199 protein-coding genes, 1 tRNA gene, 1 other RNA gene, 1 pseudogene and 1 other annotated feature (2 of these 203 cut by a window edge) are annotated in these 230686 nt (G+C 54.2%); of the genes and pseudogenes, 107 read left to right on the top strand and 95 right to left on the bottom strand.

Going from position 1 to position 230686, the window contains the following annotated elements:
- Positions 1 to 1095, bottom strand: partial view of an enterochelin esterase gene (gene fes, locus OGY35_RS14645; RefSeq protein WP_178823980.1) — the 5' portion only. Its footprint begins 108 nt before the window's first position; 1095 of the gene's 1203 nt are visible here — the first part of the coding sequence; the start codon lies at positions 1093 to 1095; its stop codon lies beyond the left edge, outside the window.
- Positions 1096 to 1338: 243 nt separating this feature from the next.
- Here fes and OGY35_RS14640 point away from each other — a divergent pair, with 243 nt between their 5' ends.
- Both OGY35_RS14640 and entD read left to right on the top strand, forming a co-directional pair.
- Positions 1339 to 3612: a TonB-dependent siderophore receptor gene (locus OGY35_RS14640; protein WP_152405543.1), complete on the top strand. Its 2274-nt coding sequence runs from the start codon at positions 1339 to 1341 to the stop codon at positions 3610 to 3612.
- Between the two features lie 51 nt (positions 3613 to 3663).
- On the top strand, positions 3664 to 4287 hold the full coding sequence (gene entD / locus OGY35_RS14635; protein WP_286632652.1) for an enterobactin synthase subunit EntD: 624 nt from the start codon (positions 3664 to 3666) through the stop codon (positions 4285 to 4287).
- A gap of 3 nt (positions 4288 to 4290) precedes the next feature.
- On the opposite strand, the gene OGY35_RS14630 is transcribed toward entD, so the two are convergent.
- Positions 4291 to 5226, bottom strand: coding sequence for a transketolase family protein (locus OGY35_RS14630; RefSeq protein WP_152405545.1), 936 nt, complete (start codon positions 5224 to 5226; stop codon positions 4291 to 4293).
- Complete coding sequence (locus OGY35_RS14625) at positions 5219 to 6049, bottom strand: transketolase (protein WP_286632650.1); 831 nt, start codon at positions 6047 to 6049, stop codon at positions 5219 to 5221. The genes OGY35_RS14630 and OGY35_RS14625 overlap by 8 nt, the downstream gene beginning before the upstream one ends.
- A gap of 361 nt (positions 6050 to 6410) precedes the next feature.
- Here OGY35_RS14625 and OGY35_RS14620 point away from each other — a divergent pair, with 361 nt between their 5' ends.
- The 8 genes from OGY35_RS14620 (at position 6411) to OGY35_RS14585 (ending at position 15274) form a co-directional block, all read left to right on the top strand.
- Complete coding sequence (locus OGY35_RS14620; RefSeq protein WP_042320815.1) at positions 6411 to 7361, top strand: sugar-binding transcriptional regulator; 951 nt, start codon at positions 6411 to 6413, stop codon at positions 7359 to 7361.
- A gap of 350 nt (positions 7362 to 7711) precedes the next feature.
- Positions 7712 to 9232, top strand: coding sequence for an FGGY family carbohydrate kinase (locus tag OGY35_RS14615; RefSeq protein ID WP_286632649.1), 1521 nt, complete (start codon positions 7712 to 7714; stop codon positions 9230 to 9232).
- A 139-nt stretch (positions 9233 to 9371) separates the two neighbouring features.
- On the top strand, positions 9372 to 10307 hold the full coding sequence (locus tag OGY35_RS14610) for a D-ribose ABC transporter substrate-binding protein (protein ID WP_042320820.1): 936 nt from the start codon (positions 9372 to 9374) through the stop codon (positions 10305 to 10307).
- 43 nt (positions 10308 to 10350) lie between these two features.
- On the top strand, positions 10351 to 10971 hold the full coding sequence (locus OGY35_RS14605) for a DUF2291 family protein (RefSeq protein ID WP_286632648.1): 621 nt from the start codon (positions 10351 to 10353) through the stop codon (positions 10969 to 10971).
- A gap of 1 nt (position 10972) precedes the next feature.
- Entirely contained in the window at positions 10973 to 12517 is a 1545-nt protein-coding gene (locus OGY35_RS14600) for a sugar ABC transporter ATP-binding protein (protein WP_152405549.1), read from the top strand.
- Positions 12518 to 12534: 17 nt separating this feature from the next.
- Complete coding sequence (locus tag OGY35_RS14595) at positions 12535 to 13602, top strand: ABC transporter permease (RefSeq protein WP_046477194.1); 1068 nt, start codon at positions 12535 to 12537, stop codon at positions 13600 to 13602.
- Positions 13603 to 13655: 53 nt separating this feature from the next.
- Positions 13656 to 14453, top strand: a complete 798-nt coding sequence (locus tag OGY35_RS14590) for a glucose 1-dehydrogenase (RefSeq protein ID WP_042320827.1) — start codon at positions 13656 to 13658, stop codon at positions 14451 to 14453.
- Positions 14454 to 14488: 35 nt separating this feature from the next.
- The gene (locus OGY35_RS14585; protein ID WP_152405551.1) at positions 14489 to 15274 is read left to right on the top strand and encodes an SDR family oxidoreductase; all 786 of its coding nucleotides are present in this window, start codon (positions 14489 to 14491) and stop codon (positions 15272 to 15274) included.
- A 108-nt stretch (positions 15275 to 15382) separates the two neighbouring features.
- Here the strand turns inward: OGY35_RS14585 and OGY35_RS14580 are convergent, their stop codons facing one another.
- Together OGY35_RS14580 and OGY35_RS14575 are read right to left on the bottom strand one after the other, a co-directional pair.
- Positions 15383 to 15535: a Hok/Gef family protein gene (locus OGY35_RS14580; RefSeq protein ID WP_046477188.1), complete on the bottom strand. Its 153-nt coding sequence runs from the start codon at positions 15533 to 15535 to the stop codon at positions 15383 to 15385.
- 226 nt (positions 15536 to 15761) lie between these two features.
- On the bottom strand, positions 15762 to 17795 hold the full coding sequence (locus tag OGY35_RS14575) for a choline transporter (RefSeq protein WP_286632647.1): 2034 nt from the start codon (positions 17793 to 17795) through the stop codon (positions 15762 to 15764).
- A gap of 127 nt (positions 17796 to 17922) precedes the next feature.
- Between OGY35_RS14575 and betI the strand changes: the two genes are divergently transcribed.
- From betI to betA, 3 genes are read left to right on the top strand one after another with little or no spacing between them, the layout of a single operon-like run.
- Positions 17923 to 18513 carry a transcriptional regulator BetI gene (betI, locus tag OGY35_RS14570; RefSeq protein WP_102602324.1) on the top strand — a complete coding sequence of 197 codons (591 nt, stop codon included), beginning with the start codon at positions 17923 to 17925 and terminating at the stop codon, positions 18511 to 18513.
- A 17-nt stretch (positions 18514 to 18530) separates the two neighbouring features.
- Positions 18531 to 20003 (top strand): betaine-aldehyde dehydrogenase, encoded by a 1473-nt coding sequence (betB, locus tag OGY35_RS14565; protein WP_286632646.1) that lies wholly within the window; start codon positions 18531 to 18533, stop codon positions 20001 to 20003.
- Between the two features lie 13 nt (positions 20004 to 20016).
- Positions 20017 to 21693 (top strand): choline dehydrogenase, encoded by a 1677-nt coding sequence (gene betA, locus OGY35_RS14560; protein WP_286632645.1) that lies wholly within the window; start codon positions 20017 to 20019, stop codon positions 21691 to 21693.
- Between the two features lie 43 nt (positions 21694 to 21736).
- Here betA and OGY35_RS14555 read toward each other — a convergent pair whose 3' ends face one another.
- The gene (locus tag OGY35_RS14555; RefSeq protein ID WP_286632644.1) at positions 21737 to 22435 is read right to left on the bottom strand and encodes a GNAT family N-acetyltransferase; all 699 of its coding nucleotides are present in this window, start codon (positions 22433 to 22435) and stop codon (positions 21737 to 21739) included.
- A 142-nt stretch (positions 22436 to 22577) separates the two neighbouring features.
- Here OGY35_RS14555 and OGY35_RS14550 point away from each other — a divergent pair, with 142 nt between their 5' ends.
- Together OGY35_RS14550 and OGY35_RS14545 are read left to right on the top strand one after the other, a co-directional pair.
- Positions 22578 to 23693, top strand: a complete 1116-nt coding sequence (locus OGY35_RS14550) for a YbdK family carboxylate-amine ligase (protein WP_286632643.1) — start codon at positions 22578 to 22580, stop codon at positions 23691 to 23693.
- Positions 23694 to 23762: 69 nt separating this feature from the next.
- A complete protein-coding gene (locus OGY35_RS14545; protein ID WP_286632642.1) occupies positions 23763 to 24011 on the top strand; it encodes a DUF1158 domain-containing protein in 249 nt (82 codons plus the stop codon).
- Here OGY35_RS14545 and OGY35_RS14540 read toward each other — a convergent pair.
- The 3 genes from OGY35_RS14540 to OGY35_RS14530 form a co-directional block, all read right to left on the bottom strand.
- On the bottom strand, positions 23940 to 25565 hold the full coding sequence (locus OGY35_RS14540; protein ID WP_286632641.1) for an alpha/beta hydrolase-fold protein: 1626 nt from the start codon (positions 25563 to 25565) through the stop codon (positions 23940 to 23942). The two genes, OGY35_RS14545 and OGY35_RS14540, sit on opposite strands and share 72 nt — an antisense overlap.
- 134 nt (positions 25566 to 25699) lie before the next feature.
- Complete coding sequence (locus tag OGY35_RS14535) at positions 25700 to 26041, bottom strand: RamA family antibiotic efflux transcriptional regulator (RefSeq protein ID WP_286632640.1); 342 nt, start codon at positions 26039 to 26041, stop codon at positions 25700 to 25702.
- Positions 26038 to 27171 (bottom strand): MBL fold metallo-hydrolase, encoded by a 1134-nt coding sequence (locus tag OGY35_RS14530; RefSeq protein ID WP_178825909.1) that lies wholly within the window; start codon positions 27169 to 27171, stop codon positions 26038 to 26040. The genes OGY35_RS14535 and OGY35_RS14530 overlap by 4 nt, the downstream gene beginning before the upstream one ends.
- 192 nt (positions 27172 to 27363) lie before the next feature.
- On the opposite strand from OGY35_RS14530, the gene OGY35_RS14525 reads away from it, so the two are divergent.
- The 4 genes from OGY35_RS14525 to OGY35_RS14510 all read left to right on the top strand — a co-directional run bounded on the left by OGY35_RS14525 (position 27364) and on the right by OGY35_RS14510 (position 30388).
- The gene (locus OGY35_RS14525; protein WP_152405559.1) at positions 27364 to 27945 is read left to right on the top strand and encodes a TetR/AcrR family transcriptional regulator; all 582 of its coding nucleotides are present in this window, start codon (positions 27364 to 27366) and stop codon (positions 27943 to 27945) included.
- Complete coding sequence (locus tag OGY35_RS14520) at positions 27945 to 28313, top strand: MmcQ/YjbR family DNA-binding protein (RefSeq protein ID WP_152405560.1); 369 nt, start codon at positions 27945 to 27947, stop codon at positions 28311 to 28313. The genes OGY35_RS14525 and OGY35_RS14520 overlap by 1 nt, the downstream gene beginning before the upstream one ends.
- 98 nt (positions 28314 to 28411) lie before the next feature.
- The gene (gene nfsB, locus OGY35_RS14515; protein ID WP_178825905.1) at positions 28412 to 29065 is read left to right on the top strand and encodes an oxygen-insensitive NAD(P)H nitroreductase; all 654 of its coding nucleotides are present in this window, start codon (positions 28412 to 28414) and stop codon (positions 29063 to 29065) included.
- 75 nt (positions 29066 to 29140) lie between these two features.
- Complete coding sequence (locus OGY35_RS14510) at positions 29141 to 30388, top strand: mechanosensitive ion channel family protein (RefSeq protein ID WP_152405562.1); 1248 nt, start codon at positions 29141 to 29143, stop codon at positions 30386 to 30388.
- 1 nt (position 30389) lies between these two features.
- Here OGY35_RS14510 and OGY35_RS14505 read toward each other — a convergent pair whose 3' ends face one another.
- The 7 genes from OGY35_RS14505 to OGY35_RS14475 all read right to left on the bottom strand — a co-directional run bounded on the left by OGY35_RS14505 (position 30390) and on the right by OGY35_RS14475 (position 39879).
- Positions 30390 to 31361 (bottom strand): LacI family DNA-binding transcriptional regulator, encoded by a 972-nt coding sequence (locus OGY35_RS14505; RefSeq protein ID WP_286632639.1) that lies wholly within the window; start codon positions 31359 to 31361, stop codon positions 30390 to 30392.
- Positions 31362 to 31436: 75 nt separating this feature from the next.
- Complete coding sequence (locus tag OGY35_RS14500; protein WP_286632638.1) at positions 31437 to 32579, bottom strand: Gfo/Idh/MocA family protein; 1143 nt, start codon at positions 32577 to 32579, stop codon at positions 31437 to 31439.
- The gene (locus OGY35_RS14495; RefSeq protein ID WP_286632637.1) at positions 32572 to 33597 is read right to left on the bottom strand and encodes a sugar phosphate isomerase/epimerase family protein; all 1026 of its coding nucleotides are present in this window, start codon (positions 33595 to 33597) and stop codon (positions 32572 to 32574) included. Before OGY35_RS14495 ends, OGY35_RS14500 begins: the two co-directional genes overlap by 8 nt.
- Positions 33598 to 33612: 15 nt before the next feature.
- Positions 33613 to 34851, bottom strand: coding sequence for an MFS transporter (locus OGY35_RS14490; protein ID WP_286632635.1), 1239 nt, complete (start codon positions 34849 to 34851; stop codon positions 33613 to 33615).
- A gap of 190 nt (positions 34852 to 35041) precedes the next feature.
- Positions 35042 to 36430 (bottom strand): phenylalanine transporter, encoded by a 1389-nt coding sequence (gene pheP / locus OGY35_RS14485; protein WP_152405567.1) that lies wholly within the window; start codon positions 36428 to 36430, stop codon positions 35042 to 35044.
- 116 nt (positions 36431 to 36546) lie between these two features.
- Positions 36547 to 38730, bottom strand: a complete 2184-nt coding sequence (locus OGY35_RS14480) for a TonB-dependent receptor (protein ID WP_286632633.1) — start codon at positions 38728 to 38730, stop codon at positions 36547 to 36549.
- A gap of 63 nt (positions 38731 to 38793) precedes the next feature.
- Positions 38794 to 39879 carry a YncE family protein gene (locus OGY35_RS14475; protein WP_286632632.1) on the bottom strand — a complete coding sequence of 362 codons (1086 nt, stop codon included), beginning with the start codon at positions 39877 to 39879 and terminating at the stop codon, positions 38794 to 38796.
- A 298-nt stretch (positions 39880 to 40177) separates the two neighbouring features.
- On the opposite strand from OGY35_RS14475, the gene OGY35_RS14470 reads away from it, so the two are divergent.
- The 3 genes from OGY35_RS14470 (at position 40178) to OGY35_RS14460 (ending at position 51949) form a co-directional block, all read left to right on the top strand.
- Positions 40178 to 41353: a coiled-coil domain-containing protein gene (locus tag OGY35_RS14470; protein ID WP_152405570.1), complete on the top strand. Its 1176-nt coding sequence runs from the start codon at positions 40178 to 40180 to the stop codon at positions 41351 to 41353.
- 511 nt (positions 41354 to 41864) lie between these two features.
- Entirely contained in the window at positions 41865 to 42437 is a 573-nt protein-coding gene (locus OGY35_RS14465; protein WP_286632631.1) for a helix-turn-helix transcriptional regulator, read from the top strand.
- A gap of 197 nt (positions 42438 to 42634) precedes the next feature.
- The gene (locus tag OGY35_RS14460; RefSeq protein WP_286632630.1) at positions 42635 to 51949 is read left to right on the top strand and encodes an autotransporter outer membrane beta-barrel domain-containing protein; all 9315 of its coding nucleotides are present in this window, start codon (positions 42635 to 42637) and stop codon (positions 51947 to 51949) included.
- A 307-nt stretch (positions 51950 to 52256) separates the two neighbouring features.
- Here OGY35_RS14460 and OGY35_RS14455 read toward each other — a convergent pair whose 3' ends face one another.
- From OGY35_RS14455 to OGY35_RS14430, 6 genes are all read right to left on the bottom strand, one after another.
- A complete protein-coding gene (locus tag OGY35_RS14455) occupies positions 52257 to 52772 on the bottom strand; it encodes a helix-turn-helix transcriptional regulator (protein ID WP_284554216.1) in 516 nt (171 codons plus the stop codon).
- Between the two features lie 87 nt (positions 52773 to 52859).
- Positions 52860 to 53555 (bottom strand): flagellar brake protein, encoded by a 696-nt coding sequence (locus OGY35_RS14450; protein WP_286632627.1) that lies wholly within the window; start codon positions 53553 to 53555, stop codon positions 52860 to 52862.
- A gap of 537 nt (positions 53556 to 54092) precedes the next feature.
- Positions 54093 to 57239 carry a CusA/CzcA family heavy metal efflux RND transporter gene (locus tag OGY35_RS14445; RefSeq protein WP_286632626.1) on the bottom strand — a complete coding sequence of 1049 codons (3147 nt, stop codon included), beginning with the start codon at positions 57237 to 57239 and terminating at the stop codon, positions 54093 to 54095.
- An 11-nt stretch (positions 57240 to 57250) separates the two neighbouring features.
- Positions 57251 to 58513, bottom strand: a complete 1263-nt coding sequence (locus OGY35_RS14440) for an efflux RND transporter periplasmic adaptor subunit (protein ID WP_286632625.1) — start codon at positions 58511 to 58513, stop codon at positions 57251 to 57253.
- A gap of 32 nt (positions 58514 to 58545) precedes the next feature.
- A complete protein-coding gene (cusF, locus tag OGY35_RS14435) occupies positions 58546 to 58890 on the bottom strand; it encodes a cation efflux system protein CusF (protein WP_286632624.1) in 345 nt (114 codons plus the stop codon).
- A 27-nt stretch (positions 58891 to 58917) separates the two neighbouring features.
- Positions 58918 to 60300 carry an efflux transporter outer membrane subunit gene (locus OGY35_RS14430; protein WP_286632623.1) on the bottom strand — a complete coding sequence of 461 codons (1383 nt, stop codon included), beginning with the start codon at positions 60298 to 60300 and terminating at the stop codon, positions 58918 to 58920.
- 170 nt (positions 60301 to 60470) lie between these two features.
- Here OGY35_RS14430 and cusR point away from each other — a divergent pair, with 170 nt between their 5' ends.
- From cusR to OGY35_RS14410, 4 genes and pseudogenes are all read left to right on the top strand, one after another.
- Positions 60471 to 61154, top strand: a complete 684-nt coding sequence (cusR, locus tag OGY35_RS14425) for a copper response regulator transcription factor CusR (RefSeq protein ID WP_152405579.1) — start codon at positions 60471 to 60473, stop codon at positions 61152 to 61154.
- A complete protein-coding gene (locus OGY35_RS14420; RefSeq protein ID WP_286632622.1) occupies positions 61144 to 62583 on the top strand; it encodes a Cu(+)/Ag(+) sensor histidine kinase in 1440 nt (479 codons plus the stop codon). The genes cusR and OGY35_RS14420 overlap by 11 nt, the downstream gene beginning before the upstream one ends.
- Positions 62584 to 63332: 749 nt before the next feature.
- The gene (locus tag OGY35_RS14415; protein ID WP_187696677.1) at positions 63333 to 63878 is read left to right on the top strand and encodes a bactofilin family protein; all 546 of its coding nucleotides are present in this window, start codon (positions 63333 to 63335) and stop codon (positions 63876 to 63878) included.
- A 368-nt stretch (positions 63879 to 64246) separates the two neighbouring features.
- Positions 64247 to 64585 (top strand): annotated as a pseudogene (locus OGY35_RS14410) (autotransporter outer membrane beta-barrel domain-containing protein); the annotation flags it as partial.
- Positions 64586 to 64691: 106 nt separating this feature from the next.
- Here OGY35_RS14410 and OGY35_RS14405 read toward each other — a convergent pair.
- The gene (locus tag OGY35_RS14405; RefSeq protein ID WP_286632621.1) at positions 64692 to 65570 is read right to left on the bottom strand and encodes a helix-turn-helix domain-containing protein; all 879 of its coding nucleotides are present in this window, start codon (positions 65568 to 65570) and stop codon (positions 64692 to 64694) included.
- 211 nt (positions 65571 to 65781) lie between these two features.
- On the opposite strand from OGY35_RS14405, the gene OGY35_RS14400 reads away from it, so the two are divergent.
- From OGY35_RS14400 to OGY35_RS14365, 8 genes are all read left to right on the top strand, one after another.
- Positions 65782 to 66228, top strand: coding sequence for a VOC family protein (locus OGY35_RS14400; protein ID WP_286632620.1), 447 nt, complete (start codon positions 65782 to 65784; stop codon positions 66226 to 66228).
- A 214-nt stretch (positions 66229 to 66442) separates the two neighbouring features.
- The gene (locus OGY35_RS14395; RefSeq protein ID WP_286632619.1) at positions 66443 to 66877 is read left to right on the top strand and encodes a VOC family protein; all 435 of its coding nucleotides are present in this window, start codon (positions 66443 to 66445) and stop codon (positions 66875 to 66877) included.
- 816 nt (positions 66878 to 67693) lie between these two features.
- A complete protein-coding gene (locus OGY35_RS14390; RefSeq protein ID WP_286632618.1) occupies positions 67694 to 68269 on the top strand; it encodes a hypothetical protein in 576 nt (191 codons plus the stop codon).
- A gap of 116 nt (positions 68270 to 68385) precedes the next feature.
- Positions 68386 to 68979 carry a fimbrial protein gene (locus OGY35_RS14385; RefSeq protein WP_152405584.1) on the top strand — a complete coding sequence of 198 codons (594 nt, stop codon included), beginning with the start codon at positions 68386 to 68388 and terminating at the stop codon, positions 68977 to 68979.
- Positions 68980 to 69062: 83 nt separating this feature from the next.
- Entirely contained in the window at positions 69063 to 71660 is a 2598-nt protein-coding gene (locus OGY35_RS14380) for a fimbria/pilus outer membrane usher protein (protein ID WP_286632617.1), read from the top strand.
- Positions 71661 to 71715: 55 nt separating this feature from the next.
- Positions 71716 to 72459, top strand: coding sequence for a fimbrial biogenesis chaperone (locus OGY35_RS14375; RefSeq protein ID WP_286632616.1), 744 nt, complete (start codon positions 71716 to 71718; stop codon positions 72457 to 72459).
- Entirely contained in the window at positions 72456 to 73835 is a 1380-nt protein-coding gene (locus OGY35_RS14370; RefSeq protein ID WP_286632615.1) for a hypothetical protein, read from the top strand. Before OGY35_RS14375 ends, OGY35_RS14370 begins: the two co-directional genes overlap by 4 nt.
- A gap of 188 nt (positions 73836 to 74023) precedes the next feature.
- Complete coding sequence (locus tag OGY35_RS14365; protein ID WP_286632614.1) at positions 74024 to 74293, top strand: hypothetical protein; 270 nt, start codon at positions 74024 to 74026, stop codon at positions 74291 to 74293.
- 82 nt (positions 74294 to 74375) lie between these two features.
- Here the strand turns inward: OGY35_RS14365 and OGY35_RS14360 are convergent.
- A tRNA-Arg gene (locus OGY35_RS14360) sits at positions 74376 to 74452 on the bottom strand.
- 244 nt (positions 74453 to 74696) lie between these two features.
- On the opposite strand from OGY35_RS14360, the gene folD reads away from it, so the two are divergent.
- The 4 genes from folD to malI all read left to right on the top strand — a co-directional run bounded on the left by folD (position 74697) and on the right by malI (position 78628).
- Positions 74697 to 75563 (top strand): bifunctional methylenetetrahydrofolate dehydrogenase/methenyltetrahydrofolate cyclohydrolase FolD, encoded by an 867-nt coding sequence (folD, locus tag OGY35_RS14355; RefSeq protein ID WP_042320909.1) that lies wholly within the window; start codon positions 74697 to 74699, stop codon positions 75561 to 75563.
- Between the two features lies 1 nt (position 75564).
- Positions 75565 to 75777 (top strand): ribosome-associated protein YbcJ, encoded by a 213-nt coding sequence (ybcJ, locus tag OGY35_RS14350; protein ID WP_042320912.1) that lies wholly within the window; start codon positions 75565 to 75567, stop codon positions 75775 to 75777.
- Between the two features lie 250 nt (positions 75778 to 76027).
- Positions 76028 to 77527 (top strand): PTS transporter subunit EIIC, encoded by a 1500-nt coding sequence (locus tag OGY35_RS14345; protein WP_046477120.1) that lies wholly within the window; start codon positions 76028 to 76030, stop codon positions 77525 to 77527.
- Positions 77528 to 77611: 84 nt separating this feature from the next.
- Positions 77612 to 78628, top strand: a complete 1017-nt coding sequence (malI, locus tag OGY35_RS14340) for a Mal regulon transcriptional regulator MalI (RefSeq protein ID WP_286632613.1) — start codon at positions 77612 to 77614, stop codon at positions 78626 to 78628.
- 41 nt (positions 78629 to 78669) lie between these two features.
- On the opposite strand, the gene OGY35_RS14335 is transcribed toward malI, so the two are convergent.
- A complete protein-coding gene (locus OGY35_RS14335) occupies positions 78670 to 80958 on the bottom strand; it encodes an FKBP-type peptidyl-prolyl cis-trans isomerase (RefSeq protein ID WP_286632612.1) in 2289 nt (762 codons plus the stop codon).
- Between the two features lie 238 nt (positions 80959 to 81196).
- Entirely contained in the window at positions 81197 to 81664 is a 468-nt protein-coding gene (locus tag OGY35_RS14330) for a YuaE family lipoprotein (RefSeq protein WP_178824912.1), read from the bottom strand.
- Between the two features lie 242 nt (positions 81665 to 81906).
- Between OGY35_RS14330 and OGY35_RS14325 the strand changes: the two genes are divergently transcribed.
- Positions 81907 to 82431: a metal-dependent hydrolase gene (locus tag OGY35_RS14325; RefSeq protein ID WP_178824910.1), complete on the top strand. Its 525-nt coding sequence runs from the start codon at positions 81907 to 81909 to the stop codon at positions 82429 to 82431.
- A 104-nt stretch (positions 82432 to 82535) separates the two neighbouring features.
- Here OGY35_RS14325 and cysS read toward each other — a convergent pair whose 3' ends face one another.
- Entirely contained in the window at positions 82536 to 83921 is a 1386-nt protein-coding gene (cysS, locus tag OGY35_RS14320) for a cysteine--tRNA ligase (RefSeq protein WP_286632611.1), read from the bottom strand.
- 174 nt (positions 83922 to 84095) lie between these two features.
- On the opposite strand from cysS, the gene ppiB reads away from it, so the two are divergent.
- The 7 genes from ppiB to mnmH all read left to right on the top strand — a co-directional run bounded on the left by ppiB (position 84096) and on the right by mnmH (position 90036).
- Positions 84096 to 84590, top strand: a complete 495-nt coding sequence (gene ppiB / locus OGY35_RS14315; RefSeq protein ID WP_042324369.1) for a peptidylprolyl isomerase B — start codon at positions 84096 to 84098, stop codon at positions 84588 to 84590.
- 2 nt (positions 84591 to 84592) lie between these two features.
- Positions 84593 to 85315: a UDP-2,3-diacylglucosamine diphosphatase gene (gene lpxH, locus OGY35_RS14310; protein ID WP_286632610.1), complete on the top strand. Its 723-nt coding sequence runs from the start codon at positions 84593 to 84595 to the stop codon at positions 85313 to 85315.
- Between the two features lie 90 nt (positions 85316 to 85405).
- A complete protein-coding gene (locus tag OGY35_RS14305; RefSeq protein ID WP_286632609.1) occupies positions 85406 to 86242 on the top strand; it encodes a hypothetical protein in 837 nt (278 codons plus the stop codon).
- Entirely contained in the window at positions 86239 to 87180 is a 942-nt protein-coding gene (locus OGY35_RS14300) for a DUF1848 domain-containing protein (protein WP_152405594.1), read from the top strand. The genes OGY35_RS14305 and OGY35_RS14300 overlap by 4 nt, the downstream gene beginning before the upstream one ends.
- Positions 87181 to 87294: 114 nt before the next feature.
- Positions 87295 to 87804, top strand: a complete 510-nt coding sequence (purE, locus tag OGY35_RS14295) for a 5-(carboxyamino)imidazole ribonucleotide mutase (RefSeq protein ID WP_152405595.1) — start codon at positions 87295 to 87297, stop codon at positions 87802 to 87804.
- Positions 87801 to 88868 (top strand): 5-(carboxyamino)imidazole ribonucleotide synthase, encoded by a 1068-nt coding sequence (purK, locus tag OGY35_RS14290; protein WP_286632608.1) that lies wholly within the window; start codon positions 87801 to 87803, stop codon positions 88866 to 88868. The genes purE and purK overlap by 4 nt, the downstream gene beginning before the upstream one ends.
- 97 nt (positions 88869 to 88965) lie before the next feature.
- Positions 88966 to 90036 (top strand): tRNA 2-selenouridine(34) synthase MnmH, encoded by a 1071-nt coding sequence (mnmH, locus tag OGY35_RS14285; protein ID WP_286632607.1) that lies wholly within the window; start codon positions 88966 to 88968, stop codon positions 90034 to 90036.
- A gap of 101 nt (positions 90037 to 90137) precedes the next feature.
- Here mnmH and OGY35_RS14280 read toward each other — a convergent pair whose 3' ends face one another.
- The 3 genes from OGY35_RS14280 to ybbA form a co-directional block, all read right to left on the bottom strand.
- Positions 90138 to 91271, bottom strand: a complete 1134-nt coding sequence (locus tag OGY35_RS14280) for a porin (RefSeq protein ID WP_178824813.1) — start codon at positions 91269 to 91271, stop codon at positions 90138 to 90140.
- 177 nt (positions 91272 to 91448) lie between these two features.
- Positions 91449 to 93863, bottom strand: a complete 2415-nt coding sequence (gene ybbP / locus OGY35_RS14275; RefSeq protein WP_286632606.1) for a putative ABC transporter permease subunit YbbP — start codon at positions 93861 to 93863, stop codon at positions 91449 to 91451.
- Positions 93860 to 94546, bottom strand: coding sequence for a putative ABC transporter ATP-binding protein YbbA (ybbA, locus tag OGY35_RS14270; RefSeq protein WP_286632605.1), 687 nt, complete (start codon positions 94544 to 94546; stop codon positions 93860 to 93862). Before ybbA ends, ybbP begins: the two co-directional genes overlap by 4 nt.
- Here ybbA and tesA point away from each other — a divergent pair.
- From tesA to cnoX, 3 genes are read left to right on the top strand one after another with little or no spacing between them, the layout of a single operon-like run.
- Entirely contained in the window at positions 94517 to 95140 is a 624-nt protein-coding gene (tesA, locus tag OGY35_RS14265; RefSeq protein WP_042324847.1) for a multifunctional acyl-CoA thioesterase I/protease I/lysophospholipase L1, read from the top strand. The genes ybbA and tesA overlap by 30 nt on opposite strands.
- Positions 95141 to 95168: 28 nt before the next feature.
- Entirely contained in the window at positions 95169 to 95939 is a 771-nt protein-coding gene (locus OGY35_RS14260) for an SDR family oxidoreductase (protein WP_286632604.1), read from the top strand.
- Between the two features lie 59 nt (positions 95940 to 95998).
- Positions 95999 to 96853, top strand: a complete 855-nt coding sequence (cnoX, locus tag OGY35_RS14255) for a chaperedoxin (protein ID WP_152405600.1) — start codon at positions 95999 to 96001, stop codon at positions 96851 to 96853.
- Positions 96854 to 96947: 94 nt separating this feature from the next.
- Here cnoX and fetB read toward each other — a convergent pair whose 3' ends face one another.
- On the bottom strand, positions 96948 to 97727 hold the full coding sequence (fetB, locus tag OGY35_RS14250) for an iron efflux ABC transporter permease subunit FetB (protein WP_152405601.1): 780 nt from the start codon (positions 97725 to 97727) through the stop codon (positions 96948 to 96950).
- Positions 97720 to 98391: an iron efflux ABC transporter ATP-binding subunit FetA gene (fetA, locus tag OGY35_RS14245; protein WP_286632603.1), complete on the bottom strand. Its 672-nt coding sequence runs from the start codon at positions 98389 to 98391 to the stop codon at positions 97720 to 97722. Before fetA ends, fetB begins: the two co-directional genes overlap by 8 nt.
- A 145-nt stretch (positions 98392 to 98536) precedes the next feature.
- On the opposite strand from fetA, the gene OGY35_RS14240 reads away from it, so the two are divergent.
- From OGY35_RS14240 to OGY35_RS14225, 4 genes are read left to right on the top strand one after another with little or no spacing between them, the layout of a single operon-like run.
- The gene (locus tag OGY35_RS14240; RefSeq protein WP_046477095.1) at positions 98537 to 99451 is read left to right on the top strand and encodes an SPFH domain-containing protein; all 915 of its coding nucleotides are present in this window, start codon (positions 98537 to 98539) and stop codon (positions 99449 to 99451) included.
- Entirely contained in the window at positions 99451 to 99909 is a 459-nt protein-coding gene (locus tag OGY35_RS14235) for an NfeD family protein (protein WP_152405603.1), read from the top strand. Before OGY35_RS14240 ends, OGY35_RS14235 begins: the two co-directional genes overlap by 1 nt.
- Positions 99910 to 99931: 22 nt before the next feature.
- Positions 99932 to 102076 carry a PA5441 family protein gene (locus tag OGY35_RS14230; protein WP_286632723.1) on the top strand — a complete coding sequence of 715 codons (2145 nt, stop codon included), beginning with the start codon at positions 99932 to 99934 and terminating at the stop codon, positions 102074 to 102076.
- Positions 102046 to 102762 (top strand): DUF3142 domain-containing protein, encoded by a 717-nt coding sequence (locus OGY35_RS14225; protein WP_286632602.1) that lies wholly within the window; start codon positions 102046 to 102048, stop codon positions 102760 to 102762. Before OGY35_RS14230 ends, OGY35_RS14225 begins: the two co-directional genes overlap by 31 nt.
- Here OGY35_RS14225 and cueR read toward each other — a convergent pair.
- The gene (gene cueR, locus OGY35_RS14220; RefSeq protein ID WP_046477086.1) at positions 102759 to 103169 is read right to left on the bottom strand and encodes a Cu(I)-responsive transcriptional regulator; all 411 of its coding nucleotides are present in this window, start codon (positions 103167 to 103169) and stop codon (positions 102759 to 102761) included. The genes OGY35_RS14225 and cueR overlap by 4 nt on opposite strands.
- Before the next feature lie 377 nt (positions 103170 to 103546).
- Between cueR and OGY35_RS14215 the strand changes: the two genes are divergently transcribed.
- The 7 genes from OGY35_RS14215 to ybaK all read left to right on the top strand — a co-directional run bounded on the left by OGY35_RS14215 (position 103547) and on the right by ybaK (position 112100).
- Positions 103547 to 104941 (top strand): MFS transporter, encoded by a 1395-nt coding sequence (locus OGY35_RS14215; RefSeq protein ID WP_286632601.1) that lies wholly within the window; start codon positions 103547 to 103549, stop codon positions 104939 to 104941.
- Between the two features lie 104 nt (positions 104942 to 105045).
- On the top strand, positions 105046 to 106077 hold the full coding sequence (locus tag OGY35_RS14210; RefSeq protein WP_286632600.1) for a LacI family DNA-binding transcriptional regulator: 1032 nt from the start codon (positions 105046 to 105048) through the stop codon (positions 106075 to 106077).
- A gap of 10 nt (positions 106078 to 106087) precedes the next feature.
- Entirely contained in the window at positions 106088 to 107071 is a 984-nt protein-coding gene (locus tag OGY35_RS14205; RefSeq protein WP_286632599.1) for a nucleoside hydrolase, read from the top strand.
- A 63-nt stretch (positions 107072 to 107134) separates the two neighbouring features.
- Positions 107135 to 107848, top strand: coding sequence for an MgtC/SapB family protein (locus OGY35_RS14200; protein ID WP_286632598.1), 714 nt, complete (start codon positions 107135 to 107137; stop codon positions 107846 to 107848).
- 121 nt (positions 107849 to 107969) lie between these two features.
- A complete protein-coding gene (gene copA / locus OGY35_RS14195) occupies positions 107970 to 110471 on the top strand; it encodes a copper-exporting P-type ATPase CopA (RefSeq protein ID WP_286632597.1) in 2502 nt (833 codons plus the stop codon).
- Between the two features lie 153 nt (positions 110472 to 110624).
- Complete coding sequence (locus tag OGY35_RS14190; RefSeq protein WP_286632596.1) at positions 110625 to 111419, top strand: TraB/GumN family protein; 795 nt, start codon at positions 110625 to 110627, stop codon at positions 111417 to 111419.
- Between the two features lie 201 nt (positions 111420 to 111620).
- Positions 111621 to 112100 carry a Cys-tRNA(Pro)/Cys-tRNA(Cys) deacylase YbaK gene (gene ybaK, locus OGY35_RS14185; RefSeq protein WP_178824294.1) on the top strand — a complete coding sequence of 160 codons (480 nt, stop codon included), beginning with the start codon at positions 111621 to 111623 and terminating at the stop codon, positions 112098 to 112100.
- 108 nt (positions 112101 to 112208) lie between these two features.
- On the opposite strand, the gene ushA is transcribed toward ybaK, so the two are convergent.
- Positions 112209 to 113861 (bottom strand): bifunctional UDP-sugar hydrolase/5'-nucleotidase UshA, encoded by a 1653-nt coding sequence (gene ushA / locus OGY35_RS14180; protein WP_286632595.1) that lies wholly within the window; start codon positions 113859 to 113861, stop codon positions 112209 to 112211.
- Positions 113862 to 114035: 174 nt separating this feature from the next.
- Here ushA and fsr point away from each other — a divergent pair, with 174 nt between their 5' ends.
- Entirely contained in the window at positions 114036 to 115256 is a 1221-nt protein-coding gene (fsr, locus tag OGY35_RS14175) for a fosmidomycin MFS transporter (protein WP_152405612.1), read from the top strand.
- Between the two features lie 214 nt (positions 115257 to 115470).
- Complete coding sequence (gene ybaL / locus OGY35_RS14170) at positions 115471 to 117147, top strand: YbaL family putative K(+) efflux transporter (RefSeq protein WP_286632594.1); 1677 nt, start codon at positions 115471 to 115473, stop codon at positions 117145 to 117147.
- A 119-nt stretch (positions 117148 to 117266) separates the two neighbouring features.
- Here the strand turns inward: ybaL and gsk are convergent, their stop codons facing one another.
- Positions 117267 to 118571 (bottom strand): inosine/guanosine kinase, encoded by a 1305-nt coding sequence (gene gsk, locus OGY35_RS14165; protein WP_152405614.1) that lies wholly within the window; start codon positions 118569 to 118571, stop codon positions 117267 to 117269.
- Between the two features lie 141 nt (positions 118572 to 118712).
- Here gsk and aes point away from each other — a divergent pair, with 141 nt between their 5' ends.
- On the top strand, positions 118713 to 119684 hold the full coding sequence (gene aes / locus OGY35_RS14160) for an acetyl esterase (protein ID WP_286632593.1): 972 nt from the start codon (positions 118713 to 118715) through the stop codon (positions 119682 to 119684).
- On the opposite strand, the gene hemH is transcribed toward aes, so the two are convergent.
- Positions 119685 to 120647, bottom strand: coding sequence for a ferrochelatase (gene hemH, locus OGY35_RS14155; RefSeq protein ID WP_152405616.1), 963 nt, complete (start codon positions 120645 to 120647; stop codon positions 119685 to 119687).
- Positions 120648 to 120982: 335 nt separating this feature from the next.
- Positions 120983 to 121627, bottom strand: coding sequence for an adenylate kinase (gene adk / locus OGY35_RS14150; protein ID WP_286632592.1), 645 nt, complete (start codon positions 121625 to 121627; stop codon positions 120983 to 120985).
- On the opposite strand from adk, the gene OGY35_RS14145 reads away from it, so the two are divergent.
- Positions 121617 to 122039 carry a hypothetical protein gene (locus tag OGY35_RS14145; RefSeq protein WP_286632591.1) on the top strand — a complete coding sequence of 141 codons (423 nt, stop codon included), beginning with the start codon at positions 121617 to 121619 and terminating at the stop codon, positions 122037 to 122039. The two genes, adk and OGY35_RS14145, sit on opposite strands and share 11 nt — an antisense overlap.
- On the opposite strand, the gene htpG is transcribed toward OGY35_RS14145, so the two are convergent.
- The 6 genes from htpG to OGY35_RS14115 all read right to left on the bottom strand — a co-directional run bounded on the left by htpG (position 122005) and on the right by OGY35_RS14115 (position 128217).
- Positions 122005 to 123879 (bottom strand): molecular chaperone HtpG, encoded by a 1875-nt coding sequence (gene htpG / locus OGY35_RS14140; protein WP_178828165.1) that lies wholly within the window; start codon positions 123877 to 123879, stop codon positions 122005 to 122007. The two genes, OGY35_RS14145 and htpG, sit on opposite strands and share 35 nt — an antisense overlap.
- 111 nt (positions 123880 to 123990) lie before the next feature.
- Positions 123991 to 124596: a recombination mediator RecR gene (gene recR, locus OGY35_RS14135; protein WP_286632590.1), complete on the bottom strand. Its 606-nt coding sequence runs from the start codon at positions 124594 to 124596 to the stop codon at positions 123991 to 123993.
- Entirely contained in the window at positions 124596 to 124925 is a 330-nt protein-coding gene (locus OGY35_RS14130) for a YbaB/EbfC family nucleoid-associated protein (RefSeq protein ID WP_040460340.1), read from the bottom strand. Before OGY35_RS14130 ends, recR begins: the two co-directional genes overlap by 1 nt.
- A gap of 53 nt (positions 124926 to 124978) precedes the next feature.
- Entirely contained in the window at positions 124979 to 126907 is a 1929-nt protein-coding gene (gene dnaX / locus OGY35_RS14125; protein WP_286632587.1) for a DNA polymerase III subunit gamma/tau, read from the bottom strand.
- Positions 125582 to 125646 (bottom strand) — a sequence feature (DnaX frameshifting element). (Overlaps the previous gene by 65 nt.)
- Before the next feature lie 113 nt (positions 126908 to 127020).
- Positions 127021 to 127572 (bottom strand): adenine phosphoribosyltransferase, encoded by a 552-nt coding sequence (gene apt, locus OGY35_RS14120; protein WP_046477047.1) that lies wholly within the window; start codon positions 127570 to 127572, stop codon positions 127021 to 127023.
- A 267-nt stretch (positions 127573 to 127839) separates the two neighbouring features.
- Positions 127840 to 128217 carry a DUF454 family protein gene (locus OGY35_RS14115; RefSeq protein ID WP_152405622.1) on the bottom strand — a complete coding sequence of 126 codons (378 nt, stop codon included), beginning with the start codon at positions 128215 to 128217 and terminating at the stop codon, positions 127840 to 127842.
- Between the two features lie 69 nt (positions 128218 to 128286).
- On the opposite strand from OGY35_RS14115, the gene priC reads away from it, so the two are divergent.
- Both priC and rsmS read left to right on the top strand, forming a co-directional pair.
- Positions 128287 to 128814 carry a primosomal replication protein N'' gene (gene priC / locus OGY35_RS14110; protein ID WP_187696638.1) on the top strand — a complete coding sequence of 176 codons (528 nt, stop codon included), beginning with the start codon at positions 128287 to 128289 and terminating at the stop codon, positions 128812 to 128814.
- Positions 128815 to 128828: 14 nt separating this feature from the next.
- Entirely contained in the window at positions 128829 to 128990 is a 162-nt protein-coding gene (gene rsmS, locus OGY35_RS14105) for a pleiotropic regulatory protein RsmS (RefSeq protein ID WP_152405623.1), read from the top strand.
- A gap of 24 nt (positions 128991 to 129014) precedes the next feature.
- On the opposite strand, the gene mscK is transcribed toward rsmS, so the two are convergent.
- Positions 129015 to 132377: a mechanosensitive channel MscK gene (mscK, locus tag OGY35_RS14100; RefSeq protein ID WP_152405624.1), complete on the bottom strand. Its 3363-nt coding sequence runs from the start codon at positions 132375 to 132377 to the stop codon at positions 129015 to 129017.
- 119 nt (positions 132378 to 132496) lie between these two features.
- Complete coding sequence (gene acrR / locus OGY35_RS14095) at positions 132497 to 133150, bottom strand: multidrug efflux transporter transcriptional repressor AcrR (protein ID WP_178824267.1); 654 nt, start codon at positions 133148 to 133150, stop codon at positions 132497 to 132499.
- Between the two features lie 141 nt (positions 133151 to 133291).
- On the opposite strand from acrR, the gene acrA reads away from it, so the two are divergent.
- The 6 genes from acrA to OGY35_RS14065 all read left to right on the top strand — a co-directional run bounded on the left by acrA (position 133292) and on the right by OGY35_RS14065 (position 140104).
- Positions 133292 to 134485, top strand: a complete 1194-nt coding sequence (gene acrA / locus OGY35_RS14090) for a multidrug efflux RND transporter periplasmic adaptor subunit AcrA (RefSeq protein ID WP_152405625.1) — start codon at positions 133292 to 133294, stop codon at positions 134483 to 134485.
- 22 nt (positions 134486 to 134507) lie between these two features.
- Complete coding sequence (gene acrB / locus OGY35_RS14085; RefSeq protein ID WP_046477031.1) at positions 134508 to 137657, top strand: multidrug efflux RND transporter permease subunit AcrB; 3150 nt, start codon at positions 134508 to 134510, stop codon at positions 137655 to 137657.
- Positions 137658 to 138169: 512 nt separating this feature from the next.
- Positions 138170 to 138544, top strand: coding sequence for an Hha toxicity modulator TomB (tomB, locus tag OGY35_RS14080; protein WP_042324455.1), 375 nt, complete (start codon positions 138170 to 138172; stop codon positions 138542 to 138544).
- Positions 138545 to 138571: 27 nt separating this feature from the next.
- Positions 138572 to 138790: a hemolysin expression-modulating protein Hha gene (gene hha, locus OGY35_RS14075; RefSeq protein ID WP_001280991.1), complete on the top strand. Its 219-nt coding sequence runs from the start codon at positions 138572 to 138574 to the stop codon at positions 138788 to 138790.
- Between the two features lie 177 nt (positions 138791 to 138967).
- Positions 138968 to 139519, top strand: coding sequence for a maltose O-acetyltransferase (gene maa, locus OGY35_RS14070; protein WP_152405627.1), 552 nt, complete (start codon positions 138968 to 138970; stop codon positions 139517 to 139519).
- Positions 139520 to 139633: 114 nt separating this feature from the next.
- Positions 139634 to 140104, top strand: a complete 471-nt coding sequence (locus tag OGY35_RS14065) for a YlaC family protein (RefSeq protein ID WP_152405628.1) — start codon at positions 139634 to 139636, stop codon at positions 140102 to 140104.
- A gap of 51 nt (positions 140105 to 140155) precedes the next feature.
- On the opposite strand, the gene ykgO is transcribed toward OGY35_RS14065, so the two are convergent.
- Positions 140156 to 140296: a type B 50S ribosomal protein L36 gene (gene ykgO / locus OGY35_RS14060; protein WP_003859006.1), complete on the bottom strand. Its 141-nt coding sequence runs from the start codon at positions 140294 to 140296 to the stop codon at positions 140156 to 140158.
- 222 nt (positions 140297 to 140518) lie between these two features.
- Between ykgO and pdeB the strand changes: the two genes are divergently transcribed.
- The gene (gene pdeB, locus OGY35_RS14055; RefSeq protein WP_152405629.1) at positions 140519 to 142069 is read left to right on the top strand and encodes a cyclic di-3',5'-guanosine monophosphate phosphodiesterase PdeB; all 1551 of its coding nucleotides are present in this window, start codon (positions 140519 to 140521) and stop codon (positions 142067 to 142069) included.
- Between the two features lie 39 nt (positions 142070 to 142108).
- On the opposite strand, the gene OGY35_RS14050 is transcribed toward pdeB, so the two are convergent.
- Together OGY35_RS14050 and yczE are read right to left on the bottom strand one after the other, a co-directional pair.
- Positions 142109 to 142462: a DUF1428 domain-containing protein gene (locus OGY35_RS14050; protein ID WP_152405630.1), complete on the bottom strand. Its 354-nt coding sequence runs from the start codon at positions 142460 to 142462 to the stop codon at positions 142109 to 142111.
- An 82-nt stretch (positions 142463 to 142544) separates the two neighbouring features.
- On the bottom strand, positions 142545 to 143141 hold the full coding sequence (gene yczE, locus OGY35_RS14045) for a membrane protein YczE (protein WP_152405631.1): 597 nt from the start codon (positions 143139 to 143141) through the stop codon (positions 142545 to 142547).
- 84 nt (positions 143142 to 143225) lie between these two features.
- Between yczE and yczR the strand changes: the two genes are divergently transcribed.
- Entirely contained in the window at positions 143226 to 144653 is a 1428-nt protein-coding gene (yczR, locus tag OGY35_RS14040) for a MocR-like transcription factor YczR (protein WP_286632586.1), read from the top strand.
- Here yczR and OGY35_RS14035 read toward each other — a convergent pair.
- The 3 genes from OGY35_RS14035 to ffs form a co-directional block, all read right to left on the bottom strand.
- Positions 144650 to 144868, bottom strand: a complete 219-nt coding sequence (locus tag OGY35_RS14035) for a hypothetical protein (RefSeq protein WP_042324470.1) — start codon at positions 144866 to 144868, stop codon at positions 144650 to 144652. The genes yczR and OGY35_RS14035 overlap by 4 nt on opposite strands.
- On the bottom strand, positions 144865 to 145116 hold the full coding sequence (locus OGY35_RS14030) for a hypothetical protein (protein WP_152405633.1): 252 nt from the start codon (positions 145114 to 145116) through the stop codon (positions 144865 to 144867). The genes OGY35_RS14035 and OGY35_RS14030 overlap by 4 nt, the downstream gene beginning before the upstream one ends.
- A 198-nt stretch (positions 145117 to 145314) precedes the next feature.
- Positions 145315 to 145411, bottom strand: an RNA gene (gene ffs / locus OGY35_RS14025) — signal recognition particle sRNA small type.
- 162 nt (positions 145412 to 145573) lie between these two features.
- Between ffs and OGY35_RS14020 the strand changes: the two genes are divergently transcribed.
- Positions 145574 to 145885, top strand: coding sequence for an MGMT family protein (locus OGY35_RS14020; protein ID WP_199800596.1), 312 nt, complete (start codon positions 145574 to 145576; stop codon positions 145883 to 145885).
- A 31-nt stretch (positions 145886 to 145916) separates the two neighbouring features.
- Here the strand turns inward: OGY35_RS14020 and OGY35_RS14015 are convergent, their stop codons facing one another.
- On the bottom strand, positions 145917 to 146486 hold the full coding sequence (locus OGY35_RS14015) for a YbaY family lipoprotein (protein ID WP_152405635.1): 570 nt from the start codon (positions 146484 to 146486) through the stop codon (positions 145917 to 145919).
- A 212-nt stretch (positions 146487 to 146698) separates the two neighbouring features.
- Between OGY35_RS14015 and tesB the strand changes: the two genes are divergently transcribed.
- Positions 146699 to 147559, top strand: coding sequence for an acyl-CoA thioesterase II (tesB, locus tag OGY35_RS14010; protein WP_178826122.1), 861 nt, complete (start codon positions 146699 to 146701; stop codon positions 147557 to 147559).
- A gap of 78 nt (positions 147560 to 147637) precedes the next feature.
- Here tesB and amtB read toward each other — a convergent pair whose 3' ends face one another.
- From amtB to decR, 5 genes are all read right to left on the bottom strand, one after another.
- A complete protein-coding gene (gene amtB / locus OGY35_RS14005; RefSeq protein WP_286632585.1) occupies positions 147638 to 148924 on the bottom strand; it encodes an ammonium transporter AmtB in 1287 nt (428 codons plus the stop codon).
- A 31-nt stretch (positions 148925 to 148955) separates the two neighbouring features.
- Complete coding sequence (gene glnK / locus OGY35_RS14000) at positions 148956 to 149294, bottom strand: P-II family nitrogen regulator (RefSeq protein ID WP_002891893.1); 339 nt, start codon at positions 149292 to 149294, stop codon at positions 148956 to 148958.
- A gap of 223 nt (positions 149295 to 149517) precedes the next feature.
- Positions 149518 to 151296: a SmdB family multidrug efflux ABC transporter permease/ATP-binding protein gene (locus OGY35_RS13995; protein ID WP_286632584.1), complete on the bottom strand. Its 1779-nt coding sequence runs from the start codon at positions 151294 to 151296 to the stop codon at positions 149518 to 149520.
- Positions 151289 to 153061, bottom strand: a complete 1773-nt coding sequence (locus OGY35_RS13990; RefSeq protein WP_286632583.1) for a SmdA family multidrug ABC transporter permease/ATP-binding protein — start codon at positions 153059 to 153061, stop codon at positions 151289 to 151291. Before OGY35_RS13990 ends, OGY35_RS13995 begins: the two co-directional genes overlap by 8 nt.
- Before the next feature lie 45 nt (positions 153062 to 153106).
- Positions 153107 to 153565 carry a DNA-binding transcriptional regulator DecR gene (gene decR, locus OGY35_RS13985; protein WP_046476416.1) on the bottom strand — a complete coding sequence of 153 codons (459 nt, stop codon included), beginning with the start codon at positions 153563 to 153565 and terminating at the stop codon, positions 153107 to 153109.
- Positions 153566 to 153677: 112 nt separating this feature from the next.
- Here decR and OGY35_RS13980 point away from each other — a divergent pair, with 112 nt between their 5' ends.
- Positions 153678 to 154733, top strand: coding sequence for a PLP-dependent cysteine synthase family protein (locus OGY35_RS13980; protein ID WP_286632582.1), 1056 nt, complete (start codon positions 153678 to 153680; stop codon positions 154731 to 154733).
- Positions 154734 to 154779: 46 nt separating this feature from the next.
- On the opposite strand, the gene cof is transcribed toward OGY35_RS13980, so the two are convergent.
- Positions 154780 to 155598, bottom strand: a complete 819-nt coding sequence (gene cof, locus OGY35_RS13975; RefSeq protein WP_152405640.1) for an HMP-PP phosphatase — start codon at positions 155596 to 155598, stop codon at positions 154780 to 154782.
- Between the two features lie 99 nt (positions 155599 to 155697).
- Between cof and OGY35_RS13970 the strand changes: the two genes are divergently transcribed.
- Together OGY35_RS13970 and queC are read left to right on the top strand one after the other, a co-directional pair.
- Positions 155698 to 157398, top strand: a complete 1701-nt coding sequence (locus OGY35_RS13970) for an SgrR family transcriptional regulator (protein ID WP_286632581.1) — start codon at positions 155698 to 155700, stop codon at positions 157396 to 157398.
- Positions 157399 to 157462: 64 nt separating this feature from the next.
- The gene (queC, locus tag OGY35_RS13965; RefSeq protein ID WP_286632580.1) at positions 157463 to 158158 is read left to right on the top strand and encodes a 7-cyano-7-deazaguanine synthase QueC; all 696 of its coding nucleotides are present in this window, start codon (positions 157463 to 157465) and stop codon (positions 158156 to 158158) included.
- Between the two features lie 105 nt (positions 158159 to 158263).
- On the opposite strand, the gene fadM is transcribed toward queC, so the two are convergent.
- From fadM to bolA, 9 genes are all read right to left on the bottom strand, one after another.
- Positions 158264 to 158662, bottom strand: a complete 399-nt coding sequence (gene fadM, locus OGY35_RS13960) for a long-chain acyl-CoA thioesterase FadM (protein ID WP_043001576.1) — start codon at positions 158660 to 158662, stop codon at positions 158264 to 158266.
- 213 nt (positions 158663 to 158875) lie between these two features.
- Positions 158876 to 159256, bottom strand: coding sequence for a helix-hairpin-helix domain-containing protein (locus OGY35_RS13955; RefSeq protein WP_286632579.1), 381 nt, complete (start codon positions 159254 to 159256; stop codon positions 158876 to 158878).
- Positions 159257 to 159406: 150 nt separating this feature from the next.
- Entirely contained in the window at positions 159407 to 161281 is a 1875-nt protein-coding gene (gene ppiD, locus OGY35_RS13950) for a peptidylprolyl isomerase (RefSeq protein WP_286632578.1), read from the bottom strand.
- A 268-nt stretch (positions 161282 to 161549) separates the two neighbouring features.
- Entirely contained in the window at positions 161550 to 161837 is a 288-nt protein-coding gene (hupB, locus tag OGY35_RS13945; RefSeq protein WP_152754439.1) for a nucleoid-associated protein HU-beta, read from the bottom strand.
- Between the two features lie 193 nt (positions 161838 to 162030).
- Positions 162031 to 164385: an endopeptidase La gene (lon, locus tag OGY35_RS13940; RefSeq protein ID WP_286632577.1), complete on the bottom strand. Its 2355-nt coding sequence runs from the start codon at positions 164383 to 164385 to the stop codon at positions 162031 to 162033.
- Positions 164386 to 164569: 184 nt separating this feature from the next.
- Positions 164570 to 165844, bottom strand: coding sequence for an ATP-dependent protease ATP-binding subunit ClpX (clpX, locus tag OGY35_RS13935; RefSeq protein ID WP_042324505.1), 1275 nt, complete (start codon positions 165842 to 165844; stop codon positions 164570 to 164572).
- A gap of 127 nt (positions 165845 to 165971) precedes the next feature.
- Positions 165972 to 166595: an ATP-dependent Clp endopeptidase proteolytic subunit ClpP gene (clpP, locus tag OGY35_RS13930; protein WP_002891804.1), complete on the bottom strand. Its 624-nt coding sequence runs from the start codon at positions 166593 to 166595 to the stop codon at positions 165972 to 165974.
- Positions 166596 to 166840: 245 nt separating this feature from the next.
- A complete protein-coding gene (gene tig, locus OGY35_RS13925) occupies positions 166841 to 168139 on the bottom strand; it encodes a trigger factor (RefSeq protein ID WP_152405645.1) in 1299 nt (432 codons plus the stop codon).
- Positions 168140 to 168480: 341 nt separating this feature from the next.
- Positions 168481 to 168798 (bottom strand): transcriptional regulator BolA, encoded by a 318-nt coding sequence (bolA, locus tag OGY35_RS13920; RefSeq protein WP_042324511.1) that lies wholly within the window; start codon positions 168796 to 168798, stop codon positions 168481 to 168483.
- Positions 168799 to 169105: 307 nt separating this feature from the next.
- On the opposite strand from bolA, the gene OGY35_RS13915 reads away from it, so the two are divergent.
- From OGY35_RS13915 to OGY35_RS13880, 8 genes are all read left to right on the top strand, one after another.
- Positions 169106 to 169684: a lipoprotein gene (locus OGY35_RS13915; protein WP_061076642.1), complete on the top strand. Its 579-nt coding sequence runs from the start codon at positions 169106 to 169108 to the stop codon at positions 169682 to 169684.
- A 45-nt stretch (positions 169685 to 169729) separates the two neighbouring features.
- On the top strand, positions 169730 to 171205 hold the full coding sequence (gene ampG / locus OGY35_RS13910; RefSeq protein WP_286632722.1) for a muropeptide MFS transporter AmpG: 1476 nt from the start codon (positions 169730 to 169732) through the stop codon (positions 171203 to 171205).
- 459 nt (positions 171206 to 171664) lie between these two features.
- Positions 171665 to 172612, top strand: a complete 948-nt coding sequence (gene cyoA / locus OGY35_RS13905; RefSeq protein WP_152405646.1) for a cytochrome o ubiquinol oxidase subunit II — start codon at positions 171665 to 171667, stop codon at positions 172610 to 172612.
- 19 nt (positions 172613 to 172631) lie between these two features.
- Complete coding sequence (cyoB, locus tag OGY35_RS13900) at positions 172632 to 174623, top strand: cytochrome o ubiquinol oxidase subunit I (protein WP_286632576.1); 1992 nt, start codon at positions 172632 to 172634, stop codon at positions 174621 to 174623.
- Positions 174613 to 175227 (top strand): cytochrome o ubiquinol oxidase subunit III, encoded by a 615-nt coding sequence (locus tag OGY35_RS13895; protein WP_103776618.1) that lies wholly within the window; start codon positions 174613 to 174615, stop codon positions 175225 to 175227. The genes cyoB and OGY35_RS13895 overlap by 11 nt, the downstream gene beginning before the upstream one ends.
- Complete coding sequence (locus tag OGY35_RS13890; protein WP_152405648.1) at positions 175227 to 175556, top strand: cytochrome o ubiquinol oxidase subunit IV; 330 nt, start codon at positions 175227 to 175229, stop codon at positions 175554 to 175556. The genes OGY35_RS13895 and OGY35_RS13890 overlap by 1 nt, the downstream gene beginning before the upstream one ends.
- Positions 175557 to 175567: 11 nt before the next feature.
- Complete coding sequence (cyoE, locus tag OGY35_RS13885; protein ID WP_152405649.1) at positions 175568 to 176458, top strand: heme o synthase; 891 nt, start codon at positions 175568 to 175570, stop codon at positions 176456 to 176458.
- Positions 176459 to 176679: 221 nt separating this feature from the next.
- The gene (locus OGY35_RS13880) at positions 176680 to 178044 is read left to right on the top strand and encodes an MFS transporter (protein ID WP_286632575.1); all 1365 of its coding nucleotides are present in this window, start codon (positions 176680 to 176682) and stop codon (positions 178042 to 178044) included.
- A 44-nt stretch (positions 178045 to 178088) separates the two neighbouring features.
- On the opposite strand, the gene OGY35_RS13875 is transcribed toward OGY35_RS13880, so the two are convergent.
- Positions 178089 to 178580 carry a YajQ family cyclic di-GMP-binding protein gene (locus tag OGY35_RS13875; protein WP_286632574.1) on the bottom strand — a complete coding sequence of 164 codons (492 nt, stop codon included), beginning with the start codon at positions 178578 to 178580 and terminating at the stop codon, positions 178089 to 178091.
- Between the two features lie 113 nt (positions 178581 to 178693).
- Here OGY35_RS13875 and panE point away from each other — a divergent pair, with 113 nt between their 5' ends.
- From panE to OGY35_RS13860, 3 genes are read left to right on the top strand one after another with little or no spacing between them, the layout of a single operon-like run.
- Positions 178694 to 179605, top strand: coding sequence for a 2-dehydropantoate 2-reductase (gene panE / locus OGY35_RS13870; RefSeq protein ID WP_152405651.1), 912 nt, complete (start codon positions 178694 to 178696; stop codon positions 179603 to 179605).
- Positions 179568 to 180158 (top strand): protein deglycase YajL, encoded by a 591-nt coding sequence (yajL, locus tag OGY35_RS13865; protein WP_286632573.1) that lies wholly within the window; start codon positions 179568 to 179570, stop codon positions 180156 to 180158. The genes panE and yajL overlap by 38 nt, the downstream gene beginning before the upstream one ends.
- Positions 180159 to 180207: 49 nt before the next feature.
- Positions 180208 to 181287, top strand: coding sequence for a hypothetical protein (locus tag OGY35_RS13860; RefSeq protein ID WP_286632572.1), 1080 nt, complete (start codon positions 180208 to 180210; stop codon positions 181285 to 181287).
- 85 nt (positions 181288 to 181372) lie between these two features.
- Here the strand turns inward: OGY35_RS13860 and OGY35_RS13855 are convergent, their stop codons facing one another.
- Genes OGY35_RS13855 through OGY35_RS13845 form a run of 3 tightly spaced genes read right to left on the bottom strand, consistent with a single transcriptional unit; the run spans position 181373 to position 185056 of the window.
- Positions 181373 to 182161 carry a dimethyl sulfoxide reductase anchor subunit family protein gene (locus OGY35_RS13855; protein WP_286632571.1) on the bottom strand — a complete coding sequence of 263 codons (789 nt, stop codon included), beginning with the start codon at positions 182159 to 182161 and terminating at the stop codon, positions 181373 to 181375.
- Between the two features lie 10 nt (positions 182162 to 182171).
- Positions 182172 to 182717 carry a 4Fe-4S dicluster domain-containing protein gene (locus OGY35_RS13850; RefSeq protein WP_178825840.1) on the bottom strand — a complete coding sequence of 182 codons (546 nt, stop codon included), beginning with the start codon at positions 182715 to 182717 and terminating at the stop codon, positions 182172 to 182174.
- 5 nt (positions 182718 to 182722) lie between these two features.
- Positions 182723 to 185056 carry a molybdopterin-containing oxidoreductase family protein gene (locus OGY35_RS13845; RefSeq protein WP_286632570.1) on the bottom strand — a complete coding sequence of 778 codons (2334 nt, stop codon included), beginning with the start codon at positions 185054 to 185056 and terminating at the stop codon, positions 182723 to 182725.
- A 170-nt stretch (positions 185057 to 185226) separates the two neighbouring features.
- Here OGY35_RS13845 and OGY35_RS13840 point away from each other — a divergent pair, with 170 nt between their 5' ends.
- Positions 185227 to 185922 (top strand): IclR family transcriptional regulator, encoded by a 696-nt coding sequence (locus tag OGY35_RS13840; protein WP_286632569.1) that lies wholly within the window; start codon positions 185227 to 185229, stop codon positions 185920 to 185922.
- A 36-nt stretch (positions 185923 to 185958) separates the two neighbouring features.
- Here the strand turns inward: OGY35_RS13840 and thiI are convergent, their stop codons facing one another.
- A complete protein-coding gene (gene thiI / locus OGY35_RS13835) occupies positions 185959 to 187407 on the bottom strand; it encodes a tRNA uracil 4-sulfurtransferase ThiI (protein ID WP_286632568.1) in 1449 nt (482 codons plus the stop codon).
- A gap of 253 nt (positions 187408 to 187660) precedes the next feature.
- On the opposite strand from thiI, the gene xseB reads away from it, so the two are divergent.
- The 4 genes from xseB to OGY35_RS13815 all read left to right on the top strand — a co-directional run bounded on the left by xseB (position 187661) and on the right by OGY35_RS13815 (position 191765).
- Entirely contained in the window at positions 187661 to 187903 is a 243-nt protein-coding gene (xseB, locus tag OGY35_RS13830) for an exodeoxyribonuclease VII small subunit (RefSeq protein ID WP_042324547.1), read from the top strand.
- Complete coding sequence (gene ispA, locus OGY35_RS13825; RefSeq protein ID WP_286632567.1) at positions 187904 to 188803, top strand: (2E,6E)-farnesyl diphosphate synthase; 900 nt, start codon at positions 187904 to 187906, stop codon at positions 188801 to 188803.
- 68 nt (positions 188804 to 188871) lie between these two features.
- Positions 188872 to 190734: a 1-deoxy-D-xylulose-5-phosphate synthase gene (dxs, locus tag OGY35_RS13820; RefSeq protein ID WP_286632566.1), complete on the top strand. Its 1863-nt coding sequence runs from the start codon at positions 188872 to 188874 to the stop codon at positions 190732 to 190734.
- 56 nt (positions 190735 to 190790) lie between these two features.
- The gene (locus OGY35_RS13815) at positions 190791 to 191765 is read left to right on the top strand and encodes an aldo/keto reductase (protein WP_042324551.1); all 975 of its coding nucleotides are present in this window, start codon (positions 190791 to 190793) and stop codon (positions 191763 to 191765) included.
- A 189-nt stretch (positions 191766 to 191954) separates the two neighbouring features.
- On the opposite strand, the gene pgpA is transcribed toward OGY35_RS13815, so the two are convergent.
- The 6 genes from pgpA to nrdR all read right to left on the bottom strand — a co-directional run bounded on the left by pgpA (position 191955) and on the right by nrdR (position 196057).
- A complete protein-coding gene (pgpA, locus tag OGY35_RS13810; RefSeq protein ID WP_285922217.1) occupies positions 191955 to 192470 on the bottom strand; it encodes a phosphatidylglycerophosphatase A in 516 nt (171 codons plus the stop codon).
- A complete protein-coding gene (thiL, locus tag OGY35_RS13805) occupies positions 192448 to 193425 on the bottom strand; it encodes a thiamine-phosphate kinase (RefSeq protein WP_286632564.1) in 978 nt (325 codons plus the stop codon). Before thiL ends, pgpA begins: the two co-directional genes overlap by 23 nt.
- Positions 193426 to 193502: 77 nt before the next feature.
- Complete coding sequence (gene nusB / locus OGY35_RS13800; protein ID WP_042285962.1) at positions 193503 to 193922, bottom strand: transcription antitermination factor NusB; 420 nt, start codon at positions 193920 to 193922, stop codon at positions 193503 to 193505.
- 19 nt (positions 193923 to 193941) lie between these two features.
- A complete protein-coding gene (gene ribH, locus OGY35_RS13795) occupies positions 193942 to 194412 on the bottom strand; it encodes a 6,7-dimethyl-8-ribityllumazine synthase (protein ID WP_112024547.1) in 471 nt (156 codons plus the stop codon).
- A gap of 88 nt (positions 194413 to 194500) precedes the next feature.
- Positions 194501 to 195604: a bifunctional diaminohydroxyphosphoribosylaminopyrimidine deaminase/5-amino-6-(5-phosphoribosylamino)uracil reductase RibD gene (ribD, locus tag OGY35_RS13790; protein WP_286632563.1), complete on the bottom strand. Its 1104-nt coding sequence runs from the start codon at positions 195602 to 195604 to the stop codon at positions 194501 to 194503.
- A 3-nt stretch (positions 195605 to 195607) separates the two neighbouring features.
- The gene (gene nrdR / locus OGY35_RS13785) at positions 195608 to 196057 is read right to left on the bottom strand and encodes a transcriptional regulator NrdR (RefSeq protein WP_042324561.1); all 450 of its coding nucleotides are present in this window, start codon (positions 196055 to 196057) and stop codon (positions 195608 to 195610) included.
- A gap of 152 nt (positions 196058 to 196209) precedes the next feature.
- Between nrdR and OGY35_RS13780 the strand changes: the two genes are divergently transcribed.
- On the top strand, positions 196210 to 196749 hold the full coding sequence (locus tag OGY35_RS13780; RefSeq protein WP_286632562.1) for a SadB/YajI family lipoprotein: 540 nt from the start codon (positions 196210 to 196212) through the stop codon (positions 196747 to 196749).
- 298 nt (positions 196750 to 197047) lie between these two features.
- Positions 197048 to 197932, top strand: a complete 885-nt coding sequence (locus tag OGY35_RS13775; protein ID WP_152405663.1) for a nucleoside-specific channel-forming protein Tsx — start codon at positions 197048 to 197050, stop codon at positions 197930 to 197932.
- A 44-nt stretch (positions 197933 to 197976) separates the two neighbouring features.
- On the opposite strand, the gene OGY35_RS13770 is transcribed toward OGY35_RS13775, so the two are convergent.
- The 7 genes from OGY35_RS13770 to queA form a co-directional block, all read right to left on the bottom strand.
- Positions 197977 to 198669 (bottom strand): helix-turn-helix transcriptional regulator, encoded by a 693-nt coding sequence (locus tag OGY35_RS13770; RefSeq protein WP_286632561.1) that lies wholly within the window; start codon positions 198667 to 198669, stop codon positions 197977 to 197979.
- 15 nt (positions 198670 to 198684) lie between these two features.
- Positions 198685 to 199050 carry a VOC family protein gene (locus tag OGY35_RS13765; RefSeq protein WP_152405665.1) on the bottom strand — a complete coding sequence of 122 codons (366 nt, stop codon included), beginning with the start codon at positions 199048 to 199050 and terminating at the stop codon, positions 198685 to 198687.
- Between the two features lie 152 nt (positions 199051 to 199202).
- Positions 199203 to 200174 (bottom strand): protein translocase subunit SecF, encoded by a 972-nt coding sequence (secF, locus tag OGY35_RS13760; protein ID WP_046476190.1) that lies wholly within the window; start codon positions 200172 to 200174, stop codon positions 199203 to 199205.
- 10 nt (positions 200175 to 200184) lie between these two features.
- Positions 200185 to 202032 carry a protein translocase subunit SecD gene (secD, locus tag OGY35_RS13755; protein WP_286632560.1) on the bottom strand — a complete coding sequence of 616 codons (1848 nt, stop codon included), beginning with the start codon at positions 202030 to 202032 and terminating at the stop codon, positions 200185 to 200187.
- Positions 202033 to 202059: 27 nt separating this feature from the next.
- Positions 202060 to 202392, bottom strand: coding sequence for a preprotein translocase subunit YajC (gene yajC, locus OGY35_RS13750; RefSeq protein ID WP_042324569.1), 333 nt, complete (start codon positions 202390 to 202392; stop codon positions 202060 to 202062).
- Between the two features lie 22 nt (positions 202393 to 202414).
- Positions 202415 to 203542, bottom strand: a complete 1128-nt coding sequence (gene tgt / locus OGY35_RS13745) for a tRNA guanosine(34) transglycosylase Tgt (RefSeq protein ID WP_286632559.1) — start codon at positions 203540 to 203542, stop codon at positions 202415 to 202417.
- Between the two features lie 54 nt (positions 203543 to 203596).
- The gene (queA, locus tag OGY35_RS13740) at positions 203597 to 204667 is read right to left on the bottom strand and encodes a tRNA preQ1(34) S-adenosylmethionine ribosyltransferase-isomerase QueA (RefSeq protein ID WP_286632558.1); all 1071 of its coding nucleotides are present in this window, start codon (positions 204665 to 204667) and stop codon (positions 203597 to 203599) included.
- A gap of 276 nt (positions 204668 to 204943) precedes the next feature.
- On the opposite strand from queA, the gene acpH reads away from it, so the two are divergent.
- From acpH to fba, 7 genes are all read left to right on the top strand, one after another.
- Positions 204944 to 205525 carry an ACP phosphodiesterase gene (gene acpH / locus OGY35_RS13735; RefSeq protein ID WP_286632557.1) on the top strand — a complete coding sequence of 194 codons (582 nt, stop codon included), beginning with the start codon at positions 204944 to 204946 and terminating at the stop codon, positions 205523 to 205525.
- A 251-nt stretch (positions 205526 to 205776) separates the two neighbouring features.
- Positions 205777 to 206379 (top strand): peroxiredoxin, encoded by a 603-nt coding sequence (locus OGY35_RS13730; RefSeq protein WP_152405669.1) that lies wholly within the window; start codon positions 205777 to 205779, stop codon positions 206377 to 206379.
- A gap of 461 nt (positions 206380 to 206840) precedes the next feature.
- The gene (locus OGY35_RS13725) at positions 206841 to 207284 is read left to right on the top strand and encodes a PTS sugar transporter subunit IIA (RefSeq protein ID WP_152406385.1); all 444 of its coding nucleotides are present in this window, start codon (positions 206841 to 206843) and stop codon (positions 207282 to 207284) included.
- A gap of 5 nt (positions 207285 to 207289) precedes the next feature.
- A complete protein-coding gene (locus OGY35_RS13720; RefSeq protein WP_004099415.1) occupies positions 207290 to 207577 on the top strand; it encodes a PTS sugar transporter subunit IIB in 288 nt (95 codons plus the stop codon).
- A gap of 20 nt (positions 207578 to 207597) precedes the next feature.
- Positions 207598 to 208989 carry a PTS ascorbate transporter subunit IIC gene (ulaA, locus tag OGY35_RS13715; protein WP_152405670.1) on the top strand — a complete coding sequence of 464 codons (1392 nt, stop codon included), beginning with the start codon at positions 207598 to 207600 and terminating at the stop codon, positions 208987 to 208989.
- A gap of 66 nt (positions 208990 to 209055) precedes the next feature.
- Complete coding sequence (locus OGY35_RS13710) at positions 209056 to 210018, top strand: carbohydrate kinase family protein (RefSeq protein WP_152405671.1); 963 nt, start codon at positions 209056 to 209058, stop codon at positions 210016 to 210018.
- A gap of 29 nt (positions 210019 to 210047) precedes the next feature.
- A complete protein-coding gene (gene fba, locus OGY35_RS13705) occupies positions 210048 to 210908 on the top strand; it encodes a class II fructose-1,6-bisphosphate aldolase (RefSeq protein WP_286632556.1) in 861 nt (286 codons plus the stop codon).
- 115 nt (positions 210909 to 211023) lie between these two features.
- Here fba and OGY35_RS13700 read toward each other — a convergent pair whose 3' ends face one another.
- The 5 genes from OGY35_RS13700 to OGY35_RS13680 all read right to left on the bottom strand — a co-directional run bounded on the left by OGY35_RS13700 (position 211024) and on the right by OGY35_RS13680 (position 218471).
- Positions 211024 to 212418: a DUF3999 domain-containing protein gene (locus tag OGY35_RS13700; protein ID WP_286632555.1), complete on the bottom strand. Its 1395-nt coding sequence runs from the start codon at positions 212416 to 212418 to the stop codon at positions 211024 to 211026.
- Positions 212415 to 215075 carry a DUF2339 domain-containing protein gene (locus OGY35_RS13695; RefSeq protein ID WP_286632554.1) on the bottom strand — a complete coding sequence of 887 codons (2661 nt, stop codon included), beginning with the start codon at positions 215073 to 215075 and terminating at the stop codon, positions 212415 to 212417. Before OGY35_RS13695 ends, OGY35_RS13700 begins: the two co-directional genes overlap by 4 nt.
- A 136-nt stretch (positions 215076 to 215211) precedes the next feature.
- The gene (locus tag OGY35_RS13690) at positions 215212 to 217080 is read right to left on the bottom strand and encodes an amidohydrolase (protein WP_286632553.1); all 1869 of its coding nucleotides are present in this window, start codon (positions 217078 to 217080) and stop codon (positions 215212 to 215214) included.
- A gap of 21 nt (positions 217081 to 217101) precedes the next feature.
- Entirely contained in the window at positions 217102 to 217647 is a 546-nt protein-coding gene (locus tag OGY35_RS13685) for an antibiotic biosynthesis monooxygenase (RefSeq protein ID WP_286632552.1), read from the bottom strand.
- Between the two features lie 182 nt (positions 217648 to 217829).
- Complete coding sequence (locus tag OGY35_RS13680) at positions 217830 to 218471, bottom strand: hydrolase (protein WP_152405677.1); 642 nt, start codon at positions 218469 to 218471, stop codon at positions 217830 to 217832.
- 268 nt (positions 218472 to 218739) lie between these two features.
- Here OGY35_RS13680 and OGY35_RS13675 point away from each other — a divergent pair, with 268 nt between their 5' ends.
- A complete protein-coding gene (locus tag OGY35_RS13675; RefSeq protein WP_286632551.1) occupies positions 218740 to 219642 on the top strand; it encodes a LysR family transcriptional regulator in 903 nt (300 codons plus the stop codon).
- Here the strand turns inward: OGY35_RS13675 and malZ are convergent.
- The 5 genes from malZ to phoB all read right to left on the bottom strand — a co-directional run bounded on the left by malZ (position 219636) and on the right by phoB (position 226799).
- Positions 219636 to 221453, bottom strand: a complete 1818-nt coding sequence (gene malZ, locus OGY35_RS13670; protein ID WP_286632550.1) for a maltodextrin glucosidase — start codon at positions 221451 to 221453, stop codon at positions 219636 to 219638. The two genes, OGY35_RS13675 and malZ, sit on opposite strands and share 7 nt — an antisense overlap.
- A gap of 137 nt (positions 221454 to 221590) precedes the next feature.
- Complete coding sequence (gene proY / locus OGY35_RS13665) at positions 221591 to 222964, bottom strand: proline-specific permease ProY (RefSeq protein WP_286632549.1); 1374 nt, start codon at positions 222962 to 222964, stop codon at positions 221591 to 221593.
- Positions 222965 to 223042: 78 nt separating this feature from the next.
- Positions 223043 to 224362 carry a branched-chain amino acid transporter carrier protein BrnQ gene (gene brnQ, locus OGY35_RS13660; protein WP_152405681.1) on the bottom strand — a complete coding sequence of 440 codons (1320 nt, stop codon included), beginning with the start codon at positions 224360 to 224362 and terminating at the stop codon, positions 223043 to 223045.
- Positions 224363 to 224768: 406 nt separating this feature from the next.
- The gene (phoR, locus tag OGY35_RS13655) at positions 224769 to 226064 is read right to left on the bottom strand and encodes a phosphate regulon sensor histidine kinase PhoR (protein WP_286632548.1); all 1296 of its coding nucleotides are present in this window, start codon (positions 226062 to 226064) and stop codon (positions 224769 to 224771) included.
- 45 nt (positions 226065 to 226109) lie between these two features.
- Positions 226110 to 226799, bottom strand: a complete 690-nt coding sequence (phoB, locus tag OGY35_RS13650) for a phosphate response regulator transcription factor PhoB (RefSeq protein WP_042286011.1) — start codon at positions 226797 to 226799, stop codon at positions 226110 to 226112.
- Between the two features lie 196 nt (positions 226800 to 226995).
- On the opposite strand from phoB, the gene sbcD reads away from it, so the two are divergent.
- Positions 226996 to 228198 (top strand): exonuclease subunit SbcD, encoded by a 1203-nt coding sequence (sbcD, locus tag OGY35_RS13645; RefSeq protein ID WP_286632547.1) that lies wholly within the window; start codon positions 226996 to 226998, stop codon positions 228196 to 228198.
- Positions 228195 to 230686: the 5' portion of an exonuclease subunit SbcC gene (gene sbcC, locus OGY35_RS13640; protein ID WP_286632546.1), read on the top strand. 652 nt of this gene lie beyond the right edge of the window; 2492 of the gene's 3144 nt are visible here — the first part of the coding sequence; the start codon lies at positions 228195 to 228197; its stop codon lies off the right edge, out of view. The genes sbcD and sbcC overlap by 4 nt, the downstream gene beginning before the upstream one ends.

The raw sequence follows: 230686 nt of genomic DNA, 5'->3' as shown, positions 1-230686 counted from the left end.
CGTCTGTAGTTGCGCGTAAAGCGCCTGATTTGCCCGGAAGATAACCGGTTCACGGACTCCCGCTTCGAGGACAATCCGCAGTCCCTGCGCGGACAGCGTGCCGGCGTTAAGCTGTTCAATAATCAGTCCGTCCTGGTGGCCACCGCGATGGGGCCACCAGTAAGAGCCGGACTGGCTGAGCACGCAGCCAAAGCGTTCCGGCCAGTGCAACCCGGCAAACAGCGATGACAGGCCACCAAAGCTTTGCCCCGCAACGATCGTGCGTTCCGGACGATCGCTGAACGGCGCGATGGCCCGGACCTGTGGCAATAACTCGTGTTGAACCGCCAGCCAGAAATCCGCATTGCAGGGCAGTTCACGACCGCGATGCGCGGTATCAATGGCATCAATAAGCAGATACACCGCCGGTGGAAGTTGACCACGCCGGGTAAGTGAAGTGAGCGCGGGCCAGACGGGCATACTCTGCGCCCAGAATTGCCCGTCGAGAAGAACCGCCAGGGGGCGTTCGCCAGGCTGCGCATCGCCCGTCGTAAAGACCCACACCCGGCGCGTATTACCCAGGCGCGCGCTGTTCCAGTGCAGAACCACCGGCGATGACGCAGGCGTTTGCGGGTAGTCCCAGCCCGGTTGCGCAGGGGCCTGCGGCATCTCGAGCGCCGAAACCGCGTGCCCTCGCCCGCCTTTCCAGCTAACAGGATTAAGCGGATCGGCAATCGCCTGCGGTAACAGCTGTCGCCAGCCTTCGCGTAGCGCCGTGCGATCCAGCGCTTCATCCGCCTTCAGCGACGCAAACGTATCGTCCCGCGTAGAAGGAATAAAGCAGTAGCTACCGCGCCAGTTGGCGCTTAAAACGGTCTGCCACTGCCAGACATCCGTTCCGGCAACGCGCTGCATCGTCTGAGGAAAGACATTCTGGTGATGGTCGGTAACGCCGGTGATATACACCCAGACTCGCTGAATGGCTGAGTGAAATTCACTCCCCTGCGGGTCGCGCCACCAGAAGGTCACCCGGTAATTTCCGTCTGCTTCACGCGCCCATTGCGGACCGTTTTTTGACTGCCACCAGGCCTCACTGCCTACCGTTAACGCCGTCACCGTCATAACCCCATGTTTACTGTGAATTTTTTTATTAATAGATGAAATATATTGATAATATTATTGATAACTATTTGCATTTGCAATAGCGTATTGACGCGCTGTGGGAAGCGCGAACAGTTTTTAACCAACCGCGCTGCGGGCTTTTCTGGAATGGAGGGTTTTCGCAGAGGCGGGCGACATCGGGCCGGATACCGATCTCAGGCGTCTGGTACACGTGGCTAAAGAAAAGCAGGAAATACAATGAACAAGAAGATTCATTCCCTGGCCTTATTGGTCAACTTAGGGATTTACGGGGTAGCGCTGCCTGCGATGGCAGAAGAAACAACTGATAGCACCGCGGTCTCTCATGAAGATACCATCGTGGTCACCGCCGCCCAGCAGAACTTGCAGGCCCCCGGCGTGTCGACTATCACCGCAGATGAAATTCGCAAAAACCCTCCCGCTCGCGACGTCTCTGAAATCATCCGTACCATGCCTGGCGTAAACCTGACCGGTAACTCAACCAGCGGTCAGCGCGGCAACAACCGTCAGATTGATATTCGCGGTATGGGACCCGAAAACACCCTGATTCTGATCGACGGTAAACCGGTGACCAGCCGTAACTCCGTGCGTCTCGGCTGGCGCGGCGAGCGTGATACCCGTGGCGATACCTCGTGGGTCCCCCCCGAGATGATCGAACGCATTGAAGTCCTGCGCGGGCCTGCCGCCGCGCGTTACGGTAACGGTGCCGCCGGTGGCGTGGTGAATATCATCACTAAAAAAGGCAGCAACGAGTGGCACGGTTCCTGGAACACCTATTTCAACGCGCCGGAACACAAAGAGGAAGGGGCGACCAAACGCACTAACTTTACCCTCAATGGCCCGCTGGGCGGGGATTTCAGCTTCCGCCTGTTCGGTAATCTGGATAAAACACAGGCCGATGCGCGTAACATCAACCAGGGTCACCAGTCTGAACGTACCGGCACCTATTCCGACACGCTGCCAGCCGGTCGTGAAGGCGTCATCAATAAAGACATTAACGGCGTGGTGCGCTGGGACTTCGCACCGATGCAGTCGATTGAACTGGAAGCCGGTTACAGCCGTCAGGGTAACCTGTACGCCGGGGACACGCAGAACACCAACACCAACCAACTGGTGAAAGATAACTATGGCGAAGAGACCAACCGTCTCTACCGCCAGAACTACTCTCTGACCTGGAACGGCGGTTGGGATAACGGCGTCACCACCACCAACTGGGTTCAGTACGAACACACACGCAACTCCCGTACGCCGGAAGGCCTCGCGGGGGGGACTGAAGGGATCTTCGACCCGAAAGCGTCACAGAAATATGTTGATGCCGACCTGAACGACGTCACGCTGCACAGTGAAGTCAGCCTGCCGTTCGATTTCCTGGTTAATCAGAACCTGACGCTGGGCACCGAATGGACCCAGCAGCGCATGAAGGATATGCTCTCCAATTCGCAAACCTTTATGGGCGGTGAAATTCCGGGTTCCAGCAGCACCGACCGCAGCCCGTATTCGAAAGCGGAAATTTTCTCGCTGTTTGCTGAGAACAACATGGAGCTGACCGACAGCACCATGCTGACGCCGGGTCTGCGTTTCGATCACCACAGCATCGTGGGCGACAACTGGAGTCCATCGCTAAACCTGTCACAGGGGCTGGGCGATGATTTCACCCTGAAGATGGGCATCGCGCGGGCTTACAAAGCGCCAAGCCTGTATCAGACCAACCCAAACTACATTCTGTACAGTAAAGGCCAGGGCTGTTACGCCACAGGCGCCGCAACCGGCATCGGTTGCTACATGATGGGTAACGACGATCTGAAAGCGGAAACCAGCGTCAACAAAGAGATTGGTCTTGAATTCAAACGTGATGGCTGGCTGGCGGGTGTGACCTGGTTCCGTAACGATTATCGCAACAAGATTGAAGCCGGTACGGTACCCATGGACCGCACATCGATTACCAACAAAGGCAAAACCACCTACACCGATATCTATCAGTGGGAGAACGTGCCTAAAGCGGTGGTCGAAGGTCTGGAAGGGACGCTGAACGTACCGGTAAGCAGCACCGTTAACTGGACCAACAACATCACCTACATGCTGCAGAGTAAAAACAAAGAGACCGGCGAACGCCTGTCGATTATTCCGGAGTACACGCTGAACTCAACGCTGAGCTGGCAGGTACATCAGGACGTTTCTCTGCAATCCACCTTTACCTGGTATGGCAAACAAGAGCCGAAGAAATACGATTACCAGGGTAAACCGGTGACAGGCTCGGATAAACAATCCATCAGCCCGTACAGCATTGTGGGTCTGAGCGCGACCTGGGACGTGACCAAAAATGTCAGCCTGACCGGCGGCGTGGATAACGTCTTCGATAAACGTCTATGGCGTGAAGGCAATGCCCAGACTACCGGCAGTACAACCGATGTTTCTTATATGCGTGGCGCGGGTGCGTACACCTATAACGAACCGGGCCGTACGTGGTACATGAGCGTTAACACGCACTTCTGATGTCCACTCCCCTCCTCCACCCGGAGGAGGGTTTTTGGTTTTAATGACGCGATGCAGACAACTCACTCCCTTCTCACTCTGGCTCACCACACGTTGCATTGTGTGACCTTCGAACCGGACACCTTCCACGAGCACGATCTGCTGTGGCTTCCGCATTATGCGCAACTGGCACATGCCGGGCGTAAGCGGAAAGCCGAACACCTGGCTGGTCGTATTGCCGCCGTCCATGCGCTACGCGAGTTGGGGCATAAAAACGTGCCGGGAATGGGCGAACAACGGCAACCGTTATGGCCGCAAGGTCTGTTTGGCAGCATCAGCCACTGCGCGACTACCGCACTGGCGGTGGTTTCCTGCCAGCCTGTCGGGGTGGATAGAGAGGAAGTATTTACGCCGCAGATAGCGGCAGAACTGGCAAACAGTATCGTCTCGGAGGCAGAAAAAGTACGACTTGCAGAGAGCGGATTACCTTTTGAACAGGCGCTCACGCTGGCGTTTTCCGCCAAAGAGAGCGCCTTTAAGGCAACCCAGGGGCTATCGCAGACAGACTGCGGATTCATGCACTATCACATTCTGGACGTTCAACATGACCAGATGAGATTACGGGCGTTCGACCAGATCTGGCGTGTACAGTGGCTCGCTTCCGATAGCCATGTCGTTACCGTAGCAACGCGTTAACCCTCAAAGCATTTCCCGCGCCTGGGCCGCAATCGACTGTGCATCAAAACCGTGGTGCTGGCGCATCCAGCCGCGGTCAGCCGCCGCCGCGTATTCACCATCCGGGATCCCTAAGCGCTTCAGAACCGCGCCAGTGCCTGCTTCGGCCAGGACTTCCGCCACCAGGCTTCCCAGCCCACCGTTGATATTATGCTCTTCAACGGTGATCACCGCTTTACAGCCTTTCACTGCCGCTAACAATGCCTGGGTATCACATGGACGAATGGACGGTACGCTTACCACCGTCGCCTGAATACCGGAATCGGCTAACAACGCGGCCGCATCAACAATTTCGTGGACGGTGGAACCTGTCGCCACCAGCGCCAGCGAGTCGCCTTCACGCAAGGTCACTACGGCACCCGGCACAAAACGATAGCTCTCGTCATGCAGTTCAGGGAGCGCTTTTCCGTCCATGCGAATGTACACTGGCCCCTTGTAGCCAAGGGCATAGTCGATTATCTGTCGACACTCTCGCGGTGAAGAGGGGGCGAAAATCTGGATATTGCCAAATCCACGCATGATGGCGATATCGTCAATCGCGTGGTGCGTGCTCGCCAGCGGACCATAGCTGGCCCCCGCATTCAGACCAAACAGCTTCACGTTGGTATTGTTGTAGCAAACGTCAACTTTGATTTGCTCATTCGCGCGGGAAATCAGGAATGGCGCCGCGTTACAGGTGACCGCAACCTTTCCGCCGAGCGCAAGCCCTGCCGCCGTCCCAACCATGCTTTGTTCGGCAATCCCCACGTTGACCAGCCTGTCCGGGAACTGCTTAATGAAGGGGCCTATTTTCGCGGTGGATGTTGAGTCAGCGACGACCGGCACCAGATCAACGCCATTTTCTACCGCATCGATAAACGCCTGAACCATGACGTTCGCGAGGTGTTCTGCATTACTCATCTTTCAACTCCTCCAGAGCCAGTTCAATCTCTTCACCTTTCGGCACCCGGTGGTGCCACTCAGGACGCCCCTGGATAAACGAGATACCTGCGCCTTTTGTGGTATTGGCAATCACGACGTTAGGTTTCCCTTCCTGCTTCAGGCCTTCCAGGGTACTGACGACCGACGCCATATCATTTCCCTTGCATTCGGTGACCTGCATGCCGAAGGCACGCCATTTATCCGCGAGCGGATCGGTGTTCATGATTTCACGCGTGGGTCCGGCCAACTGGAGATTATTCTTGTCATTGATGATCACCAGGTTATCCAGTCCATAATGCGCCGCTGCAAGCGCGGCTTCCCAGTTGCTACCTTCAGCCAGCTCACCATCGCCGGTAATTAAGAAGATACGACGGGCACTGTTGCTTTTCTTCGCCGCCAGCGCCAGCCCCACCGCGACAGGCAAACCGTGGCCCAGCGCGCCGGTGTTCAGTTCAATACCTGGCGTTTTCTGGCGCACCGGATGGCCCGGAAGATGAGAATTGGCATGTTGGTATGTGCTCAGCCAGTCAACAGGGAAAAACCCCGCCTCCGCCAGAACACAGTAGTAGCAGCCTACCGCGTGGCCTTTGGACTGAATGTAGATGTCACGCTCCTCATCGTCGATGCGATCCGGGGCGACATTCAAAATGCGGAAATAGAGTGCGGTGAGCAGTTCAACCTGAGACAGGTCCGCACCGGTATGCCCTCCTGCCGGGCTGTAGGCGTTTAATTTGACGATGTGACGGCGCACCGCTCGCGCTGTGCGCTCAAGAGTCTGGATATCATAGTGCCAGGGATTCATTTAACACCTCTGAATTTATTTTCAATATGGAATATTTATTCCATCAGGGACTAAAAAAACCAGAAATCCCTTTGCTTCGCATCACACGGCTTACGCTACGGTCTCTTACTCAGGAACATTCTGCCTCCTCACCGCGACCACATTGACGTCGGGAATAATCAGTTGACCTGAAATCACCATGAATATATATTCATAGATGACTCTTTATTCAATTATGCAACCACATTTCCGTATTTGTCCATCCCTGTTTTTGAGGATTGGTTAAAGTTAGAGCTTTATCACACTTACCTGGCTTTTGTTTTCGCGTATGATAAAAGTTTCTAAGATAATGGCTGTACGTAAATGATTTTCGGGGAAATATATGGCTAAGCAGGACGAACAACGGCTATTGGTTAAAATCGCCACCCTTTACTATCTTGAAGGACGTAAACAGTCCGATATCGCTCAGCTTCTCTCGCTTTCTCAGTCGTTTATCTCCCGAGCCATTACCCGCTGTCAGAAAGAAGGGGTGGTAAAAATCAGCGTCGTACAGCCCTCAAATATCTTCCTGAATCTTGAGAAAGGGATCGAAGATCGTTACGGACTCAAACAGGCGATCGTGGTGGATACCGAAGATGATGCCACCGACCACAGTATCAAACGCGCCATCGGTTCCGCCGCCGCCCATTATCTTGAAACCCGCCTGCGGCCCAAAGATCTGGTGGGCGTCTCCTCATGGAGTTCAACCATCCGGGCAATGGTTGACGAAGTGCATACCCAGAATCTGAAAGCCGGCGGCGTTATCCAGCTACTCGGCGGCGTCGGGCCAAACGGCAATGTGCAGGCCACCATTTTAACCCAGACGCTGGCGCAACATCTTAACTGCGAGGCCTGGCTGCTCCCTTCGCAAAGCATTGAGGGATCGGTTGAGGAGAAAAATCGGCTTATCGCCAGCAAGGATGTCGCCGAGGTGATCTCGCGTTTCGATAATGTCGATATCGCCATCGTGGGGGTGGGGATCCTGGAACCGTCCCAGTTGCTTAAAACGTCGGGTAACTACTACCACGAAGATATGTTACAGGTACTGGCCGATCGCGGTGCCGTAGGAGATATCTGCCTGCACTACTACGACAAAAATGGTCAGCCGGTCTTACAGGATGATGAAGATCCGGTCATTGGCATGGCGCTCGATAAAGTCAAAAAATGCCCAAACGTTGTGGCGTTGGCGGGAGGAACTGACAAAGTTGCTGCCATCAAAGGAGCGCTGAACGGGGGCTATATCGACGTATTGATCACCGATTATCCTACCGCGCGGATGTTAGTAACAGCCTGATCCCTCCCACATATTCGGTCTTTGCGAAAAAAGAGTTCGTCGCAAAGACCGTATAAAAATCCCTATATTTCAACAAACTGAAAGGATTCACCTCCGCGCGACTATCGCGTGAACCTGATATTCTTCCCGCTGTGTAAGTGTGATTCTCAGCACAATTGATGATTTTTTCTATAGCCCAACTGAAAGATTCTGGCTAAGGTATTAAATAAATAATCAGCATCGAATATATATTCAGACAGTAAAAATACACGATGTCACAATCAAGCCTGATTAAGTAATGACGCGACAGTGAGGGAGGCCCTTTTCCCTTTAACGCCGGGACGCAATGTGACTCAGGAGATAATCAATCTATGTGTGCAGCAAAGAAAGAGTTCATCATTGCGCTGGATGAAGGTACCACCAACGCCAAAGCGGTCGCCCTGGACGCTCAGGGCCTGGTGGTCGCCAAATTTTCTCAACCGCTGGCCATTCAGACTCCGCGTGAAGGCTGGGTTGAACAATCCGGCGAGGTATTGATTGATGCATCGCTCGATGTGATTGCGAAAGCGATAAGCCACGTCGGCGCCGACAACGTCGTGGCCCTGGCTATCAGTAATCAACGTGAAACCGCCATTGGCTGGTATCGCCAGACGGGTAAACCGCTGAATTCCGCCATCACCTGGCAGTGCACACGCAGTGCGGCGTACTGCGAAGAATTGCGTCACGAGCACAAAGAACACCTGATCAAGACCACCACCGGCCTGCCAATTGCGCCGCTTTTTTCCGCCTCAAAAATGCGCTGGCTGCTGGAGTCGGTAGCGGATGGCCCGCAGCTTGCGGCCCAGGGGAAAATCTGTCTGGGCACTATCGACAGCTGGCTGCTGTGGAATTTAACCGGCGGCGAGGCCTTCAGCTGCGACTACTCTAACGCGGCCCGCACCCAGTTGCTCAATCTGCACACCGGGCAGTGGGATGACACCATGCTGGAACTGTTCCACATCCCCCGCGCCGCGCTACCGGAAATTAAACCCTCCAGTGGATTATTTGGTTATACCCGTGGCCTGAACGGCATTCCGGATGGTATCCCGGTGATGTCGATGGTCGGTGACTCGCACGCCGCGCTGTTTGGTCATGCCCTCGGCGAGATGGGGTGCGTCAAGGCCACTTACGGCACCGGATCCTCCGTAATGGCGCCGGTGACTTCTGCCCAGTGCGATATTGGCGCGCTGGCGACCACCATTGCCTGGCACGACGGTGAGAACATCATTTACGGCCTGGAAGGCAATATTCCGCACACCGGCGATGCGGTGGCGTGGATGGCAGATAGCACCGGCCTGAGCGAACTTTCTGACGCCGAACTGGCTCATGAACTGAATACGCTCCCCGCCTCCGTTGAGTCAACCCTGGGCGTGTACTTCGTCCCGGCATTAACCGGGCTCGGCGCCCCCTGGTGGGATGACAGCGCGCGCGGCGTGATCTGCGGACTGAGTCGCGGCGTCAAACGAGCCCATCTGATCCGCGCGGCCCTTGAGTCGATTACCTATCAAATCGCCGATGTCGTGGTCGCCATGCAGCAACATGAAGACTTCAGTTTGTCGGCGCTGATGGTTGACGGCGGCCCGACAAAGAATGACTGGTTAATGCAGTACCAGGCAGACCTGCTGGGTTGTCCGGTGATGCGCAGCGATGTGCCTGAACTGTCGGCCATTGGCGCCGCGTTACTGGCGCGCAAAGCGCTTCACCCTGGCTCGCTCACTGATTTAAAAGCCTTTTTAACCGTACACAGCGCATTTCAGCCCGATATGGCCCGCCATCATCGCCTGCAAAAAAGATGGCAGGAGTGGCGCAATGCGGTGAACAGAACACTATGGAAACCGGCCCCGTCCGCCTGACGCCTCACCAGGGAAGATGCGTGACACCCCGACTCATTAACAGAAGGAGAACTCCGGACCATTAGCCCTGCTTTATAAGAATTCATGCTTTACGTTGTTTCACCGTACCCGACAATAACAACACAGAGAGAACATTGTCATGAAATTACGTTTAACGCTGTTAACCGCTGCAACCCTGACCGCTTTGTCTTTTACTGCCCATGCGGCAGAGAAAGGGACAATTATGATTATGGTGAATTCACTGGATAATCCGTATTACGCGTCGGAAGCCAAAGGCGCCAGTGAAAAAGCTCAGGAGTTAGGCTACAAAACCACCATTTTGTCGCACAGCGAAGATGTAAAAAAACAGAATGAATTGATTGATACCGCTATCGGCAAAAAAGTTCAGGGCATCGTTCTGGATAATGCGGATTCAACGGCCAGCGTTGCCGCTATTGAAAAAGCGAAAAAAGCCGGTATTCCCGTCATATTAATCAACCGCGAAATTCCCGTTGATGATGTGGCACTAGTGCAAATTACCCATAATAACTTCCAGGCAGGTTCTGAAGTTGCCAACGTTTTCGTTGAGAAAATGGGGGAAAAAGGGAAATACGCCGAGCTGACCTGTAACCTCGCCGATAATAACTGTGTTACCCGTTCGAAATCTTTCCACCAGGTTATTGACCAGTTCCCGGATATGGTCAGCGTCGCCAAACAGGATGCGAAAGGAACGCTTATCGACGGTAAGCGAATCATGGACAGCATTCTGCAAGCCCACCCGGATGTGAAAGGCGTCATCTGCGGTAACGGTCCTGTTGCGCTGGGCGCAATCGCCGCGTTGAAAGCCGCAAATCGCAATGACGTTGTGGTCGTCGGCATTGACGGCAGCAACGATGAACGCGATGCGGTGAAAGCCGGTACATTGCAGGCCACCGTCATGCTGCAGGCTCAGGCTATCGCCGCACAAGGCGTGACCGATCTGGATAACTACCTGCAAAAAGGGGTGAAACCAGAGAAACAGCGCGTCATGTTCCGCGGCATTCTCATCACCAAAGATAACGCAGATAAAGTACAGGATTTCAATATCAAGTCCTGATCTCGGGTAGTTGCGCCTCTTAGGAGGCGCAGAGGAGAACATTATGTCTAAAAAAGCCTGGCTGGCGCTGGTCGTATTGACCGTAGGGGGATGCCGCATTGTCTCGCAGCAGGAGCTTGCGGATCTCAAATCTCCGCCCAATCCCCATATGTCCAATATAGACCAAACGTGGCAAAACAAAATTGTGCCGCAAATTGTTGGGCAGGCTCGTCCGGTGGCAGATTTAATGGCTGCTTTACAGGCCGAGAAGGATTTCGATAGTGCCTGTAAAAAGCTGGGCTATCGCGCTCAGGAAGAGAACCCCTGCATCTTTTACGTCAAAGTCGAAGGCAAAATTGGCACGATCGATACCGCCTCCCGCAGCGGGAAAATGACCGTCGCGGATAAAAGCGGTAGCAATATTATTGTTCAGATTGGTCCAACGCTACGCGGCACACAATTACGCGACGCCTGGAAAGGCGCGACTTATGGTGATTTTAACGACCAGGTCTTATTTGGCGAGTATGGTCGCGCCATTAACGACCAGGCGATAAAAATGATTCAGGCAACCCAACTTAAAACCGGCGAACCCACGCAAGTGTATGGCGTATTTTCTGCCTGGGATATTCCTCAGACGATCCCTGATATTACGCCCGCAAAAATTGAACCGGCAGGAGGACAATAACATGCAACAGCAAGATATCGTCGCTCCCCAACCCGCCGAATCGGAAGTGATTATCGAAACCCATAGCCTGTCTCGTGTCTATCCTGGCGTGGTGGCATTAGATAACGTCAATTATCGGGTATATCGGAATAAAGTGAATGTTCTGATCGGAGAAAATGGTGCGGGTAAATCCACCATGATGAAAATGCTTGCTGGTGTCGAAACCCCATCCTCCGGTCAAATTTTTCTGGATGGTACCCCTGTTTCGATGAATTCGACGCATCAGGCCGAAAAATTGGGTATCAGTATTATTTTTCAGGAGTTGAATTTATTCCCGAATATGAATGTCATGGACAATATTTTCATGGCTAACGAGTTTTTTCAGAAAGGGAAAATTAATGAAAAATATCAGTACGCGCTGGCGCAAAGCCTGCTCAAGCGACTGGAACTGGATGTTGATCCGTATACACCCTTAGAAGAACTGGGGATCGGCCATCAGCAACTGGTCGAGATTGCCCGCGCGCTCTCGAAAGATACGCGCGTCTTAATCATGGATGAACCGACCTCCGCGCTAAGCCAGTCTGAAGTCAAAATCCTGTTCAACGTGATTGAACAGCTCAAGCGCCGCGGCGTCACCATTATCTATATTTCCCATCGACTGGAAGAGCTCATGGAAATTGGTGACTACATCACCATTTTCCGCGACGGCCGCTTTATTAGCGAGCGTCCGGTCAGCGATGCCAGCATTCCGTGGATCATCGAACAGATGGTGGGTGATAAGAAAAAACACTTCGATTATCAACCGGCCCCGCAAGGCGACACGGTTCTCGCGGTGCAGGGACTGACAGCGCTCCATTCCAGCGGCGGCTATAAGCTCAATGACGTGTCGTTTAGCCTGAATAAAGGCGAGGTGATTGGGATCTACGGTCTGCTGGGCGCCGGACGCACCGAACTGTTCAAAGGGCTGGTGGGTCTGATGCCCTGCCAGAGCGGCAGCGTTCAACTCAACGGCGAGTGCATCGATAACGCCCACTTTCAGTCACGACTTAAAAAAGGGCTGGCGCTGGTGCCGGAAGACAGACAGGGCGAAGGCGTCGTTCAGATGATGTCGATTCAGTCCAATATGACGCTCTCTGACCTCAGCCTGCAGGGGTTTCGCCGGGCCTGGAAATGGCTGAACCCGCACAAAGAACAGGACAGCGTGAAGGAGATGATTCAGCAACTTGCCATCAAAGTGAGCGATCCCGAGCTGCCCATCACCTCACTCAGCGGTGGAAACCAGCAAAAGGTGGTGCTGGGTAAAGCGTTAATGACGCAGCCGCAGGTGGTGTTCCTTGATGAGCCGACCCGCGGCATCGACGTGGGGGCGAAAACTGATGTGTATCACCTTATCGGCAAAATGGCGCAACAAGGCCTGGCAGTGATGTTCTCTTCATCAGAGCTGGACGAAGTGATGGCGCTGGCGGACCGCATTCTGGTGATGGCTGATGGCCGGATCACCGCTGATGTCCCCCGTCATGCAGTCACCCGCGAGAAGTTGATCGCGGCTTCTACACCGCAAGATTAATCAGGCTGGAATCCATCATGAACCAGAAATATATGATTTACATGTACCTGCTGAAGGCCAGAACGTTTATCGCTCTGCTGCTGGTCATCGCATTCTTCAGCGTGATGGTACCGAATTTCCTGACCACATCTAACCTGCTGATTATGACCCAGCACGTTGCCATTACCGGCTTACTGGCGATTGGGATGACGCTGGTTATCCTGACCGGCGGCATTGACCTGTCGGTCGGCGCCGTTGCCGGCATCTGCGGCATGGTGGCGGGCGCGTTACTCACCAATGGTTTGCCCATCTGGGGCGGGAACATCATCTTCTTCAACGTGCCGGAAGTTATCCTCTGCGTCGCCATCTTTGGCGTTCTCGTTGGATTCGTTAATGGAGCGGTCATCACCCGCTTTGGCGTTGCGCCTTTCATCTGTACCCTCGGCATGATGTACGTTGCCAGGGGCTCTGCCCTGCTGTTTAACGACGGCAGCACCTACCCCAACCTTAACGGTATGGAGGCGCTGGGCAATACCGGTTTTGCCACCCTGGGCTCCGGCACGCTGCTCGGGATTTACCTGCCCATCTGGCTGATGATCGCCTTCCTGGTCCTGGGCTACTGGATAACCACCAAAACCCCGCTCGGTCGCTATATCTACGCGATTGGCGGTAACGAATCCGCCGCACGACTCGCCGGTGTACCGATCGTCAAAGCGAAAATTTTCGTCTACGCCTTCTCCGGGTTGTGCGCCGCCTTTGTTGGGCTGATTGTCGCGTCTCAGTTACAAACGTCGCACCCGATGACCGGCAACATGTTTGAGATGGACGCCATCGGCGCCACCGTTCTGGGTGGAACCGCACTCGCCGGCGGTCGCGGACGGGTATCCGGATCCATCATCGGGGCCTTCGTCATCGTCTTTCTGGCCGATGGCATGGTGATGATGGGCGTCAGCGATTTCTGGCAAATGGTCATTAAGGGCGTCGTTATTGTCACCGCCGTGGTTGTTGACCAGTTCCAGCAAAAGCTACAGAACAAAGTCATTCTGATGCGTCGCCATGAAGAGAAACAGGCGACGGCACCCTCGGCAAATACCGTATCCAGTTAAGTAGCATCACTGCGCCGGGCATCGACTGTCCGGCTTATACAGGGGAAAGAAATATGCAACGTGATTTTCATGGTAAGACGGTCGTCATCACCGGTGCATGCCGGGGGATTGGCGCAGGCATCGCCGAACGTTTCGCCCGGGACGGCGCAAACCTGGTGATGGTCTCCAACGCTGAGCGCGTTCACGAAACGGCAGAACAGCTGCGCCAGCGTTACCAGGCTGACATTTTATCGCTACAGGTTGATGTCACTAACGAAGAGCAGGTACAGGCATTGTATGAGCAGGCGGCTGCGCGCTTTGGCTCGATTGATGTCTCCATCCAGAACGCGGGTGTGATCACCATCGATTACTTTGACCGAATGCCGAAAGCAGATTTTGAGAAAACCCTCGCCGTCAATACCACAGGCGTATGGCTCTGCTGTCGGGAAGCGGCGAAATATATGGTTAAACAGAATCACGGCTGCCTGATTAATACCTCTTCCGGCCAGGGACGTCAGGGCTTTATCTATACCCCGCACTACGCCGCCAGCAAAATGGGCGTGATTGGCATCACGCAAAGCCTGGCGCATGAACTGGCACCGTGGAACATTACCGTCAACGCCTTCTGTCCGGGGATCATCGAAAGCGAAATGTGGGATTACAACGACCGCGTATGGGGGCAGATCCTCAGCACCGATGAAAAACGCTATGGCAAAGGTGAACTGATGGCGGAATGGGTTAAAGGCATCCCCATGAAACGCGCGGGTAAACCAGAAGATGTCGCCGGGCTGGTCGCCTTCCTCGCTTCTGACGATGCACGCTATCTTACCGGACAAACCATCAATATTGATGGTGGCCTGATTATGTCGTAATACCCGACGGGGTATTTGTGAAGAGAGTTATCACTATGATCGCAAAAGATTTTGCTCAACAACTGTTTAACCTGCAAGGACGCGTTGCTTTCGTCACGGGTGCAGGGAGCGGCATCGGTCAGACCATTGCCTGGGCGCTGGCCAGCGCGGGCGCGCGGGTCGTCTGTTTTGATCTGCGCGAAGACGGCGGACTGAAAGAGACGGCTAATCATATCGACGCGATTGGCGGCCAGGCGGCGCTCTATACGGGAGATGTTCGCCAGCTTAGCGACCTTCGCGCCGCCGTCGCCCTGACCAAAGAACGGTTTGGTCGTCTGGATATCGCGGTGAATGCCGCCGGTATAGCCAACGCCAATCCGGCGCTGGAAATGGAAAGCGAACAGTGGCAGCGCGTTATCGACATCAACCTCACGGGCGTATGGAACTCCTGTAAGGCCGAAGCGGAACTGATGCTGGAATCTGGCGGCGGCTCAATCATCAACATCGCCTCGATGTCCGGAATCATCGTTAACCGTGGTCTTGAACAAGCGCATTACAACAGCTCGAAAGCGGGGGTTATTCACCTCTCGAAGAGCCTGGCAATGGAATGGATTGAGAAAGGTATTCGCGTGAACTCAATCAGCCCGGGCTACACCGCCACACCGATGAATACCCGCCCTGAAATGGTTCATCAGACGCGTGAATTTGAGAGCCAGACGCCAATCCAGCGAATGGCAAAAGTTGAAGAGATGGCCGGTCCGGCGCTGTTCCTCGCCAGTGATGCGGCTTCATTTTGCACCGGCGTCGATCTCGTTGTTGATGGCGGATTTATCTGCTGGTAAACCGAAATTCGCCCGCAGCCGTGACTGACTGCGGGCGATAGATAAAGCGGGTGCCGTCTCATCCAGACCTGACAAGCGGATATGCGGGGATAGCTCCCCGCATAACGGCTACTTCTTCGATTCGTAAGCGAGAACGGCCTTAAACTCAATACCACGCTCCCTGACGCTGAACTCACAGAGTGAATCCCGCACGAGGAGTGTGAATCCCAGCACCGTAATGCAGAGTGCGATGACTGCCATTAAGGCATATTTCGTCAGCATGTATTGCCTCCATGCGAAGAAGAGACTACCATCCGAATTGTTCAGGTTTGGATTGGTAGCCTCAAGGTTGATAGAACTATCTCCTTGGGGCTTTCTTCTTTCCAGACCTCAGCAACGGCCTGAAGCTAGAAAGCATCAGGCACCCGCCGTTATCGTACTCTCCTTCCCTCCTGGTACTGTATATTTACACAGCAAAAACTCATTTTCGGAAAACATTTAGACCGTCCTACATACCCGGGAACAGCACGCCATTTCCCGGTGCTTCGCGATCCAGATGGATGAAGTTCAGATGGCGTTCATACTGGTCGAGAATATCGGTAATCACCTGCTCTTTGCTGTAGTCCATCAGGTCATTGCCCTGACTGCCCTCCAGCAGGAAGGTCTCCAGACGGTAATAGGTCGATTTCCCGCTGCGCGCGCGATAGGTAAAGCCCGGAATCGCATATTTCTGCGGCCAGATTTGGTAGATAAAGTTACGTTCATCGCCCATGTGTACCCGTAAATCGAGGTGTCCCAGACTTCCGCCTTCCACAGGCGGCAGACTTTTCAGTTCGACATGCGCGCCACGCAGTGTTAACTCCTGCGCCACCTCTTCCATCGCCGGAAAGCACACGTTCTCCATCATTTCGCGGGTATAGCGCGTGCCGGGATAGTTCATCAGCCGCGACAGGCGTTTTTTCCAGCTCAACCGATCCTGCACGCCCATGGGTCGCGGCGCCGTATTCCGGTTAGCGCTCTCACGGCGATAATCTTCCACCTTCAGCGACTTATACAATCCCGCCATAATAAAGAAAATGACAAAGCTGAACGGCAGTCCCATGATCACCGTCGTGTTCTGCAAGGCTGAAATCCCGTTCGTCATCAACATTCCCAGCGTCAGCAAACCGATCGCCACCGACCAGAAGACGCGCAGCCATGACGGGGCATCACTGTTGATATCCTTCAGTTTCGAGGTGAAATTCCCCAGCACCAGCGCGCCGGAATCCGCTGACGTGACATAAAACAGCAGGCCCGTGATGGTGGCCACCGACGCGCTGAAGGTAAACGCCGGATACTGCGCCAGCAGGCTGTAGAATCCGCGTTCCGGATGCGCCATCGCCTCCTGGGCAAAGCCCGCATCGCCGTGGATGATTTCATACAACGCGCTGTTGCCGAACACCGATAGCCACAGCAGGGTAAAGGTGAACGGAATAATCAGCGTTCCGAAGACAAACTGACGGATGGTACGCCCACGTGAGATTCGCGCAAGAAACAGGCCGACAAACGGCGACCAGGCCACCCACCACGCCCAGAAAAACAGCGTCCAGTTATTCATCCACTCAACCGGGCGATCGAAGGCAAAGCTGTTGAGCGTCATGCCCATAAAGCGATTCACATAGTCGCCCACGTTCAGCACCAGGGCATTGAGCAGGAATGAGGTATCGCCCATAAACAGGACGAAAAGGATCAGCCCCAGCGCCAGCAGAACGTTAAGCTCTGAAAGCACGCGGATACCCTTATCCACCCCGGAAGTGACCGAAATCGTGGCAATCACCACCGACAGCACAATCAACGCCGCTTTCGCCGCCATCGAATCCGGAATATCAAACAACACGCTCAGGCCATAGTTGAGCTGAACCACACCAATTCCCAGCGTCGTGGCGATACCAAAAATGGTGCCAATGACGGCAGCGATATCAACGCTATGCCCAATTGGCCCGTTAATGCGTTTACCAAAGATAGGATAGAGCGCGGAACGGATAGTCAACGGCAGGTTATAGCGATAGCTGAAGTATCCCAGCGCCATGCCCATCAGGGCATACATCGACCAGCCGGTCAGGCCGTAGTGGAATAGCGTCCAGACCATTGACTGACGCGCCGCTTCAATCGTCTGCCCCGCGCCTTCCGGCGGCTGCATATATTGTGTTACCGGCTCCGCCACGGAAAAGAACATCAGGTCGATACCAATCCCGGCGGCGAACAGCATGGCGGCCCAACTGAGCAGGCTGAATTCCGGTTTCGACTGCTCCGGCCCGAGTTTGACCGAGCCAAAGCGCGAGCAGGCGATGAAAACAACAAAGACGATGTACAACGTGGCCGCCAGCAAATAGTACCAGCCGAAGGTTTTTGAAACCCAGTTCAACGTCCGGCCAATCCAGACGGCGGAGAAATCGCTAAAAAAGATGGTGGTCAGGGAAAACAACAAAATCAGCCCGGCGGACGTGTAGAAAACCACCGGATTGATTTTGTCCTTTTCTCTGCACTGTGGAAGGTCTGACATCCAGTATCCTCACATTTTTTGTAACTATTAAAAATCAAATTCGCAACAATTAAGACACATTTTATATTGAACGTCCAATCAAAAACCGCTTTAATGGTTAAACAAAACTGATGAATGGAGTCCCAAAATGCCCAAACTGGGGATGCAGCCGATACGGCAGCGGCAGTTGATTGACGCCACGCTGGAAGCGATAAATGAAGTCGGGATGCACGATGCGACGATTGCGCAAATCGCCCGTCGTGCCGGGGTCTCAACCGGGATCATTAGCCATTACTTTAAGGATAAGAATGGATTGCTGGAGGCGACGATGCGCGACATCACCAGCCAGCTGCGTCACGCCGTTTTGCATCGACTCCATGCGCTACCGGGGGCGCGTGCGGAACTACGATTGCGGGCCATCGTGGCGGGAAACTTTGACGAGACCCAGATAAGTCATGCCGCAATGAAAGCCTGGCTGGCGTTCTGGGCCAGCAGCATGCACCAGCCGATGCTGTACCGACTGCAACAGGTCGCCAGCAAACGCCTGCTGTCGAACATTGTTGCCGAATTTAAGCGCGAGCTGCCGCGTGAACAGGCGCAACAGGCGGGTTACGGATTAGCGGCGCTGATAGACGGGCTGTGGCTCCGTGCGGCATTAAGCGGTAAGCCGTTTAACCTCAGCCTCGCCCAGGCGCTGACCACCCATTTCATCAGTCAGCACTTGCAAAAAAGTCACTGACTCACCGAGGAGAACGCATGTCACGAATGGCAGAACAACAGCTTTATATTGATGGTGGCTATACCGCCGCCACCAGCGGTCGGACTTTTGAGACGATCAATCCTGCCAATGGCGAGGTCCTTGCCACCGTACAGGCCGCAAGCCGTGAGGATGTCGACCGCGCGGTGAAAAGCGCGCAGCGCGGACAAAAAATCTGGGCAGCGATGACCGCTATGGAACGTTCACGCATCCTGCGTCGGGCGGTGGAGATTCTGCGCGAACGTAATGATGAGCTGGCAAAACTGGAAACGCTGGATACCGGCAAACCGTTCAGCGAAACCGCCAGCGTCGATATCGTGACCGGTGCAGACGTACTGGAATACTACGCCGGGCTGATCCCCGCGCTGGAAGGAAGCCAAATCCCCCTGCGCGAGACCGCCTTCGTTTACACCCGACGCGAGCCGTTGGGCGTCGTCGCCGGGATTGGCGCATGGAACTACCCGATTCAAATCGCGCTGTGGAAATCCGCGCCGGCGCTGGCGGCAGGCAATGCGATGATCTTCAAACCCAGCGAAGTCACTCCGCTAACCGCCCTGAAGCTGGCGGAGATCTACAGCGAAGCCGGTTTACCGGACGGCGTCTTTAATGTCCTGCCGGGTGAAGGGGCGGAAACGGGCCACTATCTGACCGAGCATCCGGGCATTGCCAAAGTCTCCTTCACCGGCGGCGTCGCCAGCGGTAAAAAAGTGATGGCGAACTCTGCCGCCTCCTCGCTGAAAGCGGTGACGATGGAACTGGGCGGTAAATCGCCGCTGATCGTTTTCGAGGATGCCAACGTTAATCTCGCCGCCGATATCGCGATGATGGCGAATTTCTACAGCACGGGCCAGGTCTGTACCAACGGAACTCGCGTGTTTATTCCGGCGCGGATGAAAAGCGCGTTCGAGCAAACCATTCTGTCTCGCGTGGCGCGGATCCGCGCAGGCGATTTGTTTGATCCCGCCACCAATTTTGGCCCGCTGGTCAGCTTCCCGCATCGCGAAAATGTCCTGCGCTATATCAAAAGCGGTAAAAACGAAGGCGCAACGCTGCTTTGCGGTGGCGATGTGCTGAAGGGCAGCGCGTTCGATCACGGCGCCTGGGTTGCTCCTACGGTGTTCACCGACTGCCACGATGAGATGACCATCGTACGCGAAGAAATTTTCGGCCCGGTGATGGCGATCCTGACTTACGAGAGCGAAGACGAGGTCATTCGCCGCGCCAACAACACCGATTACGGTCTGGCGGCGGGCGTCGTCACCCAGGATCTCAACCGCGCACATCGCGTCATTCACCAGCTTGAAGCCGGGATCTGCTGGATCAACACCTGGGGCGAATCCCCTGCAGAAATGCCGGTTGGCGGCTACAAGCATTCCGGCATCGGGCGTGAAAATGGCGTAATGACGCTGCAAAGCTACACCCAGGTGAAATCCATCCAGCTCGAGATGGCGCCCTTCCAGTCTGTATTTTAAGCAGGAGGTTTCATTGCATTTTGACTACATCATTATTGGTGCCGGCTCCGCTGGCAATGTACTGGCAACACGACTGACGGAAGACAGCAATACCACCGTTCTGCTTTTGGAAGCGGGCGGTCCGGATTACCGTGCAGATTTCCGCACCCAGATGCCGGCAGCGCTGGCCTTCCCGTTGCAGGGAAGGCGCTATAACTGGGCGTATGAGACCGAACCTGAACCGCACATGAACTACCGCCGTATGGAGTGCGGACGTGGCAAAGGGCTGGGCGGTTCCTCGCTGATTAACGGCATGTGCTACATCCGTGGCAACGCCCTGGATCTCGATCGCTGGGCGGAAGAACCCGGACTTGAGCACTGGAGCTATCTCAACTGCCTGCCCTATTACCGCAAAGCGGAAACCCGCGATGTGGGTGCGAATGACTATCACGGCGGCGATGGCCCGGTCAGCGTGACCACGTCAAAACCGGGGGTAAACCCGCTGTTTGCAGCGATGATCGAGGCGGGTGTCCAGGCGGGTTACCCGCGAACCGATGACCTGAACGGCTATCAGCAGGAAGGCTTTGGCCCGATGGACCGCACCGTCACGCCACAGGGGCGTCGCGCCAGCACCGCCCGGGGTTATCTGGATCAGGCGAAAAAGCGCCCGAACCTCACTATCGTGACTCATGCCCTGACCGACCACATCGTTTTTGACGGTAAAAAAGCGGTCGGCGTGGAGTGGCTCGAAGGCGACAGCACCATCCCCGTCAGCGCGACGGCCCGAAAAGAAGTGCTGCTGTGCGCGGGCGCGATTGCCTCGCCGCAGATCCTGCAACGTTCCGGCGTGGGCGACGCCGCGCTGTTAAAAGCGCATGCGATCCCGTTGGTTCACCATTTGCCTGGCGTCGGTGAAAACCTGCAGGATCACCTGGAGATGTACCTCCAGTATGCGTGTAAAGAGCCGGTCTCTCTCTACCCTGCCCTGCAGTGGTGGAACCAGCCAAAGATCGGTGCCGAATGGCTGTTTGGCGGGACTGGCGTTGGGGCCAGTAACCATTTTGAAGCGGGCGGATTTATTCGCAGCCGTAAAGAATTTAGCTGGCCGAACATTCAGTACCATTTCCTGCCGGTAGCCATTAACTATAACGGTTCGAACGCGGTGAAAGAGCACGGTTTTCAGTGCCACGTCGGCTCGATGCGCTCGCCGAGTCGCGGTCATGTGCAGATAAAATCGCGCGATCCGCGCGAGCATCCGGCGATTCTGTTTAACTACATGTCAACGGAGCAGGACTGGCAGGAATTCCGCGATGCGATTCGCCTTACCCGTGAAATCATCAACCAGCCGGCGCTGGATAAATTCCGTGGGCGGGAGATAAGCCCAGGCATTGACTGTCAGAGCGACGAACAACTGGATGCGTTTGTGCGTAACCACGCGGAAACCGCGTTTCACCCCTGTGGCACCTGTAAAATGGGCTTTGATGAGATGGCCGTGGTCGATGGCGAAGGCATCGTGCACGGCGTGGAAAATCTGCGCGTGGTGGATGCGTCAATCATGCCGCAAATTATCACCGGCAATTTGAATGCCACGACCATCATGATTGGCGAGAAAATCGCCGATGCCATTCGCGGTCGTGCGCCGCTGGCAAAAAGCACCGCGCGCTATTACGTGGCGGGCGATGCGCCGGTACGCAAACCGGCACTGCGCTAATCGTGATTTCCGCTCTGATAACAGAGCGGAGTTTCGCTTGTCGCTACCGACACTGCGCCAGGGTTTGCCGCTGTTGGCCGTGTTCGTCAAAATTCTCCGGCGCTAACCAGCGCTGCAATGCGCGGTCACACTCAGGCCACTCACCATCAATCATCGACAACCAGTCGCTGTCCCGATTGCGGCCTTTGCGCACAATTTTCTGGCGAAAGCGGCCTTCGAATACAAACCCTAACCGCTCTGCCGCCCGACGCGACGCCAGGTTCAGAGAGTCACATTTCCACTCCACGCGGCGATACCCCAGCGCAAACGCATACCGCAACAAGAGCCAGACGGCTTCCGTACCCAGTACACTGTTTTTCATCCGCGGCGACCAGGTGACATGGCCGATTTCAACGCTGCCGTGCTCCCGTTCAAGCGCCATAAAGCAGACCAGCCCCACCGCACGTTCAGCGCGAGTATCCACGACAGTGAAAGGCACCAGCGCGTCATCGTTCGCTTTCCCGCAAAGCCAGTGGAACGTCGCCGCAACGCTGTCGGGCCGACTGCTCGCCAGCCACGTCCAGTCCCGCTCGTCGTCGGCCTGGGCATAGGCGTCGAACAGATCGCCAGCATGACGTTCCGGGTCAAGCGGCTCAAGACGACACCAGCGGCCTTCCAGCACGGTTCGTTCCAGAACCGACGCGCCATGCCAGTCCGGCAGCGCGTCGCCAACCGTCTGACCATACTGATTCATTTCCGGCACAGCTCACTCCTTACGCAACGATAAAATCTGGTTATAGCAGTTCCCGATTCGTCTTCAAAGCGCCACTTTCAGATTTCTTCTACCGCTGCGGATCTCCCCATCGCTTCTATACTGAAAGCAAATCACCTGGGAAACGAACGCCATGCCACTACCCGATTTTCACGTCTCGGAACCGTATACCCTCGGAATTGAACTGGAAATGCAAGTGGTGAATCCGCCAGGTTATGACCTGAGTCAGGACTCTTCGACGCTGATTGCCGCGGTGAAAGACCGGGTGAGCGCCGGAGAGGTGAAGCACGATATCACCGAAAGCATGCTGGAGATGGCCACCGACGTCTGCCACAGCATCGATCAGGCCGCCGCGCAGTTTTCCGCCATGCAGCAGGTGATCCAGCAGGCGGCGGCTGAGCATCACCTTGAAATTTGCGGCGGCGGCACACATCCGTTTCAGAAATGGCAGCGCCAGCAGGTATGCGACAACGAGCGCTATCAGCGCACGCTCGAACGCTTTGGCTATCTCATCCAACAGGCCACCGTGTTTGGACAGCACGTCCACGTCGGCTGTCCCAGCGGAGATGACGCCATTTATCTGCTGCACGGGCTGTCACGCTTTGTCCCACACTTCATTGCGCTCTCGGCGGCGTCACCTTATATGCAGGGATCTGACACCCGCTTTGCCTCGTCGCGCCTGAATATCTTCTCCGGTTTTCCCGATAATGGCCCAATGCCGTGGGTCAGCAACTGGCAGGAATTTGAGGGTTTATTCCGGCGGCTCAGCTATACGAACATGATCGACAGCATTAAGGATTTGCACTGGGATATTCGCCCCAGCCCGCATTTTGGTACCGTCGAAGTGCGGGTGATGGATACGCCGCTGACCCTGTCACATGCGGTAAATATCGCCGGATTAATCCAGGCTACCGCCCACTGGCTGCTAACCGAGCGTCCGTTTAAGCATCAGGAACGAGATTACCTGTTGTATAAATTCAACCGCTTTCAGGCCTGCCGCTATGGGCTGGAAGGCATTCTGACCGATGTGCATACTGGCGATCGCCATCCGTTGTCAGAGGACACCCTGCGCCTGCTGGAAAAGGTGGCACCATCGGCAGATAAAGTGGGCGCGACCAGCGCCATCGAGGCGTTAACCCGCCAGGTGAAAAACGGCCTCAATGAAGCGCAGACAATGCGTGAGTTTGTCACCGGGGGCGGTTCGCTCATCGGACTGGTGAAAAAACATTGTGAGATCTGGGCAGGGTAAGCGGAGCGGGTTTGCGTTAGCCGGGAAGATCCCGGACAATGGCTTTTTTAACTCAAGTTTAACAATGCCATGAAACACCCGCTTGAATCCCTGATGACCGCCGCCGGTATTCTGCTGCTGGCTTTTCTCTCCTGCCTGCTGCTTCCGGCGCCGTCGCTGGGACGGGTACTGGCGCAAAAGCTGGTTGCGACCTTTCATCTGATGGACCTCAACCAGCTCTATACGCTGCTGTTTTGTCTGTGGTTCTTAGCGCTTGGCGCTGTTGAATATTTCGTGCTTCGCTACGTCTGGCGTCGTTGGTTTTCGCTGGCTCACTAAGCCAGTGAAATCCCGCATTCCATAGACCAGCGCTTCACACCACGCGGCATAGTCGTGACCGCTTGACCACGGGTGAAAGCTGACCGTGTAGCCTTTCTCCCGGAGCACCTTTTCAAACGCCAGCGTATTGCGATAAATCCCGCCGTTTGGCCCCTGCGTTTCAAAGCGTCCGGCCTGCAACCAGAATTTCACCGGATAACGCGGCGATGCCTGATACTGCTGCGTCAGCCAACTGGCCTCCTCTCCTTTGGGTGCCCACCAGTAGGAACCGGACAGGCTCAGCACGTTGCCAAACAAGCGCGGATGGCGCAGCGCCACCCATGACGACGCTAATCCACCATAGCTGGAACCCGCCAGCACCGTTTTTTGTCGCGGGAGAGCAATACCCTGCTGGCGTAGCCAGGGCACCAGTTCGTAAGCCATAAAATCGGCAAACGTCGGGTTCGGCGGCAGCTCTTTACCGCGCCGTGAGTGATCGAGAGAATCCACGAACACTACGTTGATGGGCGGGAGTTGATGGCGGGCAATCAGCCCGTCGATAACCCGGTCGACATGGTATTCATCCAGATAGGTCTTGCCGTCAAACAGAATCAGCGTCCAGCGCGCGGGTTGCGCGGTGCGAGGGCGATAAACGGCCACTTCACGCGTATTGCCCAACCGCGCGCTGGTGAGCATTTTTCGCGTCAACGCGCCGTGACGCAACGGCTGCGAGATGGCCTGCGCGGAACAAAAACGGGATGGACTGAGATCGAGCAAAGACGACTGATTCCAGCGATCGGCAGACTTCGCGCCGATCGTCAGCGGATTGAACGGATCGGTCTGAGCGCTGACCAGAATGGCGCGGCGCTGATCGCGTGGCGAGCCGCTGACCCGCGGAACATCCGGCGCCAGCTTATACTGCATAACCGTATCCGCCGGGACAACATAGCTACGGAACCAGACGTCGGAATGGCCTAAGCGGAACAGCGGCTCGTGATCGCCCGCCGGTGAGCCAAAAAGAAAAACGTTCTGTTTTGCGCCACGCCAGAGAAAGGTCACGCGCTTATGATCGGCATCGAAGGGTTCCACCAGCGGCGTACCGTAACGCTGACGGTCCTGCCAGAATTCCGCGGTGCCTGCTCCCGCCTCAAGGGCTTTTTCCAGTTGCTGCAAAACGGGACTGACCGGGGCCACACGCTGGGTACGCGGTAATGGCGGCGTCTCTTTCATCTGCCAGGAGAAGCGCCAGCGCATCCCTTCGTTGCCGTGCAGCACCAGCGAGGTAACCTGTTGTTGAGGCAGTGAAAACAGCAGTTGATGCTCACCATCGGCAGGACCGCCTTCCAGCAGGGTACGAATGCGTCGATTTTGACCATCGAGCAACCGGGCATCGGTAATGCCGGAAAGCGTCGCGGAGACATAGTTTTCATTCAGGGCGGGGAGAACAAAACAGATTTCCCCACTGGCATCAAACTTCCCTTGCTGCTCCCCCTGCACCGGGGGTGTCGAACACGGCATTGCCTGAGCCGACACCGTCCCCAGCCCAAGAAGCAAACCACTCCATGCCATCTTCATTGGCCAACCATTCCTTATGAAATTTGTTAGCCACGCTAATGTAAATGGGAATTATTTGCAATAATATTTAGGCAATTGCAGAGACGCTAAGGCAGGGGAAACCTTTCCTGATAGCTCTCGCTACCAGGAAAGGATCAGTGCGTCCGACTGTGGTTTTCTTTGCGGTAGGCACCCGGCGGCTGGTTAAACGTGCGGGTAAAAATACGGGTAAAGGTCTGCTGGGAGTCAAACCCGTAGCGCAGACAAATGTCATACACTTTTGCGTCGGATTCGCGCAGATCCCGCGCCGCCAGCAGCAGTTTACGCTCGCGAATGTAGCGCCCCAGGCTCTCCCCTTTGTACTGCAAAAACAGACGCTGCAAGTGCCACTTGGAGTAGCCCGCATGCCGTGCGATCTCGTCAATACGCAGCGGCTGATTCAAATTATCATCAATCCACTCGACAATGCTGTCGATAACCTGAGCAGAAATGGTCATTCGGAACTCCTCTCCTGCAAATGTGTTGCCTTTTCCCACCATGTTGTGAACCGTTGCGCTGAATCGTCCAGCTTCACCGGTTCACCCTGCATCGGGGTAAGCAGACGGTACGCTTTATTTCGACTGGCCAGTGCCAGACGTTTGTAAGGGTCATCCCAGCTATGCTTTGCCAGCACAAAGCGTCCGGCATGACCGGGTAAAATCGCTTTTGCCCGCAAATCCAGAGCGGCCTGCGCGGTCTCTTCCGGCATCATGTGAATGTACTTCCAGTCCTGGTCGTATTGGCCGTTCTCCATGATGGCGAGATCGATGCCGCCAAACTGTTCGCCAATTGCCCTGAAATGCGGCCCATAGCCCGAGTCGCCGCTGTAATAAATTTTCTGTTCCGGTGTTTCGAACAGAAAACTGGCCCACAGCGTCTGATTGCGCTTGATACCGCGCCCGGAGAAGTGCCGCGCGGGCAGCACGTGAATCATCAGTGAATCGTCGACCCTGACAGACTGATTCCAGTCACGTTCTTCAATAATGTCGCCATTCATTCCCCAGTAACGCAGATGCGAGCCAACGCCCAGTGGCGTGAGCACGCGCTTCACCTTCGGCATTAACGCGGTGATGGTGGCGTAATCCAGATGGTCATAGTGATCGTGAGAAATGATCAGCAGGTCGATCTCCGGCATCGCCTGCGCCGTCCACGGATACTCCCCGGCGAACGCTTTGTTGAGAAACGAAAACGGTGCGGCATAGCTGCTGAAAACCGGGTCAATCAGAATACGTTTGCCGCCCAGTTGCAGATACCACGAGGAGTGCCCCAGCCAGATCAGGGTATTCTGCTCAACCGGCAGGCTGGCGAGATCGGTGGCAACCAGGGGTAATGGCCGGGCTGGCCGCGCATTTTCACGCTTCGCGACCAGAAACTCCCACCATGCTGCGAGCATACTTTTGTTTCCGGTATAACCCGGCGTTGGCACCTGATTATGAAATTGCCCATCACGGTAGTTCGCAGATTGCTCTACCTGACTAAGCTGAGCGCCCTGTGGCGCCTGGCCGAAGCCCGCATTAAGGACAAACGGTAACGTTGCTGCACTGGCAATGAGCATAATAACGACCACACACACGGAGAGAGGCTTCATATCCTGACCTGTAAAACGCGCCCCTGTCCGATGGTTTGCGCGGCTGACTCTTGATTATGAGTGAGTAAGCACTCATTATAGAAATCGGAAGTTTCGCGTCAAGATGATTTTCAATCTTTGACATTCACCGTTGCGGCGCTGCAAAGGCCGTGTTTCAATCATCTTTTTAAACAATCTTAAGGGTAAAGTGTAGTGGCTCGTCCGAAGAGTGAAGACAAAAAACAGGCATTACTGGAGGCTGCAACCACGGCCATTGCGCAATCCGGGATCGCGGCATCGACCGCTGTGATAGCCCGCAACGCAGGCGTGGCAGAAGGAACGTTGTTTCGCTATTTCGCGACAAAAGACGAGTTAATCAACGAACTTTATCTTCATCTTAAACAAGGTCTTTGCCAGTCGCTGATCGAGAACCTCGATCGTTCACTGACGGATACCAAAGTGCTGACCTTTTACATCTGGAGCAACTATATCAGTTGGGGTCTCAACCATACGCTGGGGCATCGCGCTATTCGCCAGTTAGCGGTCAGCGAAAAAATCACCAAAGAGACGGAACAGAAAGCCGACGATCTGTTTCCTGAGCTACGCGATCTCTGCCACCGTTCGGTGCTGCCGGTCTTTATGTCCGATGATTATCGCGCCTTCGGCGATGCGCTATTTTTAACGCTGGCAGAAACGACAATGGAATTTGCCGCTCGCGAACCGGCTCGCGCCAGCGAATTTATCTCCCTGGGCTTTGAAGCGATGTGGCGCGCCCTCACCCGTGAGGAAGCATAATGGATGAAAAAACGCTGTACGAATGCGCGCGCCGTCTGGCGCTGGCGTTTCCGTTTACCGAACACTGCTGGCCGTTCGGTCCGGAGTACGACGTGTTTAAAGTCGGCGGCAAGATCTTTATGATCGTGACCGAATTTAACCGCCGCGCGGTGATTAATCTGAAAGCCGATCCGGAGAAATCGCTGCTAAATCAGCAAATTTACCCCAGCATTACCCCCGGTTACCATATGAACAAAAAGCACTGGATTTCCGTCGCCCCCGGCGATGACATCAGTGAGTCATTACTGGACGAACTGGTTAATGATTCGTGGAATTTAGTGGTCGATGGCCTGGCCAAACGCGACCAAAAACGGATCCGCCCTGCCTGATTGGTCGCGAAAGCCGATAACTGTTTTCGCATTTTCTCTCTTATCATCTTCCAGAGAACCTTGTACCCTGCGGGTATTAAAACCAACCGGGAGTAGTTATGGATATCATTTCAGTGGCCTTAAAGCGTCACTCCACCAAGGCATTCGACCCTAGTAAAAAACTGACCGCTGAAGAAGCAGAAAAAATCAAAACGCTGCTGCAGTTCAGTCCGTCCAGCACTAACTCTCAGCCGTGGCACTTTATCGTAGCCAGCACCGAGGAAGGCAAAGCGCGCGTGGCAAAATCTGCCGCCGGTAACTATGTCTTCAACGAGCGTAAAATGCTCGATGCCTCGCACGTTGTGGTGTTCTGCGCCAAAACGGCGATGGACGATGCGTGGCTGGAGCGTGTGGTCGATCAGGAAGAGGCCGATGGTCGTTTTGCCTCTGCCGAAGCGAAAGCCGCCAACCACAAAGGTCGGACATTCTTTGCCGACATGCACCGTAAGGACCTGAAAGATGACGCGCACTGGATGGCAAAACAGGTTTATCTGAACGTCGGCAACTTTCTGTTAGGCGTTGGCGCACTGGGTCTGGACGCAGTACCGATCGAAGGGTTCGACGCCGCCATACTCGATGCGGAATTTGGCCTGAAAGAAAAAGGCTTCACCAGTGTGGTCGTGGTTCCTGTGGGTCATCACAGCGTCGAAGATTTCAACGCCTCGCTGCCAAAATCTCGCCTGCCGCTGGAAACCACGCTGACAGAGGTGTAATTCACCCCGCGCCCTGCATTTGCATAATTTCCCCTCAGCGGTCATCATTGACCGCTGTTTTATCAAGGAGAAATTATGCAGGAATTAATTACCCAGGTTGAAGATTTAGCGGGTATTGAAATGAATCACACCACCTCGCTGGTGGTGATTTTCGGTATTATTTTTCTCACCGCCGTCATTGTGCATATTATTTTGCACTGGGTGGTACTGCGCACATTCGAAAAACGTGCCATCGCCAGTTCCCGTCTGTGGCTACAAATAATTACCCAGAACAAGTTATTCCATCGTCTGGCGTTTACCCTGCAGGGGATTATCGTCAATATTCAGGCGGCGCTATGGTTGCAAAAAGGCAGTGAAGCGGCAGAAATTCTGACCACCTGCGCGCAGTTGTGGATCATGATGTATGCCCTGCTGTCGCTGTTTTCATTACTGGATGTCATCTTAAATCTGGCGCAAAAATTCCCAGCAGCCTCTCAGCTTCCGCTCAAAGGCATATTTCAGGGTATTAAACTGATTAGCGCGATTATCGTTGGCATTCTGGTGATCTCGCTGTTAATGGGTCAGTCCCCGGCGATTCTGATTAGCGGTCTGGGCGCGATGGCGGCCGTGCTGATGTTAGTATTTAAAGACCCGATTCTTGGGCTGGTTGCTGGTATTCAGCTTTCCGCCAACGACATGCTGAAACTGGGTGACTGGCTGGAGATGCCGAAATACGGCGCTGACGGCGCGGTGATTGATATTGGTCTGACAACGGTGAAAGTCCGCAACTGGGACAACACCATCACCACCATTCCCACCTGGTCACTGGTTTCGGATTCCTTTAAAAACTGGAGCGGCATGTCGGCCTCCGGCGGTCGGCGTATTAAACGTAGCATCAGTATTGACGCCACCAGCATTCATTTTCTGGATGATGATGAAAAGCAGCGACTGTATAAAGCGCGCCTGCTGAAGCCTTATCTGGATACGCGCCATCAGGAAATCGACGAATGGAATCAACAACTGGATGCGCCAGAATCGGTATTAAACCATCGCCGGATGACCAATATCGGGACTTTCCGCGCCTACCTGAACGAATATCTGCGCAACCATCCGCGCATTCGTCAAGATATGACCTTAATGGTGCGTCAACTGGCACCGGACGATCACGGTCTGCCCATCGAAATTTACGCCTTTACCAATACCGTCGTCTGGCTGGAATATGAAAGTATTCAAGCCGATATTTTCGACCATATTTTTGCGGTGGTGGAAGAGTTCGGCTTACGTATTCACCAGTCGCCCACCGGCAATGATATTCGCTCGCTGGCGGGAGCCTTCACCCAATAGATCAGGTACTGGCGCGCGAAATAAAGCGCCAGTCCATCATGACCCTTTCCGTTGGCGCATCCGGATTATCAATTTTGTTGAGCAGTAAGGTGACCGCTTTACGGCCAATCTCCCGCGACGGCTGTTCAATAGTGGTAAGCGACACCATCTCAGACAGTTCAGTGCCGTCAAACCCAACCACCGCGATATCCTGCGGTACGCGGAGTCCCGCCTGCTCAATAGCGCGCAACGCCCCTGCCGCCAGCGTATCGGAAACGGCAAACACCGCATCCGGCGGGTTCTCCTTCAGCAGCTTTTGCATCGCCGCCATTCCGGCCGCTGAGCTGAGGTCGCTGGCATATTCCACCGCCTGATAGTCCAGCTCGCGCAGATGAATCACGCTCTTATAACCGCGCTCGCGCAGACGGGCATATTTGTAGCTTAAGTCGTGATTAATCAAGGCAATCCGCGTACGCCCGCTGTCGGCGAGCTGACTCACCACATACTGCGACGCGTCCACATCGTTGATCCCGACACAGGAAACGCTCCCTGCATCGGCATACTCCGCACACTGAACCCAGGCGGCGCTGCCGATTAACTCGGCAAGTTCCGGCAGTCGGGAGAAGGCGTCCATGGTGATAATACCGTCGACGATTTTACCCGATAGCAGACTTAACCCTGAGCGGGAACGATCGATATCAGAACCTGAATTGCACAACAGGATACGGTAGCCGTTTTTCTCGGCCTCTGCTTCAATGCCCTTGACCACCTCCGCGCAGAACGGGTTAGCGATGTTGGACACCATCACCAGAATCATATGGCTACGCGCGGTGCGAAGTTGACGTGCCAGCAGATTGGGCTGGTAGTTACTCTCCTTGATTGCCTGCAAAACCCGCTCACGGTTTTTCGCTTTCACACTGTCGCTGTTGTTCAACACGCGCGACACCGTCGCCACCGAAACCCCGGCCAACTGAGCGATTTTCTGAATAGACATAACGACGACACATCCTGCGGTTAGCGTTTTATGCAGGCTATCATAAATTTGTTGCCCGGCGAACCGGGCAACGCGTCATCGCTCAATGCGCACCCAGCGCTGCTGCTGATGGCTTTTCACTATCGCATCAATGATATACATCACATTCGCACCGTCGTGGAAGGTGGCAAATTGCGGCGTTTTCGCCATTTCGCCTGCCTGAACGGCACGGTAGAACTGCGCCATCATATTTTTGAAGGCGTCAGGCCAGCCTTCAATATGCCCACCGGGGAAATGGGCGCTGTCGGCGACATCACGGTTCATCAGTGCAGGATCATCGGTCAGGATCTGATTCGCCTGCGCGCGATGCCCCACCCACAACTGCTGCGGTACCTCCTGATCCCACGCCACGGACCGCTCGCTGCCGTTGATTTCAAACGTCAGGCGATTTTTACGCCCGGCGCTCACCTGTGAGACGCGAAAACTGCCCTTGCTGCCATCGTCAAAGCGGAACAGCACCGAGCCGAAATCTTCCGTGTTCACCGGTTTATCTTCATACCGGGCGTTCGGGTCGTGAGCAAAGGTCTGGTTACCCGCGACGTTCTCCTTGCGCGTCGGCCAGACAATCGCGAGATCGGCCATCACCTCCGTGATGCGTCGTCCGGTAACAAACTGCACCGTGTCACACCAGTGGGAACCAATGTCCGCCACCGCGCGCGACGCCCCGCCGAGTACGGCGTCCACGCGCCAGTTGTAGTCGGTTTCCAGCAACATCCAGTCCTGCAGATAGCTGCCATGAGTAGCAAACAGTCGCCCGATGCTTCCTGCGTGCATCATGCTGGCCGCCTGACGCACCATGGCAAACTGGCGATAGACAAAGCTGACGCCATGTACCACGCCAGCCTCTTCCGCCAGCGCCACCAGCTCGCGCGCCTCTTCTGGCGTCATGCACAATGGCTTTTCAGAGAAGACATGCTTGCCTGCCTGCACTATCTGCCGGTTGATCTGCGCATGCAGATGGTTTGGCGTGCAGTTATGCACCACCTGCAGATTCGGATGCGCAAGCAGTTCCTCAACGCTGCCGTAGGCATACGGCACGTTCAGCGCCAGTGCTTTTTCCTGGGCCTGGGAAAGACTGCCGTCGCACAGCGCTACCACCTGCACAAACCCGAGTCGGCGCAGCGCGTCGATATGCGCAGGACCGATAAATCCGCTGCCAATAATGCCGACGTTAATCATGGACACCCCCGGCGGCAAAATCATCAAACGCCCGTCCGGAGACCGGAATGATATGGCGGCGGATAAATTCGCTGCCTTCGCTGGCCCCGGTATCACTGTCTTTCAGGCAACACTCCCACTCCAGCACCGCCCAGCCGTCAAAGTCATACTGCGTCAGCTTGCTAAAAATACCCTTGAAGTCGATCTGCCCATCCCCCAGCGAGCGAAAGCGCCCTGCCCGGTTGATCCACGACTGATAGCCGCCGTATACCCCACTGCGCCCGTTCGCCCGGAACTCCGCATCCTTCACGTGAAATGCTTTGATACGCGAATGGTAGATGTCGATAAAGGCCAGGTAATCCATCTGTTGCAACAGCATATGGCTGGGATCATAAAGAATGTTGCAGCGCGGATGGTTGTCCAGAAGATGCAAGAAACGTTCGAACGTGACGCCATCGTGCAAATCCTCACCAGGATGCAGCTCAAAACAGACGTCCACCCCGTGCGCATCGAAGGTATCCAGAATCGGTCGCCAGCGGTTTGCCAGTTCGCTGAATGCGTCCTGAAAACGCGCTTCATTGTGTGGCGGCCACGGGTAGAAAAACGGCCAGGCCAGCGAACCGGAAAACGTAGCATGCGCGCGGAGTCCCAGCTTTGCTGATGCGGCCGCCGCCTGTTTCAGCGTCTTCGCGGCCCACGCCCGGCGTGTCACATCGTTGCCACGCACCGCCGCTGGCGCAAAGTGGTCGAAGGCGTCGCTGTAAACCGGGTTTACCGCTATCAGTTGCCCTTCCAGATGGGTCGATAGCTCGCTGATGACCAGACCGTGCTCCGCCAGTTTACCGTTTATGTCGTCGCAATAGGCCTGACTCTGCGCCGCCTTTGCCAGATCGAAAATCTGCGGCTGATGGCAGGGGATCTGCACCGCTTTATAGCCCTTGCCGGCCGCCCAACCTGCCAACCCCTCCAGCGAGTTAAACGGCGCTTGCTCCCCGATAAACTGCGACAGAAAAATACCCGGCCCTTTAATCGTCCTCATACCACCTCCAGAAAATTACGCCTTGTCATCGTCATACCTGAACGAGAACAGGAAAATCAGGGCAATCACCGCGGCCGCCACCGCCGGGATCCACCAGAATGTCACCCATGCCTGCGGCACGGTTTGTCCGGCAACCAACCGGTTATACAGCGCGCCGGAGATCTGCGATCCCAGCAGCATCCCAATACCGTAGGTGAACATTACGATCATGCTCTGCGCCTGGCCTTTTACCTTTTCACCCGCCACGCGGTCGGTGTAGATAAAGCCGACAACAAAGAAAAAGTCATAGCACACGCCGTGCAGCAGAATGCCGAGATACAGCAGGAAACGCCCCTCTTCACTCACGCCAAGCGCAAAAAACGCATAGCGAACGAACCACGCCAGCATGCCGATCAGCAGCATATATTTCACGCCCAGACGGCGGAACAGCAGCGGGATCACCAACATGAAGACGATTTCTGACATCTGCCCGAACGACATGGCGGTGCTAACATCCGCAATACCGGCATCCGCCAGATAAGAGGCGGTGTAAGCGTAATAGGTGCCGAGCGGTACCGAGATCAACATCGCGCAAAGCGAAAAGATAAAGAAGTGGCGCGTTTTGAGCAGCGCAAACGCATCGGCGCAGAACAGATCGCGCACCTGTACCGGCAGTCCCTTCGCAGGGGCTGGCGTATGCGGCAGCGTCAGACTATACAACGCCAATATCACGGAACTGACCGCCGCCACCTGGAAGATGGTAATGCTGGACGCCACGCCGGTGACGCCGATAAAAATCCCCGCCACGATCCAGCCGATCGTGCCGAACACGCGCACCACCGGGAAGGTTTTATCGACATTCGTCAGGCTGTGAAACGCAATGTTATTGGTCAGCGCCAGCGTTGGCATATAGCACAGCGTATAGCCGAACAGCAGGCCAATCAGCAGCGCACCGTTTTGGGCAATCAATGCCCCCGGCACAAACCACAGAATCACCGCCCCGGCCAGATGCATCACCGCCATCACCTTTTGCGAGGCAAAGAAGCGATCCACCAGCATACCGAGCACAAACGGTGAAAGAATAGAGGCGATCGGCCCTGCGGAAAACGCATCGCCAATCAGCAAAGACATGTCGTGCTGCGTCATGACCAGACCAAGCGTCACTGACCAGCTTCCCCAGATAAAAAACTGTAAGAACATCATCAGCGACAGTCGGGGTACCAGCAGCCGGTGCTGCCCTATCGCCTTTCCACTACTTTCCGTTGTTGACACCATTTTGAGCCTCGCCTTTTAAAAAGTAATCGATTACAAATTGTCATCAGGTGAAAAGTAATCGATTACAAAATAAAGTTCCTGTGGATCGAAACAGAATTGAGAGAAGGGTCACGATAAAGGTGGAGAGCGGTGGTGGCGGGTAACCGTTTTGTCTGCCCGGCAAGCAAAGCGCCACCGGGCATCTACAGGGTTACTTTTTGCGGGAGAGCTTAAACGCCACAAACAGGAAGATGACCCACACCGGCAGCAGCATGGCTGACAGACGCATGTCGTCGATAGTGCACATCAGCACGAGGATCATCGCCAGGAAGGCAATACAGATGTAGTTCCCCGCCGGATAGAGCAACGCCTTGAACTGGGTGTCGCGCCCTTTGCGACGCATCGCAGCACGAAAACGAAGATGCGCCAGACAGATCATGATCCAGTTCAGCAGCAGCGTTGCCACCACCAGTGCCATCAGCAGGCCAAAAGCCTCTTTCGGCAGCAGGTAGTTAATCAGCACCACCAGCGAAGTGATAGCGCCCGAGAGCAGCAGTGAGTTCACCGGCACGCCACGACGGCTGACGCGGGTCAGAAACTTCGGGGCGTTGCCCTGAACTGACAGACCAAACAGCATACGACTGTTGGAATAAACGCCGCTGTTATAAACAGACAGAGATGCCACCAGAATCACGAAGTTCAGCGCTGAAGCCACCACGTTGCTGTTCAGATCGTGGAAAATCATCACAAACGGGCTACTGTCGGATTTCACTTCCACCCACGGATAGAGCGCCAGCAGAACCACCAGCGAACCGATGTAAAACAGCAAAATACGGTACACCACCTGATTGACGGCTTTGGGGATGCTTTTATGCGGATCGCGGGCTTCTGCCGCAGTGATCCCGATAAGCTCCAGCCCGCCAAAAGAGAACATAATTACCGCCAGCGACAGAATCAGCCCCTTCCAGCCCGTCGCCAGAAAACCGCCGTGCTGCCACAGGTTGTCGATGGTCGCCCGCTCGCCGCCGTGACCCGAGAACAGCAGCCACAGGCCAAAGCCGATCATGCCGATAATCGCCAGTACTTTAATGAGCGCAAACCAGAATTCAGTTTCGCCGTACAGACGGACGTTCACCAGATTGACGGCGTTAATGATAATAAAGAAGGCCGCGGCCCAGACCCAGGTGGGAACGTCGGGTAACCAGTACTGCATATAGATACCGGCGGCCGTCAGTTCAGCCATCCCGACCAGCACAAACATCACCCAGTAGTTCCAGCCTGACAGGAAGCCCGCAAACGGCCCCCAGTATTTATAGGCAAAGTGAGCGAAAGAGCCCGATACCGGCTCTTCGACGACCATTTCGCCGAGCTGGCGCATGATCAGAAAGGCAATAACCCCGGCGATGCCATAACCCAGCAGTACTGCCGGACCCGCCATCTGAATCGCCGGACCGATACCCAAAAACAGCCCGGTACCAATTGCGCCGCCGAGGGCGATTAACTGGATATGTCGATTTTGCAAACCACGTTGCAGCGTCGGAGTCTGTTCCGACGACGCTTCAGAACGACCGTTGCCTGAAGCGGATGACGCGTCTCTCACGTCCTACCCCTGTCTCTTTTTTAGAAGGGGCACGTTTTAACACTTCATGCTGGAGGTAGCAAGTTAAAGGCGTGGGAATGGATGGGGCATCCTTGCCCCTGATAACGAGGTGGAACTCAGAACTCGTAACCAACGGACACTTTAACGGTGCGCGGTTCGCCCTGGGTGACGTACGTGCCGGAATCATCAACACTGGCCCAGTAGTTTTCGTTGGTGACGTTGTCGATGCCCGCGCGAACGGTCATCTGATTTTGGTTCTGGTTAAGCGCGAAGCGATAACGCATGCCCAGATCCAGAGTGGTGAAGCTGTCGAGCTTTTTGGTATTGGCCAGGTCTGCATACTGAGAACCAGAGTGGTTCACGCGAGCCGTGGCGGTCAGCCCCTCAATCGGTTTGATGTCATACTCGGCGCCCAGCACGGCGTAAAAGTTCGGCACGCCGATAACATCGTTGCCCTGATTCAGGCCATTGTTGGTTTTGGTCATCTCCGCCTGCAGCCAGGTGGCGCTGGCGTTCAGACGCATTCCCAGCATTGGTTCGCCGAAGACATTCAGCTCAACGCCACGGTTACGCTGTTCAGCATCCAGACCATAATGTTTGGTTTCACTGTCAAGGATCGCCGAAGGCATCTTGATCTCAAACAGCGCCAGCGAGCCGCCTACGCGCCCGAAGTCCGCCTTCACGCCCACTTCATTTTGTTTAGAATGGACGATACCGGTGCTCTGGCCATAGTTGGTTGCGGTGTTGGGCGCCGTTTTACCCGGCTGCAGCGCTTCGGTGTGGTTGGCGTAGAAAGCGATCTCCTCCCACGGTTTGTAGACGACACCGTAAGTAGGCATCCAGCGGCTACCGTCGAAACCGTCGGCGGCGTTTTCCGCGCCGGTGACTTTGTCATAACCCCGGATGACCACTTTCTGATGGCGTGCCCCGACGGTAAACAGCAGTGTATCATCCAGCACGCCCAGCGTATCACTTAACAACCAGCCCTGAGTGCGGGTACGTCCGCTGGTCAGTGGATCGCTATAGTTGCCGCCCTTGCCGTTTGAGTTGGTACTGGCTGGCGCATCAACGTCGCTGTTATGGTAGATGTTGGTATACGGGTTATCCGCCGCTTTGGACATCTTCCACGCGATTTTTTCGTTTTTGCTTTGCGCCGAGTAGCCGACGTTCACATTGTGCGAGACAAAGCCAGTATCGAAGTTGCCGCGAATCCCCGCCATGCCGCTCACCGTGTCGCTGATACGGTTAGTATCAAGACGGCTGGCAGTGGCCGTACCGCTCTTACCCAGCAGTTTCGGCGCGCTGTAGAGACCTTCCTCGTGCGCGTGCTGAGCGCCAAGACCGGTATAGGCGGTCCAGTTGTCGGTGATGTCGTATTCACTACGCCACATACCGAACTCGTTTTCGATATCGCTGTACGCCCACTTCTGCGAGAAGTTGCGGTCATTTTTCGGCGGTGTCGGGATGAAATCGACCGCAGAAATGTTGACGCTGGTTGGGCTGCCGTGGAAGGTTTTCTTCTGATAACCCACGTCCAGCGAGGTGCGGAAGTTATCGCCTTTGTAGTCCAGACCGGTGGAGAGCAGCGTAGTACGGCGGCGATCGTCCTGAATTCGGGTTTCGCCTTCACGGTGGACCAGATTCACCCGTGCGCCAAACTGGTCGTTGTCGCCAAAGCGACGACCGGCATCCAGCGTGGTGCCAATCTGTGAATCTGAGGTGTAATCCACGCCCACTTTGGCCTGCGGGATATCGCCTGCATGTTTCGGTTCAAGGTTGATCATCCCGCCGACGGCGGAGCTTGCAGCACCGTTCATCAGGGCGTTTGCCCCTTTGAAGATTTCGATGCGATCCACCATCTGCGCATCCACCACCTGACGCGGTAAGATGCCGGAAAGGCCGCCAAAGGTCATGTCATCGCCATCAAACTTCAGGCCGCGGATACGGAAACTTTCCGCGCTGTTGCCGTAGCCCTGGACATACTGCACGCCCGCATCGTTTGCTACGACATCGGCGATGGTTTTTGCCTGCTGATCTTCAACCAGTTTAGAGGTGTAGCTGATGACGTTGAAGGGCACATCCATCGCGCTCTGTTGGCCTAGCATCCCCAGCCTACCGCCGTTGGCAACCTGCCCGTCGAGAAACGCGGGTAGCAGCGTGTCGCCACCCGGTTTGAAATCATTATTGGTTGTCGCCTGGACCACGATGGTCTCTTCCGCTTTTTTCGCGGTGTCCGCCGCCCAGGCCGTGCCAGAGATCGCGCCAATCGTCAGCGCCAGAATTGTTTTGGTGTTGTTCATGTGAATGCCATCAAAAGGAGTCAATGTACCGGGGGGCGACAGGCGTCCCCCGGCTGGTTTTTATTATTTATTCAGCGCAATGCGTACGACGCTGTCCGGCGCATCGGTTGAGTGATCTTTATTAAATTTCTGTTTCACAGTGACATACAGCGTCTGACCGTCAGCTGAGAGCAGCAGGCTGTTTGGGTTCGGCGGCAGATCCCAGCTTTTCTTCACGCTGTAATCGGTCGCGTTGAGGCTAAGCAGTTTCCCGGAATCACGCTGGGTGATGTAAATCTCGTGGCGTTTGGCGTTGAATTTAACGGATAGCGAGTCACCCACTTCCAGTTGTTTCAGCACCTTGCCGGTGTGGATATCGAGCACCAGCGTGGTTTTCGCTTTGGAATTGTCGGTCACAAGCAGTCGCCCGGTTTGCGGATCTTCCGCCATATTCAACAGCAGCGCCGGTTTGTCGCCCAGCGGCTTCCAGCGTTTTTCAACGCGCTGGTTACGCGGGTTGATGACCAGGATCTCGCCACCGCCATTCGCGGCGTAGATGCGCTGAGTCGTTTCGGAGTAGTGCAGACCGGTCATCCATTTACCGGTGTTTTTGATGCGCGTTTTCAGCTTCAGCGTTTCGGCATCGACCACCCAGATCACTGCGGGATCGGCGACCGCGCCGATATACAGCAGACCGTTATGCAGCAGCACCTGACGTGCGCCATACGGGAAACCTTCCGGATTCCGCTCCGGGAACAGGACGCGATTTTTGACTTTGCCGTCCGCGGTATTCAACGCGCTCAGGCCACCGTCCAGCGAGTTGGTGACGTACACCGTTTTGCCGTCTGGTGAAATGGCCATGCCAAAGTTTTTCAGATCCGTATGGCTGCGCCCGATTGTCTTAAGCGTTTTGGCATCCAGTTTATAGACCACCCCGCCCTGAACATCTTTAAAACCTTCGGCACTGGCGACATACAGCGCGTCCCCGGCTGGATTTAACGCCATCTCATACAGGCCATCCGCCAGAGCGCGTTTTAACGTATCGGTCGCCACTGCTGGCGTCTCCACTTTTTCAACGGTATTTGTCGCCGTGGTGGCGGGCGTTGTGGCCGCGCAACCGCTTAATGCCGCCGCGATCAGCACTGCCAGGGCGGTTATGTTTTTTTTCATTCCTGGGTTCCTTACCAAAAAAAGATACGCATTAAACAATAAAGAGAATGAGAACTATACTTATTCTCTTTTTCGAAGCAAGCGTATTTCGCACAAAAAATACCCTTAATGAAACAGAGGTTCGAATTGTGAGAGCTCAAACGAAAATGGTAGATGAACGATAATTTCTGCGAATTATTCTGGACGAACAGGCCCCACAGGCCACAGAATGCGATTTGCACTTTTTTTATATTTTTCAAACGAATGACTTAACCTAAATATTGTCATTCATGTGTCGGTCACGCCAGGCAACGGTGTCATGAATAAAATCATCAAACGACTCGAAATCATTAAAAGCGCCATCGAACTTGAGGATGAAGAGATAATCCAGCAGCAGCTTGTGCATCTGCAGCGGGAATCTGGCGATCCCGTAATAACGGCAATTGCCCAGGCTATCGAGACGCGCCGGTTCAGTGATGCAATGCGTGAAATTGCCACCTGGTTGCAAAATCAGCGCGCAATAACCAGCTGGCAGGATCCGGCGATTGCTGCCAGCAAACTGGAACTTAAAGCGCTGGAAAGTCAGTTGCGCGAGCTGATTGACACCCGCAATACCCGTATTCAGATTCTGGATGAATTCAACGACCAGTATCATTTGCGCCTCGGGCCGTTAATGAGCCGTATTCTGGAGCTGCGTAAACAGCTCGCGGCTAGCGCCCAGCGCCGACAAGAAGCGGAGCGCAGACGCCGCGAGAAAGATTACCTCTCCTGTCAGCAGTACATCTCGCTGGCAATCGATCGGTTAGCACAGCTCAAGCAGCAGTGGATGGGCATGGACTCGACCTCTCGCTCTGCGGTCGACATTCGACAGCGCATCCAGCAGCAAACGGAGCTGATTACCGATCTGCTCGCCGAGATCCGTGAACTGGAAGCCGATTTTTCCCGCCAGGATGACAGTGACACGCGGCAGGCGCAGGAAGAAGCGGCGCATGAATATGAGGAATATCAGGAACAGCAGCAGGATGCCCAGCACCGCTTCGCACGCGATCAACGTCTTTCCGCAGACGAGCGCAATGAACTTAAGCGCCTGTGGCGTCAGGCCAGCCGTCTGTGTCATCCGGACGTTGTCGCCGACGAATTGAAAGAAAAAGCGCATCAGATGATGGTGCAGCTTAATCTGGCACGACAAAACGCCGATCTGGCGGCCATTCGTGCCCTGCTCACCCAGCTACAAAGCGGTCTTGAGCCGATGATGGCCAGCGATCGGCTGAACAATCTCGACCATCTGCGGCAGAAAATCCAACAGTTGCGGATCCAGATTGACGCGCTGCTGAAAGAGATAGCCGAGCTGGAAGCGGAAAATGCCTGGCGTCTGGCGACATCGCTTCGCGATAAAGAGGCATACTTTTCGGAGCAGGAGCGTGCACTGGCTGAGCTGCGCGACACGCTGGAGAATCAGGTCAAACACGTTGAGCAGGATCTGTTGGCGGGTTAAGGCCTGCCTGCTCAGCACAAATAATCAAAAACAAAGCTTAATCATGATAATCACGATAATTTAGAAATTTAATTTCACATCAAAAGCAACTTACCAAAACAATAAACCAATCAATGTCAAATTTTCAACCGTTACCACTCACCTTAACTTCTCCATTGCAACATTAACCAGGAATATTCTTAACGCACGATACTCTGGATCGTCACGCTTATCCCACCTCACCTGACAGCGCACCTTCCCTCCTCTTTTGTTTCCGTAATTTTTAAGACAACCCCGCATATTCCTCATTATTTTCCCTCCTGTTTACATCTATCAATAAGTGAAAACTATCAATCATTCTCCCGAAGTCGAAATAAACGATTTATCTTAAATTTTAACAAAGCGTAATATTTCAATTGAGAATAATCACAATAAAAAAATGTGAATTTGAACTAATTCCCGGACAAGGGAATAAACCCTTCATTTAATGTAAAGAGGGGCAGGATGCTATAGCCAATTTAAGGAGAATTTTATGTCAAAAGCTATTTTCTTTGGTGACAATTATTACACCTGGCTTGGCATGAAAAATATCCTGCGCGGGACATCAATCTATTATGGCATGCAGTATTACGCAACCCACTTGCCGCCCTCCTCTATTCCTTCGGTCCAGAATAATGATTACCTCATCATTCATCCCGAACGGACAGATATTCTGAAATACGCCAGCATCATTCGCCGTCTCTCCTCGCGTTCATCATTGATGCTTTTCGTGCTGACGGATGCCGAAACCTTTGCGGTGTTCCAGGCTATTTGCGGCATGCAGATGCATTTTCTCGACCACGCGTTGAGCCTTGACGCACTGCACCGCCGGGTGATTCACCTCATTAGCAGCAAGAACACGAGCGTGAGCCGTCCGCTGGACAATGCCATGAGCATTAATGAATTTAACGTCATGATGATGTATTCCCGGGGCTGGTCGCTGACCAGAATCGCCAATATTGCACATAAAAGCGAAAAAACAATCGGTGCTTATAAAAGCAATATTGCCAAAAAACTGGGGCACAGCAACACCCATCTGAAATACAGGCTTTTCCATTATCGTTAACCATCAACCGAGGAAATAAGACACGGACGAATGACGATTATTTAAGGCGCGTTCAATCACTAAGCATTATTCCGCCCTGCGGAAGGGTCTCTTTTTCCCAAAATTTGACAACCCAGGCAGCACTCATCGTGAGCCAACCCTAACCACAAGCGCAGCGCACCAACCAACAAAAAAACAGAAATGCAGACGAGGTTATTATGAATAAGGTTTACAATATTATATGGAATGCGGCACTCGGGCTTTGGGTTGTCGCCTCCGAATTATCAAAGGGGAAGAAAAAAAGTCGCTCACGTAAAACCGGACTGCAGATCGTTGCCGGTTTATTCGCCGGGGCCACTCTGACCGCCATCGCCGCCCCTCTCGTGACCACCGGAACGCACATTATCACTGATGATTACCCGGATGTTATCTCCGCCGGCGTCCATCAGGACGTCTTCGACTACGGTTTTTTATATGAAAACCACACCGGCGGCAGCGAACTGAATGTTACCGGCGCGATCCCCAACATCGCCTACGGACAGACCGGCATTGTGGAGTCGTCCACCATCCGGGATCTGCTGGAAAGCGGCAAAATTACGCTCACCGCCACCAGCCTCACCAACGAGCAAAAATCTATCACCACCATTGAGGAACTGGCGGAATACCTCAGTCATACACAGTCGTCTACCCCGCAGCAAAGCGTGGAATTTCAGGTGATTGACCCGGCCGATCCAGAAAAAACCTCAACCCTGAAGGTGTTTGATACCGCAAGCCTGGCAAGTTTCATTAGCGTCTCGCAGATTGGTGATGCGGTGCTCAACACGTTTGATGCCAATGTGTCGCAAATCTATAAGCAGTTTGGCTTTGCCCTTGCCAAAAATGGCGCAACCGCCAATCTCAACATTGGTGATAACACACTGAAAGTAAGAGAAAATGATATCCGTCTGCTGGCAAAAGACTCTTCTCTGCTCAAAGCACAGGAACCAAACAGCAAGGTCAACTGGCAATCCGATAACTACATCCAGTTTGGTGCGGCACCGGTCGTACCGACCAAAACCTACGCCGGCTCAAAACAAACCACCGTGTTTGGCGAAGACATTACCTTAATGACCTACGGCTACGATGAAGAAGGCAAGGTCGTTGAAACAGGTAACCGCACCTTTTCCATTAAAAACACGGCGGATCTGGCGAATTTCAACAACTGGCTGATTGGTGCTGGCAGTGAGAGCGCCAAAACACCCGACGGGCAAAATATCAGCCAGATCCAGCTGTGGCTGGATTCTGGTGCAATCAGTAAAGTTTCTGACGCACAGACTTACTACGCCAGTCTCATCAATCAACTGCTGACCTCCAGCACCAATGCCGACCTGTTAACCTGGGATTACGATGTCTGGACTGACGGGCTGGCACACACCAACAACACCACGGCAGGCACAGGGGAACTGCATGCTATCTACGCCAATGGACAAAACACCACCGGCACATTGGCCCCGGGAGCAATTCTGGCTGTCGATGGCAGTATCAATGGGGCAATGAAGGCCGATGACGGTGGTTCTATCTTCAATGAGGGTGCACTGAACGTTCTGCGGACCTCTACCGGGCAGGGGCTGGCGATTGGCATGCTGGCCAGTGACGCCAGCGCCACGAACCGTGGCACGATCAATTCCGGATTGTTTATCGATAAAGATGGTAATCAGAACGTAAACAGTTACGGCGCCTACGGCATGCAGGGGCTGGGAAACAGCACCGTGGTAAACGAAGGGACGATTAACCAGGCGATTACGACCAACAACTACGGGACTGCAGCGGCAGCCGATCCGTGGTCTACGGATAAACCCAACAGTTCTCTGACGCTCGCTATCGGTATGCAGTTATCCGGTGAAACCCATGGGACCAACAAGGGTGAGATTAACGTCGTGGAGGGACGGAGTAACGGCGACGCTTTCGGTAAGGGGACGGCTTACGGCGTTGAAGTGTCTGGTAATGCCACCTTCGCAAACGCTCCTGGTGCCACCATTTATCTTGGGCGTAAGGCCAGTGACCTCTCGCAGGATGTCAATATGGCAGGCGGCGCAAGTCCCAGCGCCGGGATCCTGACCAGAAGCTCAGGCGATGTCACCAATGACGGAACGATCACCCTTGGAAAAGGGGTACGTAACGCCGCCGGGATCCTGGTCGGCAACGCCACCGGGAACGTGATCAACACGGGTAAAATCACCCTCAATGGTGACTCGTCGTCCGGCACCAGCCCGAACTTCGGTATTTCGGTACGCGACAGCGGCAGCGAAAACGGCCAGCAGATCCGCAACGACGGCGAGATTAACGTCAATGGCCACAACAACATCGGTATCCATCTGACCGCCAGCTCGAAGAACGCGCATGTCACGTCCAGCGATACGGGAACAATCACGGTTGCAGGCGACGGCGGCACGTCGAACCGTAACTATGCGATCTGGGCTGAGGGGAGTACGACTTCTCAGGCTGTCGTCGATGTGCTTTCCACGATCACGCTGGAAGCCATCGGCAATATTGGCGTTCACGTCCGCGATAATGCGGTGGCAAACATTAACAGCACCAGCAGTCCGTTGTTCAAAAATAGCGATCAAATTGGCTACTACCTGTACGGCAACGGTGCGACCGCCAATATCGGCAAAGCCGATATGAATGACAACGGCCAGGCGCGCACGACGCTGTTCCGCATTGCTAACGGTGCAAACTTTGCCGGCGATACGATCAATCCGGAGAATAATCAGTCGTCTACACTCAAGATGACCTTAACCGGTGAAAAATCCATTGGCGTCTATGCAACCGGTACAGGCAGCACCGTAGATACGGGTGAAGCGACGTTCACCGTTAGCGGTAACGGGGCTGCTGCCCTGCTGCTGGAAGGGGGCGCAGCAGGTACCATCAGCGATAAGACCCTTATCGAACTGACCGGCTCAAACACCACCGCCGGGATTGTCGATGGGCAGGCGCATCAGTTGAACGGTAGCAAACAGAACGCCCCCGTCGAGACCGTTCTCAACACCAGTGCCACCATTCGATCCGCCGTGGATGGGCTGAACGTCATCGCCTATGTGGCGAAAAATCTGGGCAATATCGTTCTGCAACAGGACGCGGTTATCGATCTCGCCAGTAAAAACAGTATCGGCGTCGACGTGCAGGAAGGGGGACGGTTGAGCAACAACGCCTCCCAGGTATTGCACGTCAGCAACGGGATTGGCGTTCGCGCCTCCGGTAAAGACGCACAAATCAAAAAGCTGGGTGCAATAGAGGTCGATGACGGCACTGCTGGCGTGCTGCTGACCAATGGCGCAACGCTGAATATGACTGCGGGAAGCGGTGGCTTAGCCGATACCATTACGACCAACGGCACGGCGGACGGTATTCGTCTTGAAGCGGGGGCCGGATCGCTGACGGCCAAAGGCGTCACCATCAGCGCATTGGGCAGCGGCGCAGGGATTCAGAACCATGCCGAAAGCTCGGATATCACGCTAAACGACGTCACGATTAACGCCAACAACGGCCCAGGGATCCGCACCAGCGTGGCGCTGAACGTGAAAGATGGCGCCAACAATATGCTCAACGTCACCGGCTCTGGTTCAGGCTTTGCCTTCATGAAGGAGAACGGCGACAACGCTACCGGCGATTTGACTATCGGCACCGGTTACACGGTACTGGTGCACAACGACAACAACGATGCCACAGGGAACGGGATCGATGCTCGTACCAACGGCAGACTGACCACCCGCGCCAATATCACCGTTCAGGACGCGACGGGCGGTTCGGCGATTCTGGCAAAAGACGTTTCCACCCTCACCAACAGCGGCAACATCACCTCCAACAGCCTGAACGGTCCGGTGGTGGATGCCAGCGGTAACAACGGCAAAACTATCACCAATACCGGGACGATCCTCGCCGCTACAGACCAGGCCGTCGCGATTCAGTCCGGCAACGGCAACGACACCATCAACATCAGCGGCGGCAATACGCGCGGCGTCATCAACACCGGTGCCGGTAGCGACCGCTTTATCTGGAACAGCGGAACGTTTGCCGGAGAGGTGAACTTCGCGGGGACAACCAACAACAAGGCCAACATCGGTAATGTATCGCTGACGAACACGCGTCACATCACCACGCTCGCCGGGACGGGCAACGCCCTCACCTTCACGAATACCACGGGTAATGTCGGTTCGCTGCTGGCGGATGACCTCAGCCTGGGAACCAACATCGGCAACGGCTGGAATACGTTAACGCTGACGGGCGCGCAGGCGGATATGCGTATCGTTGAAAGCCTGACGCTGACCGACGGCACCCTCGCCGTTAACAACGGTGCGACGCTGCGCACGGGTGACCATCGGGACGTGAGTAATACCAGCGCAACCATTGGCAACTACAACATCACCACCAGTGGCAACGCCAGCAATATCATCTTTGATACCCAGGGCAATGGTGCCGACAGCCAGATTTATCAGGGGACTATCAGCGGTAGCGGCAACTTTGTCCGCGCAACGGGCGGCACGACGGTTTTCACCACCGATAACAGCTACAGCGGTTCGACCACCATCAATCAGGGCGGTGTATTACATCTGGGTCAGGGAGGCACGACGGGCGGTATCAACCCGGTTTCGCAGATCGTTGATGACGGTATTCTGACCGTTAACCGCAGTAACAACGTTCTGCTTAACGGGGTGATTTCCGGTATCGGCGCGCTGGAACAAATCGGTAAAGGTATTACGCGTTTAACCGGCGCCAACCGCTATAAAGGGGAGACCACCGTCGACAACGGCACGCTGTTGGTCAACGGTAATCAGTCAGCCGCAACGGGCATGACAACCGTGAATGGCATTGCAACACTGGGTGGCACCGGAACCCTCGGCGGCGACGTCGTGATGAATGACGCCACCACGCTCAGCGCAGGCGACGGCGGCGCGGGTACGCTGAAGATCAACGGAAGCCTGCAACTGGGCAACAAAACCACCTCTGCATTTGAGCTGGGGCAGGCCTTCGTGCCTGGCGGCGCACAAAACGATCTGGTCGATGTTGCCGGCAATCTGCTGCTTGACGGGACGCTGAACGTCAGCCAAAGCGCTGGCGGCACGTTTGGACCGGGCGTCTACCGTCTCTATAACTACGGCGGCACGCTCGACAACCAGACGCTGGAGCTTGGCGACGTCCCGGCGGGTCAGGATAAGAGCAACATTTTTGTCCAGACGGTGCTGGATAAACAGGTCAACCTGGTCAATGCCAACGGCGTCACGCTGCAGTTCTGGGACGGCGCGCAGACGGGTGAAAACCACGGTAAAACCGGGATTGAAGGCAACGGAAAAATCGACGGTGGCGATGGCAGATGGATGGCGATCGGAAGCCAGGGCGATAACAACTGGACGCAACAGGACGGAATCGGCAACGCACCGTGGGCGCAAAAAGCCTTCGCCGTCTTTACCGGCAACGCCGGCACGGTCGAGGTCGACAGGAGTGCGGGTAACGTTCAGTTCTCCGGCGCACAGTTTGACGCGGACGGCTATATCATTAAAGGCGACGCGCTGAACGCGTGGGCGACCACCGCGGGCAGCGATGAGCTGATGCTGCGCGTCGGTTCTGGCGGTGCGGGTGCAAACTTCACCGCGACGATCGAATCAACGATCCGCGAAGGTGACAGTGCGGATAGTCTGGTGCTGGTCAAGACCGACCAGGGCCGTCTGATTCTGAGCGGTGACAACACGTATCGTGGCGGCACGCGCATTGACGGCGGTACGCTGCAAATCTCGGCGGATAACAACCTGGGCCAGACCGGGACCGGCGTCACCATCAACAACGGTTCAACGTTACAGTTGGGCGCAGATTTCACCACCCAGCGCACCCTCACCCTGGGCACCTCTGGCGCGGCTGCCGTGTTCGATCTGAATTCGCATCACTTCTCCCCTGTCGGCGAGATAGTCGGTGCAGGCAACCTGAAAGTCACCAGTAGTACCCGTGATGCGGCCAGCACGCTGTCGCTCGATCGGGCCAACAGCTATCAGGGCACGACGCTGATTGAAGGTACCGGTGAGACTCATAACGTCACGGTGAATGCCAGCCAGACCGGCGTATTTGGCAGCAATGCCAGCAGCACGGTGAGCGTGACGAAAGGCGCAACGCTGAACGTCAGCGGCGCAGCAACCAGCCTGCAATCGCTGACGCTGGATATTACCAACAGCCTGTTAACGCTGAAAGACACGGTCACTGCGGCAGGTGCGACGCTGAATCTGAATGGCAAAGCAAAGGCGCTGATCGCAGACAATGCAACGGCAGGACAGTCGACCATTAACGTGTCTGAAGAGAGTACGCTGGCGCTGGAAGAGAATGCCAGCGGCGGTAATGCAACCGTGACCAACCACGGGCTGATGTCCTTTGCCGGTCGCGCGCTGGCACAAATGACCACGGTGAAAAACCAGTCCGGCGGCAACGTCGATGTCAGCCACGTCGACAGCGCGACCGCTATCGGTTCGCTTTCCGGCGCGGGTAACGTTGAACTGGGCGATAAAACCCTCTCCCTCGGCAATCTGGCGCTGGATGACATCATCAGCGGCATCATCAGCGGTGACCACGGCAACCTGGTGAAAATCGGTGACGGGACGCTGACCGTAACGGGCGACAACACTTACACCGGCACCACATCGGTCGATGAAGGGGTACTGCTGGTCAACGGTAACCAGGCGGCGGCGACCGGTGATGTAACGGTCAAAGCGGGTGCGACGCTCGGCGGTAACGGCATTATTGGCGGCGCGGTGAACGTGGCGGATAACGGCCATATTACAGCCGGTTCCACGATCAACAGCGTCGGCAAACTGACCACCGGTTCGCTGACCCTGAATGACCTGTCGCAACTGGACTATCAGTTTGGTCAGGCGTACACCCCAGGCGGCGCCTTCAACGACCTGATTAACGTCAACGGCGATCTGGTGCTCGACGGCAAGCTCAACATTGCAACCTCACCCGGCGGCAGTTTCGATGTCGGTGTTTATCGCGTCATTAACTACTCCGGCGCGCTGACCAACAACGTAATGGACATTGCCAACGCCCCGGCGGCGGCGGACAGTTTGTACGTGCAGACGTCGGTGAAAAATCAGGTCAACCTGGTGAATCACGGCGGTCTGACCCTGCGTTTCTGGGACGGCACCGGCGGTGAAAACGGCGAACTGAAAAACAACGGCGTGATCAACGGCGGCGATGGTATCTGGCAATCCAGCCATGGCAACGACAACTGGACCACCGATGAATCCACGCCGGAAGGTGCCCTGAACGCCCCGTTCACCGATGCCGCTTTCGCCGTCTTCCAGGGGGAGGCAGGCAACGTCACCGTGGATAACAGCCTGGGCGATGTGATCATCAGCGGCGCGCAGTTTGCCACCGATGGCTATCGCGTGGCGGGTGATGCCATCACCACCGATACCGCCAATACGCTGATTCGCGTCGGCGACGGCACCGTCGATGGCGCAGGCTATACCGCCACCATCGACAGCCAGATCCGCGGCACTGGCGGCATCAATAAGAGCGATCTTGGCACGCTGATCCTGACCGGCGATAACCTTTACGGCGGCGGCACGACCATTACGGCAGGGACACTGCAGGTTTCCGGCGATAAAAACCTCGGCGCTGCCAATACCGGGATCGCCTTTAATGGCGGCACGCTGAAATATGGCGATGCGTTTAATACCGCGCGTCAAGTGACGCTGGAATCCGGCGGCGGGACCTTCGACACCAACGGCTTCAACGTCGCGCTGTTGACCGACGTTGAAGGCAGCGGTCAGTTAACAAAAACGGGTCAGGGCACGCTGATGCTCACGCTGGACACCTCCTACACCGGCGGTACCCACGTCGTGCAGGGAACGTTGCAGTTGGGTAACGGCGGTGAGATCGGCAGCGTCCAGGGCGATATCATCGCTGACGGCATACTGAATGTGAAACGCTGCAACAGCTACACCCTGAGCGGCAACATCAGCGGCGAAGGACAGTTCCACCAGACCGGCAGCGGCACCACCACGCTGGAAGGAACGAATAGCTACAAAGGGGCAACGCTTGTCGCCAGTGGCGTTCTGCAAGCCGGTGGCGCCAATACGCTGAGCGCCGCGTCTCATCACTATGTGGCAAGCGACACCGCGCTGAAAACGCAAGGGTACGACCAGACGGTCGCCGGATTAACCAACAGCGGCAACGTGTCGCTGACGGGAGCGGCGGTTGGCTCCGCGTTAACGGTAAAAGGCGATTACAGCGGCAAAAACGGGACGCTTGAATTAGCCGCCGCGCAGAGCAACAGTGGTCAGGGCATTGCGGATCGACTGGTGATCGATGGCGGTAAGGTGAGCGGCAGCACGCTGCTGAAGGTGGACGGTTCCGGACTGGGCGCGCCGACGGTAGGTGACGGGATCGAAGTGGTGACGGCGAAAAACGGCGCCACCACCACGGCGCAATCCACACGCGACGGTTTCTATCTGGCGAGTAACCGCATGTCCGCCGGGGCGTTTGAATACCAGTTGTATGCTGGCAACACGCAAGGCCAGGGCGAAAACTGGTATCTGCGCAGCGCCTATCGTCCGGAAACCATGCTCTACTCGGGTCTCGCCAGCGTGGTGCGTCAGGGTGACCTGAGCCTGTTAGGTAACCTGCACCAGCGAATGGGGGATGACGTGCGACCGGGTCTGGATGACGACAACCGAGCGTGGGCGAGAATGATCGGCTACTCCGGTAAAACCAAACTGGACGATGTCACCGGCACGCAGACCACCAGCCACACGATGGGGATTCAGGCGGGGGTTGACCTCTACGCGGATGCCAGTTGGAAAGCCGGTGTGTACACCAGCATTCTGGATATCGACAGCAGCGTCAAAGGCAGTAAGGCGGGCAGCGCGGGTAAAGGCGGTAATATTGACGACAACGCGTTTTACCTGGGCGGTTATGCCACCTGGTTCTCCACTAATGGCATGTACGTTGATAACGTCCTGCAATACGGAAACCATGATGCTCGCCTGTCAGCATCCGGAAACAATGGTTCCCATACCGTGAAGGGCCACACGCTGACCGCCTCGACGGAAATCGGAAGAGCGTTCCGTTTAGGGGCAAGCGCGTGGAGTCTGGAACCACAGGCGCAGTTGATCTATCAGTACAGCGATTTTGATGACAGCACGCTGGGCGGCGCGACGAAGACGAAAGTCAAACTCGATACCGCCGATGCCTTCACCGCCCGCGTAGGGCTGCGGCTGAAGGCCGACTATGACACCCGCCGCGGCAAGATTCAGCCTTATGGTCGCGTCAACCTGTGGCAGGGACTGGGATCAAAAGACAAAACGCACTTCAGCAATGCGGTTGCGACCACGACGCTGGAATCCTCGCAGCAGTATTCCAGTACCGAAGTGGCAGCGGGTCTGAGCTGGAACATCGACCGCGACCTGCAGGTGTACGGCGAACTGGGAACGCAGTTCAACAACGGTGGGCATAAGTCGCAGGTGGAAGCGCCGGTCAATGCCTCCATTGGCTTTAAAAAGTCGTTCTGATAGCGTCTGATATGAAAAATCCCTCTGTGATACGGAGGGATTTCAGATTGCTGACAACGTGTCGAACTGGGATTATGCCGGGTGACGGCTATGCCTTACCCGGCCTACAGGCTTTGGAACATCAACACGTTACTCGTGACACCTGTGGATTATGCCTTACCCGGCCTACAGGCTTTGGAACATCAACACGTTACTCATGGCACCTGTAGATTATGCCTTACCCGGCCTACAGGCTTTGGAATATCAACACGTTACTCGTGACACCTGTAGGCCTGATAAGCGAAGCGCCATCAGGCTGATAACAAACTCAGGATAAAAAAGACAACGGATGGTTGAATCTGACGATCTGTTTATTCAGTGCAGTAGAATGGGCCAGACCCAACTTAACAATGATCCTCATTTTATGGGTCTGTATCGTTTTATAGCTCACGCTGATCAGATCCGATATCTCGTTTGGCGAATACCCGCTCACCAACAAACTGAGGATTTGTTGTTCACGATCGCTGAGTCGTTTTTGCGAACGGAATACGCGGGGATTCCAGCACTCCTCCGTCAGGGTTGTCAGTCGACCAAAATCACGCAGTGGTGATTTATCGGTCAACACAATGGCCTTTTCGACATACAGCAACTCAATGCACAACGCGGCCAGACGGCTATCAGCAATCACCACCACCGCATTATCGTAGAGTTTAAAACGGCTCTTATTTAAATAACTCACAAAATCCGCGTAAGACTGTTCGTGGCTGATGATATTAAAAATCATCAGCCGATGGCGATAACGTGCGGAGTAATCCACCATCACCTGCCAGGGTACACTCGTCACCTCAGCATTTTTACTCTTTAAATACGTTGAAACACTGCTGCCGACGAAATCTTCATTTCCACACATCAACATAAAGTTCACCCTCCCTTATAAACTTTTCAATTTGTTACTCATCAAAAAATGAATAATGACCTTCTCGACATCCAACGCTTCGCGGGGATGTTTAAATTCGAATTTGCAGGAGATCTGCTGACAGGAATAAAGCTGATTATTCTCATCAAATTCATTAATGGTAACGACATTGACAACCCGGAGATCGCTATGCAGACAACCAAATTGTTCAAAATCGAGGGATGCCCTTTTGATCAGCGCATTTTTATAAAGAAAGCGGGCATTCACTTTTTGTGCAATCAGTGCACAACCGCCGCGAGAGATATTTTTAATCTGCAGCGAGTAATTCTCACCATTTTTATAGCGCCCAGAACAGTAAAATTGATACCCTTTTAAAAAGGAGAAGCGTTGGTGCTGGCGGCGCTGAACTAATAAGATCACCTCCGGGATGCGATACGCCAGCCCGCACTCCAGTTTATCGGTCAGTGACTGACTGAATCTGGCATTAAACCTGATAATGCCGCTGTTACTGTGCAAGATAAAAGACTGAATGGGAGAGAGTGGGATTTCGCTATTGTTGGCAATCACGAAGTAGTCGAAGTCAACCTTTTCTAATTGAGTGACCACGCTGGTATCTTTAAATTTCAGTTCCACCTTGGTTTTTCTGAGAAGCTCTTCACGAATAATGGCCACGATCTCAAATTTATTGTCCTTTGCCATCCCAAACCCCATAGTAAAATCCTTATTTTATATTTCAGGTATTTCTCATTCATGTTTAATGATAAATGGCTAAAAATGACTCCGATTCATGGTTTTTGATTACCATAAGGGATTATCTTTCGGATATTTCGCATGATATTAAGTTTTTAGCTATTTTTACTGATTAATTGATATGTAAAAACATTCAGAGAAGTGTAAAAGTGGCCCGCATTATGCGCAAAAGAGGACTAACTTAACGAAAATTTGATAATAAAAATGAATGAAATGCGATGAACAGCACGATCCTGAAATATAAAATAGAGGTTTACACCTTTCGTAATAAAAGATGAACGTTTGTGTTTTTTACGCACAACCTGCTGAGGGGTAACGGTAAAATTAAATATCAGGGGAATAAGAAAATAATAGATGGGGATTCAGAAAGGGATAAACGTCATCATCAGAAAAAGCATCTTACAGTATTGCGGAATATGTCGGATAGAATAAAAAACAGACCATAAGGTGTGATTTTATCCGGCCTGCTCGATTACAACAGGCCGGATAATGCAGGTATTAATGTGATATTTTGCGGTGACGATGCATCCACATCAACTTATAAGCTGCCGGGATAATAAACAGTGACAGCAACGGAGCCGTGATCATGCCGCCGATCATGGGCGCAGCAATCCGGCTCATGACTTCCGAACCGGCCCCTGTGCCCCATAAAATAGGCAGCAGACCGGCAATGATCACCGCCACGGTCATCGCTTTGGGCCGTACCCGTAACACCGCGCCGTGATACAGCGCCTCATCCAGTTTCTCTGCGCTAAACGTCTGCGGATTGTCCAGCGCCGGATCGGCCTCAATGGCATGGCGCAGGTACATCAGCATTACCACGCCAAATTCCGCTGCCACCCCCGCCAGCGCGATAAACCCGGTTCCTGTCGCGACCGACAGATGGAACCCCATCCAGTACAGGAACCAGATCCCGCCCACCAGCGCAAACGGCACGCTGGTGATGATCAGCAGCGCTTCCCCGACGCGGCGGAACGCCAGATACAACAGGACGAAGATGATCATCAGCGTCATGGGCACCATCAGCTTCAGCTTATGGTTCGCCCGCTCCAGCAGCTCAAACTGACCAGAAAACGCGACGCTGGTACCGGGCTTCAACTGGACGTTATCGGCAATCGCCTTTTTCAGGTCGTTGACCACGGAGACCATATCCCTGTCACGCGCGTCAATGTAGATCCAGCCGGTGGGCCGCGCATTCTCGGTTTTCAACATCGAGGGTCCCGGCGTGATGTTGATTGTGGCCACATCTCCCAGCGTAATTTGCTGCTTCATCGGCGTCAGGATCGGTAGCTGGCGCAGCGCCTGCGGGCTGTCACGGTAGCTTTGCGGATAACGTAGATTGATGGGATAACGGGCAATCCCCTCAACGGTCTCCCCCACCATCGCCCCGCCGATGGCGGAGGTAATAAACAACTGCACGTCCCCCACCGTCATGCCGTAACGGGCAGCCTTTTCACGGTTAATGTCGATGTTGAGATAGCGACCGCCTTGCAGACGCTCGGCCAGCGCGGACGTCACGCCAGGGACGGTTCGGGCGACCTCTTCAATCTGCTCGGCCATTGCATCAATATCGGCCAGTACGTTACCGGAGACTTTAATCCCAATCGGACTCTTAATCCCGGTCGAGAGCATATCAATACGGTTACGAATCGGCGGCACCCACAGGTTTGCCAACCCCGGCAGACGGACGGTTTTGTCCAGTTCCTCAATGATTTTGTCCATCGTCATGCCCGGACGCCACTGATCCTGCGGCTTAAGCTGAATGGTGGTTTCCACCATTTCCAGCGGTGCCGAATCCGTGGCGGTCTCCGCTTTCCCGGTTTTACCAAAGACTCTGGCAACTTCCGGAACGGTCATGATAAGCCTGTCGGTTTTCTGTAACATACTTGCCGCTTCTGCCGCCGAAATCCCCGGCAGCGTGGAAGGCATGTACAGCAGGTCGCCTTCGTTAATCTGCGGTAAGAACTCGCCCCCCACTTTACTCAGCGGCCAGGCAACCGTCAGGATCGAGAGCACCGCCACCAGCAGCGTGGTTTTCGGCCAGTGCAGCACTTTCAGCAATAGCGGATGGTAGATGCGGATCAAAAAACGGTTGAGCGGGTTGCTGCTTTCCGCCGGAATTTTGCCGCGGATCCACAGCCCCATCAGAATAGGGATCACCACGATCGCCAGAAACGCCGCGCCCGCCATTGCATACGTTTTGGTGAACGCCAGTGGACCGAACAGGCGTCCTTCCTGCCCCTCAAGGGTAAAGATGGGAATAAAAGAGAGCGTGATGATCAGCAAACTGATAAACAGCGCCGGGCCAACTTCCACGGAGGCGTTGGTGATCACCTTCCAGCGCGTCTCGTTATCAAGCGTTTCGCCCGGATGCCGATGTTCCCACTCTTCCAGTCGTTTATGCGCGTTTTCGATCATCACAATGGCGGCATCCACCATCGCCCCCACTGCGATTGCGATCCCACCAAGCGACATAATGTTGGCGTTCAGCCCCTGGAAATGCATCACGATAAAAGCGATGCACAACCCCAGCGGTAGCGAGATGATCGCCACCAGCGCGGAACGCACGTGCCAGAGAAACAGCGCGCAGACCAGCGCCACGACGATAAACTCTTCCAGCAGCTTAGTGCTGAGGTTGTCGATGGCGCGGTCAATCAACTGACTGCGATCGTAGGTGGTCACCACTTCCACGCCTTCCGGCAGGCTACTTTTCAGCGTCTCAAGTTTACTTTTGACCGCCGAAATCACCTCACGCGCGTTTTTACCGGAACGCAATATGACCACCCCGCCGGCCACTTCGCCATCACCGTTGAGTTCAGCGATCCCCCGGCGCATTTCCGGGCCAATTTGCACTCTCGCCACATCGCGTAGATACACCGGCACACCGTTTTCCCCTGACTTCAGGACGATATGATTAAAGTCATCCAGCGTTTGTAGATACCCGCTGGCGCGGACCATGTATTCCGCTTCCGACAGTTCCACCGACGAGCCGCCCGCCTCCTGGTTAGAGGCATCCAGCGCACCCTTCACCTCCGACAGGCTGATGCCATACTGAGCGAGTTTCATCGGGTCGATCACCACCTGGTACTCTTTCACCACGCCGCCTACAGAGGCCACTTCCGACACGTTGGGGATGGTTTTCAACTCATATTTCAGGAACCAGTCCTGCAGCGATCGCAGCTCTGCCAGGTCGTGCTTACCGCTGCGATCGACCAGCGCATACTCGAAGATCCAGCCCACGCCGGTGGCGTCCGGCCCCATTTCCGCGCTAACGCCCGCCGGGAGCTTACCCTGCACCTGGTTGAGATATTCCAGCACGCGCGAACGGGCCCAGTACGGATCGGTGCCATCTTCAAAAATGACATAGACATACGAGTCGCCAAACTGCGAGAAGCCGCGCACCGTCTTCGCGCCCGGCACGGACAACATGGTGGTGGTCAGCGGATAGGTGACCTGATTCTCGACAATCTGCGGCGCCTGCCCCGGATAGCTGGTTTTGACGATCACCTGCACATCGGACAGATCGGGCAGCGCATCCACCGGCGTATTGACGATAGTCCAGGTGCCCCAGACGCTGAGAAAGAGCGCGCCAATGATCACCAGAAAGCGGTTGGCAACCGAGCGACGAATAATCCATTCAATCATCTGCGTTCTCCTCAGTGCGCATGGGCCGCATGAACGGGCGTCGCCGACGGCTGCTGTGCGCGCATGCGATCCAACGCACCGGAGATGTTGGCTTCTGAATCAATCAGGAACAGGCCGCTGGCAACCACCTTCTCGCCTTCGTCCAGCCCGGAACGGATCGCCGTCATCCCCTGCGAAGCCTGGAAGACAGAGACTGTCTTCGGAACAAAACGGCCTTCACCGTCCACCGTGATCACCCGCTGTTCGCTGCCCGTATCGATCAGCGCTTTAGACGGGATCAGCAACATCGGCTCGCTGGCCGTTTGCAGATTGAGCCAGGCGTTCATCCCCGGTTTCAGCGCTTCGTCAGGATTCTCTACTTCCAGACGCAGTTGCAGCGTTCGGGTGGTGGCATCAGCACTGGGCAGCAGCGTCCACTTGCGGACGGTGAATGACTTATCCGGACGCGCCGGAACGGTCAGCGAAAACGGTGACGTGTCCTTAATCAGCCACGCGATGGATTCCGGCACGGCGGCAGTGACCCACACCGGGTCCATCCCCTGAATTTTCGCCACTACGTTATCTTTGGCGATGTTCATGCCGGCGCGTAAATCAAAGGCGGTAATCACCCCGTCAATGGGTGCCGTTAGGGTAAAACGGGTCTGAATTTTGCGTGTTGTGGTCAGACGCCGAATATCCGCATCCGGCATCCCGGCCAGACGCAGTCGCTCCAGAATCCCCTCAACCTGGGTTGCCGTACCGCCGGTCTCTTTGAGCAGCAGATATTCACTCTGCGCTTCCACCCAGTCAGGAATGGTGAGCTCGAGCAGCGGCGCGCCTTTTTTCACCTTATCGCCTACGGTCAGCGGCCAGACTTTATCGATAAATCCGGCGGCCCGCGCCTGCATGATGACAAACTGATACTCGTTGAAGCTGACGTTGGCCGGGAACGTTTGTGCAAACGTGAGAGGACCCCGGCGCACGGCCTCGGTTTTCACACCGAGGTTTTGCGTTTGCGTCGGATCGATCCGGACTCCCGGCGCAGCGGTGCTGGCAGACTCTTCATCGGCATATTTCGGTACCAGATCCATATCCATAAAGGGCGATTTGCCGGGTTTATCGAAGCGGGTATTCGGGTACATCGGGTCGTACCAGAACAGCACGTTGCGGGCTTCTTTTTCCGCGGCAGGTGGTGTATTCGCCGACGGGTGCGCGGCGGCGAAATACATATAGCCGGCCACGGCGATAATGCCGCCCGCCATCATGCTGCCGATAATTAGCGCGATATTTTTCATGAGGTCATGCTCAACGTTAAAATAAGAGAAAATTACTGGCTTTTAATATCCTGCAATAAAGAGAGATTGCCCTGCTGGATAAACGTAAACGCCACGTTATCGCCCGCTTTTATATCGTTGAGCTGCGTTTGCGGCGTGATGGTAAAACGCATGGTCATTGCCGGCCAGTTCAGCGCGGGAATGGGACCATGTTCAATGGTGACTTTTTTGCTTTCCATATCAACGCTTTTCACCACGCCGGTGGCGCTGACCACTGGGCTTTGTTCAGCGGCAGGCATGGCGCTCATCATATCGCCGTGATGATGTTCATTGGCCTGGGCGTTAATCGCCAGCGTAGAGAAAATCGCGAATACGACTGCTTTAAATACCGTGTTCATTTTTAATCTCCCATGATGTCATTTGAGTTATTCCAGCCAACCGCCACCAAGCGCGGTATAGAGCGTAATTTCGTTAACCTGCCGGGCGTAATTAAGGTCAAGCAGGGTTTGTTGCGTCGCAAAGAGCGAACGTTCGGCGTCCAGCACGTCGATATAGCTCACCGCCCCGTTGCGATAGAGCGCTCTGGCACGCTGAAGGGTGATTTGTAGCGAAGACAGGTAACGCTGCTGACCGCGAATCTGATCGGCCAGGCTCTGGCGCAGCGCCAGCGCATCGGCAACCTCTTTGAAGGCGTTCTGGATCTTCTGCTCGTAATTGACCACCGACTGCTGCTGGCGGATTTCAGCCACATCGAGGTTGGCCTGATTACGCCCGGCGTTGAAGATGGGTAACTCCACCTTCGGAATGAAATTCCACATCCCGCCTGCCGCTGAAAACAGCGTAGAGAGATCGCTGCTGCTGCCGGAGATCCCGCTGGTCAGCGTAATGGAGGGAAAAAATGCCGCCCGCGCCGCGCCGATATTGGCATTCGCCGCCATCAGCGCATGTTCGGCTTCCATAATGTCCGGACGCTGCAACAGGATGTGTGATGAGAGCGACGGCGGTAACGTCACGCCGTTGAGATCGCCGACGTTGTGTCGCGTATCGTCCGGCAGCGTGCCGTAGCTCCCCAACAACAGCTGCAACGCGTTGTTTGCCTGCGCCAGTTCCCCCTGACGCCTGGCGATGTCACTGCGGGTACTTTCGATCACGCCGCGCGCCTGCTCCAGCGCCAGCACGTTAGTACTGCCGGTGACCAGCTGTTTTTCCACCAGCGCATACGCGCGCTCGTAGTTACTCAGCGTTTCTTGCGCCACCTGGAGCTGTGCAAAGGCCAGACGCTGATTGAAATAGCTCTGCGCCACGTTGGACACCAACAGGATATGCACCGCCCGGCGCGCCTCTTCGCTGGCAAAAAAGTTCTGTCGGTCGGCTTCACTCATGTTTTTCAGTCGACCAAAGAAATCCAGATCAAAGCTCAGATTCAGCCCGGCCTCGTATTCACGCGTACTGCGGGTGTCGCCCTTGAGCTTTCCACTCCATTTCCCGCTGCTTTCTGCGTTCAGTTGCGGATAGCGATCGGCATCGGTCACCCGATATTGCGCCCTCGCCTCCTGCACTTTCAGCGTCGCCATGCGTAAATCACGGTTGCTGCGCAGCGCCTCATCAATCAACGTTTTCACCTGCGGATCGACGAAAAACTGCCGCCAACCGCTGTCCTGATAACCCGCTGGCGACGCCACCAGTTGGTTCTGACTCAGAGAAAACTGTTGCGGCACCGGGAGCGCCGGACGCTGATAGTCTGGTGCGAGTGAACATCCTGCCAGCAGTAACGCCATCGAGAGCGTGAGGAGCTTAAAATTACGCATAAGCCTGATTTTCATGTGGGTTGATATCAGCAACTTTACCTGGTGCTCTCTGTTCAACCCGTGACAGCAAAATGACAAAGCTGTCATTTTCCCAGAATGCGATTGCTATCCGATCTGGCTTCTCTAGAATTGAGGGGCCCCATGACATTCGCGTGGTGAAGGAGGACGTGTTGAAGATTTTGATTGTCGAAGATGAGAAAAAGACCGGTGAATACCTGACCAAAGGGCTGACGGAAGCAGGCTTTGTTGTCGATCTTGCCGACAATGGTCTGAATGGTTACCACCTGGCGATGACCGGTGAATACGACCTGCTCATTCTTGACATCATGCTGCCCGACGTCAACGGCTGGGACATCGTCCGGATGCTGCGCACCGCCAATAAAGGTATGCCGATTCTGCTGCTTACCGCGCTGGGCACGATCGAACACCGGGTGAAAGGACTGGAGTTAGGGGCAGATGATTATCTGGTTAAGCCATTTGCTTTTGCCGAACTGCTGGCGCGCGTCAGAACGCTGCTGCGCCGGGGAGCGGCGGTGATTGTCGAAAGCCAGTTTCAGGTGGCCGATCTGACGGTTGACCTGGTGAGTCGCAAAGTGAGTCGTAGCGGAACGCGCATCACGCTCACCAGCAAAGAATTTACCCTGCTGGAGTTTTTTCTGCGCCACCAGGGAGAGGTGTTGCCCCGCTCGCTGATTGCCTCTCAGGTGTGGGACATGAATTTCGATAGCGACACCAACGCCATTGACGTGGCCGTGAAGCGTCTGCGCGGTAAGATTGATAACGACTTTGAACCTAAGCTGATTCAGACCGTGCGTGGCGTGGGGTATGTGCTTGAGGTGCCGGATGGTCAGTAAGCGACTTTCCCGACCTTTTTCGCTGGCGACGCGTCTGACATTTTTTATCAGCCTCGCGACCATTGCCTCCTTTTTTGCCTTTACCTGGATAATGGTCCAGTCGGTAAAAGTGCATTTTGCCGAACAGGACATTAACGACTTAACCGAAATTAGCGCCACCCTTGAACGTATCCTCAGCCCTTCCGACGAACCGGAATCCCGTCGTCTGGAGATCCTGAAAAACGTCGTGGTCGGTTACTCAAACGTGATCATTTCGCTGGAAGATGCCAACCAGCAGGCGCTCTTTCATTCCCCTCATGTGCCGGATATCCGGCAGTTTCTTACCCAAGCCACGCCGGATAAAACTGTTCCGGGTGGCAATGTTTACTTAATTAATGGTCCGTCGATGCAGATGGCAGGCCACGGTACGCATTCCACCTGGCGCATGATCCGCCTGCCGGTCGGGCCGCTGGTTGAGGGTAAACCGGCCTATACCCTGTATCTGGCGCTGTCGATCGATTTTCATCTGCATTACATTAACGACCTGAAAAACAAGCTGATCATGACCGCCTCGATCATCAGCATGTTGATCATTTTTATCGTGCTGTTTGCCGTTTATAAAGGCCACGAACCGATCCGCAGCGTCAGTCGACAAATTCAAAACATCACTTCGAAAGATCTCGACGTACGTCTGGATCCCCAATCGGTCCCTATTGAACTGGAACGGTTGGTGCTCTCTTTTAATCACATGATCGAGCGTATTGAGGACGTTTTTACCCGCCAGTCCAATTTCTCTGCCGATATTGCCCATGAGATCCGAACCCCTATCACCAACCTGGTGACGCAGACGGAAATTGTTCTCAGCCAGCCCCGTAGTCAGAAGGAACTGGAAGAGGTGCTCTATTCCAACCTCGAAGAATTTAGTCATATGGCGAAAATGGTCAGCGATATGCTGTTTCTGGCGCAGGCCGATAACAACCAACTGATCCCGGAGAAAAAAGCGCTCAATCTGGCAGATGAAGTCGGTAAAGTGTTCGACTTCTTTGAAGCGCTGGCGGAAGAGCGGGAGGTCGGACTGCATTTTGAAGGGAGTCCGTGCCTGGTTTCCGGCGATCCCGGTATGCTGCGCCGGGCGATAAGCAACCTCCTCTCCAACGCGATGCGTTACACGCCGCCGGGTCAGACGATCACCGTCCGACTGAAAGAGGCGGACGACCAGGTGCACATCATCATTGAAAACCCGGGAACGCCTATTCCCGCCGAACATCTGCCACGGTTATTTGATCGCTTTTATCGCGTCGATCCGTCCCGCCAGCGCAAAGGAGAAGGCAGCGGTATTGGCCTGGCCATCGTGAAATCCATTGTGACAGCGCACCACGGAAAAGTGTCAGTGACCTCGGATGCCAGCGTTACCCGTTTTATTCTGAGTTTGCCGAAAGAGCAGGTCTGACTGGCCTGCACCTCTTCCCGCTGCGCCCATCTTAAGCACTGTAAACTCCAGGATTCATCCTAAAAAAACAGCCGCTTATCTTGACTCATTTTTCATCACTACATTTTTATTACATTTAAATCACATTCTGACCTTTACAAATCAGCCTCTGTGGCAACGTGGTTGATCGGCATTCTTCGCTCTTCTGCCCGAGAAGAAATTGCACGGTATCCAGCGGGTAACCCCTGCCCTGACGGTACTTCATCGCCAAAACTTCAAACTACTGCACAAAATTTTTTACTGAAAAAGAAAAAAAATCCGAAAAATTACTCCTTTAATAGTCCTTAAGCATCCTGGGAAAAATTATCTCAGGCCTTGCAATGAACAATCAGGAGCTTACTATTCAGCCCTCTTTTTTCATTATTGTTAATATTGCGTTGATATTTTTTAAATAGATGAAATTTTAATTATTACAGCCAAAATAAAACAAGGTTTGTTTTTTATTGTGTAATGAATCTCTGAATGGTACCGTCGCAATACATATTAACAGTGATAAATACAAACAGGAGATTACGTGAAAGATTATGCAATATAACCTCCTGTGGCTTGTTTGGGGGCTTTGGCTTTACCTCATTATACATTACGGCGTAGGTGATCAACACTTTTACATCACGTTAAAATCGCGATGGAAGATTATTGCTGTAATTATTTTAAGCTGCGGTTTAATTTATGCTGTTTATTTACTTTCATCATCGATGAGGATCCGAACCATGTTTAAACGTAAAGCGCAAAACACAGCGTTTGCTGATACCAACGCAGATATTAACATTGCATCTTCTCTTGATTCATCCCAGGTTTCCTACCTGGGCGACGACGTTGAACTCACCGTAAAACCCTCGCACAATGTGCAGATGAGTCCCTCCGTTGCTGTCATTCCTGAAACCTGCATTATTAAGGGCGAACTGAACTCAACCAGCGATATTCACGTTAACGGTCGTATAGACGGCATTATTCGCTCAGAGAAAACTGTCCATATTCTAAAAAGTGGACACGTTGAAGGTGACATTATTGCTTACGCTATCGCCGTTGATGGCGTGCTGAATGGAAACTGTATTGGTGGCGAGGTCAGTATTAATGCACAGGGTGTTGTGAACGGTCAGGTGAAAAGTGATTCTCTGGCTATCCATAAAAATGGGCGTTTCTACGGTAACTCTCTACCGCGCGCGGAAGAGGAAGATCATGAAAATGCGTTTATTTCTGCGATGGATGCGGTGAAAGAAAATACGATCGATATCTCAAATTTTCATAGAGAATAATGTATTTATCGGTATGCCGGATGCCGGCGACGCCTTATCCGGCCTACGCAGCCCAGAAAGACAAGCTCTACCTCTTTCCAGTTTAGACAACAACGGATTGATGAGTAATAGCAAAACCAAATACCCCTGACCTCACCAGAGGCTTCTTGGGTAACGGATAAGATCTTACGCTAAGACTTCTTGTACAGGCCGCATTGAACGAGAAGCCGATGTTAATACCCCCTCTACGAACAAATCGCCTGGCAACAACACCGATCCCCTCCTTTTCTTTTGCTCTGCAGCAGAATCAGCCCAGGTATCATCCTGAAATGAGGTGGCTCCACAGCGTTGTTAATTAAACGCGATATCCGTCTCTTGTAAAGGAAGCCAACGGTACCCGTGTTGAAGGCAAAGGCGATGGTAATTTGCAGTCTCATGTCGGCGTCCGTCTGTATGGTCACGGTCACAACAGGCTGGATGCGGGCAAAGACCGCAACGTCCAGCCGTTTGTGGAGGTGAACTGGATCCACAACACCAAAGACTTCGGCGCCTCGCTGAGCAGTCAGGATGTGAATTTAGCCGGCAGCCGCAACATTGGTGAAGTGAAAGCCGGTGTTGAAGGCCAGTTGACTAAAAATGTGACGCTGTGGGGTAACGTTGCGCAGCAGGTGGGTGATAAGGGCTGTAGCGATACCTCAGCGATGCTGGGCATTAAAGCGTCGTTCTGATAAACGACATTGATGAACCAGGGGGCGGATCCTTCGCCCCCTCTTCATTGCGGGTCAAAGGGGGTTTATCCGCATGAGGTATAAAAAGCGGGTTATGCCGTCTTGATTATTTGCAATGGGCATACCTGTCAGGCAAATGCGTACACAATTTCGTTTCTTCGTGATAAAAGTCCGACAGGTTCCGTTGATAGTCGGACGGCGTTACCCCACAGAGCGCTTTGAAGTCTTTGGTAAAGTGAGCCTGATCGTGATAGTCCAGATCACAGGCAAGAGTTCGGAGCACATCCTCTCCCCGATTGATGCGACGACACGCTTCGTTGATTCTGAGGATTCTGACAAACGACTTCCACGACAAGCCGATTCTCGCCTGGCATAACCGATTGATATGTCGGGTGCTGTAAGACGTTATATCGCTCAGAGCATTAAGACGAAGCATGCCATACACGGAGGAAGAACAAGCAAGAACCTGCTGCAACAGCATGTTTTCAGTGGCTATGCCTGCATGACGGACTAATACTTCGTCGATGGCCTGAAGCAGAAGCGGGTAAGATTCGTGATGCAATTCGATAACAGGAAGAAACAACCGTTCCAGAGAAGGGGCGATGGTCCCCAGAAGATACTGCCTGTTTTGTAATTCATATAAAGGCATACTGCCCAAAAGCCCAAACGCGCCGCCAGGCAGAAACTCAACCAGAATCCGCATGGCGATCGTGTTGAAGTCCCGCGACACCTGGTGCGGTTGGCTGCCAGGCCCCCAAAAGAGCTGCTGGAGACGCCCGTTGGTTAGAGTGAAAACAAGGCAGCCGCTGGCGTCAGGAACAATCGTCAATGGCTGCTGTGGCTGTGGCTCACAATCGCAGCATAATTGCACGGTATAGTGGGAAACAATGTGACGTAACGGCTCAGACGGCGCGAAAAAGAGCTGCGTCGCCGCGCTGTGTCGGTTACCGACAATGTGTTTCAGTCCGCCTGAGAAGGTGTTCATTGCGGTTCAGATGACGCGATAGCAACGCGTTGTTGGTGCAGCCTCTGGGCGGCGACGCGGTAAATTTTGATATTCCCTCATAGAAATGTCCCTTTTTTACAACGAGGAGTCCGGATTATATTGTACCTTTCTCCTCATCAACTGCAGAAATTTTATTATTGTGCGGTTCGTGAATAACAATGTAATCACGCTTCAAAACTATGAGGTGACTATGTCCAGCATCCTGAAAGGAATTGATGTGTTATTTGTCGCCGGGTTTGGTCCCGTCACGACAAACCCAGAGGAAAGTGCGTCTTTATATAAAGACATACTGCAACTGCCGCTTGAAACTATTGACGGTTATGACGGATATCTGTATTCGCAAAACATCCCTGGCATGAAGTATTTTGCCGTCTGGCCGCTGGATAAAGTGGCCCTCTCTTGTTTTGGTTCATCTGAATGGCCTGCCAGTTTACCTGTTCCCCAAGCCTGGCTCGAATTTGAAGTTGACGACATGCAATCCGCCTCCGATATTTTAAAGGAAAGTGGATGTAAGTTGTTGACCTGTATGCAGGAGGAACCCTGGGAACAAACGGTCACCCGCTTTCTCAGTCCGGAAGGGATCATCATGGCCGTATCGTATACCCCGTTTTTACGCAAAGCGTCAGAACCGGAATAGCGAGTAAATGCGGGCTACGTGCCTCTATATCTCCAAAGCGCAAAAAGACTATCCGGTTTTCCGGATGGTCTTTCTGTCATGGTGATGAACGTTTAACTCTCCGTATTAATAGGAACCGATAAGAAATCGCCGAAAGATAAAATTGAGATTTGTTTTTTCCTGATAAAGAATAAATACCAGCAAAAATGACGGTAAAAGGAAGGGAAATGAATTTATGAAAACGTATCAACTCCATCGTGGCAGACTTATCGACCATATCCAACTCGTGGTTAACGACTTTAACGCCAGCAAAGCGTTTTACACTGCCGTCCTGGCGACGCTGGAAATTCCGATCGTAAGCACAACGGACGATTATTTCTGGGCAGACGAACTGGTCGTGTCGTCGGTGAAAAGTGCAGGAGCACTGGGAGTACCGACAGGACGTCATCATCTTGCCTTCCAGGCCAGCGATCGTGAGATGGTGGATGCCTTTTATCATGCAGCAATGACGCATGGGGGACGTGACAACGGAGCACCTGGCGAACGCCGTTACCACTCCGGGTACTACGCGGCTTTCGTACTTGACCCGGATGGTAACAACATTGAAGCCGTCTATCATGGTGAGGCGCAGCGCAGTACACCATCAGTGGAAATCAGCTTCAGCCTTTAGGTATCAGGTTCAGGGTTGCTCAGACCGTGTTTCCCAAATGGAATTGGATAAACTGGAGGTCTTAGACGGTTTTGAGCCTCAGGTTGACTCGATTTTAACGACGATGCCCCAAATATGTTCCCTGAAGGAAATATGGAGGCTGGAGGAAATGGTTTAATCGTTGAGTTCTAATGGCGCCCCCTACAGGATTCGAACAGAAAACATAACAATATGGCATACGGCCCATTACGGTCCTGCCAGAAATAATAAAGATTACAGCAGTCAGACACTGCAATGACGTCATAACGTTGTTAAAAATGCCCGTCCGGCAAACCATTTAAGAAATGGAAATTTGATTTATGTCATAAAGTCAGCAATAAATCACTCTGTTTTGCATCCATTTATTTGAGAACGTTAATCATTATTACTTTCCATTCCCGCGCTCCTGCTATCGTGTTTTTCACCAATACCTTCCCTTACATTTCATCGGACAGCGTGGCTGCTCGTAATGGTTATCCTTGGAATATTTTATCTGTACTGACTCCTGTATTTTAAGGGGTTACAGAGTGTGACTTAAGAAATTAAACCATGATTTTGATTAAATCATTTTGGCTATTTTATAAGATTTTTCCATGTTATTTTCTCATTTATAATCGATTATTTTTAGCTTTTAAAATGATCGGTAACAGCGATCAATAATCATAGATTGATATGTATTAACTATTGCATAGGTAAGTATCGATCGTTTAAAACGATTGTTAAATTCGCAAATTATCGTTTTACACTTCCGTCTGAAAATCCCTGACACAGGGAAAACTACGGGCAGGGAGAATTATAATGGAATATCACTTTATCTCTGATGATTCTTTTTTTCTTCAGGGCGTTTCTGGAATTAATCTCCCCGGAAGAAAAAAGCGCATTCTTCATCACGCAGGTATGTTATCTGATAAAAAACACCCACAGAGCGGTGATATTGTGGTCGTTAATATCGCTGATATCACCCGACGGCAACACATATTGCAGTCGCCCTGGGTAGCATACTGTCGGGTGATTATTCTGCTGCGGACTAAAAATGATGGACGGTATCAGAATCAAAGGAAATTCCCCTGGGTAATTCCTTTTCGTACCGGACAATATACCCTGGCAGATATTCTTTCCCGCGCAGCTGCCAGCGAACCTATTCAGCGGGGTATTACGCAGTCACAGCGCCTTCTGTTTCACTACCTGTGTCGCGGATATTCACTTCCTCTCCTCAAGGAGAAAATGAAAGTGACCACGAAATACCTCTACGCGCTGAAACTCAGCACCATGAAAACGTATGGTCTCAGTGACGGCCACGCCACCGGCGTTCTGCTATGCCGGGATATGACAGGGATTTTCTGCCAGGAATGTTGTTTCATCACCAGCAGATGACGGGAATTATCCGACGTTAACCGGAAGATGCTTCTCGCAGGCATTCGGAATATGTGACCCGCCGGAACCGTCTCCGGCAGGTAATTTGTGTGTGTTAATAACATGGAGTTTGTTTTATGAAATTGACGAAATATCTTCTGGCCACCGCCATTACTACGACCCTGGGCAGCGCCGCTGTTCAGGCAGCGGACGGCACCATCACCTTTAACGGTACAGTGACCAACTCAGCCTGTACTGCCATCGCTTCTGTCACGGCAGACTCCACTGTGGCCGGCACACCGGGCACGCCCATCAACGCCACGCTGACGCTGCCACCCGTCACTGCCGACACGCTGAACACGGCAGCCGGCACTTACGCCGGTCAGACCCCGTTCTCCATCCAACTCACCGGCTGCGCCGCGATTGCGGGTCTGAACAACGTCCGTACCCTGTTCACCACCGCCAGTAGTCCGGCAGGTGATGCACACGTAATGGCTAATACGGCAGCCACCACTCCGGCCACCAATGTTGCGGTGGCCATTATGCAGCAGAGTGGCGTCACCCAGATTGACCTGAACGGCGGGACGAACACCGACCCGGGTCTGGCCCTGCCGGTCGGTACTCCGGGACCGCTGACACTGAACTACAAAGCGGCCTACAAGTCACTGTCAACTGGCGTCACTGCCGGGAATGTCACCGGCGTGGCGGATTTCGTGATTTCTTATTTCTGACAGGCGTAACCACGACACATACCCCGGGGTGGTCAGTTGACTACCCCGGCGGCAGAGGACAAGACTCGTGAGGGAGTAAGTGCATGATTCAGGGAAGCTCAGCTGCCAGGCACACACTGTCATTATTGGCTGCATCCGTATTGCTGTCGTTTTCCTGTGTCGTCCAGGCGGAGGAAAGCGACCGCGAGTATGAGAGTATTTTCCTGCGCCGGGATAAAAACGGCGCATCGCCGGATATCTTTCGCTACAAAAACACGCTGACGCCAGGAATGAAGCACGTCGAGGTGGTGGTGAATGACCGCATTGTGGACGCCCGCGATATCCGTTTTGTCGCTGACCACGAATCCGGGGAGGTCAGGCCCTGCCTGACCCGCTATCTCCTTAGTGAAGCAGGGGTGAAGACGGAGCTGTATGACAACTGGCAGACCAAACTAAAAGAGGACGATAACGACGATACCCGCCCCGCCGTCTGCGACGATCCCGCACAGCGCATTCCTGCCGCCCGGGTATTCTACGATGATGCGCGCCAGCAACTGCGCCTGACCCTGCCCCAGGAAGCGGTCAGCAGTCAACGCTTTCAGATGGTGCCGCCAGTCCTCTGGGATGACGGCACGCCGGCGCTCAGAACGGCTTACAGCGGGTATTTCTACAGCAGCCGACAGAAAAATTCGAGGCATTCTGACGATCACAATACCCGCAATAGTGCCTTCGTGAGCCTGAACAGCACAGCCAGTGCCGGCCCCTGGCGATTGTACAGTTTTGACACCTTCATCAAAAATCCCTGGCAGGGCTGGCAGAAAAATCACGACCGGCTGTATGCGGAGCGCAACATCATACCCTTGCGGGCACGACTCTCCGTTGGTGATATCTACACGTACACCGCCGGCAATATCATGGGGGTCATTCCCCTGCGGGGCGTCACCCTGCGGACCAGCGAGCGCATGATGCTGGAATCGCAGTTCAGTTATGCCCCCGTTATCCGCGGAACCGCCCGCACCAACGCCCGACTTATCATCCGCCAGCGAGGGCACATTATCGACAGTCGGACGCTGACGCCCGGTCCCTTTGCCATTGATGACATGTATGCCGGACAAACGGGGGCCGACCTCGAAGTGACGGTGGAAGAAACGGACGGCACTCGCCAGCAGTTCACCGTGCCCTATACCTCGCTGCCGAACATGATACGACCGGGGGCAACGCGTTACAGCCTGTCCGCGGGGGAATACCGGAACAGCGGCGGGAGTGACCGCCCCTTGCTGGGGGCAGTCAGTCTGGAGCGGGGGTTTGAAGCATTCACGCTCAACACCACTGGACTGGGGTCGGCGCATTACCAGTCCCTTGCCGTGGGAGCTGCCTGGAACGTGGGGCGCATCGGCGCTTTCGCGCTGGACCTGGCGCAGTCGCGTTATTCCCTGGCACCTACTCGGGGAGAGGACCGGGAAACCCGTAACGGCAGTGCGGTACGCATGCTGTATGCCAGACAGTTTGACAGCACAAACACCGGTCTTCGCATTCTCGGCTACCAGTACCGCTCTGAGCACTTTCTCTCCTTTGACGAATTCACCGGCCGCAATACGTACCGTAAGCGGGAACCCGCATACGGCTACGATGGGACCCTTTATAAGCCGGATGAATACTACGAGGCGGGGGCTGCCCTGTGGAACAAACGGCGCCGGAGCCGGCTTGAGGTCAACATCAACCAGGGGATGCAGGACTACGGCAGCCTGTATCTGACCCTGAGTCAGGACCGTTACTACGGCACCTCGCGTCGGAGTACCAGCGCGTCTGCCGGTTATGGCTTCATGCTGGGAAAGGCGAGTGTCAGCCTGTCATATTCGTATACCAAAAATGGCGGTGACTATGATGACAATATGCTCAACCTCAGCGTCAGTATGCCGCTGGGCCGGGGAAGCAGTAACGTCCAGGCCAGTTACAACCTTGTGCGTGACAGTGACCAGCACTACAGCCAGTCACTGGGGCTGTCAGGCAGCAGCCAGACCAGCCCCTTCAACTGGGGGCTGAATGTGCAGAAGGACCCGCGTAACCGTTACAGTGAATCCGCCTCACTAGGGTACAGCACATCCCTGGCCTCACTGAACTCCACACTCAGCCACAGTTCATACGCGGACCAATTCTCGGCGGGGATGTCGGGCGGGGTGCTGCTGTATAAGGGGGGCGCAATTCTGGCGCCGCGGATGGGGGACACCATCGGTATTGTGGAGACGCCGGGCGCAGCAGATATCGGTGTGCCGGGGGGGAACAAAACAGACCGGTGGGGCCGTGCGATCATCAACCATCTGAGTCCTTATCGTTATAACACTGTGAGTCTGGACACCACGGACGCGCAGACGGTTGAACTACCGGAGACCGGACGGAAGGTGGCGCCAACGGAGGGGGCGGCGGTCCTGCTGCGCTTCGCCACACGTGTGGGCCGCCGGGCGATGGTGGTTATCGGCGGGTCGCACACGGTGCCGGTGGGTGCCATGGTCAGGGTGGAAGGTCAGAATGAAGAGGCGGGCATTGTGGGTAATAACGGGCTGACCTACCTGACGGGACTGGATGCACGGCGGGATGAGACGCTCATTGTGTCATGGGGTCAGGAAAAACGGCAGTGCCGGTTCAGTCTGCCGAAACCGACAGCGGAACAGTGGCACACGCGGATACCGGTGAACTGCCGGTAACGAGTCAGAACGGATGAAAAGCGGGAACCCCGTGGCAGGGTCAGTAAAGGAGGAAATGATGTCACTGACAACGGTAAACAGAATGAAGAAGGCGGCAGGTATTGCCATTCTGACAGGCGTATGGATCCTTCCGGCAGATGCCGCGGCGGCGGTGCGGCCAGCACTGACGCGGATAGTGGCGTATGCCGCGGACAAAGAGACGGCAATAGAAGTGAAGAACGAGAGCCAGGAAAGCTATCTCGTCCAGTCCTGGCTGGAAGACCTGAAGGGAAACGAGAACAACCTACCCCTGGTCCTGACGCCGCCGGTGATGAAGGTGGGTGGGGGTCAGGACGGACGTCTGCGCCTGGTGGTGCTCCCTGCGGAAATCCCGCAGGACCGTGAGTCGGCGTACTGGTTGTCGATACAGGAAATCCCGCCGAAGGCGAAGGACAGTAAGGATAACAAGCTGATTATCGCCATCCGTAACCGACTAAAGGTGTTTGTGCGTCCGGCGGGACTGAAGGGAGAGGCGTCAGAGGCAGTGAAGTCGTTACGCTGGACGGTGGAGGATGGCGGTAGCTGCCTGAAGGCGGACAATCCAACACCGTACCATGTGAGCTTCGGTCGCCTTGAGTTGAAGGCGGGCGGAGGTGCGGGGGTGACGCCGGAGGACAGAATAGAGATGACACTGCCGCTGGGAAGCCGATGTTACACGGTGCCAGAGAGGCTAAAGGGAAAACGGGCGACGCTGACATACAGTGCGATGAATGACTACGGCGGTGAGACGGATGTGCTGACAACAGAGGTACAGTTATGAAGGACGCAGGGATGAAGCTGTGGCGGCGGCCGGCACGGGCGCTACTGCCGGTACTGATACTGGCCGGGTTGTGCAGGGAGACTGTTGCGGCTTATACCTATCATTTTGATTATACCTGGGATGACAACCGGTATCCTGCCGCCTATGGACAACCTGCCGGTAGTTGCACGTTTACCTACCCCAGCAACAGGCCTTTCGAGCGGCCGCTGGCGCTCATTGTGGATAATCACCTACCTGTCGGAACAGTACTGCACTCCTGGGGATACGAGGAATTTTTACCCCGGTTTGGGTTTGAGTGTCAGTCTTCCGGTGTGACCAGTGGCTCAAATACTGTCAGGTCGAATACCGGAGTCCGAACGAATTCTCCTCGTTTTTTTATAACAGGTTTATTAATTAATGACAGTAGTATCCTGTCATCTCCGGGCATCTACAAAACATCAGTGGACGGTATCGGTTTAAAAATTTATGTAAAAATATCAGAGGATACGTATTACCAGAATAATAACTTTGCAATGACGGGCGGAGGATATGAGGCAGGTCTCGATATTAGAGATTATAATAGCGTGGACCTTCACAATCCCTCTGCGGGTAGTGAAATTATACTAAACGGTCTCAGAGGTTATTTTTTGGCGGAACTGCGCTCCGGTACTTTTGCAGCCAGCAACGTTCCCGGCAGTCCTTATAATATAACGCAAATATTATCAGGTCGCGCTTATTTCTCCGTCAGGGGTGAACTGGTTAAAACAGGAAATGTTACGTACTCAGGTCCTTTAAGTATCCCGGGGGCCGGGGCTTTATCATTATCTCCGACGGAGCATGGATTCACTAATCCAGGTGTTTATCTTGGTGGCGCTGGTATTACGATACAACTTCCGTCATGCAGACTACGTGGTGCAACGGACTATCAGGTGAATATAGGATACTGGGTGAACAGAACGTCTCCCGCTGTTTCTGTCGGAGGTGGGTTACCCTTTACCGGCGACACCACGCCAGTCGGCATTAACCTTGAGTGCTCCGGTAAAGTTGATAATGTGGAATTCAGCTTTCAGGATACCGGGGCCAGCCCGCTTTCAAACCGCAATATCAGTCTGTATGACAGCGCAGGCGGTCAGCCAATTGACGGACTGGAACTGGAGATGACCTACGGCGGCAACCGACTGGATGTCCACCAGACAGGTCAAGCTCCCACTGTATATAGAACCAATGTCGGGGCAAAAGGTAACATAAAAACAGACCCGTCTGATACCGGATTCACCAGTCCGGACACGGCTTCTTTCGGGGTGCGCTATGTCCAGCGGGGACCCGTTACTCGCGGTGGCAATAACTACACCGGCCCGGTGACCGGAAAGGTGAATATGTTTGTGACCTATTATTGATGGCATGTAGACGATAACGTTTCAGATATTATCCGGTCGCTCAATGCCTGCGTCCTCAGTCATCTTTCACTTGTAAAGAGCGGCTAAAATATTTTTGTCATCAGACTACCAAAATACTTTATTCGGCAGTGCTACATGAAGCCGGAGTTTATACTTCCTCGAATGACAACGGGGCTGAGGTTCCAGGAATGAGCGAATTTAACAAATATGAAAGTTTCTATATCACCACAGCAGAGATTTTACAGGATTTAATCACCGAAACAATGACAGAGAGACAATCTTCTGGCAGGGGATGCTGTGACAAATATCAAGCTGGTTATTTGACGGCACTGTACAGAGTGGACGCTGCAGTTAAGCGACAGGCGTATTTATTTGATATCACCTCAGAAGAGGTTACCAGTGGTGCAAAACCGGGTCTTTCGCAGCTTAGGTGGAAGAAAACCAATGAAACATTTTAGTTAACAAGGATCTAAACTGTTTTAAAATGGAACCCTCGCGCCTTATTCTAAGGAAGGAATGACCACTAGCGTTTGTTCGAAATGGCGCCCCCTACAGGATTCGAACCTGTGACCGACGGCTTAGAAGGCCGTTGCTCTATCCAACTGAGCTAAGGGAGCAGTGAACTGCAATGTGGATGATACAAAACTGGTCGGTATTATACGTTCACAACCTTAACGGTCAATGGCTTTCCTCTCAACTGCTTGAGTTGTGAGCATCCTGCTTTTCCTGTCCCCTCCCCCTCCAGGCGGATCGCCGCTTAAAACCACCCTGACAGAAAGCGGTAACTGACAACCGTCTTCACTTCTGACAAAATAGCGCCATCCCCTTTGACGTGTAGTAACAGATGGAATCCTCTCTCTGATGGCAGCAAAGATTATTGACGGTAAAACGATTGCGCAGCAGGTGCGCTCTGAGGTTGCTCAAAAAGTTCAGGCGCGTATTGCCGCCGGACGTCGAGCCCCGGGCCTGGCTGTAGTCCTGGTAGGCAGCAACCCGGCCTCACAGATTTATGTGGCAAGCAAGCGTAAAGCCTGTGACGAGGTGGGATTCGTCTCCCGCTCGTATGACCTACCGGAAACCACCAGCGAGGCGGAACTGCTTGAGCTGATTGATACGCTCAATGCCGACAACACCATCGACGGTATTCTGGTGCAGTTGCCGCTTCCGGCAGGCATCGATAATGTCAAAGTGCTGGAACGTATCGATCCGGATAAAGACGTGGACGGTTTTCATCCGTACAACGTCGGTCGCCTGTGCCAGCGCGCCCCGCGTCTGCGCCCCTGCACACCGCGCGGGATTGTCACTCTGCTTGAGCGTTACAACATCGATCTCTACGGTCTGAATGCGGTCGTGATTGGCGCCTCTAACATCGTGGGGCGCCCCATGAGCATGGAGCTGCTGCTGGCCGGATGCACCACCACGGTGACCCACCGCTTCACCAAAAATCTGCGTCACCACGTTGAGCATGCCGATCTGCTGATCGTTGCCGTCGGTAAACCGGGCTTTATTCCGGGTGAGTGGATCAAAGAAGGCGCTATCGTGGTTGATGTCGGCATCAACCGTCTGGAAAATGGCAAGGTGGTCGGCGACGTGGTATTTGACGACGCTGCCGCGCGAGCCTCGTACATTACGCCCGTACCGGGCGGCGTGGGACCGATGACGGTCGCCACCCTTATCGAAAACACGCTACAGGCGTGCGTTGAATATCACGATCCTCAGGACAACTAACATGGCGACATTTTCTTTAGGCAAGCATCCTCACGTTGAACTGTGCGATCTGCTAAAACTGGAAGGCTGGAGTGAAAGCGGCGCCCAGGCGAAAATTGCCATTGCCGAAGGGCAGGTAAAGGTTGATGGCGCGGTGGAAACCCGCAAACGCTGCAAAATCGTGGCCGGTCAAACCGTCAGCTTTGCCGGCCAGACGATCACCGTAACGGCCTGAGCTGTTTGACACCTCACCCGATCTCTCCTCCGGGGATGTCGGGTTGAGGCCCCCTCTTCTCTTTCTTTATCTCCCTACGACCATAACGGTTAATTATCGATCAACTTCAAAGAATCACCATTTCATTTGATGAAGCGTGAAATTTAAGTTGCGCGAAACTCACTCCTTCATCACGATAAGTAGAACGTTCTACTATAACGTTCTACTTACAATAACAGCGCTAAAAAAGCGCTACTCGGGGGAAATCAGCATGAGTCTGATATCAGGGTTTGTTAAATCGTTGTCTAAATTATCGATGATTGGCCGCGCTTTAATGCTGCCAATTTCACTGCTTCCTGCTGCGGGCCTGCTGCTGGCCTTCGGGGATAAATTCCATCTGCCGCTGATGATGAACGCGGGCGGCGTTATCTTTGATAACCTGCCGATGCTGTTCGCCATCGGCTCTGCCGTCGGTCTTGCCTCAGAATCGGGTATCGCGGCGCTGTCGGCGGCGGTCTCGGTGTTTGTCACTAACATCACCATCAGCACGGTGCTGAGCATCACGCCGGAGATGGCCTCCCAGGGCGGAAAATACGCCATGGTGGTCGGTATCCCGACTCTGCAAATGGGCGTCTTTGGCGGTCTGATCTGCGGTATTCTCGCCGCCTGGTGTTATAACCGCTTTCACACCATGCAATTGCCGGAGTTCCTCGGTTTCTTCTCCGGTAAACGTTTTGTGGCGATCGCCACCGCGTTTCTCTCCTTTGTGCTGGGACTGCTGCTGCCCTACGTCTGGCAACACATTCAGTCCGGTATCGATGCGCTTTCGGTGGTCGTCAACGGCGATAATCAGGCGGTCTCAACCTTTATCTTTGGCCTGGTTGAACGTGCGCTGATCCCGCTCGGGTTACACCACATCTGGTATCCGTCCTTCTGGTACTCCTTTGGGGATTACACCACTCAGGCCGGTCAGGTGATCCACGGCGACCAGACAATCTGGTTCAAAATGCTGGAGGAAGGGGTCAAATCTTTCAGTAGTGATACCTATCAGAACGCCGGCAAATTCATGCAGGGTGAATTCCCGCTGATGTTGTTTGCCCTGCCTGCGGCCTGTCTGGCGATGTATCACGAAGCGCACACGAAGAATAAGAAAATTGCGGCCGGTATTCTGTTTTCGGCAGCGCTTACCTGCTTCCTGACAGGGATTACCGAGCCGGTTGAATTCACCTTTATCTTCGTGGCGCCAATTCTGTACGTCTTCAACGCCATTATGGCGGGGCTGGCCTATATGACCATGTACCTGCTGCATGCGCATATTGCCAAGTCGTTCTCTGCCGGTTTCATCGACTACCTGTCGTTTGGCATCCTGCCCTCCTTCAATGGCTATCAGACCAACTTCCTGAACGCCATTATCATCGGCGTGCCGATGGCGTTGATTTACTACTTTACCTTCCGCTTTGTTATTCGCCGTTTCGATATCAAAACACCAGGCCGTACCGAAGTGACCGCCAATGCGAACGACAAAACGGATACAGAAATTGCCACTGAAATCATCGGCCTGCTGGGCGGCGCGCAGAACATCGACTCCGTCGGTTCCTGTATCACCCGTCTGCGTCTGGAAGTGGCGAAAAGCGACGAGGTCGATAAAGATGGTCTCAACGGCCTCGGCGCGCGCGGCGTGGTCTTTGTCGGCGACAACGGCATCCAGGTGATTTTCGGTGCGAGAGCACAGTTTATCGCCCAGACCATGTCCACGATGATTGGCAAATAATAAGATGCCTGAATGACACGTCTCCTGTACGCTGGGAGACGTTGTCGTATCTGGCTGATAACCGGTAATTTTCAGGGAGCGATTTTGAAGAAAGTCAGCATTATTGATGTCGCAAAGCAGGCGGGCGTCTCGGTTTCGACCGTCTCGCTGGTGTTACGCCAGAAAGGGAAAATCTCAGAGGCAACGATTGAGAAGGTCCATGCTGCCATCAATACGCTTGGCTATGTTCATAACATCGCCGCAGCGAATCTTCGCGCCAGTACGTCCAATCTGATCGGCCTGATCCTGCGCGATTTCAGCGACAGCTTTTCCATCAAGGTGATGGCAAGCATTGTTCAGGAGCTGGAACAGCAAGGCTTTATGGTTTTCCTGGGTCAGCCACAGGATGATCGGACAAGCCTGGAGCGCTGTTTTCTCTCTTTCAAGCAGCAAGGTGTGGCTGGCGTCATTTATCTGTCGTCGGACCCCACCCGTACAGCGCTACCTGAACAGGTGCGCCAGTGCCCTTTACCATTAGTTGTCGTATCGCAATCGCTGATTGAAGAAAACTGTAATCTGGTAATGCGCGATAATCGTCAGGCGGCGAGCCTTGCCACTCGCTATCTGATTGAACGCGGGCACCGCAGCATTGGCTATATTGGCGGTCGACCAGACTGTCTGATTCGCCAACAGAGATTACAGGGGTTTCGCAATACGCTGGCACAAAATGGCATGGTCTATAAAGAAGAATCGACTCCTGCTTGTGACGATGATACCCACGCCGCCAGCATTGCCACCCGCCATCTGTTGGAACAGAATAACACGATCACCGCTCTGCTTTGCCACTCACCGGCGGCGATGATTGGCTCTATCTCCGGCATTCATCAGGTTGGACGTACCCTCGGTAAAGACGTATTTCTGACCCAGCAGGTGGCGCTGATTGGTTTTGAAGATATGCTGCACGTAAATCTCACTTCTCCGTCGTTTACTTATGTCTCTTCCGCCAGTGAAGAGACCGGAAGACAGGCCGCCGGATTAATTATCGGCCAGCTCAGAGAACCAGAGAGACAGACGCAACGGATCACGCTGTCAGGTCAGCTTATCGCACGGGAATCTGCGTAGGAAAGAAAATGCCCGGCAAAACCGGGCATACGTTATGGAGCTCATTGACCTGCGGCAGGTTGTACATCAACAACAGTAATTTCGTAAACCATCGTCGAAGACGGCGGGATCTGCGGTGGCCGTCCTTGTTCCCCGTAAGCCAGTTCGGGCGGGACAGCCATAATCAACTTGCCACCTTTACTCATTTTGCTGAGCGCTGAATTAAAAAGTGGCGGGAAATTGCCCAGCGGCAACGCCAGCACCTTCCCACTCTTCATCATATCTTTAATAACTTTACCGCTGGAAAGGCTTTCCTTAACGGCAATCACCACCACATCCGTTGCCGCGATTTTACCCTGCCCTTTCTGGGTTATGCGGTAGTAGTAGCCCATATCTGCCCGTTTCGTTCCCGGCACGCGGCTAAAAGTACTGATGAAATTGTTACTCTGATTCGGTTTGGTGCTGGCACTCTTCTGCAGTTCCATTGCTTTCTTATTCATGACATCCAGCTCAGCCATGATCGTACTTTCCGGCACTTTAAATTTCCCTCTGATCGAGTCAGAAACCCCGCTTATCACCTGCGGCAGTTCCAGCAGGAACCCATCAGACTGAAAATTCGCCATCGCCCCTCTGACTTCCTGCCCCCACAGCGTCCCCAAGGCATAAGAACGAAGCTGTTCTTCAGAAGCAGGCACAGGCGTCGCGGCCTCAGCCTTTGTAGCCGTCAGCGTTAGAATTTGTTTATTCTGCGCATCCAGTTTCGCCGTCATTTCCTGGAGTTTCTTCTGTGCCTCATCCTGCTGCGTCTTGTTTTCCGTCAGCGTCTTCTTCGCGTTAGCCAGAGATTTATCGTTGTCGCTAAGGCTGGCGCGCAAATCAGTTATTTGTTTGAACTGCGCGGCACTCTGGTTCTGACTGTCGGTCAGTGATTGACTTAGCTTCGCCGTTTCATTCCGGCTTTTATCCAGTGACTGTTTCAGTTCAGCCACAGCGTTGCTGTCGCCTGCCTTTGCTTCCGCCAGTGCTTTGGCATTAGCCGCTTGCGCAGCCGTCAGTTCGGCAATCTGTTTATTCAACGCAACGCCCTGATTCTGGCTGTCGGTCAGCGCACTTTTCAGGGCCGCCGAGTCAGACTGGCTCTTTTCCAGAAACTGCTTCAGTTCAGCCACGGCGTTGCTGTCGCCTGCCTTTGCTTCCGCCAGTGCTTTGGCATTAGCCGTTTGCGCAGCCGTCAGTTCGGCAATCTGTTTATTCAACGCAACGCCCTGATTCTGGCTGTCGGTCAGCGCGTTTTTCAGGGCTGCCGTTTCATTCCGGCTTTTATCCAGTGACTGTTTCAGTTCAGCCACGGCATTGCTGTCGCCAGCTTTTGCTTCCGCCAGCGCTTTGGCATTAGCCACTTGCTCTGCCGTCAATTCTGCAATCTGTTTATTCAACGCAACGCCCTGATTCTGGCTGTCGGTCAGCGCGTTTTTCAGGGCCGCCGAGTCAGACTGGCTTTTGCCCAATGCTTGTTTCAGTTCAGCCACGGCGTTGCTGTCGCCAGCTTTTGCTTCCGCCAGTGCTTTGGCATTAGCCGTTTGCGCAGCCGTCAGTTCGGTAATCTGTTTATTCAACGCAACGCCCTGATTCTGGCTGTCGGTCAGCGCGTTTTTCAGGGCTGCCGTTTCATTCCGGCTTTTATCCAGTGACTGTTTCAGTTCAGCCACGGCATTGCTGTCGCCAGCTTTTGCTTCCGCCAGCGCTTTGGCATTAGCCACTTGCTCTGCCGTCAATTCTGCAATCTGTTTATTCAACGCAACGCCCTGATTCTGGCTGTCGGTCAGCGCGCTTTTCAGGGCCGCCGAGTCAGACTGGCTCTTTTCCAGAGACTGCTTCAGTTCAGCCATGGCGTTGCTGTCGCCTGCCTTTGCTTCCGCCAGTGCTTTGGCATTAGCCGCTTGCGCAGCCGTCAGATCGGCAATCTGTTTATTCAATACAGCGACCTGATTCTGGCTATCTGCCAATAGCTTTTTAAGTTGTATCAGCGCCTGACTGTCACGCATTTTCTCCGTGGCAAACTCAAGAGAATTTGCCACTTTCTCAGCAAGCTGGTCGGTCACCTTTTCTTTCAGTTTATTGATTTCATTCAAATTTTCTGCCAGTTGCTTTTGTTGTGCTGCGGTGGAGGTGTTACCTTTATCTTGTTCGCCACGTAAAGCCGTCAACTGGCTCGAGTTCTCTTCAAGTTGTTGATTTGCACTGTCCAACTGCTGTTGCAGAGTCGCGATTTGTTTTTGCGCATCGCGGAGCGACTGTTGAAGCGCAGCGTTCTCCTTCTCATTGACAGGAGCAATCCGAATACCACGCAAATCACGGTTATCCGTTTTTGACGTGTGTTTCTTAACGGTTCGCGGCGCTGAAATAACGGGGGCAGGTAGATTTATCGGCTTTTCTGTCAGCAAGGCGGGAATATCACTAGTCTGAGAGGTGATAACATCCAACGACTGTACAGCGGCTGCATTATCTCTGGCAAAAACGTCACCAACAGTAACACTACAAATCACTAAAGGAAGAGTAAAAAAAAAAGAGGTTTTATTTTTAACACGATCATTTAAAACTCTCTCCCCTGTTAATTAAAGATTGACGAACGGTTTGTTCAATATCGCTGCACAGCTTTTGTGTTTTATATTTATACAGCGCATCCATGGTATCCCGCGTTTGTGAACCGATATCCTCGCGCACGGACGTATAGACAGACGCACTATCCAGCAATTGTTCAAAGTCCGCTTTCTTTTTAGCATATTGACGCTGATTCACTTTAGAAAGAGCAACAAGTTCTTTCTGGCAGAGAGAAGCCGCACCTTCAGAGGCCCCGACGCTTGCTGCTTCTGGCGTAACAGGCGTTATCTGAGGCGAAGGCAATGGCGCGGATACAACGGAAGCTGAGGAATTTTTCCCTGCTAATGACTGAGATTGCGAACGATGCTGACAGCCGGTAAGAAAAACCGGAGTTATTATTAGTAATATATTTAACGCCCTTTTGACATATCTGTTCGATTTACGATAAGTCGTCACAATAAAGCCCCTCAAAAACGGCTGTCTGCTAATGTAGAAAAAATGAAGAATAGAGTATCTTCTGATTATGCACATTTAAAAAAGTGCTACACAATGCTTCATTATCAAAAAAAATCACTTTAGGATTTCATTCAGAACCCAAACACATTCACAGAAACGTTATTAATCAAAAACATTATTCACGTGGAAAATACATCTCACCAGGGATATATTAATGTATTCACTTATTTCGGATAATTGTTATGCCAACCATTATTACCCACGCCGCCGTCCCGATTTGCCTTGGACTGGGTCTGGGGTTGAAAGTAATCCCCCCACGCTTACTGTTTGTCGGGATCGCTCTTGCGATGCTGCCGGACGCCGACGTGCTTTCGTTTAAACTCGGGGTGTCTTATGGAAACGTGTTTGGACATCGCGGGTTTACCCATTCGCTACTGTTCGCGTTACTGGTTCCGTTACTCTGCGTGTGGGTGGGGCGACGATGGTTTAAAGCCGGGTTAATACGCTGCTGGTTATTTTTGACGGTTTCACTGCTGTCGCACAGCCTGCTGGATTCGATAACCACCGGTGGCAAAGGCGTAGGCTGGCTGTGGCCGTGGTCAAACGAACGCTTCTTTGCGCCGTGGCAGGTGATTAAGGTCGCGCCGTTTGCCCTGTCGCGCTATACCACGCCATACGGGCATCAGGTCATTCTTTCCGAGTTATTGTGGGTATGGTTGCCGGGAGCGATGTTGATGGGAGTGCTGTGGTGGTACAGGAAGCATTAAATTACCGGAGCGCGTTGCCGGATGACGACGCAACGCGTTTTATCCGGCACGGCTCCCGTATTTTCCAGGCCGGATAAGGCATCAGCCGCCATCCGGCAAGAACATTACTTACGGCGCCAGGTGGTTCCCTGCGGACCATCTTCCAGCACAATGCCCATCTCATTTAGACGATCGCGCGCCGCATCCGCAGCCGCCCAGTCTTTGGCTTTACGGGCATCCAGGCGTTGTTGAATCAACGCTTCAATTTCTGCGACTTCTCCGTCGTCCGCCTGTGCGCCGCTTTGCAGGAACGCCTCCGGATCCTGCTCCAGCAGTCCCAACACACCAGAAATCTTACGCAGGTGAGACGCCATCGCATTTGCTGCGGCCATATCCTCTGCCTTCAGACGGTTCACTTCACGCGCCATGTCGAACAGCACGGAGTATGCTTCGGGCGTGTTAAAATCGTCGTTCATCGCCTCAACAAAACGTGCTTCAAACGCCTCGCCTCCGGCGGGTGCGACAGACTTATCCGTCCCGCGCAGCGCGGTGTACAGACGCTCCAGCGCAGAACGCGCCTGCTTAAGGTTTTCTTCACTGTAGTTCAACTGGCTACGATAGTGGCCGGACATCAGGAAGTAGCGCACGGTTTCCGCGTCGTAGTACTTCAGCACGTCACGCACGGTAAAGAAGTTACCCAGCGATTTGGACATCTTCTCGCGGTCAACCATCACCATCCCGGAGTGCATCCAGTAGTTCACATACTCACCGTCATGCGCGCAGGTGGACTGGGCAATTTCGTTTTCGTGGTGCGGGAACATCAGGTCAGAACCGCCGCCGTGGATATCAAAGTGGTTACCCAACTGTTTGCAGTTCATCGCGGAACACTCAATGTGCCAGCCAGGACGGCCTGCGCCCCACGGTGACGGCCAGCTCGGCTCGCCCTCTTTGGACATCTTCCACAACACGAAGTCCATCGGGTTATGCTTCACATCCACCACGTCCACGCGCGCACCGGCCTGCAGTTGATCCAGATCCTGGCGTGACAGTTGCCCGTAGTTCGGGTCGGTCGGGACATCGAACATCACGTCGCCGTTGTCCGCCACATAGGCATGGCCTTTGGCAATCAGCTGTTCAGTGATTTCGATAATTTCGGCGATATGATGGGTCGCGCGCGGCTCCAGGTCCGGACGCAGAATATTTAACGCATCAAAATCGTTGTGCATCTCGGCGATCATACGATCCACCAGCGCAACAAAGCTTTCGCCATTTTCATTAGCGCGCTTAATGATTTTATCGTCGATATCGGTAATGTTACGCACATACTTCAGCTTGTAGCCCAGGAAGCGCAGATAGCGAGCAACCACGTCAAACGCCACAAACGTACGGCCATGACCAATATGACAGAGATCGTAAACGGTAATACCACACACGTACATGCCGACTTCCCCGGCATGAATAGGTTTGAATTCCTCTTTTTGGCGCGTCAGTGTATTAAAGATTTTTAACATCGAAGATTCCGTGTAAGACGTGTGTGGATAACAAAGTCTGTATAATACCCATAATTGGGACGGGAAGCAGCACACTTTGCGAGGTGATCGCAGCGTGCGGTTATGCTATAACACCTCCCTAACTCTGACCCTTCGTTGGGTTAAAGCACCACTATATCGGAACAGGATGCAAAAATGGTTACTTTCCACACTAATCACGGCGATATCGTAATCAAAACGTTTGATGATAAAGCGCCTGAAACAGTTAAAAACTTCCTGGACTACTGTCGCGAAGGTTTTTACAACAACACCATTTTCCACCGTGTGATTAACGGTTTTATGATTCAGGGCGGCGGTTTTGAACCTGGCATGAAACAGAAAGCCACCAAAGACGCTATCAAAAACGAAGCTAACAACGGTCTGAAAAATACCCGTGGCACACTGGCAATGGCGCGTACTCAGGCTCCGCACTCCGCGACGGCGCAGTTCTTCATCAACGTAGCCGACAACGATTTCCTGAACTTCTCCGCCGAAAGCATGCAGGGCTGGGGCTACTGTGTATTTGCAGAAGTGGTTGAAGGTATGGACGTTGTAGACAAAATCAAAGGCGTGTCTACCGGTCGCAGTGGCATGCACCAGGACGTACCGAAAGAAGACGTGATTATCGAAAACGTGACCGTCAGCGAGTAATTGTGACGACACTGTTTATTGCAGATCTTCATCTCTGCACGGAAGAACCGGCGATCACCGCCGGTTTTCTGCGTTTTTTAGCCGGTGAAGCCCGTCAGGCTGACGCGCTGTATATCCTGGGCGACCTGTTCGAAGCCTGGATTGGCGATGACGATCCCAACCCGCTACACCATGAAATGGCCGCCGCCATTAAAGCGGTTGTCGAATCCGGCGTCCCCTGTTTTTTCATTCACGGCAACCGTGACTTTCTGATTGGCAAGCGCTTTGCCCGTGAAAGCGGCATGACGCTGCTCCCCCAGGAAAACGTGCTCGATCTGTACGGTCGACGGGTACTCATCATGCACGGCGATACGCTGTGTACCGACGATGCGGGTTATCAGGCGTTTCGCGCGAAAGTCCATCAGCCCTGGCTGCAAACGCTGTTCCTTGCCCTGCCGCTGTTTATACGCAAGCGTGTGGCCGCCAGGATGCGAGCCAACAGCAAAGCCGCCAATAGCAGCAAATCACTGGAGATCATGGACGTCAACAAACATACGGTTGTCGCTGAGATGGAAAAACACCACGTCCAGTGGCTGATTCACGGTCATACCCACCGCCCTGATGTTCACGCGCTCACCGTCAACGGCGAACCCGCCTTCCGCGTCGTATTAGGTGCCTGGCATAGTGAAGGCTCGATGGTCAAAGTCACGCCGGACGATGTGGAGCTGATCGCTTTCCCGTTTTGAAAAAAACATCCTCATTATAAAATAATGACCCAGATCATTACCCTCTAAGTTTGGATGGCTATGCTAAAACAAATTTAAGAATTAAGGGTAATGATGAATATTGATCAGGATTTTATCCGTACTACGGTACTTAGTTTTCATCGGAGCTTAATGAGAGATGGTTTTTTATGTGACCATTCAGAACTTTTACCTTTAAATGGTAACTATGATGACGAGGTATACCAAAAAATATATGCTTTAAAATACCTCCCTGCTTATTATTTTGAGTACTGTATTTTAGCTAACTCACTTCAGAAAAGGCTAAGTAAAAATAACGTAACCGACGTCAACATTGCCTCTATGGGGTGTGGGTTATATCCCGATTACTTTGCCCTCCTTCATAACCTTGATGGCATTAACTTTAACTATTATGGCTATGATGTATGTCGCTGGAAAGCTCGGCGACTACTGCCAGAAGGAAATGACAATTTATATCTGACATCGCGTTCTGTTAATCAAATCAGCACTAAGATTCTGGGGAAATTTGATGTGTTTATTTTCCCGAAATCAATTAAGGATATTGAGCAGTCATCAGATATTGAACACCTCGCTCAGGAAATTTCAAAAACTAAAAAAGATAAACTCTACTTTCTCAATTCTTATGTCAATACTTCACTTGATCAAACCAGTGCACATGTCAAAATTTTCGAACACATCCATAATGAATTAATCCGCCATGATTTTCAGACTGCGGATAAACACACCGTCACTCAATACATGGGGCATGCCAATACGGGTTTAAAAGCGATAGATGTCCACTTTGATTATCCAAAAGAATGTATAGTACTTTGCCAGGACAAAGATAATGAATGTAGATGCAAGGTCAGAGATTATCCTATCTTAACGAACAGATATCTTGACTATCAAATACTGGAATATACGCGATGATCATTAGCGCCAGCCGTCGCACCGATATACCCGCTTTCTACAGTGAGTGGTTAATGAACCGCATTCGCGCGGGTTTTTTGCTGACCCGAAATCCCTTTAACTATCACCAGGTCTCTCGGGTGTCATTGCTTCCTGAAGATGTTGATGCGATCGTATTCTGGACACGCAATCCTACGAAACTGCTCCCTTATCTTGATGAACTCTCGGAGATCGGCCACCGTTTTTACTTCCAGTTCACCCTCACCGGATATCCGCGGTTGATTGAGTCTAAAACCTTAAATCCGCATAAAGCACTCGAGGTTTTTAAACGACTGTCAGAAAAGATTGGCGCTGAAAAAGTCATCTGGCGTTATGACCCTATTCTTTTTTCAAACCTTCTTCCTTTTGACGAACATGTTCGCCTGTTCAGTAAGATCGCCACCGAATTAGAAGGTCATACCCGACGCGTCGTGATTAGCTTCGCTGATTTTTATCAAAAGACGGAAAAAAACCTTAAGGCTATTGATTCGCTCATATACAGCGATATCACACAAAACCATGAACTCTGTTTAACGCTGTCGCAAAGATTATCAGAAATTGCCCGACAACACGGACTGGATATCTACTCCTGCGCCGAAGAAGTCAATCTTACCGGGCAAGGCATTCAGCACGGTAAGTGTATTGATGAGGCGCTAATTAATGACTTATTTGGCTTATTCATACCCAATAGCAAAGATTCAGGTCAACGTGAGGCCTGTGGATGTGTGAAGAGCATAGACATCGGTACCTACAACACCTGTCTGCATGGATGTCAGTATTGCTACGCGACCTACAATCAGAATCAAGCCAACAGCAATTTCAAAAAGCACTCTCCAGAGAGTCCTTTTTTGTTAGGGGGTACAGATGGGGTTGATCCGCTTCTGCTAGAACCGGTACGTTTCCAGCCAACACTATTTTGACGCCGTCAGAGGCCTTAAAATCCAGGCACGCAACCGTTTTCCTTGCCGATATAACGTGCTATTCTTTGTGGCCTCAAAAGCAGTGTGTCCCGCACCACAGGAGTTTTCAGACGCATGTCTTCCCGCAATAATCCGGCGCGTGTCGCCATCGTGATGGGGTCCAAAAGTGACTGGGCTACCATGCAGTTCGCCGCCGAAATTTTTGAAATCCTGGACGTCCCGCACCACGTTGAAGTGGTTTCTGCCCACCGCACCCCCGATAAACTGTTCAGCTTTGCCGAAAGCGCTGAAGAGAACGGCTATCAGGTGATTATTGCTGGCGCGGGTGGCGCAGCCCATCTTCCAGGTATGATTGCGGCGAAAACGCTGGTGCCGGTACTGGGTGTTCCTGTACAAAGCGCGGCGCTAAGCGGCGTCGACAGTCTGTACTCTATCGTACAGATGCCACGCGGCATTCCGGTCGGTACGCTGGCGATTGGTAAAGCGGGTGCGGCTAACGCAGCACTACTGGCAGCGCAGATCCTGGCGACGCACGATAAAGCGCTGCATCAGCGCCTGACCGACTGGCGCAACGCGCAAACGGATGAGGTGCTGGAGAATCCGGATCCGCGAGGTGCGGCATGAAACAGGTTTGCGTACTGGGCAACGGTCAGTTAGGACGTATGCTGCGTCAGGCTGGTGAACCGCTGGGCATCGCCGTCTGGCCAGTTGGCCTGGATGCGGAACCGGCCGCCGTCCCTTTTCAGCAGAGCGTAATTACCGCAGAAATCGAGCGCTGGCCGGAAACCGCCTTAACGCGTGAACTGGCACGTCATCCGGCCTTCGTGAACCGCGATGTCTTCCCGATCATTGCTGACCGTCTGACGCAAAAACAGCTTTTCGATAAGCTCGACCTGGCGACCGCCCCGTGGCAGCTGCTGGCGGACAAAAGCGAATGGCCCGCCATTTTTAACCGTTTAGGCGAACTGGCCATTGTGAAACGTCGCGTCGGCGGTTATGACGGCCGTGGTCAGTGGCGTTTACGCGCCAGTGAAACCGATCAACTGCCGGATGACAACTACGGCGAATGCATTGTCGAGCAGGGTATCAACTTCTCAGGTGAAGTGTCCCTCGTCGGCGCGCGCGCGCATGACGGCAGCACGGTGTTCTACCCGCTGACGCGTAACCTGCATCAGGACGGCATTCTGCGCACCAGCGTCGCCTTCCCGCGGGCTGATGCAAAACAGCAGGCGCAGGCCGAATCGATGCTTTCCGCTATCATGCAGGAACTGGGCTACGTCGGCGTGATGGCGATGGAGTGTTTTGTCACTCCGGAAGGGCTGCTGATCAACGAACTGGCCCCGCGCGTGCATAACAGCGGTCACTGGACGCAAAACGGTGCCAGCATCAGCCAGTTTGAGCTGCATCTGCGGGCGATTACCGGTCTGCCGCTACCGGCACCGGTGGTCGACAGTCCGTCGGTAATGGTGAATCTGATTGGCAGCGACCTCAATTACGACTGGCTGAAACTGCCGTTAGTGCATCTGCACTGGTACGACAAAGAAGTGCGTCCGGGGCGCAAAGTCGGTCACCTGAATCTGACCGACAGCGACACTGCGCGCCTGAGCGCCACGCTGGAAGCGCTCTCCCCGCTGCTGCCGACGGAATACGCCAGCGGTATCCTCTGGGCACAAACTCAGCTCAAATAAGCCTTATATCGCGGGGAAGTTTAACTTATGCTTCCCCGCCCTCTCCTTCAGCGCGTAAAATCCCGCCCATTGCTGTTTGTTTTTTTCAGGATTTAACATGAACGATGGAACGGACTATCGCGCGATCCTTACCGCCGATACGCCTTTAATCGATGTCCGCGCGCCGGTTGAATTTCAACAGGGCGCAATGCCGGGCGCGATAAATTTGCCCTTAATGAATGATGACGAGCGCGCCGCCGTGGGTACCTGCTATAAACGCCAGGGGCCGGAAGCCGCGCTTGAACTCGGTCATCAACTTGTCTGCGGTGACATTCGCCAGCAGCGTCTGGATGCCTGGCGCGAAGCCTGCCGGCAACACCCGCAGGGCTACCTCTGCTGCGCCCGGGGCGGTCAGCGCTCCCACATTGTCCAGCAATGGCTACGCGAGTCTGGCGTGGATTACCCGTTGATCGAAGGCGGCTACAAGGCGCTACGCCAGGCCGCGATTGCCGCCACGGAAGAACAGGTGCAAAAACCGACTGTGCTGATTGGCGGCTGCACCGGCAATGGCAAAACGCAGCTGGTGCAACAGCAGGAAAACGGGGTGGATCTCGAGGGCCTGGCCCGTCATCGCGGCTCCTCTTTTGGCCGCACTCTGGAACCCCAGCTCAGTCAGGCAAGTTTCGAAAATCTACTGGCGGTGACGCTTCTCAAAAAGCAGGCCACGCGCTGGGTGCTGGAAGATGAAGGCCGGATGATTGGCTCTAACCATCTGCCGGAATGTCTGCGCGAGCGCATGGCCCAGGCCACTATCGCCGTGATTGACGATCCGTTCGAGCGGCGTCTTGAGCGCCTGCGTGAAGAGTATTTTGTGCGAATGCATCATGATTTCACCCATGCGTATGGTGAAGAGCAGGGATGGCGGGAATACAGCGACTATCTGCATCATGGGCTTTGTGCAATTAAGCGGCGTCTGGGTTTACAGCGATTCAACGAGTTGACCGCAAAGCTGGACGTGGCGCTGGATGAGCAGCGTCGAACCGGCAGCACCGAGACGCATTTCAGCTGGTTAGTGCCGCTGCTGGAAGAGTATTACGATCCGATGTATCGCTATCAGTTGGATAAGAAAGCCGGGAAGGTTGTTTTTCGCGGGACATTTGAAGAGGTTGCTCAGTGGCTGAGCCACTAAAAATTGCCGGATGGCGACGCGCACACGTCTTATCCGGCCTACAAATCACCACAGTCCTCCAGGCCCGGTAAGCGTCAGCGTCACCGGGCACAGCATCAGACTCAGAAGTCGTAACGCAGACGCACCAGGTTCATATCGCCCAGGTTGTCGGTGCTGGAGGTAAAGACGTGTTCGTAATCAACACGGAAACCGTAATCCAGCTGGAAGCTGATACCCACCCCGTTGTCGGTACGCAGGTAGTTGCGACCATTCACGTATTCAATGCGATCGCCCATGAAGTACGGCTGAACGGATTTCAACGCATACTGGTTGATTGGGAATTTATAGCCTGCAAAGTATTCCAGACCCCACGCATCACCGGCAAAGTAATCGTTAACAGACACTTTTTTGGTGGTCATAAAGTTCTGGTACCAGCCGCCGCCCAGGGAGAAGGTCCAGTTATCCGGCGTCCAGCTCAGCGCGGTACCCACGATGTTCTGATCGTACGTTTTGTTGCTGTTACCACGTATTTCCGCACGGGTGTAGTTCCACGCCGTACCCCAGCTCAGATCGTCAGTAATATGATAATCCGCACCCAGTGAACCGCCACCTTTACGTTTGTAGTTCAGACCATTGTTCGGGTTGTAGTCATCGCTGAACAGGTAAGAAGCGTAGAGATCGACATCGCCAACCGTTTTCTTATATTTCAGCATCTTGCGGGAACGGTAAGAACCGTCGTAGTCGCCGTTAATCCCGTTACCCGGTGCCTGACCAATCATGTCGTAGTCCCAGATATCGGTTTTTGCACCGACCACATCGTAGTAGATGCTGTTCTGTTGACCGAAGGTCAGCGTACCCCAGGTATTACTCTTCAGACCGGTGTACAGCATACGACGGGTGGTGTCGTGTGCGCCGTCTGCATAGTGGTTGTCCCAGTTGAACTGCGCCGGAATGTTGACGCCCAGCTCGTAGAAGCTGATCCAACTGATGTCATCAAACAGATAGTAATCTGCCGCGAAGCGGAAACGAGTGCCGCCGTCGAAGCCATTACGCTTATAGCCATTTGCGCCGTCATCGCCCGTCATGTTCTGGAACTGAGGACGAATACTCCCGCCAACGGTAAAGTTGAGACGGCTCAGCGGATTGCCCGCCTGCGGATCTTGTTTCAGAACGGTGATTTCCGCCTGAGAGGCGAAAGACGTCAATGCCACTGCTGCGCCGATCGATGCCGCCAGCGCTGTTGTTTTTATAGTCATTATTTTTCCTTGATAGATTTCCTGCTAACTATTCAGCAATTGAATATTAACTGGTATTAACACTGACGTGTTGGCGGGTTTTTAATGATTTGTGCCGTTAAACAGCGAGGGGTTATCAATTTATGCTACTAAGAAAGTACGCGCCAGCATAAAAACCGGCGCGTCATTATCACGGAGTTAAACAGTAAACTGGCGGAACAACGCTTTCCCTTTCAGGAGACGGATACCGAGCCAGCCACCGCAAAGAGAAAGTAAAAGCGCACCACAGACCGGCAGGACAATCCACAAGCGCCAGTCAGGTTCCCACGGGAAGTCAAACACCCGGGTTTGCAGCACCGCCAGCGCGGTTTCTGCGCCAATGGACGCCACCAGCCCGGAGACCATCCCCAGCATGGCGAATTCGCACCACAGCGTAGTACGCAAGAGTTTCTTACCCGCGCCTAATGTACGCCAGACCACCAGTTCCTGATGGCGCTGACGCATATCGACCTGCACCTGCGCCAGTAACAGCAGCATGCCGCAGGCGGTCACCAGCACGACCATCACTTCCAGCGCCCGACTGACCTGCTCCAGCACCTGCCCCACCTGTTTAAGGATCGCGCCGATGTCTAACAGGCTGATGGTCGGGAACTCACGGTTAAGCTGCGTCAGCATGCCGTTGCCGTTCTCCCAACGAAAGCTGGTCAGCCAGCTCTGCGGCTGTCCATCCAGCGCGCCGGAGGGGAAGATAAAGAAAAAGTTAGGTCGCAGGCTCTCCCAATCCACCCGACGCAAACTGGTTACCTTTGCGCTGAACTCCTGGGTGTCGCCCATAAAGGTTACGCTGTCGCCAAGGGAGATGTTCAGCCGTTTTGCCAGCCCCTCTTCCATCGACACCTCGCCTTTTGCTGGCGGCCAGTTGCCGGCGGTGATCGGGTTGTGGTCAGGACGACTCTCCTGCCAGGTCAGGTTCAGTTCGCGATTCAGGGACTCATCCTGCCCGCCTTCGGTTGGCGTATTGTTTATCGCCGTCAACCGCGCCCGCACAATCGGATAGAACGCTTCCGGGATCACCTGATGCTCTGAGAGAAATGCCTTCACCTGTGGCACCTGTTCAGAGGCAATGTTGATCAGAAAATAGTTGGGACTTTCCGGCGGAAGCTGCTGCTGCCAGCGATCCAGCAGATCGCCGCGTAATACCAGCAGCAGCGCCAGCAGCATAAACGACAGTGAAAACGCCGACAGCTGGCTCAGGGTCGACCACGGCTGACGCAGCAGGCGACTGACCGCGAGGCGGAGCGGCAGCGCCGATAGCGTCATTCCACGCAGAACGTTCAGCAGCATCCAACCCAGCACGCCACACAGCAGCGCCAGTACCACCGCTCCCGCCAGCACCGCCCACAGCAGCGGACTTCCGCCCATTAATCCGGCCAGTAACAGCACCACCACTACGGTCACGATCGGCAAATAGAATTTCAGCGGCCAGACGTTTGCCACCACGTCACGACGCAATACGCGCAGCGGTTGGGTGGCGAGCAACAAGCGATACGGACGCAAACCGACCAGCAGTGAAATCACCGTCATGGTCCCCAACGCCCAGATCCACGGCCAGAAACTGGCAGGCGGCAGCGCGGCAGGCAGCACCGGTTTGAGCAGCACCATCAGCATCTTTTCAAATAGCAGGCCGATCGCCCCACCCGTCACGGCGGAAAGGACCAGCACCATTAGCCACTGCCCGACGATCAGTTTTCGCAGTTGCGCCCTGCCCGCACCGAGCGTTTTCAGAATCGCCACCAGATCGTAACGGCTGCGACAGTAGTGATTCATCGCCACCGCTACCGCAGCGACGGCCAGCAACAGCGTTAATAGCGCAGAAAGGAGGAGAAACTGTTGCGAACGCTCGAGGGATTTCCCCAGCGCGCCTTCATCCTGCTCAAGTCCGTACCAGCGATGTTCCGGCTTCAGCTGCGGTAGCAACCACTTTTCGTAGCCATCAAGCTGTTGCGGCGTACCGCCAAATTTATAGCGCCATGTAACGCGACTGCCAGGCTGTACGGCACCGGTTTTTGCAACGTCCGCCGTATTCATTAACAGGCGCGGGGCCATCTGGAAGGGGTTAAAGCCGGAGTCCGGCTCCTGCACCACTTCACCGGCAATGCGCAGCGTGGCGTCGCCGACATCAATGGTGTCGCCGGTTTTCAGATTCAGCAACGCCATCAACCGCGGTGCCAGCAGTACCGTTCCCGACAGCGGTTTGAGTCCCGGAGGGTTGGTTTCCAGCTCGCCGTACATCGGATAGATGTCATCGACCGCTTTGACATTCGCCAGCTGTGGCGTGTCACCGGCAAAGGTCATCGTGGCAAAGGTCAGTTGCTCTCCCACCTTCAGACCGCGCTTACGCGCTTCATCAATCCACGCCTGCGGCACCTCGCGCGAGCTGCGCAGTGCCCGGTCGCCCGCCATAAACTCACGGCTTTGCTGACTTAGCCCTTTTTCCATACGATCGCTGATATTGCCCAGCGCCAGCACGCAGGCCACCGCCAGACTCAGTGCCAGCCAGACAATCAACAGCGATGGCGAGCGCCATTCGCGCCAGAACCAGCGTGCGATCATGCCTCCTCCTGCAATTGTCCATTCACCAGCCGCAATCGTCGGTTACAGCGCGCCGCCAGTTGCGGATCGTGAGTCACCAGGATGAGCGTGGTGCCATGCTCGCGGTTAAGCGAAAAGAGCAGATCGGCAATTTTCTCGCCGGTCTGCCGGTCGAGGTTACCCGTCGGCTCATCGGCAAACAGTACGTCCGGACGGCCATTAAAAGCGCGCGCCAGCGCCACGCGCTGCTGCTCACCACCGGAAAGCTGTGCCGGAAGATGGTCCAGACGCTTACCCAGTCCCAGTTGCTCAAGCAGTGCTTTCGCCCCCGCTTTACTTTGTCCGCTGTTTTCGCCGCGCAGCAGTGCGGGAAGTTCGACGTTCTCCAGCGCGTTCAGCGTGGGAATCAACATAAATGACTGAAAGACAAAGCCAACATGCTCCGCGCGCAGCTGGGCCCTGGCCTCCTCATCCATCTGGTGTAACGGTTTACCCACCAGATTGACTTCGCCGTTGGTACCGTCATCCAGTCCAGCGAGGATCGCCAGCAGCGTGGATTTCCCTGAACCCGACTCGCCAATCAGCGCAATAGTCTCAGCGCGTTTGACAACCAGTTCAACTCCGGTAAGGATGGAAAGCTCGTGCTCCCCCTGACCGACGGACTTCTTAAGATGATGAACTTCAACAATGTTTTCCGCTGGCATTTGCCTTTCCTGTTCCTGATCCTGTTTACCTGTCGGGCCGCTGCGGCTGACACGTTGTTAATTCTCGGCGACAGCCTGAGCGCCGGATACCGAATGTCCGCCAGTGCCGCCTGGCCTGCGCTGCTCAACGATAAATGGCAGAGCAAAACCACCGTGGTGAACGCCAGCATCAGCGGCGACACCTCCCAGCAAGCGCTGGCGCGTCTGCCTGCGCTGCTCAAGCAGCATCAACCGCGCTGGGTGCTGGTTGAGCTGGGCGGCAACGATGGGCTGCGCGGCTTTGCGCCGCAACAGACCGAACAGACGCTGCGTACCATCGTGCAGGACGTTAAGGCAGCGAACGCCGAGCCGCTGCTGATGCAAATTCGCCTGCCCGCAAACTACGGTCGTCGGTATAATGAAACCTTCAGCGCGCTCTATCCAAAGCTCGCCAAAGAGTTTGATATTCCTCTGTTACCCTTTTTTATGGAAGAGGTCTATCTAAAACCGCAATGGATGCAGGATGATGGTATTCATCCTAACCGCGACGCCCAGCCGTTTATCGCCGACTGGATGGCGAAGCAGTTGAGTCCTTTAGTAAAACACGAGTCTTAATTCAACGGAGATCCTGACAGGTAAAGTTATGCAAAAATCGGTCTTAATAACAGGATGTTCCAGCGGTATCGGCCTGGAAAGCGCGCTTGAGCTAAAGCGCCAGGGCTTTCAGGTTCTCGCCGGCTGCCGTAAACCCGACGATGTCACGCGCATGAATAACATGGGATTCACCGGCGTATTGATCGACCTCGACTCTCCCGAGAGTGTGGATCGCGCCGCTGACGAGGTGATCGCCCTGACCGATAACTGCGTATACGGGATCTTTAACAATGCCGGATACGGCGTTTACGGTCCGCTGAACACCATCAGCCGCGCACAGATGGAGCAGCAATTTTCCGCCAATTTCTTTGGCGCGCACCAACTCACCATGCGCCTGTTACCGGCCATGCTGCCACACGGCGAAGGTCGGATCGTGATGACCTCCTCGGTGATGGGGTTGATCTCAACGCCTGGGCGCGGTGCCTACGCGGCCAGTAAATACGCGCTGGAAGCCTGGTCAGATGCGTTGCGCATGGAGCTGCGTCACAGCGGAATTAAAGTCAGCCTGATTGAACCCGGCCCCATCCGCACGCGTTTTACCGAAAACGTTAACCAGACCCAGAACGACAAACCGGTGGAAAACCCTGGTATTGCCGCACGTTTTACGCTCGATCCTGAAGCTGTCGTCGCCAAAGTGCGCCATGCTTTTGTCAGCGATAAACCCAAACTCCGTTATCCGGTCACGCTGGTGACCTGGGCCGTCATGCTGCTCAAACGCCTGCTGCCGGGACGCCTGATGGACAAAATTTTGCACGGATGAGTTGAAGCGTGCGCGTCAGCCCCCATGTAAAAAAGAAATCGACACAAGAGAGTGACTCCATGTCCACACAGAATATTGTCAACATTAACGAATCGAACCTGCAGCAGACCTTAGAACAGTCGATGACCACGCCGGTCCTGTTCTACTTCTGGTCTGAACGCAGCCAGCACTGCCTGCAGTTGACGCCGGTGCTGGAAAGCCTTGCTGCGCAGTACAACGGTCAGTTTATTCTGGCGAAACTCGACTGCGACGCCGAGCAGATGATCGCCTCTCAGTTTGGTCTGCGCGCCATTCCGACCGTCTATCTGTTCCAGAATGGTCAGCCGGTTGACGGCTTCCAGGGACCGCAGCCGGAAGAGGCGATTCGTGCCCTGCTCGACAAAGTGTTGCCGCGTGAAGAAGAGCTGAAAGCGCAACAGGCCATGCAACTGATGCAGGAAGGCAACTACATTGAAGCGCTGCCGCTGCTCAAAGATGCCTGGCAACTCTCTAACCAGAATGGTGAAATCGGCCTACTGCTGGCGGAAACACAAATCGCCCTCAACCGCTCCGAAGACGCGGAAGCCGTGCTGAAAACTATTCCGCTACAGGATCAGGACACCCGCTATCAGGGGCTGGTTGCGCAGATTGAACTGTTGAAACAGGCGGCGGATACGCCGGAGATTCAGCTATTGCAACAGCAGGTGGCGGAAAATCCGCAGGATGCCGGACTGGCAGCGCAGCTGGCGCTGCAACTGCATCAGGTCGGACGCAATGAAGAAGCTCTGGAACTGCTGTTCAGTCATCTGAAGAAAGATCTCGCCGCCGCAGACGGTCAGGCGCGTAAAACGTTCCAGGAAATTCTTGCCGCGCTCGGTACCGGCGATGCGCTGGCGTCAAAATATCGTCGTCAGTTGTACGCGTTGTTGTACTGATCTTTGTTGCCCGATGGCGCTACGCTTATCGGGCCTACAACCCGAACGCATCCGTAGGCCGGATAAGGCTTCAGCCGCCATCCGGCACTCTCCGTCACGATTTCCTCAAATGCGTCACCACCAACTGGTGGCGCGCGTTGTAAAACTTCCGATAGGTTAAATAGCAGGCAATAATGGTCGACAGACTCGCCGTTGAAAGCAGCATAAACGTCACCATGATCTGATATTTAATGGCCTTGACCGGATCGATACCGGCAAAGATCAGCCCCGACATCATCCCCGGCAAACTCACCAATCCGACCGTTTTCGCGGAGTCGATCGTCGGGATCAGCGAGGCGCGAATGCTGTCGCGGATCAATCCGGCAGACGCCATTTTCGGCGTCGCGCCGAGGCTGAGTTTCTCCTGAATCTGCTGCTGTTCGCTGCTGAAACGCTGACCGAGATTGTTGTAGCACAATCCGACGGCCACCATCGCATTACCGGCGATCATCCCGGAGATGGGGATCACCTGCATCGGGATAAATTCGATCGAACCCGACAGCACCAGCACCGCCAGTGTTAACCCCGCCCCCGTCGTGATGGCAATAAACGAAGAAAGAAACGCTTTATCAATATACTTACTGCGTTTCTGCGCGTTATAGGCGGCGTTAAAACAGATAAACAGCACCATCAGTAACGTCAGGACGGCATGGTTAACCGCGAAGATATATTTCAGTACATAGCCGACAATAATAAGCTGAACGACGGCACGCGCGACGCTCCAGAGAATATCTTTCTCCAGCGCCAGTTTCTCTTTGTGGCTTATCAGCATCGCCACCACCACCAGCATCATCGCTAATGCCAGTGACTCGTTGGTAATATTATGTTCATTCATTTCGTGCTTCCTGCATTTCTCCGGCATGCGGCATCAGGGTGATTATTTCATCCGCATGATTAATTTCGTCTTTATCGTGAGTCACCCACAGTACGCCTGTCTGCTTATCGCGAGCATAGTGATGAATAATCTCATTTACATTGCGCTTATTGCTTTCATCCAGCGCGCTGGTGATTTCATCAAGCAGTAAAACCTGCGGCAAAAACTGTAAATTGCGGATCAGGGAAATGCGCTGTTTCTCCCCGCCGGAAAGTTCGTTGATATTTTTCGCCAGAATCGTCTCCGGCAACTGAAAGCGGGCCAGGTCAGCAAGAAAAGCCCCGGCGTCAGGACGCTGATGCCGGATCTGCCAGGGAAAGATCAGATTATCGTAAACGGTATCGCCAAACAGCGCGGGCGTCTGGGCGCAATACGAGACGTGCTGGCGGTAGTTTTCCGGGTTGAGCGTGGTGATGTCCTCCCCGGCAAAGAGGATCTCGCCGCGAGTCGGGCTGAGCAACGACGCGATAATCTTCAGTAAAGTACTTTTTCCGCAGCCGGAAGGTCCGGTTATTAATTTAAATTCACCAGGGCGTAAGTTAAAACTGATGTTATTCAGAATGTTCGTTGTCCCGACCTGGTAACCCACATTGTGTACCTGCAACAAAATGCTATTTTCACGCATTGTCTATCCTGTTTTCGCGTTTTATCGCAAAATAGTGTATCCCTCTAATTAACGAGAGGGGAACTCTCTTTAATGAATCAGGTATAATTTCAAGAGTAACGTCGCCAGTCACGACATCATGGACAGTTCAACAGGAGGTTTTTCAATGCTTATCGTTATTCCTATTCTCATTTTTGTCGCGCTGGTGATAGTCGGTGCCGGCGTGAAAATTGTCCCCCAGGGATACCAGTGGACGGTGGAGCGTTTCGGACGCTACACCCGCACGCTGCAGCCAGGCTTGAGCCTTGTCGTTCCGTTCATGGACCGTGTTGGTCGTAAAATTAATATGATGGAACAGGTGCTGGATATTCCCTCGCAGGAAGTTATCTCGAAAGATAACGCTAACGTTTCGATTGATGCGGTCTGTTTTATTCAGGTCATTGATGCGCCAAAAGCCGCGTATGAAGTCAGTAATCTGGAGCTGGCTATCATCAATCTGACTATGACCAACATCCGTACTGTACTGGGCTCCATGGAGCTTGATGAAATGCTCTCCCAGCGCGACAACATCAATACGCGCCTGCTGCACATTGTTGATGAGGCCACCAACCCCTGGGGAATCAAAATTACCCGTATTGAAATTCGCGACGTTCGTCCCCCGGCTGAACTGATCGGCGCAATGAACGCGCAAATGAAAGCGGAACGTACCAAACGTGCCTATATCCTTGAAGCCGAAGGGGTCCGCCAGGCGGAAATCGTCAAAGCCGAGGGTGAAAAACAGTCGAAAATTTTGATTGCCGAGGGCGACCGTCAGTCGGCATTTTTACAGGCAGAAGCCCGCGAACGTTCCGCCGAAGCGGAAGCGCGCGCCACCAAAATGGTGTCTGAAGCGATCGCCTCCGGCGATATTCAGGCGGTGAACTACTTTGTGGCGCAGAAATATACCGAAGCGCTACAGCAAATCGGCTCGTCCAGTAACAGTAAAGTGGTGATGATGCCACTGGATGCCAGCAGCCTGATGGGCTCCATTGCCGGGATCGCTGAACTGATCAAGGACAGCGCCAGCGAACGGAAAAAATAATGATCGAGATGATTGTGGGATATCCCCATATTTTCTGGCTCAGCCTCGGCGGTCTGCTTCTGGCCGCTGAAATGCTGGGCGGCAACGGCTATCTGCTGTGGAGCGGCGTAGCAGCAGTCATTACCGGCATTCTGGTCTGGCTGTTGCCCGTCAGTTGGGAATGGCAAGGCGTTATCTTTGCCGTCCTAACGCTGCTTTCCGCCTGGCTTTGGTGGAAGTGGATGGCAAAACGCGTTCGCGAACAAAAACCAGCGGATAGTCAACTTAACCAGCGCGGCCAGCAACTGGTCGGTCGCCGGTTTGTGCTGGAATCCTCGCTGGTCAATGGCCGTGGACACATGCGGGTTGGCGACAGTTCGTGGCCGGTCAACGCCATTGAAGACTTGCCCGCCGGAACCCACGTTGAAGTGATCGCCGTTGAGGGCATCACGCTCTATATCAGACCCCTTCCCCGATAAAACAGATGACAGGAATCGCATGATGGTCAGGAAGACGCCTCTGGCATTAAGCTTTTGCGCATTACTGGCGAGTGCCCCGCAGGCATTCGCCTCGTTTGATATGGCAGACTGTACATGGAGTGACGCGCGCTGCCTGCTAAAAGGCGACCCTATTCTGACGCCTGATAATGATTCCCGTGACAACCTGTTGCGCCTGCTGAGTGAAGCAAAGTCATATGCAGTGCCCGTTCAGTCGATGCCTGCCGATATCACCCGCTCACGCGATTTCTATTTTGCCTATCACCCGCAGTGGGATGACATTGATGTCCGGACGGACTCTCCGGCACAAACGCAGAACGCAGCAGACCCGATCGTCCAACAAATGGCCACGCTGCAGGTGGAGCCAATCGAATTCAAGCACGACGGTGAGCAGGAAAACCGTTTTGTCTCCAATAATGCCGACAGCGTCAGCCAGTTTTTTGCCGCGCTGCTGAACGATGCCGCGCTAACGGCGGAACAAAAGCAGTCGCTGGCACAGGCGCGTCTGGGGCTCTATTCCGGGGCCAGCGCAGAGCAAATTACGGGGTCCCTCGCCACGCTCCCGGCAGATTCACCTGCCCTGCTGTATAAAACCTACCTGACCGGAGCGGCCCATTTTTACGCGGGCGAATACGACAGCGCGACGCAGGCCTTCACGCCACTGCTCACCAGCGATCGCCCGTGGCTGGCGGAAACCGCGCAATATATGCTGATGCGCACGGCGCTGAACAAAAGCAGCCAGAACAGCGTCGGCGAATATGGCGACTTTGATATCGCGCGAATAAACCGTGAAGACGCTTTACTTGCGCAAAAAGAGGCGCAGACCTATCTCCAGCATTGGCCAGAAGGCCGCTATGCGGATTCCGCGCGTGGCATGCTGCGCCGCATCCATTGGTATTTGCAGGACTGGACAACGCTTGCAGGATTATATGAACAGGCGTTCCAGCAGGTCACCGATGCGCAAGCATTGCGGGAGCGGGTTATTGAATACGATAACGTCTATGGCATGCAGTTTTACGATCAATCCGTTCAGGATGCGTTCGCCGATGCCCCCCTCGTCAGCTACACCGAGATGCTGCGCGCCCTTCGCCTGAACAGCTACCGAAAGCCAACCCTGACGCAGGCCAAACTTGACGCCAGCAAACCGGTTTTTGACAAGCGCGGAAAACTGCCGCTGAGGCGCAATTTACAACTCAACCTGTGGCTGGCGACAGATAACTATGCCGCTATTCTTCAGGCAGTCACTCCGGCGAAAAAACTGCCGCCTCACGATATCCTCGCCTTCAGCGAACAGGTGCTCTACGGCGACGCGCTGATGGGACAAAAGCAGTGGTCAGCGGCGCGCGATTTCTGGTCGACGCTACTGAAGCTCAGCCAGGATAACGAACAGCAGCAGTATGTACAGGCAAAACTGGCGGCCACGCTGGTTTACAGCGGCAACGTGGCGGCGATTTTTGCCCCGGACAGCGCGGTCACCAGTTTGCGCTACCGCTCCCGGGTGCTGAAAACTGTGGCTACACCTGAACAGTTGCGCCAGCAGGTCAGCCAGGGGCCGAATAACGAAGAGCGCACTATTGCGCTGCATACGCTGCTGGTGCGCGATCTCACTGAAAACCGCTTTAGCGACTGGCTAAAAGACCGAAAACTCGCCAGCGCCATCACGCAACCGGTTATCGGTGAGGCATTCGACGATGTCAATCTGAGTACGTTTGACTGGAACGGCGACGCCGCTGAAGCCGGTTACGTGTGCCGCAGTCTCAATGACACCGTCGGCACGCTGAGCAAGACGCCCGACGACGCCCATGCGCTGAACTGTCTGGGCGAGTTTTTCCGTACCTCGCAAACGCATGTCGACTTGTGGAAAGACAACGCAGGCAACGGCGAGCTGGAAACCGCTATCCAGCAGAAAGACCCTGTCGGACAGTTTAACCGCCAGCGTTATTATCAGCAGGTCATCGCCTCGCCGAAGGCCGAGCACGAAGACAGAAGCTATGCGCTGTATCGGGCTATCATGTGTTACGCCCCGTCCGGATCGAATGAGTGTGGCGGAGAAGAGGTGGACAAACAGCAGCGTAAAGGCTGGTTCACACAATTGAAAACGCAGTATCCGGGCAGTCCGTGGGCGCAAAAACTCAAATACTACTGGTAATTGCGCTACTGGCGGGACAGGTGCAGGCGGCTGAGACGGTTATCGCCCGCGAACACCCGGCCTTCTGGCTCTGGTCAGGCGTGAAAGCCAGCGATGAACTGAGCGCTGCTCAGACGGTCTATCTGCATCAGGGTGAAGTGTTAGTGCGGGCAAAGGGCGTGGCCTTTCAGCGTCTGGGACTTCCCGTCAGCCGTCTGACGTTTCCGTCCATCTGGCTTACCGTGCGTTTCACCACGCTCGAGGTACCGGACGCGATTCTGGCACGCATCGTGCGACTGATGCAGCGCTGGCAGGCGGCGGGAAATCAGGTTGTGGGACTGCAGGTCGATTTTGATGCTGCGACGCATCAACTGGCCGACTATGCCCGCTTTCTGCGGGCATTGCGCCAACAGTTGCCCCCCGACTTTGCCCTTGGCGTGACCGGACTGCTGGACTGGGCGAAAACGGGCGACGTCGCGACGCTGAACGCGCTGCCGATCGATGAACTGGTGGTACAGAGCTATCAGGGACGGCGCACGGTGGCGAATTATCAGGACTACCTGCCCGCTCTCGCCCGATTGCGTATTCCGTTTAAGCTCGGGCTGGTACAGCACGGAAAACGGGACAGCCAGGCGGAAGCACAGCTACGCGCATCCCCCTGGTATCGCGGCACGGTCGTCTTTATGCTCAACCCCGACGCGCGTTAAGCCTGCGCCTTGTGGTGGCAGCAGCCAGAAAGGTTTTCGATAATCGGGCATTCCGCGCTGTCATCCCCCGGGCACGACTCCGCCAGGGCCAGTAACTGCACGCGCATTGACTGTAATTCGCTGATATGGCGCTCAATTTCCGCCACTTTCTCCAGCGTCCGCTTTTTGACGTCCGCGCTGTGACGACCCGGATCGTTGAACAGGTTCACCAGCTCACCGCACTCTTCAAGGTTGAATCCGACCTGGCGTGCCTGGCGCAGCAGCGTCAGCTCATTCAGATGCTGTTGCCCGTACGTGCGATAGCCGTTTTCACCCCGCAATGGCGGCGTGACCAGCCCTTTTTCTTCATAAAAGCGGATCGCTTTACTGGTTAAGCCGGTTTTTTTTGCTACATCGCTGATATTCACAAGTCCTCCGCACCTTACGCTGTGGCATGGCGTCATTATAACGTACTTGTTGCTGACACCACACACCCATCCCTGTTGATGCTAATAACCTCTTCTCATTTCATTGCTCATGAGCGATACCACTGCCACTTTCACGTGTTGTCCGTAGCCGCCGCTCGTTCGCACTTGATAGACAGTGAAGAACATCCAGGCTGGTGACCTTTTTCTGTAACAATTGCCTGTCATAAGTGATCGCTTTCTCAATTTTCACTCTTTCATCTTTCAATTCTACGCGGGTAGATTTATTAATCTGCGGTAAAAATATAATATCTACGCGAGTAGAACACGAAGAGTACAAACCTGCGACTCATGTCGACAGATAACTTCAAGGAGTTCTTATGAACACGCATTCATCCTCTGTTTCCCTGACGGATAACCCACAGGCAGCTCAGGAGCGGCTGGAAACCCCCGAAGGACGCCGCGAGTTTTGGCGAACAACATTTTCCTGCTGGTTAGGCACCACAATGGAGTATGCCGATTTTGCCCTGTACGGCCTTGCCGCGGGTATTATCTTTGGCGATGTCTTTTTTCCGGAAGCAACACCTGTCATGGCGTTACTTTCCAGCTTTGCCGCCTATTCTGTTGGGTTTATTGCTCGCCCTATCGGTGCATTGCTGTTCGGCTGGATAGGCGATAAACATGGTCGGAAGATTGTCATGGTTATCACCATTGGATTGATGGGCATGTCGACCATGCTAATAGGGTTAATCCCCAGTTACGCCCAGATTGGCGTCTGGGCACCGGTATGTCTGGTTATCCTTCGATTTTCTCAGGGCCTGGGAGCCGGCGCGGAGCTTTCTGGCGGTACTGTAATGCTCGGTGAATATGCTCCCGTTAAACGCCGTGGGCTGGTTTCTTCGATTATCGCTCTGGGCTCGAACAGCGGAACATTACTGGCTTCTCTGGTTTGGCTCATCGTTCTGCAAATGGACAAAGATGACTTACTGAGCTGGGGATGGCGTATTCCTTTTCTTTGCAGCATTCTTATCGCCGCTACCGCATTATTAATTCGTCGCCATATGCGTGAAACGCCCGTCTTTGAACGTCAAAAAGCCCTCCTGCAGGCCGAGCGAGAAAAGGCGCTTCGCGAGGGAAAAGCACAGCAACAGCAAGATACACGCAGCTTCTGGAAACGAACCCGGGCGTTCTGGACCATGGTTGGATTACGCATTGGCGAGAATGGCCCCTCCTACCTGGCTCAGGGATTTATCATTGGCTATGTCGCTAAGGTGCTGATGGTGGATAAATCTGTGCCGACCGTGGCAGTGTTTATCGCATCGGTTCTGGGATTCGCCATTATTCCTCTGGCGGGTTGGCTGTCCGATCGATTCGGCAGACGTATCATCTATCGTTGGTTCTGCTTGCTACTGATCCTGTATGCCTTTCCGGCATTCATGCTGCTGGATTCTCGTGAGCCGTGGATTGTTATCCCGACGATCATTACCGGGATGGGGCTCGCTTCTCTGGGTATTTTCGGCGTGCAGGCTGCATGGGGCGTTGAGCTTTTCGGCGTCACGAATCGTTATACCAAAATGGCATTTGCAAAAGAGCTCGGTTCCATTATGTCTGGCGGGACAGCGCCACTTGTCGCCTCTGCGCTACTCTCGTTTTACGGACACTGGTGGCCAATCGCTCTCTATTTCGCCCTTATGGCCGCAATTGGACTGGTGACCACGTTCTTTGCACCAGAGACCCGCGGGCGGGATCTCAACTTACCCGAGGATGCAATTTGAGGCCAAAGAACGTGATATGCGCGTTCTTTACCAAAGATTTTTGGGTCATAACGCCTTATGCTGTCTGGAAAAAATCACTCTGAACGCAATCAGGTAGGTGCCTCGTGACTCAATCACATTCACAACGCGTAACACGTTCTGACGTGGCAAAAGAAGCGGGAACGTCCGTCGCTGTCGTTAGTTACGTTATTAATAATGGTCCGCGCCCCGTTGCCGAAGCGACCCGGCAACGTGTTCTACAGGCCATTAAGAAAACCGGTTATCGACCCAATGGCATCGCGCGTGCGCTGGCGTCAGGGAGTACACAAACTTATGGGCTTGTCGCGCCGGACATCTCGAACCCGTTCATCGCCTCTATGGCTCATGCTCTGCAACACGAAGCCTTTGCTGATGGCAAAGTACTCCTGCTGGGTGACGCAGGCGACAGTAGCTGCCGTGAACGTGAACTCATTAATAATATGCTGCACCGCCAGGTTGACGGGCTGATCTACACCAGTGTTGATCGCCATCCTTATATCAATTTGATTCAGGAGAGCGGTACCCCCTGCGTCATGCTCGATCGCGTGGATCCTGGACTTAACGTCAGCGTTATCCAGGTTGATGAACAAATGGCGGCGATGCAGGTAACACAACATCTGATTGATCACGGATACCGCGATATCGGCATCATCTGTGGTCCGCGTGAAATGCTGAATACTCAGGATCGTATCCGGGGCTGGCAGCAGGCGCTGGAAGCATCATCGTTAATGGTCAATCCCTCATGGATTTTTTCGACCAACTATACCCGCGCCGGAGGTTACGAGGCGACAAAACGCATGCTTCAGCGCCAACTGCCGCGCGCGCTGTTCGCAACGAATGAACAGCAGGCTCTCGGTTGTTTACGCGCCCTGGCAGAACACGGGCTGCGCGTACCTCAGGATGTTGCTCTGGTCTGCTTTAACGCAACACAAGAATCGGCTTACAACGTCCCTTCCTTAACCGCCGTCCGGCAACCTGTCGATAAGATGGCCCGTGCGGCAATAGACATGCTGAAAAATTGGGATGGAGAAGTTCGCCGCGTTGAATTTGAGTTTTACTTACGAACAGGAGAGTCGTGTGGCTGCCAGGGACATGAAGTACACCCCGAGACAAAGTGAAAATGAATCGATGCGTATAATTATTGACTGCGATCCGGGCAATGGCATTCCCGGCGCTAATATCGATGATGGTCTGGCGCTGGCGCTGGCCATTGCCGCGCCGCAAATCGCGCTGGAGATGATCACCACTGTCGCCGGAAATACGCCGGTAGACGTGGGATATGCCGTTGCCAAAGATCTCATTACGCAACTGGACATTCCCGTCGCTGTCTACCGTGGTGCCTCGCGTGCGCTGAGGGAAGATCCGCAGCCCTGGCGTGAAAAACTGGATCATGGTGTCGATCAGTTTGGCTTACGACAACTCTGGTCAGATGTTCCTGCCCCGGCATTGTGCCAGAAGGTAAAACCCCACGCGCCTGAGGCAATGGGTGAACTCATCTGTAATAATCCTGGCGAGATCACGCTGGTTGCTACCGGTCCACTCACCAATGTGGCCATTGCCCTGCAGCTTTACCCGCAGATGGTTCACGCGGTCAAAAATATCGTCGTTATGGGTGGCGTATTCAATGTTCCGGGCTACCTGAAAGATACCAATTTTGGTCTGGACCCTGAGGCGGCTCATGCGGTACTCACCAGCGGTGCGCCAGTCACGCTGGTCCCGATGGATGTGACAACGCAAACCCAAATGCTTCACGCCGATTTGGATCGTCTGGCAAAAACAGAAAACGGGCTTAGCCGTTATCTGGCGCAAACCATTCGCCCGTGGATCACATATTCTATGCAAACCCGCAATCTGCCTGGATGTTGGATCCACGATGTTTTAACCGTTGCCTGGTTACTGGATCCCTCTCTTGCAACAACGGCTGAAGATTATCTGGATGTCTCTCTGGAAGGCATTACACGCGGTATGACTTGCCGCTATGGACGTGACACATTACGCCTCAATGTCGGGATCCCTGAACCAAAAGGTGCGCAGGTAAAAATTCTGCAGAGCATCGATAACCCGCGGCTTATTTCGCTGATAGAGCACTATATCCAGACCTACGGCGCATAGCGTTACGGGTCAGAAAAGGAGACCTTCGTACACGGTTCGAGGTGAGTTTTTTCCGGAGGAAATATGAATACGTTATCCTTCCTCTTATTCGGTGAAGGAGAATCTCTCTTAATTACACTGGGCAAAATTTGCGTCGCTTTTATCCTGGGGGGAATCATCGGTCTTGAAAGAGAATCGAAAGGGAAGCCTGTCGGATTTAAAACGTGCGTCATTATTTCAGTCGCCAGCTGCGTTCTGACAATCGTCTCTATTCAGTCAGCAGAATACTACGCTGAAATCTCGATGAATATACGTAGCGACCCGATGCGGCTGGCCGCACAAATTATCAGCGGCGTAGGCTTTCTCGGTGCGGGTGTTATCCTTCATCGCCATGATGACGCCATCTCCGGGCTAACAACCGCAGCCATCGTGTGGGCTTCCGCGGGAGTGGGAATTACCAGTGGAGCCGGTTTTTATATGTATGCTCTGCTTGCCACAGGTTTGTTCCTGCTGGCCATCAAACTCAGCTATTTTGTTATCTTTTTACAAACCAAAAACCAATTGCCTGGCAAAGTAAAAATTCGCGTTATTCTTGATGAAAAAGCGGGGCTGCAAACGCTGATAGAAAGTATTAATCAGCAAAAGAACATTATTGAAGCCATTACTATCCGCGATGTTAAAAAGGGGAAAATAGAGGTCAACCTTAAAGTCGTGATTAGAAAAAAGATGACCTTGCCGGAACTCTACAGCAACCTTTCTACGCTCGAACACGTTTGTGCTATCGCACTGGAACACTGAATACTCAGGAAAAAACAAACTCCTTGACCTTCCCCTTGCGGGAAGGTTTACCCTTAATAACAGTTAGTCAATCAAGGTACAACGGTCAACCCTTATTGACCCGTTATAGAGGAGTGAAGTGATGTCTCAAACCATCGACCTGACCCTGGACGGCCTGTCCTGCGGTCACTGCGTCAAACGCGTAAAAGAGAGTCTTGAGCAACGCCCGGACGTGGAACAGGCGGAGGTCACCGTGACCGAAGCGCACGTTACCGGTACCGCCAGCGCCGAAGCGCTAATCGACACCATCAAACAAGCTGGTTATGGCGCAGAGTTAAGCCACCCAAAGGCTAAACCGCTGACGGAGTCATCAATCCCGTCGGAAGCGCTGGCAGCGGTCCCTCCTGAGCTTCCGGCAGCGACGGTTGAAGATGACAGCCAACAACTGCTGTTAAGCGGCATGAGCTGCGCCAGCTGTGTTTCCCGGGTACAAAATGCGCTGCAAAGCGTTCCTGGGGTCACGCAGGCACGGGTAAACCTTGCGGAACGTACTGCGCTGGTGATGGGCAGTGCGTCCGCTGCCGATTTAGTCCAGGCGGTGGAAAAAGCGGGCTATGGCGCAGAGGCGATTGAAGACGATCTCAAACGCCGCGAACGCCAGCAGGAAACCGCCGTCGCGACGATGAAACGCTTCCGCTGGCAGGCGATTGTCGCCCTGCTGCTAGGTGTGCCAGTGATGGTCTGGGGGATGATGGGCGATAACATGATGGTGACCGCCGACAACCGCAGCCTGTGGCTGGCGATTGGTCTGGCGACGCTCGCTGTAATGGTCTTTGCGGGCGGCCATTTTTATCGCAGCGCGTGGAAGAGCCTGATGAACGGCACCGCCACGATGGATACTCTGGTCACCCTCGGCACCGGCGTGGCCTGGTTGTACTCGATGAGCGTCAATCTGTGGCCACAGTGGTTCCCGATGGAAGCGCGCCATCTCTATTATGAAGCCAGTGCGATGATCATTGGTCTGATCAACCTCGGACACATGCTGGAAGCGCGGGCGCGTCAGCGCTCGTCTAAGGCGCTGGAAAAATTACTCGATCTCACGCCGCCAACGGCGCGGGTGATTACGCAAGAGGGTGAGAAGAGCGTGCCGCTGGCAGACGTTCAGCCGGGTATGCTGTTGCGCCTGACCACCGGTGACCGCGTGCCGGTTGACGGTGAAATCACTCAGGGCGAGGCATGGCTGGATGAAGCGATGCTCACCGGCGAACCTATCCCGCAGCAAAAAGGGGAAGGCGACAGCGTGCATGCCGGTACCGTCGTGCAGGATGGCAGCGTAGTGTTCCGCGCCAGTGCGGTAGGCAGTCATACCACCCTGTCGCGCATTATCCGCATGGTGCGCCAGGCGCAGAGCAGTAAACCGGAAATTGGCCAGATGGCCGATAAGATTTCCGGCGTGTTTGTCCCGGTCGTGGTGCTGATCGCGCTGGTGAGCGCGGGTATCTGGTACGTCTTTGGTCCGGCCCCACAAATTGTCTATACCCTGGTGATCGCCACTACGGTACTGATCATCGCCTGTCCGTGTGCGCTGGGTCTGGCGACGCCAATGTCGATTATTTCCGGTGTGGGTCGTGCGGCTGAGTTTGGCGTACTGGTGCGTGATGCCGATGCGCTGCAACGCGCCAGCACGCTGGATACGGTAGTCTTCGACAAAACCGGGACGCTGACCGAAGGCAAACCACAGGTGGTGGCGGTTAAAACCGTTGGCGGCATTGACGACGCGCAGGCGCTACGGTTGGCTGCGGCGCTTGAGCAGGGCTCCAGTCACCCGCTGGCGCGGGCGATTCTCGACAAAGCCGGTGATAGCGCGCTGCCTCAGGTTAACGGTTTCCGCACCCTGCGTGGATTAGGCGTCAGCGGCGAAGCGGAAGGTCATACGCTGCTGCTGGGCAACCAGGCCCTGCTGAACGAGCAGCAGGTTGACACTCGCGAACTGGAAGCCGAGATTTCTGCCCAGGCTTCTCAGGGCGCCACGCCGGTGCTGCTGGCGATTGACGGCAAAGCGGCGGCGCTGCTGGCCGTACGCGATCCGCTGCGTAGCGACAGCGTGGCGGCCCTTCAGCGACTGCACCGCGCCGGATATCGTCTGGTGATGTTAACCGGCGATAACCCGACGACGGCCAACGCCATCGCCAAAGAGGCGGGGATTGATGACGTGATTGCTGGCGTTCTCCCGGACGGTAAGGCCGATGCCATTAAGCGTCTGCAAAGTCAGGGGCGTCAGGTGGCGATGGTCGGTGACGGCATCAATGACGCACCGGCGCTGGCACAGGCTGATGTCGGGATTGCAATGGGCGGCGGCAGTGACGTGGCGATTGAAACCGCCGCGATCACGCTGATGCGCCACAGCCTGATGGGCGTGGCGGACGCGCTGTCTATCTCCCGAGCCACGTTGCGCAATATGAAGCAGAACCTGCTCGGCGCGTTCATTTATAACAGCATCGGGATCCCCGTAGCGGCCGGTATCCTGTGGCCGTTCACCGGAACGCTGCTGAACCCGGTGGTTGCCGGAGCGGCGATGGCGCTGTCGTCCATTACCGTGGTGAGCAACGCTAACCGACTGCTGCGCTTTAAACCGAAAGAGTAAGCGATGCCGGATGGCGCTGACGCTTATCCGGCCTACTGCGTTAATGTGAAACGACCAGGCCGGATGAGGTGCTTTAGCGCCGCCATCCGGCAATTCACACATTGCACCTTACCTGACCACGCGCTAGCATGGTTGTCTACTTAGGGAGGTCGCATGGATCTGTTTTACCGGGTAAAAACATTTTTCGCTGGGCTAACCGGCAATCGCTATACCTGGCCCGCCATTGACGTTTTGTTGCCCGGCAATCGCTACTTCCACCTGATTGGCAGTATTCATATGGGCAGCCGCGACATGTCTCCCCTCCCTGCCAGACTGCTTAAAAAGCTTCACAACGCCGATGCGTTAATTGTTGAGGCCGATGTCTCCGGCAATGACAGTCCCTTCGCCGATTTACCCGAGTTTACCGCGCTGGAAGAACGCCTCAGCGAGGAACAGTTGCGCAATCTGCATCGCGCGACCGATGAGCTGGGGATCTCCCCGGCCCTGTTTTCGACGCAACCGCTGTGGCAAATCGCGATGGTGCTACAGGCCACTCAGGCGCAGCAGTTGGGGTTACGCCCGGAGTACGGCATTGATTATCAACTGTTGCAGGCCGCGAAGAAGGCAGAAAAACCGGTGATTGAACTGGAAGGAGCATCCAGCCAGATTGCGCTGTTATGCGAACTGCCGGATAACGGGCTGGCACTGTTGGACGATACGTTGACGCACTGGCACACCAACGCCCGGCTACTGCAACAGATGATGAGTTGGTGGCTAAAAGCGCCGCCGCAGGACAACCACCTGACGCTTCCGAACACCTTCAGTCAGTCGCTGTATGATGTGCTGATGCATCAGCGTAATATCGCCTGGCGGGATCGCTTGTCGGCGCTGCCTGCGGGTCGCTACGTGGTGGCCGTGGGTGCGCTACACCTGTATGGAGAAGGGAATCTGCCGGAACTGATGCGATAAAAAAGTGGCCAATATTTCTATTGGCCCGTCAAAGAGGAATTTCATCATTATTATTATGCCGCCGCTTTACGCGTCGGTGTATGTCGATTGTCGCTCAAACTCTGCATCCTGCCAACATAATTGCGCAAGATGGTACTATTTTTTAGACAATCATCAGAGGTACGCTTGACTTGTCATTTGGTTTAGCCAGGAAAAATTACTATGACACCCGCAGTTAAATTACTCGAAAAAAACAACATTACGTTCAGGATCCACACCTACGATCACGATCCCGCCGAAACCAACTTCGGTGATGAGGTGGTGCGCAAATTAGGGTTAAATGCCGATCGGGTGTACAAAACGCTGCTGGTCGCGGTGAATGGCGATATGAAACATCTGGCGGTTGCGGTTACGCCGGTCGCTGGACAACTGGATTTGAAAAAAGTCGCCAAAGCGCTCGGCGCGAAAAAAGTCGATATGGCCGATCCGCTTGTGGCGCAACGTACAACCGGATATCTGGTCGGCGGCATTAGCCCGCTGGGACAGAAAAAACGCCTGCCGACGCTTATCGATGCGCCAGCCCAGACGTTTGACACCATTTTTGTCTCAGGCGGCAAACGCGGACTGGACATTGAACTGGCGGCGGGAGATTTAGCCACTATTCTGGAGGCTAAATTCGCCGATATCGCCCGCCGGGACTAAGCGATTTTAGAATGATGGCCTGATGGCGCTACGCTTATCAGGCCTGGAAACCGCACTGACCTGTAGGCCGGATAAAGTACCACCACCGCCATCCGGCACTCCGCCCTGTTATTGCCAGTTGGCTTCCCCCTTCGGCTCATACGCACTGGCATCCAGCGGTGAATTTTTTTGGATGTATTCCTTCAGCACTTCCGCATCGATAAACCCGGTGTTGACGTACCCCGGTTTGTTATCAATACGCGGATAGCCGTCGCCCCCCGTCGCGTTAAAACTGAGCGTCGCCATACGGTAGGTTTTCGCCGGGTCAACCGGCTCGCCGTTAATTTTCAGATCGTTGAGCTTGCCGTCTTTCGCGACAAAACTAACGTTAGCAAACTGCGGATAAGCGCCGGAATCCGGCTTCATCTGCGCCACGGCCGTCAGGTAGTCCGTCACGTCCTTGCCGTTCATATCGGCATACACCACCACGTTGCCGAACGGTTGTACCTTCAGCACGCTTTTATAGGTGATATCCCCGGCTTCGATCGAGTCTCGAATCCCACCGCCGCTCATGACGCCAAAATCCGCACCGGTGCGCGCCATTTGCGCAGCCAGAATAAGATGTCCCATGTTGGTCTGCACAAAGCGGACCTTGCTGCGATCGCCTTCCAGTCGGTCATTCACCGCACCGATTTTCACATCCAACTGGGCTTTCCCTTTATTCTGGAACGGTGACAGCAGCGAGAGCATCTGCGCATTCTCAGCGATTTCCGGGGTGTAAAGTACGTGCTCACTTTTCCCGTCTTCCCAGGTCACTTTCTTCTTCAGGTTCACCGGGATCAGCTGATAGTTGACCATTTTCATCTCGCCGTTACGGAACTCAAAGTCCGCACGACCAACATATTTTCCCCACTCGTGAGCCTGCACAATCCAGATCCCGTTCTGTTTGTCCGGCGCGCACGGCGTACCGGGCACATAATCCACCTGTTTCTTGTTTTCTTCTGCCATGCACACCGGGTCCTGTGAGTGACCACCCACAATCATCGCCAGCGCTCCGGCGGGCAGACTCCGCGCCATTTCGACGTCGCCCGGCGCGTTCGAACCGTGGTTGCCGTTGTCATAGTGCCCCATATGGGTGGTCGCAATAATGACGTCAGGCTTTTCATTCATCTGCAGTTCCTGAATCACCACCTTTGCCTCTTCCGCCGGCTTGCGGAATTCAATGTCGGTGAAAAATTCAGGGTTGCCGATCTTCGCCGTGTCATCGGTGGTCAGACCGATAACCACGATTTTCAGATCCTGGCGCGTAAAGATGGCCCAGGGTTTAAACAGGCGCTCGCCGGTACTTTTCTGGTAGATGTTGGCCGAGAGAAACGGGAACTTCGCCCACTTCTCCTGCTGACGCAGGACGGTGAGCGGATTATCAAATTCATGGTTGCCGACCGCCATCGCGTCATAACCAATCAGGTTCATCCCACGAAAGTCAGGCTCAGCATCCTGTAGATCCGATTCGGGAACGCCGGTGTTGATGTCCCCACCGGACAACAGCAGGACGCTGCCCCCTTCGGAAGCCACCTCGCGACGGATCCCGTCCACCAGCGTTTTTTGCGCCGAGAGACCGTACTCGCCGTATTCGCTGCGCCAGAAATGGCCATGGTGATCGTTGGTATGCAGGATGGTGATTTTATAGGTTTTATCTTTTTCATAAGCCTGAGCAGGCTGACTTGCCAGCGTGAATGCGGCGAACAGTGCTAACGCCACACCCCGTTTCAAAAATTTCATGTTTCTCTCCCTGACTCCATTTCAACCGCAGAAATTACAATTATCTGAAATAATAGTCGAATAAGTTTTCAGAATTGAGACTTCCTTCAAACCTCGTCCGCAGGTATGTTAGTCAGGTAATAATCACAATGACGATATTCCCCTACATCGCAAATCAGACAGAAGTGACTTTCTATGGCAATGAGTGAACAAACCCAGCCAGCACCTGGTGCGTCTGCGCCAGTCGCTAAAGCGCGTACGTCGTTCGGCATTTTAGGCGCGATCAGCCTTTCTCACCTGCTTAACGATATGATCCAGTCGTTAATTCTGGCGATCTATCCGCTATTACAGTCCGAATTTTCACTGACCTTTATGCAGATAGGGATGATCACCCTGACCTTCCAGTTGGCCTCTTCGCTACTGCAACCGGTGGTCGGTTACTGGACCGATAAGTACCCGATGCCATGGTCGCTGCCAATTGGCATGTGCTTTACGCTGAGCGGTCTGGTGCTGTTGGCGCTGGCGGGCAGTTTCGGCACCGTGCTGTTGGCCGCTGCGCTGGTCGGGACCGGCTCTTCGGTATTTCATCCGGAATCCTCCCGTGTGGCGCGCATGGCCTCGGGCGGACGTCACGGCCTTGCCCAATCCATCTTCCAGGTGGGCGGTAACTTCGGCAGTTCCCTCGGCCCCTTGTTGGCAGCGGTGATCATCGCCCCTTACGGCAAAGGTAACGTGGCCTGGTTTGTCCTCGCCGCCCTGCTGGCGATTGTGGTACTGGCGCAAATCAGCCGCTGGTACGCCGCACAGCATCGTATGAGCAAGGGCAAACCCAAAGCGACAGTTATCAATCCACTGCCGCATAACAAGGTCGTCCTCGCTGTCAGCGTCCTGCTAATCCTGATTTTCTCGAAATACTTCTATATGGCGAGTATCAGCAGCTATTACACCTTTTATCTGATGCAAAAATTCGGATTATCGGTACAAAACGCGCAATTTCATCTCTTTGCCTTCCTGTTTGCGGTCGCGGCAGGAACGGTAATTGGCGGGCCTTTAGGCGATAAGATTGGTAGAAAATATGTGATTTGGGGCTCTATCCTCGGTGTCGCGCCGTTTACGCTGATTTTGCCTTATGCCACCCTGCACTGGACCGGTATTTTAACGGTGATCATTGGTTTTATTCTCGCATCCGCGTTTTCCGCCATTCTGGTCTATGCACAGGAGCTGCTACCGGGTCGTATCGGCATGGTTTCTGGTCTGTTTTTTGGCTTTGCCTTCGGGATGGGTGGCCTGGGAGCCGCTGTGTTAGGCCTGCTCGCGGACCATACCAGCATCGAATTAGTCTATAAAATCTGTGCTTTCCTACCACTTCTGGGGATACTGACCATATTCTTACCTGATAACCGACATAAAGCCTGAGTTTCCTGCGGCTAAAGCTAAACTTTAGCCGCACGCTACGCCTGTAACCATAAGCCTTTGCTCTGTCTCCTGCCCATTCGTTTTCCGATCCGTGCCTTTTTCGCCTCAAATTGCAGTTTTCTTCAAAATTCAACAATTATTCATAAACATAATAATCAAAATTGTCATAAACTATTACCTGGAATTTTGGAAATCAGCTACCAAAGGAGACGGAATGCATCACGCCACCCCGCTTATCACCACCATTGTTGGCGGCCTTGTGCTCGCTTTTATACTCGGCATGCTTGCCAACAAACTGCGTATTTCTCCTCTGGTGGGATATCTGTTAGCGGGCGTTCTGGCCGGACCTTTTACCCCAGGCTTTGTGGCTGATACCAAACTTGCGCCGGAGCTCGCGGAGCTTGGCGTTATTTTGCTGATGTTCGGCGTCGGTCTGCACTTTTCACTGAAGGATCTGATGGCGGTAAAGTCGATAGCCATTCCCGGCGCGATCGCTCAGATAGCCGTGGCGACGCTGTTGGGTATGGCCCTTTCCGCCATGATGGGCTGGTCACTGATGACCGGTATCGTCTTTGGTTTATGTCTTTCAACCGCCAGTACCGTGGTGCTGCTGCGTGCGCTTGAAGAACGACAGCTGGTCGACAGTCAACGAGGGCAGATTGCCATCGGCTGGCTGATTGTTGAAGATTTGGTGATGGTGCTGACGCTGGTACTGCTGCCCGCCGTGGCCGGGATGGTGGAAAAAGGCAACGTCGGTTTCGCCTCTCTGGCGGTCGACATGGGCATTACCATTGGTAAAGTTGTCGCCTTTATTGCCATTATGATGCTGGTGGGTCGCCGTCTTGTGCCGTGGATTATGGCCCGCAGTGCGGCCACCGGCTCCCGCGAGCTGTTTACCCTTTCCGTGCTGGCACTGGCATTGGGTATCGCTTTCGGCGCCGTGGAACTGTTCGACGTCTCCTTCGCGCTGGGCGCCTTCTTTGCCGGGATGGTACTGAATGAATCGGAACTGAGTCACCGCGCGGCCCACGATACCCTACCGCTACGCGACGCGTTTGCCGTCCTGTTCTTTGTTTCCGTCGGCATGCTGTTTGATCCGCTGATTCTGATCCAACAGCCGCTGGCCGTGCTGGCAACGCTTGCCATTATTATCTTTGGTAAGTCTGTCGCCGCCTTCTTCCTGGTGCGTCTGTTTGGTCACTCGCCGCGTACCGCGCTGACCATCGCCGCCAGCCTGGCGCAGATCGGTGAGTTCGCCTTTATTCTCGCCGGTCTGGGGATGGCGCTGAACCTGCTGCCGCAGGAAGGGCAAAATCTGGTGCTGGCGGGGGCGATTCTGTCAATTATGCTCAATCCGGTGCTGTTTGCCCTGCTGGAAAAATATCTGGCAAAAACCGAGACGCTGGAAGAACAGACGCTGGAAGAGGCCATCGAGGAAGAGAAGCAAATTCCGGTGGATATCTGCAACCATGCGCTGCTGGTCGGCTTTGGCCGCGTCGGCAGCCTGCTCGGTGAAAAACTGATGGCCGCAGGTATTCCGTTAGTGGTTATCGAAACGTCACGCACGCGCGTGGATGAGCTGCGTGAACGCGGGATCCGCGCGGTGCTGGGAAATGCTGCCAATGAAGAAATTATGGCTCTGGCACACCTGGATTGCGCCCGCTGGCTGATCCTTACCATCCCGAACGGCTATGAGGCCGGCGAAATTGTTGCCTCTGCCCGCGAGAAGTGCCCGAATATTGAGATTATCGCCCGTGCGCATTATGACGATGAGGTGGAGTACATTACCGAACGCGGCGCCAACCAGGTGGTGATGGGCGAGCGTGAAATCGCCCGTACCATGCTGGAACTGCTGGAAACGCCGCCTGCGGGTGAAGTGGTGACGGGGTGACCGTCGTTGCATCGACTCGTAGGCCTGATGGCGCTTCGCTTATCAGGCCTACGTGATTACACAGATAATGGTAGCAGTAGGCCGGATAAGGCGTTTACGCCGCCATCCGGCATAATGACTTAACGATCCCAGTACGACTCTTCGAGGCTATCCTCACGCTCCGGCAGCCCACGCGTCAGACGCGGGGAGTGCTGATTCAGTACCTGATAACTCACACGATTGGCATATTTGCACACCTGGGCTAATGACGAATAGGTCAGCCAGGTGAACGTATGCTTGCTGGAATTCGGTACATTCGAACGGTGGTAGCTGTTGGCGGTAATATCGTGCAGCAGCGCCGCCAGCGCGCCGTCGCCTGCGCCGTTGGTATTCATGATCTTTTCCGGGCCGCCCATATACGGAGCGATATGCGAATAGACGCGCAGCGGATTACGACAATCTTTATGACGCATGGCACGGCTAAATTCATACTGATTGAATTCGGCAATTGCCCCCGGCAGTAGCGGATGCTGGGTTTTGCGTTTGGCTTCCTCTTCGGTAAAACCCGCCATGTACAGCCCTACCGGTCCGGCAGTACACAAGACCAGATCGACCCAGTCCAGCGCTTTGTCAGACGCCAGCAGCGGATCGTTTTCACCGGTCAACGCTTCGGCTTCTTCTTCATTCATCGCCAGAATTGAGACGTTCTCTTTCAGGAAATCCTGCCACCACTGCGGGTTATCGGCGATAACAAATTTGGTCCCGAGCGTCAGCACGACCGGCACATTGTGCTTTTTGGCATACTCAATGGCCTTCATAGTAGCTTCCGGCATCGGCTCTCCCGGCTTACAGCGCACCAGATAGGACGTCAGCACCAGCGCTGACGCCCCGGCAATCACTGATTCAGGAATGCTTTCTGCACGTAGCTGATTCATGTGCCCAGGGCTGATGGCAAAGGTACGCTCACCGGACTCGCCAATCAGGGTAAAGCAGCGGCCAATCGGCCCGTCAACGCCCTGCAGATAGTTGAGGTCAGTACGACTGGAGGTGTTGCACAAGTAGCGGTAGGCGTAACTGCCAATTTCAATGTTGCTGCACATTACGCCCAGCAACACCGAGCGGTCATCGGCCAGCACGGAGTAGTTGTGCATGGTGTTACCAATGGTCCCGCCGGCAAACTGATGGGTTACCAGATTGTCACGCACCAGTTCCCGATACAACGCCTCCGCCACATCATCCTCAATCACCAGTGAATGCCCGGCGCTTAGCCCATAACGTTGCACAAACGTATCATCCACTTTCGCTTCAATATCCACCAGCGTCTGGTCAATCCCCACCACCCATGCGGCGCTGGTTTCATTTTCAGTCTGGATTTGTTGCAGCAGCGGATCGCGTGCGTTGACGGGGAAATAGTGTTTGGATTTGCGTTTACCGGGAAATTTCATGACTGTTTTTACGGGTGGCTAACGGAGCGGTGAATGGTAGCACATTCCCCTTGTGACGACAGAGTTTCAATATCGGACGAACGGATCGCAGTTTCCACGGCGGAAGTTTTTACAATGGGCCGATTTCACAAGGAGCGTTTTATGAAACCGGAAAACAAACTTCCCGTACTGGCGCGCATTTCAGACGAGATGAGAGCGGTGCTGAATGTCCGACAGGACGATCTGCCGCCCTGGCCGTCCGCCGATGACGTGGCAGCCATGCGCCAACACTACATTCTTGAGCGCCGCTTCTGGAACGCGGACGCACCGCAGATGCCAACGCGTGAATATGCCATCCCCACGTGCTGGGGAGAGGTGACAACACGCCTGTACAGCCCAGCGCCAGACAGTCAGGCAACGCTGTTCTATCTGCACGGCGGCGGTTTTATTCTCGGCAATCTGGATACCCATGACCGCATCATGCGCCTGCTGGCAAGCTATACCCGGTGCACGGTCATTGGCGTCGACTATTCGCTCTCGCCTGAAGCCCGCTTTCCGCAAGCCATAGAAGAGACCGTTGCCGCCTGTCAGTTTTTTCATCAGCAGGCGGACGACTATCAGTTGAATATGACGCGAATTGGTTTTGCCGGTGATTCCGCTGGCGCGATGCTGGCGCTCGCCAGCGCGCTGTGGCTGCGCGATAAGCACATCTCCTGCGGCAACGTAGCCGGGGTGCTGTTGTGGTATGGCCTGTATGGCCTACAGGACTCGGTGAGCCGTCGGCTGATGGGCGGCGACTGGGATGGTCTCAGCCGCCAGGATTTGGAGATGTACGAAAAAGCGTATCTGCGTAATGTCGACGATCGCGAGTCGCCGTACTATTGCCTGTTCAACAACAACCTGACGCACGAGGTGCCGCCCTGCTTTATCGCCAGTGCGGAGTTTGACCCGCTGATCGACGACAGTCGTCTGCTCTTCCAGACGCTGGCGGCGCACCAGCAGCCCTGCGAATACAAAATGTATCCCGGCACGCTGCACGCCTTTCTGCACTATTCGCGCATGATGAAATCTGCCGATGACGCATTACGCGATGGCGCGCGTTTCTTTACCCAGCAGATAAACGCGCTGCGTTAGTTAGCGATACGCGGCCGTCAGTTTCAGCATCATATCGATATGTTCCGGTGCGGCATTCAGCGCCGGAATATATTCATACTTTTTGCCGCCCGCTTCGAGGAAGACTTCTTTATTCTGCACCGCAATTTCTTCCAGCGTCTCCAGGCAATCTGCCGCGAAGCCCGGACACATCACCTGAACATGTCCCGTCCCCTTCTCACCTAACATCTTTAGCGTTTCGTCAGTGTAAGGCGTCAGCCACGGCTCACGACCAAAGCGCGACTGGAAGGTCATCATCACTTTTTCCGGCGGCAGGCCGAGTGCAGAGACCAGTTCACGGGTGGTGTCGCGACAGCGCTGCGGATAGTCGTCGCCTTCGTCAGCAAAACGCTGGGGGATACCGTGATATGACAGCAGCAGTAAATCCGGTTCACCGTGTTCAGCAAACGAGGCACGCGCACTGCTTGCCAGCGCGTCGATATAGGCGCTGTCATCGGCATAATCGCGAATAAACGACAGACCCGGAATACGGCGTTTACGTTCCAGAATCCGCGCCAGTTCATCCCAGACGGCGGCCACGGTTGAGCAGGAATATTGCGGGTACAACGGCAGCACGACAATGTGATCAACGTGGTTCGCCAGCAGCTCGTCCACTGCGCTTTCCAGCGACGGCGAGCCGTAGCTCATGCCCAGCGCAACCGGCGTATCCGGTAAGCGCGCGGCAAGCGCCTGCTGCTGTTGACGGCTGTAGACCATCAGCGGCGAGCCGCCTTCCATCCAGACAGACTGATAAAGCTTTGCCACGCGCGGGGCGCGCAGCGGCAAAATAACGCCGCGCAGCAGCGGCCACCACAACACACGAGGCGTATCGACGACGCGTTTATCGCTCAAGAATTGCCGAAGATAGCGTGTTACCGCCGCCGGAGTGGGGGCATCGGGGGTCCCAAGATTAGCCAGCAGGATACCGGTTTTCGTCTGACGCATTACCGCCTCTTATCGATTCAAATTGTTGATAATTGTAGCGGAAAAGCGAGTAAGAAGAACTAATTGCTGCGAGAGGTAAGACGAGAATTTGCCTGATGGCGCTAACGATGCCGGTAGGTCGAATAAGGTGTTTACGCCGCCATCCGGCACCCATTGCCTGATGGCGCTGCGCTTATCAGGCCTACAAAGCAGGAATACAGTTGTAGGCCGGATAAGGTGCTTGCACCGCCATCCGTCACCCATTGCCTGATGGCGCTGCGCTTATCAGGCATACAAAGCAGGAATACAGTTGTAGGCCGGATAAGGTGCTTGCACCGCCATCCGGCAGAACAGCCTTAGCCGAGGATTTTTTCCAGAGCAGAGCGAACCTCAGCGACGGCCTGAGTCCCGTCAACTTTCGCGTATTGGGTGTTACCCGCGGCCGCTTCTTTCTGGTAGTAACCAATCAGCGGCGCCGTCATCTGATGGTATTCCACCAGACGTTTACGCACGGTCTCTTCCTGGTCGTCTTTACGGGTGGTCAGCTCTTCACCGGTCACATCGTCTTTACCTTCCACTTTCGGCGGGTTGAATTTGATGTGGTAAACACGGCCAGACGCAGCGTGCACGCGACGACCCACGATACGGTCAACGATCAGCTCATCCGGTACGTCGAATTCGAGAACATAATCCACCACGATGCCCGCTTCTTTCATGGCGTCAGCCTGCGGAATCGTGCGTGGGAAACCATCTAACAGAAAACCGTTACGGCAATCTTCCTGCGCGATACGCTCTTTTACCAGCGCGATCACCAGCTCATCGGTCACCAGCTTGCCGGCGTCCATGATGTCTTTCGCTTGTTTGCCCAGCTCGGAGCCAGATTTCACGGCGGCACGCAGCATATCACCGGTGGAGATTTGCGGAATACCATACTTCTCCATGATGAACTGAGCCTGAGTTCCTTTACCCGCGCCCGGAGCGCCAAGCAGAATGATACGCATTACGAAAATCCCCTTAAAGGTTGTCGATATTTTTAAAAAAGCGCTAAACGATACCACCATCACGCATTTGTCTCAAGGAAGCGGGGTAAGGCTGAAACGGTTAATGAGGGGAAAATGCGCGAAAAAAAGCCGGATGGCGGTGCAAGCACCTTATCCGGCCTACAAAAGCAGCTTTAACCGTAAGCCAGATAAGCGTCAGCGCCATCCGGCCTACAAAAGCAGCTTTAACCGTAGGCCAGATAAGCGTCAGCGCCATCCGGCCTACAAAAGCAGATTTAACCGTAGGCCGGATAAGCGTCAGCGCCATCCGGCCTACAAAAACAGCTTTAACCGTAGGCCGGATAAGCGTCAGCGCCATCCGGCACTACAAGCCGTTATCAGGAAACCAGCAGCTGGTTCATACGACGGATGAACTGGTTCGGATCTTCCAGCGTGCCGCGCTCGGCAAACAGCGCCTGATCCAGCAGCAGTTCAACCCACTCGTTGAACTTCGCGTCGTCCTCGGTATCCGCGGTGCGTTTCACCAGCACGTGATCCGGGTTGAGTTCAAAGATGTATTTCACTTCCGGCACGTTCTGACCCGCCGCCGCAAACAGTTTCGCCATCTGCGTGCTCATTTCGTCCGCATCGGTGGTGACAATCGCTGGCGTATCGGTCAGACGGTGCGTCAGACGCACGTCTTTCACACGGTCGCCCAGCAGCGTTTTCACGCGCTCAACGAACGGTGTCAGCGCTTTTTCCGCTTCTTTCGCGCTTTCATCCACCTCATCGGCCAGCTTGTCGATAGACTCGTCCGCTTTGGCGACGGACTGGAACGCCTTACCGTCAAACTCGGTCAGGTAGTTCATCATCCACTCGTCAATGCGATCGGAGAGCAGCAGCACTTCGATGCCTTTCTTACGCAGCAGTTCCAGGTGCGGACTGCTCTTCGCCGCCGCATAGCTGTCGGCGGTGATGTAATAAATCTTCTCCTGCCCTTCTTTCATGCGGGAGACGTAGTCTTCCAGAGAGACAGTCTGCGCAGAAGAGTCGGTATGCGTCGACGCGAAACGCATCAGTTTGGCGATGGTTTCCTGGTTAGCGTGGTCTTCCGCCGGACCTTCTTTCATCACCAGACCGAACTGCTGCCAGAAGGTCTGGTATTTTTCCGCATCGTCTTTCGCCAGTTTTTCCAGCATCTGCAGAACACGTTTGGTCAATGCGCTACGCAGATTGCGGGTTACCGTGCTGTCCTGCAGAATTTCACGAGAGACGTTCAGCGGCAGATCGTTAGAATCGATCAGACCGCGCACAAAGCGCAGGTAGTTCGGCATAAACTGCTCGGCGTCGTCCATGATAAAGACGCGCTGAACATACAGCTTCAGGCCGTGCTTGTGATCGCGGTTCCACATGTCCCACGGTGCCTGAGACGGGATATACAGCAGGCTGGTGTACTCCTGCTTCCCTTCCACACGGTTGTGGCTCCAGGTCAGCGGATCGGTAAAATCGTGCGCGATATGCTTGTAAAACTCGTTGTACTCGTCGTCTTTGATTTCCGACTTGTTACGGGTCCACAGCGCCTGCGCTTTGTTGATTTTCTCCCAGGAAACGACGGTTTCGCCGTCTTTCTCTTCCTGTTTTTCAATCTCAACCGGCAGCGCGATATGGTCGGAATATTTGCTGATGATGGAACGTACACGCCAGTCATCGAGGAACTCGTCTTCCCCTTCACGCAAATGCAGCGTGATTTCCGTTCCGCGATCGTCTTTGGTGATATCGCCAACGGTGTATTCACCTTCACCCGCCGACTCCCAGAACACGCCATTCTCCGGCTTGTCGCCCGCCGCGCGGGTGCGGACGGTCACTTTATCCGCCACGATAAACGCGGAATAGAAGCCCACCCCAAACTGACCGATCAGTTGGCTGTCTTTCGCCTGATCGGAGCCCATAGATTCGAGGAAAGATTTGGTCCCGGACTTCGCAATGGTCCCCAGGTGATCGATAACGTCATCACGGTTCATCCCCACGCCGTTATCGGCAATGGTCAACGTACGCTTATCTTTATCGAAGGAGACGCGCACACGCAGTTCACCGTCACCTTCATAGAGGTCCGGGTTCGACAGCGCGCGAAAACGCAGCTTGTCTGCCGCATCGGAGGCGTTAGAGATAAGCTCACGCAGGAAGATTTCTTTATTGGAATACAGAGAATGGATCATCAGATGCAGAAGCTGTTTTACCTCTGACTGAAACCCACGAGTTTCTTGTCCTTTCATGTAGATCTACCTCAACAATGCCATTTTTAATGGTAAAAAACACGTTGAGAGGGAAATGGGGACAACCGTGGGGGATTTCAAGCGGAGGTCGCGAGTGCAACCTCCGTTTGGTCAGAATTTAATCTTGTGACGTCCTGCCAGAGAATGCGACAGCGTGGTGCCGTCCACCATCTCCAGTTCACCGCCGATCGGCACGCCGTGGGCGATACGGCTGGCATCAACGCCATATTGCGCGCAGAGCTCAGCAATGTAGTTCGCCGTGGCTTCCCCTTCAACCGTCGGGTTAGTCGCGAGGATCACTTCACTGAGCTGCTCTGAAGAGAGGCGCTGCTCGAGTCTGTCGAGACCGATATCATCCGGCCCGATACCGTCGAGCGGTGACAAATGCCCCATCAGCACGAAGTAGCGCCCGGAAAACTGCCCGGTCTGCTCAATCGCGTAGATATCCGCCGGACTCTCGACCACGCAAATCTGGCCGTTTTCCCGACGACGCGGATTCGAACAGATATTGCAGACATCCTGCTCGGTGAAGGTGCGGCAATCGGCACAGTGGCCGATTTCCGACATCGCTCGGGTGAGCGCTTGCGCCAGGCGCATCCCGCCGCTGCGGTCACGCTGAAGCAGCGTAAACGCCATGCGCTGCGCCGACTTCGGGCCAACGCCCGGCAGACAGCGCAGTGCTTCCATAAGCTGAGTTAACAGCGGGCTGGTTTGCATCAGAACGGCATCTTAAAGCCTGGCGGCAGTTGCATACCGGAGGAAACAGAGGCCATCTTCTCTTTCTGGGTCTCTTCAATGCGACGGGCAGCATCGTTGAATGCGGCAGCAACCAGATCTTCCAGCATATCTTTGTCATCTTCGAGCAGGCTTGGGTCGATCTCCACACGACGGCAGTTATGCGCACCGTTGATGGTCACTTTCACCAGACCCGCGCCGGATTCACCGGTCACTTCCAGCTTGGCGATTTCTTCCTGCATCTGCTGCATTTTTTCCTGCATCTGCTGGGCCTGCTTCATCAGGTTACCCAGACCGCCTTTACCAAACATAGGCTTCTCTCTCAATCACGTTAAGGGATGACAATCATAAGCGTCGCTTACGATCAAATGGGGCGGATACTCTCTTCATCCAGATCTGCATCGAAGAATCGACGCAGGGTCTGGATGTTGTTATCCGCAACTATCGACTCGCGCGCCTGCGCAAGTTTCTCTTCATAAATCGCCTGACGCCACTCCAGCGGCGTTCGCACCGCCGGATTATCATCTTCTACGATGGTCAGTTCAACCGCTGATCCCGCAAGCGCACTCAGCGCTTCCGCCAGCTTTTGCTGCGCACCGCTGGAATTCAGGTGCCGCTGACTGGAACGTAAATGCAGACAGACCGCATTACCATTTTCTTCTTTCCAGGCATTGAGCGCGACCTGCTCAACCAGTTTTGGCAGTGAAAGCTGACTCACCTGCGCTGCCCACGGGTCGCGTTCAATCGCTTCCGCCGCCAGCTTGGCTGCCAGCTCCGGCGTTTTCTCATGCTCCAGCGCTTTCTTCAGCGCCTTCGGCGTCGCCACCACCTCTTTCACTTCAACAACGGGCGTCGTCGCCTTCCAGCGATAAGCTTCTTTCTTCGCTGGCGCTTGTTCGAGTGCAGACGGCGCAGGACGAGCCTGCACGCGTTCTGATACCGAAGCCAGTCTTTCCAGCGCAGCGTTATTCACCGGCCGCGCGCGGGGTGCGGCTGCCGGTTCATTCTTTTTTGCTTTGGTTGCTCCCTGCGCACGTTGCAGCTGGTTGCGCGCCGCCAGTACCTGACTGGTGGATTCCGGCAGGGGCACTGCCGGGGTTTGCTGCGCGGGTGCTGACTGCTGTGGCACCTGCGTCGGCGTCATCACCGCCGTTGGCGCAACAGGGGCAAACGATTGTCGCGGAACCTCGGGTTCCGCAAGCGGCATACGCGGGTGAAACGCCAGCGCCCGCAATAAGGTCATTTCAACGCCCATGCGCCTGTCCGGCGCGTACGGCAGTTCTTTACGGCCAATCAGCAGCGTCTGGTAATAAAGCTGGACGTCCGCAGGCGGCACGGTGCGCGCCAGTTCACGCATGCGCACTTCAATCGCCGCCATGTCGCTGCCCAGCGCAGATGGAGAGAGCTGAACCAGCGCGATACGATGCAGCAGGCCAAGCATTTCGACCAGCAGCGCTTCCCACTCAATACCTCGCGCAGCGGCCTCGTTGACCAGCGTCATCACCCTCTCGCCGTCGGCGGCTATCACCGCTTCAACCAGCGACAGAGCCTGATCGTCATCCAGTGTGCCGAGCATCGCACTCACCGCCTGGGTGGAAACCTGACCATCACCGCTGGCAATCGCCTGATCCGTCAGACTCAGCGCATCACGCAGGCTGCCATCCGCCGCACGGGAAAGCAGTTGCAGCGCGCGCGGCTCGTGGGCGATCTGCTCTTCGTTAAGAATGTGCTCAAGCTGATGGCGGATCTGATCAACATCCAGCGCCTTGAGATGGAATTGCAGACAGCGGGACAAAATGGTCACCGGCAGCTTCTGCGGATCGGTCGTCGCCAGCAGGAATTTGACGTGTGAGGGAGGCTCCTCAAGCGTTTTGAGCAGTGCGTTAAAACTGTGGCGAGACAGCATGTGCACTTCGTCGATCAGATAGACTTTGAATCGGCCGCGCGCTGGTGCGTACTGGACGTTATCCAGCAGGTCCCGGGTATCTTCAACTTTGGTGCGCGAAGCGGCATCAATCTCAATCAGATCGACAAACCGCCCCTGCTCGATTTCACGGCAGTTATCACACACGCCGCACGGCGTGGCGGTAATGCCGGTTTCGCAATTCAGCCCCTTTGCCAGCAGACGGGCAATAGAGGTTTTACCGACACCCCGGGTACCGGAAAAAAGATATGCGTGGTGAATACGCCCTAACGACAAGCCGTTCGCCAGTGCGGTCAGCACATGTTCCTGGCCGACGACGTCAGCAAAGGTTTGTGGGCGCCATTTTCGGGCTAAAACCTGATAACTCATTGGCTGGCTCTGAAACGCTGGAAGGTGGATTCATAGGGGGGAATGCTAACACAACCTCGCCCATTCAGCGAGGTCATGTCTCTTGCTATTGCTTCAGACGTGGACAGCCTGAATCAGTGTCCCGGGAAGGGAACCAGGCTATAGCAGTTGATGCCCTGTTGCGCCAGGCGCTGTTCGCCGCCGAGGTCAAACAGATTGATGATGAACGCCGCGTCGGTCACTTCGCCACCCAGGCGACGGATCAGTTTCACGGTCGCTTCAATCGTGCCGCCGGTCGCCAGCAGATCGTCAACCACCAACACTTTGTCACCCGCCTGGATCGCATCAACGTGGATTTCCAGCTGATCGGTGCCATATTCCAGTTCGTAGCTTTCAGCGATCGTTTCACGCGGCAGTTTGCGCGGTTTACGCACTGGCACAAAGCCAACGCCCAGACCCAACGCTACCGGCGCGCCAAACAGAAAGCCGCGTGCTTCGGTACCGACAACTTTGGTAATGCCTGCATTTTTGTAACGCTCAACCAGCAATTCGATGCTGAGCGCGTAAGCTTTCGGATCTTCCAGTAAGCTGGTGACATCACGGAAAAGAATGCCCGGTTTCGGGTAGTCCTGAATGCTTTTAATGCTATTTTTGAGAAACTCAAGCTGCTGTGCAGTCGCGGTCATAAGTTTGTGCCTGATTAATACGGTGTTACTTCACGGCGCACTATACACTTCATCCTTCAAGCTGCCTCTTTGTTGGCTGCCTTCATTCATCCCAGTCACTTACTGATGTAAGCTCAGAGATTCATTCAGTTGCCGCCTCGATGTACCTTGAATGACAGTGTGTATATAGAATAGAAGGTCAACATTAATTTGACCCGGCGCGCCTGTGCTCGAAAACGGTCGAATTTACTGGCTACCGCCCGCAATTGCAACCGCGATTATTGCGCTTCAGTGCTTTTGTTGCTTTTCGTCAATCACCGGTATTCGCCACATAAATATCAGCAGACAGACCAGGATCACCAGCAGCAGGATCCGCACCCACCACATCGGCGTCAGCCACAGCGATATGGCGAAGGTAATGAGGATCATCACGATCGCGCGGGGCTTAACGCCAGCCGGCATAGCCTTATATTTCTGCCAGAATCGCAAATAGCTGCCAAACCACGAGCGGTAGAGTAACCAGTCATGGAAACGCGGCGATGAGCGGGCGAAACACCAGGCTGCCAGTAAGATAAACGGTGTCGTCGGCAATACAGGCAACACGACGCCCAGTGTCCCCAATACAACCGCCAGCCAACCCGTGATGATTAAAAGGATTCGTTGCATAATAAAGGCATATCGCAAACCAGAACGCTACTTTAGCATAACAGTTATCATTTTCATCGGAGTGTTAAATTGAAAACCGCCATGCTGCTGCAAAAGCTGGACGATCAGCTCGCTCTCCTGCGCCAACGCTGCGCGCCGATGGCGCAGCATGCCACACTCAGCGCCCGCTTCGATCGTCATCTTTTTCAGACCCGCAGCACCCTTATTCAGGCCTGCCTCGAAGAAGCAGAAGGCCATCTTCAGGCGCTGCGTCAGGCGGTTGAACAGCAGCAGCTACCGCAGGTTGCCTGGCTTGCGGAGCATTTGGCGTCGCAACTGGAAGCTATCTCCCGCGAAACCGCCAGTTGGTCACTCCGGGAGTGGGACAGCGCCTCGCCGGGCCTGGCACGCTGGCAGCGCAGGCGCATCCAGCATCAGGAATTTGAACGACGTTTGCAGGAAATGACCGCGCAACGCAAGGCGAGACTGGCTCAGGCCACCCGCCTGGACGAGCAACAAACGCTGCAACGCGAAGTGGAAATCTATGAAGGTCGTCTGGCGCGCTGTCGTAAGGCGCTCGACAATATTGAACGTGTTCTGGCGCGTTTAACCCGCTAATCCCTGGAGACGCTATGTCACTTGAAAACGCCCCGGATGAGGTCAAACTGGCCGTCGATTTGATTGTCCTGCTGGAAGAAAACCAGGTCGCCCCCGCCACGGTGCTGAAAGCGCTGGAAATCATAAAGCAGGATTATGAAAGGAAAATAGAACAGCTCACTTCAGCACAGAAGTGAGCTGCCTTTTGACGACGTGAGGGGTTAGCCCACCGCAGGCGTCGGATCGTCGCCTTTGATCTCGCGTTTAACTTCCGTCACCTCATCGCCCTTCTCATTGCGCAGATGCACTTCAAGCTGGTTAAAGGCAATATCAATGTTGTTTTCACGGCACAGGCGATCGATAGACCGGTTCAGTTCATCAACCGTATGGCTACGATCGCGCAGTTCGCGCACGTACAGACGCAGCTCGTGATCCAGAGTACTGGCGCCGAAGGTGGTGAAGAATACCGCCGGCTCGGGATCGTGCATCACTTTAGGATGCTCCAGCGCGGCCTGAAGCAGGACTTTCTTCACTTTATCCAGATCCGAACCGTAAGCCACGCCGAGGCGGATCACCAGACGGGTGGTAGTATCGGACAGCGACCAGTTGATCAGGCGCTCGGTGACAAACGCCTTGTTCGGGATGATCACCTCTTTGCGATCGAAATCGGTAATGGTGGTCGCACGGATACGGATCTTGCTGACGGTACCGGAGAACGTGCCGATCGTTACCGTATCGCCAATCCGCACCGGACGTTCGAACAAAATGATCAGACCCGAGACAAAGTTACCGAAGATCTCCTGCAAGCCGAAACCGAGACCGACCGATAAGGCCGCCGCCAGCCACTGCAGTTTATCCCACGACACGCCGAGCGAACCGAAGACCGTCATCGCCCCTACGGCAATGATGATGTAGTTAAGAATTGTGGTGATGGCGTACGACGCCCCCTGGCGCATTTTCAGACGCGACAGCACCAGCACTTCCAGCAGACCCGGCAAGTTGCGGATCAATGCCCAGGCCACCATCGAGGCGATAATGGCAAACAGCAGGCTGCCCATCGTCACGCTTTTCACTACCGCAGCACCCGCTTCGGTGCCGTTGTAGTGCCAGAGCGTGATGCTGTCGAGATAGCTGAACACGGTGATCAGATCGGACCAAATTGCCCAGAACATTACCGCGAACAATGAAACCATCAGCAGCATCGTGATACGCAGCGTTTGCTGGTTCACCTGCTCCAGCGCGATGGTTGGCTCTTCCTGCGGCTCCGCCCCTTCGGCCCCTTCCTTCACCAGATTCTGACGACGCGCCAGCGCACGACGCCAGGCAATACGCCGCGCTGCGACGCTTAACCCGCGCAGCACCGTCTGGTAGAGCAGGTTCCAGATGATGACCAGATAAACGGTCTCAATCCAGCGGCCCGACAGTCGCAGCGTGGTGTAGAAGTAGCCGGTTGCCGTCAGCACCATCAGCGCAATCGGGATGATTGACAGGATAGTGATCGTCACCAGGCGCAGACCATGCGACTCTTTATCCCGCCAGCTTTCGCGGCACATCGGCCACACCAGAAACGCAATCAGCAGCAGGTTGAGGAAAATCATCGCCTGCCCCAGCACATCGTCCATCAGATGCAGTGGAGAAAGTTCAGCCACCACAGACCAGAAGTGCAACGGCAGCAGCGCCAGGCTGATGCGCACAATCTGGCGACGCCAGTGGCTGGTCAGTTGCGCTGGCATACCGAAATGGCGAATCGCCACCCCGTCTTTTTCGAGCACTTTCCAGCACAGGCCGAAGACCAGCCAGAAGATTGCCAGCTTTTTACTGAATGCCCACAGCAGATCGCTGATGTTCAGTTGCATGGTCAGCAGAATCAGGCCGGCGGCCAGGATCAGCAGGCACACCGGCAGCGCGCGGATCAGGTCGATCAGAATCGCTTTCGGCGTGTTCAACTGGCTGTCATTGCGCAAAGACCCCACTGCAGCAGCGAGTTTCTGTTGATACGCTTTCAGCCACTTCAGACGCCAGCGAATCAGCCCGGCAATCAGCAGTAGCGGCAGCCCGGCCAGGAAGGCGATAAACACCGCCGGCCACGCTTTTTCCCAGTTCACCGTAATTTTCATCGACTTGAACTGATCTTTCAGCGACTGCGGGAAGGCTTTGATCCAGTCCCAGTCCATTGGCCGGTTACTGTTCACCCAGAAGATTTGCTGGGTCAGGATCTCTTTCAGGCTTTTCGAAACGCTCATTAACTGCTGCTGATTTATTTGCAGGTTAATGGCCATCATGAGCTGATTACCCAACTGCTTGTTGAGTTGATCCAGCAGTTCGCGGCGCATATCGACAACCTGCAACAGCGCGTCGTGGACTTCGTCATTCACTTCATTACTGTGGCCTTCTTCCAGCTTGGCCACGAATGCATCGTTCTGGAACAGCGCGTCACGCTGTTGGTTGACTTCGAACTGCTCAAGACGCAGGTCCGCAATGCGGTTGGTCATATCTGAGAGTTCATCTGCCGACGGCAGAGTTTGCTGCTGTTGATAGAGAATACGCGACAGCAGCAGGCTGCCTTTCAGCACCGCGATTTGTTCTTTGATGTTGCGTTCGGATTGCAGCGCACGGTCCAGCCAGTTTTTGACCTTGATGTTCTGCTGCATCAGCGAATTGCCATTTTCCGTCGCAGTGATCAGGCGCTGGCTGAGCTGATGGTTGATTTCCAGCTCCTGTTTCACCAGCGGATTGGCCTGGATCCGCGCGGTTTCATCCGGCGAAATGGCCTCCTGCGCCGTCTTTTCCGTTAAGGTCAGACGTTTGTTATTCACCGCCTCCTGCAGTAACTGCAATTGATGCTCAAGCCGGTTGCTGTTTGCGGTGACGTAATCGCGCTGCTTTTGCAGGGTGTCCTGCAACACCGTATTGCCTTCCAGGCTTTTACGTTGTTGATCGATTTGGGCATTCAGTAGCGTTTGCTGCGCCTGTAAAAGCACCTGCTGAGTGGGTCGCAACGCCGCTTCGCCCACATTGGTGCCATCCAGTCGGTTACGGATCTGCTGAAGTTGTTGAGAGGCCGTGTACATCGCATTTTGTACACGCTCGGGCTGCGTTTGCAGAGATACCAACTGGCTGTTATAGGTGGCGAGATCGTTTTGCGCGTTCTGTAAATCATCCAGTACCTGCGCCACGCGCAGTTCTAACTGGCGTAATGAAAGCGTACTGAGCGTCTTACGCGTTTCATCATCATTATCCACATCGCTGAGGGCATTCAGGGCTTCTGTCGCCTGACGCATTTTTTCCGGCGCCTGTGCCACGCGCTGACGAAGCTGAGTCGTCTCGTCTTTCACCCGCTCGATTTTTTCCAGCGTTGCGATGGTCTCGAGAAGATCTTGCTGAACCAGTTTATCCTGCGCGGAAAGGTCTTTCTGCTTATTGAGCGTATCCAGTTGGCTTTGAACGTCCGCCTTCGACGGCAAATCGCTGTTTGACGACGCGCGGGCAAGCGCCAAAGACTGGCAGGACAGCATCAAGATGAAAACAGCCACCGTGATGAAAACAAGGTGCTGTACACGTTTATAGAGCTGCAACATAGTCATGTGAATGAAGGTTTCTGAACCGAAAAGACGACCGAAGATAGTCAACGCGCAAGAATATCACGGCTCTGTCAGACAGAATAGCGGCAGAGAAACCGTCCAGGATAATTCCTGGAGTCGCATCAGGCCGTAGCGTCAGGCCCTGCCGACCGCAGTGTGGGACAAAATGTTAACATTTCCAGTAACACGGCAACGTAATCCCGCGCTTCTTTTTTGAGATCAAAAGATTGCGGGGCGAAGAGCCAGTTTTCCATCAGGCCTGAAACCGTGGCGCGCATCATCACCGCCGCCCGGCGCGTAAGCAAATTTTCAGGCAACATTTTTGAATTAATACAATGCGTTAATGTTTGTTCGATACGATCATAGCTTTCGAGACAGATGTTTCTTTGCGCTTGCTGAACTATAGTCATTTCTCCCACAAATTCACATTTGTGGAATATAATCTCCATCAATAAACGTCGCCGTTCTTCTGTCACGGTAGATTCAAGGAGATGAACGAGTATTTCTCTTAACACTGATAGTGGATCGTCGGGGAATTTTGCCTGATACTCAGTCTCAAGCTCACCAATACTGGATTCTGATAGTTCCCAGATTTCACTAAATAAATCCGACTTGTTTTTGAAATGCCAATAGATTGCACCGCGAGTGACGCCAGCGGCTTTTGCAATCTCCGCCAGCGAGGTGGAAGATACCCCTTGCTGTGAGAACAACCGTAGCGCTACATCCAGGATGTGTTGTCGTGTTTCCTGCGCTTGTTGTTTGGTTTTTCGTGCCATATGTCGGTGAATTTACAGGTGTTAGATTTACATACATTTATGGATGTATGTACCATAGCACGACGATAATATAAACGCAGCAATGGGTTTGTGGACTTTTGACCATTGATCAATTTGAAATCGGACACTCGAGGTTTACATATGAACAAAAACAGAGGGTTTACGCCTCTGGCGGTCGTTCTGATGCTCTCAGGCAGCTTAGCGCTTACAGGATGTGACGACAAACAGGCCCAACAAGGGGGCCAGCAGATGCCAGAAGTTGGGGTTGTGACGCTCAAAACCGAACCTCTACAGATCACAACTGAACTCCCAGGTCGCACCAGTGCTTTCCGTATTGCGGAAGTTCGCCCTCAGGTGAGCGGTATTATCCTGAAGCGTAATTTCGAGGAAGGTAGTGATATCGAAGCAGGAGTGTCTCTCTATCAGATTGATCCTGCGACTTATCAAGCCACTTATGAAAGCGCGAAAGGCGACCTTGCGAAAGCACAGGCCGCTGCCAACATCGCTCAGGTAACGGTTAACCGTTATAAAAAGCTGCTGGGAACGCAGTACATCAGTCAACAAGATTACGATCAGGCGCTGGCCGATGCGCAACAGGCGAATGCCTCCGTGGTTGCCGCGAAAGCCGCAGTCGAAACGGCGCGCATTAACCTGGCATACACCAAAGTGACCTCTCCGATTAGCGGCCGTATTGGTAAATCTGCCGTGACGGAAGGCGCATTGGTGCAGAACGGTCAGGCGACAGCGCTGGCAACCGTGCAACAGCTCGATCCTATCTATGTTGACGTGACGCAGTCGAGCAACGACTTCTTGCGCCTGAAACAAGAACTGGCTAACGGAACGCTGAAACAGGAAAACGGCAAGGCGAAAGTCGAGCTGGTGACCAGTGACGGTATCAAATTCCCACAGACCGGTACGCTTGAATTTTCAGACGTAACCGTCGACCAGACCACCGGTTCTATCACTATCCGCGCCGTCTTCCCTAACCCGGATCACACCTTACTGCCGGGGATGTTTGTCCGCGCGCGTCTGGAAGAAGGGACCAACCCTACTGCGTTACTGGTACCGCAACAAGGCGTAACCCGTACGCCACGTGGTGATGCGACTGCGCTGGTTGTGGGTGCTGATGACAAAGTGGAAACCCGTCAAATCGTTGCCAGTCAGGCGATTGGCGATAAATGGGTGGTCACTGACGGACTTAAATCTGGCGATCGCGTCATTATCTCTGGTTTGCAAAAAGTTCGCCCTGGCGTGCAGGTAAAAGCGCAGGAAGTAACATCTGACAATCAACAACAAGCCGCGAACGGTGGCAAGTCAGAGCAAACAAAGTCTTAACTTAAACAGGAGCCGTTAAGACATGGCTAAGTTTTTTATCGATCGCCCTATCTTTGCATGGGTTATCGCCATCATCATCATGCTGGCAGGGGGTCTCGCGATCCTCAAATTGCCGGTGGCGCAGTATCCGACGATTGCGCCACCTGCAATCACGATCTCTGCGAGCTATCCTGGTGCTGATGCGAAAACGGTTCAAGATACCGTGACGCAGGTTATCGAACAAAATATGAACGGTATCGATAACCTGCTCTATATGTCCTCAACCAGTGACTCTTCAGGTACCGTTCAGATTACGATTACCTTTGACTCCGGTACGGATGCGGATATCGCCCAGGTTCAGGTGCAGAACAAGCTGCAGTTGGCAATGCCGTTACTTCCGCAAGAAGTGCAGCAACAGGGCGTGAGCGTTGAGAAATCCTCCAGTAGCTTCCTGATGGTTATGGGGATGATCAGTACTGACGGCTCAATGACGCAGGAAGATATCGCTGACTATGTCGGTGCAACCGTAAAAGATCCTGTCAGCCGTACCAGCGGCGTGGGTGACGTCCAGTTGTTCGGTGCCCAATATGCTATGCGCATTTGGATGGATCCGACCGAGCTAAATAAATACCAGTTAACGCCGGTAGACGTTATTGCGGCAATCAAAGCGCAAAACGCCCAGGTTGCAGCCGGTCAGCTCGGTGGTACGCCACCGGTAAAAGGTCAGCAACTTAACGCCTCCATTATTGCTCAGACGCGTCTGACCTCGACCGAAGAGTTCGGCAAAATTTTGCTGAAAGTGAATCAGGATGGTTCTCGGGTTCGCCTGAGTGATGTCGCGCGTATTGAACTTGGTGGCGAGAGTTATGATGTCATCGCGAAATACAATGGGCAGCCAGCATCCGGTTTGGGGATCAAACTGGCAACAGGTGCAAACGCGCTGGATACGGCAAACGCAGTCCGCGCGACAATCGCGAAACTGGAACCTTTCTTCCCGCACGGTCTGAAAGTCGTTTACCCTTACGATACAACACCTTTCGTTAAAATCTCGATTAACGAAGTAGTGAAGACGCTGGTTGAAGCTATCGTACTGGTATTTATTGTTATGTACCTGTTCCTGCAAAACTTCCGCGCAACGCTGATTCCGACAATCGCCGTTCCGGTCGTTCTGTTAGGCACATTTGCAATACTCGCGGCATTTGGTTTCTCAATAAATACGTTGACCATGTTTGGTATGGTTCTCGCCATAGGTCTGTTGGTGGATGACGCCATCGTGGTGGTCGAGAACGTCGAGCGTGTCATGTCCGAAGAGGGGCTACCACCGAAGGAAGCCACGCGAAAATCGATGGGCCAGATTCAGGGCGCACTGGTCGGTATCGCGATGGTATTGTCGGCGGTATTTATTCCAATGGCCTTCTTTGGTGGTTCAACCGGGGCCATTTATCGCCAATTCTCTATTACCATCGTTTCGGCAATGGTGCTTTCTGTTCTGGTGGCGATGATCCTGACGCCCGCGCTTTGTGCCACCATGCTTAAGCCGGTTGCCAAAGGCGATCATGGAGAAGGCAAAAAAGGCTTCTTCGGCTGGTTTAACCGCATGTTCGATAAGAGCACGCACCACTACACCGACAGCGTAGGCAACATCCTGCGCAGTACGGGTCGTTACTTGCTGTTGTATCTGATCATCGTGGTCGGCATGGCGTTTCTGTTCGTCCGTCTGCCTAGTTCCTTCCTGCCGGATGAAGACCAGGGGGTATTCCTGACCATGGCGCAGCTTCCGGCTGGCGCAACGCAGGAACGTACGCAAAAAGTCCTTGATGAAGTAACGGACTATTATCTGAAGGACGAAAAAGCCAACGTTAATTCTGTGTTTACCGTAAACGGCTTTGGATTCTCAGGTCGTGGTCAAAACACCGGTCTTGCTTTTATTTCTCTCAAAAATTGGGAAGATCGTCCTGGTGAAGAAAACAAAGTGCCCGCCATTGCAGGACGTGCAAGTGCGCACTTTGCCTCCATTAAAGATGCAATGGTGTTTGCCTTTAACTTGCCAGCAATTGTGGAACTGGGGACCGCTACCGGTTTTGACTTCCAGTTAATTGACCAGGCTAACCTGGGGCATGACAAACTCACGCAGGCACGTAACCAGTTGTTTGGCGAGATTGCAAAGCATCCCGATCTGTTAGTCGGTGTTCGCCCTAACGGTCTGGAAGATACCCCGCAGTTCAAGATTGATATCGACCAGGAAAAAGCACAGGCTCTGGGCGTTTCCATTAGCGATATTAATACCACGCTGGGTGCCGCATGGGGCGGAAGCTACGTGAATGACTTTATCGACCGTGGTCGTGTGAAGAAAGTTTACGTGATGTCCGAAGCGAAATACCGCATGCTGCCGGACGATATTGGTAACTGGTATGTGCGCGGCAGTGATGGTCAGATGGTGCCGTTCTCCGCATTTTCATCATCTCGTTGGGAGTACGGTTCACCGCGTCTGGAACGCTATAACGGTCTGCCGTCAATGGAGATCTTAGGTCAGGCGGCGCCGGGTAAGAGTACCGGTGAAGCGATGGCAATGATGGAAGAGTTGGCCAGTAAGCTGCCATCCGGCATCGGCTATGACTGGACGGGGATGTCCTATCAGGAACGCCTGTCCGGTAACCAGGCCCCTGCCCTGTATGCCATCTCGCTGATCGTCGTCTTCCTGTGTCTGGCGGCGCTGTATGAGAGCTGGTCAATCCCGTTCTCGGTTATGCTGGTGGTTCCGCTTGGGGTTATTGGTGCCCTGTTGGCGGCCACTTTCCGCGGACTGACCAACGACGTTTACTTCCAGGTGGGCCTGCTCACAACCATTGGGTTGTCGGCGAAGAACGCGATATTGATCGTCGAATTCGCCAAAGATCTGATGGATAAAGAGGGCAAAGGCCTGGTAGAGGCAACACTGGAAGCGGTACGTATGCGTTTACGTCCGATCCTGATGACCTCTCTGGCGTTCATTCTGGGCGTTATGCCGTTGGTTATCAGCTCTGGTGCCGGTTCCGGCGCACAGAACGCCGTAGGTACAGGCGTAATGGGCGGGATGGTCACCGCGACGGTTCTGGCTATCTTCTTCGTTCCGGTCTTCTTTGTGGTGGTGCGCCGCCGCTTCAGCCGGAAAAGTGAAGATATTGAGCACAGCCATTCCGTAGAACATCACTGATACTCACCAGATAAAAGGCCGCGCAAGCGGCCTTTTTTTCGAATGAAATCAGCACAAGGCCTTATTGATACTTTGTTGACTTTTGGTTGCGGGTAATAAAGGTTATAATACACAAGAAGATGAAGGCTATTTCTGGCCATTTGGCTTAGGGCTTATTCCCGGCTTAATAACTCATTATTAAGACAATTCCTGGGGATAAGTCTGTATCTGGTTTCGCGCCTGGGCGAACAAGGTGGATGGAAAGAGAAGATAATCTGATGAATTGCAAAATAATCGCGTAATTATCTCATTCCTGAATGGGCTGGCGACATGCTATAATGGGAAAAATGCACAAACCTTCACATTCTCTCGTATTACGTTAATTGTAATTTTTCGTAATATAACGATGAAATCTTTTTTAGAGTAGATTATAGTTAAATCATCAGGCGTCGAAGGCAAGTTCCAGGTCAGTTTAGTTGTACCCATCCCGAAAGGTGTTCGGTTAGTTTAAGCCACTAAGAAGGGGATGCGTTATGGATGAATACTCACCCAAAAGACATGATATAGCGCAACTTAAATTTCTTTGTGAAACGCTCTATCACGACTGTCTTGCAAACCTTGAAGAAAGCAATCATGGCTGGGTTAACGACCCAACCTCGGCAATCAACCTTCAACTCAACGAACTGATAGAGCATATTGCAACCTTCGCACTTAATTATAAAATTAAGTATAATGAGGACAATAAGCTGATTGAGCAGATTGATGAATATCTGGACGACACATTTATGTTGTTCAGCAGTTATGGCATTAATGCGCAGGATCTGCAGAAATGGCGGAAATCCGGTAATCGCTTGTTCCGCTGCTTTGTGAATGCCACCAGGGCTAATCCTGTTAGTTTGTCTTGTTAAAAACTATTACAATCATAGGTAAGATTTATGTCCGATAAACCATTAACTAAAACTGATTATTTGATGCGTTTGCGACGCTGTCAGACAATTGACACGCTTGAGCGCGTGATCGAGAAAAATAAATATGAATTGTCTGACAATGAATTGGCTGTATTTTACTCAGCCGCCGATCACCGCCTTGCAGAATTGACGATGAATAAACTTTACGACAAGATCCCCTCCTCCGTCTGGAAATTCATTCGTTAATTTGATTACTGTCGCATCAGGAAATACGGACGTTTTCCTGGGGAACATTTTTCATACTCACAATAACAATAGAACAACTATTGTGACTTGCGTCACAATACCAATCAGGGAACGTTCCCTGGCCATCACTGACCTTCTACTGTAGTACCTCACCGGTGAACAGTCAGAGAGCGCAGGATGAGTGACGAGAAACAGAAAATGATAGCGGGTGAGCGATATCGCCCGGCAGATGAAACCCTGCGCCATGACAGGTTGCAGGCGCGTCGATTCGTTCACCGCTACAATCTCACCGCCCCGGATGAAAAAGCCGAGCGCCTGGCAATCCTCCACACCCTGTTAGGCCAGTGCGATCAGCCTTACATAGAGCCGCCATTTCGCTGTGACTACGGTTACAACATCTTTCTGGGTAAAGACTTTTACGCCAATTTCGACTGCGTCATGCTCGACGTCTGTCCGATTCATATTGGTGATAACTGTATGCTGGCTCCCGGCGTCCATATCTATACCGCCACGCATCCGCTGGATGCGACAGAGCGCAATAGTGGACTGGAATTCGGCAAGCCCGTCACGATTGGTAATAATGTCTGGATTGGTGGGCGTGCGGTCATTAATCCCGGCGTCAGCATTGGTGACAACGTGGTTGTCGCCTCCGGCGCGGTGGTGACCAAAAACGTACCGGCTAACGTGGTGGTGGGCGGTAATCCGGCACGGATTATTAAAACACTGTAAACGGAATTGTAACTGTTATGCTAAATTGTGATTGATCTGTTACTTTCTTCACGCTAATCGCCCACTTAAAATAGGGCGTTCCCCTGTAAGTAGCGAAAATCACGAAGGCAAAAAATGACAGAAATACAACGCCTGCTCACCGAAACCATCGACGATCTGAACGTTCGTGAGAAGCGCGATAACAAGCCCCGCTTTAGCATCAGCTTTATTCGCAAGCATCCTGGTTTGTTTATTGGGATGTACGTCGCCTGGTTTGCCACGCTGGCGGTCATGTTGCAATCAGAAACGCTGGTCGACTCTGTCTGGCTGCTGGTCGTGCTGTTTGTCGTCCTCAACGGCTTTTTCTTTTTTGATGTCGCCCCGCGCTATCGCTATGAAGATATCGACGTGCTGGATTTCAGGGTGTGTTACAACGGCGAGTGGTACAACACCCGGTTTGTACCTTCAGCGCTGATTAGCACCATCCTTCACTCCCCGCGTGTCGATGATGAATGCAAAGCACAATTACAGAAAATGTTGACGCGTAAGGGCGAACTGTCGTTTTACGATATCTTTACCCTTGCCCGTGCAGAAGCCACGCCATAACCCATTCGTGTTGCCGGATAGTCATTTCTCCTATCCGGCCCTCTCCTTTCTTTAACGCCGTTTTTTTCTTCCCTGTACCGCTTTAAAACGCGGGTTGCTCTTACAAATCACATATAAACGCCCTTTGCGCTTTACTATCTGACAGTCAGGATGGCGCTGCTTTGCGCTACGTAATGAATTCAAGACCTGCATGTTATCCTCATCAACCTCATCGCATATGTTATAACATAACATTATTTTATCGCTGAACGCGCTGCGGTTCAATCCTTTCTGTCTTTACATCGGTTCTTTCGTGGCGAAAACGGTAAAAATCCACGCTTCCATCAAAAACCCGGCAGATTAACGACATCATTTACAGGGCTTTTTTCGCGATCGGATATACTTTCCCTACAATGCGTTATTAAGGATATCTGCGTGAGAACACGACATCTGGTCAGTCTGGTAACAGGAGTGCTTATCCTCTCCGTATTGCTTCCGGTTGGGCTGAGTGTCTGGATCGCTCATCGCCAGGTCGAAAAGAAATTCATTGAAGAGTTGGATACCTACTCAGCGCGCGTCTCTGAACGTTCAGAGCGTGTGGTGACCCAGGCGAAACAAGCATTACAGCAGATTAACGCCGTGAAGAGCGTGCCGTGCTCACGTGAACACTTACTGGCTATGCGGCGGATCTCCTTCAGCTATCGTTATGTCCAGGAAGTGCTGTATCTGCAAAACAACGCGCCACGCTGCTCATCCCTGGAGCAGGAAAGTCAAACCGCCGCATTCCCTCCGCCCATGAAAATCACCAACGACGGCTACCGCGCATGGTTTACCGCGCAAAACGATCTGGGATTCAAGCGCTACATGGCGGCGTTGGGCTATGGCGACTACATTGTGATGATCGATCCCGCCTCCTTTATCGACGTAGTCCCTTTTGGCGCCTGGCAGATTGATGTTGCGATTATCGGCGCAAAACACAATACCGTCATTGCCAGCAGTGGCGCGCTTGCACCGAATATCCTGCAATTTACCCAGGAAACCACGCCTCGCCATCTGGAAAGTCATGGCATTATTTATGAGATTCGCCCCTTCCCGGAAATGGGCATTACCATCGTCAGTTGGGCGTCCACTCTTCCGCTACAGAAAATCTGGTACCAGCAGGCGCTGATCTGGGTTCCCGCCGGTATCCTGATAGGGCTGCTGGCCGCCGCCTTTATTCTGCGCATTCTGCGTCGTCTCCAGTCACCGCATCACCGATTGCAGGATGCCATTAACAACCGCGACATTAAGGTTCATTACCAGCCCATCATTTCGTTATCGACAGGAAAAATAGTGGGGGGCGAAGCGCTGGCGCGCTGGCCGCAAACCGACGGCAGCTACTTGTCACCTGACATTTTCATCACTCTGGCCCAACAGACCGGTCTCACCGAACAACTCACCCGCTTAATTATCGAAACGGTATTTGAGGATATGGGGAAATGGCTGAAACAACATCCCGATCAGCATATTTCCATTAACATTGAGGCTGCGGATCTCGCCTCTGAAAAACTCCCGACGCTGCTCAGTAAACTGCTTAACCGGTATCAGCTTGCCCCTTCGCAGATTGCTCTGGAACTGACGGAGCGGGGATTTGCCGATCCGAAGACCAGCTCGCCAATCATTTCCCGTTACCGCAAAGCGGGACATGCTATCTATATTGATGATTTTGGCACCGGCTATTCGAGCCTTAGCTATTTGCAGAATCTGGACGTGGATATCCTGAAAATCGACAAATCATTTGTCGATGCGCTGGAGTACAAAAACGTGACGCCACATATCATTGAAATGGCCAAAACGCTGAAGTTGAAAATGGTCGCAGAAGGGATTGAAACGGCAAATCAGGAAGACTGGCTGCGCCAGCACGGCGTCCATTACGGACAGGGTTGGTTGTACAGCAAAGCGCTGCCCAAAGAGGCGTTTATTCTGTGGGCGGAAAAACGCTTATAACGCAGAGATGGCTGGCGGCACGCCGCACAGCCAGTCACGCTAGTCGTCGATAATAGGTGAGAATCCGCCATAAATCATGCGTTTACCATCAAACGGCATCGACTCGCCGAACGCTTTCATGCGCGGATCGGACATCATCTTCTGATTCGCCGCATCCCGCACTTCTTTCGACGGGTACTCAATCCAGCTGAATACCACTTCTTCGTGTTCCTCGGCTTTCACCGCCATGCGAAAATCGGTGACGTTGCCATCGGGCACATCGTCGGCCCAGCATTCCACAATGCGAAGCGCACCAAACTCCTTAAACAATGGTGCTGCTTTTGCCGCCATCGCCTTATAAGCCTCCTTGTTTTCGGCGGGTACGGCAAGGACAAACCCATCCACATACTTCATGAGAAAAACCTCCGAAGTCCACTGCGCGGCAAGCCAATTCCAGCCGCGTCAGTCGTGAGTAAGTGTAGTCGCCCTCTCCTTTCTATGCTGTCTGAATCCGCGCCCGGGGTTTATAGCGAAACCACGGCAGACAGAGTTGGATCAACGGCCCAATCGCCAGCGCATACAGCACGGTGCCAACGCCAAGCGTGCCGCCGAGCAGCCAGCCGCTTAATAAAACAGAGACTTCTATCGCCGTACGGATGGTACGCACCGACCATCCCGTGCGGGCGTGAATGCCGGTCATCAGGCCGTCTCTTGGCCCGGCACCAAAGCCTGCGCCAATGTACATACTCGTCGCCAGGGCATTCACCACCACGGCGGCCACCAGCATGAGGCTGCGCACGAGGAGGGAGGAGAAATCCGGCATCACCGCCAGCGCGGCATCGGCGGCAAGTCCGATCACAATCACATTGCTGAGGGTGCCCAGCCCAGGACGTTGACGCAGGGGGATCCACAGCAAAAGTACCAGCGCCCCGACGATAATCATCACCACGCCAATTTTCATCGACAACAGGTTTGCCAGCCCAAGATGGAACACGTTCCACGGATCGGCACCTAAATCCGCGCGCACAAACATCGCGGTTGATACCCCATACAGAGCCAGCCCAAAGTAAAGTTGAACCAGACGACGCCCCATTTTCACCCTCCCCGTTCAGATAGCATTCATCTTCTCTATAATTGGCATTATTATTAATGACCAGTTTTGAAAAAGTGGACTGCAATGTCATCACGTCGTTATGGAAGTCAATCTCTCCAGCGTCTGCTCGGGCACTGGCAGGACAGCGCATCAAGAACCCCGCTCTGGCGACAACTGGCAGAAGCGCTGCGTCTGCTGATCCTCGACGGACGTCTGGCGCTCGACAGCCGTTTGCCCGGAGAACGTGAACTGGCAGCGGTACTCGACGTCAGCCGGACCACCGTGGCCAGCGCACTGGCGCAACTGCGGGAAGAGGGATATCTGGAAAGTCGGCACGGTAGTGGCTCGCGCGTGATTCTGCCGGGTCATATTCGCGAAGTGCCGACGCGAGCCGGTACGACGATGGCGCTGGATCTCTCCACCGCCGCCCTCAGTGCCGGACCCGAAATCCATCAGGCTTATCAGCAGGCGCTGTTTGCGATGCCGCCGCATTTGCTGACGTCGGGATATCAGCCGCAGGGATTGCCCTGCTTACGTGAATCGCTCGCCCGTCATTACTGTGCGCGAGGTCTTCCGACAACGGCGGATGAAATCATGGTGGTTAACGGCGCGGTCAGCGGTCTGGCACTGATTCTGCGCTTACTGACCGGTCCCGGCGATCGCGTGGTGGTCGATCACCCGACGTACCCATTGGCCATTGCCGCCATTCAGGGAGCCTCCTGTCGACCGGTAGGCGTTTCCTTACCCGCAGAGGGTTGGGATACGGATGGACTGGCCGCAACGATCGCCCAAACGTCACCGAGAATGGCCTATCTGATGCCGGATTTTCACAATCCCACCGGGCGGTGTATGGATGATGAGACGCGACAAGTCATCGCAGATATCGCTGCCCGTACGCGTACGACGCTGGTGATCGACGAAACGATGGTGAATCTTTGGTACGACGCCCCGCCGCCTCCGCCTTTGGCGGCGTATCATCGCGATGCCCCGGTGATCATGCTGGGTTCGGCGGGCAAAAGTTTCTGGGGCGGACTGCGTCTGGGCTGGGTTCGCGCGCCATCACGGACCATCGCCGCGCTGGTGCAAACGCGGGATACGGTTGATCTGGGCTCGCCGGTCATCGAACAGCTTGCCACTACGTGGTTGCTGGATAATGCCGATTCATTTTTGCCGCAGCGCAGACAACAGTTAGCCGCACGGCGCGCGCTCTGCGATACGCTGATTCGCAGGCACTTTCCCGAATGGCGCTATCAGCAACCGCAGGGCGGATTATCTTTTTGGGTGGAATTACCGGATACGCTGGCGACGCTCTTCGCCACACGGGCGGAAAGCGTCGGGATTCAACTGGGTACGGGCACTCGCTTTGGGCTTGCGGGGGCGTTTGATCGTTTCTTACGCATGCCGTTTGCCTTGCCGGAAGCCACCCTGCACGAGGCGTTTAACACTCTGGAACCGCTCTGGAAAACACTGCGTCTACAGTCCAGTAGCGGTAAGGTGCGTAAGATTATTTAATGCTGGCGGGGAACCGGGAAACCTTTAAGGGAAATAATAAAGTTATCGCCCTCTTTCTTTATTTTGGCGCCGGCATCGCACCAGTCTGAGGCAATGCGGAAAAATTCATCGCTGCCGACGTTCCAGCTCAGGCAAACATGCTTAACATAACCCGAGCGGAGCAATTCACAGGCTTCGCCATAGTTACTGGCGATGGAGAGCGTTTGCTGTTTCATTTTTTCTTCTTCAGTAGTCTGCGCAATGCTTTGATTTCTTTAGGAGTCAGTGGCTCAACAAAAGACTCTTCCGTGTGTTGGCTATCGATATCGCCAGCCGAGACCCCCGCCTCTGCCGCCGCGTCGAAGGCTATCAGCAGCAGTTTTTCTGTCGTGATGCTTAAATTCTCATTATTCACTTCAGCGTAATGACGAAGTTTTTCTTTTAACGTTTCATCAATTTTGACATTCAGTACTGCAGTAGCCATCGTAAAAATCCTTGTGGACAGGCAAAACACGGCTCCGGCGACAACAGGATCGCCACGGCGTGATAAGAGAATGGAGCGCCAGGATTTAACATCCCAAAAACACTCTGCCAGCATTTGATGACAAAAAAATGACAAAACCATGACAACAACAAGAAGAGAAACGAAGATGTGATGCCGGACGGCAGAAATGGGTGGGGGCCCTGCCAGCTACATCCCGGCACACGCGTCATCTGCCTTGGCTGCTTCCTTCCGGACCTGACCTGGTAAACAGAGTAGCGTTGCGGGAGAACCAACAGAGCCCCCATTGAGAGCGTTGTTAACCAACGCGCAGGCGCATTATCACTGCTGCCCCCTGTAATTGCAAGCCATCGGCAGTCAGATGCTGGTTTCTTGCGCAATGGAACTTCCCGCGCCCGCCATTCCAGATTATGCTGAAGGATTACCGCAGGAAGAAACCATGGATAGACAAGACACTTTCCCTCAACGCGTCTGGCAAATTGTTGCCTCCATTCCCGAAGGCAGCGTCACCACTTATGGCGACGTCGCGATGCTCGCGGGCTCTCCGCGCGCGGCCAGGCAGGTTGGCGGCGTGCTCAAACGTTTACCCGAAGGCAGCACTCTGCCCTGGCATCGGGTGGTGAATCGGCACGGCGCAATTTCGCTGACCGGTCCCGATCTACAGCGGCAACGGCAGGCATTACTGGCGGAAGGTATTATCGTGTCCGGGAGCGGGCAGATCGATTTGCAGCGGTATCGCTGGAATTATTGACCCTCTCCAGATGGAGAGGGTCAGACAGGCCTTAGTACTGCGTCGGGGCAGGCACTGCGGAAGACGGGTTCACCTGCGTCGGCGAGGTTGAAGGCACAGTGGTCGCTGCCCCATCGCTTGCCTGAACAGGCACTGCCGTCTGCTGGACCGGCACCAGGGTCAGATCGGCTTTCGTGCCGCCCTGGTTGATGACCGGCTGAACGGTATCGGTAATAAACACCAGTTTGTCATTCACCGTAATCGCCGCACTCAGCAGAATACGAGCGTTCGGCTGCACGTCAGCCGGATTAAACGGCAAGACGAAGCTGAATGGCGCCTGTTTCCCTTCGGTACGAACCGCTTTCTGGGACAGCACTTTCGACGGTGCATCGGCCAGCGACGCATCCGACAGAGTCACGGTCAGTACGGCGTCTGGTGGCAAGGCCACTTTCTGACGGATCCATACGGTACCCGAGACATTAGGTTGCGCAATCGCAGGCTGCGCGGCCGTTGCTGAAGTGTTTGGGTTCGGCGCTGGCGTCTGGATATCAGCGCTTTTATCCGCGCAGGCGGCCAGAGCAACTGCTACCGCTAAACCACTTACCATGTGCATGAGCTTCATTAAATTCTCCTTATCATCTCTGCACCAGCGGGTTTTCCTCCCGCCGGAAGAGTGGTTAACAAAAACGTAACGTAGCTAAGTGTGGCACACATCACTTATTTTTGCCTGGAATTGGTCTGTTTTTCAGACTATTGCACCCATCGGACCACTTCTAAAATTGCGTTATACTCTGCCTATCTCGCTTCGGCGTCGTTGTTACCTGGAGAGCATGTATGAGTCAGGCACTGAATAATTTGCTGACATTGTTGAATCTGGAAAAAATTGAGGAAGGACTCTTTCGGGGCCAAAGTGAAGACTTAGGGTTGCGTCAGGTATTTGGTGGACAGGTCGTTGGTCAGGCGCTGTATGCGGCGAAAGAAACGGTACCAGAAGAACGCCTGGTCCACTCGTTTCACAGTTATTTTTTACGCCCCGGCGACAGCCAGCAACCCATTATTTACGATGTGGAAGTTCTGCGCGACGGTAACAGCTTCAGCGCCCGCCGCGTTGCCGCCATCCAGAACGGAAAACCCATCTTTTATATGACCGCCTCGTTCCAGGCGCCAGAAGCCGGTTTCGAACATCAGAAAACCATGCCGCACGCTCCCGCGCCGGAGGGGTTAACATCAGAAACCGACATTGCCCGAACGGTAGCACACCTCCTGCCGCCGATTTTAAAGGATAAATTTCTCTGCGATCGCCCGCTGGAAGTGCGCCCCGTTGAATTTCATAACCCGCTAAAAGGCCATGTGGCAGAACCTACGCGCCAGGTATGGATCCGCGCGAACGGTGCGTTACCCAACGACATCCGCGTCCATCAGTATCTGTTAGGCTACGCCTCCGATCTCAATTTCCTGCCCGTGGCCCTGCAACCTCACGGTATTGGTTTCCTGGAAAAAGGGATTCAGATTGCCACGATCGACCATTCCATGTGGTTCCACCGCCCGTTTGATTTGAACGAATGGCTGCTTTACAGCGTGGAAAGCACGTCGGCCTCCAGCGCGCGTGGATTTGTTCGCGGCGAGTTCTACACGCAGGACGGTAAACTGGTGGCGTCGACCGTTCAGGAAGGGGTGATGCGCAATCGCAACTAAGAAAAAGCCGGATGGCGTGGGCTTCGCATCCGGCGGTATCCGATGGTTGCCCGGTTAACCTCACCGGGCATTTTTCTGTTATGCGTTGTAGGCATTCTCGCCGTGGCTGTTCACATCCAGCCCTTCGCGCTCTTGTTCTTCCGGTACGCGCAGACCTACCGTCAAATCCGCCAGCTTGTAACCGATGAAGGCCACAACACCAGACCAGACGATGGTGATGGCGATGCTCTCAAGCTGCACCAGCAACTGATGTCCCATCGTTACCCCTTCAGCGAAGCCCACGCCGCCCAGCGCGCTTGAGGCAAAGACCCCGGTCAGAATACAGCCGACAATCCCGCAGACGCCGTGGACACCAAACACATCGCACGGGTCATCAACACGCAGCAGACGTTTGAGCATGGTCACGCCCCACAGTCCGGCCACTCCTGCCACCACGCCGATGATTAACGCACCGCCGACGCCAATGTAACCACAGGCAGGCGTGACGCCAACCAGACCAGCAATCGCCCCTGAGCACGCGCCCAGCAAAGACGGTTTACCGCGCAGCGCCCACTCGCCGAAGATCCAGCCGAGAATCGCGGCGGCCGTCGCCACAACGGTGTTCACAAAGGCCAGCGCGGCAATCTCGTTCGCCGTCCCCGCCGAACCGGCATTAAAGCCGAACCAGCCAATATAGAGGATCGCCGTACCGGTAAAGACCATCGGCAGGTTATGCGGTTTGAACGCCTCTTTGCCAAAGCCTACACGTTTGCCAATCAGGTAGGCGCCGACCAGGCCGGCAATCGCGGCGTTGATATGCACCACCGTACCGCCCGCAAAGTCCAGCGCACCGTGCGTTCCCAGCAGGCCGCCGCCCCATACCATATGGGCAATCGGAATGTAGGAAAGCGTCAACCAGACCACCACGAAGATAAGAACCGCGGAGAAACGGATACGTTCAGCCAGCGAACCGACAATCAGGCCGACGGTAATGCAGGCAAACGATCCCTGGAAAGCAACATGAATATACTGGTAAATGCTGCCCATCACGGCGGTCAGCTCAATGTTTTTCAGCATCACCCAGTTGAAGTTACCGAAGAAGCTGTTCCCTTCGCCGAACGCCAGTGAATAGCCGAACACCACCCACATGATGCACACCAGCGCAAAGGTGACGGTAACCTGCGTCAGCATCGACAGGACGTTCTTCCCGCGGATCAAACCGCCGTAGAACAGGGCGATACCCGGTATGGTCATAAACAGCACCAGCGCGGTACAAATCATCATAAAGGCGTTATCGGCTTTATCCGCCACTGCCGGAGCAGCCATCGCGAGACCTGGCAGCAGCGCCAGCGAAGCAAGGCCCGTTTTCATCGTTGCTATCTTCATTTTGTCGTTTCCCGTTACTGTGTGCCAGGCTTTACAGCGCCGCTTCGTCGGCTTCGCCGGTGCGAATACGAATGACGCGTTGCAGCTCCGCGACGAAAATTTTGCCGTCGCCAATTTTTCCGGTATAGGCCGCCTTGCTGATGACATCGATCACTTCATCCAGTTGGTCGTCGGCAATGGCCACATCAATCTTCACTTTAGGCAGGAAGTTGACGCTGTACTCTGCACCCCGATATAACTCGGCATGACCCTTCTGACGTCCGAACCCTTTTACTTCGGTGACGGTCAGCCCTTGAATACCAATAGAAGAGAGCGCTTCGCGAACGTCTTCCAGTTTGAACGGTTTGATTACCACGGTAACCAGCTTCATAGATCCCCTCCAGTCAGAATTCGGCATGTGGTGCGACTACACGACAGAGGTATTGCAAGGGGTATGCCAGAATTGAAAAAGCGGAGTCAGTGTCTGTTCTACAGGCCGTCTGGCGGGCGATTCAGAAAGGGAAATGGAGCGGGAAAAGAAAAACGCACCATGACAGTGCATGATGCGTTACATTTTTGCACCACCGCCGAAGCGGCCCGGCAACGCCGGTGCATCAGGCGGGAAGCGATTCCTCACGCACGCTTGCCGCCAGCTCTTCGCCGGCAAGCTGAAGCTGATACATCTGCCAGTAGCGCCCCTGCGCCGCAAGCAGCTGTTGATGGGTACCGCGTTCTACGGCCTGTCCACGATGAAGCACCAGAATGGTGTCTGCCTCCACAATGGTCGACAGCCGGTGCGCAATCACCACCAGCGTGGTGTGTTCACGCACGGCCGCCAGCGCGTGCTGAATGGCCTGCTCGGTGCCCGAATCGATGCTGGCGGTCGCTTCGTCGAGGATCAGGATCTGCGGCGTTGCCACCAGCACTCGCGCCAGCGCCAGCAGCTGTTTCTGCCCGACAGAGAGATTATTCCCCTGCTCACCAAGTTGCGTATGAATACCTTCACTCATCCCGCGCGCCAGTTCCGCCAGTTGCACCGTCTCCAGTGCCTGCCACACCTGCTCTTCGGAGATATCTCGCCCCAGCGTCACGTTCGCCAGGAAGGAATCCGCCATCACCACCGGATCCTGCTGCACCATTGCTACACTCTGACGCAGTGCGCTGTGGCTCAGCGAACGTAATGGACGCCCATCAAGGCGAATTTCCCCCTGACTCAGCGGGTAATAGCCCATCAACAGGCTGGCGAGAGTACTTTTACCGCTGCCGGTATGCCCCACCAGCGCGACAAAACTGCGGGACGGCACGGAAAGGCCGACATTTTGCAGCACCAGATTATCGTCGCGATAGGCAAACGACACATCCTCGACGTCAATCTGCCCGGACGCCAGCGGACGCGAGTCCTGCCCGTAACGCTGGCGCGGCCCGTCCATCAGTTCAAACACGCGCTCCCCTGCTACCACCGCCTGTTGCAGCATCGACTGTTGAGTGGTCAGTTCGATCAGCGGTTCATTCAGGCGTCCCAGGTAACTGATAAAGGCGTAGAGCACCCCGACTTCAATTGTCCCGGCCGACGTAAAACTGAACAGCATCAACAGGCCACAGAGAATGAGCGCGGAAAACAGGCTCAGCAGAGGCCGCAATAAAAAACCGTCTAAACGCAGCGTCTGCATGCGCGCCAGATAATGTGAGCGGCTGGCTTCTCCCATACGTTCACCAAATCGCGCCTGCTGGCGAAACTGCTGGATCACGCTCATACCGTTGATGACTTCGTTGAAGCCGTCGTTAATATCGGCGAGATAAGCCCGCACGCGGCGGACAATCGGCGTGCTGTAACGCTGATAGATAATCATCACCACCAGCACCGCCGGGAAGATAAGAATTGCCACCAGCGCCATGCGCCAGTCGAGACTGAACATCGCCACCAGCATCGCGCCAATCAGCGCTGCGCTGCGCAGAACCGTCGCCACCACCGTGACATACAAATCGCGGATCACTTCGGTATCGTTCGTCACGCGCGAAATAAGCTGCCCGACGGGCTGAATGTCAAATTCACTCAACGGCTGGCGCAGCGCGGCATCCATCACGTCGGTACGCAATTGCTGCACCACACCGACCGCCGCGCGGTTAAACAGCAGCGACTGAGCATAGTGCAGACTGGCAGCGAGAACCTGCAGCCCAAGATAGGCGGCAATCAGCCCGACCACCATCCCCAGCGGCAGGTTATTTTTTGCCACCATATTGTCGATAAAGTAGCTGATCAGCAGCGGACCGCTGACTTCCGCAGCCGCCGCGACCCACAGCATAATCACCGCAATGCCTAACGGTTTTCGCCACACAGAACCATAGGCCAGCAGGCGTTTGAGGGTCGGCCATAACTGCCCAAAACTACGCATTTGCCGCCTCCTCGTCTTTTTCCGGCACATCATCGAGCGCCGCTTCCAGTTGCTGATAGCGGTACATATCGCGATACCAGCCCGTCTGCTGCACCAGCGCTTCGTGATCGCCGCGCTGAGCGATATGCCCATGCTGCATCACGATAATTTCGCTCGCTTCGGTCAGCGCCGAAAGGCGATGCGCGCTGATGATCACCGTTCGCCCTTCTCCCCACTGGCGCAGATTGTGCAGGATCTGGTGCTCCGTTCGCCCGTCCACCGCCGACAGTGCGTCATCCAGAATCAGGATTTCGGCATTCAACAGCAGCGCCCGCGCAATCGAGATACGCTGTTTCTGACCGCCGGAGAGCATCACGCCGCGCTCGCCAACTTCGGTGTCGTATCCCTGCGGCAGGCGGAGAATATCCTCATGCACGCTGGCTAAGCGCGCCACGTGTTCAATATCCTGCTGCGTGGCGCTGGGGCAGCCCAGCGCAATGTTGTTGGCCACGGTATCCGAAAACAGAAATGGCGTTTGACTGACCACCGCCAGCCGGCTGCGCCAGCTGTCCAGTTGCAGGCGTGACAGGGGGATATCATGAAAGCGGATCTCCCCCTGGGTGATATCGAAATGGCGCTGAATCAATGACAACACGGTACTTTTACCCGCGCCGGTTGGCCCGCAGATACCCAGCATCTGTCCGGCTTCAAGTCGAAAATTGACGTTTTCCAGCGTCGGATGTGTGGTTTGCGGGTAGCTAAACTCACGGATCGCCACCGCCAGTTCCCCCCGCCCTTCCGGCACCGGTTCGCTACCATCGTCCACCACCGGCGCTTCGGCCAGCATCGCGCGAATACGACCGTAAGCCGCACTGCCGCGCTCCACGATGTTAAACATCCACGCCAGCGCCAGCATCGGCCAAATCATCAACCCGAGGTACATCATAAAACTGGTCAACTGTCCCAGCGTCAGCGAACCTTGCACCACCATCCAGCTGCCGCTGCCGATAGCCAGCAGGTTCGCCGTCCCGATGGCGATATAAATCGTCGGATCAAAGCGGGCATCGATGCGCGCCACGCGCATGTTTTTCTTCCCCGTATCTTCCGCGTCAGCGGCAAACAGCGCGGACTGCCGATCCTCCAGACCAAACGCTTTGATCATGCGAATGCTGGTCAGGCTCTCCTGAGTACGATCGTTGAGACTGGAGAATGCCGCCTGCGCTAATCTGAAACGGTCATGCAGACGATCGCCGTAGCGCTTGATCATCAGCGCCATCACCGGCATCGGCAGCAGTGCAAACAGCGTGAGCTGCCAGCTGATCTGCGTGGACATCACGATCAGCACCGCGCAGCCCATCACCAGCGAATCCACCAGCGTTAAAACCCCTTCCCCTGCGGCAAAGACCACGCGGTCGACGTCATTGGTGGCGCGGGCCATTAAATCACCGGTGCGGTGGCGCAGATAAAATTCAGGATGCTGACGACTGAGCTGGCGGTAATAATCTTCGCGCAACTCTACCGCCAGTTGGTAAGAGGCGCCAAACAGCAGCACGCGCCAGACGTAGCGCAGCAGATAGACCACGACGGCAATCAGAGCGATGGTGCCAATCCACATCATTATCTGTTGCGGCGTAAAGTGTTGCGTGGACACGCCATCCACCACAATACCGACGACTTTTGGCGGAATGAGTTGCAGAATAGCGATGATGATAAGCAAGGCAACCGCCCCGAGGTAGCGACGCCACTCCCGGCGAAAATACCAGCTTAATTGAGCAAATAATCGCACGTAATATGTCCTGACCTGATTTTCCGGCAAATCGTGCCGGGAGAATTATTCGATTGGCAGCGCAGTTGTGTATTTAATCTGTTCCATGGCAAAGCTCGATGTGACGTCCGACAGACCGGGAACGCTGTTTACCAGACGTTTGTAGAAGTCGTCATAGCGCTTCATGTCGGCAACCTGAACCCGCATCAGGTAGTCGTACTCCCCAGCCATACGCCAGAAGCCCAGCACCTCAGGCATCTCACTGACCACCGTCACGAAGCGGCAATACCAGTCACTGCTGTGATGCTGGGTTTTGATGAGCACAAAGGCCGTTAACCCCAGGCCCAGTTTCTCCGGGTCCAGCAGCGCGACTTTGCCAACCAGAATGCCATCATCCTCCAGCCGTTTGAGGCGCTTCCAGCAGGGGGTGGTGGTCAGATTAACGGCATCCGCCAGCGCCTGCAAAGAGAGGGTGCAGTCCTGCTGCAACAAGGAGAGCAGCTTACGGTCAATTTTATCTAGCATACCGGCACCTCAGAGAAGAATTTTCTCCTTCTATTCTATTTTAAAGGCTAAATGGCAACAATTTTTTCCGTGCTTTTCGTTACTCTTGGCACAAAATGACAAATGGATATTAATGATGCACAGCACCTGGGTAAAAAATGCCATCAATGAGATTAACGCGGATTATCAGCGCTCGGCTGACACACATCTCATCCGCCTGCCGTTACCCGCATTTCCGGGTATCCAACTCTATCTGAAAGATGAAAGCACCCACCCGACCGGTAGCCTGAAGCACCGGCTGGCGCGTTCGCTGTTCCTCTATGGGCTGTGCAACGGCTGGATTAAAGAAGGCACAACCATTATCGAATCCTCTTCCGGGTCAACGGCCGTGTCCGAAGCCTATTTTGCCCGCCTGCTGGGACTGCCGTTTATTGCCGTCATGCCCGCCTGCACGGCAAAACGGAAAATCGAACAGATTGAATTTTACGGCGGTCGTTGCCATTTCGTGGACAGCGCCTGCGAGATTTATGCCGCCTCAGAACAGCTGGCGCGCGAGTTGAATGGTCATTATATGGATCAGTTCACCTATGCCGAACGCGCCACCGACTGGCGGGGTAATAACAATATCGCCGACAGCATCTTCCGCCAGATGCAGTGCGAGCCGCATCCCGTCCCGAAACACATTGTCATGAGCGCCGGAACCGGCGGGACCTCTGCAACCATTGGTCGCTACATTCGCTGCCAGGGTTACGATACGCAACTGATGGTGGTGGACCCGGAAAACTCGGTTTTCCTGCCTTTCTGGCAGTCGCGTGACGCCACGCTGCGCAGCCCTGTCGGCAGTAAAATTGAGGGGATTGGGCGTCCGCGCGTTGAACCGTCATTCATTGCCGACGTGGTCGATGAGATGCTGCGCGTACCTGATGCCGCCAGCGTGGCGACCGCGCACTGGCTGGAAACGCAACTGGGCCGCAAAGTGGGGGCCTCAACGGGCACCAACATGTGGGGCATGCTGCAACTCGCCGCCCGTATGCGTGAAGCCGGGCAAACCGGTTCGCTGGTGACGCTGCTGTGCGACAGCGGCGAGCGCTATCTGGACACCTACTACCATGCCGAATGGGTGAGCGCCCATATTGGCGATCTCACGGCGTGGAAAGCGGAGCTGGCCCGGTTGCTGAATGTGAATTAAATCAAATAAAAAAAACCGGGCATACGCCCGGTGCTGGTAGGGTCTCTCATTCGGGGGAATAAGGTAGATTTGGATAGTCCAGCCAATGTGTCAAAAAGTGTGATACCGCCTGATTGCGACAATGACCAATCACCGGTAAATGAGGAAGTTCAGCAATAAGTTGCGGCATGGCATTGCCCATGATCAGGCCACGGCCGACGCTACCGAGCATTTCGCGATCGTTCATGGCGTCGCCAAACGCCATACATTCGGCCAGCGACAGGCCCAGATGTCCGCTCAGTACCTCCAGCGCAGAACCTTTGTTACAGCCTACCGGCAGCACTTCCAGGCAATCGACCGCCGAGAAGCAAAGATGGGCTCGCGCGCCTAATACCTCTTCAAGCTGAATTTTCAACCGCGTCAGATCGTCGTGATCGCCACAGAAGCAGACTTTGGTCACCCGATCAGCCGGGATGCGCGCGACATCCACGATCTGATAGCGAAATCCGCTGTAAACGTGAGCATGTAGCATCTCGGGGATCTCTTGCCCGGTAAACCAGCCATTATCGTTAAAGACATGCATGCTCGCCCGCGTGTCCCAGCGCTGATGCAAGACTATCTCCGCAACCGCTGGATCCAGATCCTGACGATGCAGTACCTCGCCTTCCAGCGAGTGGATGCGCGTCCCGTTACCGGTAATCAGAAAAGCATCGAGTGAAAAGGTGCCGAGAATATGGCGCATTTCCAACACATGACGCCCGGTGGCAAACGTCAGGGTAATATCGCGTTCGCGTAAACGCGCCAGAGTCGAAAGCGTTTCATCACCCAAAAGGTGATTCGGCATCAGCAGGGTGCCATCCATATCAAATGCAGCCAGGCGTGCCATCTCTTTCTCCACTCTGTGACGGATTAACTTGTGATTGAGTATCACCTGATATATACGGAAGTAATAGTGAATAGATAAAAGGAATTGTTCCGGGTTTATATGCGACTTCTCAATCGGCTTAATCAATACCAGCGACTCTGGCAGCCGTCTAACGGCGAACCGCAGAACGTGACCGTCGGAGAACTGGCTGAACGTTGCTTCTGTAGTGAGCGGCACGTCCGCACGTTGTTACGCCAGGCGCAGGAGTCTGGCTGGCTGATCTGGGAAGCGCAGTCCGGACGCGGAAAGCGCGGACAGTTGCGATTTCTGGTGACCCCGGAATCGTTGCGCACCGCGATGATGGAACAGGCGCTGGAAAAGGGCCAACAGCTTAGCGTACTGGAACTGGCGCAACTGGCGCCCGGTGAACTGCGGGCGATGCTGCAGCCCTTTATGGGCGGTCAATGGCAAAACGATACGCCAACGCTGCGTATTCCCTATTACCGCCAGCTTGATCCGCTACATCCCGGTTTTCTTCCCGGGCGTGCCGAGCAGCATCTGGCGGGACAGATTTTCTCCGGTCTGACGCGCTTTGACAGCCAGACGCAGCTTCCCTGCGGGGATTTAGCCCACCACTGGGACATCTCCGCCGACGGCTTGCGCTGGGACTTCTATATTCGCTCGACGCTGTTCTGGCACAATGGCGACGCGGTAGAGACCGCACAATTGCATCAGCGGCTGCTGATGTTGCGCGAACTCCCGGCGTTGAACCGGCTGTTTATCAGCGTAAAGCATATTGATGTGACGCATCCTCAGTGTCTGACGTTTATCCTGCACCGCCCGGATTTCTGGCTGGCTCATCGGCTGGCAAGCTACGGCAGCCTGCTGGCGCATCCAGAGCACCCCATCATTGGAACAGGTCCTTTTCGTCTGACGCTATTCACGCCTGAGCTGGTACGTCTGGAAAGCCACGACCATTACCATCTCGCACATCCGTTGTTGAAAGCCATTGAGTACTGGATAACCCCCCAGCTTTTTGCGCAGGATCTGGGTACCAGCTGTCGCCATCCGGTGCAGATAACCATTGGCAAACCCGAAGAGCTCGCGACGGTAAGCCCGGTGAGCACCGGCATCAGCCTCGGTTTTTGCTATCTCACGCTGAAAAAGAGCCCTCGTCTGACGCCACTACAGGCTCGTCGGCTGGTAAGCCTCATCCATCGTTCTTCGCTGCTGCAAACGCTGGATGTGAGGGAAAACCTGATTACGCCCTGTAATGAACTGTTGCCTGGTTGGGCAATCCCGCAGTGGGAGGGGCTGGAAGAGGTTGAACTGCCGAAAAAAATGACGCTGGTTTATCACCTGCCGGTGGAACTGCATACCATGGCAGAACGTCTGCGCCATACGCTGGCAACCCTCGGTTGCGAACTGACGCTGGTTTTTCATAACGCGAAAACCTGGGATGGCTGCCAACAGCTTGCCGAAGCGGATCTGATGATGGGAGACCGACTGATTGGCGAAGCGCCCGAATATACTCTCGAACAGTGGTTGCGTTGCGATTCGCTCTGGCCGCACGTGCTTGATGCACCGACGTTCTCCCATCTTCAGGCCACGCTGGATGCGTTGCAAAACAGACCAGAAGAGGAACATCGTTTTGCCGCACTACAACAAGTTTTCGCCAGCCTGATGAATGACGCCACGCTGACGCCGCTGTTTAACTATCACTATCGCATCAGCGCGCCGCCGGGCGTGAACGGAGTGCGCCTGAACCCGCGCGGCTGGTTTGAGTTCACTGAAGCCTGGCTGCCGCCACCGGCATCGTGAAGAAGCTGGTCGAGGCGCAACTCTGGCGCTACCATAACGTTTTTGTGAATGATCAGGACAAACCATGAAACGTGCCGTCGTAGTATTCAGTGGAGGCCAGGACTCCACCACCTGTCTGGTGCAGGCGCTGCATCAGTATGATGAAGTGCATTGCGTGACCTTTGATTATGGTCAACGCCATCGCGCAGAGATTGATGTTGCACGTGATCTGGCTCTGAACCTGGGCGCGCGCGCGCACAAAGTACTGGATGTGACGCTGCTGAGTGAACTGGCCGTCAGCAGTCTGACCCGTGACAACATCCCGGTTCCGGATTACGAACCGGATGCCGATGGGATCCCTAACACCTTTGTCCCTGGACGCAATATTCTGTTTCTGACTCTGGCGGCGATTTATGCTTATCAGGTGAAAGCGGAAGCGGTGATTACCGGCGTCTGCGAGACCGACTTTTCTGGTTACCCTGACTGCCGTAATGATTTTGTCGAAGCGCTGAATCATGCGATCAAACTGGGGATGGCGAAGGATATCCGCTTTGAAACGCCGCTGATGTGGCTTGATAAAGCTGAAACCTGGGCGCTGGCAGACTATTGGGGCAAGCTGGATCTGGTGCGTGAACAAACGCTGACCTGCTACAACGGCATTAAGGGTGACGGTTGCGGCCACTGTGCGGCCTGTAATCTGCGCGCAAATGGCCTGAATCATTATCTGGCGGATAAACCGGCCGTGATGGCCGCAATGAAGCAAAAAACCGGGCTGAAGTAGGTGTGGGTTTCGCCGGATGGCGGTGCTGGCACCTTAGCCGGCCTACTCGCAACACGCGATGAACATGTCGGCCTGATAAGCGCAGTGCCATCAGGCAATAAGACGTTACTTCACCATCTGTTCCAGTTTTTCGCGTAACTCCCCTTCCAGCGGCAGCGCTTTTTGCGATTTCAGATCGATACAGACGAACGTAATGAGCGCATCGGCCACCACCTGCCCTTCAGGCTCCAGCGTAATCACCTGACTCAAAATACCGCTTTTCCCGTTTAGCTGTTGTACCTGACTGGTAACGGTCAGCAGGTCACTCAGCACCGCCGGGCGACGATAGTTGATATTTATATTGACCACCACGAAGGCGATATTATGGGCAGTCATCCATTGAAAGCTATCGCTGCTCTCCAGGCCATCCCAGCGCGCTTCCTCCAGGAACTCAAGGTAGCGGGCATTATTCACGTGCTGATAGACATCAAGATGATAACCACGAACTTTAATCTGTGTTTGCATAGCGCAGAAACCTTACGTTTTTTATAAGAATGTACTCTATGGATTTCCAGTTGCAGAAAGGCGGCAAGTCAGTGAGTCCCGATGAGCTTACTAAAGTAAGTGACTCGCGAACGAACGTAGCCAACGCATCTGCAGCTTGAAAGACATGAGTAGAGAGGCCATAACTGGTATGACCTCTCTTATCCTGGCAAATTTTTGCCACTGCGCAAGTTATTAAAGTGTTAAAATTGACAGATTACGTTCTACCAGCGAATTTCCCATTCCCGGCACCTGCTTGAGATCCTCCACCGTTTTAAACGGGCCGTATTCCTCACGGTAGCTGACTATCGCCTGCGCTTTCTTCAGACCAACGCCATTCATCGCCTGTGCCAGCTCCTCTGCCGACGCGGTATTAATACTAACCCTGGTGCCCTCCTCGGCGCCGGCTTTCGCCGGAACAGCGGCTTTGTTTTGCCCTGCGGCCGGTGCTTGCGCGTTAGTCTCCACCACCGTGCTTTTCGCAGCCGCTGTCGATGTCGCCGCCAGCGCGCTTTGCGTCATACCCGCGCAGGCAAATGAAAGAGTGATAAGCAACGCTTTGATTCCATGTTTCATACTGTTTTCTCCTTGTTTGTTAACAGTGGAATCACGATAGCGAGGCGAAACCCAACGAACAAATGGCAAATTTCAGAAATGGAAAAGGCCGCGAAAGCGGCCTTCAGGAGTTGCAACGGTTGTGCAATGATTTGCGAGAAGCCTCGACGATTACGGCTGCTGATCCATTGCATCGCCGATTTTAATTTTCGCCGCTTTGCGCAGGTTACTCATCAGCGCTTCAAAGACAATCTGCGCATTGTTCTGGGTGATCCCCTGAACCATCGCTTTCTTCTGCTCTTCCGGCATCGACCCCGCTTTCACGTCGTCCAGCGCCAACAGAACCACATTGCCCTGCATATCGTTGGCAACGCCATAACTCGGCTTGTCCTTCGCCGGCAGGCTCAGACCAAACGCCGCCTGGCTAACCGGATCCTGACCCGTACGACTCAGCGTTTTAGACTCGCCAAAGCTCAGACCTGCGGCTTTCATTGCTTCAGCGCCTTTACCGGCCTTCAGCTCAACCAACAGTTTTTCCGCATCCAGTTTAGCCTGCTGCTCTGCTTTGTTGTGCTTAACCAGCGCCGTAACCTGATCTTTCACTTCAGACAGCGGCTTCACGGCTTCTGCCTTGTGCTCACTGATACGCAGGACAAACGCGCGGTCACCATCCACGGTGATGATATCGGAGTTTCTGCCCGGCGCGCCGTTTTCCCCCAACAGAGCACCATCAAAAATGGCGTCAGATACCGGTTTGAAATTCAGCTCTTCCGGCAGGTTGTCGTGGCTGAACCAGCCAGTTTGTACCGCTTTCGCACCAGCCGCCTGTTCGGCACCGGCCAGAGATTCCGTGTCATTGTTCGCCGCGTCGCTCACTTTCTGCTGTAAGGCAAAGTAAGCATCCAGCGCTTTTTCCTGTTTCACTTTCGCGGCGATATCATCGCGAACGTCGTTCAGCGGCTTCACAATTGCCGGCTGAATGTCGTCCAGACGTACGACCAGGAAGCCAACAGAGGATTTAATGACGCCAGAAAGCTGACCTTTCTCTTTCAGTCCAGCATTTTTCAGTTCATCCGGGGTGGTGGCTTCTTCCAGCCAGCCCATATCGCCGCCGTTGCGGGCAGAGATGATATCGGCAGATTTTTCTTTCGCCAGAGCAGCAAAGTCACCACCTTTGTTCAGCGCGTCCAGCACCGCTTTCGCTTCATCTTCCGTTTTGGTCTGGATGATGCTGTAACGGTTACGCTGCGCCTGCGTGAACTGATCCTGGTGCTGATCGTAATAAGACTGAATATCTTCATCACTCACCGGCTTTTGCATCGACGCCGCATCCAGCTTGATGTAGCTGACGCGGAACTGTTCCGGGGTCATGAAGCTATTTTTGTTCTGCTCATAATAGCTGGCCACTTCCTGGTCCGTCACCGACTGCTTTGCAGCAAGCGCGTTAACGTCAATCGTGGCTTCACGGACGATACGCTGCTGAGAGACCAGCGCCGCCAGTTCATCGGTCTCGCCTTTGAGCATGAAATCAGTGCCTGCGACGCCGCTGATGAGTTGCTGAGTGGTCAGTTGATTACGTAGCGCCTGCGCGTACTGGTCAGCGGTCATCCCCATCTGATTCACAATCGCGTTGTAGCGGTTGTTATCAAACTTGCCGTCCACCTGGAATGCCGGCGTGGAGAAAATGGCCTGTTTCACCTGTTCGTCGCTGATACTCAGTTTGAGTTCGCGGGCATACTGGTCAAGCAGCGCTTCATCAATCAAACGATTGAGCGTCTGCTGGCGCAGCGTTTTCATGTAACCTTCGTTCGCCGCGAGCTCAGAATACTGATCGCCCAACTGCTGCTGCATGCGATTACGTTCGCTGTTGAACGCATTCTCAAACTGCCCACGGCTGATTTCCTGGTCATTCACTTTAGCGGCGTAGTTGTTGCCTCCGCCAATCAGGTAACCACTCACGCCGGTCAGAATGAACGACACGATAATGATTCCGAAAATAATCTTGAGCACGAGACTGTTTGCAGCCGTGCGTAAGCTGTCCATCATGGTGTAACCACACTCCGCTGTAGGTGACTATACACTGCATCATTCAGGCTGCTTCGTCATGAACTGGCCCGATGCAACGTGAATATCTTTGTGTATATACGCATTACGCAGCATAGCGTTTCCTGAACACTGCGCATAAAGGTCTATTGTGACAAGAAACGGGGGCAATTGTCAGCCCACAACGTGTATAAAATCGCTGCAAAAATAAAAAAGGCACATCAGTTGATGCGCCCTTGTACTGAGTCCTGTCCCCGGAAGGGGATCACGCTTAGTTTACTGCGTCTTTCAGTGCTTTACCTGCACGGAAACCAGGTACTTTGGCGGCAGCAATGGCGATCTCTTTACCTGTTTGCGGGTTGCGACCAGTACGGGCAGCACGCTCTTTAACAGCAAAAGTACCAAAACCTACCAGCGCAACGTCATCCCCTTCTTTCAGAGATTCGGTAACAGAAGCAATAATTGCGTCTAACGCACGCCCAGCCGCAGCTTTGGAGATATCAGCCCCTGCAGCAATTTTGTCGATCAGTTGAGATTTATTCACTCTTCTCTTCCTCATTATAATTTATATCGCACCTGAATCCTTCAAAGTACGACCGCGCAGCAGTTATATCAGGCCTGCCATGCCCTTACAACACCCGATAATGATGGCAAGCCCAATCCGTCATCTAAATTAGCTATACAAAAAAAGGCTGGCAAGTACGAAATGGCCTGCCAGCCCTGTTTTTATTAGTGCTCTTTGCGCGAGGTCACTATTTTGCCGTCACAACCTGCATTCCAGAGGGTTCATTTTGCAAAGCGAGGGTCAAAACCTCTTCAATGCGTTTCACCGGATGGATGTCCAAATCGGCAATAACATTGTCCGGAATCTCTTCCAGGTCGCGTTTGTTTTCATCTGGAATTAAGACCGTTTTAATACCACCACGGTGTGCAGCCAGAAGTTTTTCTTTTAACCCACCGATCGGCAGTACCTGACCACGCAGGGTGATCTCACCGGTCATCGCCACATCAGCACGCACCGGGTTGCCGGTCAGACAGGAAACCAGCGCGGTACACATCGCAATACCAGCGCTCGGACCGTCTTTCGGCGTCGCCCCTTCTGGTACGTGAACGTGAATATCGCGTTTTTCGTAAAAGTCCGGATTAATACCCAGTTTTTCCGCGCGCGCGCGTACTACGGTCAGCGCTGCCTGGATGGATTCCTGCATCACTTCACCCAGCGAACCGGTGTAGGTCAGCTTGCCTTTGCCCGGTACGCAGGCGGTTTCGATGGTCAACAGGTCGCCGCCCACCTCCGTCCACGCCAGACCGGTCACCTGGCCGACACGGTTTTCATTATCCGCACGACCATAGTCAAAGCGCTGTACGCCCAGGTAGTCGTGCAGGTTGTCGCCATTGATCACAATGTGTTTCAGTGACTTATCCAGCAGCAACTGCTTAACCGCTTTACGGCACAGTTTGGAGATTTCACGCTCCAGACTACGCACGCCAGCTTCACGGGTGTAGTAACGAATGATGCCGATAATGGCGCTGTCTTCGACCGTCAGTTCACCTTTCTTCAGCGCATTACGTTCGATCTGTTTCGGCAGCAGATGCTGCTTGGCAATGTTCAGCTTCTCGTCTTCGGTATAACCGGACAGACGGATCACTTCCATACGATCCAGCAGCGGTGCCGGAATGTTCATGGAGTTGGAGGTCGCTACAAACATCACGTCGCTGAGATCGTAGTCCACTTCCAGGTAATGATCGCTGAACGCCACGTTCTGCTCAGGATCCAGCACCTCAAGCAGTGCGGATGCCGGATCGCCACGCATGTCAGAAGACATTTTGTCGATCTCATCAAGCAGGAACAGCGGGTTTTTAACGCCCACTTTGGCCATTTTCTGGATCAGTTTACCCGGCATAGAACCGATATACGTCCGACGGTGACCACGAATTTCCGCTTCATCACGCACGCCGCCCAGCGCCATACGGATGTATTTACGCCCGGTCGCTTTAGCGATGGACTGACCCAGAGAGGTTTTACCCACCCCCGGCGGTCCCACCAGGCACAGGATCGGTCCCTTGATTTTGTTTACACGGCTTTGTACCGCGAGATACTCAAGGATGCGGTCTTTCACACGTTCCAGACCGTAATGGTCGGTATCGAGGATTTCCTGCGCCTGACGCAGGTCTTTTTTGACCTTGCTACGCGCATTCCACGGCACCTGTACCATCCAGTCGATATAGCCACGCACGACGGTCGCTTCAGCCGACATCGGAGACATCATTTTCAGCTTCTGTAGTTCAGCTTCGGCTTTCTCTTTCGCCTCTTTCGGCATTTTCGCCGCGTCGATCTTACGCTTCAGCGCTTCGTTTTCGTCCGGCGCGTCGTCCATTTCACCGAGTTCTTTCTGAATCGCCTTCATCTGCTCATTCAGATAGTACTCACGCTGAGATTTCTCCATCTGCTTTTTCACGCGGTTGCGAATACGCTTCTCAACCTGCAACAGATCGATTTCGGACTCCATCATCGCCATCAGATACTCCAGACGCTCGTTCACGTCTGACATTTCCAGCACGGACTGTTTATCCGCTAACTTCAACGGCATATGGGCCGCGATGGTGTCCGCCAGGCGCGCCGGATCGTCGATGCTATTGAGCGACGTCAGCACTTCTGGTGGGATTTTCTTGTTCAGCTTGATATAGCCTTCGAACTGGCTAATAGCCGTCCGTACCAGCACTTCCTGTTCGCGCTCATCAATAGCAGGCGAATCAAGATATTCCGCTTTCGCAGAGAAGTGCTCGCCGTTATCAGACAGCGCAGAAATACGCGCACGCTGTAACCCCTCGACCAGCACTTTGACGGTGCCGTCAGGCAATTTCAGCATCTGCAAAATAGAGGCCACGGTCCCGACGGTGAAAAGATCGTTTACACCCGGCTCATCCGTTGATGCTTCTTTCTGGGCGACCAGCATGATTTTTTTATCATGGTCCATAGCCGCTTCCAGACAACGGATAGATTTTTCCCGCCCTACAAACAAGGGTATGACCATGTGCGGATAAACCACCACATCGCGCAACGGCAATACGGGGATTTCAATGCGTTCAGAACGCTCAGGATTCATAGAGCTCTCTCTTAGTTTAGTGTCCGCCAGGTAATCAGATGGCATAGCTGTGCTTCACGCCACCTTTAACATGTATGTCAGTATATGGGGATGTTTCCCACACATTCAACGCCATGTTTACGGAAAAATAAAAGGGGAGATAAAATCCCCCCTTTCTGATTAACTGATTGTATGAATTGGTTAATTATTCACCAGATGCCTGCTGCGCTTCCGGCTTACCGTAAATCAGTAATGGCTTGCTCTGACCGCCGATCACCGACTCATCAATCACCACTTTTTCGACGTCTTCCATTGAAGGCAGATCGTACATGGTATCCAACAGCGCGGCTTCTACGATGGAACGCAGACCACGGGCACCGGTTTTACGCGCCATCGCTTTGCGGGCAATCGCATCCAGCGCTTCGTCGCGGAATTCCAGGTCAACGCCTTCGAGGTTGAACAACGCCTGATACTGCTTGGTCAGGGCGTTTTTCGGCTCTTTCAGGATCTGGATCAGCGCTTCTTCGCTCAGTTCACTCAGCGTCGCCACGACCGGCAGACGACCGATGAACTCAGGAATCAGACCGAACTTGATCAAATCTTCCGGTTCTACCTGCGAGAGCAGTTCGCCTTCGCTGGCCTTGTCGGATTTCGCTTTCACCGTCGCGCCAAAGCCAATGCCGGAGCCGGTTTCAACACGGTTGGCGATCACTTTATCCAGACCGGCAAATGCGCCGCCACAGATAAACAGGATCTTAGAGGTATCTACCTGCAAGAATTCCTGTTGCGGATGTTTACGTCCACCCTGCGGCGGAACGGCGGCAACCGTCCCTTCGATCAGTTTCAGCAGCGCCTGCTGTACGCCTTCGCCGGAAACGTCACGGGTAATCGACGGGTTGTCAGACTTGCGGGAAATCTTATCAATTTCATCGATATAGACGATACCACGCTGTGCCTTCTGCACATCGTAGTCGCACTTCTGCAACAGTTTCTGAATAATGTTCTCAACGTCTTCACCCACGTAACCCGCTTCGGTCAGCGTGGTGGCATCCGCCATCGTGAACGGGACGTCCAGCAGACGCGCCAGCGTTTCCGCCAACAGCGTTTTACCGGAACCGGTCGGGCCGATCAGCAGAATGTTACTTTTGCCCAATTCGACGCCATTGCTGGTGTCGCCATTGCGCAGACGTTTGTAGTGGTTGTATACCGCGACCGCCAGCACTTTCTTCGCCTGTTCCTGACCAATGACGTAATCGTCAAGGTGGTTACGAATTTCGTGTGGCGTCGGCAGCGCACTGCGTTCACGATGCGGTGCAACTTCCTTAATCTCTTCGCGAATGATGTCGTTACACAAATCGACACATTCATCGCAGATATACACGGATGGACCGGCGATGAGCTTACGCACTTCATGCTGGCTTTTGCCGCAAAAAGAGCAGTACAACAATTTGCCCGAGCCATCTTTGCGTTTATCTGTCATGAGTCAAAACCTCTTCTTTGTTCTTTGTGCCGCACACGACGACGCAAAATGCCATTCTCAGGCGCAACTCGCTTTGTCGCGTTGTGCCGCCCCTGGTAAGTATAGCGGCAGAGTTGCGCCCCGGGCATCAATTACGATGGGTCAAAATCGAGTCGACTAAGCCATACTCAACTGCCTCAGCGGCAGAGAGGAAGCGATCGCGCTCAGTATCACGTTCAATCTGCTCAAGAGATTGACCCGTATGGTGTGCCATAAGTTCGTTCATACGCCCTTTTACTTTCAGGATTTCACGGGCGTGAATTTCAATATCTGTTGCCTGACCCTGGTAACCACCCAACGGCTGGTGAATCATAACGCGGGAGTTCGGCAGGCAGAAACGTTTACCTTTCGCCCCGGCTGTCAGCAAGAACGCGCCCATCGAGGCCGCCTGGCCCATACAGATGGTGCTGACGTCTGGCTTAATAAACTGCATGGTGTCATAAATCGACATGCCTGCGGTGATCACGCCACCCGGAGAGTTAATGTACAGGTAGATATCTTTTTCCGGGTTTTCCGCTTCCAGGAACAGCATCTGCGCCACAATCAGGTTAGCCATATGATCTTCGACCTGGCCGGTCAGAAAAATGACACGTTCCTTAAGTAGACGAGAGTAGATATCAAAAGAGCGCTCACCACGTGAGGTCTGTTCAATGACCATCGGCACCAGCGCCATATGGGGTGCAAAGTTATCTCGTTCGCCGCTGTATGACATTTCCGTCTCCTGGATAAAAAATGAAAAAACCTGCTGTACCGATTGTAACCTTATGGACGGATTATCAGCTAGTCCCTCTGTTATGGGTACGGCATCGCCATAATTCAAGCATAACAATCTTTTGCTTTAACGCTAACACCGAAAAACGCTTTTTCGCACTCTTCCATGCAAAAGTCGTGACAAAAAAAAGACCCGCCACCTGACGGTGACGGGTCTTTGTGCGAATTTCGCGCGATTAAGCGGAATTACGCCTGCTGGTTCATCAGCTCATTGAAGGTCGTGGCTTTTTCAGTCACTTTCGCTTTCGCCAGAACCGCTTCAACAGCCTGTTCTTCCAGAGCGACGTTGCGCATGTTGTCCATCAGCTCTTTATTTTTGCTGTAGAACTCGATCACTTCTTTCGGATCTTCGTAAGCAGAAGCCATCTCTTCGATCAGGCCCTTCACGCGATCTTCATCCGCTTTCAGTTCATTGGTACGAATCACTTCGCCCAGCAGCAAACCAACCACTACGCGACGCTTAGCCTGTTCTTCGAACAGTTCACGCGGCAGTTCCAGAGCTTGTTTCTCGTTACCGCCGAAACGCTGAGCAGCCTGACGACGCAGAACGTCGATTTCGCTGTCGATCAGAGCAGCAGGAACGTCGATGTCGTTCGCTTTCACCAGACCGTCGATGGCCTGAGTTTTAACACGGTTACGCACTGCGCCTTTCAGCTCGCGTTCCATGTTTTTACGCACTTCAGCACGCAGACCGGCAACAGAACCATCTTCAACGCCGAAACGTTTGATGAATTCTTCAGTCAGTTCCGGCAGCTCACGCTCTTCCACTTTCTTCAGGTTAATGGCAAATTTCGCCGCTTTACCTTTCAGGTTTTCAGCGTGGTAGTCTTCCGGGAAGGTCACGTCGATGGTGAACTCTTCGCCTGCTTTGTGACCTTTGATACCGTCTTCAAAGCCCGGGATCATACGACCCTGGCCCATTGCCAGTACGAAATCAGACGCTTTACCGCCTTCGAACTCTTCGCCGTCTACAGAACCGGTAAAGTCGAGGGTGACGCGGTCTTCTGCATCCGCAGCGCCGTCTTTATCTTTCCAGGTCGCCTGCTGCTTACGCAGAGTGTCCAGCATCACGTCAACATCGGCGTCGGTAACGTCAACAACCGGTTTTTCAACTTCGATTGCGTCCAGACCGGTCAGTTCAACTTCCGGATAGACTTCGAATTCAACCGCGTAGGTGAAGTCTTCACCCAGTTTGTATTCGCCCGGAACGTAGTTCGGTGCACCTGCTGGATTGATTTTTTCTTTGATGATGGCATCAACGAAGTTGCGGCTCATCAGGTCACCCAGAACGTCCTGACGAACAGACGCGCCATAACGCTGAGCAACAACATTCATCGGTACTTTGCCTTTACGGAAGCCGTCAATACGTACTTTCTTCGCTACGTTGACCAGCTCGCTTTTAACAGCGGTCTCGATGCTGTCAGCAGCGATAGTAATCGTTACACGGCGGCCAAGGCCTTGAGTGGTTTCAACTGAAACTTGCATCTTGTTACCTCAAAAAATCACAGTGCTCGGTCAACTCTACTCCGCAAGCACAGATTATTAGCTTCGCGGAACCGGGATGTTCTCTTAATCAATCACATTCCCTGTCGTCAGAATCATCCCGAAGACATTCAAATAAGACGCGGCATTATAGCGGCATCACTTTTATGAGTCGAGAACGGTTATTGCGCGTTGCTGCGGCATTTTTCACAATTCCCGGCTATTTTTGCCCTGAAAAGGGTCTGACCAGTGCAAAATTCAGACAAAACAAAACGGCCCGCAGGCCGTTTTCACATAATCTTTAGCAACATACTGGAAAAACGCCAGCGGTTGCAAATGCGTTTTTAAGCGATGCTTCCTGCACCACGACACGGCGGCGACGCAAAGATCGTATCCTGCAATCCTTCCCATTCTTTAATGGTATAGGTATGTAGCGCCAGCGCATGGACCGTTGTGGACAGTTCTGCGGTTAACGTACCGTAGATCATCCGATGACGATTCAAAAAACGCTCGCCGGTAAAGCGATCGCTAACCAGAACGACTTTAAAATGGCTTTCTGAACCAGCCGGGACATTGTGACGATAGCTTTCATCCACGACTTCGAGGAACACGGGTTGGAACGCTGCCCTTAATTTTTCTTCTATTTGCTCACGTATCATCATGATATATCTCCTCAAACGGCGCTGAGATGTCACCCATCCCTTTAAATATTAGCCGCTTTTACCGGTTCCATTACACCATTACAACAAAAATTTAGCCTTCGTCTGATTTTCGCTGTCAAAGCGATGAAGTTTACTGATTCAACCCTTTGGTCGATGGCATAAACCCCAAATTTAATCCCTGTCACCTCATTATTCGGACAACATGATGAATTTACATACGTTACCCACTTCCCCTCGCCGTTGGCGATGTTATGATGGCGGGAATTATTCTCTATCCATATGATTCAGAGTTACTGAGAACACGAACATGCTAAAAAAAATCCTCTTCCCGTTAATCGCGCTTTTCATGCTGGCAGGCTGTGCGACACCGCCAACCACGATTGACGTTTCGCCTAAAATCACGCTTCCGCAGCAGGATCCCAGTCTGATGGGTGTGACCGTCAGCATCAACGGCGCCGATCAGCGTCCGGACCAGGCGCTGGCGAAAGTGACCCGCGACAATCAACTGGTCACGCTGACCGCTTCTCGCGATCTGCGCTTCCTGTTACAAGAAGTACTGGAAAAACAGATGACCTCCCGCGGTTATATGGTAGGCCCGAACGGTGCGGTCAACCTGCAGATTATCGTGAACCAGCTGTATGCCGACGTGTCTCAGGGCAACGTTCGCTACAACATCGCGACCAAAGCGGATATCGCTATCATCGCCACCGCAGCGAATGGCAACAAGATGACCAAAAACTACCGTGCCAGCTATTCTGTTGAAGGGGCTTTCCAGGCCACCAACAAGAATATCGCTAACGCGGTTAACAGCGTCCTGACCGACACTATCGCTGACATGTCTCAGGACACCAGCGTCCACGATTTCATCAAGCAAAACGCGCGTTAATTCCGTCTACTGACCCGGCACCTCGCCGGGTCAGTTTTCATGCCCATGTCCAATCATTACTTACGCATTTTTCAGCAACCGAAATCAGCCATTTTGCTGATGCTAGGCTTTGCCTCCGGTCTGCCGCTCGCACTCACCTCCGGTACGCTTCAGGCGTGGATGACCGTCGAAAATATCGACCTGAAAACCATCGGTTTCTTTTCGCTGGTCGGTCAGGCCTATGTCTTTAAGTTTCTCTGGTCTCCGGTCATGGACCGTTACACGCCGCCCTTTTTAGGCCGTCGGCGCGGATGGTTGCTGACGACACAATGTCTCTTACTGATTTCCATCGCCGCAATGGGCTTTCTGGAGCCGGGAACCCAGCTACGCTGGATGGCAGCGCTGGCGGTAGTGATTGCCTTTTGCTCGGCCTCGCAGGACATCGTGTTTGACGCCTGGAAAACGGACGTCTTAACCGCAGAAGAACGCGGAACCGGTGCGGCAATCAGCGTGCTCGGCTACCGTCTCGGGATGCTGGTGTCCGGCGGGCTGGCGCTGTGGATGGCCGACCGCTGGCTCGGCTGGCAGGGCATGTACTGGCTGATGGCGGCATTTCTGATCCCCTGCATTATTTCCACGCTGCTCGCTCCCGAACCAACTGACACTATTCCGGTGCCGAAAACGCTGGAACAGGCAGTGGCCGCTCCGCTGCGCGATTTCTTTGGTCGCAACAACGCCTGGCTGATTTTGCTGCTCATCATCCTTTATAAGCTGGGTGATGCCTTCGCGATGACCCTGACCACCACCTTTTTGATTCGTGGCGTTGGCTTCGACGCCGGTGAAGTCGGCGTCGTCAATAAAACGCTGGGACTGATTGCCACCATTATTGGCGCGCTGTATGGCGGGGTATTGATGCAACGTTTGACGCTGTTTCGCGCGTTGCTGCTTTTCGGCATCCTGCAGGGCGTCTCTAACACCGGATACTGGCTCCTTTCGGTGACGGACAAACACATGTTCAGCATGGCTGCCGCCGTGTTTTTCGAAAACCTGTGCGGGGGAATGGGCACGTCGGCGTTTGTCGCGCTGCTGATGACGCTGTGTAATAAGTCGTTTTCCGCCACCCAGTTTGCCCTGTTGTCGGCACTTTCTGCCGTGGGGCGCGTCTATGTTGGTCCGGTTGCCGGCTGGTTTGTCGAAGCCCACGGCTGGTCGACATTTTATCTTTTCTCGGTTGTGGCGGCCGTTCCGGGTCTGCTATTGCTGTTGGTGTGTCGGCAAACGCTGGAGTACACGCGACAGAGCGAAAGTTTCCTGCCGCGCACAGAGTTCCGTTCAGCCTACAGTCTGGCATTATGGATCCTGATGACAGGATGTGCGTTGCTCGCCGTCTGGCTGCTGCTCCTGTCGATGAACGCGCTGGACTTTACTAACTTCTCCTTCCTCGCCGGATTACTGGAAATCGCGTTAGCGGTCGCCATTTTGGGCATCGTGTTTGGCGGATTGCTCGACTATCTGGCGCTGCGCAAAACGCGACTGGTGTAAACTGCCGCTCTTATTTAGCCGTTGTAATCACCCTGCGTAATTATATCGGCTAAATAAACAGCAACTGAAAAAATTAATATTTGTTGTTTTGTGCGCAATAGAATCTGGAAATTATTGACGCCTTTTATAGGTTTTATTTTCCTTGATCGATTCAGCCTGAACACATTTATATTTTGTATTTATTTTGTCTCTTTATTGATAATCAGTTGTTAAGCAATTGTTTTATTTTCGCATTGGTTATACCAATTGCCCTCCTGTCACCTCCCTGAAGTCTCCTTTCGTTATAACGTGATGTTGCAACAGGTTCTTAATGCAGCAGCGACATATCTTGCAACATATGTGACACGGGCGGCAGAACCCGGTAACACAGATCCAATGATGTTTACAGTAATGTAACCTTCCCGTAAAATGCCCACACACTTTAAACGCCACCAGGTCCCGTGGAATTGAGGTCGTTAAATGAGACTCAGGAAATACAATAAAAGTTTGGGATGGATGTCATTAATTGCAGGCACTGCATTACTCAGTGGCTGTAATTCTGCGCTGTTAGATCCCAAAGGACAGATTGGACTGGAGCAACGTTCACTGATACTGACGGCATTTGGCCTGATGTTGATCGTCGTTATTCCTGCAATCTTGATGGCTGTAGGTTTTGCCTGGAAGTACCGTGCAAGCAATAAAGATGCGAAGTATAGCCCGAACTGGTCACACTCCAATAAAGTGGAAGCTGTGGTCTGGACGGTGCCTATCTTAATCATTATTTTCCTTGCGGTGTTGACCTGGAAAACCACTCACGCTCTTGAGCCAAGCAAGCCGCTGGCGCATGACGAGAAGCCCATTACCATCGAAGTGGTTTCCATGGACTGGAAATGGTTCTTCATCTACCCGGAACAGGGCATTGCTACCGTGAATGAAATCGCCTTCCCGGCGAACACTCCGGTTTACTTCAAAGTGACCTCCAACTCCGTGATGAACTCCTTCTTCATCCCGCGTCTGGGTAGCCAGATTTATGCCATGGCCGGTATGCAGACTCGACTGCACCTGATCGCCAATGAAGCCGGTACCTATGATGGTATCTCCGCAAGCTATAGCGGACCTGGCTTCTCCGGTATGAAATTCAAGGCTATCGCTACACAGGACCGCGCCGCATTCGACCAATGGGTTGCTAAAGCGAAACAGTCACCGAACACCATGAGCGACATGGCTGCGTTCGAGAAAGTGGCTGCGCCAAGCGAATACAACCAGGTGGAATACTTCTCCAACGTGAAACCCGATTTGTTTAAAGACGTTATTAACAAATTTATGGCTCACGGTAAGAGCATGGACATGACCCAACCCGAAGGTGAGCACAACGCACACGAAGGCATGGAAGGCATGGACATGAGCCACGCGGAATCCGCTCACTAAGGGGCCGAGGAAGAATACGATGTTCGGAAAATTGACGCTGGATGCAGTGCCGTTCCATGAACCCATTGTCATGGTTACGATCGCTGCCATTATCATCGGTGGTGCGGCCTTACTGGGCCTAATCACTTACTTCGGTAAGTGGACCTACCTGTGGAAAGAGTGGCTGACTTCGGTTGACCACAAACGCCTTGGCATCATGTATGTCATCGTCGCAATCGTCATGTTGATTCGTGGCTTTGCCGACGCCATCATGATGCGTAGCCAGCAGGCGCTGGCTTCTGCAGGTGAAGCGGGCTTCTTGCCACCTCACCATTACGACCAGATCTTCACGGCTCACGGCGTGATCATGATCTTCTTCGTGGCAATGCCGTTCGTTATCGGTCTGATGAACCTGGTGGTTCCGCTGCAGATCGGCGCACGTGACGTTGCGTTCCCATTCCTGAACAACCTGAGCTTCTGGTTCACCGTTGTCGGCGTAATCCTGGTTAACCTGTCTCTGGGCGTGGGTGAATTCGCACAGACCGGTTGGCTGGCCTATCCGCCGCTCTCGGGAATAGAGTACAGTCCCAGCGTCGGGGTCGATTATTGGATATGGGCAGTCCAGCTATCCGGTATTGGTACAACGCTGACCGGTATCAACTTCTTTGTGACCATCATTAAGATGCGTGCGCCAGGAATGACCATGTTCAAGATGCCGGTATTCAGCTGGGCATCTCTGTGCGCGAACATCCTGATTATCGCTTCTTTCCCAATCCTGACGGTTACCGTCGCGTTGCTGACCCTCGATCGCTATCTGGGTACCCATTTCTTTACCAACGATATGGGCGGCAACATGATGATGTACATCAACCTGATTTGGGCCTGGGGCCATCCGGAAGTGTACATTCTGGTTCTGCCGGTCTTCGGGGTGTTCTCCGAAATCGCGGCAACCTTCTCACGTAAACGTCTGTTTGGTTACACCTCGCTGGTGTGGGCAACCGTGTGTATCACCGTTCTGTCGTTCGTTGTTTGGCTGCACCACTTCTTCACCATGGGTGCAGGCGCTAACGTAAACGCCTTCTTCGGTATTACCACCATGATTATCGCCATCCCGACCGGGGTGAAGATCTTCAACTGGCTGTTCACCATGTATCAGGGCCGTATCGTATTCCACTCAGCAATGCTGTGGACGATTGGCTTTATCGTGACCTTCTCAGTCGGCGGTATGACCGGCGTACTGTTGGCGGTTCCGGGTGCGGACTTCGTACTGCACAACAGTCTGTTCCTGATTGCGCACTTCCATAACGTTATCATCGGCGGCGTCGTATTTGGTTGCTTCGCAGGTATGACCTACTGGTGGCCAAAAGCGTTTGGCTTCACGCTGAACGAAACCTGGGGTAAACGCGCATTCTGGTTCTGGATCATCGGCTTCTTCGTGGCATTTATGCCGCTGTACGTGCTGGGCTTTATGGGTATGACACGTCGTCTCAGCCAGCAGATTGACCCTCAGTTCCATCCAATGCTGGTCGTTGCCGCCTGCGGTGCCGCGCTGATTGCACTGGGTATCCTGTGCCAGCTGATTCAGATCTACGTCTCTATTCGCGACCGCGAGCAGAACCGTGACCTGACCGGTGACCCATGGGGTGGTCGTACGCTGGAGTGGGCAACCTCTTCTCCACCGCCGTTCTACAACTTTGCCATTGTGCCGCACGTTCACGAGCGTGATGCCTTCTGGGAAATGAAAGAAAAAGGTGAAGCGTACAAGCAGCCTGCGCACTATGAAGAAATTCATATGCCGAAGAACAGCGGTGCCGGTATCGTCATTACCGCCTTCGCAACACTGTTTGGTTTCGCCATGATCTGGCATATCTGGTGGCTGGCGATTGCAAGCTTCGCAGGCATGATCATCAGCTGGATTGTGAAAAGCTTTGACGAGGACGTGGACTACTACGTACCAGTCCCGGAAGTCGAAAAACTGGAAAACCAGCATTTCGATGAGATTTCTAAGGCAGGGCTGAAAAATGGCAACTGATACTTTAGCGCACGCGACTGCCCACGCGCACGAACACGGGCACCACGACGCAGGCCAGACCAAAATCTTCGGATTTTGGATCTACCTGATGAGCGACTGCATTCTGTTCTCTATTCTGTTTGCAACCTATGCCGTTCTGGTGAACGGCACCGCAGGTGGCCCGACAGGTAAGGACATTTTTGAACTGCCGTTCGTTCTGGTTGAAACATTCCTGCTGTTGTTCAGCTCCATCACCTACGGCATGGCGGCGATCGCCATGCACAAGAACAACAAAAGCCAGGTGGTTTCCTGGCTGGCGTTGACCTTCTTGTTCGGTGCCGGATTCATCGGGATGGAAATCTATGAATTCCATCACCTGATTGTTAACGGTATGGGTCCGGATCGCAGCGGCTTCCTGTCAGCGTTCTTTGCGCTGGTCGGCACCCACGGTCTGCACGTGACTTCCGGTCTTATCTGGATGGCCGTGCTGATGGTGCAAGTCGCCCGTCGCGGCCTGACCAGCACCAACCGTACCCGCATCATGTGCCTGAGCCTGTTCTGGCACTTCCTGGATGTGGTGTGGATCTGTGTGTTCACTGTTGTTTATCTGATGGGGGCGATGTAATGAGTCATTCTAACGTGAACAGCGGCGCGTCCCATGGCAGCGTAAAAACCTACATGACAGGGTTTATCCTGTCGATCATCCTGACGGTCATTCCGTTCTGGATGGTGATGACGGGTGCTGCCTCTCCGGCCGTAATTCTGGGGACTATCCTGGCAATGGCAGTGGTGCAGATTCTGGTGCATCTGGTGTGCTTCCTGCACATGAATAGCAAATCTGATGAAGGTTGGAACATGACGGCCTTTGTCTTTACCGTGCTGATCATCGCCATCCTGGTTGTCGGTTCCATCTGGATCATGTGGAACCTCAACTACAATATGATGATGCACTAAGAGCGGCGGTTATGATGTTTAAGCAATACCTGCAAGTAACGAAACCAGGCATCATCTTTGGCAACCTGATCTCGGTGATCGGGGGATTCCTGCTGGCCTCGAAGGGCAGCATCGACTATCCCCTGTTCATCTACACGTTGGTCGGAGTGTCACTGGTTGTGGCGTCGGGTTGTGTATTTAACAACTACATCGACAGGGATATCGACAGAAAGATGGAAAGGACCAAAAACCGCGTACTGGTTAAAGGTCTGATTTCCCCTGCGGTCTCGCTGGTGTACGCCACCCTGCTGGGTATTGCTGGCTTCATGCTGCTGTGGTTTGGCGCGAATCCTCTGGCCTGCTGGCTGGGCGTGATGGGCTTTGTGGTTTATGTGGGCGTTTACAGCCTGTATATGAAGCGCCACTCGGTCTACGGGACGCTGATCGGCTCTCTCTCCGGCGCGGCGCCGCCGGTGATCGGCTACTGCGCGGTAACCGGTGAGTTCGACAGCGGCGCGCTGATTCTGCTGGCGATTTTCAGCCTGTGGCAGATGCCGCACTCTTATGCCATCGCGATTTTCCGCTTTAAGGATTATCAGGCGGCTAACATCCCGGTTCTGCCGGTGGTGAAAGGCATTTCGGTCGCGAAGAACCACATCACGCTGTACATCGTGGCATTTGCTATCGCCACCCTGATGCTAACTCTGGGCGGCTATGCAGGTTATAAATACCTGATTGTTGCTGCGGCGGTGAGCGTCTGGTGGTTGGGCATGGCGCTGCGCGGTTATAAAGTGGAAGATGACAGAGTCTGGGCGCGCAAACTGTTCGGTTTCTCCATCATCGCCATTACCGCGCTCTCCGTGATGATGTCCGTCGACTTTATGGTGCCGGATTCGCACAATCTGCTGACCTACGTCTGGTAAGTTAATCGTCACATCTTCTATGCCGGATGGCGGCTGACGCCTTATCCGGCCTACAAAAAAGCATATTGCTAGTAGGCCGGATAAGATACGTTAGTATCGTCATCCGGCATTTTCGTCTCTAGCCGACGCCACTCACAACCCCAACATTTGTTAATAAAGCGCATATTTACCCCGCCTGCTTAGCGCTTTACACTAGGCGCGAAATTGAGACAGAGGTGGGAATGAGCGATTATAAAATGACGCCGGGTGAGTTGCGCGCCACCTGGGGTTTAGGGACCGTATTTTCTTTGCGCATGCTTGGCATGTTTATGGTCCTGCCGGTTCTGACCACATACGGCATGGCGCTACAGGGTGCCAGCGAAGCCTTAATTGGCCTCGCCATCGGTATCTATGGTCTGGCGCAGGCCATTTTTCAGATCCCTTTTGGGCTACTCTCCGACCGCATCGGTCGCAAACCGCTGATTGTCGGCGGACTTGCCGTGTTTATCCTCGGCAGCATCATTGCCGCGCTGTCGGACTCCATCTGGGGCATTATTCTTGGCCGTGCCTTACAGGGGTCGGGCGCGATTGCCGCCGCGGTGATGGCGCTACTGTCTGACTTAACCCGCGAACAAAACCGCACGAAGGCGATGGCGTTTATTGGTGTGAGCTTTGGCATTACCTTCGCGATAGCGATGGTGCTCGGGCCGATAATCACCCACGCCCTGGGGCTCAACGCCCTCTTCTGGATGATTGCCGTTCTGGCAACGGCAGGGATCGTCCTGACGCTGTGGGTCGTGCCTGACAGTGCCAACCACGTGCTCAATCGCGAATCGGGAATGGTCAAAGGCAGTTTCAGTAAGGTACTGGCGGAACCGAAACTGCTGAAGCTCAACTTCGGCATCATGTGTCTGCACATTTTGCTGATGTCCACCTTCGTTGCCCTGCCCGGCCAACTGGCTGATGCCGGTCTGCCTGCGGCAGAACACTGGAAAGTGTATCTGGTGACCATGCTGATTTCGTTTGGCTCGGTCGTCCCGTTCATTATCTACGCCGAAGTGAAGCGCCGGATGAAACGGGTGTTCCTGTTCTGTGTGGCGCTGATTGTGATTGCCGAGATTGTTCTCTGGGGCGCGGGCGCCCATTTCTGGGAACTGATTATCGGCATGCAACTGTTCTTCCTCGCCTTCAACCTGATGGAAGCGCTCCTCCCATCGCTAATCAGCAAAGAGTCGCCGGCGGGTTACAAAGGGACGGCCATGGGCGTTTATTCCACCAGCCAGTTCCTCGGCGTCGCGTTGGGGGGATCGCTGGGCGGCTGGGTTGACGGAATGTTTGACGGGCAAACCGTTTTTCTTGCCAGCGCGTTTTTAGCCGTTGTCTGGCTCGCCGTCGCCAGCACCATGAAAGAACCGCCCTATGTCAGCAGCCTGCGGGTGGTCATTCCGCCGGAGATTGCGGCCGATGACGTGCTGAAACAGCGTTTGCTGGCAACAAAAGGCGTCAGTGAAGTGTTGATTGCACAACAGGAACATTCCGCTTACGTGAAGATCGACAGCAAACTGACCAACCGCTTTGAGGTTGAGCAGGCCATCAGTCAGGCGTAAAGACGTAAAAAGAAAAACGGTCCGGAAAACCGGACCGTGAAAGATTAATCGCGGAAGTTTTTAAACTGGAACGGCTGCCCCAAATCGCCACCGCGTACCAGCGCCATTACGGACTGGAGGTCATCACGGGATTTCCCGGTCACGCGAATCTCTTCGCCCTGAATCTGTGCCTGCACCTTCAGCTTGCTGTCTTTAATCAGCTTAACAATTTTCTTCTGAACCGCACTCTCAATGCCCTGCTTCAGTTTCGCTTCCACAAACCAGGTTTTCCCGCTGTGAACGAACTCTTCTGGCACATCGAGTGACGTCCCTTCAATACCACGTTTAAGCAGCTTGGCACGCAGAATGTCCAGCAACTGGTTGACCTGGAAATCGGATTCGCTCAGCACTTTGATCGTTTTATTGGCATCGTTGAGCTCAAATGTCGCTTCAACGCCGCGAAAATCAAAGCGTGACTCAACTTCACGAATGGCGTTATCTACGCCGTTACGCGCTTCCTGAAGATTAACTTCAGAAACAATATCGAAAGATGGCATCTTTTCCTCTCCCTTCATTTTTGATGCGAAGCATAATACCTGCAAAGTCTCTCAACAGACAGCGCTATACTATGTTAGCAAACACCTGGTGCTGTTGCGGGTGAGGAGGAAGAATGAAAATTACCGTACTGGGATGCGGAGCCTTAGGGCAATTATGGCTTTCAGCACTGTGCAAACAGGGACATGATGTACAGGGTTGGCTACGCGTGCCGCAACCCTATTGCAGTGTGAATGTGATTGAGACGGATGGATCGATATTTAACGAATCCCTGACGGCAAACGATCCGGAGTTTTTAGCCACCAGCGATCTGCTGCTGGTAACGCTGAAAGCGTGGCAGGTTTCCGACGCGGTCAAAGCGCTGGCGTCGACGCTGCCGGAAACAACCCCGATCCTGTTGATTCATAACGGTATGGGAACGATTGAAGAACTGCGAAATATCCACCAACCGCTGCTGATGGGGACAACCACCCACGCCGCACGTCGTGATGGCAACGTCATTATCCATGTTGCGAACGGCACCACGCGTATTGGCCCGGCGCGCGAGCAGGATGGCGATTTCAGCTACCTTGCCGATCTCTTGCAATGCGTACTGCCCGACGTCGCCTGGCATAACAACATTCGCGCCGAAATGTGGCGCAAGCTGGCGGTGAACTGCGTGATCAATCCCCTGACCGCGCTGTGGAACTGCCCGAATGGCGAATTGCGTAACCATCCTGACGAGGTGAATCTGATTTGCCAGGAGGTTGCGGCGGTCATTGAGCGCGAAGGTCACCATACATCGGTCGACGATTTACGTTATTATGTTGAGCAAGTCATTGACAGTACGGCGGAAAATATCTCATCCATGTTGCAGGACATTCAGGCTCTGCGTCATACCGAGATAGACTACATTACCGGATACCTGCTGAAACGCGCCCGTGCCCACGGGATTGCGGTGCCGGAAAACAGCCGTCTGTTTGAGTTAGTAAAGCGAAAGGAGAGTGAGTATGAGCGCTCAGGCACTGGTATGCCTCGCCCCTGGTAGTGAAGAGACCGAAGCGGTCACCACTATCGATCTGCTGGTTCGTGGCGGAATTAACGTAACCACCGCGAGCGTTGCCAGCGACGGCAGTCTGACTATCGTCTGCTCGCGCGGTGTAAAACTGTTGGCGGATGCGCCGCTGGTTGCCGTGGCCGATGGTGACTACGACATCATCATCTTGCCGGGCGGTATTAAAGGCGCCGAGTGTTTTCGCGACAGCACGCTGCTGGTCGAAACCGTTAAGCAGTTTCACCGTTCCGGACGGATTGTCGCTGCCATTTGCGCGGCTGCCGCCACCGTACTCATTCCGCACAACATTTTCCCGATCGGCAACATGACGGGCTTTCCGGCGCTAAAAGACAAAATTCCCGCTGAACAGTGGCAGGATAAACGCGTGGTGTGGGACCCGCGGGTGAAGTTGCTCACCAGTCAGGCCCCGGGCACCTCAATCGATTTTGGTTTAAAGATTATCGACCTGTTGGTTGGGCGCGAGAAAGCCCATGAAGTTGCGTCACAACTGGTGATGGCGGCAGGCATTTATAATTACTACGAGTAATTTCAAGGCCACTCCAGCGGCCGACTTAATCTTAATAAAGGAATAACAGATGAAGGGATGTCTGACCGGAGTGGCGTTATGGTTATTTTCTGGCTGTGTGATGGGGACGCAGTTAGACATTAAGAACCTTAGCTTCAACTATCCTGAGAGCACGGAAATTCAGTATCGTCTCCCCTGGTTTACCTCAGCGGATAACCCACAAGCCGCAAAACGCATCAACGATTTTATCTTCTCCCGTTTTCTGAACCAGTTGCCGGGTAACGATCCGCAGGCCACGTTGAATAAACTGGCAAAAAGCGGCATTGATGCCACCGCCAATCTGGACTACTCCGTCGAATACCGTGACAGCAAAATACTGACATTAAACCTTTTTGTAGAAGGCTGCGGCGCCTATTGCGAGTCTTACAATGTTCCACTGAGCTTCGATTTAGCGAGCGGCGCGAATATCACCCTCGACGATCTGTTTTCCCCGGCCACCATTGCCCAGTTAAACACCCGCGTCAGAAAAGATATTCGCTCCCAGATAACCACCTTTGTTGATAAGCATAAGTCCGAGTCGGCAGAGCAAATCAAAGCGGAAAAAGGTGAAGATTTTAATTACGAAGAGTTCTATGCCTCATGCGCGACGTATGAGGGCGGGCTGTACTATGTTGATAATTTCTCGCTTCAGAAAGGCGATCTCGTCTTCATTAATGGACGTTGCAGCAACCATGCAAGCCGCGCACTGGATGAGCTCGGTGATTTCACGACGAAAATCACCGCCGCAACGTTACACGACCAACTCACTCCCTACGGGAAGTCACTGATTTCCCCTAACAGCGAAAAGCCCCTCTCCCCTGCCCCCTCGCTTAACGGCAAGTTAGTCTACGGCACGTTGGGGAAAAGTATGCGCATCGTGATGAATATCACCTGTAATGAAGCATCGGCCAGCGGAGCCTACTTTTATGAAAAATACGGCTCACCTATCGAACTTACCGGTAAATGCGGCACGGAGAATCACCCGCACTATGAGTTGAGAACGAGCGTTTCTGCTGAAACCGAAGAGAAGATCACGCTGGATTTAAACGATGGCGTCTATCAGGGTGTCTGGGAATCGAACGGGAAAACGCTCCCCATTCGCTTTGAATAACAGTGTCAGATTGCCGGATGGCGGCGTAGTACTTCGTCATCCGGCCTGCAAAACACGGGGTTTGAAGAGGGAAAAACATACCCGCTTAGAACCATGGCGCTCCGCTCATGACATTACTGTAAAACAGCATTCTGCCCGCCAGTTCTCCCGTGATGATTAATATCACCCATACCCAACTGCGCATCCCGCGGTTCAGATGCGATATCCCCCACACCGCGACGCACACGCTGGCGAACAGTTGCCACCAGAGCAGAGGACTGGAAGCATCGGCACCCGAGACCTGATAGCGGAGAACCAGCGCACCGGCGCTCAACGCAATACCCACCACAATGCCCGCGTTACAGATCGTTGAGGATGGCAGATGCCAGCAAGCTCTGGCGACGGCGACGCTCATAAATCCCGTCAGAAACGCCGTACCCAGAAAAGCGACAGGCGTCGCGACGTTGTGCCAGAGCGGGTGTAGCGGCATCTGGTAATACACCTGAGATGTCACCAGAATGGTGCCCAGCCCCACCAGCGCCGTTACCCCACCCAGCAGTATCACCCCGCGCTGTACGGGTTTGAACCGACACAACAATAGCCAACAAAACATCACGCCATTAAGCACGATAAACGCGACCACTTCCCGGCTGAGCCAGGAGTTCCCCAGCCCGGCAAGGGAGCGGTAAGCGCCTTCAGGCGATCCCAGATGCGCCAGCGACGCACAAGAGCCCAGCACGGTGATGACCCAGAACCGCAGCGCCAGCATACGGTACTGCACGGCACTGAACTTCCGCTTACGACCAGACTGACACACGGTAAGCGCCAGCACGCCGCCAATACCCCACTGGGCGAAGACGGTAAAGAAGACCAATGGCAATTCATAGTGTTCCATTTCGTTCCCCTCAATCCCGCGGCGGAATAATGACAATATTAGGCTGGCTGATCGTGTGATCGGGCAGGTTGTAGCGTTTTTCCAGCACCGCCCACTGCGTCGTATGTTCCTGACGCAGCTCAGCTATCTCGCCAAAACGTAATACGCCTGCCGGACAGGACTCCACGCAGCGCGGCTGCAATCCTTCATCAAGACGTTCAGCGCACAGATTGCACTTACTGGTTTTCCCCTCGGCGGGATCGTACACCGGGGCGCTCCACGGACAGGCCATAATGCACATCCGACAGCCAATGCAGCGATCGTGATCCTGAACGACGATGCCGTCCGCGCGTTTGCTATACGTTCCCGCCGGGCAGACTTTCATGCACTGTGGGTCATCACAGTGGTTGCACGACATGCTGATGAAGGCCTGCGTGTTGGGCTCATCCGTATGACGTTCGCGTACCCGACGCCAGAGCACGCCCGTCGGCGTCATGTTTTCTGATTTGCAGGCCATGCTACAGGTTTTGCAGCCATAGCAATTTTGCATATCAATAAGAAATCCATACTGTTTCATCGTAATTAAGCCTCCCTTCTCACATCCACCAGCGTACTGTTACAGCAGTGTCCATTCCCCAGCACCTCCACCTGATCGTTAGTGACATGGCTACTGCTTCCTCCCTGCTGTTCCCACCAGCCGTTATCCAGACTCACCACCCCGCGTTTAATATGGGTAGTCACGTCGGCAATCGCCCGATGCTGGCCGCGATGATTGAACACCACGACCCATTCTCCTGGCTGAATCTGTCGCTGGCGGGCATCTTCCGGGTGGATCATCACGTTCGGACGGTTACGCTGAACCTCAAGGATCCATTCGTTCATGCCATGGCTGGAGTGCACGCTGCGCGCCAGTTTGCGCTGCACCGCCATTAACGGATAGGTCTGCGCCAGTTCAGGCGAGCCTTTGACCGACTCTTTCACCTGCTTCCAGGTCACCACCGGCGGGAACGCTTTTTTGCTCCACTCCTCGATGTACAGGTGCGCTTTGCCGGTCGACGTGAGGAACTTACCGTCTTTAAACGGGATCCAGTCATCCTCGACAGGACATACCGGCCCCTTTTTCAGCATGTCGCGGGTGATGCCTGAACCTTTCAGACAGGTGTCGATATAGTGCTCAATCGGCTGATTAAAGACCTCGCCAAAACCAAAGCGCTCGGCCAGACGGGCAAAAATCCAGTAATCGGGTTTGGCTTCTCCCGGCGGTTCCACCGCTTTTTCCATCAGTTGCACATAGTGGCTGCGCACGCCCGCCATAAGGCTGACATCCTCAAAAATGGTCGTGACGGGAAGCACCAGATCGGCATACAGCACGGACGAGCTCATCAGGTTGTCAGCAACCACCACAAAGGGCACTTTTTTAAAAGCCTCTCTGACCTGGTTGGTATTGGGCAACTGGGTCATCGCGCCCAGCGTCATGTTCCACCAGAACTTAATGGAATGCGGTTTTTCGTGAGCGACCCAGTCGCCGATTTTGGCAATCGGAATGGGTGGGATTTTGGCAACATTCGGCGCGGGAGGAACAATGGGCGAGAATTTTGCCATCTGTCTGACGCCGCCAGCATCGCAAACGCCAGCCCCGGCTTTGCCAATATTGCCGGTGATCAGCGCCAGATAGAACTGGCTCGCGGCAACGTAAGTACCAAATTCGGTTCTCTGTGCCCCGGACATGTTCTGCACAATCATCGCCGGTTGTGTTGAGGCGTAATCTCGCGCCAGACGCAGCACCGTCTGCGCGGGCACGTCGGTCTCTTCCTCCACCTTCTGCGCCGTCCAGGGTTTTGCCTGCACCCAGACGTTATCCAGCACGGTAGTGAACTCGCTGTTGGCGGGCAACTCATCACCGAGCAGTGCCGGTATCACGCCGGGGGCATCATGCCGTTTCAGGGTCTGGCTTTGGGTATCAAACACCAGGTAACTGTCCGCGTCCTTAGGATCGGCCCGCATCAGTTGCTGCTGTGAATCCACCAGGTAGACCGCCCCGGTATGCGCCCGCAGGAAATCGGCGTCATAGCGTTTTTCCTGCATGATAATGTTGATCATCCCTAGCGCCAGAGCAATGTCGGTGCCGGGTACGATCGGCACCCACTCGTCGGCTTTGGCCGCCGTTTCGTTAAACCGCGGGTCGATCACCACCAGTCGTGCGCCGTTTCTCTGCGCCTGCGAATAGTTTTTAAAATAGGCATGCATAGTGACTGCCGGATTATTCCCCCAGCAGAGGATGTAGCGACTGTCCGCAATGGTGTCGCGGGTATCGGCATAGCGCAGACCAACCATCGGCATCATGGCAGCGGTCACCGCCGCGCAGCATAGCGAACCTGCGGTTTTGGTACTGCCGCCGAGATAATCGAAGAAGGCTTTGCCCATATCATTCTTGATGGAGTCCATGTTCCCCGACGCAGCGGTGAGCAGTAAGCCTTTATTCCCCTCAGTGGCAATGGTTTCCCGGATGTTCTTTTCAATGAGATCGAGTGCTGCGTCCCAACTAATCGGCTGAAATTTCCCCTCGCCTTTTTCCCCTATGCGCAGCAGCGGTTGCGTCAGGCGTAACGGGTGATAGACCCATTTGGTGCGGCTAATTCCCCGCAAACAGCACTTCACATTGAAGCCCTTCGTCGCTTCAATTTTCATTAAGCGGTCTTTCCAGACGTACGCCGTCAGGTTGCAGTGCAGACACTCCATTGCGCAGGTCGAGCGAAACGTCTGGTAATCCGTTTGCTTAAGACGAACCCGGGGCAACGGTGAACCGTTGGCCTGGCGGAGCGTCAGAAACGTTGGCAGCAGTGACGACAGCCCTACTACGCCGAGCCCTTTTAGCAGGGTTCTTCTTTTTAAATGAATATTGCTCAATGCGTCCATGTTCTTGCCTCTAAAAAAGTTCATTATTAGTTAACCCGGGTTCACCAATAATTAACTTGAGAGAGGTCAAGATCGCCCCATTTAGGCGTAACGGTCTTTTTAAATTGCGAAGACAGTCAGGATTTCTGCCGCAATGGTATAATCGTGGAGAATTATTCAAGAGAACGCATATGGCTGAAACATCACAAGGGGTCAATTCGGTTGATATCGCCGTCAACATTCTGACGTTTGTTGCCAGTCAAAACGGTCAGGCGCGGGCCATCGATATCGCCGCGGGATGCAACCTGTCCAAGAGTCGTTTACACAAGTATCTGGTCTCACTGTGTCGAACCGGCATGCTGGGGCAAAACGAAAAAGGACTCTACTGTCTTGGATCGACCCTTTTGCAGATAGCGGGCAATCCAACGACAGCGCGCGATCCGGTCAGTGAGCTCAATGCGGTGCTGATCGCCTTTCGCGATACCTTTAACCATTCCACCGGCGTCGTGGTTGCGACGGACGGCGGATTAGTACTGAAGCACTACAACCGCAGCTTCCGTAATGTGGATATCGATTTTCTGCCCAATACCCCCGTTCCGCTTCACGCCAGTTCGGCAGGCCAGGTGTTCATGAGTTTTTCCGGCTACCAGCCGCAGAATCAGGCGCAGGAACAACTGATTGCACAGATACAGTCTCAGGGCTATGCGGTGCGCCACAATCCAACGCAGGGGATCCCAGGCGCACAGTCGATTGCCTGTCCGCTACGCAATGAAAAAGGAGATCTGGTGGCGATTGCCGTGACGATGGGGTTCTTCAGTACAGACGTCATCCCGCAGATTGCCGGGCAGTTAGTGAGAAGCGTCGCGGCGCTTCATCCACAGGAGTAAGTTTCCCCCGGCGCGGATGGCCGGGGGAAATCGCGGTTACGGGCGATACACCTTCACATTCTCAAAGCCCTGCTCGCGCAGATACAGCGCCTGAAGTCGGCTCATCACGCCGCGCTCGCACCACAACAGCCAGGTTTTATTCTGGTCGAGATCGCCGAATTGCGTGCTCAACTTATAGAACGGCAGTGAAACCACATCCACACCTTCCACCTTCAGCGGCTTGTCATCCTGCTCGTCGATAGCGCGGATATCCAGAATCACGTCGTTCGGGCCAAAACCGCTAACGGTTTCCACTTCCACCACGTCCTGCTGAGTCTGCTGTGCGATTTCGCGAATATCCACGTTGCTGGCTTCTTCAACCACCTTATCGAGGATGCTGAAGTCAAAATTCTCTTCTTCCGCTTCAATCTTCGCCTTGATAGCTTTCACCGTCGGGCTTTTTGAAATCACGCCGCAGTATTCCGGCATGGTGCGGGCAAAGTCTTCCGTCCCAATCTGGCGCGCCAGGTTGATGATGTGCTCTTTATCGTAAGCAATCAGCGGACGCAGAATCAGCGTATCGGAGACGTTATCGATCAGACGCAGGTTGGTCAGCGTCTGGCTGGAGACCTGACCCAGCGCTTCGCCGGTGACCAGCGCCTGCACGCCGTAGCGTTCCGCCACTTTCGACGCCGCGCGAACCATCATACGTTTGAGCACCACCCCCATCTGGCCGTCATCAACTTTCTCGAGGATCTCACCGACCACCGGCTCAAAGTTGATGGCGACAAAGCGCACGCGATGCGAGCTGCCGAAGCGGTTCCACAGATAGTGCGCTACCTGACGAACGCCGATTTCATGTGCCGCGCCGCCGAGGTTAAAGAAGCAGTAGTGAACGCGGCAGCCGCGACGCATCAGCATGTAGCTGGAAACGCCGGAGTCGAAGCCGCCGGAGATCAGCGATAGCACGTCTTCCTGAGTACCGATCGGGAAACCGCCAATCCCTTCGTAACGCCCTTTAATCAGCAGCAGACGGTCATCTTCCACTTCCAGATGGACAGTGACATCCGGGTTAGTCAGCTTCACGCGCGCCGATTCAATATGCTGGTTTAAACCGCCGCCTACGTAACGTTCTACATCGATAGAGCTAAACGCGTGTTTACCACGACGTTTAACACGCACGCAGAAAGTTTTACCTTCCAGCCGATCGCGGTATTGCACCAACGCCTTCTCGAAAATATCGTGCATGTCGGTAAACGGCACGTCTTCGACTTCGAGAATGTGGTGAATCCCAGGAATACGGGTCAGCGCGTCACGGATCGCCAGACGCTGGTTTTCATCTTTCGCGCGAACTTCGATGTTGTCCCAGTGACGGACAACGGCGAGAGTCTCATCATAGTGCTTTAAAACGTTACGAATGTTCCCGGTCAGCATTTTTATAAAGCGCAAACGCACAGATTGGCTTTTGATGGTGATTTCCGGGAACAATTTAATGATAAACTTCATGGCGGCAATGGTTCTTTAGCAAGCCAGTTACGGCTTGTATTGGAGAAAGAGTACAGCAACCCCGTTAAGCGGTTGCATCCAGGCGCGGGAGTATACCACTATCAGGCGATTCCTGTGCACATTGCGCGTTATACCCTTAATAATTCGCGTGCAGCCAACGTACAGGCCGCCTGAAGTATGATGGCGAATTTGATAATTGCTCTGAGTCCGTTACCATATCAGGGCTGAAAATACTGAGAGTCAGACATTTATTATGGCGAAGAAAAATGAGGCGCCGGTCAGCTTTGAAACGTCGCTGAACGAGCTGGAGCAAATTGTAACGCGTCTGGAAAGTGGCGATCTGCCGCTGGAAGAGGCGCTGAACGAATTCGAACGTGGCGTGCAGCTGGCACGTCAGGGTCAGGTGAAACTGCAACAGGCTGAACAGCGTGTGCAAATCCTGCTGTCTGACAATGAAGACGCATCCCCTACGCCTTTTACAGCGGATAACGAGTAAATGGATTTTTCGCAGCAGCTTCAGGCCTGTGTTGAGCAGGCCAACCAGGCGCTGAGCCGTTTTATTGCCCCACTGCCCTTTCAGAACACTCCCGTGGTCGAAACCATGCAGTATGGCGCATTATTAGGCGGTAAACGTCTGCGCCCGTTTCTGGTGTATGCAACCGGTCAGATGTTTGGTATCAGCCTGAACACGCTGGATGCCCCGGCAGCCGCCGTTGAGTGCATTCATGCGTACTCGCTGATCCATGACGATCTGCCCGCGATGGACGATGACGATCTGCGTCGTGGCCTGCCGACCTGCCACATCAAGTTTGGTGAGGCCAATGCGATTCTGGCAGGTGATGCTCTGCAAACGCTGGCATTCTCGATTATCAGCGACGCACCGATGCCAGAAGTCGCTGACCGCGATCGGATCGCGATGATTTCCGAACTGGCGAGCGCCAGCGGAATCGCCGGAATGTGCGGCGGTCAGGCGCTGGATCTCGCCGCCGAAGGTAAACAGGTGCCGCTGGAGGCGCTGGAGAAAATCCATCGTCATAAGACCGGCGCACTGATTCGCGCCGCGGTTCGCCTGGGCGCGTTAACTGCCGGAGAAAACGGCAGAAATGCCTTACCGATACTCGACAGATACGCAGAAAGTATCGGTCTGGCATTCCAGGTTCAGGATGACATTCTGGATGTGGTGGGCGATACTGCAACGTTGGGTAAACGTCAGGGTGCCGACCAGCAGCTTGGCAAAAGTACCTATCCTGCACTTCTGGGTCTTGAGCAAGCCCGAAATAAAGCCCGGGATTTAATCGCAGAGGCTCGCCAGTCGTTAAACCAACTGGCCGCACAGTCACTCGATACCTCGGCACTGGAAGCGCTAGCGGACTACATAATCCAGCGTAATAAATAATTGACTACCCTGAGCAATAAATTGCAGCGGATACACTGTAATTTGGGTAAACAAACGATGAGTCTCTGATGAGTTTTGATATAGCCAAATACCCTACCCTGGCACTGGTCGACTCCACCCTGGAGTTACGACTGCTGCCAAAAGAGAGTCTGCCGAAACTCTGCGACGAGCTGCGCCGCTATTTACTCGACAGCGTCAGCCGTTCCAGCGGACACTTCGCCTCCGGGCTGGGCACGGTCGAACTGACCGTGGCGCTGCACTATGTCTATAACACCCCGTTTGACCAACTGATCTGGGACGTGGGTCATCAGGCTTATCCGCACAAGATTTTGACCGGTCGTCGCGATAAAATCGGCACCATTCGCCAGAAAGGCGGCCTGCACCCGTTCCCGTGGCGCGGTGAAAGCGAATACGATGTCCTGAGTGTGGGTCACTCCTCAACGTCTATCAGCGCCGGAATCGGAGTGGCGGTTGCCGCCCAGAAAGAGGGTAAAGATCGCCGTACCGTCTGCGTCATTGGCGACGGGGCGATCACCGCCGGGATGGCATTTGAAGCGATGAACCACGCGGGCGATATCAAACCCGACATGCTGGTCATCCTCAACGACAACGAAATGTCGATTTCCGAAAACGTCGGCGCGCTGAACAATCACCTCGCGCAGTTGCTCTCCGGTAAGCTCTACTCTTCCCTGCGCGAAGGCGGCAAGAAGGTGTTCTCTGGCGTACCGCCGATTAAAGAACTGCTCAAGCGCACCGAAGAACATATCAAAGGCATGGTGGTGCCCGGCACGCTGTTTGAAGAGCTGGGCTTTAACTACATCGGCCCGGTCGACGGTCACGATGTGCTGGGGCTTATCACCACGCTGAAGAACATGCGCGACCTGAAAGGCCCGCAGTTCCTGCATATCATGACCAAGAAAGGCCGGGGCTATGAGCCGGCGGAAAAAGATCCGATCACCTTCCATGCGGTGCCAAAATTCGATCCGTCCAGCGGTTGTCTGCCGAAAAGCAGCGGCGGCCTGCCGAGCTATTCGAAAATCTTCGGCGACTGGCTGTGCGAAACGGCGGCGAAAGACAGCAAACTGATGGCAATCACCCCGGCCATGCGCGAAGGGTCTGGTATGGTCGAGTTCTCGCGTAAATTCCCGGACCGCTACTTTGACGTGGCGATTGCCGAGCAGCACGCGGTGACCTTTGCCGCCGGACTGGCGATTGGCGGTTACAAACCGGTGGTGGCTATCTACTCCACCTTCCTGCAACGCGCCTACGATCAGGTGCTGCATGACGTCGCAATTCAAAAGCTGCCGGTCATGTTTGCTATCGACCGTGCGGGGATCGTCGGAGCCGACGGACAAACCCACCAGGGGGCGTTCGATCTCTCCTATCTGCGCTGCATTCCGGAGATGGTCATCATGACGCCGAGCGATGAAAACGAATGCCGCCAGATGCTGTTTACCGGCTATCACTACAGCGATGGCCCAACGGCGGTGCGCTATCCGCGCGGAAATGCCGTCGGCGTTGAGCTGACGCCGCTGGAAAAACTGCCGATCGGGAAAGGCGTAGTGAAGCGTCACGGCGAAAAGGTGGCGATCCTCAACTTCGGTACCTTAATGCCGGAAGCGGCGAAAGTCGCGGAATCCCTCAACGCTACGCTTGTCGATATGCGCTTTGTGAAACCGCTGGATGAGGCGCAGATCCTTGAAATGGCGGCGCGTCATGAGGTGCTGGTGACGCTGGAAGAAAACGCCATTATGGGCGGTGCCGGTAGTGGCGTGAACGAAGTACTGATGGCGCACCGCAAACCGGTTCCGGTGCTTAACATCGGCCTGCCGGACTTCTTCATACCGCAGGGAACTCAGGACGAAGCCCGCGCCGAATTGGGTCTGGATGCCGCAGGCATTGAGGCCAAAATCAAGGCCTGGTTGGCATAATCCCCTCTTCGCTCCTGCTATGCTTAACCGATAACGAGCATAACAGGAGCGAAATAATGCAATACAACATCTTAGGAAAAACGGACCTTCGGGTTTCCCGCCTTTGTCTGGGCTGCATGACGTTCGGCGAACCGAATCGCGGCAACCACGCCTGGACGCTTCCCGAAGAGAGCAGTCGCCCTATCATCCAACGCGCCCTTGAAGGCGGCATTAACTTTTTCGATACCTCGAACAACTACTCAGCCGGCAGCAGCGAAGAGATCGTCGGTCGCGCACTGCGCGATTTCGCCCGCCGTGATGAAGTCGTCGTCGCCACCAAAGTGTTTAACCGGGTGGATGACCTGCCAGAAGGATTATCCCGCGCGCAAATTCTGCGTTCTATTGATGACAGTCTGAGACGACTGGGGATGGACTACGTCGATATCCTGCAAATTCACCGCTGGGATTACAACACGCCGATTGAAGAAACACTTGAAGCGTTAAACGATGTGGTCAAAGCCGGTAAGGCGCGCTATATCGGCGCGTCGTCAATGCATGCGTCGCAGTTTGCCCAGGCGCTGGCACTGCAAAAACAGCACGGCTGGGCGCAGTTTATTAGCATGCAGGACCACTATAACCTGATCTATCGTGAGGAAGAGCGCGAAATGCTGCCGCTGTGCTATCAGGAAGGCGTGGCGGTGATCCCGTGGAGCCCATTGGCCAGAGGACGTCTGACACGTCCGTGGGGAGAAACCACGGCACGTCTGGTCTCTGATGAAGTGGGGAAAAAGCTGTACAGCGAAAGCGACGAAAACGATGCGCAGATTGCCGCACGACTGGCAGGCGTGAGCGAAGAGCTTGGCGCGACGCGTGCTCAGGTGGCGCTGGCGTGGCTGTTAAGCAAACCGGGCATTGCCGCGCCGATTATCGGCTCATCGCGGGAAGAACAGTTGGATGAGTTGCTGAATGCCGTGGATCTCACGCTGAAACCCGAGCACATCGCCGAACTGGAAACGCCGTATAAGCCGCACCCCGTGGCCGGATATAAATAAGGAAATGAGCCCGATGGCGCTACGCTTATCGGGCCTACGAACACTGCAAACGCTGTATAAGCCGCATCCCGTGGCCGGATATAAATAAGAAAACGTGCCGGATGACGGCGTAACCGCCTTATCCGGCCTACAAAATACGGACATCATACCGGGTAGGCCGGATAAGCGCAGCGCCATCCGGCATCGTCATCAAATAACCCCAATCGGCCAGTGATGTCCGATGAAATAGAGGATCCCGGCGGAAATCACCCCGGCGACAATATCGTCCACCATGATCCCCATCCCGCCATGCACATTGCGATCGAACCAGCGGATCGGCCACGGCTTCCACATATCGAGAATACGGAAAATCACAAACCCGGCGGCGACCCACTGCCAGTCGTGGGTCGGCAACGCCATGAGCGTGATCCACATTCCGATGAACTCATCCCAGACGATGCTACCGTGATCGTGCACGCCCATGTCTTTCGCCGTTTGATGGCAAAGATAGACGCCGATACAGATCCCCAGCATCACCACCAGCGAATAGAGCTGCCATGGCAGAAAGGTCATCAGATACCAGAAGGGGATCGCCGCCAGCGATCCCATCGTACCGGGAACAATCGGGCTGAGGCCGCTGCCAAATCCGGTAGCCAGTAAATGCCACGGGTTGAGCAAATTCAGACGGCTTTTGGCGACATCTTTATGGCGTGGCAAAATGGTCATATCCTTTCCAGTCAACAGTGACAGGCTTTCCGTTGCGCATGAAATGAATCCCTTCAACATCCGCGCTCATCTGCCCGATACAGGTAAAGGGGACGCCAAGCTGGCCCATTGCCACCTCCAGCGCGCCGCGATTCAGTTCCGGTACCGTGAAGCATAATTCGTAGTCTTCGCCGCCAGACAGTGCCCAGCGCAGCGCCTGTTCGGATTCGACGTGACGAGTCATCGCGCCTGACCTGGGTAACGCATCGAGATCGACGCGCGCGCCGCAGGCGCTGGCGTTAACAATGTGCCCAAGATCGGAAATCAGCCCGTCAGAGAGATCGATCGCCGCACTGGCCAGATCGCGCAGCGCCTGGCCCTGTAAAATACGCGGCGTTGGACGCAGATGGCGTTTGAGCAGATATTCGCGGTCGGCCGCATCGGCGACCTGCAAGCGGTTCAGCAAAATTGCCAGACCCGCGGCGCTATCGCCCGGCGTACCGGTCACGTAGATCCAGTCGCCCGGCTTCGCCCCGGCGCGTTTCAGGGCGCGCCCGGCAGGAACAAAACCGTGGATACCCAACGTCATCGACAGTGGACCCCGCGTGGTGTCGCCGCCAATCAGTTGCATACCGTAGTAATTCAGGAGATCAAACAGACTGTCGCTGAAGGTTTCCAGCCAGCGTTCGTCCACCTCAGGCAAGGTGATCGCCAGCGTCAGCCACGCCGGATCGGCACCCATTGCGGCCAGATCGCTTAAGTTCACCGCCAGCGCTTTGTAGGCCAGATCGGCAGGATCAATATCAGCCAGGAAATGGTTACCCGCCACCAGCGTATCGGTGCTGATCGCCAGCGTCTGTTTATCGGGGATGTTCAGAAGTGCACAGTCGTCGCCAATACCGGTTTCGACGTCAAGACGAGAGCTTCTGACACGGTCAAAATAACGGGCAATCAGGGAAAACTCGCCGCATGCCATACGTTATGCCTCAGCAGAAAAAATGAAAAAGCCGCCAGAGGAGAGGAATCGCTTCCACTTCGCTGACGGCCTGGTGATTACTTTTTGTTGGGGCGAATCGCAGGCGCTGCTTTATCCAGAACGCCATTGACGAACTTGTGGCTGTCTTCCGCGCCGAACGTTTTCGCCAGTTCGATCGCTTCGTTAATGGCCACTTTGTATGGCACATCGCTACGTTTAGACAGCTCGAACAGCGCAATACGCAGTACGGCTTTTTCCACCTGACCCAACTCTTCCAGCAGACGAGACAGATAGGGTTTCATTAAACCATCCAGGTACGCGCTGTTAGTCGCCACCCCGGACAGCAGTTCACGGAAGTACATGACGTCAACATCTTTCACGTCCTGTTCTGCCAGGAACTGGTATTCAACATCAGCGATGTCGTTCTGGGACAACTGCCAGGAGTAGAGCGCCTGAACGGCACACTCACGGGCGCGGCGACGAGCAGCAGGTTTCACGGATTTCCCCTTACAAAAATCAGGCCTTAATGGCTTTCAATACATTAATCATTTCAAGTGCGGTCAGTGCAGCTTCCGCGCCTTTGTTGCCAGCTTTGGTACCAGCACGTTCGATAGCTTGTTCAATGCTTTCGGTGGTCAGGACGCCAAAGGCGACCGGAATTTCGCTGTCCTGAGCGACATGCGCCAGGCCATAGCTTGCACCGCCAGCGACATATTCGAAGTGAGCTGTGCCGCCACGGATTACCGTGCCCAGCGCAATCACCGCGTCATATTTACCGGTTTTCGCCAATGCGCCCGCTGCCAGCGGCAGTTCATAGGCACCAGGGACCCAAACGACGGTAATGTTTTCATCTTTGACCTGACCAATGCGTTTCAGGGCGTCAATCGCACCTTCCAGCAGGCTGTCATTGATAAAGTTGTTGAAACGCGCAATGGTGATGGCGACGCGAGCGTCCGGAGTAGCAACGTTAGCTTCAATAATGTTCATATTCTTCCTTCGGGTTCGATATGGCCCCGTAAGGGGGGCGGATTTTATCATAATATTCTGTGCGCTGCTTCCTCTAATTAGGAAAGCCTCACGCAGGGGTTAAATGCAGGCAAACGTCCGGGCCCACCTGGCGTATCTCATTGAATTTGAAATGGGGGGCGTCAGCCAGTTTCTCAAGCCCTGGCAACACACATAATCCCCTGGCATCACTGCCTAACAGTGTAGGCGCAAGATAAACGATAAGCTCGTCAACCACGCCGGCCTGCAAGAGCGCGCCGGCAAGCGTAGGCCCGGCCTCCACCCACAGACTGTTAATCTGCTGTTTGCCCAGCAGCATCATCAGCACCACCAGATCCAGATGACCGTTATGCTCCGGCACCATAATCGTGCGAACCGAATCGGGCCAGGCGCGCCCGTCTTCTTTCGTGCGCGCAATCCAGGTTTCTCCTGGCTGCTGAACCAAACGGTGTTCCGGCGTCACGCGGTTCTGACTGTCGATAACCATTCGCACCGGCTGGCGCAGGGCATCCTGTGGGTAAACCGCCTGCGTCGCCTCGCCCAGTTCCGACCAGCGCACGGTGAGCTGCGGGTCGTCTGCCAGCACCGTCGCGCTGCTGGTCAAAATAGCGTGGCTTTGCGCACGCAGACGCTGAACATCGCGTCGCGCCTGCGGCGACGTTATCCACTGGCTTTCGCCGCTGGCCATCGCCGTGCGACCGTCCAGCGAAGCGCCGAGCTTCAGTTGCACATACGGAAACCCGGTGCGCATCCGTTTAAGAAAACCTTTATTTAACGCTTCGACTTCGCTCATCATCAGCCCGTGGCTGACCTCGATCCCCGCCTGTTGCAGGCGATACAACCCGCGTCCCGCTACTTGCGGATTGGGGTCCTGCATCGCCGCAACCACACGGGAGACACCAGCGGCGATCAGCGCGTCGCAACACGGCGGCGTGCGGCCATGATGGCTGCACGGTTCAAGCGTGACGTACGCGGTGGCCCCTTTGGCCTTTTCGCCAGCCATACGCAGGGCATGTACTTCCGCATGCGGTTCACCGGCACGGTGATGATAGCCTTCGCCGACAACTTCGCCTTGATTGACGATCACACAGCCGACGTTAGGGTTGGGATGGGTGGTAAACCGCCCGCGCTGCGCCAGCTTCAGCGCTCGCGCCATGTATAACTCATCCTGCATGGCTTAATCCTGTAGGCGAGCGATCTCTTCGCCAAATTCTTTGATATCTTCGAAGCTGCGGTAAACTGAGGCAAAGCGGATGTAGGCGACCTTATCGAGTTTTTTCAATTGTTCCATCACCAGATTGCCAATCATTTTACTGGGGACTTCACGCTCGCCGGTGGCGCGCAGCTGCGACTTAATGTGATTCAACGCCATTTCGACGTCGTCGGAACTCACGGGACGCTTTTCCAGCGCGCGTTGCATTCCGCTGCGCAGCTTTTCTTCATTAAACGGTTCGCGCACGTCGTTGCTTTTTACAACGCGTGGCATCACCAGTTCCGCCACTTCAAACGTGGTGAAACGTTCATTACAAACCAGACACTGCCGACGGCGGCGTACTGAAGAGCCCTCGCCCACAAGACGAGAGTCAATTACCTTAGTGTCTACGGCGAAACAGAATGGGCAATGCATACGGCGTCCTGACCAGGTGGTTAACAGAAATCTATTTTAACCTGAACTGACGTGACAACAAAGGCGCAACGCTTTTGAGACAATGGATCGATGTCTTTGTCCCTTTTACGATCTACCATTAGGTCATCGCCACAATTCAGGAAATAAGAGAGATGACAAGACGTTACCTAAGAATTCTCCTGGTGGGAAGCCTCTTTAGTTTGAGCGCCTGCGCGCAACAAAGCGAAGTGCGCCAGATGCATCAAAGCGTTTCGACGCTCAATAAAGAGATGAACCAGCTTAATCAGGAAACCGTGAAGATTACCCAGCAAAACAGTCTGAACGTCAAATCAAGCAGCGGCGTTTATCTGCTACCGGGTTCCAATACGCCAGCGCGTCTGAACAGCCAGATCGGTACCCTGCGCATGTCGCTTATCAACATTGCGCCAAACGCGGCTGGCACTCGAGTGACGCTGCGTATTCAGGGTGAGTCAAACGATCCGCTGCCAGCGTTTAGCGGCACCGTTGAGTATGGGCAAATTCAGGGAACAACTGACAATTATCAGGAAGTGAATGTCCAGAATCAGTTGATCAATGCCCCGGCCAGCGTGCTGGCGCCAAGCGATGTAGACATCCCGCTACAGTTGAATGGCATAACCCCCGATCGGTTAGGATTCGTTCGTATTCACGACATCCAGCCTGTTACGCAATAAACCTTCCTGCGGAACGTTTTGTGCGTTCCGCAACATCCATCCCCTACCTTTTGTTACTCCTCTGACATCCACGTCGTTTTTTGTCAACGTTGGCAATCGGCATGAAAGTCAGTACAATCGCCGCGCTAAAGTACGCAAACGTGAACGCAATCGATTACGTAAATGATAGAACTGTGAAACAAGACATATTTTTGTGAGCAATGATTTCTATAATAGGCTCGCAGAAACACGAAATATTCAGAAACGCTATTTGCGCCTTTTTCACTCCCGTCAGGGATTTCAAACAGTGGCATACAATATGAAAAAAACATTACTTGCAGCCGGTGCCGTGCTCGCGCTCTCCTCGTCATTCGCCGTCAACGCTGCGGAAAATGATAAACCGCAGTATCTTTCCGACTGGTGGCACCAGAGCGTCAACGTCGTCGGGAGCTACCACACCCGTTTCGGACCGCAGATCCGTAACGATACCTATCTGGAATATGAAGCTTTCGCGAAAAAAGACTGGTTCGACTTCTATGGCTACATGGATGCGCCGGTATTCTTCGGCGGTAACACCGACGCGAAAGGGATCTGGAACCACGGTTCTCCGCTGTTTATGGAAATCGAACCGCGTTTCTCCATCGACAAACTGACCGGTGCTGACCTGAGCTTCGGTCCGTTTAAAGAGTGGTACTTCGCCAACAACTACATCTACGACATGGGTCGTAACAAAGATGGCCGTCAGAGCACCTGGTACATGGGTCTGGGTACGGATATCGATACCGGCCTGCCGATGAGCCTGTCTCTGAACGTGTACGCCAAGTACCAGTGGCAGAACTACGGCGCAGCAAACGAAAACGAATGGGACGGCTACCGTTTCAAAGTGAAATACTTCGTGCCGATTACCGAACTGTGGGGCGGTAACCTGAGCTACATCGGCTTCACCAACTTTGACTGGGGTTCCGATCTGGGCGACAACGACTTCTCCGATCTGAACGGCAATAAAGCGCGTACCAACGACTCCATCGCCTCCAGCCATATTCTGGCGCTGAACTACGACCACTGGCACTACTCGGTTGTGGCGCGTTACTGGCATAACGGTGGTCAATGGAACGACGACGCTGAGCTGAACTTCGGTAAAGGCAACTTCAACGTTCGCTCTACCGGTTGGGGTGGTTACCTGGTTGTCGGTTACAACTTCTGATAACGTCGCTTCCCCTGCAAAAGCCAGCCTGACCGCTGGCTTTTTTATGCGTGCGTTTCGTCGCGGATTTTACGTAAAAAATCACTGAGCGAACGGTCAGCGCGCTCGCAAAATCGCCTGTCGAGCGGCGTGATGCTTAAACAACGATCGACACGAAAACAGCGATAGTCTTCGCGCCGCTCGCACCAGGCCACCAACAGCCAGAACTTCCCTTCGAAGAAGATCCCTAACGGTTGCACATCCCGCCAGGAAAGTTGCCCCGCTTCGTCGCGGTAATGCAGTGCCAGCACCTGCTGAGCGGTCACCGCCCGGTGGATCACATCGAACGCGCTGCGTGAATGCAGTTGTCTGCCAAAGTCCGGCGCGAAGATGCGCGCCTGCTCGGCTTTGCGCCGGCTTTCTTCCGGCAATATCGCCAGCACCTTTTCCTGCGCTGACTCCAGTTCTCTGGAGAGCAAATCGCCGCCCCAGGTGTGCAGCAGACGAATGGCGGCAATCAGCGCTTCAGACTCCCGGTGCGTCAACATCAGCGGCGGGAGATCAAACCCCGCCATCAGACGATAACCGCTCCCCGCCTCCCCTTCGACAGGCACGCCAGAGAGCGAGAGGTCACGGATATCACGATAGATAGTCCTCTGTGAAACCTCCAGCCGCTCCGCCAGCAGCGCTGCCGTTGTCAGCCGCCTGCCACGCAGGATCTGTACTATCTGGAACAAGCGGTCAGCGCGACGGGTCATAATTGCTCTCTGTGATTAAGCCGGTTGATGTAAACCCACACGGTTACCTTCGCTGTCGGTAAACAGCGCAATGGTGCCGATCCCTTTACCGAGATCGTGCGGGCCAAACACGCATTTTCCACCCGCGCTGGCAACGCGATCCAGCGTGGCATTGAGATCCCCGGTATGCAGATAAATAATCGCCCCCTGCAATGAAGGTGTAATGCCGTCAAACTTCGCCAGCGCACCGCCGGTAGCCGGTTCGTCATACGGGAAAACCGCCAGATCGGCGACGTCCATTTTTTCACGACGCAGCGACAGCCCCATGACCGGCTCGTAAAACGCAATCGCGCGTTCCATATCCGTAACGGGAATTTCAAACCAATTGATAATGCTTTTCATCGTTCCTCCTGCCTGTGTGGGTAAATTCAGGAAGAGGATAAAACAGGGCTCCTGACAGCATAGTGTCAGTAGGGTTTGCGGAACAAGAGAAAGGTAGAAAAGAAAAATCCCGATCGAATGACCGGGATTTTACGCATTGGCTGAACGTCAGTTTACGGCAGAATAGACGGCTGGTCCGCCCCTTCTTTCTCGACTTTCTGCTGCAGCATATGCTCACGCTTCATGCCGAGCTTCAGCGCCAGCGCCGATGCCACGTAAATGGATGACGCCGTACCGATGGACACCCCGATCAGCATGGTCAGCGAGAAGCCTTCCAGCACCGGACCACCGAACAGGAACAGCATCAGGATTACCATTAACGTCGTACCAGAGGTAATCAACGTACGATGCAGCGTCTGGGTCAGTGACACGTTAAAGATTTCATAAGGCGTCCCGCGACGAATTTTGCGGAAGTTTTCACGAATACGGTCAGAAACCACGATGCTGTCGTTAAGCGAGTAACCGATAACGGACATCAGCGATGCCACAATAGTCAGGTCAATCTCGATATGGAATAACGACAGGATCCCCAGTGTGATGATGACGTCGTGCGCCAGCGCGATAACAACGCCTGCCGCCAGTCGCCATTCAAAACGGATCCCGACGTAGACCAGGATTGAGATCAGCGCCGCCAGCAGCGCCATCGCACCGGTTTGCGCCAGATCGGCACCCACGCTCGGTCCGACGAATTCAATGCGCTTCACTGCTGCGTTCTGGTTGGTGGATTCGTTAATCACACTCAACACTTTGCTACCCAGCACCTGACCGCCGTTTGCCCCTTCGGTCGGCGGCATACGCACCATGATGTCGTGGCTGCTGCCGAAGTTCTGTAAAAGCGGATCAACAAAGCCCGCTTTTTCCAGTGCGTCGCGCATCACGTCCATCTCAGCCGGTTTTTCCAGCGTGATTTCAATCACCGTACCACCGGTGAAATCGAGACCCCAGTTAAAGCCGCGCACGCCCATCACGATGATGGCCAACACCAGCAGCAGACCTGAGATGCCGAAAGCCCAGTAGTCCCAGCGCATAAAGTCGATGACTTTACGGCCGTGGTTCAATTGTTCAACAGTATATTCCTGTGCCACTTCGCACTCCTCAGATTGACAGCTTTTTGACGCGCTTGCCGCCATACAACAGGTTTACGATGGCACGAGTACCGACGATCGCGGTAAACATCGACGTCGCCACACCGATACCGGTAGTAATCGCGAACCCTTTAATTGCCCCGGTGCCGACGGCGTACAGGATGATGACCTTAATCAGCGTCGTAATGTTCGCATCAAAGATGGAACTGAACGCGCCCGCATACCCTTCGTTGATCGCCTGCTGCACCGTACGTCCGTTACTCAACTCTTCTTTGATACGTTCGTTGATCAGGACGTTCGCATCGACGGCGACGGCAAGGGTTAAGACGATCCCCGCAATCCCCGGCATACTCAGCGTTGCCCCCGGCAGCAGCGACATAATGCCGACAATCAGCACCAGGTTAGCAACCAGCGCGCTGGTCGCAATCAGACCAAATTTTTTGTAGAACAGAATCATGAACAGAATGGACACGGCCAGACCGGCCAGACACGCTTCCAGACCCTGCTTGATGTTCTGCATCCCCAGAGTTGGACCGATGGTCCGTTCTTCAACAATCTGAATCGGCGCAATCAGCGCACCGGCACGCAGCAGCAGAGAGAGCTGACGCGCTTCGTTCGGGTTGTTGATCCCGGTAATACGGAAGCTGTTACCCAGACGAGACTGGATGTTGGCGATGTTAATCACCTCTTCCTGTTTCACCAGTACCGCACGACCGTTCGCATCTTTTTTACCGCTGTCTTTATACTCCACAAACAGGGTCGCCATCGGTTTACCGATGTTGTCCTTAGTGAAGTTAGACATGATGTTGCCACCTGCGCTATCCAGCGAGATGTTCACCTGCGGTTGGTTGTATTCGTCCTGGCTTGAAGTGGAGTCAGTGATGTGGTCACCGGTCAGGATCACGCGTTTGTACAGCACGACTGGCTGACCTTCGCGCGACTGTTTCACTTCGGAATCGCCCGGTACGCGACCAGAGGCCGCCGCAGACTGATCAACGTTAGTGTTGACCAGACGGAACTCCAGCGTTGCCGTCGCGCCGAGAATCTCTTTCGCACGCGCCGTGTCCTGAATACCCGGCAGTTCGACCACGATACGATCCGCGCCCTGGCGTTGTACCACCGGTTCGGCAACGCCCAACTGGTTCACACGGTTACGCAGGATGTTGATGTTCTGTTGTACCGCGTATTCACGCGCTTCGCTCAGACGGGCATCGGTCATCACCGCACGCAGCGCATTGCTGCCCTGGCTTGTGATAACCAGATCCAGGTGACGCTTGCTGAGGTAAGCAATCGCTTTATCACGCGCACTGGCATCACGGAAGTTAATGCTCAGACCGTAATTGTCTTCTTTACGAACGGTGGTATACGGGATGCCTTCTGTACGCAGATCGCTGCGCAGGCTGTCGATATTTTGTTCCTGGAGTTTACCCAGCGCGGTATCCATATCCACTTCCATCAGGAAGTGAACGCCGCCACGCAGGTCAAGACCGAGTTTCATCGGTTCTGCTTTGATGGCCGCTAACCAGCGCGGGGTTGCCGGAGCAAGGTTAAGCGCCACGACGTATTTATCACCCAGCACGTCCACCAGCGCTTCACGTGCGCGCAGTTGGGTATCGGTGGTGTCGAAGCGCGCAAGAATCGCGCCCTCTTCCAGTGCCACAGACTTAGCGGTAATTTTTTCTTGTTGTAACGTATTCTGGACCTGGATCAGCGTTTGCTCACTGGCGGCGACACCGCGCGCGCCAGTGATTTGAACGGCCGGATCCTCACCATACAGGTTGGGAAGCGCATACAGCAGACCGACGACAATAACGACGATCAGCATGATGTACTTCCACAAAGGATAACGGTTTAACACGGCAGTTCCCTTAGGGAAAAGTTACTATTACAGCGCCTTCATGGTGCCTTTCGGCAGAACGGCAGCTACGAAGTCACGCTTGATAACCACTTCAGTGGTATCGTTCAGTGCGATAGCGATGTAACCAGATTCTGCAACTTTGGTTACTCGACCTACCAGGCCACCGTTAGTCAGGACTTCATCACCTTTCGCGATGGAGGCCATCAGATTTTTATGCTCTTTGGTGCGCTTCTGCTGTGGGCGCAGGATCATGAAATAGAAAATCAGACCAAACACCACCAGCATCAGAATCAGAGACATCGGGCTGCCCTGCGCCGGAGCACCTGTTGCCGCTACCGCATCAGAAATAAAAAAGCTCATTCAAATTCCCTCATTATTAAAATTAATCAACGTTCAAAGGTGGAACCGGTCGACCCTGACGTTGGTAAAACTCGGTCACGAAGCCCTCTAATTTACCCTCTTCAATAGCCTTGCGTAAACCCGCCATCAAACGCTGGTAGTAACGCAGGTTATGAATCGTGTTGAGTCGCGCGCCCAATATTTCGTTGCAACGATCAAGATGATGCAAGTAGGCACGTGAATAATTGCGACAGGTGTAGCAATCACACTCAGCATCGAGTGGGCCGGTATCGCTCTTATACTTCGCATTGCGAATTTTGACCACGCCATCCGTCACGAACAGGTGACCATTACGGGCATTGCGGGTTGGCATCACACAGTCGAACATGTCAATGCCGCGACGCACACCTTCAACCAGATCTTCTGGTTTACCGACGCCCATCAGGTAACGCGGTTTATCTGCCGGAATTTGTGGGCAAACATGCTCCAGAATACGGTGCATGTCCTCTTTGGGCTCGCCCACAGCCAAACCGCCGACAGCGTAGCCATCAAAGCCAATCTCTACCAGACCTTTCACAGAGATATCACGTAAATCTTCGTAAACGCTGCCCTGAATGATGCCGAAAAGCGCATTTTTATTGCCCAGGCCGTCAAAACGGTCGCGACTACGCTTCGCCCAGCGCAGTGACATCTCCATCGATCGTTTAGCATAGTCCCAGTCCGCCGGGTACGGCGTGCATTCGTCAAAAATCATGACAATATCGGAACCGAGATCGTACTGAATCTCCATCGACTTTTCTGGATCGAGGAAAATCGGATCGCCGTTGATCGGGTTGCGGAAGTGCACGCCCTGTTCGGTTATCTTACGAATATCCCCCAGGCTGAAGACCTGGAAACCACCGGAGTCGGTCAGAATCGGGCCTTTCCACTGCATAAAGTCATGCAGATCGCCGTGCAGTTTCATGATCTCCTGACCAGGACGCAGCCAGAGATGGAAGGTATTACCGAGGATAATTTGCGCGCCGGTCGCTTCAACTTCTTCCGGCGTCATGCCTTTAACGGTGCCGTAGGTCCCTACGGGCATAAAAGCAGGCGTTTCCACTACGCCACGATCAAACACCAGGCGGCCACGGCGGGCACGTCCGTCGGTGGTATCCAGTTCGAATTTCATTTGTTCTCCAGTACGTCAGAAAAACAGTCCAACGTGTCAACCAGCGCTGCGGATTTATTCCCCAACGCGTTCATTCAAAGCTTGCGGATTGTACGTGATAAACATCGCGTCTCCGTAGCTAAAAAAGCGATAATTTTGTTCTACCGCCGCCTTGTAGGCATTCATCGTATGCTGATAACCAGCAAACGCCGAGACCAGCATAATCAATGTCGACTCAGGCAAATGGAAGTTGGTCACCAATGCATCAATCACGTTGTATTGATAACCTGGGTAGATGAAGATTTGTGTGTCGCCAAAGAACGGTTCAATGAGCGCGTTCTTTGCTGCCTGCGCTGCGCTCTCCAGAGAACGTACCGAGGTCGTGCCCACCGCAATCACCCGATTTCCGCGCGCTTTCGCCGCCAGCACCGCGTCCACCACCTCTTGCGGCACTTCCGCATACTCAGAGTGCATGATGTGATCTTCAATGGTATCCACACGCACCGGCTGGAACGTCCCCGCGCCGACGTGCAGCGTCACAAACGCCATCTCAACACCTTTCTCGCGCAGTTTGTTCAGCAGCGGTTCGTCAAAGTGCAGGCCTGCGGTCGGCGCGGCTACGGCGCCGGGTTTTTCGCTGTACACCGTCTGGTAAAGCTCACGGTCGGCGTCTTCATCCGGACGGTCGATGTACGGCGGCAGCGGCATATGACCGATAGCATTGAGAATATCCAGAACCGGACGCGCGTCGTTAAATTCGACTTCAAACAGCGCGCCGTGGCGGGCCGTCATCGTCGCATTGATACTTTCATCATCGCCAAGCAGGAGTTCTGCGCCCGGTTTCGGCGCTTTGGAGGCGCGAATATGCGCGAGGATACGTTTATCATCCAGCATGCGCTCAACGAGAACTTCAATCTTGCCGCCGCTGGCTTTACGACCAAACAGACGTGCCGGGATCACACGGGTATTATTAAAGACCAGCAGATCGCCAGGGTTGAGCTTATCGAGCAGATCGGTGAAAGTACCATGCGTCAGCGCGCCCGTCGGCCCGTCCAGCGACAGCAAACGGCAGCTACTGCGTTCCGGCTGTGGGTAGTGGGCAATCAGGGATTCGGGTAATTCAAAGGAAAAATCGGTAACGCGCATGACACTGACTCGGACTAAAATAAGAGGCGGGTAGTCTAGTGCCGGGGCGCTCTCCCTGCAACCTTTACCCCGCAGTAGAGTTATAATACTCTAAATAATTCATGTTGCAGGACAAGGCACTTGTGCCTTGAACAGCGCTTGCGCTGACCCCGCAGGGGCGAGGCCGCAGGCCGAGTAACGCGGCAACTGAGAGAATGCCCGGGAGCTTAGTAAACTAAGTGACCGGGAAGAACGAAGGAAGCCAACACACCTGCAACCTGAAGTATGACGAGTATTATGAATTTTCTAGCTCACCTGCACCTTGCACATCTCGCTGACAGCTCACTTTCCGGCAATCTGCTGGCCGATTTTGTGCGGGGAAATCCGCAATCGAACTTTGCGCCTGATGTGGTGGACGGTATTTTTATGCATCGTCGAATCGATGTGATGACCGACAACCTGCCGGAGGTCCGCGAGGCGCGCGACTGGTTTCGCAGCGAAACGCGTCGCGTCGCACCCATCACGCTCGACGTGATGTGGGATCATTTTCTCTCACGCCACTGGGCGCAACTCTCCCCGGACTTCCCCTTACAGGCCTTTGTGCGTTACGCCCATGCCGAGGTCAAGATTATTCTGCCGGAATCACCCCCGCGTTTTGTGAATCTGAATAACTACCTGTGGTCGGAAAAATGGCTGGAGCGTTACCGTGATATGGACTTCATACAGGATGTCCTTAATGGGATGGCCAGTCGCCGCCCCCGCCTTGATGCCCTTCGCGACTCCTGGTACGACCTGGATACCCACTACGATGCCCTGGAAGCGCGCTTCTGGCAGTTTTATCCGCGCATGATGGAGCAGGCGAAAAACAAGCAGCTTTAATTTACACGTCATCCTTCAAACTGCCTCTGCGTCGGCTGCGTCGGCTCCCCCCCGTCACTTACTTGAGTAAGCACCTGGGGGTTCTCAGACTTGCCGCCTTGATGCAACTTGAATGATTTTGTGTATAGAAGCCAGATTGATAGGCAAAAGCTCACTGAACGATTGTCAGCGCCTCTTTGTCTTATTCGCCATCACCTTCTATACTGGCCCGCGTTGCGTTCCAAAACCCCTTAACTTTGCAGGAGAATAATATGGTACTGGTGACTCGTCAGGCTCCGGATTTCACAGCAGCTGCGGTACTCGGTAGCGGTGAGATTGTTGAAAACTTCAATTTCAAACAGCACACCAACGGCAAAACGACCGTTCTGTTCTTCTGGCCGATGGACTTCACTTTCGTTTGCCCGTCTGAACTGATCGCGTTCGACAAACGTTACGAAGAATTCCAGAAGCGCGGCGTTGAAGTGGTTGGCGTTTCTTTTGACTCCGAATTCGTCCACAACGCATGGCGTAACACCCCTGTCGACAAAGGCGGCATCGGTGCAGTGAAATACGCAATGGTTGCTGACGTTAAGCGTGAAATTCAGAAAGCCTACGGCATCGAGCACCCGGAAGCGGGCGTTGCGCTGCGTGGTTCTTTCCTGATCGACGCAAACGGCGTGGTTCGCCACCAGGTCGTTAACGACCTGCCGCTGGGTCGTAACATCGACGAAATGCTGCGTATGGTTGATGCGCTGCAGTTCCACGAAGAGCACGGCGAAGTTTGCCCGGCACAGTGGGAAAAAGGTAAAGAAGGTATGAACGCCTCTCCGGACGGCGTTGCAAAATACCTGACCGAAAACGTCTCCAACCTGTAATCGATATGAATTAAAGAAAAGGCTCGCCACGGCGAGCCTTTTTTGTTTTCTGACCGCCAGGCCTTACCTTCTCGCAACACCTTTTTAACCCATCGTCCTACAAATATTGATATCGTAAATGACTAAAATCGCCATTCGGCCTGATTTTTGCCAACTCGTTCAAACTTTGTGAAAAAAACACCCCATTATTTGTGATTAAGACCACATTACTTCATTTTAAATTCAGACATTTGACGGCTTATCTTTACTTTCCGTTTCTTCCGCGCAAAAAGGAATCAACGCAACTCATTGATATAAAACAATATAAAAAATAATCCGTTTGTCGATAAAATAATTCCAACGTTCCTCTGGTGTGATCGACTTCAACATTTAAAAATCCATATGTGATCTGACCCATAATTTTTGTTGATATATTTGGCCATGATCGAGTTCAGAAATATGAACGCATTAAGGATCGGATGATGGACATTATTTTTAACCCTGGACTGATTACGCTTAAGCAGAATATTTCCAGCCCCGAACAGGCTATCGAATTGGCGGGCTCATTACTGGTCCGGCAAAATATCTGTCGCCCGGAATATGTCGGTGAAATGGTTAAGGTCTACCGGGATTTCGGTTCCGCCATTGTTATCGACTCAGGCCTGGCGATGCCCCATGCCCGGCCAGAAAAAGGCGCATTGCTAACCGGATTTTCTTTAGTCACCAGTCAACAACCGATCGCCTTTGGTCATGAGGAGTTTGATCCGGTTTATGTCATCATCGCCATCGCTGGCGCGGATGCCGATAGTCATATAAGAATGATCCAACTGATAGCCTCGCTGATTGAGTCCGATATCGTGACCTTTCTTCAACAGGAGAATGACATTAATTCAGTATTACATTTCATCCAAAAACAAATGGAGTAGTCATTATGTTAGTTATCAGAACGGTTTGTGGTAACGGTATTGGCAGTTCATTAATGGCTGCGAATAATGTCAAAAAAATATGTGATGAATTAGGCATCAAAGCCGACGTTGCTTCCGTTGATTTCGCAAACGCCGTAGGAGAAAAAGCCGATCTTTATGTCACGATCAAAGAGCTGGCAAACCAGTTTCCTGCGCACTGTAACGTCGCCATTATTCGTAGCTACGTGCACAAAGCGAAAATTGCTGAAGATATTACCGAAGCACTCACCAAAATTGCTGCAACTCACTCTTAATCATTATTGAGGGAACGATCATGCAGGCTATTCTTAGTTTCTTATCAGAAATATTTAGCCAACCCGCATTCCTGATGGGGATTATCGCATTTGTCGGTTTAGTGGCGCTGCGCTCCCCGGGGAATAAATTGCTCACCGGTACCTTAAAGCCTATTTTAGGGTATTTAATGTTAAGTGCAGGTGCTGGTGTTATCGTTGCCAACCTGAACCCGCTTGGCGGAATTATCGAAGCCGGATTTAATATTCGCGGCGTTATCCCCAACAACGAGGCCATTGTTTCCGTCGCGCAGAAGGTGCTGGGTGTGGAAACCATGAGCATTTTGCTGTTAGGCTTTATTTTTAACCTCATTATTGCTCGCTGTACTAAATACAAATATATCTTTCTGACCGGCCACCACTCTTTCTTTCTGGCGTGTCTGTTCTCTGCGGTACTACAGGCAGCAGAATTCCGCGGCTGGATGTTGGTGTTAATTGGTGGTTTCCTGCTCGGCTCATGGTCTGCCATTTCCCCGGCAATCGGTCAGCGGTATACCAAACAGGTGACTGAAGACGGTGGTATTGCGATGGGGCACTTTGGCTCCCTGGGCTATTACATCTCCGCCTGGATCGCCACGAAAACCGGTAACCCGGCAAACTCATTCGCTGATACTGAAATCTCAGAAAAGTGGGGCTTTCTGCGCGATACCACGGTTACTACCGGGATTGTGATGTTCATTATCTACTTTGTATGCAGCGCCGTCGCCGGCACTGAATATCTACGTACGATAACGGACCAGAACATGTTGATCTTCTCTATCCTTACCGGTCTGCAGTTCGCGGTTGGCGTCGCCATCGTCTACAACGGCGTGCGACTGATCCTCGGCGATCTGGTTCCGGCATTCCAGGGGATTAGCCAGAAGCTGATACCTGACTCGATCCCTGCCGTCGACTGCGCGGTCTTCTTCACCTTTAGCCCAACCGCGGTCGTCGTGGGCTTTATCAGCTCATTCGTTGGCGGTCTGGTCGGTATGCTCATGCTGGGCGGACTGGGGATGGCGCTGATTATTCCGGGCATGGTCCCGCACTTCTTCTGCGGCGGGACTTCCGGGGTATTCGCCGACAAGCTTGGCGGTAAACGCGGCTGCATCATCGCTTCCTTTATCGGCGGCATATTCCTTGCATTCCTGCCAGCCATGCTGCTTCCGGCCCTGGGTAACCTGGGTTTTGAAAACAGCACTTTCGCTGACTTTGACTTCGCGGTGTGGGGAATTATTATCGGTAACGCCTTCACCCAGTTTGGACAGATCACTATCTATCTGATTTGTCTGGCGCTTATCATCGCACTGCTGGTGCCATTCTGCTTCCGTTCGGTTCGCGTGGTCGGTGACACACTCAGCTATGAGGAGCTCACTGCGGATAAGAAAAATGAATAAGCAGTTTCATTTTTCCCTGCGGGAAGGGATCTCTTCCCGCAGCTGACAAAATAATCAGGAGTTGTTATGGCTATCTTGTCCATTGGGTTTTCATGTTTTGATCAGTTTTTCTTTTTGAACGAATGGCCGCAGGAAAATACAAAGAATTTCTGCCATGACTTTATTGAAAGTGGCGGCGGTCCGGCAGCAAACGCAGCGTGGCTACTGGGATTATGGGGCGAAGATGTTTATTACATCGGTCATCTGAACCAGGACCTTTACGGCCGGCGTATTATCGATGAGTTTGCTGAAGCGGGCGTCGATACCAGCCAGGTCGTCTTCTCAGATGAAATGATCACGCCGCTGGCATCGGTGTTGGTGAACCGTTTAACGGGGTCGCGGACGATTATTACCCGTAAAATGCAGACGCCACCGTCACTAACCTATGACCAGAAGCTCAAGCTTGACGATCTGGCTGAACGGTTGATTGCATCAGAAGAGCCAGTAACGCTATTAATTGATGGTCATGAAGCTGAAATCAGTGAGTATTTAATTAAGAAACTTCCCTCGGCGCGAGTGGTTATGGATGGCGGTTCATTGCGTGACAGTAATATTAAACTCGCGGCCTGGACCGATTACTTTGTGGTCAGCGAGCATTTTGCCCGTGACTATATGGGATACCACGCGCTGAGTACCGAAGCGGAAATTAAAGCAGCACTTATCGAGTTAAATAAAATTTGTCGCGGGGAAGCATTTATTACGCTCGGGGAAAAGGGTTGTGCACTATTAAAAAATGGGATGCTGCAAATTGTACCTGCCTGGCTGTGCAACGCCGTTGATACCACGGGGGCAGGAGATGTATTCCACGGAGCCTTTACCTACGGTGTTCATTACTCATGGCATATTGATAATATTATTTTATTTGCCAGCCTGACTGCCGCAATTTCAATAGAAAAAAAAGGCGTACGCGAATCAATGCCGGACCTTGCCGTTGTCCACAACTCGTTAAATAGCTACGAAAGAAACTTAAAGCAATATTATGGCGAGTGATTGCTTTTAATTAATATCAAGAGGTGATTATGTTAGTTTCTATGAAGGACATGCTTCAGCATGCCCTACGGGACGGTTATGCCGTAGGGCAATTCAATATCAATAATCTGGAATGGGTCGGTGCCGTATTAAGCACCGGACAACAGCTGCGCTCTCCGGTTATTTTAGGTGTTTCCGGTGGTACGGTTAAACATATGCTGGGATTAAAATGTATTCATGACATCGTGGTTAATGCGATAGATTATTTAAACATTGATATTCCGGTCGCCCTGCACCTGGATCATGGGACCACCCGCGAAGCTTGCGAAGCGGCTATCGACGCTGGATTCAGTTCCATTATGTTTGATGGTTCGCATCTGCCGTTTAACGAGAACCTGGCCATCACCCGTCATCTGGTGGAGCTGGCCCACAGTAAAGGTATTTCGGTTGAGGCGGAACTCGGCACCATCGCCGGCAGCGAAGACGGTATTGTCAATTCCGAGGTGATTTACGCCGATCCCCAGGAGTGCTACACCCTGGTCAAAGAAACCCAGGTCGATTGTCTGGCCGCCGCGCTGGGTTCAACCCATGGGCTGTATAAAGGCAAAGCAAAACTGGGATTTACGGAGATGAAAACCATTTCCGGGCTGGTACAAGTGCCTCTGGTATTGCATGGTGGTACCGGTATTGCCGACGACGACATGCGTAAAGCCATTGCCTGCGGGACAGCAAAAATTAACGTCAATACCGAAAATATGTACGCCTGGTGCCAGGAAGTGAAAGCGATATTTGCCGCCGATACCGGTCACGACGTGAATGATCCGCGTAAAGTGATCAATCAGGGGCTGAAACCGGTACGGGAGATGATTGCGCGGCGCATCGAGCTTTTTGGCTCGCAAAACCGCTACTAGACACGTGTTGCGTTATAGACTGACGTCCTGTCAGGAAGAAACCCGCCGCCGGTCACCGCCGGGGCGGGCGATATCTTGCTGATGATGGGTTCGCCATGACGAGCCTTTTAACGACTTACTGCGTGCCGTCCTTTTTGACTTCCCGCCAGATGCGCCACGCCATGAGCGCCAGCACGGCGACGCCGAGTATCAGCGCCCCCCACACGAGCACCGTTTTCCACTGGCTTTGCTGCTCAGCGGCCGACGTTGCCGTCAGTCGCGCCTCGCCGCCAAGTGCAACATCCTCCTGGGACACAGCCCCCGGCAGAGAGTCAATTTCCTGCGTTTTACGCAGCGATGCCGGGATCAGCAGATCAAGACCAATGTCCGCTTTTTGCGCAGCCCGATTTCCCCAGGCCAGCATGTAAGGCCCTTTCCCCTGCGTATTGAACACCAGTTGATAGCTGTCTCGCGCCCCGCTCAACGCAGGCATTCTCTCCGGCAGGCGGGCGTTAATGGTCGTCATCCGAACGGCCTCAACCAACTGACCGGAAAGACGAATATCCTCCGAACGCTTGCCGTTCAGGCGGTAAAGCACGGTTTTTGTCAGCGGCTGCCAGGGCGCTTTTTCAGCGCTACGCCATGACAGCGCTACTGGTAAAACCCCTTCATCGTCCAGATCGATTCTGAGCGAGGTCAGCGGCTGCGGCTGCGCCCAGTGCCAGACCGCTTCGTCATTTGACACCTTCTCTTCTTGCGCGCCGATCTCGATACGTGCGGATTCCGGTTCTCTGCTTTCGGCAATAGCGCTCACGCTGTTTATCGTCAGCGCCGGGCTTTGCGAGTCGAGGATCACCAGCAGGTAGCGATTGCCATTGGCAGAAAGCGTCAGGCTGGTGCCAATGGTGTCCATTTTCAGCCGATCGTTATCACGCGTCAGCTCCATCAACGGCGCCTCTTCCTGCACGGTCCGCCAGTAGCGTAGATCACGACTGACATAGACCGAGGCTTTCCCCTGCCAGTTGCCCGTCGGGGTATTCCAGTTCAGACGCAATTGCTCCAGGGAAAAGCTGTCTTCCATCTCCTCCGGCAGCATCAGTAAATAGCTCTGTCCGACGGTCTTAACGTCATCACTTTCCAGGTGAATTTCAATACCTGTCTTCGAGCGTAAGACAAAAGATTCCCCACTACGTCTCCCCTCCTCACGCGGCGGGACGGGTGACATATCCAGAGGAAAAAGGCGCAATGCGACCGTTTGCGGCGTAACGGGCTGGGTTTTCTGCGCCACCAGCGTAAACGGCACCGTCTCCCCGGCATGGTTAAAGACGCGTACATCGCGTAAATCCGGCCAGGCGGTCCCCTGATACACGGTTTGCGGGAGCGACACGCGATACCACGGCGATGCGCCGAGGGTTTCCAGCATAATGCCCGTTGCGTAATCCATCGGGGACTCCGTCACGTCATCACTACTGACGGCGGTTCCTGCTACGCCCAGCAGCACACTACATAATACCGCTTTCATCCATTTCATTTTTCTTCTCCAGCTTTGGGCGGTAACGGTGAAAAATACCCGACAATGAGCACCAGTATAGCCACACCGATAAACGCGACCGCACGCGCCAGGCCACCGCCGCCCGCGCTGTCCACCAGCATCAGTTTCACAATCACAATCCCTAACAATACCGCCCCGCACAGCCATTCGCGACGAGAGCGATAGCGGGTCGCGCGCAGCATCACCACCAGTGCAACCAGCATCCAGAACAGGGCAAAGCAGGTCTGAATCAGCCGTGAATCCCACAGTGATTCCATGCTCCACGCCACGTCGCCATACCAGGCCAACGCGCGCAGCAGCATACCATTCAGCCACCAGAAGCCGAGGGCCATCAGCGCAACCACAGGCCATGGGCGACATACCGAGAGTTGCACCGGGAAAAAGCGCAGGGAAGCGCGATAAAACACCATCAATCCCAGCAGCGCAAAAGCCGCCCCTTCTTCCAGCGGATTGATCAGCGGCAGATATGTCTGACGATAGACCACGCCGTCCTGCAAATTCGTCAACACTAACAGACCGACCAGCGTTGCTGCGACGGGAATCAGCGCCTGACAGGCGTACAACGCGGGCCAGACCCGGAACGGCCAGAACTGACGACGAACGGCCATCGCGACGAGGAAAATCAGTCCCCCGCCGGCCGCCATTGCTACACCGCTTCCCCAGGCTGCCATTCCCCACGGTAGATCGCGGGCAAACCAGAACAGTTCCGCCGCCAGCGCAAACAGAATTGTCCAGAAGAACGAGAGATGAACCAGTCTGGAGAGACGCGGTGGTAACGCCTCAGCATCGCGCCAGAGCAACGCCACCGCAGCCGGTAATGCCAGACACCAGGCCAGATTCTGCCAGCCTGCGGCAAAAATCTGCTGCTGGGAAATCTGATACAGCAGAGCCACCAGCATCATCGGCCACAGGAGCCATTTGCTGACATCCAGTGCCTGCCACGTCAGGCGCGCGGCGGCAAATCGCCAGCACCAGACCGACACGGCCATCAGCGCCAGCACGCCCGCCATCACCTGCGAATCGGTGGTCAACAGCCACTGCGCGGCGCCAGTGAGCGCCACGATCCAGAAGATCACGCCCCCCGCCAGCAGTCCCATGCTGCCGCGCAGATCAATCTTGCGCCACAGCCACGCACCCGCCAACCAGCAGACGCTGAGTACGGCAAAAATAAGCATCAGCGAAAGCGCAGTAGTGTTGTTCGCCTGCGCCCACAGCGCGCTGCCGAGCGCCAGCACCAGCAGCGCGGTGCCGCTGTAACTCATGCGGCGCTGCTGCTGTTGCACACCCAGCCACAAAATCCCCAATCCTTCCAGCGCCCAGGCCATGGCCGTCCACTGCGCCGACAGCGCCAGCGGGATAGCAAGGGTGGTAAACGCGCCGCCCAGCGCCAGCGCGGCCAGCACCAGCGGACGCCCCAGTGACGGATAGCGGCGTAATGCCAGCCATGACAGCACCAGATAAAAACCGCCGTAGCCCAGCGCGCTGAGCGCCGGACCATATTCCCAATGGCGGGTGATGGCGTACTGCATGCCAAAACCAATGAGCGGCGGCGCAAACAGCAGCACTCCATCAATAATCTGTTTGCCCTTCGCCTGCGATCGCAGCGACAGCGCCACGCTCAGCACGCCAAAAAGCAGAATATTGGCAATCAGGAACAGCTGGCAGTTCAGGTAAAACGCGGGCTGATAGTCATTCAGCCCCCAGAGACCGCCCACGCCGAAGGTAAAGATCAGCCCGAGCAGATTAAGCTCGCGCCAGTGTTGCCAGACGCTGATCGCCAGAATGCCGACCGACAGCAACAGATAAAAGGAGAACAGCGCCACGTAGTTGCCGCTTCCCGTCGAAAGCAGTAATGGCGCAAGATAGCCACCGAGGCTCGCCAGCATCGCCAGACTGAGCGCTTTTTGCAAAATCGCCAGCCCAACGCTCGCCGCGCAGATGACCACCAGCAGCACAAAGGCCAGCGTCATTGGCAGCATCTGCCAGAGGCGAAACGCGCCAAAGACGGTGAGGTAGAGCGCGCCCGTTGCCCCGCCCTGCAAAATGAGGGCATAGACCGGCTGTTTATGCCGCAGACGCCAGCCTATCGCCAGCAGGACAATCGCAAACAGCGCCGCCGCAACCAGGCGCAGTTCAAGCGGGAACAGGGAGTGCTCAACCGTATAGCGCAGCAGGAAAGAGAGGCCGAGGAAGAGAAGCAGGATCCCCAGTTTTGCCAGCGGGTTGCCCTGCATAAACCAGCGCACCAGCGACGACATCACGCCGCCAAAGGCAGAAGGTTGCACGCCCGCTTCAGGGGATGCTTTTTCGACGATAGTCTCGGCGATTGCCGCGTTCTGCGGCGTATGCGAGCGCCAGGGGTTAGCGGGAGTCGGCTTCGGTTTGGGTTCTGGCACCGCCACCGGGATCGGGGCCGGTTCAGCCTCCATGACCGTCTGTGCGGGCTGAACCGCTGCCGTCGGTGTTATCGCGGGCGCAACGACGCCGCGTTGTTCCAGGTCTTCGACCCGTTGGCGTAACCGGGCAAGCTCACCGCGCATCGCCGAACTGCGATTGAAGGCGACAATCGACAGGATCGGCACCACCACCAGCGCGAAGAACAAAAAGACGCAGCCAAGGATTAAAAGGTCGTCCATGTATCCACCTTCACTGTATTAGGACAGTCCAGAATGACATAAATTGTTGCATTTGCGCCATATCTGTTAGCAGAGTGAACCCCTTTTCAGACAATATATTCAGCCTCTGCACATAAGCAGAGGCCGTAAGACAGGATTAAAACGCGAAGCACGAACAGCCGAGTGCGCCCCAGAAGGCGCGATCGTCAGACACCGGGATCCCCGACTGGCGGGCGATATCATGCTGATGGCCGTGCACGCCACAGCTACCGCAGCACTGGTGCACCTGCACCACCGCGCCCACTTTCGCCGCGGTCGGCGGTGCCGAGCGGTAGTGTCCCGGAACGTTCACTACCGGAGACCAGTCCGGTACGACCGGAATCGCCGGCGGCGCCAGCGGCGTGAAATGACCAGCGGCATACACCACTTTGCCATCGACAATCGTCATCACCGACTCAATGCCTTTGATCTCCTCTTCCGGCACGCTGAAGTAGTCTTTTGACAGCACCACCAGGTCGGCCAGTTGATCTTTGGCAATGCGCCCTTTTTTACCCTGCTCGCTGGAAAACCACGCGCTTCCTGCCGTCCACAGTTCCAGCGCCACGTCGCGCGGCAGACGGTTGTTGTCGTCATACATCGCCATCCCGCCGACCGTCCGCCCGGAAACCAGCCAGTACAGCGCCGTCCACGGGTTATAGCTGGCGACGCGAGTGGCATCGGTTCCAAGCCCCACCGGCACTCCGGCGGCCAGCATTTTCGCCACCGGCGGCGTATGTTTCACGGCCTCTTTCCCGTAGCGGTCGATAAAATATTCGCCCTGGAACGCCATGCGATGCTGTACCGCAATGCCGCCGCCCAGCGCTTTCACGCGATCGATATTGCGCTCGCTGATGGTTTCGGCGTGATCGAAGAACCAGTGCAGACCATTGAACGGAATATCACGGTTCACTTTCTCAAACACATCCAGCATCCGGCTGATGGACTCATCGTAAGTGGCATGCAGACGGAATGGCCAGCGGTGTTCCACCAGATGGTGCACTACGCGCTCCAGCTCATCCTCCATCCCTTCCGGCAAATCCGGGCGCGGTTGCAGGAAATCTTCGAAGTCCGCGGCGGAGAAGACCAGCATCTCACCGGCACCGTTCGCACGATAGAAATCGGTTCCCTGGCCCGGCTTGAGCATATCGGTCCAGCGTTCGAAATCGTCCAGTTCCTGCTTCGGTCGCTGAGTAAACAGGTTATAGGCAATACGCACCGTCATCTGGTGATTAGCATGCAACTGCTCGATGATCTCGTAATCTTCCGGGTAGTTCTGAAAACCACCGCCTGCGTCAATGGCGCTGGTCAGCCCGAGACGATTCAGTTCGCGCATAAACTGGCGGGTGGAGTTCACCTGCATCTCCAGCGGTAGCTTCGGCCCTTTGGCCAGCGTCGAATAAAGGATCATGGCATTCGGTTTGGCGATCAGCATCCCGGTGGGATTACCGTTGCCATCGCGGACGATCTCGCCGCCCGCCGGATCGGGCGTTGCTTTGGTGTATCCCACGGCTTTCAGCGCCGCGCGGTTTAACAGCGCGCGATCGTACAGATGCAGAACGAAAACGGGGGTATCCGGCGCGGCGTCATTGAGCTCTTCCAGCGTCGGCATCCGTCGTTCGGCAAACTGAAATTCGCTCCAGCCACCCACCACGCGAACCCACTGCGGCGACGGGGTGCGGTCAGCCTGTTCTTTCAGCATACGCAGCGCATCGGCCACGGACGGTACGCCTTCCCAGCGCAGCTCAAGGTTGTAATTCAACCCACCACGGATCAGATGCAGGTGGGAATCATTAAGTCCCGGAATCACAGTGTGACCTTTCAGATCAACCACCTGCGTACCGTCAGCGGCAAAACGCATTACCTGATCGTGCGTTCCCGTGGCGAGAATTTTTCCATCCTTGATGGCCACGGCGTCAGCCTGTGGGCTGTGACTGTCGAGGGTATGTATTTTTCCGTGGGTCAGAATCAATGAGGCAGTTTGAGACATAACACTCTCCTGACGAACCGATCAGGCTTTTTTCAGCCAGCCGGCAAACAAACGGGTCACGATGGGCATCCACAACCAGACCACCAGCGCAACCACACAGGCATCGTTAATCAGATGCAGTAACAGCGTTCCCTTCAGCGAGGGCAATAGCATGCCGGTCAGCCATGGCACCAGATTGGTGCTGGGGAAGATAACCAACAGGGTGATCAGAAACTGCTTCCAGCGCAGCGGTTGACGAACATGCGGGGCGGGAGGCGTAAACCAGAACGCCGCTTCGGTGTGGATCTCGGTTTTATCGCCTTCCGCCAGCAGCGGGGCTATCTCCTCGACCAGAAGTCGCCGCGTATCCGACTGCGTCCAGTTGTAGAGATGCTCAAGCGTGTCGAAACGAATAATGATGTTCCACAGCTTTTGCCCGTCCGTCGGACGAATCACATTCGCCCCGAGATGACCGGGAAACGAGGCGGCAATGGGCATAATTTTCCCTAGCCATAGCTCATAGCGCGCTGCCTGGTCAGGCTGCAGCGTATGCGTAATCACCAACGTCACATGTGTATTTTGCGCCATGACAGATTCCTTGCTGAAGGTTAATGACGGGTTGCCCCGCCATAAGCCATACGTTCACTACACAAAATCATTCATGATGCGTCGAGGCGGCAAGGTTGCGCATCCTCGGGAGCTCACATAAGTGAGTGACCGGGGTGCGCAAACGAAGCCAACAAAGAGGCAGCGTGAAGGATGAAGTGTATTTATGCTTTGCGTTCCGGTGCGCCATGTACCATGGTGTAGGCATAATCCACGCCCATACCGTAGGCGCCGCTGTGTTCACGAACCAGACTCATCACCGCGTCATAGGTCTCTTTACGCGACCAGTCACGCTGGTACTCCAGCAGAACCTGCTGCCAGGTCACCGGTACGGCACCGGCCTGCACCATACGGTCGATGGCGCGTTCATGCGCATCAACAGAGGTGCCGCCGGAAGTGTCCGTTACGACATACACTTCGTAACCGGCTTCCAGCGCCATCAGCGCCGGGAAGGTCAGGCACACTTCGGTCCATAGTGCAGAGATAATCAGTTTTTTACGTCCGGTCGCCGCCACGGCTTTCACAAATGCCGCGTCTTCCCAGGAGTTCATGGAGGTACGTTCGATAGGTTTCACATCCGGGTGCACAGCCAGTAACTCAGGCCAGATGTAACCACTAAAACTTTTTGTTTCGACTGAAGTATAAATGACCGGCACATTAAATATTTTGCCTGCCTTCGCCAACGCAACGGTATTATTTTTCAACGTCTGGCGATCAATATTAGCCACCCCAAATGCCATTTGCGGCTGATGGTCAATAAAAATGAGCGTCGAGTTTGATGGATTAATCAGTTCCCGAATAGACATAATATACTTCCTTAATTAATCAGTTAGAAATTAATGTTTGTATCTGTCGTCAACCATCAAATCCTGAATCAGAAAGCCTGTTTAGTATAGTTGGAAATTTCTAACGACTTATTAAAGAAAACTTACCGTCGTGTGAAATAAGCCTTGTCCGGACGATATATCTTTACACTTTCAAAAAAATGCGCATCTTCCATCTAATTTCTTCACTGGTTTTGTTTCTCGCCATTCGGTACAACAGAGAGGTTTACTTTCAGGGATATTTTCAGCTATGCGCATAAATCTGGACGTTCTGCTTATCCTGGACGCCATCGACAAATACGGTACTTTTGCCGCCGCAGCCGAATCGTTGTTTAAAACGCCTGCAGCACTCAGCTATATGATTCAGAAGCTGGAAAAAGACCTGAACATCGAACTGCTTGACCGCTCCGGGCATCGGGCCAAATTCACCGATACCGGACTGATGATGCTGGAAAAGGGGCGCTTGCTGCTCAGTGCGGCAAAAGATCTGGAAAAGCAGGCGCTGCAGTTGAGCTCCGGCTGGGAGAAAGAGCTGGTCATTGCGCTGGATGTCTCCTTTCCCTTTGAGGTGCTGTTACCCCTCATCGACGCCTTTCACGCGCAGAACAAACAGACGCAGCTTAAATTTTCGTACCACACGCTGGCAGGGTCATGGGAAGAGTTAACGCATAATGGCGCGGATATCATTCTTGGCGCGATTAACGAACCGCCGACCTCCGCCGCGTGGTCCTACAAAATGTTAGGCACTCTGGATAATGTCTTTGTGGTGGCGCCCGATCATCCGTTGGCCGCAATCTCTGACAAATTGACGAATAAACAACTCTGCCTGCACCGCGCCATTGTCATTAGCGACAGCGCACGCTTTTGCCACCCGATACAAACCAACCTGATGGATGAACAGCCGCAGATTCATGTCGATGATTTTCACAGCAAAGTGGCGCTACTGCGCGCCGGGATGGGCTGCGGGTTTCTGCCGCGGCATATCGCCAGCCCGTGGCTTGCCACGGGCGAACTGGTCGAAAAAAGCGTCATCTCTTTTCGTGAAAAAGATGTCGCCTATATGGCATGGCGCGATGGGCGAAACGGGCTGGCGCATCGTTGGTGGCGGGAAACGCTGCTTGCCAGCCACGACATCGCGCGGCTGTATCAGTGATTCAGCCAGAGCGTGGCGGAAATGGCCGGCAGCGTCAGTATGTCGTCAGACAACTGCCCTTTCCCTTCTTTACAGCCCCATTCTGTTACGTTCAGCAGCGGTGAGGCCGGGAGCACCACTTCACAGGCTTCGCCGCGGTTAATGGCCACCAGCACGCGCTGCTGCTGGTAGACGCGCAAAAACACCACCACGTTATCTTCTGCATAGATAACCTGACATCCGCCGTAACGCAGCGCCGGGATGCGATGTCTCAACTTCGCCATCCGCTGATACAGGGCAAGCAATGCGGCATCCTGTTTTTCCGCCTGCCAGGGAAACGTCTTGCGGCAGAACGGATCGTTATCGCCATCCAGCCCCACCTCATCACCGTAATAGATACAGGGCACACCGGGCCAGCTAAATAGCCAGACTACCGCCAGCGGCAGGCGGGCGACATCTTTGCCCAACAGCGATTTGAAACGCGCGGTATCGTGGCTGTCGAGCTGATTGAACATCCGCAACTGCTGTTGATGAGAGAGACCGGCGCGGTAGTTATCCATCCACGCCATACAGGTTTGCGCGTCAATCTGCTGGGGATCGTAAGAGATATCGGTATTGGCAAGAAAGCCCCATAGCGGGAAGGTGAAGCCACGGTAGTTCATGGCGGCATCTTCAGCATCCGCCTGCAGCCACTGTCGCGCATCGCCAAAGTGTTCACCAAAGACGTAAGCTTCCGGCTGTGTTTCCTTTGCCGCCTGGGCGATCCCCGCGACATGCTGAAGGTTATTACGCGCGCCGCCCGCTTCTCCCAGCATATGCACGACGTCAAGACGCCAGCCGTCCATGTTCCACGGCGCTTTCAGCCAGTGACGAACAATGCTGTCTTCACCGCGATACATTTCATTGACCAGACTTTCGGACTGATAATCCAGCTTCGGCAGACTGGGGTAGCCCAGCCAGTCCAGCGCGACGCCGTCCGGCGAGAAGCTGTACCAGTCGCGCCAGGGGGAATCCGGATGGTGGCACGCGCCGCCAGAGCCACGATGATGACGATCGAACCACGCGTGGGAATCGCCGCTGTGGTTAAACACGCCGTCCAGCACCAGGCGCATCCCCTGCTGTTGCGTTTTCAGCCGCAGTCGCATCAGCGCCGGGTCGCCGCCAAACTGCGGGTCAACGTGACGGTAATCCTCGGTATCATATTTATGCACGCTCGGGGCAGTGAATACCGGGTTCAGGTACAGCGCGGTGACGCCCAGCTTTTTCAGATACGGTAACTTTTCGCTGATACCGTCGAGATCGCCGCCATAAAACGTGGATCCGCCGGCCTGCGCGGTCAACGGTTCGTCCCACTCTCGCAGCACAATCTCCTGCCCGGCCGCGTGATGGTAATAGACCTTATCCTGCTGGGCGTCGCGTGACGAACTACGAGCAAAACGGTCAGGAAAGATCTGGTAGAAAACCTGATCGGCAACCCACTGCGGTCCACTGTCCGGCGCATCCACGGCAAATTGCTCCAGACGGGCAGGTGGAAAGCGGCTGAACCCTTGCGGCGTGAACCACAGCTGACGATCGAGCCAGAGCAGCTTGAAGCTGTAGCGTCGACGCGGCTGTCCGCTGCGAAGATCAATCGCCGCACGCCAGGCGGTCACGCCCGGAGACGGCGGCGTGCGCAGTTTGTGCATCGCCAGCGCGGTTTCTTCGTTGTCATTTTCCGCACGTAGCGTAACGCGCTGCGGCAGGTTCTCCCCCGTCAACCAGAGCGTAATGGTCAGTTGGTCTTTGTTTTGCTTAACAAATGGGGCAACCGGTAGGTGCCAGGCGTTCAACATCACGTATCCCCTTTGATGAAAATGAGCTCACCTTGCCATAGCGATTTACAGGATAACTCATCATCTGAAGGTTTATTGGGGGAGGAGTTCGGGGGAGGAGAAATGACCGGATGGCATTCATGCCACCCGGCACAACATTACTGCGCTTCGGCGACCTGACGGTCACGACGGCGCTTGAACAGCCAGCCAATCATCAGCAGAACAATCCAGCCACAGCCAACGTACAGCGAAATGCGGGTGTCCGGATGATAGCCAATCAGCCCAATGATAAATACGAGGAAAATCAGGCCCACAATGGTCGTTGCCACACCGCCCGGCACTTTAAACTTCAGCGCCTTCACCTCTTCCGGCGGCAGACGACGACGGAAAGCAATTTGCGACAGCAGGATCATAATCCACACCCACACCGTCGCGAAGGTCGCCAGCGACGCAATCACCAGGAAGACGTTTTCCGGCATGATGTAGTTCAGATACACCGCGAACAGCAGGGCGATAGTCATCACCATCACGGTGACCCATGGGATCCCCCGGCGCGAGGTTTTAGCGAACACTTTTGGCGCACTGCCCTGCTCTGCCATCCCGTGCAACATGCGACCGACGCCAAAGACGTCAGAGTTGATCGCCGATAGTGACGCGGTGAGCACCACAAAGTTGAGAATGCTGGCAGCAAACGTAATGCCAAGATGCTGGAAGGTCAGCACAAACGGGCTGCCGTCGGTTCCCACCTGATTCCACGGGTAGATAGACATAATGACGAACAGCGTCCCCACGTAGAACACCAGAATACGCATCGGCACCGAGTTAATGGCGCGCGGAATGGATTTCTCCGGGTCCTTCGCTTCCCCGGCGGTGATACCGATGATTTCAATACCGCCGTAGGCGAACATCACCATCTGTAACGACATCACCATCCCCAGCCAGCCATTGCTGAAGAAACCGCCGTTGCTCCACAGGTTATGGATCCCGGTCGGTTGTCCGCCGTTGCCAATCCCCCAGATGATGATGCCGAAGCCGGCCACAATCATGATGATGATGGTGGCGACTTTAAAGAAGGAGAACCAGAACTCCAGTTCGCCAAACACTTTTACGCTCATCAGGTTGATGGCGCAGATGATCAGCACCACGCTGAGCACCCAGATCCAGTGCGGTACCGTCGGAAACCAGACGCCCATATAGATACCGAATGCGGTCACATCGGCAATGGCGACAATCAGAATTTCAAAGCAGTAGGTCCAGCCGGTAATGTAACCCGCGAGTGGGCCGAGGTTTTCCTGCGCATAGCGTGAAAATGAACTGGCAGAGGGATTGTGTACGGACATTTCCCCCAACGCGCGCATAATGATATAGGCCGCCACCCCGCCGATAATGTAGGCCAGCAGCACGCTCGGCCCGGCCATTTTGATGGCGTCCGCAGAGCCATAAAACAGCCCGGTGCCGATTGCTGAGCCCAGGGCCATAAAGCGAATGTGTCGGGTGCTTAGCCCACGCTTCAGCTTGTTATTACTTTCCATCGATTCCTAACCCATCAACACAATAAAAAACCACGGGGCCAGTAATAGCCCCGTGGTTAAAACAGATTTTCCGCAATCTTAGTGTGCGCTGGAGGTCACCTGCCGACCCGCCGCGCGATCCCAGACAACCGCCAGGACCACCATCACAACAGTGGGCATTAACCACGCCAGACCTTGTTCCGCCAGCGGTAAGCGCTGGGTCCAGGCCGGTAACACGTCGCCGATTGCCGATGCTTTAATACCATCAAGGATACCAAAAATCAGGCTGATAAACATTGCCGGTGCAATGACGCGGGTCGAATTATGCCACCATGAGCGGGTAAAACTTAACACAACGAGTGCGATACACGGGGGATAAATCGCCGTCAGCACCGGAATAGAGATCTGGATCAGATGGCTGAGCCCCAGGTTGGAAACCACCATCGAGAACCCGCCAAGAATGAACACCAGCGTGCGGTAAGACAGCGGCACATACTGAGCGAAGAACTCTGCACAGGCGCAGGTCAGGCCGACCGCCGTCACCAGACAGGCGATAAAGATCAGCGCCGCCAGCAGCAGGCTACCCGCACCGCCAAAGGTGTGCTGGACATAAGCGTGCAGAATCGCTGCGCCGTTCGCCGACTGATCGACCAGCGTAGCGCTGTCTGACCCGAGGCGGAACAGCGCCAGGTACAGCAGCGTTAATCCGACGCCCGCCATCAGTCCCGCCCAGACGGTATAGCGGGTCAGCAGACGCGCTTCGGTCACACCGCGAGAGCGCGCCGCGTTAACAATAACGATACCAAAGACCATCGCGCCCAGCGTATCCATCGTCAGGTAGCCGTTAACGAAGCCATTGGAAAATGCCGCCGTCTGATAAGCTTCCATCGCATGACTGATCGGGCCAGCAGGCCAGATGATTGCCGCAACGGAGAGCACAATCAACGCCAGAATCTTCAGCGGCGCCAGGAAGTTCCCCACGGTATCCAGCAGTTTGCCCGGATACAGCGACACCAGAATTACAATTGAAAAATAGACCACGCTGTAGATAAACAGCGGCAGAGTCGAGTCGCCGGTCAGTGGGGCAATGCCCACTTCAAAAGAGACCGTTGCGGTGCGCGGCGTAGCGAATAACGGACCGACGGCCAGATAGCAGACGGTCGCCAGCAGAACGCCAGCCACTTTGCCGATAGGCGTGCTCAGACTGTCAACACCACCACCGACTTTCGCCAGCGCGACAACCGTCAACACCGGTAGCCCCACGGCCGTGATCAAAAAGCCGACAGCCGCCATCCAGACGTTTTCGCCAGCCTGCAAACCAACCATTGGAGGAAAGATGATGTTCCCTGCGCCGACGAACAGCGCAAAAGTCATAAAGCCCAGCGCAATAATATCGCGCGATTTTAACTGATGGGTCATAAAGCTTACGGCCTGTGGATGTGGTGTTGATTAAATTAACGTAATGTCTTTCCCTGTGGGAAGAAACAGCGGTTTTTTTAAGCAATTCCAGCGGGATATGCTCCTGGGCTGGGACTGCGAAGAATAGTTTTTCGATTTACCGCCTGAATGCAGTCAGTCTGACAGCATCTGGGGCGCAATTTAAACGCTTATAACGTTTTAAAGCAAGGAGGGATCTAAAAACTGGAAGATTATAGTGGTATCAAATAAAGAACCAGTGCAAAACACTATGTTAAAGAAAAAGTCATGGCTTATCATTCGAACAAAAAACAACCAGGCGCGGATAAATTCAGCAGACTTATCTTAGCCGCAAAGAAAATAAGCCAGCATTGGCTGGCTTATGGAAAGAAAACCTTACGATTGTACTTTAAGCACTTTTTTTGGCAATTAATCGTTCCGGCAGCACAAAACTAAAGCGCGTGCCTTTGCCCAGTTGACTCTCGATATTCAGGCGACTTTCATGATGATTCAACGCATGTTTTACGATAGCCAGTCCCAGTCCACTGCCGCCCGTTTGCCGCGATCGCGCTTTATCAACGCGATAAAACCGCTCCGTTAACCGCGGGATATGTTCCGGCGCAATGCCTGGCCCGTTATCTTCCACGCTAAACTCCGCGCCGTACGGCATCGCGCGCCAGCGGACGGTGATATGGGTTCCCGCTGGCGTGTGATTCACGGCGTTATACACCAGGTTGGACACTGCGCTACGCAGTTGTTCTTCATTCCCCAGCACGTTGAGCTGGTTATCCACCTCAAAGCTGAACGTGTGCTTCTGCTGGCTGAGCGTCTGCGCTTCACGTTCGACCATACGCAGCATCATCGGCACATCGACCTGTTCATTGAGCAGAAGCGTCGGTGCGGCTTCAATTTTCGACAGCGTAAGCAACTGTTTCACCAGTCCTTCCATGCGCGAGGTTTGTTCACGCATCGTCAATAGCGCTTTTTCGCGCGTTGCCCCTTCCAGCGTCTGTTCGTGCATCATCTCGAGATAGCCCTGCAACACCGTTAGTGGAGTGCGCAGTTCATGGCTCACGTTGGCAAAGAAATTGCGTCTCGCGCCTTCAAGCTGGTGCATCTGTGTCATGTCGCGCGCCACCATCAGCAGTTGCTTATCGGTGTACGGCATGACGCGGATTTCCAGGTGTCGACCGGTATTGAGTACCAGATTTAACGGTCGGCTAAAATCCCGCAGCTTAAGGTATTGCGTAAACTCCGGATAGCGCAGCAGGTTCAGGATGTTTTGTCCGCTATCGTCCGGCCAGCGTAAGCCCAGCACCTGTTGCGCGAGGCCATTACACCAGAAGATCCCACCCTCTTCAGTGGTCAACACCACCGCATCGGGCAGTGACTCTGCCCCGCTGCGAAAGCGTTTAATCAGATTGCCCAGCTCGCGACGGCGCTTTTTATTGCGCAGTTGCATCTGATGCAAACCGTACAGCAGCGGTTCCCAACTGCCTCGTCCCGGCGGCGGCGTCATGCTTCTGTCGACCCACAGCCACCATGAGAGGCGTAATAAATTCCAGAAATGCCAGATCAGCAGTCCTGTTACCGATGCCAGTAAAAACCACGGCAGGTAACCAAAAAATGCACTTAGGATCAAGGCCGGGATACAGCAAAGTATCAGTTCCAGCACCAGCCTTTTCCATGACAGCCGTTCCAGCACGGGTCACTCTCCCTTCAGAGCCAGGCTCTTATTTATTCTTGTCTTTCAAAAACGGGTCGAAAAACGATACCCTGTCCCGCGAACCGTTTGTACCATCCGATCGTGGCCGCTGGTTTCCAGCGCCTTGCGCAGACGGCGAATGTGCACATCGACCGTACGATCCTCAACGTAGACGTTGGTGCCCCAGACGTGGTTCAGCAGCTGTTCGCGGCTGTATACCCGTTCGGGGTGGGTCATGAAGAAATGCAGGAGTTTAAATTCTGTCGGCCCCATATCAAGCGGATTTTCGCCGGTCATCACGCGGTGCGATGTGGGATCCAGGCTTAGCCCCTGCATCTCGATGACTTCTTCCACCGCCATCGGCGAAATCCGGCGCATCACCGCTTTGATGCGGGCAACCAGTTCTTTCGGGGAGAACGGTTTAGTAATGTAGTCGTCCGCACCGGTTTCCAGGCCACGTACGCGATCCTCTTCTTCTCCTCTGGCGGTTAACATCATGACCGGAATGTCACGGGTCATCGCTTCACGCTTGAGGTGTTTAATAAACTGTAGACCAGAACCGCCGGGCAACATCCAGTCAAGAAGGATCAAATCCGGCCAGGGTTCATTTAGCTGGTTCACCGCACTGTCATAATCTTCAGCTTCAACGGGCTGAAAACCATTTTGCTCAAGCACGAAACAGACCATTTCGCGAATTGGAGCTTCATCTTCTACGACCAGAATACGTCTCGCCATGATTTGCCCTGTTATATAAGTTGCTTATCATCATCTGTCTTAATGCGGCGTCATTATGCGTCAGTTTTATGACAGATTTATGAAAATGCGTGCAGACGTTAACCTTAGGTTGTTGATTTATGACACCCGAGAAACGAGATATTACAGCCCACGAATGGTTATAATCCCCTTTATGCTTTTTTGCCATGGAACCGTTATGCGCATCCTTCACACCTCTGACTGGCATCTGGGACAAAATTTTTACAGCAAAAGCCGCGCCGCTGAACATCAGGCCTTTCTCGACTGGCTGCTGGAAACGGCGGTCGAACAGCAGGTGGATGCGATAGTCGTTGCGGGCGATATCTTCGATACCGGCTCGCCGCCAAGCTATGCCCGAGAGATCTACAACCGTTTTGTGGTCAACCTGCAGCAAACGGGCTGTCATCTGGTGGTATTAGCAGGAAACCATGACTCCGTCGCTACGCTGAATGAATCCCGCGAGATTCTGGCGTTTCTCAATACCACGGTTGTGGCCAGCGCTGGCTGCGCGCCGCAAATCCTGAATCGCCGCGACGGCCAGCCCGGCGCGGTGCTGTGCCCGGTGCCGTTTTTACGCCCGCGCGACATTATCAGCAGCCAGGCGGGCCTGTCCGGTCAGGAAAAACAGCAGCATCTGCTGGGTGCCATCACCGACTATTACCAACAGCAATACGAGGTTGCCTGCGCATTGCGCGGCGATCTCGCCCTGCCGATTATTGCCACCGGCCACCTGACCACCGTCGGCGCCAGTAAAAGTGACGCCGTTCGTGACATTTATATTGGCACGCTGGATGCTTTTCCGGCACAGAACTTCCCGCCCGCCGATTACATCGCGCTGGGCCACATCCATCGGGCGCAGAAGATTGGCGGCACAGAGCATATCCGCTACTGCGGCTCCCCTATCGCGCTGAGTTTTGACGAATGTGGCAAAAACAAATACGTGCATCGGGTGGACTTCCTGGACGGCAAGTTAGCCAGCGTCGAAGAACTCACCGTTCCGGTCACACAACCGCTGGCGGTGTTGAAAGGCGATCTCGCCGCGATTACCGAACAGCTGGAGCAGTGGCGCGATAGCGAGCAAAGCCCTCCGGTCTGGCTGGATATCGAAATCACCACTGATGAATACCTGCATGATATGCAGCGTAAAATTCAGGCGCTGACGGAAACGCTGCCCGTTGAGGTGCTGTTAGTCCGCCGCAGTCGGGAGCAGCGCGAGCGCATGTTGAGTAACGAACGCCGGGAAACGCTGAGCGAACTGAGCGTGGACGAGGTATTTTCACGCCGCCTGGCGCTGGAAGAACTTGAGCCGCCTCAGTGCGAACGTTTGACATCACTTTTTCACCGCACGTTACAGACACTTTCCGGGGAGCATGAGGCATGAAGATTCTCAGTCTACGCCTGAAAAACCTCAACTCACTGAAAGGGGAATGGAAGGTCGATTTCACAGCCGAGCCGTTTGCCAGCAACGGTCTGTTTGCCATTACCGGTCCCACCGGGGCCGGCAAAACCACGCTGCTCGATGCGATTTGCCTGGCGTTGTACCACGAGACGCCTCGCCTGAATACCGTGTCGCAATCGCAAAACGATCTGATGACCCGCGATACGGCGGAATGTCTGGCGGAAGTGGAGTTTGAAGTCAAAGGCGAAGCTTATCGTGCGTTCTGGAGCCAGAACCGCGCGCGCAACCAGCCCGACGGCAATTTACAGGTTCCGCGCGTTGAACTGGCGCGCTGCGCCGACGGGAAAATCCTTGCCGATAAGGTGAAGGACAAACTGGAGATGACGGCGGATCTGACCGGGCTGGATTATGGTCGCTTTACCCGCTCAATGCTGCTCTCGCAGGGGCAGTTTGCTGCGTTCCTCAACGCTAAACCGAAGGAGCGTGCAGAACTGCTGGAAGAACTGACCGGCACGGAAATTTATGGCCAGATCTCCGCCCAGGTTTTTGAGCAGCACAAAACCGCGCGCACCGAACTGGAAAAATTACAGGCGCAGGCCAGCGGCGTTACGCTGTTAGCGCCAGAGGCGTTGCAGACGCTGACAGAAAGTTTGCAGGCGCTCACTGACGAAGAGAAACAGCTGGTCACCCAACAGCAGACCGGACAGCAGCAGTTAAACTGGCTGACGCGTCAACACGAACTGCAGGCCGACGCAAACCAGCGTCAGCAGGCGCAGCGGGTTGCGCAGGAGGCGCTGGAAAACGCCCAGCCACAGCTGGCGACGCTCAGCCTGGCACAACCTGCCAGAGCGTTACGCCCACTGTGGGAGCGCATTCAGGAACAATCGGCTACCGTCACCCGCACCCGCCAGCAGATAAACGAAGTAAATTCTCGCTTACAAAGCAGATTCTCGCTGCGCGACCGCATGCGCCGCCAGGCTGAGCGGCAGTCCACCGCCCTGCTCGCCACGCAACAGACGCTGAACGAATGGCTAATCGCACACGATCGCTTTCGCTTATGGAGCAGCGAGTTAGGAGGTTGGCGAGCCCTGTTTGCTCAGCAGGCCAGCGATAAGATTCAACTGGCAAAATGGCAGCAACAGCAGGTAAACGATAGCCGTAAGCTGGAAGCACTGCCGCCGGTGACGCTCAATATGACGGCAGATGAGGTTGCGACGGCGCTGGCGCAGCATGCGCAGCAGCGTCCTCTGCGCCAGCAATTGCTTTCGCTCCACGGTCAGCTCGTTCCCCGGCTGGCGCGTCTGAGTCAACTGCAGGCAGCGATTGCGCATAACAAGCAAGAGCTGGCCCGGCGCAATACCCTGCTGGAGGCAAAGCGTCAGCAGTATAAAGACAAATATCAGCAGTATCAGGATGTTAAAACCCTTTGCGAACAGGAAGCGCGGATCAAAAATCTGGAAAGCCAGCGTGCGCTGCTACAGTCCGGTCAGCCCTGCCCGCTTTGCGGTTCAACCGCCCATCCCGCAGTCTCGGCGTATCAGGCGCTCGAGCCAGGCGTTAATCAGGCGCGACGCGACGCGCTGGAAAAAGAAGTTAAAGTGCTGGCTGACGAAGGTGCCGCCCTGCGTGGACAGTCAGAAGCGCTAAACCAGCAGCTACAGCGTGACGAAAGCGAAGCGCAGACGCTGGCTAAAGAGGAGCAAGCGCTCACTCAACAGTGGCAAACCGCGATCGGCGCACTGAACGTCACGTTACAGCCGCAGGAGGATATTCAGCCCTGGCTGACGGTACAGGACGAGCACGAGCAGCAGCTCTATCAGCTCAGTCAACGCCATGAGCTACAGGCACAAATCACCGCCCATGCGCAACAGGTGGAGCAGTTCCGCCAGCAAATCGATCGGCGCCAGGCAACGCTGTCGGCGCAGTTAAGCCACTATACGTTGTCACTTCCTGAAGAAGGCAGCGAAGAAGCGTGGTTAAACGCCCGTGCGGCAGATGCGCAAACGTGGCAGCAGCGGCAGACGGAGTTGACGGCGTTGCAGGCGCGCATCGCGCAGCTCACCCCGCTGCTCGAGACGCTGCCTGCCGCCGGTACCGACGCAGAAGATGATGAGAGCGTGACGCTGGAAAACTGGCGTCAGGTTCACGATGAGTGTGTATCGCTGCACAGTCAGTTACAGACGTTACAACAGCAGGAGCAGCAGGAGACTCAGCGCGCCGCCGATGCGCAGGCGCAGTTTGATACCGCGCTTGCGCACAGCCTGTTTGCCGATCGGGCGGCATTTCTTGCCGCGCTGCTGGATGACGAAGCGATCGCCCGTCTGGAACAGCTTAAGCAGTCGCTGGAAAACCAGCTTCAGCAGGCACAGACCCTCGCCGCGCAGTCAGCCCAGGCGCTGGCGGCGCATCAGCAACAGCCGCCTGCGGGACTGGATCTCACGCAGTCGATTGAACACATTCAGCAAGCCGT

It is taken from the genome of Citrobacter sp. Ct235 (assembly GCF_030332305.1).
In the GTDB taxonomy this organism is placed as follows: Bacteria; Pseudomonadota; Gammaproteobacteria; order Enterobacterales; family Enterobacteriaceae; genus Citrobacter_A; species Citrobacter_A telavivensis.
The sequence above is the reverse complement of the archived record's forward strand: the minus strand, read 5'-3'. Positions and strand labels throughout refer to the sequence as shown.

What these genes read in the sequence shown, in the direction of transcription:
- OGY35_RS14640 (WP_152405543.1), top strand. Translation starts at nt 1,339, where the DNA reads ATGAACAAGAAGATTCATTCCCTGGCCTTATTGGTCAACTTAGGGATT.
- entD (WP_286632652.1), top strand. Translation starts at nt 3,664, where the DNA reads ATGCAGACAACTCACTCCCTTCTCACTCTGGCTCACCACACGTTGCAT.
- OGY35_RS14630 (WP_152405545.1), bottom strand. Translation starts at nt 5,226, where the DNA reads ATGAGTAATGCAGAACACCTCGCGAACGTCATGGTTCAGGCGTTTATC.
- OGY35_RS14625 (WP_286632650.1), bottom strand. Translation starts at nt 6,049, where the DNA reads ATGAATCCCTGGCACTATGATATCCAGACTCTTGAGCGCACAGCGCGA.
- OGY35_RS14620 (WP_042320815.1), top strand. Translation starts at nt 6,411, where the DNA reads ATGGCTAAGCAGGACGAACAACGGCTATTGGTTAAAATCGCCACCCTT.
- OGY35_RS14615 (WP_286632649.1), top strand. Translation starts at nt 7,712, where the DNA reads ATGTGTGCAGCAAAGAAAGAGTTCATCATTGCGCTGGATGAAGGTACC.
- OGY35_RS14610 (WP_042320820.1), top strand. Translation starts at nt 9,372, where the DNA reads ATGAAATTACGTTTAACGCTGTTAACCGCTGCAACCCTGACCGCTTTG.
- OGY35_RS14605 (WP_286632648.1), top strand. Translation starts at nt 10,351, where the DNA reads ATGTCTAAAAAAGCCTGGCTGGCGCTGGTCGTATTGACCGTAGGGGGA.
- OGY35_RS14600 (WP_152405549.1), top strand. Translation starts at nt 10,973, where the DNA reads ATGCAACAGCAAGATATCGTCGCTCCCCAACCCGCCGAATCGGAAGTG.
- OGY35_RS14595 (WP_046477194.1), top strand. Translation starts at nt 12,535, where the DNA reads ATGAACCAGAAATATATGATTTACATGTACCTGCTGAAGGCCAGAACG.
- OGY35_RS14590 (WP_042320827.1), top strand. Translation starts at nt 13,656, where the DNA reads ATGCAACGTGATTTTCATGGTAAGACGGTCGTCATCACCGGTGCATGC.
- OGY35_RS14585 (WP_152405551.1), top strand. Translation starts at nt 14,489, where the DNA reads ATGATCGCAAAAGATTTTGCTCAACAACTGTTTAACCTGCAAGGACGC.
- OGY35_RS14580 (WP_046477188.1), bottom strand. Translation starts at nt 15,535, where the DNA reads ATGCTGACGAAATATGCCTTAATGGCAGTCATCGCACTCTGCATTACG.
- OGY35_RS14575 (WP_286632647.1), bottom strand. Translation starts at nt 17,795, where the DNA reads ATGTCAGACCTTCCACAGTGCAGAGAAAAGGACAAAATCAATCCGGTG.
- betI (WP_102602324.1), top strand. Translation starts at nt 17,923, where the DNA reads ATGCCCAAACTGGGGATGCAGCCGATACGGCAGCGGCAGTTGATTGAC.
- betB (WP_286632646.1), top strand. Translation starts at nt 18,531, where the DNA reads ATGTCACGAATGGCAGAACAACAGCTTTATATTGATGGTGGCTATACC.
- OGY35_RS14550 (WP_286632643.1), top strand. Translation starts at nt 22,578, where the DNA reads ATGCCACTACCCGATTTTCACGTCTCGGAACCGTATACCCTCGGAATT.
- OGY35_RS14545 (WP_286632642.1), top strand. Translation starts at nt 23,763, where the DNA reads ATGAAACACCCGCTTGAATCCCTGATGACCGCCGCCGGTATTCTGCTG.
- OGY35_RS14540 (WP_286632641.1), bottom strand. Translation starts at nt 25,565, where the DNA reads ATGAAGATGGCATGGAGTGGTTTGCTTCTTGGGCTGGGGACGGTGTCG.
- OGY35_RS14535 (WP_286632640.1), bottom strand. Translation starts at nt 26,041, where the DNA reads ATGACCATTTCTGCTCAGGTTATCGACAGCATTGTCGAGTGGATTGAT.
- OGY35_RS14530 (WP_178825909.1), bottom strand. Translation starts at nt 27,171, where the DNA reads ATGAAGCCTCTCTCCGTGTGTGTGGTCGTTATTATGCTCATTGCCAGT.
- OGY35_RS14520 (WP_152405560.1), top strand. Translation starts at nt 27,945, where the DNA reads ATGGATGAAAAAACGCTGTACGAATGCGCGCGCCGTCTGGCGCTGGCG.
- nfsB (WP_178825905.1), top strand. Translation starts at nt 28,412, where the DNA reads ATGGATATCATTTCAGTGGCCTTAAAGCGTCACTCCACCAAGGCATTC.
- OGY35_RS14510 (WP_152405562.1), top strand. Translation starts at nt 29,141, where the DNA reads ATGCAGGAATTAATTACCCAGGTTGAAGATTTAGCGGGTATTGAAATG.
- OGY35_RS14505 (WP_286632639.1), bottom strand. Translation starts at nt 31,361, where the DNA reads ATGTCTATTCAGAAAATCGCTCAGTTGGCCGGGGTTTCGGTGGCGACG.
- OGY35_RS14500 (WP_286632638.1), bottom strand. Translation starts at nt 32,579, where the DNA reads ATGATTAACGTCGGCATTATTGGCAGCGGATTTATCGGTCCTGCGCAT.
- OGY35_RS14495 (WP_286632637.1), bottom strand. Translation starts at nt 33,597, where the DNA reads ATGAGGACGATTAAAGGGCCGGGTATTTTTCTGTCGCAGTTTATCGGG.
- OGY35_RS14490 (WP_286632635.1), bottom strand. Translation starts at nt 34,851, where the DNA reads ATGGTGTCAACAACGGAAAGTAGTGGAAAGGCGATAGGGCAGCACCGG.
- OGY35_RS14480 (WP_286632633.1), bottom strand. Translation starts at nt 38,730, where the DNA reads ATGAACAACACCAAAACAATTCTGGCGCTGACGATTGGCGCGATCTCT.
- OGY35_RS14475 (WP_286632632.1), bottom strand. Translation starts at nt 39,879, where the DNA reads ATGAAAAAAAACATAACCGCCCTGGCAGTGCTGATCGCGGCGGCATTA.
- OGY35_RS14470 (WP_152405570.1), top strand. Translation starts at nt 40,178, where the DNA reads ATGAATAAAATCATCAAACGACTCGAAATCATTAAAAGCGCCATCGAA.
- OGY35_RS14465 (WP_286632631.1), top strand. Translation starts at nt 41,865, where the DNA reads ATGTCAAAAGCTATTTTCTTTGGTGACAATTATTACACCTGGCTTGGC.
- OGY35_RS14460 (WP_286632630.1), top strand. Translation starts at nt 42,635, where the DNA reads ATGAATAAGGTTTACAATATTATATGGAATGCGGCACTCGGGCTTTGG.
- OGY35_RS14450 (WP_286632627.1), bottom strand. Translation starts at nt 53,555, where the DNA reads ATGGGGTTTGGGATGGCAAAGGACAATAAATTTGAGATCGTGGCCATT.
- OGY35_RS14445 (WP_286632626.1), bottom strand. Translation starts at nt 57,239, where the DNA reads ATGATTGAATGGATTATTCGTCGCTCGGTTGCCAACCGCTTTCTGGTG.
- OGY35_RS14440 (WP_286632625.1), bottom strand. Translation starts at nt 58,513, where the DNA reads ATGAAAAATATCGCGCTAATTATCGGCAGCATGATGGCGGGCGGCATT.
- cusF (WP_286632624.1), bottom strand. Translation starts at nt 58,890, where the DNA reads ATGAACACGGTATTTAAAGCAGTCGTATTCGCGATTTTCTCTACGCTG.
- OGY35_RS14430 (WP_286632623.1), bottom strand. Translation starts at nt 60,300, where the DNA reads ATGCGTAATTTTAAGCTCCTCACGCTCTCGATGGCGTTACTGCTGGCA.
- OGY35_RS14420 (WP_286632622.1), top strand. Translation starts at nt 61,144, where the DNA reads ATGGTCAGTAAGCGACTTTCCCGACCTTTTTCGCTGGCGACGCGTCTG.
- OGY35_RS14415 (WP_187696677.1), top strand. Translation starts at nt 63,333, where the DNA reads ATGTTTAAACGTAAAGCGCAAAACACAGCGTTTGCTGATACCAACGCA.
- OGY35_RS14405 (WP_286632621.1), bottom strand. Translation starts at nt 65,570, where the DNA reads ATGAACACCTTCTCAGGCGGACTGAAACACATTGTCGGTAACCGACAC.
- OGY35_RS14400 (WP_286632620.1), top strand. Translation starts at nt 65,782, where the DNA reads ATGTCCAGCATCCTGAAAGGAATTGATGTGTTATTTGTCGCCGGGTTT.
- OGY35_RS14395 (WP_286632619.1), top strand. Translation starts at nt 66,443, where the DNA reads ATGAAAACGTATCAACTCCATCGTGGCAGACTTATCGACCATATCCAA.
- OGY35_RS14390 (WP_286632618.1), top strand. Translation starts at nt 67,694, where the DNA reads ATGGAATATCACTTTATCTCTGATGATTCTTTTTTTCTTCAGGGCGTT.
- OGY35_RS14385 (WP_152405584.1), top strand. Translation starts at nt 68,386, where the DNA reads ATGAAATTGACGAAATATCTTCTGGCCACCGCCATTACTACGACCCTG.
- OGY35_RS14380 (WP_286632617.1), top strand. Translation starts at nt 69,063, where the DNA reads ATGATTCAGGGAAGCTCAGCTGCCAGGCACACACTGTCATTATTGGCT.
- OGY35_RS14375 (WP_286632616.1), top strand. Translation starts at nt 71,716, where the DNA reads ATGATGTCACTGACAACGGTAAACAGAATGAAGAAGGCGGCAGGTATT.
- OGY35_RS14370 (WP_286632615.1), top strand. Translation starts at nt 72,456, where the DNA reads ATGAAGGACGCAGGGATGAAGCTGTGGCGGCGGCCGGCACGGGCGCTA.
- OGY35_RS14365 (WP_286632614.1), top strand. Translation starts at nt 74,024, where the DNA reads ATGAGCGAATTTAACAAATATGAAAGTTTCTATATCACCACAGCAGAG.
- folD (WP_042320909.1), top strand. Translation starts at nt 74,697, where the DNA reads ATGGCAGCAAAGATTATTGACGGTAAAACGATTGCGCAGCAGGTGCGC.
- ybcJ (WP_042320912.1), top strand. Translation starts at nt 75,565, where the DNA reads ATGGCGACATTTTCTTTAGGCAAGCATCCTCACGTTGAACTGTGCGAT.
- OGY35_RS14345 (WP_046477120.1), top strand. Translation starts at nt 76,028, where the DNA reads ATGAGTCTGATATCAGGGTTTGTTAAATCGTTGTCTAAATTATCGATG.
- OGY35_RS14325 (WP_178824910.1), top strand. Translation starts at nt 81,907, where the DNA reads ATGCCAACCATTATTACCCACGCCGCCGTCCCGATTTGCCTTGGACTG.
- cysS (WP_286632611.1), bottom strand. Translation starts at nt 83,921, where the DNA reads ATGTTAAAAATCTTTAATACACTGACGCGCCAAAAAGAGGAATTCAAA.
- ppiB (WP_042324369.1), top strand. Translation starts at nt 84,096, where the DNA reads ATGGTTACTTTCCACACTAATCACGGCGATATCGTAATCAAAACGTTT.
- OGY35_RS14305 (WP_286632609.1), top strand. Translation starts at nt 85,406, where the DNA reads ATGATGAATATTGATCAGGATTTTATCCGTACTACGGTACTTAGTTTT.
- OGY35_RS14300 (WP_152405594.1), top strand. Translation starts at nt 86,239, where the DNA reads ATGATCATTAGCGCCAGCCGTCGCACCGATATACCCGCTTTCTACAGT.
- purE (WP_152405595.1), top strand. Translation starts at nt 87,295, where the DNA reads ATGTCTTCCCGCAATAATCCGGCGCGTGTCGCCATCGTGATGGGGTCC.
- purK (WP_286632608.1), top strand. Translation starts at nt 87,801, where the DNA reads ATGAAACAGGTTTGCGTACTGGGCAACGGTCAGTTAGGACGTATGCTG.
- mnmH (WP_286632607.1), top strand. Translation starts at nt 88,966, where the DNA reads ATGAACGATGGAACGGACTATCGCGCGATCCTTACCGCCGATACGCCT.
- OGY35_RS14280 (WP_178824813.1), bottom strand. Translation starts at nt 91,271, where the DNA reads ATGACTATAAAAACAACAGCGCTGGCGGCATCGATCGGCGCAGCAGTG.
- ybbP (WP_286632606.1), bottom strand. Translation starts at nt 93,863, where the DNA reads ATGATCGCACGCTGGTTCTGGCGCGAATGGCGCTCGCCATCGCTGTTG.
- tesA (WP_042324847.1), top strand. Translation starts at nt 94,517, where the DNA reads ATGAACTTCAACAATGTTTTCCGCTGGCATTTGCCTTTCCTGTTCCTG.
- ybbA (WP_286632605.1), bottom strand. Translation starts at nt 94,546, where the DNA reads ATGCCAGCGGAAAACATTGTTGAAGTTCATCATCTTAAGAAGTCCGTC.
- OGY35_RS14260 (WP_286632604.1), top strand. Translation starts at nt 95,169, where the DNA reads ATGCAAAAATCGGTCTTAATAACAGGATGTTCCAGCGGTATCGGCCTG.
- cnoX (WP_152405600.1), top strand. Translation starts at nt 95,999, where the DNA reads ATGTCCACACAGAATATTGTCAACATTAACGAATCGAACCTGCAGCAG.
- fetB (WP_152405601.1), bottom strand. Translation starts at nt 97,727, where the DNA reads ATGAATGAACATAATATTACCAACGAGTCACTGGCATTAGCGATGATG.
- fetA (WP_286632603.1), bottom strand. Translation starts at nt 98,391, where the DNA reads ATGCGTGAAAATAGCATTTTGTTGCAGGTACACAATGTGGGTTACCAG.
- OGY35_RS14240 (WP_046477095.1), top strand. Translation starts at nt 98,537, where the DNA reads ATGCTTATCGTTATTCCTATTCTCATTTTTGTCGCGCTGGTGATAGTC.
- OGY35_RS14235 (WP_152405603.1), top strand. Translation starts at nt 99,451, where the DNA reads ATGATCGAGATGATTGTGGGATATCCCCATATTTTCTGGCTCAGCCTC.
- OGY35_RS14230 (WP_286632723.1), top strand. Translation starts at nt 99,932, where the DNA reads ATGGTCAGGAAGACGCCTCTGGCATTAAGCTTTTGCGCATTACTGGCG.
- OGY35_RS14215 (WP_286632601.1), top strand. Translation starts at nt 103,547, where the DNA reads ATGAACACGCATTCATCCTCTGTTTCCCTGACGGATAACCCACAGGCA.
- OGY35_RS14205 (WP_286632599.1), top strand. Translation starts at nt 106,088, where the DNA reads ATGCGTATAATTATTGACTGCGATCCGGGCAATGGCATTCCCGGCGCT.
- OGY35_RS14200 (WP_286632598.1), top strand. Translation starts at nt 107,135, where the DNA reads ATGAATACGTTATCCTTCCTCTTATTCGGTGAAGGAGAATCTCTCTTA.
- copA (WP_286632597.1), top strand. Translation starts at nt 107,970, where the DNA reads ATGTCTCAAACCATCGACCTGACCCTGGACGGCCTGTCCTGCGGTCAC.
- OGY35_RS14190 (WP_286632596.1), top strand. Translation starts at nt 110,625, where the DNA reads ATGGATCTGTTTTACCGGGTAAAAACATTTTTCGCTGGGCTAACCGGC.
- ybaK (WP_178824294.1), top strand. Translation starts at nt 111,621, where the DNA reads ATGACACCCGCAGTTAAATTACTCGAAAAAAACAACATTACGTTCAGG.
- ushA (WP_286632595.1), bottom strand. Translation starts at nt 113,861, where the DNA reads ATGAAATTTTTGAAACGGGGTGTGGCGTTAGCACTGTTCGCCGCATTC.
- fsr (WP_152405612.1), top strand. Translation starts at nt 114,036, where the DNA reads ATGGCAATGAGTGAACAAACCCAGCCAGCACCTGGTGCGTCTGCGCCA.
- ybaL (WP_286632594.1), top strand. Translation starts at nt 115,471, where the DNA reads ATGCATCACGCCACCCCGCTTATCACCACCATTGTTGGCGGCCTTGTG.
- gsk (WP_152405614.1), bottom strand. Translation starts at nt 118,571, where the DNA reads ATGAAATTTCCCGGTAAACGCAAATCCAAACACTATTTCCCCGTCAAC.
- aes (WP_286632593.1), top strand. Translation starts at nt 118,713, where the DNA reads ATGAAACCGGAAAACAAACTTCCCGTACTGGCGCGCATTTCAGACGAG.
- hemH (WP_152405616.1), bottom strand. Translation starts at nt 120,647, where the DNA reads ATGCGTCAGACGAAAACCGGTATCCTGCTGGCTAATCTTGGGACCCCC.
- OGY35_RS14145 (WP_286632591.1), top strand. Translation starts at nt 121,617, where the DNA reads ATGATACGCATTACGAAAATCCCCTTAAAGGTTGTCGATATTTTTAAA.
- adk (WP_286632592.1), bottom strand. Translation starts at nt 121,627, where the DNA reads ATGCGTATCATTCTGCTTGGCGCTCCGGGCGCGGGTAAAGGAACTCAG.
- htpG (WP_178828165.1), bottom strand. Translation starts at nt 123,879, where the DNA reads ATGAAAGGACAAGAAACTCGTGGGTTTCAGTCAGAGGTAAAACAGCTT.
- recR (WP_286632590.1), bottom strand. Translation starts at nt 124,596, where the DNA reads ATGCAAACCAGCCCGCTGTTAACTCAGCTTATGGAAGCACTGCGCTGT.
- OGY35_RS14130 (WP_040460340.1), bottom strand. Translation starts at nt 124,925, where the DNA reads ATGTTTGGTAAAGGCGGTCTGGGTAACCTGATGAAGCAGGCCCAGCAG.
- dnaX (WP_286632587.1), bottom strand. Translation starts at nt 126,907, where the DNA reads ATGAGTTATCAGGTTTTAGCCCGAAAATGGCGCCCACAAACCTTTGCT.
- apt (WP_046477047.1), bottom strand. Translation starts at nt 127,572, where the DNA reads ATGACCGCGACTGCACAGCAGCTTGAGTTTCTCAAAAATAGCATTAAA.
- OGY35_RS14115 (WP_152405622.1), bottom strand. Translation starts at nt 128,217, where the DNA reads ATGCAACGAATCCTTTTAATCATCACGGGTTGGCTGGCGGTTGTATTG.
- rsmS (WP_152405623.1), top strand. Translation starts at nt 128,829, where the DNA reads ATGTCACTTGAAAACGCCCCGGATGAGGTCAAACTGGCCGTCGATTTG.
- mscK (WP_152405624.1), bottom strand. Translation starts at nt 132,377, where the DNA reads ATGACTATGTTGCAGCTCTATAAACGTGTACAGCACCTTGTTTTCATC.
- acrR (WP_178824267.1), bottom strand. Translation starts at nt 133,150, where the DNA reads ATGGCACGAAAAACCAAACAACAAGCGCAGGAAACACGACAACACATC.
- acrA (WP_152405625.1), top strand. Translation starts at nt 133,292, where the DNA reads ATGAACAAAAACAGAGGGTTTACGCCTCTGGCGGTCGTTCTGATGCTC.
- acrB (WP_046477031.1), top strand. Translation starts at nt 134,508, where the DNA reads ATGGCTAAGTTTTTTATCGATCGCCCTATCTTTGCATGGGTTATCGCC.
- tomB (WP_042324455.1), top strand. Translation starts at nt 138,170, where the DNA reads ATGGATGAATACTCACCCAAAAGACATGATATAGCGCAACTTAAATTT.
- hha (WP_001280991.1), top strand. Translation starts at nt 138,572, where the DNA reads ATGTCCGATAAACCATTAACTAAAACTGATTATTTGATGCGTTTGCGA.
- maa (WP_152405627.1), top strand. Translation starts at nt 138,968, where the DNA reads ATGAGTGACGAGAAACAGAAAATGATAGCGGGTGAGCGATATCGCCCG.
- OGY35_RS14065 (WP_152405628.1), top strand. Translation starts at nt 139,634, where the DNA reads ATGACAGAAATACAACGCCTGCTCACCGAAACCATCGACGATCTGAAC.
- ykgO (WP_003859006.1), bottom strand. Translation starts at nt 140,296, where the DNA reads ATGCAGGTCTTGAATTCATTACGTAGCGCAAAGCAGCGCCATCCTGAC.
- OGY35_RS14050 (WP_152405630.1), bottom strand. Translation starts at nt 142,462, where the DNA reads ATGAAGTATGTGGATGGGTTTGTCCTTGCCGTACCCGCCGAAAACAAG.
- yczE (WP_152405631.1), bottom strand. Translation starts at nt 143,141, where the DNA reads ATGGGGCGTCGTCTGGTTCAACTTTACTTTGGGCTGGCTCTGTATGGG.
- yczR (WP_286632586.1), top strand. Translation starts at nt 143,226, where the DNA reads ATGTCATCACGTCGTTATGGAAGTCAATCTCTCCAGCGTCTGCTCGGG.
- OGY35_RS14035 (WP_042324470.1), bottom strand. Translation starts at nt 144,868, where the DNA reads ATGAAACAGCAAACGCTCTCCATCGCCAGTAACTATGGCGAAGCCTGT.
- OGY35_RS14030 (WP_152405633.1), bottom strand. Translation starts at nt 145,116, where the DNA reads ATGGCTACTGCAGTACTGAATGTCAAAATTGATGAAACGTTAAAAGAA.
- OGY35_RS14020 (WP_199800596.1), top strand. Translation starts at nt 145,574, where the DNA reads ATGGATAGACAAGACACTTTCCCTCAACGCGTCTGGCAAATTGTTGCC.
- OGY35_RS14015 (WP_152405635.1), bottom strand. Translation starts at nt 146,486, where the DNA reads ATGAAGCTCATGCACATGGTAAGTGGTTTAGCGGTAGCAGTTGCTCTG.
- tesB (WP_178826122.1), top strand. Translation starts at nt 146,699, where the DNA reads ATGAGTCAGGCACTGAATAATTTGCTGACATTGTTGAATCTGGAAAAA.
- amtB (WP_286632585.1), bottom strand. Translation starts at nt 148,924, where the DNA reads ATGAAGATAGCAACGATGAAAACGGGCCTTGCTTCGCTGGCGCTGCTG.
- glnK (WP_002891893.1), bottom strand. Translation starts at nt 149,294, where the DNA reads ATGAAGCTGGTTACCGTGGTAATCAAACCGTTCAAACTGGAAGACGTT.
- OGY35_RS13995 (WP_286632584.1), bottom strand. Translation starts at nt 151,296, where the DNA reads ATGCGTAGTTTTGGGCAGTTATGGCCGACCCTCAAACGCCTGCTGGCC.
- decR (WP_046476416.1), bottom strand. Translation starts at nt 153,565, where the DNA reads ATGCTAGATAAAATTGACCGTAAGCTGCTCTCCTTGTTGCAGCAGGAC.
- OGY35_RS13980 (WP_286632582.1), top strand. Translation starts at nt 153,678, where the DNA reads ATGATGCACAGCACCTGGGTAAAAAATGCCATCAATGAGATTAACGCG.
- cof (WP_152405640.1), bottom strand. Translation starts at nt 155,598, where the DNA reads ATGGCACGCCTGGCTGCATTTGATATGGATGGCACCCTGCTGATGCCG.
- OGY35_RS13970 (WP_286632581.1), top strand. Translation starts at nt 155,698, where the DNA reads ATGCGACTTCTCAATCGGCTTAATCAATACCAGCGACTCTGGCAGCCG.
- queC (WP_286632580.1), top strand. Translation starts at nt 157,463, where the DNA reads ATGAAACGTGCCGTCGTAGTATTCAGTGGAGGCCAGGACTCCACCACC.
- fadM (WP_043001576.1), bottom strand. Translation starts at nt 158,662, where the DNA reads ATGCAAACACAGATTAAAGTTCGTGGTTATCATCTTGATGTCTATCAG.
- OGY35_RS13955 (WP_286632579.1), bottom strand. Translation starts at nt 159,256, where the DNA reads ATGAAACATGGAATCAAAGCGTTGCTTATCACTCTTTCATTTGCCTGC.
- ppiD (WP_286632578.1), bottom strand. Translation starts at nt 161,281, where the DNA reads ATGATGGACAGCTTACGCACGGCTGCAAACAGTCTCGTGCTCAAGATT.
- hupB (WP_152754439.1), bottom strand. Translation starts at nt 161,837, where the DNA reads ATGAGGAAGAGAAGAGTGAATAAATCTCAACTGATCGACAAAATTGCT.
- lon (WP_286632577.1), bottom strand. Translation starts at nt 164,385, where the DNA reads ATGAATCCTGAGCGTTCTGAACGCATTGAAATCCCCGTATTGCCGTTG.
- clpX (WP_042324505.1), bottom strand. Translation starts at nt 165,844, where the DNA reads ATGACAGATAAACGCAAAGATGGCTCGGGCAAATTGTTGTACTGCTCT.
- clpP (WP_002891804.1), bottom strand. Translation starts at nt 166,595, where the DNA reads ATGTCATACAGCGGCGAACGAGATAACTTTGCACCCCATATGGCGCTG.
- tig (WP_152405645.1), bottom strand. Translation starts at nt 168,139, where the DNA reads ATGCAAGTTTCAGTTGAAACCACTCAAGGCCTTGGCCGCCGTGTAACG.
- bolA (WP_042324511.1), bottom strand. Translation starts at nt 168,798, where the DNA reads ATGATGATACGTGAGCAAATAGAAGAAAAATTAAGGGCAGCGTTCCAA.
- OGY35_RS13915 (WP_061076642.1), top strand. Translation starts at nt 169,106, where the DNA reads ATGCTAAAAAAAATCCTCTTCCCGTTAATCGCGCTTTTCATGCTGGCA.
- ampG (WP_286632722.1), top strand. Translation starts at nt 169,730, where the DNA reads ATGTCCAATCATTACTTACGCATTTTTCAGCAACCGAAATCAGCCATT.
- cyoA (WP_152405646.1), top strand. Translation starts at nt 171,665, where the DNA reads ATGAGACTCAGGAAATACAATAAAAGTTTGGGATGGATGTCATTAATT.
- cyoB (WP_286632576.1), top strand. Translation starts at nt 172,632, where the DNA reads ATGTTCGGAAAATTGACGCTGGATGCAGTGCCGTTCCATGAACCCATT.
- OGY35_RS13895 (WP_103776618.1), top strand. Translation starts at nt 174,613, where the DNA reads ATGGCAACTGATACTTTAGCGCACGCGACTGCCCACGCGCACGAACAC.
- OGY35_RS13890 (WP_152405648.1), top strand. Translation starts at nt 175,227, where the DNA reads ATGAGTCATTCTAACGTGAACAGCGGCGCGTCCCATGGCAGCGTAAAA.
- cyoE (WP_152405649.1), top strand. Translation starts at nt 175,568, where the DNA reads ATGATGTTTAAGCAATACCTGCAAGTAACGAAACCAGGCATCATCTTT.
- OGY35_RS13880 (WP_286632575.1), top strand. Translation starts at nt 176,680, where the DNA reads ATGAGCGATTATAAAATGACGCCGGGTGAGTTGCGCGCCACCTGGGGT.
- OGY35_RS13875 (WP_286632574.1), bottom strand. Translation starts at nt 178,580, where the DNA reads ATGCCATCTTTCGATATTGTTTCTGAAGTTAATCTTCAGGAAGCGCGT.
- panE (WP_152405651.1), top strand. Translation starts at nt 178,694, where the DNA reads ATGAAAATTACCGTACTGGGATGCGGAGCCTTAGGGCAATTATGGCTT.
- yajL (WP_286632573.1), top strand. Translation starts at nt 179,568, where the DNA reads ATGAGCGCTCAGGCACTGGTATGCCTCGCCCCTGGTAGTGAAGAGACC.
- OGY35_RS13860 (WP_286632572.1), top strand. Translation starts at nt 180,208, where the DNA reads ATGAAGGGATGTCTGACCGGAGTGGCGTTATGGTTATTTTCTGGCTGT.
- OGY35_RS13855 (WP_286632571.1), bottom strand. Translation starts at nt 182,161, where the DNA reads ATGGAACACTATGAATTGCCATTGGTCTTCTTTACCGTCTTCGCCCAG.
- OGY35_RS13850 (WP_178825840.1), bottom strand. Translation starts at nt 182,717, where the DNA reads ATGAAACAGTATGGATTTCTTATTGATATGCAAAATTGCTATGGCTGC.
- OGY35_RS13845 (WP_286632570.1), bottom strand. Translation starts at nt 185,056, where the DNA reads ATGGACGCATTGAGCAATATTCATTTAAAAAGAAGAACCCTGCTAAAA.
- OGY35_RS13840 (WP_286632569.1), top strand. Translation starts at nt 185,227, where the DNA reads ATGGCTGAAACATCACAAGGGGTCAATTCGGTTGATATCGCCGTCAAC.
- thiI (WP_286632568.1), bottom strand. Translation starts at nt 187,407, where the DNA reads ATGAAGTTTATCATTAAATTGTTCCCGGAAATCACCATCAAAAGCCAA.
- xseB (WP_042324547.1), top strand. Translation starts at nt 187,661, where the DNA reads ATGGCGAAGAAAAATGAGGCGCCGGTCAGCTTTGAAACGTCGCTGAAC.
- ispA (WP_286632567.1), top strand. Translation starts at nt 187,904, where the DNA reads ATGGATTTTTCGCAGCAGCTTCAGGCCTGTGTTGAGCAGGCCAACCAG.
- dxs (WP_286632566.1), top strand. Translation starts at nt 188,872, where the DNA reads ATGAGTTTTGATATAGCCAAATACCCTACCCTGGCACTGGTCGACTCC.
- OGY35_RS13815 (WP_042324551.1), top strand. Translation starts at nt 190,791, where the DNA reads ATGCAATACAACATCTTAGGAAAAACGGACCTTCGGGTTTCCCGCCTT.
- pgpA (WP_285922217.1), bottom strand. Translation starts at nt 192,470, where the DNA reads ATGACCATTTTGCCACGCCATAAAGATGTCGCCAAAAGCCGTCTGAAT.
- thiL (WP_286632564.1), bottom strand. Translation starts at nt 193,425, where the DNA reads ATGGCATGCGGCGAGTTTTCCCTGATTGCCCGTTATTTTGACCGTGTC.
- ribH (WP_112024547.1), bottom strand. Translation starts at nt 194,412, where the DNA reads ATGAACATTATTGAAGCTAACGTTGCTACTCCGGACGCTCGCGTCGCC.
- ribD (WP_286632563.1), bottom strand. Translation starts at nt 195,604, where the DNA reads ATGCAGGATGAGTTATACATGGCGCGAGCGCTGAAGCTGGCGCAGCGC.
- nrdR (WP_042324561.1), bottom strand. Translation starts at nt 196,057, where the DNA reads ATGCATTGCCCATTCTGTTTCGCCGTAGACACTAAGGTAATTGACTCT.
- OGY35_RS13780 (WP_286632562.1), top strand. Translation starts at nt 196,210, where the DNA reads ATGACAAGACGTTACCTAAGAATTCTCCTGGTGGGAAGCCTCTTTAGT.
- OGY35_RS13775 (WP_152405663.1), top strand. Translation starts at nt 197,048, where the DNA reads ATGAAAAAAACATTACTTGCAGCCGGTGCCGTGCTCGCGCTCTCCTCG.
- OGY35_RS13770 (WP_286632561.1), bottom strand. Translation starts at nt 198,669, where the DNA reads ATGACCCGTCGCGCTGACCGCTTGTTCCAGATAGTACAGATCCTGCGT.
- OGY35_RS13765 (WP_152405665.1), bottom strand. Translation starts at nt 199,050, where the DNA reads ATGAAAAGCATTATCAATTGGTTTGAAATTCCCGTTACGGATATGGAA.
- yajC (WP_042324569.1), bottom strand. Translation starts at nt 202,392, where the DNA reads ATGAGCTTTTTTATTTCTGATGCGGTAGCGGCAACAGGTGCTCCGGCG.
- tgt (WP_286632559.1), bottom strand. Translation starts at nt 203,542, where the DNA reads ATGAAATTCGAACTGGATACCACCGACGGACGTGCCCGCCGTGGCCGC.
- queA (WP_286632558.1), bottom strand. Translation starts at nt 204,667, where the DNA reads ATGCGCGTTACCGATTTTTCCTTTGAATTACCCGAATCCCTGATTGCC.
- acpH (WP_286632557.1), top strand. Translation starts at nt 204,944, where the DNA reads ATGAATTTTCTAGCTCACCTGCACCTTGCACATCTCGCTGACAGCTCA.
- OGY35_RS13730 (WP_152405669.1), top strand. Translation starts at nt 205,777, where the DNA reads ATGGTACTGGTGACTCGTCAGGCTCCGGATTTCACAGCAGCTGCGGTA.
- OGY35_RS13725 (WP_152406385.1), top strand. Translation starts at nt 206,841, where the DNA reads ATGGACATTATTTTTAACCCTGGACTGATTACGCTTAAGCAGAATATT.
- OGY35_RS13720 (WP_004099415.1), top strand. Translation starts at nt 207,290, where the DNA reads ATGTTAGTTATCAGAACGGTTTGTGGTAACGGTATTGGCAGTTCATTA.
- ulaA (WP_152405670.1), top strand. Translation starts at nt 207,598, where the DNA reads ATGCAGGCTATTCTTAGTTTCTTATCAGAAATATTTAGCCAACCCGCA.
- OGY35_RS13710 (WP_152405671.1), top strand. Translation starts at nt 209,056, where the DNA reads ATGGCTATCTTGTCCATTGGGTTTTCATGTTTTGATCAGTTTTTCTTT.
- fba (WP_286632556.1), top strand. Translation starts at nt 210,048, where the DNA reads ATGTTAGTTTCTATGAAGGACATGCTTCAGCATGCCCTACGGGACGGT.
- OGY35_RS13700 (WP_286632555.1), bottom strand. Translation starts at nt 212,418, where the DNA reads ATGAAATGGATGAAAGCGGTATTATGTAGTGTGCTGCTGGGCGTAGCA.
- OGY35_RS13695 (WP_286632554.1), bottom strand. Translation starts at nt 215,075, where the DNA reads ATGGACGACCTTTTAATCCTTGGCTGCGTCTTTTTGTTCTTCGCGCTG.
- OGY35_RS13690 (WP_286632553.1), bottom strand. Translation starts at nt 217,080, where the DNA reads ATGTCTCAAACTGCCTCATTGATTCTGACCCACGGAAAAATACATACC.
- OGY35_RS13685 (WP_286632552.1), bottom strand. Translation starts at nt 217,647, where the DNA reads ATGGCGCAAAATACACATGTGACGTTGGTGATTACGCATACGCTGCAG.
- OGY35_RS13680 (WP_152405677.1), bottom strand. Translation starts at nt 218,471, where the DNA reads ATGTCTATTCGGGAACTGATTAATCCATCAAACTCGACGCTCATTTTT.
- OGY35_RS13675 (WP_286632551.1), top strand. Translation starts at nt 218,740, where the DNA reads ATGCGCATAAATCTGGACGTTCTGCTTATCCTGGACGCCATCGACAAA.
- malZ (WP_286632550.1), bottom strand. Translation starts at nt 221,453, where the DNA reads ATGTTGAACGCCTGGCACCTACCGGTTGCCCCATTTGTTAAGCAAAAC.
- proY (WP_286632549.1), bottom strand. Translation starts at nt 222,964, where the DNA reads ATGGAAAGTAATAACAAGCTGAAGCGTGGGCTAAGCACCCGACACATT.
- brnQ (WP_152405681.1), bottom strand. Translation starts at nt 224,362, where the DNA reads ATGACCCATCAGTTAAAATCGCGCGATATTATTGCGCTGGGCTTTATG.
- phoB (WP_042286011.1), bottom strand. Translation starts at nt 226,799, where the DNA reads ATGGCGAGACGTATTCTGGTCGTAGAAGATGAAGCTCCAATTCGCGAA.
- sbcD (WP_286632547.1), top strand. Translation starts at nt 226,996, where the DNA reads ATGCGCATCCTTCACACCTCTGACTGGCATCTGGGACAAAATTTTTAC.